The organism is Vibrio renipiscarius, from assembly GCF_000827885.1.
Lineage (GTDB): Bacteria > Pseudomonadota > Gammaproteobacteria > Enterobacterales > Vibrionaceae > Vibrio > Vibrio renipiscarius.
Map to the genome: position 1 here is coordinate 115,343 of NZ_JTKH01000024.1, position 230,686 is coordinate 346,028.

Consider the following 230,686-nt stretch of genomic DNA (forward strand, 5'->3'; position numbering starts at 1 on the left):
ACGTTAAAAACGCAATTCCGATCAAAAATGGCCCGAAACGTGTACTCATTATCGGTGCATCCTCTGGTTTTGGGCTCGCAGCTCGAATCGCACTCACCTTTGGTGGGGCAAAAGCCGATACTATCGGTATTTCATTCGAGCGAGCTCAAAACGAAAAAAATGTCGGCAGTGCTGGGTTTTACAACAACCTCTATTTTCAAAAACACGCTCAATCTGAGGGCCGAATAGCCGTCAACATCGATGGCGACGCCTTCTCCTCCCGGATCAAAGCTGAAGCGATTGAAGCCATTGAAACCTACTTTGAAGGTGAAGTGGATTTAATCATCTACAGTGTGGCAAGCGGCGTTCGTCCGAAGCCCGACACGGGTGAAATGTGGCGTTCTGCCATTAAACCGATCGATCAATCCGTATTTGGCGCGTCTATATCCCTAGAAGATGACCAGTGGCAGGAAACAACGCTACCACCAGCAAGCGATGCAGAAATCGAAGGCACTCTCAAAGTCATGGGTGGCGAAGATTGGGAATTATGGGTTGATGCGCTTATTAACTCAGAATCCATTGGTGAAGGGTGTAAGACCATTGCGTTTTCTTACATGGGTTCGGATATTACCCACCCTATCTATCTTGATGGCACTCTGGGTCGCGCAAAAATCGACCTACACCAAACCAGTCATTCGCTTAATTTGAAATTAGCCAACTTTAACGGTGGCGCTTACGCGACGGTTTGTAAGGCGCTCGTGACGAAAGCCAGTGTCTTTATTCCGGGCCTGAGTCCCTATTTAATCGCGTTATACAAAGTCATGAAAGCCAATGGCACTCATGAAGGCTGTATAGAGCAAATGCAACGCCTATTCACCACTAAACTTTATGGCGGTGGCACTGATCATGGCGATAAAGACAATCTCACCAAAGTCCCTGTTGATGGTGAAAGATTGATCCGAATCGATGACCTTGAGCTAGACGCCGCCACTCAGCAGCAAGTCCACACCCTGGTTAAAACAATGAATCGTGATAACTTTCAGGATATTGGCGATTATTGTGGATTTAAAAATGCCTTTTTACAGCTCAATGGCTTTGGTTTTGAGGAAGTTGACTACCATGCACCCGTTGATCTTGAACAAATCGTCACTCCAGTGATTGTGCCTTAAGCCTCCCCCGTTCGTTTGTCCCATAAATGAGACTAACACCAATACCGCATGACCCCTTGTATAATTCAGGGGGTTTCCTTGTTAAAGTAGCCCGCAGATTACAAAAAACGTTTTATACCCAAACAACTGAAGATGCAGGGAGGCGATAAGCGAACAAAGCCGATGATCCAAAGCCTATGAACCAAAGCCGATGAACCAAAGCCGATGAGCATAGATACGCTATGTGATGAAGCTTGAGAGTGCCACTCAACACCCCTACAACTTCAAGTAGGACGGGTATACGTCTACTATTAGAATATAAGCAAGGAGCTTACTCTTTTGGCTATGCCATAAAGGACTACTTCAATATGTCAAAAATCAATACTGATAAACTTGTTATCCCTGGGGAGATGACGAACAATTGGCAAAATATTGTCAATCTACTCGCCGAGATTATTTCGGTACCCGCAGCTTTGATCATGCGAGTGCATGCCGACACCATTGAAGTTGTATCAAGCAATAGCAATCGCTCGCACCCGTATAAACTTGGCGATTGCGAAGCATTAGGCCAAGGTCTGTATTGTGAGCACGTCATCGAGCATCAGGAACCATTATGCGTAAGCAACGCATTAAACAATGAGCGTTGGAACGAAAATCCCGATATCAAACTAGGGATGATTTCGTATTGTGGCTTTCCTATTAATTGGCCAAATGGCCAGCCCTTTGGCACCATCTGTCTATTGGACACTGAAGAAAATCAATTCAACAATATCTATAAAAACTTACTCCAACGTTTCAGTGAATCGATCCAAGCTCAGCTCGCTACTTTGTACCAAAATCAAAAACTTGCTCAACTGAATATCGAATTAAAATCACGTGTCAGTACCCGCACAAGAGATCTCGTTGATTTGAACTATTCGCTTAATATGGAGATTGACAAACGCAGAGCTGCCGAACAAAAAATCATTTACCATCAGCGCCATGACTTAGGCACTGGCTTTCTCAATCGCAATTCACTTGAATTTGAAGCGAACCAGATGATTAAAGATTATCAAGATAGCCCCGAGGTCAAGGCCGCCGCCATCCACATCGGCTTTACCAATGGTAAATTGCTTCAGTCGAAGCATGGATACGATCTGTGGGAGAGCATCTTGGTTCAATTTCGTGAGCGCCTTGGCAGCTTGAATCAATTTCACATCAAAACCGCTCGACCAACGTCAACCGAACTCGTCATGCTACTTCAATCTAGCCGATTGTTAGAAGACATCCACGATCTCTGTCAGCAACTCATCGCCGTTAGTCATTCTGAATTTGAGGTAGAAGGTGAAAATCATCACCTACACAGTTATATTGGCATAAGCACCACCGATGAGGCGGGTTCAGGGCACTTACTGTTAAAGTACGCCGCGGAAGCCATGCAATCTTGTACAGGTTCGGGGCATAAATACAGCTTCCACTCTCAAGACATTTCAGCGTTGCAAACCAATCGAAATCAACTTGAAAGCTATTTACTGCAAGCTGTCCGTAATGAAGACTTACTACTGTACTTTCAACCCAAAGTGTCGCCAATTAACCATAAATGGACTGGCGCTGAGGCATTACTTCGCTGGCGTCACCCTATTCTGGGCGACATCTCCAATGAAACATTGATTCACATGGCCGAGCAGAATGGCCTGATCTTTGAAGTGGGTACCTTTGTTTTGCGCTCCGCCATTCAAAAAGCAGCGGAATGGGCCGCTCATGTCACAGACTTCAAAATCGCCGTTAACATCTCGGCTGTTCAACTTAAAAATCCACATTTTGCTGAGCAAATTGAAGAGCTATTGACCGCGTATCAATTGCCCGCCGAATACCTAGAACTTGAAGTGACAGAAAGCAGCTTAATTGCTGACGAAGCCGTGGCCAAAAACACGCTGACCGCGCTACATAAAAAAGGCGTCACTTTGTCGCTTGACGATTTCGGGACTGGCTACTCTTCTTTCAATTACCTAAAAAAATTCCCGTTTGACGCAATAAAAGTGGATAAAAGCTTTATCCACCAACTCGACCATTGCGACCAAGATAAAGAGATCGTCCGCTCCATCATTAGTGTGGCGAAAAAAATGAATCTTGCGATCACCGTTGAAGGGATTGAAACTGAATTACACGAAGCATTTATCATCGCGGAAGAGTGTGAATATGGCCAAGGATTCTTCTATGGCAAACCTATGCCTTGTGATGAATTTGAAGTGCATCTACTCAACCAAAATGACGTCCAACCCTGCTAGATAAAGCGATATACTTTAAATTGGCAGCAGAACTTAGCCGAAAAGACGTTAAAAGGGCGAGATGTACCGCTTAAGCTTTACACTCAGGCGAGCGATTCCTATAATCCTCGCCTTCAACACCATCCTAAATGTGAGTTCTTTATGGATCAGCTAATCGCGACCCTAAAAAAAATCGAAAAACAGAACTACCGCGCGTATCAACAAATCAAAGGTCAATATGACTTAACCGATTTCACCCTATTTGTTGACCATGTCCAAGCTGACCCATTTGCATCTGCTTCACGTTTACGCGCTTTTCGCGCTTGGTCGTTAACAGGTTTAGAGTGGCTAAAAGAAAAATCACCCGCTTACCAAGTTGCAGCGCGTGATTTTATTGCTCGCACCTTTGCAGAATTTGCAAAACAAGAATCTCATGTCAGTATTGCCCTTCATGGCCAAACCGTCTTAGATTCAACTAATGTCGTTTTTACTGAAGAAGGCATCGAATTACGTTTTCGTGTCAATCTGCCAGCCGAAGGCCGATCCGTTTTAGGTAAAAAGTCGATCAACATCCTGACTTTCCATTTACCTAAGTTTATCCGCCGCGCAACCATCGCTCGTGAGATCGACATTGCCGCGCTTGAACACCATTGCCAGATTATTGAAGATCAAGAAGCAATGCGTGCACAACTTGAGCAACATAACCTTATTGCCTTTATCGGTAATGGATCAGTTTTGCCTCGTCTTGCTGGCAACTGTGATTTACCGATGAAAAACGCAGTTGAATTCATCGCACCTGAATCATTACAAGTGACGTTGGACACACCAAATAGTGGCCCTATTCAAGGCCTTGGTATTCCGAAAGGCATCACACTCATTGTAGGCGGCGGTTTCCACGGTAAATCGACGCTACTAACCGCGATTGAACGCTCGATTTACAACCACATCCCTGGTGATGGTCGTGAACGAATCGTAACCCAATTGGAAGCCATGAAAATTCGCGCAGAAGATGGTCGCTGTGTTCACAACTTAAACCTGTCGAACTACATCAATCACCTGCCTATGGGCAAAGATACCGCTGACTTTTCAACTCAAGATGCGTCGGGTTCAACATCGCAAGCCGCTTGGTTACAAGAATCTATTGAAGCAGGTGCGCGCGGTTTGTTGATCGATGAAGATACGTCAGCGACCAACTTTATGATTCGTGACGAACGCATGCAGGCTTTGGTGAGCAAAGGTGATGAACCGATTACTCCGCTTGTCGATCGTATTGGCCAACTATGTTCAGAGCTCGACATTTCAACCATCGTGGTTATGGGTGGCTCAGGTGACTATTTAGACGTTGCGAACACCGTGATTCAAATGCACGACTACCAAGCGGTCGATGTGACAGAAAAAGCGCAAAGTGTTATTGCTCAACACCCAACACAGCGTCATAACGAGTGCGAAAGCCCTCTTGAAACTTTCCGCCCTCGCGCGCTAAACGGCGCTGCACTGCAAAATATTTTGCTGGATGGTAAGTTTAGAGTGTCAGCAAAAGGCACCGAGTCACTGCGTTTTGGTAAGGAATTTGCTGACATTTCAGCGCTAGAGCAACTGCAATCAAGTTCTGAAGTGAATGCTATCGGTTGGCTGTGGTTCCAATTGGCGCAAATGCCAGGATGGACAAGCAATCCTTCAAAAGAAATTGCACAAATGATTGCTGGCGAATGGCACAACACCATGCCAAAACAAGGCGATCTTGCCAAGCCACGTGTTTTAGACGTGATGGCAGCCTTGAACCGACTGCGCAAGACGCAATTCAAATCGGTAAAATAAACATCACAGCGATACTATTGCCTCATTGTTGATATGGGGCAATGACGATAATAAGCGCCTTAACCGGCGCTTTTTTATTGTCGCTATAACGTTCAACGTTAACTCACTTGTTCGGTCAACACCTCGCGAGAAACAGGAGGATGCCCGCATTGTCCACATAAAGATAAAGTTACAACGTAACCCAGGCTAATTCGGCAACTACAGCAACTACAGCAACTACAGCATTAATATTGCCGCCATGATTCCCCGCCATATTTCATTTTTATTGTGTCGAACATTATTTCAATGCTAACGAAGCACCGGTCATATTTCCTGAATCATAGGTCATCATACCGACGGAGTCTCAAACCGAACCATCCTTAAATAAGAATTAATTGAACAGTGTTTTATTATTCGCTATGCTATACCTATTGAGCAAAGATAAGGACAGATAGATGAATTTACGCACTAACCACCACGTACTTAAAGTTTTAACCCTCTTATATCTGGTCGTGTTCACTTTTAGTGCCATCAACCCGTTATCTCGCGCCGTTTGGGTGGCGGAGATTATCCCTGTTGTCGCGGTGCTTGGTCTCATTTGGTGGGTATCTCGTGAGTTTGTTTTTTCTAAAACAGCCTATGTCCTCATGTTTGTCTGGATTGTATTGCACACCATCGGGTCAAAATACACATTTTCAGAAGTCCCCTTCGATTGGTTCAATCAATTAATTGGCTCTGAAGAACGCAATCATTTTGATCGCGTTGCCCATTACTCTATTGGCTTTTTTGCCTACCCAATCGCTGAATATTTAACCCGCAATCAATTAATGAAGCCCAAATTGGCGTGCATATTCTCCCTGTTCGCTATCATGTCTCTAGCAGCAGGCTATGAAATTATTGAATGGTGGTATGCGGCACTCGCTGGTGGCGAAGAAGGTATTGCATTCTTAGGTTCACAAGGTGACGTATGGGATGCACAAAAAGACATGTTGATGGACACATTAGGCGCAACATCAGCCATCATTTTAATGGGCCTGCAAGGGCGACTTTCAGCGCCAACGCCAAAATAACACGTCATTAGAGAATACAGCCCTCACCGACTCATCGTTTGTAAGGGCTGACGCAATGCAAAAGAAAAGAATCTCACACAGAATGGGGCTTACATTCCAAACTCTCAAGAATTGTCTTCGGAAGAACTCAAAGTAGTGTTTTACTGGCAATAAGCTTTGACATTATAAAATAATCAAAGCGTTTTTCATGAAGTCCATCGCAAAGTAAACGACTATCACAGAGCACTGACGTTTACCCACCGACGTTGAACTAAAATAACATTGTTAACAAATACAAAACTATTTAGCCTTAAGGCTAAAACCATAATAAATATTATTACGCTTTATATTTAGACTATTTTATTCGCCTGCTTTGGAGAGAAAATGAAGAAAAACAATACCCCTGCGCTTGATTACCCATCCTGCCCTCTATGTGGTAGCGATGAATACCTTCTCTCTGGTTCTGGTTCGATGCTTTGCTCAGAGTGCGGATCTTTCTTTGAAAATATCAATCTAATCATGACAAGTGGAACGCTGAATATAAAATCTGCACAGCCGATTTACAGCGGACACAGTGTGCTCATGCACTAATTCTTTCATTCCCGAATAAAACGCCTTAATCAGGCGTTTTATTTCGTTCATCGTCTTTATACGTAAGCATCTAGCTCATTTAGAGTATGGATGGTGGCATACGTTCCAGGATAAGAACGGTAGTTTATTCCTTCCAACTGAATGGTTTTCATCCCCGCCCTTAGGCCCGCTTCTAAGCCTTTAGGGGTATCATCTACATACACGCAATCATCAACCTGATAACCCATATTCATGGCGCTGTATAAAATCAAGTCCGGCTCAGGCTTCCAACTGTTGGTATCAAACGCTGAAAACATTTTACCTTTAAAGTAAGGCTCTAATCCCGTTAACTCTAGCGCATGTTCAATTTTATCTTTTGGACCGTTAGAGACCACGCAATAGCTGATACCACGATCATCGAGCAGTTCGAGCGTTTCTTTCACCCCTTTCATTGGCTTTAATTCTTTTTCAAATAAAGTTTTGAGGGTTTCTCGGTACAAGGGCTCTAATGTATCCAACGACACATTTAACCCTAGCCGATGCTGAGTATCATTTAAAATATCGGCAAGCTTTCCACCAACAAAATGCGCTTTCGCCTCTTCTACAGACAAATGTGCGCCAAATTGGCTAAAAACAGCGGCGAGCGCGCGGCAACATAGAATTTCGCTATCAACGAGCGTTCCTTCACAATCGAAGATGACACATAAGGTTTGATTCATAATGAACCACCTCTATTTGTTATTTTTCGTCTCTAAAATAGTATGTGTATTCTCGATTCGTAACAGGTTTGAGTTAACAAAATAGCAAGTTGGAAGCTAACGATGATGAAAAACACTGCCCACGTCACTCTACGGGTTTCGAGCGCGAATCAATCTCTACGTTTTATCCGGCGAATCATCACGAATATCAATGAAGAGATCTAAGTTATCGAGCAACAACTGAGTAAGATGGGGGTCAAATTGTGCGCCTTTTTCATTTTGAAAATGCTCAACAACCTGCGCAAGTGGCCATGCTTGCTTATAGCATCGCTCACTGAGTAACGCATCAAACACATCCGCAATAGCCGTAATGCGCGAAAAAATGTGGATTTCTTCGCCCGCCAAGCCATTAGGGTAGCCTTGACCGTCCCAGCGTTCATGATGCTCATGAGCGACAGTGGCGGCTAAATGGAAAATCTCCCCACGGCTGGCATTCAATAAATGGTAGCCATATGAAGTGTGCGTTTGCATGATTGCCCACTCCTGCTCGTCCAATTTACCCGGCTTATCGAGGATCGCTTCAGGAATCGCGATCTTTCCAACGTCATGCATTGGGCTAACAATTTCTATCAGTTCAATTTCTCTATGCGTCAGTCCCACTATTTTAGCAAGTGAAGAAGACAATTGAGCGACACGTTTGACGTGGTTGCCTGTTTCGCCAGATCGGGTTTCAATCGCTTCACCTAACATAACGATCATATCTTTTTGAGTTTTTAGGGTCTTTTTCTGTAACCGCACTATTTTTTTATTCTTTTTGTTAAGTTCACGCTTCTGCTTAATGGAAATTGCCTGGGTAATAATGATGGTCGACATCGTTAAAAATATCGCGGCAACAATAAGTAAGAGTCGCCAATTTTTTTCAATAAAACTCTCTGGCTTATTAAGCAGTAGCGCGTTATTTGGTAAGTAATTTGCGTCAAAACCGTGTCGCTGAAAGGCATGGTAATCAAAGACGGGCCTAGCGGAACTTCCTTCTTCAAGCGGAGGATAAGAGCCAATTTCAATAAATTCGTTAAGTGCATAAACCATCTGCTTGCCCAACGATTTTGAACGGTTTACATAGCCCCCAACCACACCATTTTTTATATAAAACTCCCAAAAAACAAAAACGGGAGCGACACTATTAGACGCGATCTCGTGGGCGATATACTGATAACGGTGATAAACTCCCTGTGAGACGGCGGTATTATAATGCGTTAAGATCACCGCGTCGTTTGGGCTAATCTCTCGTAGCTGCCGTCCAACATCAGCCAAAGGTAAATCTCGAATTTCAACAATCGTCGCTTGAGGATATTGGCTCAAAAACGCGATCGTTTTTTCTCGGATGAGCTCAGATGTTTTACTTTTATCAGCAATATAATACAAGCGTTCTAAATTTGGACGAAAACGTCGGATAAGCTCAAACGTTTTTTCGACTTCGTCTTGTTCATAAAATATGCGTGCTTGATGAGTCACCCCCTCAAGCGAGGCTTTAGGGTTGTTAATGCCAGCGGCAATGATGGGTAACCCAGCGAATCGATTTCCAGGCCAGCGATTTATCAGCTCTAAAGCATTATCGTCCGTAACCAAGACGGCATCGAAAGAATAGTCTTTATATTTGGAATCAAAATAATAGGTAAATTCATCTAGATAAGCTTTATGGAAAATGCGTTTTGTATCCAAAAACTCTAGCGACATTCTTACTTTGCTATTGGAGTTCGCAAGCGCCTCTTCAATACCTTTTTGAAAATCAGCCGTCCATTGATAGGAGGAAGAATAGGAATGCAGTACCAATACGTTTTTACTCTGCCATTGATTGGCAAACGCCATGGATGAAAAAACCGTTACCAAAACAACGAAAACCATTCGATACATCAAGGTCACTGCATTCTAACTATTAAAATCACGAATAGAGCTAACATAACACAATGAAGGGTTATCCCCTTACGCAAGCATTACATTTCAAGATATACATCACTATTAGCGATCATATCTGCTTTCTTTTGTAGCAATGCCTTTGCAAAACTTGCCTTGATCTCACTCGCATTATCTCGCGTAGCAATATCAGAGAACAACACTTGGTCATTGTCGCGAGTGACAATCGCCGTAGCAACCGCTTCACCGTCTTCAAAACCTAAATACAATTCACAAGGTTCTTCATAAATGATCTGGGTTAGGAATTCGACCATCAGCTGTTGTTCCGCTTCTGATTCCCACAGTTTAGAGTAAAGCACCGAAAACATTACGGTTAAGCGATGAAAATCAACCAAAAAGACATCGTCACTTGAGAATCGGTCTTGAGCGGTATTCAACTCTTCGCTCGTAATACGTTGGTATTGCTTTCCGGCAATTTTTTCCTGATACAGTTTTCGTCCAGCTAAACTTTCTTTTGTTGGAAATTCAACATCGACATGATTGTAAAGCCAGTTATTTTTTATATCTGCGATTGCAAGGGTTTCAATTGTCATTATTTATCAGCCACACCATAGATTCAATGCTGAGCTTAATCAGCGTACCGCATGAATACAAGCAGTAACGTCATTCTAACTCATAAAAGTTTGTCAAACTTCATCACGGAGTCGTTTCAATATATGGTAAACTTTGTAAAAACCAATACACGGATTTTAATATGTATAAAAATATTGCTCTTGTTTTACTTGCTGGTTCTGCCCTAACAGGCTGCGACAGTGGCGAAGTGGGCGACGTCAGCCTAGGTCTTTTTACCATGAAGGACATTAAACTGAATCACCTACAAGATCCTACCGTGACAGGGGTAACTTGCCACATCGCTTCAATCGAAGCAGATTTTAGCCTCGCCGACCCAAGTGACAGCTCTATTTCATGTCGCCAAACAGGTGAAATCACGCCTGAAATGATTGCTCAAATCGACAAATCAAATGATGGCGAAGTCGTATTTAAAAAATCCAAAAGTATTTTTTTCAAATCAATGAAAGTACGCCGCATTTTTGACCCAGAAAACCAAACGTTGATGTACTTATCATATTCAACCAAAGAAACCTCGGGCAGTTTCAAGCACAGTCTTTCAACCGTACCATTGTGGGGCACGAAAGCCTACGGCGCGTACGCTGGCGAAAAATAGTTCAAAAAAGTGCCAAACGACGCTGCTTGGCACTTTAATGTCACCATAATGAAAGAATTTTTTCATTAATGTGATATAATACAGAAAATTTCCTACTCCCTTTTAATGATGAAGTTTCCTGGCCAGCGTAAATCTCAGCACTACTTTCCGACTCATGCTCGTGATCCATTGATCAATCAGGCGCAGCAACCATCAAAACTCTACCGACCAATTATTGTTGGCGTAGGGCAAACTATCGTGGATATCGAAGCTCGTGTTGACGACGAATTTTTGTCTAAATACAACCTGAGCAAAGGACACTCTTTGGTTCTTGAAGAGAGCCAAGCTGACGCGCTGTATGCCGAGTTGGTTGAGCAAGGTCTGATTTCACACCAATACCCTGGCGATACCATTGGCAATACTCTGCACAACTATTCTGTTCTTGCAGACAGCAAATCGGTATTACTTGGGGTAATGTCACGCAACATCGAAGTGGGCTCATTCGCTTATCGCTATCTATGCCGAACGTCTGCACGAATGAACCTCAATCACTTACAAACGGTTGAAGGTCCTATTGGTCGTTGCTACACCCTTATTACGCAAGATGGTGAACGTACGTTCGCGATTAACGAAGGCCATATGAACCAGCTTCTGCCTGAAAGCATCCCTGATGATGTTTTTGATAAAGCATCGGCTCTCGTGGTTTCTTCTTATCTAATGCGTGGTAAGCCTGAAGACCCAATGCCTAAAGCGGTAGCGCGTGCGGTTGAAATTGCTAAATCGAAGAACGTTCCTGTTGTGCTGACACTAGGTACAAAATGGGTTATCGAAGGCAACGCAGAGTGGTGGCAAGAATACCTAAAAGAAAACGTCAACGTTGTCGCAATGAATGAAGAAGAAGGCCAAGCCCTAACTGGCTTTAGCGATCCTCTTCAAGCTGCAGACCGCGCGTTGGAGTGGGTAGATCTTGTATTATGCACTGCGGGTCCTAATGGACTTTACATGGCTGGTTTTAGTGATGAAAGTGTTGCTCGTGAAACGGAACATTCTGTTGTAGATAGCACCATTGCCGAATACAACCGCTTTGAATTTAGCCGTGCGATGCGTAAGCAAGATTGCGAAACACCAACCAAAGTGTACTCTCATATTGGCCCTTATCTTGGCGGTCCAATGGAGATCAAGAACACCAATGGCGCTGGTGATGCTGCGTTGTCTGCATTGCTGCATGATATGGCAGCAAACAGCTTCCATGAAGTGACAGTTCCAAACTCAGCAAAACATACACAGAAATACCTGACGTATTCATCTTTATCTCAAATTTGTAAATACGCAAACCGAGTGAGCTACGAAGTACTCACTCAGCACTCTCCTCGCCTATCTCGTGCACTACCAGAACGCGAAGACAGTCTAGAAGAAGCCTATTGGGATCGTTAAATTCCCACTCTTTATTCTAGAGTTACTGTCTTAAAAACGCCGCGATTTTCGCGGCGTTTTTGTAGGTGGATATATCATACCAATCACGATAAAAACGCTGACCACTTATCTATGGTGGTGCGTGTTTCGGTGATTGGCATGATCAAACCTTTTACTTTTCTGAATATGGGTAAAAGACTAACTCCCCTTCCTCTACCATGTAGCAATCCATTTGTGCTGAATGCGCGGCCTTTTTTCCAAGCTCTGTATCTTCAAACACAACACACTGACTTGGCTCAACCTGCATCGCATGCGCCGCTTTGATGAAAGTATCAGGGTGTGGCTTATGCGCCTCTACATCATCGGATGAGACCAATACGTCAATTTGTGGCCATAAACCTGATTGCTTGAGTAGGCGATCAGCAAGTTCATGTCGACTACCCGTGCCAATAGCCATCGGTTTTTTACCTGAAAAATGCTGAAGTACTTGGTTGGTACACTCAATAATAGCGACATCATTCGACATTTGATCAAACGTTGCCATCTTAAATTGGCTCAGCTCTCGTGCATCTAAATCAAGATCAAATTGGCGATTCAGCTCCCCTACGATTTTGTAGCTCGGCATGCCACCTAAAGCATTCATCCAATGGCGAGTAAATGGGAAACCGTATTTTTGCGCTGTTAATTCCCATGCATCAAGATGTATTGGCATACTATCCAGTAGGGTTCCATCCATATCAAAAATAAACCCTTGATAGTGCTCAAACTTTACAAACATAAGACTCACTTAAATTTAATAGATACACGTTGTAGGTTAACGGATGAAACATCAAACAACACGATTTTTCATCCCACTTATTCCGTTTACTTAACTAACTTGGAAATACATTTACGTCAAAAAAGATGAGCGACGTTATCAGCAATTTTAATCGACAAAAATGATCATAGACTTAGGTTAATCAGTAACGTTTCGCACACGACGCGAAAGAGTCGTCGTGCAGTAAATAAATGTCGCACGATTATCTGAAATCGGGAGCTAATAAGATTAAGACAAGTTTTTACATGATGCACGAGAGATGAGCGTGCACGGAACCACAATGCGTTGCAACTGCGTGTGCTGCGCTTGAATTGCTTCTAAAGCAAGCTTACCGCTTTCATACCCTATCTGATACGCATCTTGCTTAATTACCGACACTGGTACTTTAAACAATTCCACCATTGGGATTTCGTCAAAACCCAGAAGCGACACGTCTTCAGGAATAACGACATTCTCGGCATTAAATAACTTTAGTAAATCCGTTGTAATAGCAAGGTGCTGACTAAAAAATGCAGTTGGCCCTTTATCATCGGCGATTAACGTTAGTGGATTTTTTGCGAACCCCTCCTCTCGACTCCAATGGAGCACGCTTTGCGTCTCAACTTGAATGCCATATTTATTGAGCGCGCCCAGATACCCTTGGTAACGAGCTTGGCGAGAGTAACTTTGACTAAATTCTTGAGCAACAAAACAAATTCTTTGGTGACCTAAATTAATTAAATGCTCGGTCGCCTGGAAAGCGGCTTCTTTATAGTCTGACACCACAATATGCCCTGGGCAATCCTCGTATTCGAGCTGGAACTGAATCACCGGCATTCCATTCGCCATAAACTCGTTGATTAAATTCGAGTTTAAACCCGATGAGGTAATGATAATGCCATCAACACACATTTGTTGCAGAGCTAACAGCGCACGCTGCTCGACGTTCGCGTCAAAATCACTGTTGTAGATCAAGACGTTATAATTATTCTGCTTACAATAATCATCGATCCCTCGTATCACATGGCTGGTGTTGTAACCCGCAATATCGCGCACAACGACCCCCACCGTTTTGGTCTTTTCTGACTTAAGACTACGCGCAATCGCGTTAGGTACGTAGTTAAGTTCTTTAATCGCGTCTTGTATCTTCTGCTTGGTACTGAGCGACATATGCCCATAGCGTCCATTCAAATACTGAGAAACCGTACTTTTTGAAACACTGGCATGATTGGCAACATCAATGATTCGAATTTTTTTCATATGGTTTTATTTAAACTGTTAACAACGTCAAATTTAGTCCGTTGACATTCTAATCTCGACACTCGATTATTGCAAGTACACCGATTTACCAAACCGATTTACCAAATCGGTTTACTTGTAAAAATGAGAGATTTAGAATGAAAATTACTGACGTTAAAGTTTTTGTGACTAACCCTGGCCGAAACTTCGTTACGGTTAAAGTTATAACAGAAGATGGTACCTATGGATTGGGTGATGCCACACTCAATGGCCGTGAAATGGCGGTTCACACCTACATCGAAGAGCACGTTAAGCCGTGCTTGATTGGGCGAGATGCGCATTGTATTGAAGACATTTGGCAATATTTATATATGGGTGTGTACTGGCGTCGCGGCCCAATAACAATGGCTGCAATTGCCGCGATTGACATGGCGCTTTGGGACATCAAAGGCAAAGTGGCAGGCTTACCTGTTTATCAACTGCTTGGTGGCAAATGTCGTCAAGGCGTTCGGTTATATGCGCACGCGAATGGCGAAACCATTGAAGATACGCTTGATAAAGCGGCGCAATGCATTGAACAAGGTTTCGACGCAATCAGGCTACAAGCGGCCATCCCTGGGCTGAAAGAAACCTATGGCGTACTAGGCGATAAAAAGGATTACTTTGAACTGCAAGGCAATCGACCATTACCGCCTGAGCAGGAGTGGTCAACAAAAAAATATTTCAAACTGGTGCCTGAACTGTTTGCCCAAGCAAAAGCACGCTTTGGTGACGACGTTGAGTTTCTCCACGATACCCACAGTCGCTTAACACCAATTGAATCAGCCAAACTCGGTAAATTACTTGAACCGTATGATCTGTTGTTTTTAGAAGATGCCTCCATCGCAGAAAATCAAGAAAACTATAAATTGATCCGACACCACACCACCACGCCATTAGCCTTAGGTGAAACTTACAACACGATTTGGGATTGCAAAGATCTTATTCAAAACCAATGGATTGACTACATTCGTACCGCCGCAACACACGCGGGTGGTATTACCGGTATGAAGAAAATTGCTGACTTTGCTGCGATATACAACATTCGTACCGCGCCACATGGCGCCCCAGACCTATCCCCGATTTGCTTCGCTGCACACATGCATTTGAATATCTCCACCCACAACTTTGGTATTCAAGAATTCGTTGGGTTTGGCAACGAAATTAGCCAAACCATTTTCAAGCACGACATGAGATTGGAAAACGGCATGATTATCGTCAGTGACGCCCCAGGTCTTGGCATTGAATTTGACGAAGTTCAAGCCGAAAAATACACCTACAAACGCTCATACTTGCCTGTCAGCCGTTTAGAAGACGGCACATTGTGGCACTGGTAATACAAATCAAAGGTAATCGCTTAGGCGTCAACTCTCGCACCTAAAGGGCTTTTACCGTTTAACACAGCATTTAGCTTAATTTGGAGTGGAAAATGAAAAAGAAAGTACTGGTCTATGGAACAGGCTTTGCTGGCCAAGGACATGTGCAAGCATTTCGCGACGCAGGCGCTGAAGTCGTTGGAATTGTTGGTCGCACCCAAGAGGTCGTGGCCGATGTCGCGCAGCAGCTCGACATTCCCTACTTTAGCACTGATTGGCAATTGGCATTGGAAATGTGCAAGCCAGATATCGTCTCGATTGCCACCCCCGGAGGTGCGCATGCCCAAGCGATCAAACAAGCCATTCATTTCGGTTGTCATGTATTTTGCGATAAACCGCTAACCGAGAGCGGTGAAACGGCATTGGAGCTTTATAAGCTCGCCCAAGAAAAACAGGTTAAAACCGCCTTTGCGGCCAGTTTCCGTTATATGCCGGAGATCATTCACGCTGCTCGACTTGTTGCTCAAGGAGCCATTGGAGAACCCACCGAAGTGGAGTGTATCTCACACTTTAACCTGGATAAAAACATTCCCTTTGGTTGGTCGCATCGCAGTGAAGCTGGCGGTGGTCGCCTCAACAACAATTTCACCCATTTGATTTCCATTGTCACCTCAGTGATTGGAGACACTATTTTATCGATCAGTGGTGAAGTGCGTAACGATATGCCCAAAGCGCCCGTAGTCGAGGGTGTTCACAACTTTATTGAGCGTCGTAATTTCATTCCTCAAGATATCAACGACCCAAGCCTTGAATGGCGTGAGTGTGATGTTGAGTGGTCTTACACCGTTCTCGCACAGATTGAAAGCCGGATACCCGCCGCTCAGCCTGTCTCGGTACTTTTCAAACATGGCGGCTTAACCCCGCGTTATAACGAAGACTATATCGCTTTTTATGGGACTCAAGGTGCCATTTATATTAAAGGGCATTATGGCGATGGACCACTCTATTTATGGAATGGCCATCAATGGCAAGAGCAAACATTACCCGAAGACATTAGCGCACAACTCCCCGATATTAGCTGCGATACTCAGCGCAGTTGGACTCACCTTGCTCGCCAGTTAGTGGACGATATAAGTGGGCTGCAAGTCGCTCCTTATCAGACATTTGAAGACGGTTGTAAATACCAGATGATCATTGATTTACTGAGAAAAAATGGTTGTTGGGTAGATGTGGAACATATGATGTAAAACACCTTTAAGGATAAATAAGGGACAAAAATATGATATATGATTACGCAGTGATATTCGGCTATTTTGTACTGATAGTCGCCATCGGATTTGTATTTCAAAAAATGGCGAACCGATCCACCAGCGACTATTTCCGTGGAGGCGGTAAAATGTTGTGGTGGATGGTGGGCTCTACCGCTTTCATGACTCAGTTTTCAGCATGGACATTTACCGGCGCGGCGGGTAAGGCGTTCTCTGATGGCTTTGCTGTTACATTGGTGTTTCTCGCCAATACGGCAGCGTATTTTTGTAGTTATCTCTATTTCTCCCATCGTTTTCGTCAAATGCGAGTCGATACACCGACAGAAGGTATTCGTCGTCGATTTGGACATCAGAACGAGCAATTTTTTTCATGGGCACTCATCGCATTTAGCTTCATCAATGCCGGCGTTTGGCTAAACGCACTGGGTGTATTCTCAAGCGCCGTGTTTGACTCTGATCTGAACATGACCATTGTCGTTACTGGGTTGGCGGTATTACTGGTCTCCGTTATTTCAGGGGCTTGGGGAGTTGTTGCGTCGGATTTCTTGCAAACCTTAGTCGTCGCCGTGGTCTCCGTCGCTTGTGCTGTCGTAGCTTTAGTCGCGGTAGGTGGACCTACACGAATGGTGACCGAATTCCCAAGTGGATTCATCATGGGACCGGATATGAACTACCCATTATTACTGGTTTGTTCATTTGTTTTCTTTGTCGTCAAGCAACTGCAAAGTATCAACAACATGCAAGATTCTTATCGATTCTTGAATGCCAAAGATACCGACAACTCACGTAAAGCGGCACTGCTTGCAATGGTTCTGATGGGCGTGGGAAGCATCATTTGGTTCATCCCTCCATGGGCTTCCGCAATTTTGTATCCAGAGGCGGCAACGTTATACCCTCAACTAGGCGGAAAGGCAGCGGATGCGGTTTACCTCGTCTTTGCTAAAAACGCGATGCCAGTTGGCACCGTCGGCTTGTTGTTGGCGGGTCTATTTGCGGCAACCATGTCGTCGATGGATTCTGCATTAAACCGCAATTCCGGCATTTTTGTCCGCAGTATTTATCAACCCCTGGTTAAGGACTCAGATAAAAGCGATGCTCACTTCCTTAAAGTCGGAAAAATCATTGGCTTTATTAGCGGATTGTTAGTCATCCTTGTGGCGTTATTCTTCAGTTCACTTAAAGAAATGAGCCTTTTTGAACTCATGATGTCAGTTTCCACCATGATTCAAGTTCCATTACTGATCCCGTTATTCTTTGGTATGTTGATCAAGCGAACACCAAGTTGGTCTCCTTGGGCGACCGTAATCGTCGGTATGTTCGTGTCATGGTTGATGTCTAATGTCATTACGCCTGACATCATCGCCAACTGGTTTGGCATGGAAGAGCTCACCCGCCGTGAAGCCAGCGAACTAAAAATCGCCGCTACGATTGCCGGCCATTTGGTGCTCACCACTGGATTCTTCTTTGCGACTGCGTTGCTCTATCGTGAAGAGAATGACACGCATAAAGAAGAAACAGACAAATTCTTTGTCGACATTGAAACGCCAATCATCTCTGATAACCAGTACGATGAAGTAGACGCAGAACAACGTCGTAAACTCGGGTCAATGGTAAAATGCATGAGTATTGGCTTGTTGGCGATGGTTGCCATTCCTAACCCATTATGGGGACGAGCGGTATTCTTGATGTGTGCATTGGCTATTTATGTCGTTGGCTGGGCACTCACAAAAAGTGCCATTAAAAAGGCCCCAAAAATGACCGTTCTAACACGCTAATATATATCAACGGTTAAACATCATAGCCCAGATCATTTCTGGGCTTTTTTATGCAAGAGTGTTTCTAATACATATTCTTAACTTTCACGCCGCTCACCATTGATGAATGTGCAAAAATAGGCTTGGAACTAAACATTTAACCAACCAATAGGCGAAACACCCATCCGACTACTCGCCTTCATCATCGCTCCAACGAGTATGAAAAAAACAGCATAAATTAATAAGGCCTCCCCCCCTTCGCTTTCATTGCCTCACGTTGCATAATAAATACCACTACACAGATCACCTTTAAAATCATCAACATCCGTTAATTTGTGATCATCACATCACTGATAAAATAAATATTTAATATCACGTCGCAATCATGAAAATTCTTTTTGTATCAGGATATTATGTCTGCTGCACCTAAAAAGGAATTAGCACGAACCATGAAGAAAACGCTCTCTTTCAAGATGAAACTTATTGCTATTTTCATCATTATTACTTCAATTACAATTTTGACGTCTTATTTAAGCTCTCGTCACCATATTAGTAATTATATTAACGAAAGTGATACTCAAAACATCAATAGTCAAATCAGTTTAGTGAAAGACAAATTGATTGAAGATATCAATAACAAAATCATTTTGGCGGAGAACTTAAATTTCGGATTAACCGCCATCAACTCAACGCTTGAAAAAACAGGCTTTCATAACATCATAAAAGTGGTGAGTGATCTGGTCTTTACCCCGCAAGGAAGTATCGATAATCCAAATGAAGCTCAACCATTTATCAGCCAAGTCGCGGCAGCAAATGGCAAAGTCACCGTCAGTGACATCGTATATCAGGACGGAAAACCCCTTTTAACTATCGTCGTTCCTACCGGTAATCTGCAGGGCAATATTTTCTATATCGATCTTAGCGATACTCAAGCTCTTTTAGCCTCCTCTGCCGTTGACGGCAGTTATATGGAGTTAGTCGACTCGAACAACAACATCCTGTTCTCAAACAAAATCGACGGTGACCTCATTAGTTTACCAAGTACATTTGACGTTCGTGGACATCAATGGAGCCTCACGGGTTATATCGACAACGGGTATATTTTACAAAACACAGCAAAACTCAATAATGCCATCACCCTTACATTAATCATTTCAGGCATCATTATCATCTTCCTCAGCGTGATTGCCGTTAATATCGTCTTTAAGCCCATTGTATCGCTACGTAATCTTGTTACTGATCTTTCTCAAGGCAATGGCGATTTAACCCGTCGTCTAGAAATCCATACTCAAGATGACTTAGGGAAAATCGCAACAGGCGTTAATCTGTTCATTGAAAAGCTGCAAGTTATGATGCTGGATGTCGCAAAATCAAGTGAACAAATTAAACACGAAATTAGTGCTGTCGGTGAAAATGCCGATTCTAATCAAACCCTATTAACAGCCCACGCCAAAGAAACCGAGCAAGTGGTCACCGCAATCACAGAAATGAGCTCAACCGCTGAATCTGTCGCCCAAAGCGCAGCTAACGCAGCAAAACTGACGCATCAAACCAACGATGAAGCCAATCACTCTAAAGCCGTCGTTCAAGAAGCGGTGCAGAGCGTCTCTGCTCTTGTTGAAGAAGTGGCCAGTATGTCCCAATCAATTACTGCAATGAGCAAAGATACTGACCAAATTGGTGCTGTGCTCGGGGTCATCGGCGAAATTGCTGAACAAACGAATTTGCTGGCACTTAATGCTGCCATTGAGGCCGCTCGCGCGGGTGAGCAAGGACGTGGATTTGCGGTTGTCGCAGATGAAGTGCGCGCCCTCGCCGCCCGTACTCAACAAAGTACCTCTCAAGTAAATGAGATGCTCACTAAACTTCGTAATGGTAATAACACCGTTGTCAATGCAATGAAAACCACGCAATCCAGTTGCCAGCAAACCTCAGCAACAACGGCTCGTGTCATGGACTCATTAGATTCAATGACAGATTCAATTATTGAAATCAACGATTTAACCACTCAAATTGCAGCGTCAGCAGAACAACAAAGCGTTGTAACAGAAGAGATCACACGTAATATGACCAGCATTCAAGATATGATTAATGATATTAATCATAATGGTCAAAAAACCGTAAATAGTACGCATCAGCTCACCAATACCAATACACAGCTCGGTGATGTTGTGGGGCGCTTTAAACTAAACTGAGAATCGTAATCACAAGCGAGCCTATCTTAGGCTCGCTTTTTATTTACCAAAACAACTCATTGCCGACCACATACCGTTAAGCAAGCGCCTTTGATGCCTTGGTGTTATAACCATCATGAATGGCGATTATTTTTTGTGCCTCTAAGCTTGCCTTCGCAACCCCAAAAGAAGCGAGATATTTTGTCGTCGTATATTGGCGCGAAGCGGATTGATATTCTCTAAGCCATAACAAGAATGTCTGCTCATCAATGTCGCTTGATCGAGGAAAATCACTATTTGGACGCGTAATACCAATGCGCCATGGTTTTGGCGTTAATCGAGCTCTAAAACAATCTTGTTTTAGACATAATCGACTGTATAACGGATCGACATTGAGGTCTTTAAACAGGTTCTTGACAAATACATCACCCGGCGAGCATTGCTTATTGGTTAAAATAAAACGAATGCCTGAGTGCGTTTCATAGACCCGAAAAGATAACGTTGGATGATTTTTTTGGTAGGTTTCAATTATTTTTAAAACATAATTCTTATCTTTTTTCTTTTTCCCAAACTTGGACAGTATTTGGTCCAAAAAACGCACGGGTTGAATATCGATATCGCCGAACACGATATTATTGGTATTTAGAATGGAGGCGCCATAAGCGTTACGACTAATAATGGCAATGGCTTCCCCTGATTCACCAGACACCTCTTCGAGAATTTCTTCTCTGACAAACCCCATCCAATATTCATACTCTGCACTTTTTGATAAGTCACCATTTAGAAAGGCAGCCATTGAAGAAAGCCTTCTGGACGCATGTTCGCTCGCGTCTTCCTCACTCTCATTCGAAGCCCCCCAAATGGATAACTTTTCCCGACCAAAAAGTTTACCGTCTACATTCACCTCACGCTTTTTCCAATATTTAGCAAATTTCAATCTATCCTCCAACACTCACCTAAGTCCTTAGCCCACGATTTACTCTACACGGGTACCTCAATGTTTCGGTCATCGGAGATCAAAAATGGAACGCACAAAACACCAGCGTGTAACTGGCGATACGGACTTTCACTTCATTGCTGCGCCTTGAGAATTCACACCCACTTCAAATAGCCCAGCCACCGCTCATTTAACCACCGATATCTCATTTTTTTGTTCACCACCTCATTGTTTTGCATCTTACTGTTCGCTTCCTGCTTTGCCCTCTTTTATGATGCGCGCGATTTGAGTTTAACGTTTGCTTAATTGCCCATTACAAGAGAAGAATAATGAACAAACCGACTTTGCTGGCCGCCGTGATTACGCTAGCCCTTTCTGGCTGCACACAGTTTGCACCAAACTACAATGCCGACCTTATCATCACCAATGGCGAGGTGCTGACGATAGATAGCAATATGTCCATCATTGAAAATGGTGTTGTTGTCGTTAAAGATGACAAAATTATTGCCGTTGGTGAGGCGGAGTTGGCAGATCAATATCGCGCGCCGAAACAGATTGACGCGCAAGACGGCATTGTGATGCCCGGAATGATCAATACACACAACCATTTACCGATGATCGCCTTTCGTGGTTTGGGTGAAGAAGGCATCTCAAATCGACTGTTTGCCTACTTCTTCCCATTAGAAGGCGAAAAATTAAGTCGTGAGTTAATCTACAATGCGACCAAATTAGGCGCGATTGATTTAGCTCAAAGTGGTGTGACGACCTACGCCGATATGTACTATCACATGGATGAAATGGCCAAAGCGACCAAAGAAGTCGGTTTGCGTGCTGTACTTGGACAAACGGTGATCAAATTCCCAGTTGTCGATAGCAGTGCTCCTTATGGCGGCATTGAATACGCACAAGGCTTTATCGAACAATACAAAAATGACCCATTGATCACGCCTGCTTACGCGCCGCACGCTGTTTACACAGTCAGTAAAGAGAAGCTTCAAAAAATCAATCAATTGTCAAAGCAACAAGATGTACCCGTGCTGATTCACGTCGCTGAATTTCCAAATGAAGAAACACGCATCAAAGAAGAGCACCAAGCAAACTCACCTGTTGAGTACATGGATCAAATCGGCATTTTGGATGAACGCGTCGTGCTAGCGCATGGTATTCACTTCTCAGAAAAAGACATTGAGCTCGTTAAAAAAGCGGATGCTGGGGTCGCGTATAACCCGATGGCGAACGCAAAAGGCGCCACTGGTATGGCACCTGCGTGGGATATGTACCGCTCTGACGTACGCATAGGTTTAGGGACCGATGGACCAATGAGCTCTAACCAAGTCGATTTGTGGCGCACCCTAAGCTATGCAACCACCATGCAACGTTTAAAGCATGATGACCGCACCATCATGATCCCAGAACAAGTGATCGAAATGGCGACCATTGGCGGGGCAAAAGCTCTGCACATGGAATCACGCATTGGTTCGCTAGAAGTCGGTAAACAAGCAGACATTATTATTGTCGAAACACAATCAGCGAATATGATGCCTAACTATGACCCATACGCAACTCTGGTATTCCAAGCGAACCCAAGTAATGTCGATACAACCATCGTAAACGGCCAAATCATAATGGAGAACCGCCAGATGCAAACAGTCGCGTTAGATGATGTTCGAGGCACAATTGACGCGATGGAAGCCGATATCAGCGCTTTTGCTAATGAGTTAGCGAAAAAAGCGATTAAATCAAAGAGCTTAATGGACTAGAAAGTCATCATAACCGGTTATAAATAAGCCCGCTTTTCAATGCACGTTAAAGTGGGCTTATTCGTTGATATGACGGCCATTTTATTTCCAGCCTTGCTGCCATTTGTCACTGTCTTTCAACTCGGTCCAATCGATGCGATATTCTTTTTTATTGAGGACAGCTTCAAGTATGCATAACGCCACCGAGCCATCCTCTTCAAACTCTATTTCTGTAACTAAAAAATGCATTTCTCTGTTCGTTGGTTTGATTGCCGTCCATTTACTATGGTGCAATTTAACGGGATTAATTCGATTCATCGCGCGCCCCTCTTAAGAACGATATATCTTTTAAAATCTTCCTTGAATACGAAGCGAATGACAGTTAAGTTCAGCAAACCGATAAGTTTGCGTAATCAAATCGCAACACCATCAATTACAAAGTGCCCGATAACATCTGCGATCTATCCTCTGACGACAAGCTCACCCATCACTAATTCGCTGCGCGATGAGACAAAGCCTCTGCCCGCTTTGCTTCTTGTTCAATCAATATCTTTTCGTGGGCTCTAAAAAACGGCAGATAGAGAAAATACGCATTCACCATTGCAAATAAAACCATACAAGCATTAATAACACTACCATTCGAGGCCCACGCCGCCCCGATCGGTGCCGGTACAGACCAAGGGATCATGATGACGATTCGCTCTAAAACTTGAGCGGAGGTCAAAAACCATGCGATGGTGGCATTAATAAGCGGTACCATAACAAAAGGAACCAAAAAAAGTGGGTTCATAATGATTGGAAATCCAAAAAGAAGGGGTTCATTAATATTAAACAACGATGGAATTAACCCGACTTTGCCCACTGATTTTAATTGATTAGAACGGCTTTTAATCGCCAAATAAACCAAAGGTAACGTTGACCCAACCCCGCCAATCAAGACAAAAAAATCCCAAAACGCAGGCAGATAGATGTGAGGTAATATTTCCGCACCACTTTCTAGTGCGGCTTGATTTTCCAATAAATTCGACATCCAAAATGGATTCATAATACCAGTCACAATCAATGCGCCATGAATACCCATAAACCACAACAATTGGCACACCAGAATTGAAATTAAGACTGCGAACAAACTATCTGATGCCAGAATCAGCGGACGAAAAAGCGCTTCAATGAATTGTGGGAAGTGCACACCAAACACTGAATCCATCCAAACATTAAACATTGAAAGCGTCGTAATAACGACAAAAATGGGCACCATCAACTTAAAACTTTGAAGGGTTAAGATCGGTACATCATCTGGCATTTTCACATACCAACCTCTCTGAATAAAAAATCGCACCACTTCTATAGAATACATACTGGCAATGATCGCAGAAAATAACCCTGCCCCACCAAGATATCGAATATCGTCAGGCCCTAGATTGTGAAACCCCACCAGCATCAGAAACGCCATGCATCCTGTTAACCCAGACAACCGCTCAGGTAATTGGTAGTGTTTTGCCAAGCTCGCCGATATGCCAAACGAAACAATCAGACCTACCACCCCCAAAGTCAGCTGATAGGTTGGCAATAATATTGGCCTTAACACATTCGCCGCAGTAAACCACCAAACAGAAAGGTTTGAATCGGCATTGGCAAAGGGAGGAAAGATAATCGGAACGAAAATACAGCCCACAAAAATAAATGGCATCGCCAACTGAAACCCATCACGAAGCGCCATAAGATGCTGACTTCGCGTTAGTAATTTTGCGACGGGATTCATTATCTGCTCAACTTGTGAAGCAAATACTCTCATTATGGAATGATTCATTATTGTCTACCGATGCTCGTAATCTTGCAGAGAATACCGCAATTATTAATCGCTTCGGAAACCGGTTTTCCAAAACTGATGCTTCGGACACATTATTAGACCTATAAAGCGAATATCACGTCCTCCTTACTACTGCCAATCACAGCAAGCTGCTCTCCCTATTTCGCCAGCAATTATGTAGTCAATATCGGATGATAAGCGCGAGATTACGAATTTAGATCGTTACCTCTATCACGAAAATTTTATCCATGAAGCACTTCTGAGTGATCAAATTCACAGCACCAAGGAAATTAAATGGAAACCGGTTTCCATTTAATTTCCAGTTGGGCATATTAAAAAGGAACTAATTAAAACATCCATGAATCTGGAGAAATAAAAATGAAAAAAATTATGCTTTGCTGCTCAGCAGGAATGTCGACCTCACTGTTGGTCAAAAAAATGGAAGCCTCTGCTCAAGAGCGTGGCATAGAAGCCAATATCAAAGCATTTGGTGTCAATGAGTTTAATGAGCAGGTGGTTAATTACGAAGTGGTTTTACTCGGCCCTCAAGTCAAGTATATGCAGCAGGATCTACAAAAAATTGCGAATCAATATAGCATCAAAGTCGAACCTATCAACATGATGGATTACGGCATGCAAAAAGGTGACAAGGTGCTGGATTTTGCTCTCGAACTCATCGGTTAAACAACGAACAAAATTCACATAACTCGGAACTCACCGATTGCAGCGCCTTCATAAATTAATAACGAAAAGTAGGTCTGTCGAGTGCCGAGTTTCTTTCTATTTCCTAATACGAGATTCAAATATATGAGCACTTTATACGATAAAATGGTCAATGTTATTGAACAAAAAGTAACGCCAATTGCGGGCAAAATTGGACAACAAAAGTACATAACATCAATACGCGACGGCTTCATTGCAGCCCTACCTTTCATGATTGTTGGTTCATTCATGCTGGTTTTCATTTTCCCCCCATTTTCACCAGATTCTAGTTGGGGCTTTGCTCAAGCTTGGTTAACATTTTCTGACACCTACCGCGATCAACTCATGCTGCCGTTTAACCTCAGCATGGGGATCATGACGATCTTTATCTCTGTCGGGATTGGCTCAAGCTTGGCGAGACATCATGGACTGGATCCTGTAACAACAGGCTTGCTTGCACTTATGGCATTTTTACTGGTGGCAGCTCCCCTGCAAGATGGCACCATGTCGATGCAATACTTCTCAGGCCAAGGTATTTTCACAGCGATTATTACGGCCATTTACGCCACCGAAGTCTATGCATTATTGAAACGCAACAACATCACCATCAAGCTTCCTCCCGAAGTGCCTACCGGTGTTGCGCGTTCTTTTGAAATATTAATTCCAGTATTAGCAATTATTCTTACGCTTCACCCGTTGAATATTCTCATTGAGTCACAAACTGGCATGATCATTCCAGAAGCCATCATGTCACTCGTGCAGCCTTTAGTTTCAGCATCAGACTCATTACCTGCGATTCTTATCGCAGTGCTCATCTGTCAGATTTTATGGTTTGCAGGCATCCACGGTGCGTTAATCGTAACTGGCATCATGAACCCATTTTGGATGGCTAACCTATCAGTCAACCAAGCGGCAATGACTGCGGGTGAAGTCATTCCTCATATCTTTGTTCAAGGCTTCTGGGATCACTACCTACTCATTGGTGGTGTTGGTTCAACGCTCCCTCTTGCTTTCTTATTAATGCGCAGCAAAGCTGTGCACCTGAAAACGATTGGTAAAATGGGCAGCGTCCCTGCCGTTTTCAACATTAACGAGCCGATCTTATTTGGTGCGCCAATCATCATGAACCCTGTGTTCTTTTTACCTTTCATCTTAATTCCAATGATCAATGCAACACTAGCTTGGTTTGCCTTAGATATGGGCTTAGTTGAACGCGTGGTGTCATTAACACCATGGACAACGCCTGCGCCTATCGGTGCTTCATGGGCAGCGAACTGGTCTTTTAGTCCTGTCATCATGTGTTTCATCTGTATGGCGATGTCAGCAATCATGTATCTCCCGTTCTTAAGAGCATACGAGAAAACGCTACTAGACCAAGAAGCTCAAGATAACGACGAACAAAAAGCATCAGCCGCAACGACCGCAACGGCTTAAATCAACCTAACGAATTATATCAATCACACAATTGAGGGTAGCCCGCTGCCCTCTGTTAAAGGTAACGATTATGAACTATCAATTTCCAAAAAATTTCCGCTGGGGCAGCGCCGCGTCTTCTACTCAAACTGAAGGTGCTTCACTTGAAGGTGGTAAAGGTGAAAGCATTTGGGATCATTGGTACAAAGAGCAACCAAACCGTTTTCACAACGGCGTGTCTTCAACCAATGCGTCAACTTTTTACGAAAACTATAAGTCTGACATCCAATTGATGAAAGACATCGGCCACAATAGCTTCCGCACATCGATTTCTTGGGCGCGACTTATCCCTCAAGGCACTGGCGAAGTGAACCAAGAAGCCGTCGATTTTTATAACAATGTTATCGATGAACTTGTCGCACAAAATATCGAGCCATTTATTTGTCTGTACCACTTCGACATGCCGATGGCGATGCAAGAAATTGGTGGATTTGAAAACAGAGAAGTGCTTGATGCCTATGCAAACTTTGCCGAAGTATGTTTCAAATTATTTGGTGACCGCGTGCATAGCTGGTTTACGTTTAACGAGCCAATTGTCCCTGTTGAAGGTGGCTACCTGTATGACTTCCATTACCCGAATGTCGTCGATTTCAAACGTGCAGCAACCGTGGCTTATCACACCGTGCTTGCACACGCGAAAGCCGTTGTAAAATTTCGCGCACTCAACACAAACGGAAACATTGGCATTATTTTAAATCTAACGCCTTCTTACCCTCGCTCTCAAAATCCGGCGGATCTGAAAGCAGCAAACATCTGCGATCTGATGTTCAATCGCAGCTTTTTAGACCCATCGGTTAAAGGTGAGTACCCACAAGAGTTAATTGAATTACTCAAAGAGCATGATCAGCTACCTGTCATTTTAGAAGGTGACTGTGAACTGATTGCACAAGGAAAGATTGACGTTCTTGGCGTCAATTACTACCAGCCACGTCGCGTTAAAGCGCGCGAAAACGCAATTCACCCTGAAGCACCGTTCATGCCTGAGCACTTCTTTGATTACTATGAAATGCCAGGCCGCAAAATGAACCCACACCGCGGTTGGGAAATCTATGAGAAAGGCGTTTACGACATTTTAACCAACTTACGTGAAAATTACGGCAACTTACCTTGCTATATTTCTGAAAATGGCATGGGCGTTGAAGGCGAAGAAAAATTCCTTGTCGATGGTCAGATTCAAGACGACTACCGTATTGAATTTATCCGAGGCCATCTTGAATGGTTACATAAAGGGATCGATGAGGGCTCAGCATGCTTTGGATACCACCTATGGACATTTATCGATAACTGGTCTTGGTCTAACGCATATAAAAACCGCTATGGCTTCTATCAACTCGATCTGAAAACACAAAAGCGCTCAGTGAAGAAGAGTGGCGAATGGTTCGCGGAAGTATCAAAAAACAATGGTTTTTAGTTTAGCGCTAAACCGCCAGCAAACTTATAAGCGTTAAGCATTTATGGGAAAACGCCCCTCAAATTATCGGTAGCGTCATCTCAAAAATACGAGGACGCTATCTTCAAGGAATACATATGGACAATATCGATTTAGAAGAACAAGTAATGGGCATTATCATTAATGCAGGTCAATCGCGCAGCCTATGCTATGAAGCGCTTCGCCACGCCAAAAATGGTGAATTCGTCGAAGCAGAAAGCCTACTAAAAGAAGCACAACAATTTGCGAATCAAGCTCACCTTGTTCAAACGCAACTTATCGAGGCCGATGAAGGTACCGGTAAAACAAAAATGACCTTAATTATGGTACATGCTCAAGACCATTTAATGACTTCCATGCTAGCAAAAGAGCTGGTAACGGAAATGATAGATCTTCATAAAAAAGTGGCAAGCCTCTCTGCTTAACAGGTACGCTCGCTGCCCCGTGCAAATTCGAGCACGATGAACGACAAATCAAGGCCGCCATCAAGACTCTACTGTGCTTAGGCGGCCTATTTATATACAACGCTTGGTAACAATTTATCCTTTGATAACTTGAGGTATTCCATCGAGAAATAGTACACTGATGAAATTATTGGGAACCGTTTTCCCACTTTCGGTATTTTAAGCACAATAAGGTAAGATTCCATGGCAACGATTACAGATGTATCTCTACTAGCAAACGTGTCTAAAGCGACCGTTTCGCGTGTAATGAGTGGTAGTCGAGGGGTAAAGGAAGAAAGCCGTGCTGCCGTGTTGCGTGCTGCTGAGGAGTTAAATTACCGCCCTAACGCCGCCGCTCAAAATCTTGCAAACCAACGTTCAAATTATATCGGTGTCATTCTCTCTTCGACCGACGCAGGCCAAGTTTCTACCTATTTACCTCTGCTTGCAAAATCGCTTAAAGCAAAAGGGAAACACATGTTGGTTCAATTTGCCGAAACCCAACAAGAACAAGAGCGAGTGATTGAAGATCTGAACCAACGTCACTGCGATGCCATCATTGCGTTAGGTGGCAACATTGCTCACATTAACAGTGATAAAATCATCTCCATTGACGGTGATATCGCGTCTAATGAACAATCCATTGGGTATGACTACCGTTTCGCCGCTGAGAGTGCTTGCCGATTTTTATCCAGCAAAGGGCACTCGAGTATTGCTATCGTTGTTGATGATGAAAACGCCGCTTCACAGCAAGTGTTAGATGGCTACAAAATGTGCTTACAAAACTCGGCCATTCCGGTGAACCGACAATTGATAGTGCGCGCTAACGGCAACAGCGAGCAAGCCATAATGGCATTACTCAATAGCTACCACCCGTTTACGGCTATCGTCGTCATGCGTGATAGTCAAGCCGCTGTCGCCATGAACCTATTTCGCCATTTTAACCTTGCTACACCAAATGAAGTGTCTATCGTTTCTCTCGAAGATTCACACCTTGCCAGTCAGCTTAACCCTCCCCTAACCTGTATTAGTTACCCTTCTCAGCAACTTGTCGATATCGCGATGGAACAACTCGATGCGTGTTTAGAAGATAAAATAATGATGAGTCGACCTTTAGTTACCGGAAAGCTCGTCACGCGTGAGTCGGTCGCCAATCGCAGCTAACATACTCGCCCTATCTACAATCACATTTCGACCATACTGACGCAAGAAAGCCTGTAAAATCAATAAGAAAACCAACCCCGAATACGGTTAAACATCGCAATGTATACTGAATTAAGCTTGGGCTACCAATAGAATTTAGGAACATAAACGAAATAAAGGCCCACAAAAGACCCAAAACACAATAGCAACATAATCAACGTTACTAACCACTGTTGTGAGGCACTTAATTTAGGGCGGTTGTATTGGTCCTTTCTATATCGACACAGCGAAAGAGGCACCGTATATCGCCACATCCAAACAATGTAAGTTAGGATTGATAGCACAATGCTATTAGTAACGGGGTCAACACCTCGATTTTCCGCGGTGCGTGGAATGCTGGCAAGTTCTTCATATAGAGTGATCGCTGAAGATCCCCACAGAAAAAACAGAACCCCGGTTAAGAAAACAAAGGTCGGGATGTTTTTCGCAGGCGGCCATCTTAAAGGGAACGACTTACTCCATTTATCGCCATAATGCCAAAATTCGTTATCACTGTTATTCATTGTTATTCATTGTTATTCATTGTTATTCATTGTTATTCATTGTGTCCCTATAGCAAACCAGCATCATTAAGATGCTGGTTGTCTACCCTTCCGGTTATTCTGTTCCAATTCGTTGCTGAATGCTCATCGGTACAACAAACATGCTCCGTGCTGTCGGGTTAACGACTTTAAACGTGTATCGTTTAGGCACAGAACCCGGAACAAGATCGCTGCCATGAGTTGGGGATCCCGAGACTTCGCTCACACCACCGAAGGCAATGCTATACGTACCGATACCATCAGGAGCATCAAGTCCCGTGAGCGTTGCAGAATGTACGCCAGCCGCCAGTGTGATTGGAAACGCGAAACAATACTTCCTATCTGTTGTCACGGTCTGACCAATACGTTGTCCATTCACGTCTAGTGCAAAGTTATCATCTTTTAACCCACCGTTGTCACATACGGTAATCACGATATCCGCCTCAGCAATTTCAACGTCCAGTTCATTGGACCATTTACTATCTTTGCTGTCGAGCCTCTTTGCCTTGATAGCGTAAGTGCCAGGGTCCAAATCCTTTGGTATGCGGAATGAAATTTCAGTACTACTTAAGCCCAATATCGCCACTTGATATTGGCCAAACATCACTGTATTTTTTGATGCATATTTGGAAAAACCAGACCCTTTTACCGTCAATATATCATTTGATGCCGCTTGTGTTTTAGAAACACTAGACAGAACCAAATCGGTTTCGACAGTAATCGCATCTAGCAACTCTTTTGCAGGTAGGTCGAAGGCACTGTGTTTAACCGAGACATCGATTTTATCATCATCCAATTCGAATAAACTCGCATCTGCCATTATCCACATTTCAGTACCATCATGGTTGATGTAGTAAGGCTTATAGGTTTTACTAACTGCTGTTTGCTGGCTAGTTAATGTCACCAATGGATATTTTTTGCCACTCCAAAAGTTTGGCTTAACCGGTTGAAATCCTCGCCCTTGAATGGTTATTCGTTTAGATTCCCCGTCGGGGTTAATCACAGTGGGTTCAACGCTCGTCACGTCGAGTTCCACTTCTAATTCAAAATCGATAACCACGTCGACGGTCGCAAGATCTGTTAAGGTAGTTGAATCTGACCCCGCACTAAGGACGCGTATTTTCGCATCCTGAACCACAGAACCACCGCAAATACCTGTTTTCGCAATATGCCACATCGTTTCTTGCGGGCCCACATAACTGGAGCTCCACATGCCAGAACCATACTGACAAATGGTTTTACCTTCCGTGTTGACTACCTGAAATGCAAGATGAAGGCGCGTATCATTCTCAATGTTAAACTGATTATCGCCATCGATTTTTACCGATATATCATCAATTTCGCTATCTGGTGTGATCACAATGGGTGAAAACCGGCTTTGAAGAGTACGACGTTGTAAGCTACCAAGCCGGTTTTTTATATCAGCCACGGCTTGTTGGTAGAGTGGTGATAAGTAAACGTCTTCGGATAAAAGATAGTCTAAATCGCCGCTAATACCGTTGTAGATAAACTCACCAAATTTCTGCACGCTTTCAAGGGCATAAATATTTTGCAGTTGTTGTTCTGCTCCTGGTGCGCTCCAGTCATAATTAATACCATGCCATAGATAACCGACGGCGGTAGTTGTGGCATTAATTTTAACCGATTGACTGTTTGGCAATGCGACGCCATAGCCTAAGGTATGCAGCTCATCATCGACATATTTCACTAACGAGACGATTTCCGGACTGCTGCTATCAACAGAGATCTGAGTATCGTTAACCACGTAAGCGACTTCATTGTTCAGTGACGTTGCAATAAATAGGCGTGTTTCATCTATGTTATCAGGTAGCTGAACGGATACACTTTGAGTCACGCTATCGCTATAGCTGATGAAGAACGCTTGAGTTTTACCATAGGCATGATCTAAGTAGATATCCCCAGAAACAAAATCGGCAGGTAGGCTCAGGCTATAGGCGTTGGCTGAATGGTTGGCACCCATTGATTACAGCCTTGGCCAACTACCATATTCGTAAAGGCGACTTGCCTTATATGGATGATGAAATAAACGGGTTTTATAAGCCGGAACATGCCCCGTATCAATACGTTGAAGCAGATCCGAGAAAACGCAAACATCGTGCGGATTCTCATATGTATATGCTAGATGACTACTTTATGACGTACTCTGCTATGCCTCGCGGCTGGACGAATAACGGAGAGGACATTAGCAGCCAATTACTCACGAGTTTAAATAATCAAGAACGAATGCTCATGGCAACCTATCCTATGAGTGATGAAAAACCAAATTTATGCCGATTCACTTATAATGATGGTGAGCAATATTTCGGTTATGTCGAACAAAGTAACGAGCAAAGCTACTGTAAAACTGGCAATGATATAAGTTATCGCCAAGCGGATGGTACCCATGTTGAACTCATGTCAAAAAACAACGAGTTTGAATGGTTATCACTGTATAACCCAGAAAAAGAAGGCGAGCCCGTTTTACATCAAAATGGACAACCTTTGTGCCAAATAAACGTAAAAGATTTCTATGGCACCGGTTTTGTTAATGCGAACAATCAATGTACTCAGCTACCGAATGTATATTGGTCTAACGGTAATCGCTGGACATTCAGCTCGCAGTGGACGCCGCTCACTTATAGTAGCAGTAACTGGACACCACCAGCCGGAAATTACAGCGCTATCCCCTCAGAGCAAGAGGGAGACGTGATCGAAAATTGTAATTAGAATCAATAACGTCCATCGACGTTCATCACAATTGATAACGTTATTCACAATCAAAAAGTCCGCTAATCCCAGCGGACTTTTCTTTTCGATGTTGCACAACTATAGAGCGGTAATCTCTACCCGGCGATTCTTCTCTCGGCCTTTCGAGTCCTGATTCGAGGCGACGGGTTTATTTTCACCAAAACTGGTTGTCTTAATTTTTCGCTCATCAATATCATTTTCAACAAGGTATTCTTGAACCGATTCCGCTCGCTTTAATCCCAACGAAAAATTATATCCCTTCGAACCAATCGAGTCGGTGTGCCCTTGTAGCTCGATGTTCTGAGGTGAACTTTGAATTTTAGTGAGTAAAGAGTCCAACACCGCGATGGATGCAGATGTTAATTCGTCGCTGTCAAAATTGAAGTAGACTCGGCCATTGAGTTCATTTAACGATCCCTGAGACACCAAATATTCTGCGCACTCTTTGGGGATTCCGAGTTTATTCACTTCCGCTGCAATCACCTGTTCTGAAGGAAGAAAACCATACGATTCCACTCGTAACATATTACCTTGCAACAGAGAAACGCGCGTCGCAGGTTCGATGGTGACTTCCTGCTTGACCCCGATATGGGGCTTACCGCAGATAGTAACCAAGGTTTCATTTTCAACGTTTGCGTATGTAACAGCTGATGACAGGCACAATCCAATGCCTGCTAGTTTTATTAAACGAGTCACCATGACTATCCTTAACCTATTTCAAGTGTCCGATTTCTTCCGCTATCAGGGAAAGTATCTTATTGAGAATTTCGTTTTTATTTTGCGCATACAAAATATTATCGCGACCTACGCAACTATCTAGCGCCTCGTTCGTTTGGCCTTGCCTATAATCGAAGCCAATCAAGTATAAGGTCGCATCCGTCTCATTTTCGGAGAGTTCCGTTTTGATCTGCTCACATAACTTGGCGTTTTTGACCAGCTTTTCGCCAATGGTTGCATAACTGTCTTTACCATTTCGACTCATCGGCCCTTTCTCGCCAATAGGTGTGTGGCTAGGGGTATCGACGCCATCGGATAAAATCACTAACAATTTCTTTTTATTCGTGCCTTCTTTGAGTATTTTGTACGCCTCAATTAATCCTAAATAAGAAGCCGTCCCCCCTTTTGGGCTAAATCTATTGATGCGTGCCGTAAAACTCTCTTCCTCCGACCCTGCCGTAAACATATTCTTGGTGAGTGGAATACTGTAAAAGTTAGCGCCTCTTGAACTAGTTTGATCAACCGCACATGTATTATCCGCGGCATAAGCATTATTTTTCATCTCGTTGATGGTTTTTGAATATCTGACACCGCTTTTATTGTTAAAAGATAAATGCTCTACATTACCGATGCCATTTATAATCGTATTGTTCTTATCGCATCTCTCATCGCCCGTTTTTCGTCGCGCATAATGATTATAAGGGGCAACACCTATCATATTTGTTTTATTGGGTATTTTAAGATCATTAAATTTATCCAACTCATTTGCGACGCTGTTAATAATATCCAATAGATCTTGATATTTACGTTTTTGACCACCGTACCAACCATCATACATCGAGCCCGAAAAATCCGCGGCCAGTACCACATCAATCGAGTGACTTTGATATTTTCTCGCGATACTTGTTCCACTCACTTCTAATTGTTCACCAAAACCCACAATCGCATCATTACCCGGAAACCAAGTGTCGTATTTTAGCGATGCTTGAATATCGTATTGAAAAAATCGATGTCCTTCGGGTGTGCAGTCGGCGATCTGCTCACAACTTTTCCTCGTTATTTTTAACCGAGAGAAATCAGAAGGTGAATTGATATTCTCATTAGGAAAATAAGCAGAAATAAAATCGGTCGCAATGGTTTGATTTACAGCGCTGCCAGCATCATTGCCAGCATCAGACTCGTTTGGATCCGCATGAGCAGAAATGGCGAGCGCAGCAGCCTCTGTTGCATCTTGCATGCGAGCCTTCTGTTGAAGGGCTCTCGCCCCGTCACTTCCCAGCATAAAGACACCAAACAAGACAGGGACGATCATCACAAATAAAATGGAAGCGTGACCTCGTTGATTACGCGACCTTGTCATACTCACCATCGTGCTCATCTCCCAATGATTACCGCGTCAGATTGAACTCGTGTGAACTCCGTTCCGAGCAAATCACCAATCCAGTTATCCGTCTCATAACATAGCGTTACTCGATACAAGGTAGCGCGACGTCCCCATGTGGTGATTTTCGACAAATGCGTCATCTCACCTAATGATTGCCGGGTTTGACAGCGTATTGCAGACACGACGTTATTCCCGGTGGGAAATACGCGATACGTGGGTTGCTGAACGGCATCAAACGTTACTGCTTCAACCACGTAACCAAATTGTTGGGCATCAAAACTCCCCAGAGTCCGCTTTAATGAGGATCTTGCAATATTAATGATCGTGTTAACATTCTCATCCTTTAGCTCATAGTTTTCATTATAGAGTTGCGTTCTTTCTTTGATGATATCCACCAGAGAATAAGATAAGCGATCAAGTTTTCCTTTATGCGCTAATTTAATAATGACGTCGCCACTGAATACAAAGAGTAAACTTAGAACAACACCAATAATGGCAAATTCCACGGTAAAATTACCATGCTGTTTGATAGTTGAATTTGTCACGTTCATATTCCTGTATGACGATAACTTCACGAGAAAATAATTGATTGTCATTAATAAAATAATTGAATATGGGCGTGTAGTTGTAATTAATGCGATAAACGGCGATTGCGCTGTCTTTCGCAGTACCACACTCGCTTTCTGTCATGCCTTCATCAATAGGACAATAATCATCGCTCAACTGCTCCAAGTCGGTCGGCGTTTTTAAATACTGGATCGAAAACATGAATTTCGCAGGATCGATAAACTGCGCCCACAGCGAATCATTCTGATTGAGTGCACGACGAAATTGTTCAGAATAACTGCTGGCGCAATGACTCCCTGAGCAAGAATCGTCAACGCTGTTATCCAAGCGAGTGACACGCGTTGCTTCACCAACAGCATAATCCGATACCGCCGAGATGTATGACATATAACTCGCCTCTACCCATGCCATACACAACCACCAAAACAGCATAAAGCCCATAACAAATTCAATGGTCGCCACGCCACATTGTGGCTTACGCTTCATTATCTTCATCGGCTATTTATCCTCCCAACTTGGCTACTTTCTCAGAAGGCTGAGGGATATCGTCGCTGTGAATCTGTGCTTCCTCTGAATGCTTAAGAGGTAAAATAGCGCTCTCTCTTAAGGCTTGATAAATCTGTTCTGATTGTGCATCAGTCAAACTCGGTTCAAGCTGATCAAATACAAACTCGCGCTGACCATTCTTCGCCATGATGAGCATTAAATTCGCTCGTAGTTGAGCATCAACCTGCTCCTCGGGCAATATGACTGCTAAGCGCTGCAATGCCGAACGATGGTCACCTTCCAACATGTCTAACAAAGCAAGGTTATTCTTAACTTTCACGTCATCGTAAAATTGACGTCTCGCCGATTCAAACATGGCTCTTGCTTTGTCTAGCTGGCCTTGTTCTGCGTATATGATTCCGAGTAAATTCGCGACTTCCCCGCTCTTTCGCTCTTTCTTTACGGTCTCTAACAGCAATGCCTCTGCTTGCGGGTAATTTCCCATATCCATATGGGCCTTACTCGCCACAATGTCACTTTCAACAGTCGTGTCATGCTTATTCAGCAAGGGTTGAATGGTAAACAATGCCGATTCTGGATCGAAATTCGCTAAATAGGTGAGCGCGAGCTTTTGACGAAACACCGTGGATTCATTCACTTTGAGCTGATCTTTATAAAACTCAATCAGCCCCGTAGGATTATTTGCCGCTTGGAGTACTTTTTCTTGGGTTTCGGCATTTAATTCTGTGATCGTTGTTTTCGGCATTGATTGAGATGGCACGCATCCTTGCATCAATGCTAATAAGATAAAATAACTTAAATACTTCAATTGATTAGCCACCTGACATCATCCTCATTACACCTGGCGCCGCGATCAAAATGACGATCGGCACCATAATAAATAAAATAAGTGGTATAGACATTTTCGCCGCAAGCTGGCCAATTTTTTCCTCTATATTCAGCATCGTCACTTTACGAATATCCGCAGATAACGTGGTCAATGTGGAATAGATAGAAGAACCATATTGCAAACTTTGCTTTAGCGTCATGACAAAACTGCGCATTTCCGACGTGGGAATATGTACATATAACTCATCTAATGCTTTATCTAATCCGACAATATGAGCGCGTTCATTGGTTCTTTCTAATAAACGAGCCAATTTGGCATCAAAGCCTTTCATTTCTTTGGCCAAATACCCCATTGATGATTCAATCGTCATCCCTGTTTGAACACACACAGCAAGTAAATCAATCAGATAAGGTAGCTGTCTTGTCATGTCTGAGCGGTATTTCTTCACACGCGCATCCATCACGGCATCAGGCACAATCAAAATGACGATGATCCAAAAGGCGATAACCGCAATCCTTATCGTCAGCTCCAACGTCGCATGTGTCGCCATCGCAATGACGACACCGCCTATGAAAAGCACAGCAAACTTGAGCGGCAAATACAGATAAGCGTATTTAAACGAATAAACACCCGCATCATTCAACTTCTGCGTGACTTCAGCTTGGTTCTTTGTCAATGAATTGGGTATAACCGTATCCAACCAATCAAGCAGTTTTTCCGGATGATTCTGATCTTTCCCTTTTTTTATTAGGTACTTATTTAAGTATTTGGTTTTTTTTTCTCGTCGTAGTGACACGAAGAGTAAAACGAAGCCAAATAAAACAAGGCACATTGCCGCAGCTGAAGAATCAAAACTCATGCTTCAACCCCTTTCATTAGTCTCCATACGATTAACATCCCAATACATTCACTGATAATGACGTAATACAGAATGTACCGTCCGCTAGGATTGAACATGACATATTCATAGTTTTCAGGACTTAGGTACTGCAATATAAAAAGGAAAATAAACGGTATTACACCGACTATTTTTGCAGAGGCTCGAGCTTCTGACGTAAGCGCGTACTTTTTCTTATCGACAGTTCGAGCATCAAACATCAATCGATTAAGGCGTGTCATTACCTCTTTGAGTTGCCCGCCTCGCTGCATATTGGCGCGCATCGTAATAATGAAGAAATAGAATGCTGGAAATGGAAAGCGTTTGCAGGCTTTGCGAAACACGGCATCCGGTGATTCGCCCATTTGCAAGCGTTCACCCATCAGCTTAAATTCTTTCCCGACCTCACCATTGAGCGTTTTCCCTACATAAACGATAGCGTGAGTTAAACTCTCACCGGAACTTACGGCGCTAGTCAGCATATTCAACGCATCAGGAAATTCACTATCAAACGCTTTGCGCTCGCGCTTTTGCAACCACACATAGCCAAGATACAAACCAAAGATCTCAACGATAACAATCACAATCCATAACGCTGTTCGCACAAAGTTATTGTTGAGATACATCGCGAGCAAACCCAAGAGAGCGACAAATACGACCAGTTTTACAATGGCTCCAGCTCCAATTTGACGACGGACATTGTTTACGACTCGTTGCATTTTTTGTCGAAAAGTCTCATCCGACAATGCATTCAAGTTTATGGCCTTGCCTTCTTGCAACACATCCAAACTCGACTTTGAGGCTGTATGGGCCCCTAAGTATTGCTTGATTGTTTTTTTATAGTTGGGTTTCGCAACATACAGCAGCAACAAGCCACCGAAGATCAAGCTAAGCCATGCCATAATCACGTTCCCGACTGTCCAAATATTGAATTCAAATTCGCTTCCAGCCCAAAGAAACGCGCTTTTTCCACTAGAACAGAGCGCTTTATCAAGCCTGTCGTGGTAAAGTTGCCTTGAATTTTACTCGCGCCTTCTTGCACGGTAGCGGGCTCGAAACGGAAGATCTCCTCCATCACGACGTTGTCCCCCTCTAAACCGACAACTTCAGAAATACTCATGACTTTTCGTGAACCATCATGCAAACGGCTTATCTGAATAACCAGATCAACGGCGCTCACTATCGTGCGGCGTATCGCTTCCAAAGGTAAGTTGTTGTTTGCCATCATCACCATCGCTTCTACACGAGCCAGCGCATCACGCGGTGTATTCGCATGTAAGGTGGACATGGATCCATCATGCCCGGTGTTCATCGCTTGCAGCATTTCAAATGCTTCTCCCCCGCGACACTCACCAACAATAATGCGATCAGGTCGCATACGAAGAGAATTGATCACTAAGTCACGCTGATGAATCGCGCCAGTCCCTTCAATCCCAGAGGTGCGCGTTTCCAATCGAACAACATGTGGCTGGAACAATTTGAGCTCCGCGGCATCTTCAATGGTGACAACGCGCTCTTTCTCCGAAATAAATTGAGACAACGCGTTAAGCATGGTGGTTTTACCCGACCCCGTGCCGCCGGAAATGAGAATGTTCAGACGACAGCGTGCCACGATCATAAGAACCTTCGCCATCTCAGGACTCATTGCACCAAAGCCGACCAGCTGCTCAAGGTCGATCGTCTGTTTTTTAAACTTACGGATCGAAATTGAAGTACCGTCCAGCGCGATTGGTGGAATAACGATGTTGACTCGGCTTCCGTCTTGTAAGCGTGCATCACACGTTGGAGAAGAGTCATCGACCCGACGACCCACTCGAGCCGCGATTCGCTTTGCGATTTGCAGTAACTGGTCTTCATCGATGAAGGTGACAGGTGACTTCTCAACCAAGCCGTTTCGCTCAATGAAAACGTTATTGTGACCATTAATCATAACGTCGGAGATAGTGTCATCGTCCATCAAAGACTGCAGAGGGCCAAGGCCAAGTAACTCATCAATCAGACTTTTTACATATTCACGTCTTACAACCGCTGCAACCGAATAATCTTGACGCTCAATCAAGACGTCAATCGCAGTGGTGATTTGATCGGTCAGTTGTTCTCTCGTTAATGTACCGACAACATCGGCTTCCAGCGCGTCATAAATCTGCTGGCGCAAGGAGATAAAAAGATTTCGAGACTGATGCTGAACCATAATTTACCCCTAAGCAGAACGCTTTCGTAATAACCAGTCTGCAATACTAGTTTTTTTCGGAGTCAGGCTTTCACCGAGAATCATGGCGATCAACTGCAAAATAGGACGCGCGACAGGTAAACGAGAGCTAAATAATGAACCGCCGTCTAAGACATGCTTTAACATCGTCAACTCAAATGGGATCTCGACATCAACTTTTCGCTCTAAGAAATCTTCTATTTCACGTCGAGAAATTGGGGCCGCTTTGGCTGGTTGGGTATGATTGAGCACAATAATCTGGCGAGTGTTTGGGCTCTCTTTCTCCAACCTTGTTATGACCATTTTTAATTGGCGTAAGCTGGAAATCATGGGGGTAAAAACCAATACCATGGTATCCACATTATCAACCAAATATTGATAGTCTATATTGGTCTGGGCGCTCTTAGACATATCTTCAACAATGAAGTTATATTGATCTTTTAGCAGATACTCTAACGCACGTGTATATTCCTTAAGCTCATGCACTGGGTGTATATCTGAGCCCACAGACAGCAGTGACAATAAGTCGTCCACTTTACGCGTCATGCTCATTGCATACGTGGTATCCAGATCCGTCCCCACATTAGAAATCGCTGCTGCTTTTTTCTCGAACCCTTCCAGCTTAAGTAAAATATCAAGATTGCCGGCGTAGTAATCATGATCAACCAACAAACATTTTGAGTGGTGTTTTTTTGCCAAACCTAGAACAATTTCTGACGCAATCAGTGATGTCCCAACGCCACCTTTGCATCCCCATACCGCAATATTTTTGGCCTCACGTTTTTTACCCAAACCTTGCTCTCGCGAACGGTTATCACCGACGTTTTTGGTAAATTCGATCAGCTCCTCTTTGGTAACAGGCCAAAATAGATAGTAAAACCCCATTTCTTTTAAGTTTCGAATGGTTGATATCGCATCTTCTTGACCAATCACGATCACCGACGCGCTGTTAGGCAGCAAATGACTGATGCGGCGCATGTCTTCAGCGACATTGTCCGAATGATTCAATTCAACCAAAGCCATCTCAACATTGGATTCACGCACATGAGATTGAATATCGTCATCACTATTGGAAACGAAACTTGGCAAGGGAATGCCTTCAAACCGAAACGCGCCTTCGATTAACTCGCGACAGGCTTTTGTTTGGGTAAACGCCACGCAGGAGAAACGAAGGTGCTCTTTTGTCTTTGCTTTTGTCTCGATTTTATTTAGAGACTCTAGAATGTCTAACATTGACTACCTCCCGTTAATCTTGGGGTTGTTTCGATTGACTGAGTGCATCTTGTGGCTCAGCCATTGCCTGCCATAGATTGCCGTTAACCGCGCATCCGATGGGTGCTTGGTGGTAGTTTGTGATGCGCTTTGGCTGACAAAGTGGTGTGACGGATTTATAAGTTAGCAACTCTACACGTAAATCAAAGGGACCAAGATCATAGGCTTGCTTAAGCGAAACGTTATCTTGTTCAGCACCGTCCGCCATTAAACGATTACGCCAACGTTCAGCGGTTTTCTTTCCTGCTGCATTCGCATATGAAAAAGTCAAACCTTGCGTTAATAGTGATTGCTGATGCTCACGCTTAAATTCTTGCCATTCAAGCTCTGCCGCCGCTTTACTGCTTCTATCAAGCATCAGCGACATCTCATAGCGAACAGGGTGAATATCAACGGAAATACTCGTATTTTCCTGCGCTAATGGGGTGCACCCTAGCGTCAAAAAAATCCACACGATGAATACAGAAGTACGAATCATTTCTTGAACCCTCCGGTGGTGAGAATATCTTGAGCACGCTGCTCAATAACGGGCGTATAAACGTCCGATAGACCAAAAAAGCGCGACAAATTAGAGGTTCGCAGCATCGAAGGGAGCTGTACTTGAGTTGCCTCTACCGGTTTTACGAGATTCACGGTAGCAACAATGACTAACTCCGTTTTATTGCGAGAGGTTTCGGTGTGACGAAACAAAGCGCCCAAGATTGGAATATCACCGATATAAGGAACTTTTCTCAGCAATTCAACGTCCTCAGAACTCAGCAAACCAGCCAAAACGAAACTCTGTCCGTTGCCTAATTCAATCGTTGTTTTAGCCCGGCGGGTCTTGAGGGCGGGTAAGCTAAACAGTTCATTCGCGTATTGTGTATCCAAAGAGCTCACTTCGGGCTGCAGTGAAAGCTTAATTTTATCGTCACGCAGTACTTTGGCGACCATATCAAGACGAATACCAAATTCTTTAAATTCAACATTGGTGCCACCATCGACCACCGTCACGACTGGTATTTCACCCCCGACCAAAAATGAGGCGCTTTCACCTGAAATGACCGAAAGATTGGGCTCAGCAAGTATTTGCCCCACTGAGTCGTCACCCACCGCTGAAATGGTTGCAAGCAGATCGTTGGCACTAAAATCTAAGATTGGATTGACGAAAACACCCGCGGTTTGCCCTGCAGATCCATATTGAACGCCAAAGTTTTCCATAAAATTTTGCGAGACTTCAGCAATAGAGAGTTTGACATTGACTTGCTTGGTCGTGGCCACTTCGATTTGATTAACAATGCCTGCGTACTTACGCTTAGTCATAAAATCAATAATTTCATCTTCGCCTTCGTCTTTCGTCCAAGTATGCGTTGTTTTTTCTACATTCTTTGAGAGCAACTCGCCGACTAAGTCGTTAATACCATCTTTCTCTACCGCGGTCGCAACCGTGCCGGTTAGCACAACTTGGTTACCAATATTGCTCACCGTCACTTGAGAACGAGGAAAGTGCAGTCGCACCTGCTGAATGATTTCGTCAAAACTTTGATTGATGACCAATTTACGATTAACCAATGTTTGTGCGTTTTCATCAAACACCATCAAACTGGTTGTACCCATCTTTTTACCGAAGACGACAATTTTTTTCCTGTCGATGACTTGGTAATCCGCGATTTCTGGATTGGCAACAAACACCGTATCGATGTCTTGTGCGGTAATCACGGGTTTGGCCTCCCCTTCCATCAAATAGAGCGCATTGTTGGCACTTACCGAGACGGCAAATAAACTGGAAGTAAACAGACCCAAGATCAACAAAAATGGGTTTGAAAATACGCGTTGCATTTTAGTAATCCTTACTATTAGTTCACAACAATTTCTGACGCTCTTAACTCTTTAATGGCTTTAAAATCAGGGAGGACATCACCTGAGTTCGCTTGTATTTCATTGGGAAGATAATTACCAATGGATTTATGGACCTCAATTTGAGCAATTTTTTTCGCGATGGTTAACAGTGCCACTTGTTTTCTGTCTAGTTCAACTATCAAGTAGTTTTCCATCTGCTCTGAGTTTCCACTCCTGCTTATAAAGGGAGCGTCTTGCTCAACCTTGAGGACTTTTATGTTGGTGAGAATTGGGGTTAATGATATTTGTTCTTTATTCTGCGGGCTTAATTCCGAATTAATAGCAAAATCACCCGTCAACGCCAAAACGTCGATATTATCACCCGAAGAAATAACACCACCAATAATACTATCAAGCGAGACTTTAACTGGATAAGGCACATTATTTTTAGAAATGATCGTATCTATGTATTCAGGACTGCTTGGTTCAGCAATATACGATAAATTAAATGTATCGCCTTTCAACAGGTCACGCTTGTATACTGAACCGGACTCATAATCAAATAAAGCATCATCATCAAACCCAAGACTGTGCGCTTCAGATTCAGAAATAGTGACAATTTCTAAATCACTTGGATTAACCACTTGGCCTTTTTTTACCTGACTTTTTGCGATGCGATAAATTTTATAAAGCACTGCCGGCTTTTCGACTGTTTTAACTTCCGCTACGACGGCCGTACTTTCATTAGGAGACAGTAATCCAAAGACCCCCACCCCAATCGCCATCATAGCGATGAATATAAATAGCTTGGAACGCATATTTATTCCTTAAAATGATGCGGCGACACACAACAAACCAGAAAAGCAGACTGGAATACCATAAGGAAGCCCGTGGTTTCTAACTCTATCCATATCAGTAAAGTAACCTAACAATAGATAGAAGAGCGCTAGTACGCCTCCCAACAGGCCGATTACCGCAGGAAACAACAACAGGTAATCTTCTGAAATTGCGGGTAAAAATGCGATGCTCAGTTTGGTGTCTCCCCCGCCCCAGAATCGAAAACAGTAAAGCAACACAAACAGCCCCATTAACGCCACTACCTTTAATCCCCAAGTAAATTGATAGGGCACACTACTGATCAAAAGAGCAATGATAAAAATGGCAATACAGTATCGGTTGGGGATAATTCGATTACGAATATCACTAGCTGAAATAACGATAGATAGGATAACTAAACCTAGCCATCCTATTATTAAATAATTAACCCCCACAGAATGTGTTCGGTACTACTTAATCGCGTCTGCGGCAGTGATGTTACCAGATATCAACGCAACAGCATCAGTTAGGGCTTTTTTGATACCAGCATCCGAGGAAAAAACAGCTAATACAATCGCAGAAATCGCGACACCAATAATTGCGTATTCAATCGCAGTGACACCGCGACGATCGTTAATTAACCCTTCAGTGAACAATTTTGTTTTTACATACATTTTAGCAAGCATAATAAACTCCATATATAGCTATAATTTTAATTCCGCCCGCTTATTTTGCGAGCTAGACCTAACAAAATCGATTATATGTTTCGTCAAATAATTGTCAATTAGAGTACTTGCACTTATTTTTCATGATGACATAAGCTTAAAAGTCTTGTTTTTGATATTAAAAAAGAAAAACATAACCACAAAAAAGCGATCGGCGTCACATTAATATATCAACATAATGACAAAACACATTACCAAGATTAGGGGATAGAAAAAATCAACTGTTTTGTTGTTTTCATAACGTGATCTTGGTGCATAAATACAATGATAAAACCACTTATTAGCATCATGTTTATTTTTATCGAAAATTAACTTACTTACCATTACAAGCCCGCTACTACTGGATAGGCAGCTAACTTTCAAACAGGTCAAGCTAAATCCTTATAATGTTCCATAACCCTAAACCGAATATTATTCGATGTGGGGTTTATATATTGCGAACCATTAGTAAGAAGGATCATGCTCGCGACACAACAAACCAATGTTGTGATCCCGTCGGTTGCAACTATGAAAAATGGTCAACATTAAGCAGCGTGAAAGGTCGAATTAAATTCTAACCGACCTTAGTAACATCATAAAATTGACTGTTTTTTGTGCGTAATTTTTTAGATGTAAGCAGGTAATTAATAGAGTATTATTCGCCGTTTTTTAAGACGAAATACGATTTAGCACGCTCTAGAGTGCACTTGAAATTTACCGCTTCGAGAACGAAGTCCGGAAACATCGACGGCATCAAATTAACGAGCCTCAATATCAATGGGCAATACTTAAATATCAACGGCTAACACAACACTTGGCTGAGGAAATTATGGCGAGTCAACAAATCCCGGACACGGATTTAAGTTGATTTTCAGCATCGACTGGCGATAGCCTATCATTGACTTGATGAGACCGTTGCCAAAAAGGGAATCAACTGGTTGCGCCAATAGCCGATACACTGATTCGCCATTTGAAGCCTATTCATTCATAAATACGCTTGGAAAAAATGCATGAACAATATCCATTTGATTAAAGGTGACATCACCAAAGCCAAGGTCGATGCTATCGTTAACGCTGCAAACCCAAAACTACTTGGTGGCGGTGGCGTTGATGGGGCGATACATCGCGCAGCTGGCTCTGAATTGCTTAAAGCTTGTTTTGCGATTGAGCCCGTAAATGGCAACCGTTGCGGATATGGCGATGCCAAAATCACCTGTGCGGGAAATTTAGATTCACGTTTCGTCATTCATGCCGTTGGACCTATCTATGCAAAGTTTGCTGAACCAGAGAAAGTGCTGGCATCAGCCTATTCGCAAGCGTTAGATCTTGCCATAAAAAACCAATGTAGAACCGTTGCTCTACCTGCTATTTCTTGTGGCATTTATGGCTACCCTGCTGAAGAGGCGGCATCGGTCGCGTTGACGGTCTGCTCTCAACATAAGTACCAACAGCTAGAGTTGTACTTCTATCTATTCGATGAAGAGATGCTTCGAGTTTGGCGGAATTGTATTGCTACGCTGCTTTAAGCTTGAGCTTGGGTACTAAGAACACATCACGGTCGACTCCTAAGTGGATCGAACAACCGTCTGTAATGAGGCGTTTAGATGAGTAACCGTTTCGACTGGGGCTATCGCTTGTAGGTGAGTGTTTTTCGCATTACATATACCCGTCCTAATTGAAGTTGTTTGGGTATAACTATTTATCATTTTCTTAAAAATATGTCCCATAAATCTACGGGACATATTTCTATTTGGGTTTGTCTATCTTTGGGGCAAAACAGGGACATTTTCGTGGGCTAAATAGGGTTACATCTTCCCCTTAACGCCTTCATAAGGTGTAATGTTGGGAATATCTCACCTCATCACTTTTCACTTATGCCCCCTAGCTTTTGTTATTCCCAATCAAGGATAACTTTGCCAGACATCCCGCTACACATAACGTCGAAGCCTTCTTGGAAGTCATCAACCTTGTAGTGGTGAGTGATAATTGGAGTCAGATCTAGGCCCGATTGGATTAGCGAAGCCATCTTGTACCAAGTTTCAAACATCTCACGACCGTAAATACCTTTGATCACAAGGCCTTTAAAGATCACTTGTGTCCAATCGATACCCATGTCTGATGGTGGAATACCTAGCAGAGCGATACGGCCACCGTGGTTCATGGTGCTCAACATTGAGTTAAACGCCATTGGGTTACCTGACATTTCAAGACCGACATCGAAGCCTTCTTTCATGCCAAGCTCTTCCATCACCGTTTCTAGGCTTTCATTTGCAACGTTAACTGCACGTGTCACGCCCATCTTACGAGCAAGGTCTAAACGGTATTCGTTTACATCGGTAATCACTACGTGACGTGCACCAACGTGTTTTGCAACTGCCGCTGCCATGATACCAATTGGACCTGCACCGGTGATCAATACATCTTCACCTACAAGGTCAAATGATAGCGCGGTGTGGACAGCGTTACCGAACGGGTCAAAGATCGATGCCAAATCATCTGAGATGTCAGCAGGAATTTTGAACGCATTAAACGCTGGGATCACTAGGAATTCAGAGAAACAGCCAGTGCGGTTTACGCCAACACCGATCGTGTTGCGGCATAGGTGAGTACGGCCACCACGACAGTTACGGCAATGACCACAAGTAATGTGACCTTCACCAGAAACACGGTCACCTAGCTCAAAGCCACGAACTTCTTGGCCAATACCAACCACTTCACCAACATACTCATGGCCGACAACCATAGGAACTGGAATCGTTTTTTGTGACCACTCATCCCATTTATAGATGTGTACGTCAGTACCACAAATAGCGGTTTTCTTGATGCGGATTAAAAGATCATTGTGGCCAAGTTCAGGCTTGTCCACTTCCGTCATCCAAATGCCTTCTTCAGGCTTTAGCTTAGCTAATGCTTTAATTTTCATTCTATTCACCAAATATTGCTCCGCTCTATGCGCAGCAAAAAATTCTTATCTCAATAACAACATAGTCCGTTCTAGTGAGTGACGACACACAATGCCGTCACGATCAAAAGAGAAATTCAGGACTACGTTAGATGATGCCCATGTCTTGGCCAACTTGGATAAAGGTGTCGATCGCTCGATCAAGTTGCTCACGAGAATGCGCCGCAGACATTTGAGTACGAATACGCGCTTGGCCTTTAGGTACCACTGGGAATGAGAAACCGACAACGTAAATGCCTTTCTCTAAAGAGCGCTCTGCAAATTCCGCCGCTACTTTTGCATCACCCAACATGATTGGAATGATCGCGTGATCCGCGCCACCCATAGTAAAGCCCGCAGCTTCCATACGAGTACGGAAATGCGCTGCGTTTTCCCATAAATGCGTACGCAAATCACCACTTTCTTGAAGCAGTTCAAGTACACGCAGTGATGCATTCACAATCGCAGGTGCAACAGAGTTTGAGAACAAGTAAGGACGAGAACGTTGACGAAGCCAATCAATCACTTCTTTCTTGCCTGATGTGTAGCCGCCTGAAGCACCACCCATCGCTTTGCCTAATGTGCCCGTGATGATATCAATACGGTCTACAACATTGTGGTATTCCGGAGTGCCCGCACCGGTTGCGCCCATAAAGCCAACCGCGTGAGAATCATCGACCATAACAAGTGCATCGTACTTATCTGCTAGGTCGCAAATCGCAGGTAGATTAGCCACGACGCCGTCCATAGAGAATACGCCATCGGTTACGATCAACGTATGACGAGCGCCCGCTTCTTTCGCTGCAATTAGTTGCTGCTCCAACTCTTGCATGTTGTTATTTGAATAACGGAAACGCATTGCTTTACATAGACGTACACCGTCGATGATTGAAGCGTGGTTTAATGCGTCAGAAATGATCGCATCTTCTGCGCCAAGAATGGTTTCAAATAGACCGGTGTTAGCATCAAAACAAGAGGTGTAAAGAATGGTGTCTTCTTTGCCAAGGAAATGAGAAAGCTTTTGCTCTAGTTCTTTGTGGATGTCTTGTGTACCACAAATAAAGCGAACAGAGGCCATGCCAAAGCCATTCTTGTCCATACCGGCTTTACCCGCTTCGATAAGCGCTGGGTGGTTAGCAAGACCAAGGTAGTTGTTCGCACAAAAGTTTAAGACTTCTTGACCGGTTGAGATTTGAACTTGCGCTTGCTGCTGAGAAGTAATAACACGCTCAGACTTGTACAGGCCTTCGGTCTTTACTTCTTCAATTTGTTGTTGGATTTGTTGGTAAAATGCAGAGGACATCGTCGTTCCTTCCTATCTTTATCATTATCTTTATCTTTATTGATGACGCCGATTCAGCCATTCATTTATAAAAGGCTCAATACTCTGGCGCTAGGTTGCTTAAGGCTTAAACGCTAAGTCAACCTACATCTGTTAAGTGTAATCTAGGACAAGAAATTGCATTATCCCACTAGGTGGAAAAACATTATTGAATCTGAGGCACAAATAGATTTTACTGGGCGCGGTGTGTACCAAGTTGGATACCGGCAAGCACCATAATTGCAGCAATAAAAAGCAGGATATTTTCAAGTGTCGACCAAAGGTCGAGCATCATATAAGCGTAAGGCATCTTGGTCTCCTCGTAAGTAGTCAATGGCGATACCTTAGTACTTGATTTCATTGCAAACCGAGAGGCAACTCGCAAAAAAGCTTTATTTATAAATATATTACTATGTGACTAAATATGATTAATAATCGCCTTATCGCCCTACTCCCAGACCTCGCTTCCTTCATTCTTATTGTTAATGAAGGTAGCTTCACCGCTGCCGCAAAGTTGTTGGATGTGACCCCTTCTGCATTGAGTAAATTGATCACTCGGCTAGAAAAAGCCCTTTCTGTGAAACTCTTTGAACGAACCACTCGCTCACTTATCATTACGCCTGCAGGCCAAAAAGTGTATGACCAAGCCTTGCTCATGGTGAATGCCGCCCAGCAAGCGATTGAGCTATCCACCAGCGATCACACAGAAGCGAGTGGCTCGATTACCGTCGCGGCACCTGAGGCGTTTCTTAACTCGGTTCTACAACCGCTCGTACTCCCATTTTTAGCTCAATACCCAGAGATAGAATTGCGCCTGCGCGTCGCAGACGGTCAATTTGATTTATTGCGAGATCGCATTGATATCGCGTTCAAGTTAACCGATAAACCTGACGAAAACTTGGTTTTGAAGGAAATCGCTCAAACACATTTGCGGTTGTGCGCGAGCCCGAATTACATCCAACAACAGGGCATGCCAAATCATCCTACCGATTTAGTCAATCACCAGTGCCTATATCTTGCTGAGACTGAACGCGATCATATTTGGGATTTCTTTAAAGATGATGAATTCCATTCCGTTTCGGTTCATGGTCGGTATGCAGTAAACCACTCTCAAATGCGTTTAAGTGGTGTGAAAAATGGACTAGGCATCGGCATTTTCCACGATTTTGTTATCGCTGACGCATTAAAAAGCGGGGATGTGGTGGAAGTGTTGAGTGGCTGGACATTAAAAAGTAACTATCATGGCGCGATTGCCATGCAATATTCTCAGACCAAATATATGCCGGCACGGGTACGTGCATTTATTGATTTTGCGATTGAACATTTGCAGAAAAAACTCGCCCACTAAAATCAATATATTGATTTTGAAAGATTAATGTAAAAGTAAGCGACGTTCAGAATGATGACTTCTATACGATGACAATCATCGTTCTTAACGCGCTAGCTGGACATTCTGACCGTCATAACATCGCTAAAAACCCGCAAAGTATGAGCCAAATTACCAACACGCCACAGACAGTTACAATGAAATTGTTATCGTTGTTAATAATTAATTTCATTTACACGCATGTGCACATATAATTGCTAACAACAAAATAATTACTCATATTTCCAAGGAAAGGCTATGCGTTATTGGATTGCCTTGATCATCTCTTTTTGGTGCACGAGCGTTTTTTCTGCATCACTAACGATCAAACTCCCCGACAATTCCACCATAACGGTTGATCGCGAAGACTTACTGAAAGAATTCGATACTCAAGCATTCAGCACTCATTTACCCTGGTTTGCGAACTCATACCGCTTTGCCGGCATCCCTGTGACTGAGCTCATAAAACGCTATGGAAACAATGATACTTACGCCATTACATTTGCCGCTCTCAATGACTATCAAGCCACCATCTCCGTTAACGATATAAAAAAATATAGCCCTATTATGGCCTTAACCATGAATGGCAAAGAGATGAGAGTGCGTCATAAGGGGCCATACTGGATGATATTTAATCTCGACCAATTCCCTGAAATCGATAATGCCGATTACCACGCCAAGATGGTGTGGCAAATTGATGAATTGATCATCCACAGCCGCACACATGAACACCAGAATTAAACCCGGTTCGTTTTTTGCGTTACTTACACACTCAAAAACCATGCTGCTCGCCATTGCGTTGCTACTCATCATGGCGAACCTTTACGTGTTTAATGAGACACGGCAGTTAGCACGTTCATACTCAGAACAACAAAATCAAGCAACATGGAATTTGTTCCAGTTGAATAAGGAGTTCTCATCGCTCATCGCCATCACCCCTTTTGCGTTAGAAAACTCGTTTTATAGCAATCGAGTGGCGCTCGGTTATGAGTTAACGTGGAGTCGTTTTGACCATTTATTGAATGCTAGAGAGTCCGACAGTTTTATGAAATTGGCGGGATCCAGAGAGTTTTTTACCGACCTGTTTCAGCGTTACAATCAATTGGAACCGGACCTTTGGACGTTGTCCAACAAAGAGCAAGCAGTCAACTTAGCCAACCAACTCGATGGGTTATACCAAGAGATGTTGCTCTATGTAACGCATAACTTTCGAGTGAAAAGTCCGATCTATCAGCAACAAATGGAACAAGCGAAGCTGCTCACTCACACGCAAATTATCCTAACGTCACTGTTGCTTATCTGCGCGCTGATTGTGGGGTATGTTCTGCATCTCGAATCCGAATATAACAAGTACCTTGCCTTGACCGACTCGCTCACCAAAATCCCGAATCGATTAGCGATGACTGAAGATGCCAACAAGCGCATTGATAATGAAACCGCCTTCACGATTTGTCTGATTGATCTTAATAACTTCAAACACATTAATGACCAATATGGGCATCAAGCGGGAGACATTACACTGCAAACCATCGCCAAACGTTTTGAACAGACTCAATCAGCACTCAATTGCAACGTTTACCGCATTGGGGGCGACGAATTTGCGATTCTTTTGCACCACTCACCTCAGAGGGATATGGAAGAAGCATTAAACACCTTGCTACAGTGCTTTGATGAACAAATCATGTTAGCCACATCATTAAGTGTGCCATTAACTGCCAGCTTTGGTCTTGCTCGCTTCCCGATACAAGGCACAACACTCAATGAGCTTTTAAAGACGGCAGACGCCAATATGTACCGGATGAAGTTTTCGACACGTGACCCCTCGCGTCAAGGCAACACACAATCCAAATAGCGCCACCCTACAATTTTTTCTGCCAAGACTGGCAGGCTGATTGAATTTGTGTCGCCGCTGTTTGATAGTGTTGTGATGATTTCATAAATGGGTCGTTGATCCTCCCTTCGCCCCATTGACCGAGTAAGAAAGTTTTGCCTCTCGCTTCGATGGATATATCACTGACAAAACGTATCTGATCAGGCTCCATAACCAGGATGATATCACTCCAGATACAATCTTCGACCGTTAACTGGTGCGCGCGATGCAGGCTAAGATCTTCTCCCAACTCACGGGCAATACGGATCATAGAATGATCCGCTCTCGATCCTACCAAATCGCTTTTATCAGTCAAAATCCCAGCAGAACGCACTTCAGTATTTGGTAGCATGCCTTTTAGTAACATTTCAGCCAATGGCGACCGACAAATATTACCGGTGCACACAATTAACATACGCTTAAACATGGGCTACCTTCCTATTTTGAATCGGTGTGATAATGGTATGGCTGGCACCGATAACGACCAAGATCGTCAAAAATGTCACCGTGTTCGCTGGTGCTTGTAAATTAAAATCAACGGAAATATGCAACAGCATTGCGACCATCGCGATTAAGCTGCCCAAAGCGGCCCCTTTACATGTTCGACTCTGCCGGTGGCGAATGACAGAGATGGTGAGCATCATTGCCCAGAGCAAGCTAAAGCCCAGCAAAAGTGTCGCGGGCAACCCGACTTCTGCGGTAAATTGCACGTATTCATTGTGCGCATGGTCATAAAAACCTATCGCATGCTGAGTGTAACCGGGGAAAATCATGTAAAAGCTGCCTAACCCGCTACCAGTAAAGAGAAAATCTTTAATCATAGGTAGGCTCCATTCCACGACTAAATGCCGAGTGTCGGAAGTTAGGTGCGTCTGCGCCAATCGTTCTTGAACTTTTTCTACGCCGAAAAATGAACCCAATAAAATGATATCAACCACAAACAGGCTCGCGAGCAACCAAGTTAGTCGCGGCGGTCGATGCTTGTAGAACACCAATGCGATAATACCCACCACAAAGGTAGAAATAAAGAGAGCACTATTGCCCATTCTTGACCGCGTCATTACTAGAGCGATCACCATAATAATCAACGATAATCTGACGAGCATCTTTTTAGAGACGAGTAACTGCAGCGTTTGATTTATCCAGGCTTGCCACGAAACTGGACGAGCAGCAGAGGTGCTCAAATCAATCACAATCAGGCCAATGCCCATACTAAGACAAAGCAATAAGTAATTTGCTAAGTGGTTTTTATAGACAAATGATCCTGTGGCGACATCCGTTTCAGGTAAATGAAAGATCCACGATGATTCGATTCCCCATAATACGTTGAATGATGCATAGAGTGCCTGCAGCGTTCCGCTGATCACAATAATCAGCATCACCATCTTTAAGCGCTTCTTTGTATGAATCAATAAGGCAGCACAAACGATAAAAAACAGATAAGCAACCCCTTTAATTAAGGCGATATAAGTGGCTGCGGGATCAAGTGATATATAGCCCCAAGCCGCCCCCACCCGCTCATAAGCGGATGCTGCAACGGGAGAAATCCCAGCAAGTACATATGTCGGTAGAGGGACAATTTGGCAAAACACCCAAAACTGAAATAGCGCAAACGGAATAAGAAGCCAATAAAAGGTTTTCAATCGTTGAAAATACTCCCTCTTACGTAAGACTAAAAACACAAAGCCCAACGCAAAGGCGGTTAGTGCAATCCATATTTCACCAATAGTCCATGCCCATACTCGGTTAGAACCGAGCGGTATGGGTAGCCAAATAAGCAATCCCAATAGACTGACAAAACAACAACGTTCAAGTCTCAATATCATTTAAGCATCCTGCTCTTTACGCTTTAATCTAGCCCAACAAGAGTCTCAGATTTCTGTCACTTTAAGTCAAAATATTCGCAAAATAATTCCGGTTACTCTCAAATATGGGACACACTTAACTGACTATTTATATTATATTTTCTCTTTGGTTTATGGTTGGAAACACCAACCGGTTTGATTAATGGAAGAATCATGAAAAAACGTGTAGTTTCGCTATCTAGTCTGCTGTTAGCCAGCGCTCCCGCCCTCAGCTATGAGGCGATAGACAATGATATCGCCTACTTACATTTCTATGGGACCATTAAGGCCAGTGCGCAGTTTCTTGAAGAGCAGGATAATGAATATACGTTTGGTGACTCAAAAGTGGGGTTACTGGGTCGTTACGCTGTCACTGATGTATTTTCTATTGCCGCAGGCACAGAAGCACAAATAAACCTTGATGCCGATGAAGATAAAAATGAGGACGACCTCTATGTTTCTCAATATTTTCTCGGCTTATATACCGAAGCATTCGGCTGGTTGACTTTCGGCAAGCACAGCACATCATCGGATGATCTTAACGGCGTTGATTATTCTGAAATTTTTGGTGGCCAATCCAACCTAAATTCAGTGGGTGTAAAAGGCGATACGCTTAAATACGTCTATGCCAACGAGTTATTTACCCTTAATGCCACCTACGGCTTTGAAGCGGGAGACCAAAATCGCACCTTAAGCGAACTCTTTGGCCAATATAACTTAGCGGATCTGACGCTCATTGCCGGTATCGGTACGACAAGCACCAACACCGCGACCAATCAAACCGATTCGACTTACTTTCAAACCTCAGCAAAAATGGAAATGGGTGATACCAATTTCGGCTTAACCTACTATCTACAAAACTTAGATAATGACTTACAGCCTTCACTATCAGTCGACAAACATGCGTTTGCACTCGCCGGACAAATCGCCTTTACCGAGGGAGTGACCGCCTATGCCGGTCATGAGCTGATTTTTCAAGATTCAAAAACCAAAGACCTTGATGGTACTCGCCAGAATAGCTACGTAGGCCTTTCCCTTATTCCGATTGAATACACAAAACTCTTTGCTGAGTTGAATTTTAATTCACCTATTAGCACCAAAGATGAACTGAACTTGGCCGTTGGTGGTGTGCTTTCTTGGTAGTCATCCCTTCTCATTCCTTTCTTGTCGCTTAATGGGCTACTGGCTACTGGCTACTGGCTACTGGGCAATTTTAATACGCATGATCAAAAAATGGCTGTCATTGACAGCCATTTTTCTTACGCTTTGTTCGCAAATTTCTAGTCCCCTGTTTCTAGTTTCCTGAAATAGGGTCTTTCTTAGTTGGCGGATTAGGCACTGGGGTCGCAACTTCCGCTTCAATACCCGCAGCCGTCGCGCTCGCAATCACCGTAGGGTCAATACCCGCTTCGATTGCAGCAATCGTAATGGCTTGATTAGAAACACCGAGTTCACGGGCGGCATTGGTAATGGCGTTAACATGCTGCGGATGTTGAGTTAATAGTAATGATAAAACCGCCGGTAAATCATCGTTTCGCTTTTGCGCAACCGCACTTAAAAATGGCGTGATGTTATCGATAAAAGAATGCTGGTTAAATTGTTCTACTAACGCTGCTGGCGCCACTGACTTATCTTGAAACAGACTATCAAGTTGATCGGCGGTCATCACCTCAGCTTGTACAAACGAAGCAAGAGACCACCCAGTGACGATGCACCCCCATTTTAGCATTTTCATAAATATCCTTTTTATTACATCCAAAGCAAAAGCGGTCAGCGTTTAATATTGCGCTCCGCAGCCTTTATGTTTTTTTTCTTAGCACTGGTCTGAATCGGTCTAGCTCATACCCAGAATAAGCTGAGACTCGGGTTTAACCGCGACAATAATAAGGTGTTATATTGTTAAAACCCAATATTGCACAAGCTCGCTCACCTATAATAGGTTTGACCAAAATTGAATCATATTGCCATAATTTCATTTTATACTTTTCATGATCCAACAAATAAGAAAGAACCACATTTTTCTTTTCCGATGACAATTCTGGCCAATATGCAAGATAGTAAGTCAGTGATTCTTTCACGGTTAAAGGTTCATAAGGCCCTAAGTGTTGCGCCAATTCAAATTCAGCCATCACATCGTCAAACCCTTCCCCATTACGCCACAACTGATTCGCTTTGTTGATCATAATGGCCGAATCAAGTGGTCGGAAATGTAGTTGCAATTGCAATTGTTCAATCGAACGTTTTGCAAAGTCCCTTTTTGTTGCTTCATCTGAAGATTGAAAAGCAATCCATGAGTAATACAGCCCAATACTGCCATGATCGATAAAAGGACCAAAAGAATCGGGTTCTAACGTATCATCAAGCAACGTACCATCAAGCAAGGCCTTATCGGACGAAGTCTCAACACTCTCGACACTTAAACTGGCCATTTGATTACGAATCACCTGGCTATGCCAATCGTCCCGCCCCTTATTAACCGCACTCATTAAAAGTAATATTGATCCTATCAACCATACCGCGGCGATCATCCGACTACCCATAAGTCAGTACCGATTTAGACTCCTCACCCGCTCCCATCTCCGCCGTGGTCTTGGTGTTGGCACTAGCCCGTCTTTTTTTCACAATACTGTAGCGAACATACACAAAACCGAGCGCAAATGGCGCGATATAGCGTACTTCGATAGACATAAAAAATGCCGTTGCCAAGACTAAGAAAAGCAATATAGCGAAGTCATATTGCATTCGATTCTGCACAAAAAAGACAAATAAGCGGCCAATATACTTAACGTATATATAGACAAAAAATACCCCGCCAAAGATGACCCAGTCGAAAAAGAAAGATTTCGTCGATACACTTTTTGTTTCACCCACGACTAAATACTGAGAAAACTCAGAGAAATTGAGTAATCTTGGCGCTAATCCATCGACGAAATTAAGTGCAATCAGCCCGTATTCGTACATTGAGGGCAGATAACCAAAGAAGCCTCCGCCTAAAGGATTGTGGATCAGTGACATAATAGCCGTCATGACCGCCGTGCCTCGCGTCGCGACACTGGTATAGCGCTCAATATCATTAATAATTGAGTCGCCTAAAAATGTGACTACAAAAACTGAAATCGCAAACAATAAAATGATTGATGCCAGCATTTTGTGGAAAGGATTAATACGGCTAAAAACCACAAAGGTGATAAATATCGTCAATAGGAAACAAATCAACGTCCCTTTTGATGTAATTAAGATAATCGCCGCCGCAACGATTGGCGTGATGACAAACAAGTTGATTCGATAGATCGCTGCAACCATGAGCAACACGAGGGCGAACTGAAAACCGAACGTACTGGCTTCTAACGTAAAACCGCGCATTCGATGCGGTGATAACGCATAGTTATAATGAAAAAATGATGAACCATTAATAAATCCGCGCGCGGCAAGATTGAGCATAAAGGCAAAAATCACCACTCCCGCAATGGCCAATACTCCCTGATAGAGCAATTTTTCATCCTGACGAACAACTGTCAGGAATACCACGACACTAGGAATGATCAGAATGAGAAATCTCAACCCTCGATCAAATAAGAACATCTTGTTGTAATCTGAATAAAAAACAACCAATAAAATAAATGAGTATACAAAGAAGCCAAATAATAATTTTATGGTGTTAAATTCTGTTTTTGAAAGTGTTCTATAAGACAGCGCAACTTGCAATGAGAGTAACGGGATCAATATGATGCCGAGTGGTGCCGTAAACACTCCGCCAATGGCTGCCAATGCCGTATTTTCAAATGGCACCAAAATGCAAAACAATAAAAACACCACTTTTTGCACCGTATACTCCTAATTCAGTGTTAAAAATGACTGAAAATAACGCTGATTCATGACATCTTCGTGGAAATTACGCTCAAAATGCTCAACACATGCTTGCTGGCTAATATCAAGATAAGCCTTTTCGGTTAACACGTGATCTATCGATTGCGATAAACTCGACACACTGTCTAAATTAAAAATCCACCCTGTTTTTTCATTCAACATATCGGCCAGTGAACCTGCGTCTGATGCAAAAACGGGGGTGCCGTTTCTTAATGACTCCGCTACGATCAAACCAAATCCTTCCCACAGTGAAGGAACCACCACAAAATCCGCTTGTTGAAAGTGCACATCTAATTGTGTGTTCGCCACCCAACCTAAACGGCGAATGGTTATGTTATCCCTGGCTTTCGTAAATAATACGTCCAACTCAGGGCAATCATTACGCACAGCTTCCCCAATCACGGTGAGTTCAATCGGTTGATTGAGCGCTCGCAACTTATCTAGCGCTTCAATAAAGAGATGTAAACCTTTCTGCTTATCCAAACGACCGACAAATAGAATCCTCGTTAATCGACTATCAGTATCTCGTATCGGCAATGGCAGAGCGCTGCCTTGTACACCATTCCATACCAACGTGACTTTACTCTCTTTAAGACCTATTTTTAACGCTTCACGGTATTCGTATTGTGATATGCAATAAATCTGACAGCAAAATGGAGCCAGAATACGCTCGACACAAATATAGAGCGTACGAAATATGCTGCGCTTTAACTTTGAACGGTAATGAATATCAAATGCCCAGCCATGGCTACAATAAACAATGGCAATATTGTGCCATTTTGAAAATGGCCATAAAAATGGGCGCAATAAACCAGAAAAAGTACTGTGTAAAAATATCACTTGGTATTGTTTAAGATCGATTCTAAAGATCACCGTCCATAACAACATCAGGACATTAAAAGGCCTAAACCCCTTGTCCTGCAATGGCAAGATAGAGCGATGATAATTCAAAGCAAGAAAATCATTCTCTACCGATTGAGAACGCGATAACGATTCAAAAAAAGTTTCAATTCCACCTTGGGTTGTTTCAGAAATATTGAGTACTTTCATCGTGCCCCCGTATAACTTAACCGGCGCAATAATTGATAATTCGTAAAACCATCAAGCCTAAATAGCACTCGAAATACCATCACAATCAACGAGTATCGATTCATCTTCGGATCTACTTGTCCAAATAAATACTGATTATTGGTGACAATTTTGTCGAACACACTTTTGTCTTGAGTTTTGTTCTTAACTAGGAATTTAATCAAATTGATGTAACAGGTCGAAATGAAAAAATTGACATCTTGCTCTCTTGCGAGCATTTTCGCTTGCAATGAGATGCGTTCAAAAGCATCAATATGCGTTGTGTCTTTCTGGGTTAAAGGGCTATTAATGGCAGAACCACTACGCAGCACATGATAATAAAGAATTTCATCACTAATGTAACAGTGCTTTGCTAGCGAAAGATAATCAATAATGAATAAGACATCCTCACTAAAGTGCAATGACTCATCAAATTTCAACTGATTTTGAGTCAGTAATTGACGAGACACCATTAGACCACAGACATGGAGACGAATCTCTTTTGTCAGAAATTTCGATAGCGCTTGTTCACCGCTAACTCGCTCAGCAACATTCAAAGCGGTATCCGATGAATCTTGCGACACTTTTTTAAATGAAAACAAAACCGAATCAATACCCGCATGGTCATGCAAAACCTGGTCTAAATGATCAAAAATGCCCGATTGGTAGCTGTCATCAGAATCTAGAAATAAAATGTAGCCGCCTTTCGCATGGTCAATACCCACATTTCTTGCGCTAGATACGCCACCATTCTCTTTGTGAACTAATCGAATTTGATCATGCTCAATCTTATAAGTCGGCCCCTGCTTTGAACCATCATCCACCAGAATGAGTTCAACATCTTGTGTAGAGCGCTGATCTGCCTCCAAAACAAACCAATCTATAATGTTTTTCGCATAATCAAAGGTATTGTATATCGGTACGATGAGGGAGTACTTCATGCGACTGCCTCCTGCCACAAGCGATTGATCACCGTTAGCTCAGTATCCTGAGCTTTACTCAGCGCATTTTGCGACAAGCGGCGGTAGAGAACTTCATCACTACAGACTTGTTTTATACGCGTAATAAACTGATGACTGTCACCAGATTCAATTCGATAACCGTTGATTCCATCTTCGACGATCCATGGCAACGCATCAAATGTTTGATAAGCGATGATCGGTAGCCCTTGGCTACGCGCTTCTATTAGTGTTTGACCAAAGCCTTCGTATCTCGATGTCATCATAAAGACCGCGTATTCTTGCAACGTACCTGCGACGTCGCTCGTCGGCCCTTTAAACTGAACATTCGCGAGACCTGCGATCTTCGATTTCAAATCACTGAGTTCCGCTGGCGTTCCGTCACCATAGATATCCAAACTATAATCGGAAGGTAAGGTAGACATCAGTTCGATCATCGCTGAGAAGTTTTTTTGTTCTTCATCAATTCGTGCAATCGTGACCAATTTATTGCTCGGCATCTTAGGTTGACTTGCCGTCGGCAGCTTACAACCACGGGGAATCACTTTCACCTTGTCTGCCACTTTGGGAAATAGACTCGCAAGTGCCCTTTTATCTTGGTCGGTATACACAGTGAAAACGTCAATTTTACGATGCAACAATGCCATCACTAATTTAGACAATGGCTTAAAGAAGACCGAAAATTTATTGGTTTGGACCAACACAACCTTCACATGATTAAGAACCTGACGTGGTAGATAAAGTAAATCATTGGGATGAAATAAAACCACCACATCATCTGAGGTTAATTGAAGTGATTTGACCGCATTTATTTGGCTCAGTTTTGATGCCACTTTGCGATCTTCGCCATATTTAACAAAGGTAATATGATCACTCTCTGGGTAGTGCTCTTTTTGCGGGAAATGCTCGTAAAGCTCATAGTTATCACATTGAAATAACTGATGCAGGCTACGAACGAGCGTTTCTACGCCCCCCATCGTGGTCGACTTTTGTGGGTTAATTGTCACCAATTTCATCGTTATTCGCCTCTAATCACTGCCAAAAAGGTCACGTGTATAAACTTTATCTGCAACATCTGCGAGCTCTTCAACCATACGGTTACTCACGATAACATCGCTGATTTGCTTAAACGCCTCGAAATCATTCACGACTTCTGAGTTGTAAAAATGTGGCTCTTCGAGAAGAGGTTCGTAGACAATAACTTCAATGCCTTTTGCTTTGATACGCTTCATGATGCCTTGAATGCTCGACGCTCGAAAATTGTCCGAACCGGCTTTCATGATCAAACGATAAACCCCAACAACTCGGGGCTGTTTATTAACGATTGAACGCGCGACAAAATCTTTTCTCGTCGTATTCGCTTCAACGATGGCCTGGATTAGATTGTTAGGGACATCTTGGTAGTTTGCGAGCAGTTGCTTGGTATCTTTAGGCAAACAGTAACCGCCATACCCAAACGATGGATTGTTGTAATGACTACCGATGCGAGGATCGAGGCCGACGCCTTCAATAATTTGACGAGCATCAAGACCATGACTCTCCGCGTAAGAGTCGAGTTCATTAAAATAGGCCACGCGCATGGCAAGATAAGTGTTTGAAAATAACTTCACCGCTTCCGCTTCTGTGGAATTGGTAAACAACACCTGAATATCAGTTTTGATTGCGCCTTCCACCAGCAGTCCGGCAAAAATTTCAGCACGAGCGGAATGTTCGCCAACAATGATGCGTGACGGGTAAAGATTATCGTGTAACGCTTTACCTTCTCGTAAAAACTCTGGTGAAAACAAAATGTTGTCAAAATCTAATGTTTGTTTAACTCGCTCTGTAAAACCAACAGGAACCGTTGATTTGATCACCACAATCGCGTGTGGCGCATAGCGTTTTACTTCACTGATCACCGATTCTACTGAGCTGGTATCAAAGAAATTCGTTTCTGGATCATAGTTAGTCGGCGTCGCGACAATAATATAATCTGCATTTTGGTAAGCAGCCGTCTTATCTAAGGTCGCCGTTAAATCAAGCGATTTATCCGATAAAAAACGTTCAATTTCCACATCGGAGATTGGGGATAGACGTTGATTAATTTTATCGACTTTTACCGCATCAATATCCAACGCGACGACTTGATGATTTTGCGCAAGGAGCACCGCATTTGATAAACCAACATAACCTGTGCCAACGACTGTAATCTTCATAAATTTTCCATAATTTTTAAACGTTAACTTCAGTGGAATCCCCACTACGCTTGATATCTTTGACTGCTTTCCGACGATTTTCTGTTAATAACACGACTAAATGCTTCGAAAGGATTCTTGAGGTAGTAATAGGTTCGTCTAGGCACAACGGTTATCTTTCGTTGTAAAAGCAAACCTAACACATACGCAAACTCTCCAAGCGACATCACCTTATGGAAATTCTTAACCATCTTATAAAAGGACGGTTTTTCAGTCGTGATATCAAACTTGGCAATATAATCAGCTCGAGCGATTTCAACCAAATAACGAGAGCGCACAACTTCAGGCTCAAAGTTCACCGTTAAGGTCCCTTTACCTCGCGTAACGCAATAAATTTCGTTTTGATAAGCGGCAATGCGTTTGGCCTTATGGCCTGAGACCAAGGAAAACATCACGTCATTTGACGCGATGACGTCGTCAAAATATAACGCATGATCTTCGAGAAATTCCGTTAGATAAACTTTGCTCCATGGTACGGAAAAGTGATAACGAATCTCTTCATCCCCTACCGACAAATAATCGTTTACCAAATTGGCATAAAGGTGATGACGATCAGAGTCTCCCCCTGTCACGTCACATTGAGCTGTAGGTGAAAAATATGAAATATCATCACCTTGCAAAATAGTATCAAGCAACTCAAAGGCACCATCACAAAAAAAATCATCCGCATCGGCGAAGAGTGTGTACTGGCCACGTACGTGTGACAACGCGATGTTGCGAGCAGATCCGGCACCGTCAACACCTGTGTCATTCACATAAAATTCGATGTGGTGTCGATGATGCTTATCAGTAAAACCACTCACATCGATGGCTTCTCTACTATTATCGTCAACAACAATAATTTGGATATCCGCGCGCGCAGGTATCGACTCAAACAGACGGTCTAACTCGTCATGGCTATTATAATGAGGCACCACAATGCTATAGGTAAAATCCATCATCTTTTTCCCCCATTTATGATTGCTGTACTTCCGCGTCATGATCGATATGGTGGATATAATCCCCATAAACGTAATCTTGCTTACCTTTCCCTTCACTGATTTGATTGAGCAACACACCTTCAAATTGCACGTCATAGGCCATGAAACGAGAAATGGTGTTACGCAGTGTTGTGACTCGAGTGCTGGACGCTTTCAATACCACCACCACTTTGCCCGTCACTTTACTCACAATCATTGCATCTGAGACAACCAAAGCGGGTGGCGTATCAATCACGATGCGATCAAACTGCTCGGCAAGTTGATGCAACAATTGTGAGAAACGTTCTGAACTCAACAATTCTTGAGGATTCGGCGTAGGCATGCCCGCAGGCAATACGGTTAACCCTGTTCGCGTATCCACAAAAAGACACTCTTCCAAACTGGTATTCATCAGAAGGTGATTGGTCAGGCCGGGCTTGTAACGTTTATGTCCAAAGCGCTCCGCAACCGCAGATTTTCTTAAGTCACAATCAATTAGCAGTGTTTTTTCCACTTTTGAAAAAGCCAGCGCCAAGTTAACGGAACACGTTGTTTTCCCCTCATTAGGCAGCGATGAAGAGAGAGTGATAAATTTACCGCCTCGGTTGGCTAACGCTAACGCTGTTCTTGTTGAACGAATTGATTCGTTGAACGTCATGTGTTTTTTACTGAAGAAAACATCACTCCCAAGCGCTTGCTTTTTAAGCTTCTTCAGTTTGGGTATACCCCCAAGAGGGATTAAGCCCAACTTGTCTTCACAGTGCTTGATTGAGGTAATGGTGTTATTAAACGCATCGAGCAGCAGCACGACTGAAATCGCAGAGAGTAAAGAGGCGATCATCGCAAAAGCCACAATTAGCTTTCTATTTGGCTTTGCAGGAAACTGAGGTTCCAACGCATAGTCTGTAAAACGCGCATTACGAGAATCAAAATCGCTCGTCGCCGTGGTTTCTTTTTGGCGATTTAAAAAGATATTAAGGATATTTCGGTTTGTCTCTTCTTCACGCAGAAGCGCCTCATATTGACGCTTTTTAACCGTTAAACTTTGGAACTCTTGCTTACGATTATCCAGTTCACGTGTAATTAGCTGTTCTTGAGATCGTACCGCTTGAAGCTCTTTACCAATGCCGCCCACCAGTTGCTTAATTAATTGGGTCAGCTGAGTTTCTAAGTTACTACGCTTGGCTTGCACGGCGATCATCTGTTCGTGCTTAGGGCCATAGGTCTTTGATAACTCCGTTTGATCTTTTCTCGCGTCGGCTATCAGGCTACGCAAATTAATGACTTGTGGGTGCTTTGAAATTTCAGGTAATGAAGAGACATCTGTCACCGCCAGTGCACCGCCAGAACTTAAAGTGCTATACGCAGATTCAAGTTGAATACGACGGTCGGTCACTTCACTTAGACGCAAAATGAGGTCATTAATAACAGCACTCGCTTGAACATCAATACCACTTTCGGCATCGTCCACCAGCTTTTCTGCCGCGAGAAACTCAATCAACGCTGTCTCTGAATTTTTTAATTGCTCTTGCAATTGCGCCATTCGGCCAGAGATCCAACTAGACGCATGCTCTGTCGCATCTAAACGAGCATCAAGTCCTTCGACAATGTAGGCCTCACCCACTGCATTCGCAACTTCTGCCGCAAGTTTCGCATCTATAGAGGCGAATGTGATACGCACCAGTTGTGTTTTTCGAATTGGCGAAATATACAACTTAGATTGAAATGACTTTAAAACCGCATAACGGGTTTTTGCCGCTAACTCTTCGTCGGTTAACGCAGGTTGTGTCTCTTCTGATGCAAATATCGGCAATGCATAGATTCGCTCTTTCGCTAAAGAGATCAGCGTTGGCTTTGGATCAATGTAAGGATTAAACTCTGGCAACTGATCTAACTGCAGTTTTTCAATCACACGCTCTGCAATACGGCGAGATTTCAAAATCTCAAATTGAGTCAAATAATACTCTTGCTGAGTTGAATCAATGCCCACGACTTCTTCAATCGATACTGCTTTACTCGTATTGGACTCAATAAGCAGCGTCGCCGTCGCGTTATATGTCGGTTGAATCGACAGTGCAAACAGCACTGACAAAACCGTAACCAAGGCGGTAAACAACGAGATTTTAAACCAGCTTCGTTTTAACAAAACGACGTATTTGCCAAAATCTACTGACTCCCCTTCCACTGGGGTTTTTTCATCGCTTAGTAACTTCATACTTTCCCTAATAATTCGTCAAATTGAACCGATTGGCTATAGTGATTACCAAAAAGAAGCAACGACATGTATCGTGTCACCAGGGTGTATAACCTGATATAGCTCAGCTTCAGTCTCTGTATCTTTCTTAAATTCTAGTGCTAGCTGATCTGCCGATAGGTTTGCATACTGATCAGACTCGGAAGATTTCGTTCGATAAGCGCGTGCACTTCGGCGATATTTACTCATTACACCGCCCGCTAAAGAAATTGCCTTTTGTACCGTAAGACCCGGTTCATATTCATACCCACCAGGTTTATTGACGAGGCCATTGATGTAAACGTTTCTATAACGAACAATTGCGACATTGACCTTAGGGTTAACTAAATAATCGCCTTTAAGACCAAGCGTTATCTCGCTTTGAATCTGCTTTAGGGTTTTTCCCCCAATGGCGATAACACCGAGGTACGGATAATCAATCACTTCTCGATTATCAATTTTCTGTTCTTCGATCGTGAGATTTTCTTCACCATAGACTTTAATGCTAATCACATCACCAGCGGCGAGTTGATATAAATTGCGGTCTTCCGCCTTAACGGATCCGATAAAAAGACAACTTAGCACCATGATTTCAAACAGCTTTTTAATCACTTTCACACCTAATTTTACCGGTTAAATTAATACGCGGTCTTACCGACAAATCCTTTAAAAATAGTTAGAAATATAATCTTGATATCCAACCACAAAGACCACTTTCGAATGTAGCTAAGATCGTACTCTACGCGCTTTTCCATTTTATCAACGGTGTCGGTCTCACCACGGTAACCATTGATCTGTGCCCATCCGGTAATGCCCGGCTTGACTTGATGGCGTAGCATGTAGCGATTAACAATTTGGCGGTACTCTTCGTTGTGTGATACCGCATGAGGTCTTGGACCAACAATCGACATACGACCTTGTAACACGTTGATAAACTGGGGCAACTCGTCCAAAGATGTTCTGCGTATGAAAGCACCAAATTTCGTTATACGCGGGTCGCCTTTCGTCGCTTGTTTAACCACTTCTCCGTTATCCATCGAACGCATCGAGCGGAACTTCCACACTTTGATTTTTTTGCCATCCAGTCCATAGCGATCTTGCTTAAAAATAACAGGGCCAGGAGAAGACAACTTCACACCAATCGCAACCGCGAATAAAACCGGGCTAATCAGCATCAAAATCAGCGTTGAAACAACGATATCTTCCAAGCGTTTAACGAACGTCGACGTTCCGTAGAACGGCGTGTCATGAATACTAAGCGTTGGGATATTACCGACATTACGCCAGCGAGATTGAATAAGGTCATAAGTAAAGAAATCCGGCACTATGTAGACACGCGCGGTACTATCGGCAAAATAGTTAATGACTTCTTTAATACGGTTTGAAGCTTGCATAGGAAGCGCCACATAGACGTGACGGAAGTTGCGTTCTTTCGCCATTCTCAATGCATCGTTAATAGAGCCGCAAAGTGGGGTTGAAAGATTATCGCTTTGTAATCGCTCAGGGCTACGATCATCAAAAATGCCAATCAAACGAAGACCATGATGGTTCGATGATTCTATTTCTCTTGCCAGCGCAAGACCGGCTGGGGTCGCGCCAATAATAATGCTTTTTTTCTCGTACGAATCTGACTTAGATGACGTACGCAACTTGCTATAAGCAACGCGGTATGAGGCTAGCAATGCTGGCGTAGCAACGAACCAAGTTGACATCGCTAGACGTGAGAAATAATCGGTCACCTTAAAACCAAAAGTAAACACAAGTAGCAAACCAATAGAACACAGCCACGCGAGCAAAATCGGAGCAAAGGTTTGACGTAATGAAGAAACAGCAGAAGGGTTGTACGCTCCAAGAAGCTCGGCCATGACCATGAAAGCGACGACAACGACACTGGTCGCTAGTAGGTAGTATACACTCCAAGTATCAGCATAAAGTGCCGCAGCGATAAAAATCGTTGTGGCTATAATGGCGATATCTGACACCCTGTATGCAATGACATGTTCATCACCATGCCTTTTTATAATGCCCATTTCTATCATGTCTATCTTCCCTGTTTTAGACGAATACTTTTCGATATAACAAAAGACAAATAGCATCATGGAATGTGTTATTCGTCACTATAACGAACACATAGTCTGTATTTTTTTGCGCTAAAAACAAACTTAAATTAGCTCACATTTTCTTTATTCCCACTTTTGACATTGCAACAATTATTAAAAGTGAGAATAAGCAAACAAAAACAATCTAATATGTAAGTAGATTACCTTTATTACGTTTTTTCGATCCATGTTCAAACAAAATAAAACCGAAACTTAAGTATTTAAAACCATAGGAACAATAATAAAGTAATACTTATTCATTAAACAAAATGATGCCTAGGCATGTAACAAACATGCTATTTACAATATGCACCACCTATGAAAACCCCCTGATTTAACAAGGTTTTTATGATGAGAAAAATAGATTTGATCAATGCATTTTTTGCATAAAAAAACCCCTCACATAGGAGGGGTAACATTTACCATCGCTTATAGTTATAATTTATTTAAAGGCCATTTTTAGCCAAAATCGCCATTTACATAGCCTTGAGTACGGTCGTCCCTTGGTGAGCTAAATATCACACTCGTTTCGTCATGTTCAACTAATTCACCCATTAAAAAGAAGGCGGTGCGATCTGAAATACGACGAGCTTGTTGCATTGAGTGTGTCACAATAACGATCGTATAATTTTTCTTTAAACCTTCCATCAGCTCTTCAATTTTATGCGTCGCGATAGGATCAAGTGCAGACGTAGGTTCGTCCATCAAAATAACATCCGGCTCCATCGCGATCGTGCGCGCAATACACAAACGCTGTTGCTGACCACCAGAAAGACCAAAAGCGTGAGACTTAAGACGGTCTTTAACTTCATCCCATAATGCTGCACCACGCAATGAACGCTCGACCACTTCATCAATGTGTTGCTTGTCTTTAATTCCCTGAGCTCGCAGCCCATACGCGACGTTCTCATAAATGCTCATTGGGAATGGGTTCGGCTTTTGGAAAACCATCCCCACTTTAATGCGCAGATCCGCGACATCGATATTGCCATAGATATCTTCGTTATCCATGGTGAGCTTACCAGTGATTTTCACTCCCTCAATCAAGTCATTCATGCGGTTTAAACAACGTAATAACGTCGATTTGCCACAACCTGACGGGCCGATCAATGCGGTCACTTGACGAGTTGGAATTGGTAAATTAATCGATTTTAGCGCTTGGTTCTCGCCATAAAATAAATCTAGGTTTTCAATATTAAATTTGTTCATTTTTTTGTCTCTTGAATTCGTTAACTCAACGCGGCGATGATTTTTTCATCATCCTAGTTGTTTCTCTTATCTGAAAGAAAACACGCGTAAACTTAATAAGTCGCGGTATTAAAGCGTCTCGCGATGAGTTTTGTCGCCATATTGATCAGTAGCACAACAACAATCAATACTGTTGCGGTTCCGTATGCTTGATTCCATTCTTCAATGGTAAACAACTCGGTAGTTAATTTATAAAGGTGGACCGTCAAAGTACGCCCTGAATCCAATAGTGAATCAGGGATACGAGCCACCATACCGGCCGTCAAGAAGACAGGGGCAGACTCACCGATGACACGACCGACACTTAAAATTATTGCCGTTGAAATGCCTGGCATCGCACTTGGTAAGATTAGACGCCAAATAGTATATATTTTCGAAGACCCTAATGCGTATGAACCTTCTCGGTAAGCATGAGGGACTGACATCAATGCTTCTTCTGTCGTACGAATGATGACTGGTAAAATCAAGATACTAAGCGTTAGTGCGCCGGATAGAATAGAGAAACCTAAACCAAGAACCGCGACAAAAAACGTCATACCAAACAGACCAAAAATGATCGACGGTATACCCGCAAGTGACTCTGTACAAAAACGGATGACCTTAACTAAACGGCTACCCACCTTTGAGTATTCCGTTAAGTAAATCGCCGTCATAATGCCTAAAGGAGCTGCCACTGCTATTGATGCCATCACCATATAGAGGGTCGAGACGATCATTGGGAAAATACCATGCTCATCACCCGTGCGGGTGTAATCATCCGTAATGAAATTCCAATCTACGTGTTGCAGGCCATTCGATAAAATGTACCAAATAATCCAAAATAAAAAACCAACGGTTAATGCCGCTGCCGCCCAGACAAAACCACTTAAAATGGTGTCTTTACGCTGGCGTGAACGTTTCAGTTTTGCGTGATCCATAGCCATCACCCGTCCTATTTAATTTTCTGACGATTGAGATAAAGTAGCGCGGCATTCAGCATCATAATAAACGCTAGCAATACAACACCTGTCGCATAGAGGGCGCTTGCATGCACACCACTTGCGTATGACATTTCAATCGCAATATTCGCTGTCAGTGTTCGAGCAGCGTCTAAAATACCTTCTGGCATTGCCGGTGCATTACCCATCACCATGATAATGGCCATCGTTTCACCCAAAGCACGGCCAATACCTAAAATGACACCGGTCATGATGCCTGAACGAGCGGCAGGAACGAGCAATTTAAAAATGGTGTAAATTTTGGAAGCGCCTAACGCTAACGAGCCTTCTTTGTACGTTCGGGGAACGGCGCGAATCGACGTTTCTGAAACCGTGATAACGGTTGGTAGAATCATCACACCAAGTACAATGATACCCGCTAAGATCGTATTACCCGCTGGTACATCAAAGACGTTTTGAATAAGAGGAACAATGATCACCAAGCCAAAAAAGCCGTAAACAACCGATGGAATACCCGCAAGCAGTTCAACAGCAGGACGAATAACATCCGCAAGGCGTTTAGGGGCAATCTCTGCAATGAATATTGCCGTCAACACCCCAACCGGGACGCCCACAACGACAGCTCCAAAAGTAGAGACAACAGAAGCAACAATCATCGTTGCGACACCATAAAGTGCCGGCGGCAACCAATCTTGTCCTAATACAATGCCGGAAACACCTGCCGCTTGAAAGGCAGGAATAGATTCACGAACAATAAAGTAAGCAATAACGGTTAAGGAAATAATACCGATAGCGGCACTGGTAAGAAACAATCCATGAAAAATACGTTCTTTCCAGTCAACGCCCTTTTTGGCTCGCAGCTTAGACTTTGAGATTTGAGTCGCTTGAGTGTTCATAAGCTTTTCACTATTTGTTGCGATGGTCATAAAAATCACACTTCAGAGACTACACGACGAGTCGCTGGTGTAACAAAAGGCTCAGCCCAAAAAGTAGGCTGAGCAATTAAAGTTCTTTCAAGATATTAGTTAACTGAGATGTAACCCTTTTGCTCAACAAGTGCTTGCGCTTCTGCCGTTAGCATCCAGTCTAGGAATTTTTGCGTTTCAGCCGATGGCTTGCCTTCTTGGTAAAGCACAAGGAAAGGACGAGCGACTTCGTAAGAACCGTTTTTCACGTTCACTACTGATGCTTGCGTGCCATTGATATCCAGAGCATTGACTGAACCATCAACGGTGCCTAGCGAGATGTAGCCGATTGCGTATGGGTTAGAAGCTACCATTGTCTTCAATGCGCCGTTACCGTTAGCCACTTGAGCGCGTTGAGAGATAGCTGATACTTTCATGCCTGATACTTTCTTTTTCAGCTGCATGATATCTTCAAATGCACCACGAGTACCTGAAGCGGTATCGCGAGTAATCGCAACGATTGGTTTGTCTGCGCCACCAACATCTTTCCAGTTAGTGATCTCGCCTTTGTAGATTGCAGTAACTTGCTCGCTTGTTAGACCGTCTAGCTTGTTTTTCGGGTTAACCACAACGGCGATACCGTCACGAGCAACGACTTCTTCAACCAATGTCGCTTCTTTCTCAGAATCTTTTAGATTACGAGATGACATGCCTAAATCAGCACTGCCATTTTTTGCCGCTTTCACGCCCGCCGAAGAACCAGGTCCTTGTACTTCGATAAATACGTTCGCATTATCTTTCATATATGTTTCAGAGAAAACTTCCATCAGCGGGGTTACGCTACTAGAACCTACCGCAGAGATAGTTTCTTTCGCTGAAGCTGTAGTCACTGCTAGTGTGCTAAGTAGAGCAATCGCTCCGATAACTGTCTTTTTCATCACAAATTCCTTTAATGGCTTGATTGCCGTTGTGTTTATTCAACGATGCCCACTTTAGGGTGGAAATATGACAGTTGTGTTTCACTTAATTGAAGCCTCTGTGACACTTGAAAATGATTGAGGTCGACACCCTCTATCAACCAAAATAGGTTAAAAACCATCAAAATCAGAATATTAGCACGAGATGGAGCCAGAAAATGACCATCGAAGCGATTGGAATTTGAACGATTTCATTGAAATAAAAAAGCCAGCCTGAAATCTCTGGCTGGCTTTTTGGTTCCTGTATTATCGTCATGACATACTCAGTTTCATGGGTGACTAAATCCAATCCTCCTCTCATCAATATCTAATGACATTGAAACCCGAACACCGCTGAGTTGCAGGCAGTCAGCCAGCGAATGCCCTCTTGATCATGAGCCTAGATAAGCTCGATGATTGGAGAACATAAGCACGGCCAAAACCGCTGTAACCTTATGTAGAACGGGGTTGTCACAACATAGCACTGCGCTTAGGGGGATAAACACAGAACAAATAACCAGGCTAACACTTCTTTCTTACTCTTTTTTTACTTTGTCTAAAACCTACGCTGAACTCAATCGGCATAACAAAAATTAGGGTTTGGACATAAGCAACACGGTTGCATTAAGCATGGCTTCTTTTGTGCAAACATCAACCACCTTAATGTTTTGGAATCGCTCAGGATCTTTAATCGCCACATCGTGGGCAAAAATAACAAACCTCGCCCGCTCCACATCTTTAGCTGTGATGCGATTATTAATGCCATTTGCGCCTTGCGTTTCAACTTTAACTTTTATGCCTAGCGCCAATGCCGCCTTTTCTAGCGATTTCGCCGCTAGGAACGTATGCGCAACGCCCGATGGGCAAGAGGTTACCGCCAATATATCCGCTTCTCCCTCGCCTTCGCTGCCCAACAGACCGTCTACATGACTCAAGCCATCGTTATGTTCACTCACATTTTTCTTTAGCAATATCACGATAGCGGCGGTCGTCAACGCCCCGGCTAACGTGCCAAATAAGTAACCGAGCTTTCCATCCACGACAGGAAGGACGATCCATCCCCCCCAAGGCGCGTGATTCAACACATGGAACATGAAACCAATAACGTTGCCCACGATGCCACCCGCCACAATGGCCGGTAACACTCTGGCAGGATCCGACGCAGCGAAAGGGATCGCACCTTCACTGATGCCTATCATTCCCATGATGCCTGCGGCTTTGCCCGCTTCACGCTCATCCGCTTTAAATTTTTTCGGCGCGAGTAATGTGGCGAGCGCCATACCAAGTGGCGGAGTACAAATAGCGATACCCACCCCACCCATCAACCACGGTTGAGTATTTACCTGCGTTTGTGCAAATAAGGTCGCAACCTTATTGATCGGCCCTCCCATATCAAAAGCCGTCATCGCACCTAATACCGTCCCTAACAGAATTTTGCCTGAACCAGCCAATCCCGCTAAGCAATCATTAAGGGAAGCCATCGCATTGGCGATAGGTTCACCAATAACCCACATGACCGCGCCACAGGTCACAAACGTGCCAATTAAAGGGTAGATAAAGATCGCACTCAGCGATGCCATGCTATCGGGCAACTGAATCTTTTTTAATGCACAAACGGTGTAGCCCGCAATGAAGCCGACCACAATCGCGCCCAAAAAACCCGTATTATAGTGACTAACCGCAACCCAAGCGCCAATCATACCCGGAGCTAAGCCCGGCTTGTCGGCAATGGAGTAAGCGATGTAACCACCCAATACCACGGTAAAGAGTGTCAGTCCCGCAATGCCCATCTGAGCGATGTCCGCTAATACGCCCGTACTTGGCACGGCGCCTTGGCCTGACATCATCACCGACAATGAAAGTAATACTCCCCCCGCCACAATAAAGGGAATCATATGCGAAGTGCCAAACAATAAATGCTCTTTGGCCCTCGCCAGCCTTTGTTTCCAAGGGCTTAACGGTGCCGAAATCGTATTGAGCGTTATTGGCGGTACCGCGTCCGCTTTCTTACCTTCAATGTCAGTCAGGAGTTCAAGCGCTTGCTCAATCGTGTCGACCGCTTTTAATTGTGCAACGAAACCATCTTCAACCAACTTCGTTGAAATCTGGGCAAGCACTTCAATATGGTGATGGTCATTCCCGTCAGGCGATGCAAGCATAATAAAGACATCGGAAAGTTCGCCATCTTCTGCCCCATAATCAATGCCCCTGCGACTGATGCCAATCACGACACCCGGCTGTTCAACCGCTCGACTCTTTGCGTGGGGAATCGCAATACCCTCTTCAAAGCCAGTATTCCCTATTTGCTCACGCTTCCAAATATCACGAAGAAATTGATCTTTATCCGCCAATTTTCCCGTGCCATCTAATATGTCGACCAACTCTGTGAGCACTTGTTCTTTCGTGTGCGCTTTTAGCTCTAAACAGATCGCATTTGTATCTATTAACGTGGTGATGTCCATGTTTGTTACCTAATACTGAACGGTTCATGCGCGCCATTAGGGTAAACACACTAATGGCGGCACGATATAGTACGAAACGAGCATTAACTGGATAAATGTAACTCAGCATTTAAACTGTGATGGATCTCTTACCTTTATCTAGCGAAATCAATGCTTTCTACAATCGGTATGCTAGTATCCAGCCCAAATATCAAGCCGAGAATAATCATGAAAATTGTAGCGGTGACAGCATGCCCTACCGGCATTGCTCATACTTATATGGCAGCGGATGCGCTAATGAAAGCAGCACCCAAATTTAATGTCCAAATCAAAGTTGAAACCCAAGGTGCTATGGGTATTGAAAACCTATTAACGCCACACGATATCGCCAGCGCCGACAAAATCTTAATTGTGTCTGACATCGATATTGAACAAGCGGCTCGCTTTGAAGGAACTCATCACGTTCAAATACCAATCGAAGACGTCTTACTGAATGTTGATAAAGTTTTCCTTATTCACTGCCGCTAGCACACTTTAGATGAACGAGTATCAAATCACCTTTCTAGTCAATGACGCCAATGGCAGTGCCCATGTTGCTCAGCCGTTGCGTCACTTGGCCAAAAAATTCCAAAGTTCACTGCATATTATCAATATCACTCAGAACCGAACCGCGCGACTAAGCCAACCTTCTGCAATGCTTCAGGTTGGCTTGCAGCAAGGTGACTTGTGTCAAATTACGGCAATGGGTATTGATGCTGAGCTTGCCTGTTTTGTTCTAAAAGATGTGATCAGCGATTTTTTCAATTTAGTGGGCGCCAATATTGTCTCTCCATTTTCCAATCAAATGGCGGAACGCCTCCCTCAAATCACCCCACCGTGTGAGGTGCGCTGGCATTATGCAAAAGCCCAAACCACGCTAACCAAATTTGAATGCCTTAAAGGCCTCGCTCAGCTAATTTACCCAGCCGATCCGGATGAGTTGATTCTTGCTTTTATCAAACGAGAAGAGCGCTCTTCAACATGTGTCACGCCTGGCATTGCATTGCCTCACGTTATGTTTGCAGATATCGATGCCATTTCTATCGCGGTAATAAGCAGTGAGAATCCGATTGATTGGGCCTCCGCGATGGGAACGGTGCGCATAGCCATTGCGTTAGTGCTGCCTCAGACGCCATCACGTGACCAAATCGTCGCAGCGACGAACCTCACGCGAAATTTGCTATCAGGGCAAATGGCTGAAAGATTGCGCTCAACCCGCACCAGTGTCGATCTTCAGGCGCTCTTGATGTACGCCATGTCACGCTTGATCGCCGCATAAACCTGAACGCCCACATCTCAGCATTGACGTTGACACAACGCCATTAGATCGTCCCACGATATTCCGTCGGCGTTCTTCCTGTGCGACTTTTAAAGACTCGACAAAAATAGTTTACATCTTTAAATCCACAACGAACGGAGACCTCATTGAGTTTAAAGTTGTACTTTTTCAGCATGAATTTCGCGCGATCCACCCTTACCCACGTAATGTAATCCGCAAGGGTCATATGGCCTTGCTGGCGAAACAGTCGCGATAAATGATTCGCGGAAATACTAAAACGCGCCGCAATACTATCGCGGGTAATTTGACGAGAAAAATTCTCCTGAATATAGATACAAATCCCTTGATACAAATCTTGTACGCGATTTTGTGATTGCTCTACCGGCTTATCCAGCATCGTTTTACTGTATTGAAGTAACGCTTGAAGTAATAACTCATCCATGGGTTCTTTATTGCTTTCGCGCGCTAAGGCGTTTAGCGCTTCCAAAATATTATCGATAGCAAAACCTGAGCGCGTTTGGATACTGTGTTTTTGAATATCATAAAAACCCACCTCCCCTTTACGCTTGCTCACCAAACTTAAACCAAGCTGTCGACGTCCAAATAACATGCTGAGAACGGAACAGTCCGTCTCCCAATTCGGTTTATTCCAACAGTTAGGGGGAATAAAAATCGCGTCTCCCGGCTTGCCGATAATTTGCGTTACTTTTCGTTCATGATCTTCCATTTCATTCACGTACTCCCCACTTAACACCAGCTCTAGACGAGGGAAATTCACCTGATAACTGCACTCTGGTGGCGTATGAAAATCGCCAGCAAACCACACCTTATGTAATGGTTCACGTTCGTTTAAAACGGTAGAAATCAGATCATGGAAAATCATTTACGCACTCTCTCAATGCATGCGGTATGCTATAAAAATAGATATATAATGATGTCTCTAAACACGCCATAGCGTGAAATCACAAAGCGGAACTATGGTTACAATACTACAGTAAATGCATTGATACTCCAGTTAGAGCCATTGTTTATTGCAAACATATCACATACTTAAGCAAGCTTTATCTCGAACAATTTTTTAACACATTAATTTCACTTCTGGGTAAATACCGCCTAAATGACTCACATCACATTCTATTAATGCCGATACAAATATCCAGCGGAAGCGTGTTTTGTTCACTAGCTCAAAGAATCCATGCAGCCCACAATCTATCAACGTGTGTCATTGCTCTCTACAAAATGGCATCGAGTATTCTTGATTCCACATAAAAAAGCCGATGAAGCAATCGTCACAACTCTGACTTGTGTAACACTTAACAAAATCCGTACAGCGAAACAAATTGCAGCAAGCGCATAACTCGCTATAAACTCTCTTGCCCTGAGTAGCGCGCTTAAACACCGCTGCTAGAGCTTTGTTGCATTTCATGTTTGCAAACTTATGGTGACAATGATGTCTGATTTCCGTAACGAAAATATTCAAACCCTTTCCCCTGTATTTTTTCCTATGACCAATGTCATTCAAAACTACGCGTGGGGCAGTACTACCTCTGTCAATCAATTATTCGGTACACCAAACCCTAATGGTGAACCTCAAGCTGAAATTTGGATGGGCGCTCACCCGAATGGTTGCTCAGTGGTTAATATTGAAGGGGTTGAGACCAAGCTTTCTGAGTTGATTGCCCAAAATATGGATGCATTTCTCAGTGAAAAAGTCGCGGCACGTTTTGGTGAGCTTCCTTACCTTTTCAAAGTGCTTGCTGCTGAAAATGCCCTGTCAATTCAGGTTCATCCAAATAAAAAGCAAGCCGAAGCCGGTTATGCACTTGAAGAACAACAAGGCATTCCTCACTCTGCTGGCAACCGCAATTACAAAGATCCAAACCATAAGCCTGAGTTGGTTTATGCGTTAACCCGCTACCAAGCGATGAACGGCTTCCGTGCAATTGGCGAGATTATCGACAATTTCGCGCGTCTAGATATTGCCGAACTGGCGCCACTGGTCAATGCGCTTATCGAAACGCAAAACGCGGAGGGCCTAGCCACCTTCTTCTCAAGCCTATTGTCACTCGAAGGCCAAGCCAAAGATCAGGCGATCATGGCGCTTCTTGCACATGCGACGCACTCAAGCGATCCTTTGATGGCGTTGATTGTGGAGCTTGAGACTCAGTATCCGGGTGACATCGGTTTATTTGCTCCACTGATGCTTAACGTCATCACGCTCGAGCCTGGCCAAGCAATGTTCTTAGATGCCGAAACGCCTCATGCGTACTTAAAAGGCACAGGGCTTGAGATCATGGCGAACTCAGATAACGTGCTGCGCGCTGGTTTAACACCAAAATATATGGATATCGATGAGCTAGTCGCATGCACTATTTTCGAAGAAAAGCCTTTCGATACCCTGCTGCTTGCCCCACAAGATCAAGATCAAGTCCTAACGTACGCTATTCCCGTCGATGATTTTAACTTTGATCTTATTCAAGCTTCAAAACAGCGTCAGATCCACGCCAATACCGCTGAGATCTTATTAGCTCTTGATGAAACCATGGTCCTGACTCACGCGAATGGCGAATGTTGCTCTATTGAGAAAGGCCAATCGGTCTTCATTCCTGCCTACGCCAACACCTATACGATTGATTGTACTGGTCGAGTGGCACGCGCATACTGCTAACGAATGGCCACCATTAACACCTTATACAGCCTCGCTAATGCGAGGCTTTTTTATAGGCACCGTTTACCCATCCAACTTAAACTTGCACCAGTGCTGACTGGCACTCTCAAACCTCATCACCTAGCGCATCGACGCTCAGAGGCTTTGTTCGCTTGTCGCCTACCTGCATTTTCACGTTGTTTGGGGATATACCCTTCAATGACACACTGACATCACCACAAAACACGCTCGTCGTTTCTAGCACAATAATAATGACTTCTATCACACTTAGATTTGCTTGATACAAATCTACAGTGGATGGATTTTTTTTGCTATTTCACAAAGTGCCCACTTGGATTAATTTTACCACATCAACTAAACACCCGAGTTAAACATGATTACTACACTAACAAACGTCAAATTAATTAAACACGAACTTCAAGCTAATAATAAAAAAGAAGTGTTCGAAGAGTTGGCTAAAATGCTATTTGATGAAAATCGAATTAGTAATAAAGAATCATTTTTGCAAGATATCGAGACTCGTGAATCAGTCAGCGTTACCTCTACCGATGGCATTGCTTACCCACACGCAAAAAGTAAAGCGGTGGTTGAACCTGCGATAGCGGTTGGCGTAAAGGCAGAAGGCATTGAGTACGGTGATGAAGACGGCATTAAACCAACCGTGTTTTTTATGATTGCTTCACCTGATAACGGTGCTGACCATCATATTTATGTACTACAAGAACTATTTGGAAAATTCAGTGATGAATTTATCCAAGATATTAATAACGCGAAAGATCAAAACGAAATTCTGAATATTTTAATCAATTCATAAGGTGGATTATTTATGAGTACCCTAACAGCTCAAAATACCAGCAACAGTGATTTTAAAAAGACACTCAGCACATTAAAAGGTCACCTACTTTTTGGTACCTCTCACATGTTACCTTTTATCGTAGCGGGTGGTGTTTTATTAGCTCTAGCAGTAATGGCGTCAGGTAAAGGTGCCGTTCCAGCAACAGGCATTTTGGCTGATATTTCAAATATCGGTATCAAAGGCTTAGTTCTATTCCCAATCATCCTTGGTGGTTTCATCGGTTACTCAATCGCTGACAAACCAGCTCTTGCTCCAGCAATGATCGCTTCTGGCATCATGGCTGATATGGGCGGCGGCTTCCTAGGCTGTATCGTAGCGGGTTTCATTGCGGGTGGTGTGGTTTTCCAACTTAAGAAAATCCCTCTATCAACGAACATGACAGCACTTGGCGCTTACTTCATCTACCCTCTTATCGGTACGCTAGTCTCTGCTGGTATCGTTCTTTGGGGTATTGGTGAGCCAATCAAGTTCTTCATGGCTTCAATGAACGAATTCCTAGCTTCTATGGCTGGCGCATCTAAAATCGTTCTAGGTACCATTCTTGGTGGTATGACTGCGTTCGATATGGGCGGTCCAATCAACAAAGTAGCGACACTATTTGCTCAAACTCAAGTTGATACTCAACCGTGGTTGATGGGTGGTGTTGGTATTGCAATCTGTACTCCACCACTAGGTATGGCTCTAGCAACATTCCTATTCAAGAAGAAATTCTCTAAGCAAGAACAAGAAGCAGGTAAAGCAGCGGCAATCATGGGTTCAATCGGTATCTCTGAAGGTGCTATCCCATTCGCAGCAAACGACCCAATGCGCGTTCTTCCGTCAATCGTTGCCGGTGGTATCGTTGGTTGTGTATTCGGCTTCCTAACTGACACACTACTTCACGCACCTTGGGGCGGTCTAATCACAGCGCCTGTATCAAGCAACATCCCTATGTACGTAGTTGGTATTGCACTAGGCTCTCTAACAACGGCTCTTATCGTTGGCTTCTGGAAACCAGTCGCTGAAGAAGAAGCTGAAGAAGAAGTTGCACCTGTTCAAGCAGCGGCTCCAGTAGCAGGCGAAGGCGAGTACGACGTAGTAGCAGTAACTTGTTGCCCATCTGGTGTTGCACACACTTTCATGGCAGCGAAAGCACTAGAAAAAGCGGGCTTAGCTGCTGGCATCAAGATCAAAGTTGAAACTCAAGGTCAAAACGGCATTCAAAACCGCATCACTGACCTAGACGTAGCAAATGCGAAACTGGTTATCCTAGCACACGATATTCAAGTGAAAGATGCTCACCGCTTTGCCAACGCGAAAGTCGTTGAATGCTCAACGAAAGAAGCGATGAAACAAGCAGCGACATTAATTCAAGCGTAATTGATTCGACAGAGACACTGGATGTGACGACATCGTCACTCAGACGCTAAACAAAACCGGTACTTTTCTTGAAAGTACCGGTTTTTTCGTATTGAGCCATTCCTGCTAGTGACTATCGCCAATGATCAGCGCTAATAACGTCATTGCTCTTTTTTGAAAGCGTCGTTTAATTACACCCAAACAACTGAAGATGCCCGTAGGCGGCAAGCGAACAAAGCCTCTGGGGTTAGAATCACGAATTAACGGACATCTGTTCCTCGCTCTAAGCGATTTCTCTGGCGCAAACTTCTGCCCCTCTCCTTTTATCAAGATGGTCATTCGAGCGGCTATTCCAATAATAGGAAACGAGCAGGTACGTCAAGTCAACGCCGTTAAACGTATAGAAAGAAAAAAGGGAATAGGAATGAAAACGGTGATGGAATCGGAAAGGCAATATAAATCAGCCGACGTCGTTTATGCATCGGCTGATAACCACTTAAAGCGAACTACGCGCTCTTTTCTCGGTTTGGTGCGTGAATAACTTTAACCGGGAAGAAGCGGTCTTTGATGAACAAGCAAGCCCCAAAAAATAGAGCGAACACTGACACAAAGAACAGCGCGTTCATATGTAAAAACCAGGCAAATATAGCCGCAAGAAAAGCGATGAAAGTAATCATGCGACTGTTTGTCATAACTTGACCTAATTTTCTATCCATAACTCCTCCTCTATCTTAACCAATATCGAAAAAGCACGAACAAAACATAAAGCAGTTTAGTTGCAAGCTTCAGCACTCAATCCACTGTGTGCATGATTATTATCCACACAATTTCAAGAAAAAAACATCTACCAGATCTCAGATTTAAACGCTGCTTATTTAAACAAAATCACCCCATGCAAACAGACGAATCAAAAGACTGTCGAAAAGCCTCTGAGTATAGATGCGCTATATGATGAAGTTTGACAGTGCCAGTCAACACCACTGCAATTTCAAGTAGGACGGAGATAGATATCAATAAAAAAGTACAGTGTCATCACTGCGCTCGATAAGATGACGAAGTTTTTGATGTATTGCGCTTTAATCTTCCGCGAGACTCTTGCCGCCACATACCCGCCTAACAGGCTCCCCATCAACACCACCGCGCCCGGCAGCCACGCTATGGCTCCTTGATACCAAAATACGGCAATTGCACTCAGCGATACACAACTGGAGACCACCAGCTTTAGGCCATTCATTTGATTAATGTCCTGATAGCCTGCAAGCACTAAATAACTCAACACAACCAAACCTAGCCCAGCATTAAAAAAACCGCCATACGCGCTCACCGAGATGAGTAACAGTGGAAGCAACCATTGAACACTGTGTTTTCCTTGCAGCCATGCGCTAATGCGCTCGCCGAACACAAATAACAACGTCGCAAATAGCAATAGCCAAGGAATAGCCTGAGAAAATAATTGTTCGGAAATAGAAAGCAGTAACGCAGCCCCTATCGCACCACCAAGAACGCTAAACAAAATAGTGGCGGACACCACCTTAGGCTGATGAGCAAAATCGTGGCGAAAGCCATACGCCCCAGCCAAATAACCCGCACTGGAAGCAAACGTGTTTGTTGCATTGGCACTAATGGCAGGAATGCCGGTTAACATCAGCGCTGGGAACGTAATTAAGCTCCCGCCACCCGCAATACTATTAATCACGCCGCCCATCACACCGGCAAAAAATAACATCCATTCATCCATGTTATTTTCCTTCCCTTTTCCTACCTCAATTAGGTCACTCTACCCATTCCCGGTAAATAAAAATAGGCCACTTTAGTCGTGTTCAAAGGGAAAGATCGGCAATTACATCGCGCCAATAAGCCACTTCATCCCGAAAATAGTGCGTTTGCTTTTCCGTCATCAAATTAATAATCTCGATCGCGTAAGATCGACCAACGTGACTGTTATAGTCGATCGTTTTTCGCAATTCTGCTGAGTAAAACTGCTGTGGTTCATACAGTATCGGACGCAATGATGTCGCCAATGCGTTCGGATCATCACGCACAGAAAGCGCTTGCAATAACTCGACTCGCAACTGTGTTTGAAATTCACTCCAAAGCGGCCCTGTCACCTTCAAATCGTTCGCCCACGCATCAACCAACGCCTGTTGTTCTGGAGAGATAGAGCCAAGCCATGTCGTCACATTTTCACCAATACGCTGTTGGTACTGTTCCACAAACTCTTGGTTGGTTCGATTTTTAATTTGATTTTTAAATGCAACATGGCGAACTCGTAGAGCATTCATGAATTGCTCTACTTGTTGATCACTCATGGTGGTCGCGACGGAAATCACGACAGGAAAAAAGACATCCAGCAAGCGCGTTGAATACCCCTGAATCGCATTTTGATATTGCCCCCATTGGGAAGCATCAAACGCATGCGGATCGATCATGAGCAGTTGATCAAGCTCTGAGAGATAAAGAGGCATTTCTTCCCGGCGGTGCCAATCACTGGCTTGATCAAACGCAGCGCTAATCTTCTCTTGTTGATCATCGTTAAGATCAACAAATTCTTCAATATAACGAATCGCTAGCCAATCTAAATTGCTGTACAAAAACTGGCTGCCACATCCCAGTAACCCTAGGCTCAGTACCGCAAAGATCGTTGTTCTTACTATGTATCGCACCATAACACTCCCTGTGCTCTCGTATCGAACAATGTGACGATATTGTCTCTACCGGATAAACATCAATCAACCGTTTAGACTCTTAAATGAATACGCAACCGTCGACATAGATTTGACATCAAACTGACCAAAGTCACAACGATATTTTTGACAATGGCGCATACTCTGCTCAAATATAACGAATAGAGTCACACACTTTCAAGGCAAGCAAACGCCAGAATGTCAGGAGATCAAGATGAAGAAAATTATCGTTGTCGCGGCTTTAAGTACATTAGCCATTACCGGTTGTGCTGCTCAACAGCCAGACAAACCGGTATCCCCTATGTGTCAAAATAAGGCGATGCCTGGAGGTTGGCAAGTGGCGGAGATGACGCCAGAAGTGGATCAGGCCGTTAAGACCTTGATGGATAGAATGAACACCAGTTCCGCATTAAAATCGGTCAACGAGGTCCGTACCCAAGTGGTCAATGGCACCAATTACGCGATTGAGATTGAATTAGAAAACGGCGAAATTTGGCATGCGATTGTTTATCGAAACATCCGTAATGACTACATGATCGATAGCGTGGCTAAACAAGGTAAGCTCTGTCCTTAACGCGTTCATCATTAGCTTTAATGCCTCGTTAAACTGCGCCTTAAACATGGCTTAGCATTAACCAAATGCGTTATCTCGCTGGACGGAAAGAACATCTTATCGCCATGCCTGTGACCAAAAAAAGAGGGTGGAATAAAGGCTCTGATGACTCATGCTTTTATTCCACCCTCTTTGGATGACGCGACATTATTTAAAATAACGATTAATGAACAGGCGCATCCGATTTTGTGTAAAACTGACCGAAATATTGCTCTAGTACTTCAGGGGTCAACTCACCCGCTTCTTCAAGGCGCTTAAGTTCAGCGGCAATCGTTTTTTGCTCTTCCATTGTCGGCAATGCCACTTCTGGCTCGTTGCCCATTTCTTGCGACATCTGCGCTAGTTCTTTCTCAAAATCACTCATTGACTTTAACTTACCTAATAAACAAAACTGGGATTAGTTTACCCATTTAAGTAGGGTTATTCTAGGGTAAACTACCACGAAGTGAGGAGCGCTATTCTCACAGCGCTTTCTGCCTGTAGCACCTTAAACACCACAGAGTGCTCACTGAGTCAGCCCCTATCGGTCCAAGCCCTACTGTCAGTTGAACCCAAAGTCACACGCCAGTGAATAGGATACGTTTCCCCACTTGAAGCCACCTGCTGAAAAATGGCAGACTAAACCGCAGCTAATCATGTCAATTATTGTGAGTAAACTAAGGTTTTACTGATAATATTTTGCTTAACTCACTGATTATGATATCAAACATCTCTATAATCGACGCTTTCTATTGCTGAATCATGTAATCCACAACAAGCATTAGAATTACGCACATAAATAATCATGATTTCTAGCGTTATGATCTGACGTTCACTCACGCGCCAGAGTGAGAATAAGGAGAGCCATTAAATGACATCACAAGCGTTAAACCAGTTGCGACATTATCTCGAAAGCCAAATCGTTGGCCAAACTGAACTGGTCAAACAATTATTAGTCGCATTACTCGCTGATGGCCATATTTTAGTGGAAGGGCCTCCAGGTTTAGCAAAAACTCGCGCCGTAAAATCGCTCGCAGATTGTATTGAAGGCGATTTTCACCGCGTTCAATTCACCCCAGATTTGCTCCCAGCAGACTTAACGGGTACCGATATTTTCCGACCAGAAACCGGCGACTTCACCTTCCAAGCTGGGCCTATTTTCAATTCGTTGATTTTGGCCGACGAAATCAACCGCGCGCCAGCTAAAGTTCAAGCTGCCATGCTTGAAGCAATGGCAGAAAAACAAATTACGGCGGGTAGAAAGACTTACCCATTGCCTGAGCTATTTTTGGTGATGGCGACTCAAAACCCGATTGAACAAGAAGGCACCTACCCGTTGCCAGAGGCGCAACTGGATCGCTTCCTGCTGCATCTTAATGTTGATTACCCGGATGCTGAAAGTGAACTTGCGATCTTGCGTCTCAATCGTGGTGAAGCAAAGGGCGAACAAGCCATCACACCACCATTATTAAGTCAGGCACAAATATTCCAAGCTCGCCAAGAAGTCTTAAACATCCATATGGCCGATGGGGTTGAGCAATATATTATTCGCTTGATCATGGCGACTCGCCAACCTGAGCAATATGACAGTCAGCTAGCCGACTGGATCGAAATGGGGGTCAGCCCACGCGCAACCATCGCATTGGATCGCTGTGCACGTGCACATGCTTGGCTTGCTGGCCGCGATTTTGTGTCTCCAGAAGATGTTCAAGCCATGGTCTATCCGGTATTACGACACCGTTTACTCTTAAGCTACCAAGCACAAGCAGAAGGCACCACGGCCAATCAAGTGATTGAACGTTTACTTTCTCTTGTGGGCAGTGCGTAGTTGTCATGAAGACGCATCGACTTTCTCCGCCATCAGATGGGGTTAACCTCTCTCTCGATGAGTTGCTGTTTTTTAAACAGCAAACCGTCAAGTGGTTGCCGCCTGCGAAAAACCTTTGGTCCCAATGGCTAGGACAGCATCAAAGCCGCCAGCTTGGTCGTGGCATGGATTTTTCTGAGGTTCGTCAATATCAAGCCGGCGATGATATCCGTGCGATTGATTGGCGGGTCACGGCTCGAACGGGCAAAGCGCATACCAAATTATTTTCAGAAGAACGTGAGAAACCCGTTATTTTGTATCTAGATTTGAGCCAAAGCATGCTGTTTGGTTCGACGTTCATGCTCAAATCCGTATTGATGGCGCACATGGCCAGCCTGATCGCTTGGCTCACGGTTGCTCAAAAAGACCGTATTGGTGCCGTGATCGACACGGGCTCTCGCCTGATTGAACTGAAACCCACGAGCCGTCATAGCGGACCTCTTGCACTGTCGCAGCAGTTGATTGAGCGGCACAATGAACAACTAAAAAAACCAGCGGACGCTGCAATTTCAAGCATGACCACGGGCCTACAGGCCGTGCATCGTTTAGCGCCCAAAGGCGCTGAAATCATCTTGATGAGCGACTTCGTCCGCCTCACCGCTTCCGATGAATTATGGCTCACTCGACTCTCACAACATAATCGAGTACGCATGATACACATTTCCGACCCGCTTGAATTTGGCCAAACCCAATTCAGAGGCGTGGAACAGGTCACCGACCGAAAGCAAACCCAATGGCTCGATTTTTCTTCTCGTCAAAACCGCCAACAACTTGCGTTGGCTTTTTCTCACAAGCAACAAAGCTTAAAAACGTTCACACACAAAACAGGGATGAGTTTTAGCGCCTTAACCAGTGAACAACCACTGTTACAGCAACTATCTGGATGAATGTATGACCAGTTCTACAAATGACTCACTTTTACCATTGGCCGAGTTACACTTGCCTGATGCGCCGTCTTGGTTTCCACTCGCTTGGGGATGGTGGGCAACCGCCGCCGCCATTATTCTGGTGTTAATCGCTTGCGGGCTATTTTTCCGCTGGAAGAAAAAACGCCTTGCGCCCAAGAAAGCAGCATTGCTTTTAATACGCCGTGAAAAACCAGCGGCGGCCTTTGAATTAGTGCGTCAAGTCGCTCTTTGTTACTATCCTCGCGAGCAAATTGCACAACTGACCGGACGTGAGTGGTATTTGTTTTTAGATGCCCAACTGGCCACTCCACTGTTTGATGTCAATTTTGAACGTTGGCAAAACGTGTTGTATGCCAAACAACCGTCTGAGAATAATGATGAACTGGTAGAACATTGTTACCAATGGGTTGAGCAAGCCCTACCGCCGAAGAAAAAGAGAGGTTAAGTTGGCAAGTTTTGAGTTTGTCTGGTGGCCAGCGCTGTTTGTATTGCCTTTACCCCTCTTGGTGTACTTTTTCGCACCTCGTGTAAAATCGGCAACCCCTCTGTTCTTGCCGTATTTACCCAATCAAGCCATACAGAATGCGCCAAAGCAATGGATAGCAAAGATACTGATTAGCGCCGTTTGGCTAGCACTTGTGCTCGCAGTCGCCCGTCCCGTTTGGTATGGGGCTCCCGTTATGAATCAGCTTAAACATCGCGATATGATGTTGGTGGTTGATCTCTCGGGATCGATGGGCCAAGAAGATATGCTCAAACAAGGCGATTATTACGACCGATTGACCGCGGTTAAACAAGTATTAAGTGGCTTTATTGAACAACGCCAAGGGGACCGTTTAGGGTTAATCTTTTTTGCCGACCATGCCTATTTACAAACGCCTTTGACATTAGACCGCACCGCCCTCTCCAGCCAATTGAATCAGGCCACTTTGGGATTAATTGGCTCAAGTACGGCCATCGGCGAAGGCATTGGTCTGGCGACAAAAAACTTTTTAGACAGCCAAGCGCAACAACGTGTCATCATCCTATTGAGCGACGGCAGCAATACGTCTGGCGTGCTTGATCCTATCGAAGCGGCCAAGATAGCCAAACAATACGGCGTGACGATTTATACGGTCGGCGTGGGCGCTGGAGAAATGAACGTTCGTCAATTTTTCATGACTCGCACAGTCAACACCGCCCAAGATCTCGACGAAGTGAGCTTACAAGAGATTGCTAAACTCACCAATGGCCAATATTTCCGCGCGCGAAGCCAAGACGATCTTGAGAAAATCTATCAAGAGATCGACAAGCTTGAACCCATCAGCGAAGCGACTCAGACATGGCGTCCGCAAGAAGAATGGTTTCGCTTTCCGCTCGCATTGGCCACGGTGCTAATGGCGCTATTACTGATAATAAGAAGAAATCATGTCTAATTTTCTCTTTCTATATCCTATGTGGCTTATTGGCATTCTGCCATGGGTGGCGATGAGCCTTTGGCTGTACAAACGTCAACATACACAAAGCCTTATTGCCCCTCACCTGGTTAAAGCTCTGGGTATTCAGGCAAAACAGGCTTCCACACTAAAGTGCACATGCATTGCATTGTTTGGGATGGTCGCTTTCGTCGCATTAGCCGGACCGAGCTGGCAGCAAGTCGAAAAGCCCACCTTCACGAGCTCAAATGCGCGCGTTCTGGTGCTTGATATGTCGTTATCGATGTATGCCAATGACATTCAACCTAATCGGCTTAGCCAATTACGCTATAAGGCTATGGATCTACTCAAACAATGGCAAGAAGGGTCGACCGGTTTGGTCGTGTACTCTGGCGATGCTTATTTAGTCAGTCCGCTAACACGCGATACCAATACCCTAGTGTCACTGATCCCCCACCTTTCGCCCGCGATCATGCCCTTTCAAGGGGCAAATGCGATTTCAGGTGTTAACGTCGCCATTGAAACACTGCGCAATGCAGGCCTTAATCAAGGGGATATTATCGTCTTTAGCGACGATATCGATGAAACAGAAATGAACGGCATTATTGCATTAACCGAAGACTCACCATGGCGTCTAACGTTACTCGGTGTTGGTACCGCTGCGGGGGCGCCTATCCAGTTACCCGATGGCCAATGGCTAACCAGCGCAACAGGCAAAACCGTGATAGCGAAAACCAACTTTGACTTGATGGCTGACGTCGCTCGTCTCGGCGGCGGTATATTTTCTGCCATCCAACCCAATAATAGTGACATTCAAGCCATTGCTGCATTCACTAACAATCTCAATCAAACCGAAAAGTCGGCGGATTCAAATCGCCTCAGCGATCATTTAAATGGCGGCTACTGGCTGACACTGTTGCTCGTCATCCCCACGTTACTGATGTTCCGCCGTGGCGGTTTATTGGCTTTACTGATCAGCCTGCCAATGGTGATGCCTTCTGCACCCGCTCAAGCGAATCCATTTTTCACCGCGGATCAGCAAGCCTATCAGCAGTACGAACAAGAAGAGTATCAACACGCAGCCTCACAATTTAACGACCGACGCTGGAAAGGGATCGCCCAATATCAGGCGGGCGATTTCGACAGTGCCATCAAAACCTTTGAGGGCCTCAAAGACATGGGCAGCCAGTATAACCTTGCGAATGCCTATGCCCAATCCGCGCAATACGATGAGGCTATCGCACAATATCAAAAGGTGTTAGATGAAGATCCGGGTAATACTGATGCCCAGCGTAATTTAGAGATCGTTCGACGCGCACAACAACAACAACAACAACAACAACAACAACAACAACAACAACAACAACAACAACAACAAAATAGCGACAATAATCAGCAGTCTCAGCAGTCTCAGCAGTCTCAGCAGTCTCAGCAGTCTCAGCAGTCTCAGCAGTCTCAGCAGTCTCAGCAGTCTCAGCAAGCCGAGAATAAAACTCAAAACAACGATGGGCAAGACAATCCCCCGTCGGATTCACCATCGAGTTCCACGGCGGAAACCAGCAACAAAACGGCTGAAGATATGCCCAAAAAGGAGGCCAGCGCTATGCGCTATGCCGATAATGACGCCGTCGAAAACAAAGACGACAAAGATGGCGAATCCGTTGAGCAAGCGATGCCATCGAAAGAATCACACGATGATTCAAATGAGGCTCAAACGACGTCCTCATCAACGTCATCCACAGAATCGAATCGCGACGATCCTGCTTTTCGTAAGTTAGAACACGTTGAATCGGCCAGAGATCCAAGCCAGCTCATCCGTGCCCAGCTATTGCTACAAGCACAACAAAAACCCTCACCAACAGAGTCGAATAAACAATGGTAAAATTCAAACATCGTGCTCTCATCACCTTCTGCGTTATCTGCCTCGGCTACTTGTCTTTCAGCCAATCCGCCCATGCCTCGAACTTATGGGCCGTGGTGAACAGCAATCAGGTGACACAAGCTGAAGTCTTTCAACTGCGAGTCATCCTTGATGAAAAGGTAGACTCAGATGAAATCGATTTTACGGTGCTGGAAAAAGACTTTTTCCTCGGTCAGCCGAGTTTTGCCAGTGCACTCAACTTTACCAACGGTAAACGAAGCAGCACCAGTGAGTGGACGCTTGCTCTAAAAGCGCGCACGACTGGCCAACTTGTAATCCCTTCATTTGAAGTGAATGGCAGTCAGTCTCAAGCGATCACCATCACCGTATCTGCCGATACAAATCTACCCGATCAAAAAGACCTCGCTGAAATCGAAAGTACGCTCTCAAGAACCACGCTATACCCTTACGAAAGCGCTGAGCTCAAAACCCGCTTGATCATCAAAGCCGACGTTCGCCGATTGCAAAACCCAAACTTTTTTGCACCCAGCGCACAATCCAATCAACTGGGCATCACGGTGAGTGAGAAAGGAAAAGCAAACCAATACAACCGTGTCATTAATGGCGTGGATGTCACGATAATCGACCAAGTCTTTACGGTTACCGCTGAACAAAGCGGTCATTACACACTCAACAGTCTTGGTTTTAGTGCAACGGTTGTGCATGGTAACTCTCGCACTGGCACCACGAAACTCATTCCGATAGAGCTCATTCCTGAGCAATTTGCGATTGAAGTAAAAGAAAAGCCTGCCACCATGACGACCCCTTGGATTCCAAGCAAACAGGTGACGTTGCAGCAACGCTGGTTAACCGCGGATGGCGAGCCATTAGTGCCTGATGCCCTAACCCAGACAACACCAACATTGAACGTAGGGGATGCGCTCACAAGAGAAATTACGCTTGAAATCGACGGCTTAACGCCGGAACACTTTCCTCGGCTCGAAACACAATACCCAAGCGCACTGCGCCAATATGCTGAAAAGCCCCAATACCGCCAACAACCAAACGGGCAATACTTAATGACACTCAAACAAGTGCTCATTGCTCAGCAAGTAGGAAAAGTCGAGCTGCCTGCTATCGACTTAACATGGTGGAATACGCAAAAAGACCAAAAAGAACTCAGCGCGCTACAAGGGTTGGCAATAGAGATAAAACCGGTGGACGTTTCAAATACGCCGATTGCAGTCCCGGTTGAACCATCAAAACCAGCGGTCGTGTACCAAAGCGGCTATTGGCCGTATTTAACCGCCCTCTTCGCTCTGCTCTGGATCAGCACATTAGCGTGGCATTTGAAAGCTGGGGCTCGAAAAGCCGACCAAAACAAAACCGTCGCTCATACAGAAACGTCAGATTTAACCAAAATGCTTATTAGCGCCGTCAGTCAGTCTGATTCAGCGAAAATACAACATTTGGTGCCACGCTGGCTTATTGAACAAAATGGCAAAGATTCGGCACTTATTGAACAAATCCAAGCTGAAGTCGCAGCAATGAATCGACATTTGTACAGTCACGAGCAAACGAAATGGGATAACCGCCAGTTGCTCACGCTAATTAAGAAACTGAGTCAATCTCGCCTCATCAAAGCGCAAGCAAATGTAGAATTGCCTAAGCTTTAATCAAATGAGAGCGTAAATGCCGTACCGCTCTTGCCTCAATGGTCAGAGCGGTATAATTTTGGCACTCAGCACACTAGCCATCTATGCTTAAGATCGCTATCATTGGCGGCAGTACAGTGAGGAGCACGATGTCTGCAGTTAAAAAAGAGTATTTAAGCCATCAATACCGAATTATATATTTTGATGGCGTTAAAATGGCGGAGTTCGTTGTATCGGCAGAAAGCCGAGAAGAAGCAATTTTAGCGCTCAGACGCGAAGGGTTCGCGCCGAATGATATCTTCTCTATTAATCCTTAAAAACAGCCCTTAGGCTGTTTTTTCATTATTGGCTTTATCTAAAGCGGGTAAGTAACCACGAATCGTATTCCGGCCACTCGCTTTTGCTTTATATAACGCTTTATCGGCTTGGTTATACAACACATCAAAATTAAAGACACTGTCGCTGGCAGGAGTGACAGTGTAACCAACAGAAACCGTGACGACACCACGATCTTCATTGTCCGCATGAGCAATGGCTTCACTCTCGATACTGGCTCGAATTCGCTCCGATAAATCAATCACTTGTTGCTCATTATGATTGACCACCAGCAAGGCAAACTCTTCACCGCCGATTCTGCAGAACACTTCTTGTGCCAATGCGGCATGGTATTGCAAAATACTGCCCACACGCATCAACGCGATATCCCCTTGCATATGACCATAGTAATTGTTGTATAAACCAAAATGGTCAATATCAACCAATATCAAGCCATAAGACGCCCCACAACCTTTACCATCAACGCCAATTTCTTCCAGTAATGATTCCAGCATGCGACGGTTACCAAGACGTGTCAGTGGATCCATTTTCGACATCAATTCAAGTTTTTGATTCGCATCTTCCAGTTCTTTTGTTCGCTCTTTGACTTCTTGCTCAAGCGTTTCGTTGAGAACATGCACCGCTTCTTGAGCGCGAGTTCTTAACAGCACTTCGGTCAGGTTAGAAGCAAACATTCGGATCATTTCGCGCTGCTGGTGCGTAAGCGGTTTACGACGAATAAGGTTATCAGCGGCAATAAAAGCAACCGATTCACCACGGCTGCTGGTCAGCATCGTCATCGCCGTCCAACCAAAACCAACAATATGATAATCGTGATAGATCGGCACCGATTCTTCAAAAACGACTTCATTAGGATTGGAACGCGCACTGCTTACAATCGAGCGGTCAACCAGTTCAGAACGGTAGTAAGACTCATCAACCACATTGCCCTGAATATCGGTTCCCCACGTACCTTGCATGTATGAACAATCGTTATCGGTTAAAAACACCGCTAAACGGTCGATACCCAAACGATTGATCCCAAAACTAACCGCCGATTTACACACATCATGCACCGTCATACAACGTGACAGTTCCACCATGCTGGCATGAAGCATGCGAATGTTTTGCTCTTGACGTTTTCGAATATAAATTTGTGCGAGGAGTGAGCCAAAAGACTCCAACATTTGCTTTTGATAGGATGTAATTGGAGAGCGGTTAATATAGTTATCCATGGCAATCCAGCCAATAATTTCATCACCGTCTCGTAGGATTAGCATGCCATTCCAGCCTTGGCCAATCACCGTACCATCATTATAAAGCGGCGCGTCCTCTAATATGACTAACCCTTCTTTACCCTCAAACAAGGCGTTAATATACGCCTCTTCGAGCTGGTGAAGATCATATTGCGTATGATGGACATCGACTGTTTTACCGCACTCATTTGTGCCATAAGTACCGCTAAAACAACGCTTTTTAATATCCAATAGCATTAATGCGGCGCGATCAAACCCAAGCCGTTCTCGAATGGCCTCCACCGCCAATCGATGCAACTCATCAATGGTCTCCGGATTCGAGATCTCGACGGAAAGACGCTGTACTAACTTCATGTCTTCGATGAATTTTTCGCGTTGATGGATAACATCCAAATATTTCGCTTCTTTGATATCTCGTTGCTTATATTCGCCTGCCGCTTCCAATTCAGCACGAACACATTGCCAACGCGAGGCAATGACTTGAAGTAAATCGAGTGCATTGTCTAAGCTTGCTTGTTGCAGTTTCTCCGGATCTAAATGCTCAACAATCAGGTACGTGCGCGCTTCTGAATAATTGTCGATCATAAAGATGAAGGTATTGTTTTTGACTTCGTTATGACTTTCCCAATGACATGTTGCCATCGCCAATGGGATAAAACTGTCCGCCGTTTCAAATTGCGATACCCAGGACCAAAACGTATCAGGATAGACGCTTAGTGACGTAGGGGTGCCCTTCTCATAGAGACTAATTGGCGGAATGCTGGAATGAGGTTCAGAGACAATACACGCCGATTCGGGCGCAAGCAGTTCTTCAATATATTCAAATAGCGAGTGAGCCAGAAAACGATGATTTCTCGCTGACATAATATTTTTTAATAGTGCGCGCGCAAACATGAGGACCTTACTTTGTGCTTGAATTGTAAATTCGCGAAACAAATTTAGCAGGTCACGCCAGGCAATAACATCGAATTAAGGGGGACGTTTGAACTAGCTCGCAGTTCAAGTGCTATAATTAGCATGCTTATGATTATTAACTAATATTTTCGTCTTTATTGTCAATTCTATAATTTACATTGCACGGTTATTTGGCACAGATTACTTTGCCAAATAACCGTGGCTTTACTCCATGCGGGGCTGAATCAACCTGAAGCACGAAAAATCAGTAAGCAGTCTCGGGGATAGGTATGTTAAAATAGAAGCCCATTTACTCATTACTTTTTATACCAATCAAGGTCAGTCAATCATCAAAAATTTTTGTAAGAAAAATCGCTTAAGACTACGCTTAGATTGCCGTTAATTCGTTATTCTAATTATGAAAAATAAGGGTAACGACGTTATCCGCGATTTTAATCAGCAAAAATGATCAAAGACTCATTTGCTTGGCATTACTCAACGTCTATTAGGAATCAAAGCTCTCCATGAACCGCTGGATTATTTTGTGTTTGTTTACTCTATCATCCCCCGCTTTTGCAACACTTGAGCCGATCCTTCCCAGTGATTTTATGGCAAGAATTGTCGCGGTAGAGCGCATCAATAAAGGTGAATTAGCCATTGATAAAGTCACCGTGGATAAATCCAAACGTCGTCTCTACCTGTTTGCAAATAATACCGTTATTCGTGAATTTCGCATTGCATTGGGTAAACAACCCATCGGTCACAAGCTAAAAGAAGGTGATCAACGCACACCGGAAGGAATGTATACGCTTGGCCATATTATGGAAAACTCCCAGTTTTACCGATCGATTCATATCGACTATCCAAATCAAAACGATCAGGCGATGGCAAACAGACTGAGTCTTAATCCTGGTGGAGACATCAAAATTCATGGGCAAAAGAATGGTGAATGGCGTTCAAGCCGATATATGCAAAGTTTTGATTGGACGAACGGGTGTATTGCGTTAACGAACGCTGAGATGGATGAGTTTTTAACCTTGGTAAAAGAAGGCACTCCAATCGAAATTTTACCTTAACGGCAACGATTTGATTGAACGATGTGATTAAACCATGTGATTGAATACGGCTTAACGCGAGCCAAAAGTCTTAAATCAATCAACGATCAGCGCTGTGCATTTGCGCAGAGATTCACGAGTCTCGCACGATGCCAATAAGCCTTGGCAACAAAACAAAAAATAGTCGCGATAACTCGTGAACCAATACTGATTCTTATAAATGCTAGGGCTTAAACGATTTCCCAACTGTGGGTCATTGCCATGCCCTCAACCAGCATCAAACACACCGAGCAATATTTCTCTAGTGAATCAGCCGTCACTTTTTCGACGACGTTAGCATCAAGATCATCACCAGAGACTTCGAAATGAATATTCACATGTGTAAAGATACGCGGCGCAGTGTCACGACGTTCGGTCGTCAGTTTGGCGGTGCAGCTGTTTACTCTTTGCCCTGCACTTTTTAAACCATCGACCACATCAACAGAGCTGCAACCACCCGCAGCCATCAATACCATCTCCATTGGGCTTGGAGCGGTTGAGCCGCCATTTCCATCCATTACAACGGAATGCCCAGACTGTGATTGACCTAAAAACTTAAAATCTTCAATCCATTTTACTTCAGCTTGCATGTTCCATCTCTCATTGATCTTGAGGAAATTTCACGCCAGTTTGGCGACGAATTTCCGTTAATAATTGGGCGACAATCAGCGAACGCTCTTTCGCCACAGGGTTCATTTTATTATTGACTAACTGCTCAGCAAAATCGAGCGCTTCGTAGACCATTGGGTTACTGTGTTGCTCAACGCTCAAATCTTCTTCCGCCTGGCCACGCATGATTTTGCTTATTTTCTTACCCACCGAAATCATCTGCATGTGCAATGCGCCCTCTTCACCTTGAAACTCACTCGATAAAAAGGAATCACTGGTTTTTGAGTGCTGCAATACCACTTCAAAGCCTGGATACGTCAATACCACACTGCCACTGCCATCAACACCGGAGGGAAGAAGCTGAGCTTGCGCATAGACCTTTTCAGGACGGCCAAATAGGGCCACCGCCGATGCTAAGCAATAAAAGCCAATGTCCATAATCGAACCATTCGCAAATTGAGGATTGAACGTGTTCGGATTCTCCCCAGCGAGATATTTGGGGTAACGAGAAGAGTATTGGCAATAGGTGATAAACGCCTTACGCAACGCACCAATATTTGGCAATTGTGACTGAAGGATCTTGAAGTTAGGCGTGTGAGGAGACATAAACGCCTCGCACAGCACTACATTATTTTGCTCTGCGACCGCAAACATTTCTTCCGCTAAACGCGCATTGGCCGCCAACGGTTTTTCACAAATCACATGTTTGCCCGCTTGCATCATTTGAATCGCATATTGGGCATGCAAGGAGTTAGGGCTCGCAATATACACGGCATCAATGCTATCGCTTTGGGCCAACTGCTCTAAGTCATCAAACAACCGTGGTGAAGGGGTAAGCGTCTGGTATTTCTGCGCAAAATCCTCAGCCGAACTCATTGAGCGGGAATAAATCGCACTCAGTTGATATTGCTGAGTGAACAGCGCCGCTTCAATAAATTGGTCTGTAATCCAATTGGTTCCAATAACCGCAAGTCTAATCATCATTCCTTTACACCGTCAGTACGACACGCGCCGCAAGCAAAATGAGGATGATGCCAGAAAGTCGATCGATCAATTGTGCTTTAGTGCGGATTTTGTCGATAAAGCGTGGCGTAGAGAGCAAAAAAGTCACCAAGGTATACCATAATCCGTCCACCAACAGCGGCGTGGTCACGATCAACATTTTGCTCAAAGGATCACTGCCTACGGCAATAAACTGGCTGAAGAGTGCAATAAAAAACAACGAAATTTTTGGACTAAGAATTGAGATAAGAAAGCCTTCGCGTGCCGATTGCCACAAACTGGTTTGCTCGCCCGATTCCAGTTTAGCGGCTACCCCACCTTTTGAGCGCAACGCGTTATACCCCAAGTACGCTAAGTACGCTGCACCGGCGTAGCTGATGGTTTTGAAAAGCAGTGGCGACTGTTGTAAGACGACCGCCAAACCAATCAAAGTAATGAACGCATAAATGCCGATACCAATCGCATGCGCCCAAGCCGCCGCTAAACCATTCGCGCGACCACCTGCTAAGCTATGCTTGGCCACCATGGCTAAACTCGGCCCTGGCGACATCGCGCCTAATAAACAAACGAAAAATAGAGAAATCCAAATGGTGAGCGTCATGGTTGATGCCTTAATCGAGCAAAGAAAAATAAGAGGTGATCACTTTAAGACCAAACCGCTATGTAACAAAATCAAAGTTATGCATAACAGGAATGATTTTAAATCATACCTATAGAATACGGTGACTGTTTCATCACCTTGAGTACGTTTTCACGCATCCAATAATGGGCCTTATCTTGGTCAAATTTTGGGTGCCACATTAGCCAATAAAGATGCGCTTCCGTCTCAAAAGGAAGGGGGCGGAAGGCCAGCGCTGCATGATGAGTCAGATTGATCGCGATGTGTTCAGGCACCACCATTAATAAATCGCTACTTTGCAAAGCATTCACCGCTACTGAAAAGAACGGCACTTTAACAGCAATACGTCGGCACATTCCCATCTGGGATAACGCCCAATCGACTTGGCTGTCTTTATCTCCCCCACCGGTAATTTTTAAATGGGGAAAACGGACGATGTCCTCACTCTTCCACACGGTTTTTGCCATAAGTGGGTGGCCAACTCGCATCAAACAGACCGAGTTGTCTTGTCCAATCATGATACTGGATAATTGCTGCGGTGCGGCAGGCAACATCGTTGAGGCCAAATCAATCCCGGTAGTCTGAATTTGCGCCAAATAATCAGGTTGCCAAAGCCGATAACTCAAATCCACCAGCGGTGCTTGCTGAGTCAATATCGACACCACCGCTGGCACGATAAACTGCGCAACATAATCACTGGAAGAGAACACAAACTCTTGCTGCCACGTCGCGGGATCAAAAGGCACATCACTAAATAGTTCATCCGTTTGTCGCAAAACATGGTTAACCCGATCTAAGAGTCCCAATGCTTTTGGCGTCGCCACCAATACGTTGCCATTTCGAACCAAAAGCGGATCGGCGCATAAGGTTCTGAGTTGAGCCAATTGTCGACTCACCGCAGATTGCGTGAGATTCAAACGCGCAGCGGCGCGACTGACATGCCGTTCTTCCAACAACACTTGTAAAGAACGCAATAAGTTAAGATTGATATGATTGATCATGGCGTCGTATTTTAGAAATCATCCGTGTTAGAAACCGTTGAGAAGACGCGCAGGCAAGCCGGATTGCAGAACGTCATCGTTCACCACACTTCCCTGCCCGCCCTTATCACTCTTCCCTGTCGGTTATACCAAATGTTGAATAAATTGCTTTGGGGTGAGATCGCGATGCTTCTTAAACATGCGATTAAAGCTGGCGACATTTTTATACCCTAAACGGCGCGAAACTTCTTCTGACGAGACTCCCTTGACCATTAATTCAACGGCGATATTACTCATGACATAGCCCATCACATTGGTGAAGTTCATGCCTATCGCGTGCAAACGACGTTGGAACTGTTGCGCGGAGAGACCAATGAGACTCGCGACTTTTTCAACCGTGGGAAAACCATAATGACAGCTGTAGTTGATCAATTCGTAAATGACTTTTATCTCGTCATCCGGTGCGGGCATATTAAGAAATTCATCCAAATCCGCGAAATTCATTGCTAAGGGTTTGGTCCCTCTAGCAAAGCGCATCGATTGAGTCGATAAGAGAAGATCCGTATGAAACCAAATCTCTGTTTTTGAATGATTCCAACCAATATCACAGCCAAAATACTGCTTATATTTTTCATCGCTTTTTCGTATGCCCGACATCATCACACGCATCGGTGTGTAGCTATCACCCGCGTAATAACGAATCATTTTCGTCATAAACACCGCTGCTCGAACGGAATCATGCACCTTGTTTTGCGGATCAATGAAAGGATTGTAATACTCCCATTTCACAATATGACCGCTCTGGCTGCCTGATAAAAACGCGCCCGATTGCAAACTTGAAATACCATAGTTTAAGCGGCGAATCGCCGATGCAAGATCAATCCCTGACAATAACCAACGTGACACAACACCTAAATCATTGGGTTTGATTTCACTGGCCACATCCAAAATGACATCACAGTTTCCTGTGGCGGCTTCCAGCGATTGATACCAGCGGTTTACTTCAGAAAGAGGGATCAGCGTCATCGGGTTTTGCAACGCTGATTCAGGGATCGCCAATGCGTTGGCGTCTAATCCATAGCGACGCCTAATTTGATTATGAACATTACGCACGCCTAATGCTCGGATAAATCGCACTCTATTCATCACAGATCTAATCATCTCATAAACAATACTGCTCCAATCTGTCACATTAGTACGATTTAATCAATTCCAGATCACAATCCCCACAGAAATAATACAGGGGAAAACAATGAGTTTATTGAGTGTGCCATTTGTGGGTGGCAACGCAGATACAGCCTTACATGTTGTGGCGACCATCGTCTTAGTCAGCAGTATTGCTGCGGTAGCCTATGGCTTTTGGCGCTTTCACGAATTACCAATCAATAAAGCGCACAGTAAAGGCCATCATCAAATTGGGCTGATCACGGCCTTGACGTGGATTGGATTTCTGTGGCACTGGGTCTGGGTGTTAGCCGTGATCCTTGCCTTTGTGGATATGGAAAAAGCGATCGTAAATTTACGCGATACCTGGCGACACGCGCCGAACAAAGCATCGAATGATGCGACAACGGCTCCGCATACGGCAACAGAGGCGGCCAAAGCGAAAGACCACCATCAACGCGAGGGCGAATCATGTTAGAAGGCTTAGCCGTTTGGGCACTCTTTATTTACTTATTACGATTTATTGGTATGCCGTGGAATACCGCCACAAAGTCTTTTTCCTATCTAGGCGGCGGTGCGTGGCTAATGTTTGTTTGGGTCGGCCTCATTAACTATGCTCCGATGGATCTTTCCGGAGGATCAGTCGTGCAATCGCCCCATATTCAATTACGTCCAGATGCGCTTAACGTAAAAGGCAAAGTGACTAAAATTCATATCGAGCCAAATCAGGCGCTCAAAAAAGGCGACCTAATTTATGAAATAGATGACACTCTCTATCAGATCGCCTATCGCCAAGCGCAGGTCAACGAGCAAGCCACTAAAACCGCATTAGATTTGGCGAAACAAGATGTCAAAGTCGCAGAGTCTGAGTACCTTTCGCTGCAACAAGATTTGCACACGAGCGAGGCGCAATTGGCCACTGCCAAAGCGGACCACACATTGCAAAACAACACGTTGTCTCGCTACCAAAAACAAAACAAAGTGGTCAGTAATACGATTACCGAAAGCGACATCGAAAAGCAGCAAACGGCCGTCGTTAAAGCAAGCCATTATGTCGACACCATTCAATCGCAATTACTGACGAAACAAATCGATCTTGAAAAAGCCAAACTGGCCATCGTGAAAAGCGAACTGTCGATTGATAGTCGAGAGGCCGATTGGCACTCGGCACAACAAAGCGTGTCAAAAGCGAAATGGGAACTCGATAGCACTAAGGTTTATGCGCCCGCAGATGGCTTTGTGACCAACTTTATCCTTAGAGAAGGGCAACGCGTCTCCATGATGCCTCGCTTGCAAATGTACACCAACGAGAAATATGTGCTTATGCGTGTCAACCACCAAGCCATACGCAATATCGAGCCCGGTCAAACGGCGGAGTTCTCTTCGTCAGTCTATCCTGGGAAAATATTTTCCGCTCACGTAGAAGGCATTGTCGAAGGGACAGGAGAAGCACAAAGCAACTTACTCGGCGTTGATCAATCGGTACGCGCAACGACGGGGAACAATCTAAAGAACAAACACCACTTTGTACGTTTAAAAATTGAAGAGTCGCCTGAGTTTGACATCCCTGTTGGCTCTGTTGGCTTAGCTTGGGTCAGTGCAGAGAAGCCGATTAGCTTCTTATCATTCTTGGATGCCATTCGAGGGATCATTATACGAATGAAGTCACAGCTATACTTCTTTTATTCCGTATAAGTGATTAACGCCACTAATGTTAGGGTTATCAGTAGCAATTTCATTGCGCTTGCATTTTGCATTTGCAATTTGCAAAGACCCATCGATAAATGGCCCGATATTTGTGATAATATGCACAAATAGTCACATGAAAAATTGGCATAGATAATGCTATATACAATATGACCCTTCTTAAGCCGAGGGTCACCTAGCCAACTGACGTTGTTAGTGAACCTAATTTTTGTTCACGATTTATATAGCCAACCGCGACTCTTGCGGTTGGCTTTTTTCTTATTTGAATCTAATCAATTAAGCAAGGCTTGGCTGCACAGAGTATTGTTTAAGCTGCTGAGTAATGAATTCAACATCCGCGCGATAAAAGTCATCAAGAGGAATCTGATTCGGTTCCAACCAATAAAACTGTTGCTGGCGCGAGCTATCGATACTTTTCGGCTCATCATTGTTCTGTGCTCGAAAAACGACGAAATAAATTCGTCCGCCGTATTCATTCACATTGGTGTAAGTGGCTGCATGCGTTAATCCCTGTAAACCCGTTTGTTCCGCCAATTCACGTAGGGCGGCGCTGGTGCCCGTTTCCTCTTCCGCGACTTCCCCGCCAGGAAACTCCATCACCATGCCCGATGTCGCACGATGCCTTTTTTGGACCAACACTCGGCCCTCTTTTATCACTACAGCCATCGCTAAACGCTTCACATTAATCTCCTTTTTATATTCACGTTTGCCTAGAGCATTCACTTTAGACACTATTACAATTCGAGACCGAGCGAGCTTAATATGCAATAAGTCACTCAGTCATTGGGGTATTCTAAATAATTCGTTGTGTCTTTTCGTGTGCGCATTTAACAGTTTTAAAAATTTAACGAATTATCTAATTCTGTACGGTAAACTATCGCAATCTCGGCGCTCAACCTGCAACAGGCACAATAATCCTATGGTTTCATCTCAATTTCGCTTCACTTTATACGGTGGTATCGCCATTCTTTTCTGGAGTTGCTTGCTGGCAAGTACGAGGTTGGTCACAGAAAGCTTTGGCCCTATAGGAGGGAGCGCTTTACTCTATTCTCTCGCCGCCGTCTTTTTAATTTGCGTGGTTGGCATTCCTAAATTATCGGCCTTTTCTCGTACTTACTTGGTATTAGGCGGCGCCCTCTTTGTTTGTTATGAAATATTTTTAGCGCTTGCCCTTGGCTATTCACATTCTCGCGCTCAAGCGATAGAAGTTTCGATTGTGAATTACCTTTGGCCCGCACTCACCGTCCTGTTCGCCGTTTGGGGCAGCCAGAAGAAAGTGAGTAAATTGCTTTATCCCGCCATTGCCCTCGCCTTTCTTGGCGTCGCATGGACGGTCAGTGGTGATAACGGGTTCTCACCCACACAACTACTTAGCAATATCAACGACAATCCATTGGTCTACTGCATGGCGTTTAGTGGTGCCATTATTTGGGCCTGTTACTGTAATTTGACCAAGAGACAGCAATCCAAACACAACGCGATTACACTCTTCTTCATCGCCACCGCAGCATCGCTTTGGGTGAAATATGCGCTCTCGAATGAAGCGAGCATGCACTTCTCATGGCAAGGCATCGGCTACTTAATCTCAGCGGCGTTTCTTATGGCGGGTGGTTATGGATTATGGAACATCGCAATTGTGGGCGGTAATATGGTTTTTCTTGCCACCTTGTCCTATTTCACCCCTATCTTTTCGGCATTATTTTCATCGGTATTATTGGGGGTCACATTAAGTCATGGTTTTTGGCAAGGTGTCGTCATGGTCACTTTAGGCTCATTAATCTGTTGGTGGGTAACAATAGAAAAGCGCTAAATCCACTCTGAATCCAACGGATTTGAAAGGCTTTGCATTGGATTGATGCTGGGTATTAAATCAATCGGCATTGACCGACTTGGTGAAGAGTCGCACAGGACTGAAGGTCTTTCCTTAATAAGAGAAGACCTTCATCGTTCATTCGACCTGTGCGATTTTGCTAGTTCACTACTTCAAATTTACGTCTAGTAAACCTTTTGCTAGTGCTGGTGCTAGGCCCGGCGTTAGCGGTAGACGAGGAATCACTAAACAGTGCATTAGGTGGTAGATATCTTGCTTGCCATCCCAAACCACGCTTGTGCCTGCTTGGTTATTCACATCAAGCTCTTGCCACCATGAACAACCTTCGTAATCGATAAGGTAAGTACGGCAGTAATCCCACCAAGTGCGGTACCAATCTTCGTATTTCTTCTCACCCGTAACGGCAAAGAGTGCGTAAGCCGTACCAATCGCTTCAACTGGCGCCCAACGAATACGCTCACGAACCACTGGTTTGCCATCCCAATCCACTGAGTAAACAAAGCCCGGTGCACCATCAACATGCCATGCATCACGCACGGTAGCATCAAACAGACCAATCGCATCTTCCATCAGCCATGCTGGACACTCAGCACCGATTTCTTTCAGCGTCGCGCTTAGGTGACAGATTAGACGGCCCCACTCGATCCAGTGACCCGGAGTACCACCGTATGCACGGAAGTGGCTTGCTGGTGTTTCTTTGTTGTAATCTGGAAGCGGATTCCAATCTGAATCAAAGTGCTCGTTTACACGGTAGCTTAAGCCCTTCGCCGTTTTGTTGATCATGAATTCAGTGATGTTTAGTGCACGATCAAGCCATTTCTTGTCTTTTGTTACATCGTAAACGATAAGGAATGCTTCAACTGAGTGCATCGCCATGTTACCGCCACGGTAATCTTCTGTTTCCGTCCAAGCTTGATCCCAAGACTCGTAACACATCTGTTTTTCTTCAACCCAGAAATGTCTCTCATACACGCTGATCGCTTCATCTAACAGAGCAAGCGCACGTGGATGACCCGTTGTCACCGCACTCGCTGCACCTAAAAGAACAAAGGCGTGTTGGTAACCTTGCTTAGATGAATCAATGATGCCTTCGCCAGCGTTGTCGATCGTTGCAAACCAACCACCGTGAGTTTTGTCTTTTAGCGGGCCTTCAAGGGCTGCGATGCCGTGCTCAACAAGATCATATGCACCAGGGCGACCCATGTGTGCTGCAAGCGCGTAACAGTGAAGCATACGAGCGGTAATCCAAAGGCGAGTTCCCATTTCTTCACGAACTTTACCTGTATTGCCAATCCAACCAAAGCCGTTTGGTACTACTGCGTTACGGCCGAATTCAAAGATTCGATCCGTTTCAGTATCTAGCCAAGAGGTGTGAGATTTGGTATTGATCCACTTCATATTTATATCCTATCTATCTATTTATTCTTATGTAAATTGGGTTAAATCTTAAGCCGCGTTACGCTCATGTTTGAGTATTAGTGCGCCGCTTGGATTCGTAATTCTTCAGCAAGGGTGTGAACATCAAAGAAAACCACTTGAATTTGGTTATCTTGTAAATGAATAAAACCTAATGCCCCTTGGCGACGTAATAAGCCTTCATTAACGATTTCTATATCTTTCACTTGAATGCGAAGGCGAGTGGCGCAATTATCAATTTTTCCCGCCACAATATTTTCGATGCCACCTAGCGCTTTAAGGATTTTTTGTGCTTTCGCTTGTAAGTTGCCTTTGTCGTTAATCATCGACTTTCTCCGTTAATGGAAGCACCAAGTGTTCCTTAGTGCTTCACCGCTTGGTATTACATGGTTAACTTGTAAGACGCTTCGATTTCCGCTTCACAAGTTTTAATTTGATTTTTAAAACGCTCGAGCCACTGTTTACCTTCTGCATCGGCATTCGCCGCCCAGTTATCAATCACCGGCTGCGTCGCTTCTACGAACGCTTGTTTTTCTTCTGGTGTTGGGTTGTAAATCTTACCGTTAGAGTTCTTGAATATTTCGTATGACGCGTATTCATTGTGCTTCGGATAAGAGTTGAGGTACTGCTGCTGTGCTTGAATTGCATCAAGAACGATGCGCTTAAGCTCTGGCGACAACGCATTAAACTTCGCGTCTGACATCACCCACGCCCCGCCCATATAACCGTGACCATCCAGTGTTAGATAATCCAAACTTTCGTGAAGACGACTTTGAATAATATCGACAATGCCGTTTTTGGTTCCTTCCACTACGCCGGTTGAAAGCGCGGTATAAACCTCAGGGAAGGCCACTGGTGTTGGTGCACCTTTCAACTCACGTACCAAATCTTGTTGCACTTTAGCTGGAACAGTTCGGATCTTTAGGCCTTCAACATCCGCTGGAGTGCGAATCTCTTTTTCGTTGGTGGCAAAATTTCGCCAGCCACCTGAGTTCGCTACCATCATTAAACGCACATTAGGCGCTTTTTTAAGAACGTTCGTACGAACATCCGCCATCAACTGATCGTTGCCATACACACACTCAGCAACACGGTCGTTAGGCAACAAGTAAGGCAAATCAAACGATTCTGCTGGGTTCCAGTAGTAAGCAATTTCAGACACTGTCGTTGGGAAGTAATCGAACATGCCCGCTTGAATCCCTGCAATACACTCTTTACCTGAGCTACACAGTTGTCCTGAACCAAAGATATTTACTTTTAGCTCGCCGTTAGAGCGTGTTTCTAGGTGATTCTTAAACACCAATAACGACTGGTTGTTGTAGCTTTCAGGTGACGTTAAGTGCACAACGTTAAACTCAACTGCCGCACTGGCCGCCGCACTCGCGAAAAGACCCGCAGATGTCACTAAAGCTAATATTGTCTTTTTCATACCGATTGTTCCTTATCAGTAAACGTGAGAGGCACTGCAAGCAATGCCGCTCAAGTCACGTTGCTACATGATGCCAGCCATTTTTGGAAGACCGATAACCAATGATGGGAAGAACGAAATTAGGAAGATGATCGCCATTTCAACAATTAGGAATGGAATGATTTTCTTAGAAATTTCTGATACTGGAACACGTGACACACCCGATGCTACGAACAGTACAAGACCCATTGGAGGCGTTGCCAAACCGATAGAAAGGTTTGCACACATAACCACACCAAAGTGAACAGGGTCGATACCCGCAGCCGTCATGATTGGCGCGAAAATCGGCGCGAAGATTAGAATCGCAGGACCCGCATCCAAGAACATACCAATTAAGAACAACAGCACGTTGATGATAGCGAACAACAAGTACGGGTTATCCGTAATGCCGCTCATGAAATCAGCAACCATGGTAGACACGCCAGATAGACTGATTAGTGATGCGAAACCACTTGCCGCGGCTACGATGATTAGAATCGATGCTGCGTTAACCGCTACTTTTGCAAACAATGCGTAAGTTGCTTTGATGTTCGTTGCTTTAATGATGTAGATAGAAACAGCGATTGCGTACGCTACAGCCACAGCGGCTGCTTCTGTTGGCGTAAAGATACCACCGTAGATACCACCAAGAATGATGACTGGCGTCATAAGCGGCACAAGCGCTAAACGGAATGCTTGACGACGCTCCATCGCAGGTGCACGTTCCATCGGTTGTACATCAGGGTATTTTCTGATCTGGAAGTGGTTCATCACCATCAAACCAGCACATAAAATAAGACCCGGAGTCACGCCTGCTAGGAACATTGCTGCTACTGACGTATTCATTACGAATGCGTAGATTAGCATGATGCCTGATGGTGGAATGATGTTACCCAATACTGTCGCCGCAGCCGTTAGGGCCGCTGAATAGCCAGTATCGTATTTGTACTTTTGCATTTCAGGGATAAGCATACCGCCGATCGCTGAGGTTGCGGCTACCGCTGAGCCAGTAAGTGCACCAAAGATCGTCGCCGCGAGAATAACCACGTGACCAAGACCACCACGAAGGTGCTGAACCATCGTTTGAGCAAAAGCGATAATACGCGGAGTGATACCACCCGCAGTCATACACTCACCCGCCAACATAAAGAATGGCAGAGCAAGCAGCAAGAAGCTATCTAGACCAGAATAAAGGCGCTGATAAAGCATGTTCGCAAACAACATTTGGTCGTTTTGGAACAGCGTGATCATTGGCGATAGACCCAATGTAAATAGTACTGGCACACCAACGATAAGCAGCACTAAGAAATAAAGTAAAAAGATTGGAGAAACCATTATTTAACGCCCTCTTAAGATGCAACTTTTGGTTCTAATTTCGCGTCTTCTTCAACCGCGTCAGAACTGACTTCTTGAATAGGAGATGACTCGTATAGAGCAACGGTCGCTTGAGTTTGAGAAACGTCAGTAAAATCTCCTAGCATGCCACGAATCGCTTGAATGCCTTTTTGTAGCGCATAAACAGAAGTGACGGCCATCATGACTGGTGGAATGATGTAGATGACATACATTGAGATTGGAAGACTGTCTGCCATTACCGAACCGGTATTGAAGAAGTTCCAACCAAATTTAATCCAAACAGCGAAAACGATAATTGCAGAGACATGACCGACTAGGCAGAAGAACGCGAACACGCGAGGCACTTTCTTCTCTAAGATTTCAGTCACAAACGTCATTGCAATGTTTTTGTCGGCCAAGTACACAAAAGGTAGACATAAATAAGTCATGTAAATCATTAAAAAACGTGCAGCTTCATCGGTCCAGCTTAGAGGCACGTTAAATACATAACGGAACAGAACTTGAGCAACAACCATCACCGTCATGATAAGCAATAAAATACCGGCTACGTGGCGCAGTACCTTTGCTAAGGGAGTTGTCACTGTATTCAATGCTTTTTCTATTGTACGTAACATAGAATCACCATTACTTAATGTAGGGCTTTCGGGAAGTTGGGAGCGGCTTATTGACGCTCCCATTATTTATTTCTAATTATTTATTATTATGCTTTGCCGTTTGAACCAAACAGGCGGATTTTGTGGCGTACCACTTCTTTCATTGAAGCGATACCCGTGTTCATCACATCTGCTAACACGTAATCTTTTGCATTGGCTTGCCAGTGCGCTTGAACACCGTCGATAAAGCCTTGACGCAATTCAGTATCAACGTTGATTTTTGCAACGCCGCGTTTTACTGCTTCAAGCACTTGATCATCTGGCACACCAGAACCACCGTGCAGTACGATTGGTTTTTGAACCGCTTCTTTGATTTCTGACAAACGGTCAAATTTCAATTGAGGTGTTGTTTTGTAAACACCGTGAGCAGTACCGATTGATACCGCAAGGTAATGCACGCCAGTACGCTCAGAAAAATCAAGCGCTTCAGCGACTGTCGTGATCATTGCATCTTTTTCATCAACCGTGATGTCGTCTTCTGTTCCGCCGATTTTGCCGATCTCGCCTTCCGCACCAAGGCCTAGTGCATTCGCAACGTCTACAACCGCTTTTGTAATGCGTACGTTTTCTTCAAAATCCAGCGCAGAGCCATCAAACATTAGCGATTGGAATTCACACGTCGCCGCTTCCATACACTGCTCGAATTTACGGCTGTGATCTAAGTGAACACAAACTGGCACAGTGATTTGGTGGTATTCAATCAATGAATCAATCGCGTTGCGTAATGGCTTCATGCCCATTTCGTTAATCGCTTTCTGACCGATTTGAATCATGATTGGTGATTGCTCTTCTTGAGCTGCAAGCAGAACCGCTTTAATCGTTTCTAGGTTGTGAGCAGTGAAAGCGCCGATGGCATAACCATTTTTCCACGCTTCATTAATCATTGTGTTACCAGATACGTAAGGCATTTTGTTTGTTCCCTAATAATAAATTTTGTTTTAATGGCTTTATTTCGTTGAGATAGAAGTTACCAAGCTAAGCTGTCTATTTCTGTTATCTATGTAACACTTGTTGTTACTTAAGTGACACTAATTACCATAAATGTACACGCAGTCACAAAAATCTCAATCCGACGAATTTTTAATAGACATTTTTATCAGCAAATAAACATCTCTATTTTTTCTCTTACAACATTCGAAATAAGCGCTGCGCTTAAATCCAGGCAAAACAATGCCCTAACCCTTGTTGCAAAAGGATTTACCCATCAATTACTAATATAAAGCCAACTGAATTTAATGAAGTAACGCTGTTAATTCATCATAAGATAACGCGTCTTTCTTCAATGAAGAAAATAAAGAAAGACGCAAAATTTGAAATAGTAATAACGACGTTTTACTCATGTTAAGTAATAATCAGTATTAATCGTGTCAGAAATTGTTGATTCAATTCCATTTCTGAACCACGAAATAAACTCTTGTTATTTGATCTTTGCTTCCAGACCAGAGCTTACGCGCAATTGCTCAAGAACCGCCGTCCAGTCTTGACGTCCACGACCAGCACCACGAGTTAAGTTATACACTTCACGTGCAGCCGCACCACATGGCATTGGAACATTCACTTGGTTTGCAAGATCAAGCGCAATGCCCAGATCTTTATGCGCAAGGTCAATCATGAATACTGGCGATAAGTCACCCGCGAGAACTTTGCCAGGCCATGTTGTTGTAAAGTGACCTTTACCAGCAGGCGTGCCGCTCATGACTTTCATCGCGGTATCCCAATCAAGACCGATCGCTTCAGACAACGTTGCCGCTTCCGCTGATAGTGCGTTTAGAGCGATACTCATGTAGTTATTGATGATCTTAACGCGAATACCTTTACCCGCACCGCCACAATCAACCGTTTCATTGCCCATGCAATCAAATAAAGGTTTTGCGCGCTCAACCTGCTCTTTTGTACCACCCGCCATAATCAAAAGCTCGCCACGTACCGCGTGCTCAGATGTACGTCCAACCGGCGCTTCCATCATTGAAAAGCCTTTGTCTGACATCTCTTTAATTAGGTTGTCTGTTTCAAGCGGGTGAATCGTAGACATATCGATAAGCAGTGCATTCTTATCTAATGTAGAAGTAACGCCGTTCTCGCCCAGTATTACATTTTTCACTAGCGTACCGTTTGGCAGCATAGTCACAACAAATTCAGAATCCAAAGCCGCTTCTGCTGGTGATGCCGCTGCAGTTGCACCTTGAGCCACTAACTGTTGTACCGCAGCTTGGTTGATATCAAACACTTTTAATGTATGACCACCTTTGATTAGATTTAGCGCCATTGGCGTACCCATTTGACCTAAACCAATAAATCCAATCGTAGACATTTTTATTTCCTTCACATTCGCGATTAAGTTGGGACTAATATAAACATTAATTACCATTCCAACCGTAACAAATGTCACATTTTGTTGTTTTATGTTCATTTTGGTTGTTTTGTGATTACGATCCCAGCCGAATGTCCAAATGTGAATATACTGGCTCCATTCACTGGTGACTCTACAGTCCAATAACGTAAACTATTTATATAAGAGAAGAATTATGACCATTGCATGTGTAGGTATTACGGTACTTGATCGAATTCAGCGCGTTGAAACACTCCCGACCACTGGCGGTAAATATGTCGCTAAAGATTACTTCGAAGTGGGCGGCGGTCCTGCTGCGACAGCCGCTGTCGCCGTAGCTCAACTTGGTCATAAAGTTGATTTCATTGGTCGCGTTGGCCAAGATGGCGTGGCTGACGTCATGCTCACTGAACTGGCTGGCTACGGTGTTAACGTGGACAAAGCTGTCCATATCGCCGGTGCATCGTCTGCCTTCTCTGCCGTATTGGTCGATGATGAAGGTGAGCGAATGATCATTAATTACCAAGATAAGTCATTAAGCCGCGATGCAAAACAACTTGAGAATATCGATTTCTCACAATATGAAACTGTTTTAACGGATGTCCGTTGGCCTGAAGGTGCGAAGTACGCTCTAGAACAAGCCAAGAAGCACAATATACCGACGGTTCTTGATGCAGACCTTGCACCAGATTCTATTGACGACCTTGTAAAACTAGCCGATCATGTGGCGTTTTCTGAGCCTGGCCTTGAGAAGTTCACCGGTTGCAGTGATCCTATCGAAGGTCTAAAAATCGCGAGAAAACAAACGGATGGTAAGGTCTATGTTACAGTAGGCTCAAAAGGATGTTACTGGCTTGAAGGTGATGAAATCTGCCATGAACCGGTTATTAAGGTGAATGTGGTGGATACGACCGGCGCAGGCGATGTATTTCATGGCGCTTTAGCGGTTGCCGTCGCAGAATCAAAACAAAGCCGCGAAGCAATCATTTTCTCGAACCTAGTTGCCGCGCTAAAATGCACCAAAAGAGGTGGTCGCGAAGGCATTCCGACCAGAGTAGAAGTAGACCAAAACTTCCAAAAATAGACAATAAGAAGGATTACCGTGACTAATCCCAGACAAGATAAGTTAATTCAGCTAGTCGATGATAAAGGTTACTACAGCGTAGAAGATCTCGCCGATCTTCTCGATGTATCAACACAAACCATTCGACGCGATATTAAAAAGCTCAGCGATTCTCGCTTAGTGATTCGTCACCACGGTGGTGCGAGTTCACCTGCGACCAAAAATAATCTCGATTATGAGGTGCGTCGAGTCTCTGATACTGATCAGAAACACGCCATTGGTAAAGCTATTGCGGATTTGATCCCGGATAACTCAACGGTTTTCATTGCCATTGGCACAACGACAGAAATCATAGCGACTCACCTTGCTAAGAAAAGTAACTTGCAGGTCATTACCAATAGCCTTCGTGTTGCGAGTGTTCTGCATACCAATAAGTCGATTGATGTATTGATCCCTAGCGGTAAGGTGAAAGCCTTTAACGGCGGTATTGTCGGCACTGAAGCGATGGATTTTATCTCTAACTTCCGTTTTGACTACCTAGTGACGAGCGCCGCTTCGATTGATGTCGATGGCACTTTGCTTGAATACGACCTCAATGAAACGATGATTACGCAAACTGTTATGAAGTCTGCACGTCATGTTTTAGTGGCGCTTGATTCAAGCAAGTTCATCCCTAAAGGTTCAATTACTTTAGCGAACATCAAAGACGTGACGTATTTATTCACCGACGCCCAACCAAGCCCTGCGATTGAATCCGCAGCGAAGCAAGGTGACGCGGAAATTGTGATTTGCTCGTAAAGCGACATCGTTAAATACCATGCAAAAAGCGACTTCTTAGAAGTCGCTTTTTTTATCGTTCAAACTTAGTTGTGGACAGAAACGTTTTAGGAACTCTCAAAATTCCCTGCTGAGCAAGGAACTAAGTAATGACGAAATGCCATAGTCGTTCTAGAATTTTAGAACGGCACTTCTATATCTGAAATACTTGATGGCATCCAAGGGTATTGATTAGTAGCAGACACAAAGTCCGTTTCGTAATTCCCTATATACCCCCAATACTCAACATCAGATAATTTTTCGGTATCGGGCTTCAGTGTATCCAAATTAACGCTCCAATAACGATGATTATTATGGCCTGTTTGAACTCTGGCACTACCATGCTTAGACTCGATCAGAGCGCCTCTAGCCAAGTTATCTGTTTTTAACAATTCTGTTTCTTCATCAACCCTAGCAATTACATTGCGTATCGACTCTTCAATCGCCTCAAGATTACTGTTTAGCGTTTGTTTTGAAAAAACAACACTAAACTCCTTTTTTGATGCGATATCATATTCTGCACTTAGTCTTCCTACGATGTATGATTCCGACAGATAAATACAATTATTCTTTATATCTGCAAAGTTACGCAACACTTCGACAGACCTAAAATTACCAACTGTATAAGAATAAGATTCCTCAGAAAATTTATTCTTCACTAAGGTTGGTATTTTATAAGAGAAATGCACTCTCACCCAACTTTCATTTTTGCAATGAAAAAATGAAATGTTTATATTCTCACTCCCTAAAGATTTGAGCCTTAGGTACCAAGGTTCATCACTATTAGTTGGAACCAAGGTATTGATGGATGTTATTTGAACAAGTGCTTTTTCTACTTCCAAAAGAACGTGTTTAGTGTTTTGCTTTATCAGTTCAACATCATCTTCCTTAAGAGGCCTGAAGTGGGCGAGAGAGTTTCTTACAGTTCCAATCTCTTGCAACTTTGTGATAACAATTGATTTGCCTGATTTAAAATACTTAGCAAAGTATTTCCAGTAAGCATCTGAAACAATGATATCAATAAGCTCTCCACTATTTAAGAATAACATCGGACAAGTAATGTCGTGCCCCAAATAACCGTACTCTTCACATTGTTTTATTCGCTTTTTGGTTTCACTTTTAATGCATCCACTTGAAACCGCAGTTTCTTGCCACTTATCTTTCAATTGTTCTTTCAATACAGTGTACACAAATACTCTTAATGAGTTTTCAAATCGAAAAAGTACGTTAAGTGCCTCATAGTAATAAAGATGTAACCAACGTTCAGGAATATCAACTAGATTACTATCGTTAACTTTTGCTTTTTTCCATTCCACTTTCATATTCCTCAATTTTGAGTACATTCTAACGCTAAACTGACAGCTAACAGCCACCATTAACACTCAGATAATGCCGTTTTTCACTTACTGAATCAATAATAAATCAATGACTTATCAACAACACTAAGGAGTTAGCGTGCTAAGAGGTGCATAATTCCTAGATAAGTGGTATTCGCACAAATTGTTGTAGTGAAAATTCACATGAACAAGATATGAATGAGTATTTAATCTAAATGACTTTGGGGCACTTCTGTGTTACGAAGTGCCAACTGTGACGGTTTTGGGCCGAACTTCGTTCAAACTTCCCCCATTTAAAGGGGATTTCAATGCGCCCAAGATAAATACGACTGTAGGCAAAAATGCAGGACGCATTTTTAGGTTTTCGGCGTCGGGAACGCCTAAAACCGACCGAACAACGACTACCGAACCAAAGCGCCTTTCTGATTACTCTTTGGCAAGGCAAAGAGTAATTGGGCCGCTGATGAATAAGCTAGTGACAGGTACATAAGTAATAAGCGGAACATACTTCGGGCACCTCTGTGTTATGAAGTGCCAACGGTGACGGTTCTGGGCAGAACTTCCCCATTTAAAAACGATTTTAATGCGCCAAGATAAATACGACTATAGGTAAAAATGCAGGACGCATTTTTAGGTTTTCGGCGTCGGGAACGCCTAAAACCGACCGAACAACGACTACCGAACCAAAGCGCCTTTCTGATTACTCTTTGGCAAGGCAAAGAGTAATTGGGCCGCTGATGAATAAGCGAGTGACAGGTACATAAGTAATAAGCGGGCCATACTTCGGGCACTTCTGTGTTATGAAGTGCCAACTGTGCGGTTCTGGGCAGAGCTTCGTTCAAACTTCCCCATTTAGAGACGATTTCAATGCGCCCAAAATAAATACGACTATAGGTAAAAATGCAGGACGCATTTTTAGGTTTTCGGCGTCGGGAACGCCTAAAACCGACCGAACAACGACTACCGAACCAAAGCGCCTTTCTGATTACTCTTTGGCAAGGCAAAGAGTAATTGGGCCGCTGTTGAATAAGCGAGTGACAGGTACATAAGTAATAAGCGGAACATACTTCGGGGGACTTATGTGTTATGAAGCGCCAACTGTGAAGGTTTTGGGCAGAACTTCGTTAATCTTCTCCATTTAAAGACGATTTCAATGAGAGATTGTATTTGGGTATCGGCATCGGGAACGCAGCATTGCTGGGCGCTGGGCGTGGTACGATACGTAAAATGAACCAGACATGATTCGGTCCTTTCCAGTGGATGAATTGGAAAGCATTAAAAAAGATGTAAAAAATACTTGCTTTATTGTTAGTGATGAGAGATAATTTAAAGTTAACATTGCATTCCTTAAGATTCACTAGTATAGTTTCCTCACTGAAACTATTCAATAACAGATGCAATATGAAAAACACAGAAAATGACTGCCTCACAATTTCTTACCGCTACCTTGGTAAAACGAGCAAAATCAGCATCCAACCGAGCTTATTTAAACATTTGTCGACGTTTCTCGGCGGTAGTGTGCAACGCGCTCGCGCTTGGATTCCAAAGATCTTATGTGACGCTAGAGATCAGGGGCTGACGGCAAAATACAGCAGTTTCGTGACTGAAGAGGCACTATTAATGGTGCTGCCGAGTTCGACCATGTCAGGGTTCACTAGTGATTTATCGATGCGCCATACTATTTGGGTATTTCTTGACGGAGAGCGCACCAAGGTCTCTTTGCCAGGGGCAATGAAGTATTTCGCTGACCGCTATTTACAGGAAAATAATACCAAGTATTTTCATTTAACTTCGCAACAAATCCAACATTATAAGGGTAACAAGCGAAATGTATCGGAAATGATCCGAGCTTATCTTTTGACACTATTTTGTTCGTAGCGGTACAGAAACCATAATTGACGTCGCACTATCAATCCAAATAGTGACTATTCATTGCAGTTAATTATCATTTTTACTAAGCGCCTATATGAAATTCATTTCCGCTTATAAGAAGATTAATAATTCTAACAAATTTATCTAAACACGTTATTTATGGTGCTTTGGGGATCTTCTACTGAAATATGAATGCAAGTATGTTTTATAGAACCGTTGTTTAGCCCGATAAATAAACCACACTAAAAACAATGACGTTATTAATTGGAGTTAGCAATGAACAATGAGTCTTATATTGACACTGATGCAGAAGAATACTTTACTGAGCTTGAAGATATCCAATTTCAAGCACTTGAAATGTTTAAAGAGTTTAAAGCTATAAACCTTGAACCAGCTGCCTTAACTTTATCCCAAGAAATACATCAGACTGAACATCCATTGAAACAACTTTATCAACATGGCAGAGCTGACACTAACGATCTTAACTTACAAATAAGCGTAGCATTTAGTGACTGTATTTCCATCAAAGAGCTGGTTAAGCAGATCAGCGAGAAACTGGTTAACCCCGAAATGAGGGTGTTTAATGAGGCATATGAGCACATCGATACATATGGAGACAATGGAACATTTAAAGACATGCTTTATCTCTACTATGATGTGATGAAACTCTACAAAAGGACTCGGCGGTTATTAGAACAGCTCGATCAGACAGCCACCGCACGCATAGAGCAGATTTATTAGCACATTACACTCTTGGTTGAAGTGGCCGTTACTGGCGATTTAGACTCTGTAAATACTTATCGATGACAAAGCTCAAGAGCCATTGTTGAGCTATAAAGTGGTGCTGAGTAACGTCGAAACACCTCTCGATACTGTTGTTGACTATCTAAAAGGAAAGTCACTCTTATATGCTCGGTATAATAGGTCGTGAGGATAGAACGCAGCCAACCTGCTATTGCGGTATCTAATAAAACTTCACAATTAGTAACCCAGAGCCAAGTTGGCTGTTTATTGTTTCGGACTATTTCCATGAGCTGCGATTTATTCCTGTAATCGTCCTCTAGGCAGAGAAGATCCATGTACGTTGTTTTAATCCCCATTCGGTGATTGATGTTATCGTACATTTCTCTAATATCACATCCACACTCATGGGAAAAAGCATGGAACCTCATCATATTTAACTGCCAACAACTATGTATAAAGCGTTCAGACGAACCTGTAGGCCACTGGTCGATGTCTGGTGACAATACCTGTGAGGTTATATTGGATTTCAACGATGTCACCTCTTTACAAGCTATGATTTGAAGATAGCTTTTTCCATTTATTCTAGGGTTTGTGTAGTGAGCGCCATCTCTTGATTTAGATTATCAAAAATGACAACGTCGCAATCTTACCACTAGGTCTAGTGTGCACCGAATTGATAAGACATGATACGAATCGTGATTAACGATTATTATTACTAGAGTTAAAGATAGCATTTTTCCATCCTGACACGATAGAAAAATCACACTTGATTTATTTAATTATTTTTTCATGAACACATTTGTGAAATAGCCCGCCATGTGCTCATGAAAATCGTCGTATATTATATTAATTGCCCATCTTGATTTAGATGCGGGAATCATAATGAAGAGAGGAATATGAGCATGTTTGAATCAACGATAAGTGCTGCGGTCTTACTATTTGTTATTGGTGGCATCTTTGGCACCATTTGCGCCTACAATAAAATAAAAAAAAGTGTCTCTAAAGATCACTGAGAATAACCCGAAATCTAACTAAAAAAACGACACCTCATTGAAAACATAATAATGTTTCCTTTAAGGTGTTCGCTTCAATGCCAGGTTACGTGGTAATTATGTGACGCAATAACGCAAAAAAAATGATCGAACATCCCTAACTCTCGTATGCCTTGTTTGTGATTCAAATAAGGCACTTCGGTCTTATTACTCAGTAAGCGTATATGGAGAGACGAGGAATGATTACACCCCCGAACACCAACCATACCTATCCGCGTTCTTTTAGTCACATCGGCCTTTCTGTTCCAGACTTAGATGCGGCCGTTAAGTTTTATACCGAGGTGCTTGGATGGTATCTCATTATGAAACCAACGGAAATTCTTGAAGATGATTCAGCAATAGGTGAAATGTGTACCGACGTATTTGGCGCAGGCTGGGAGCGATTTAGAATTGCTCACTTGTCTACCGGTGACCGTGTCGGCGTGGAGATCTTTGAGTTTAAAGACCAAGAAAACCCTGCAGATAACTTTGAGTATTGGAAAACGGGTATCTTTCATTTTTGTGTGCAAGACCCGGATGTAGAGGGACTGGCAGAAAAGATTGTTGCGGCTGGCGGCAAAAAGCGTATGAAAGCGCCTCGCTACTATTATCCAGGTGAAAAGCCCTATCGCATGATCTACATGGAAGACCCATTTGGGAACATTCTAGAAATTTATAGCCATAGCTATGAGCTACATTATTCAGCGGGCGCATATTAAGCAACCCGCCTTTAAACAGCCCACCAGACAGGAAGTCTATTGAGCAAATGAGGCTGGTCTAGCCAGCCTCTTTGATTGGCGCGGTTATAGCGATATTTTCTTTACCATGCCTGATTCAGCGTGCTCTGGGATGTTACACGCGAACACGACCTCACTTTCACCGTGGAAATGCCATAGCAACTGCTTGGCTTTGCCCGGCTGCACCGTAACGGCATTACCTGAATCATGGGCATGCTGGCTCATGTTTTTCATCATTTCACGGTGCGCGAGTTGCTCTTGTTCAGAACCGATTGCAAATTCATGCTCTTGCTTGCCAAGGTTCATGACGACAAACTGAACCACATCATTCGGCTCAATTTTTACCTCTTTCTTAAACGTGATCGTCATATCATCGTTAAGAAGCACATGGACCACTTTATCAGGTTTTGCGCCCATAGCAGGCATACCGACTGCTGACATGCCCTCCATCATGTTCATGGTTGAGTGATCCATCTTAGAATGATCCATTTTCGAATGATCCATCTTAGCGTGGTCCATTTCAGCGAATGTTGAGGTTGCCGTTATCGAAAGCAATACCGCTAATAATGTCTTTTTCATGCTTTGTCCCTTCTTGAATAACATAAATGAGTAATAGGGCTGACAATGCCTCAGCCCTGTTGCGTTGTTTAACGTGGTGTTAGGTTTTGGTGTTGTTTAAGTTCGCGTACTTTCCACAATTTGAAGATCGCAGGCAGAACAAGCAGCGTGAGCAACAGAGCAGAAGCCATGCCACCAATCATTGGCGCGGCAATCCGCTGCATCACTTCTGAGCCGGTACCTTCACCGTACATAATTGGGATCAGGCCAATGATTACGGTCAACACGGTCATCATGACAGGGCGCACGCGCAATCCTGCCCCCTCTCGAATCGAATGGCTGAGTTCATTTTCATCCAACACTTGATTGTTGTCTTTTGCGTCCAGTTTGGTGTAGTGCCATGCTTGGTTGAGATAAACCAACATGATGACGCCAATTTCAACCGCGACACCGGCTAGAGCGATGAATCCAACGCCGACGGCGATGGAGAAGTTATAGCCAAGATAGTGCATTAGCCACAACCCCCCCACCATCGCTAATGGCAGAGTAAGCATAATAATCATCACTTCCCCCACTCGTCTGAAGCTGAAGTAAAGCAGCAACATAATGATTGCGATGGTAATCGGCACAACAACAACTAAGCGCTCTTTCGCCCGCTCCATATATTCATATTGCCCCGACCACGCCAGCGAATATCCGGCAGGCAGAGTAAGTTGATCCGCAACGGCTTGTTTGGCCTCATCAACATACGCGCCAAGATCTCGCCCACTGATGTCAACAAACACCCAACCATTCGGTCTAGCATTCTCTGTTTTGATCATTGGTGGGCCGTCTTCATACCGAATATCTGCAACGTCAGCCAAAGCAATGCGAGCGCCATTCGGGGTGACGAGAGGCAAGTTTTGCAGCTTCACCACAGAATCACGATAGTCTTGCGGGTAGCGTACATTGATAGGGTAACGCTCAAGACCTTCGATGGTTTCACCTACGTTCATACCACCAACAGCCGTAGAGATAACTTGCTGTACGTCTTTGATACTTAGACCATAACGTGCCGCCGCGCGGCGATTGATATCGATAGTCACGTAACGTCCACCCGCCACACGCTCCGCATACACCGACGTTGTACCCATAACGTTGTTGAGGATAGGCTCGATATCTGAACCAATTTGTTCAATCACTTTGAGATCAGGGCCCGCAATTTTGATGCCTATCGGGGTTTTAATCCCTGTCGCCAACATATCAATACGCGTCTTGATCGGCATAACCCAGGCGTTGGTCAAGCCCGGAAACTGAACCAATTCATCAAACTCTTTACGCAGCGATTCAGTGGTAACACCCTCACGCCATTCTTCTCTTGGTTTGAGCTGAATCACCGTCTCGATCATGGTCAATGGTGCCGGATCGGTTGCGGTTTCCGCTCGCCCAATCTTGCCCCATGACGTTTTCACCTCAGGCACGGTCATGATCAGCTTATTCGTTTGCTGAAGTAGCTCTCTCGCTTTGCCAATTGAGATACCAGGGTACGTGGTAGGCATATACATGAGATCACCTTCATCCAGCGGTGGAATAAACTCACTGCCCAGTTTGCTGGCTGGGTAGTAAGCCGATCCCATCAGCGCAATCGCGAGTAAAATGATACTCTTTGGGTGCTTTAGGCTGAGGTTAAGTAGCGGTTTGTAGAGAGCAATAAGCCCTCTATTGATCGGGTTCTTATGTTCTGGCAACACATTACCGCGAATAAAATACCCCATAAGAACCGGAACAAGGGTGATGGCCAAACCTGCGGCGGCCGCCATGGCATACGTTTTGGTAAAGGCGAGAGGCGAGAACATCTTGCCTTCTTGTCCTTCCAGCGCGAACACTGGCACAAAACTGAGCGTAATGATCAATAGCGAGAAGAACAAAGGTGTTCCAACTTCTTGCGCTGCATCGCCGATGACTTGCCAACGGTTTTCATCATTCAGCGGCGTTCGTTCAATGTGCTTGTGAACATTTTCTATCATCACGATCGCGCCATCCACCATGGCACCAATGGCTATGGCAATGCCCCCCAGCGACATAATGTTGGCGTTGATCCCTTGCCAATGCATCACAATAAACGCGGAAAGAATGCCCACTGGCAAGCTCAGCGCGATAATCAAAGAAGAACGAATGTGGTACAAGAACAATGCACACACTACGGCGACGACAATGAACTCTTCCGCTAACTTTTGCCATAAGTTCTCAACGGCAGCATCGATCAAGGTTGAGCGATCATAAGTGGCCACAATTTCAACGCCCTCAGGTAAGCCGCGTTGCAGTTCCGCCAGCTTTTCCTTCACCTTAGATATCACTTCACTGGCGTTTTGACCAAAGCGCATCACTATCACGCCACCAACCGCTTCACCCTCGCCATTAAGTTCAGAGATACCTCGTCTCATTTGTGGGCCAATATTGATCTCTGCAATATCACCTAACAACAAAGGCGTGCCTTGTTTGGTCACTTTCAATGGCAGTGCTGAAATATCGTCAATGCCCGACAAGTAACCGGTCGTGCGCACCATATGCTCAGCTTCGGCCACTTCAACGACCGACGCACCACTCTCTTGGTTGCCGTTCTGAATCGCCATATTGACCTGTTGCAACGTCAGGTCATACGCACGCAATTTAGCGGGGTCGATTTGCACTTGGTATTGCTTAACCATGCCTCCGACTGTCGCGACTTCTGAAACGCCCTCAACCGTTTGCAGCTCATATTTCAAGAACCAATCTTGAATGCTGCGCAACTCGGCAAGATCATGTTTGCCTGTTTTGTCTTGAAGTACATAGCTGTAAACCCAGCCAACGCCCGTGGCATCAGGACCAAGGGTAGGTTTTGCACTCGATGGTAGCTTTGGTGCCACTTGGCTTAAGTACTCAAGAACGCGAGATCTCGCCCAATACATGTCCGTTTCATCATTAAAGATAATGTAGACATAAGAGTCGCCGAAGAAAGAATACCCACGAACGGTTTCCGCACCCGGCACGGCTAGCATGGCCGTCGTCAACGGATAAGTGACTTGATCTTCCACCACCTGAGGGGCTTGCCCTGGGTAGCTGGTTTTAATGATCACTTGCACGTCAGAGAGATCAGGAATTGCATCGACCGGCGTGTTTTTAACGCTGTATAACCCACCGAAAACGAGCGCGAATGTGGCAACCAAAACCAAAAATCGGTTATTGATAGACCAGCGAATGATTGCACTGATCATTGGATACCCTCACTCAGTTCGATTTGTTTAAGTTGGTATTGTGTCCCTTGCTTTTCAATCAGAAACCGTACTTTCTGGCCTTCCTCAAAGCCTGCTAGATTGATCGCCTCACCCACTGAAAAATTCATTTCACCCGCGCCCCATTCCCACTGTGAAACAGGCTGGTGATTTAAGGTGATCATGCCGAAGTCAGCCATCAGCATCGAAATGTCACCCTCAACCCAAACTTCAGAAGCGACCAGGGTTGGACTGACGGTGTAATCGATAATTTCATATTGACCTGATGCGTTTTTTTGCATTTCAAATTCAAGTGACTGACCTGCTTCAAAAGGCCCAAACTCTACGCCTTCCGCGACATTAAAGTTCATCACCATGCCAGGCCAATTCCATTGTGGGACAGGCTGGTGATTGATGGTCAACATACGGTGATCCGCCATCACATCGGTGATGTCACCCTTCGCCCACGCCGTGTCAGCCGGAGCTTCCACCCCATTGATTCGTGATAAATCCGCAGACTGACTCGACTCTGAATCCAGCATAAAGTGGGCAGACGTTACGATGCGATCGCCCTGCTCTAGACCTTTTAGTACCTCGATTTTTTCTGCCGCTTCTCGGCCGACTTCAATTCGTGCTGAACGATATTTGCCGTCCCCTTCAGCTAATACCACTCGTGTCATGCCTCCAGAACGAATCACCGATGAACGAGGAATCGTTAGTACGGCATCGCTCGATACTGGTTTCAAAGCGACATTGGCAAACATATTCGGCTTTAATTCCCCTAGTGGATTAGGGAAACGTAGACGCACTCGTAAAGTTCGAGTACTCGGGTCAAGAATGGGATAAACATAGTCCACTTCACCGTTCCACTCACCCCCAGGTAAAGCGTCGAGTGTCATTGAGGCTTGGCTGTTCTGTTTTACCCAGTGGGATTGACGTTCAAATACTTCCGCATCAACCCATACTTCGTCTAATGGACCTGCGCTAATCACCGCTTGAGCAGGCGAAAGATACCCACCTTCTCGAATGTTGAGACTGGCAATCACGCCATCGGCAGGCGCTTTAATATCAATCGTTTGAGAGGCCTTACCTCGGTGTACTATCGACTTAATTTGGCTACGATCCACACCAAGAGCAATAAGACGATCGGTTGCGCCTTTTACCATGCCTTTTCGGCTCGTTTTATAGGCACTAAGCAGCTCTTCTTGAGCTTTCACTAACTCCGGTGAATACAGAGTAAATAACACTTCACCTTGCGTGACTTTTTCACCAACGGCATTGATATTAAGTTTTTCTACCCAACCGGCGACACGCACGTTCGTTTGCCATAATTGGCTTTCATCAAAGGCGACATAACCAACCGTATCAATACGTGGCGCTAAGACTTCATATTCTGCCATCGCCGTCTTAACCCCGAGGTTATTTTCAACCGCTGGGTCAATTTTCACCGTGCCTGGTTTGTCATTTTCACCATTCACATCGTCTGGATAGACAGGAATAAGATCCATCCCCATCGGAGACTTACCTGGCTCATCTCGCTTGTAATTAGGATCCATTGGAGCCACCCAATACAGCGGTTCCTTACTGCCTGCAACGTCTGCTGAACTCGTCATGTCGTGATTCATTGCCGAGAAGAAGGGGCTGACGCCATAACCCAATGCACCACCAATTATCAATGCTAGGCTTGCCACTTTAAACGTACTCATTTTCTATCCTTATTCTTATTATTCATCGCACTAGAGAGCCTAGTATTGAGCCTTTGGCGTGCTAACTTGATACTCGAAAGCGCCGAGTAAAGAGGCAAGCGTGCTGTTCGTTTGATTCAAATCGGTGATCAAGCGGCTTAACTCTATCTTTAATGCCAATTCATCCGTCGCCGCAGTAATGACATCGCCAAACTGAGCGGTATTGTTTTGATAACCGCGTTCAACGGCTTCAATACGCGCGGTCGCGTGCGGCAATAGACTGTCTTGATAACGTTCAATACGTTCAGCAAGATTCACTCTGTCGATGACTAAAGCGTTAACTTGGGCATTTAACTGGGCAAGTAGCGTGTCTTTTTGATATTGCGCGGCCCCAACTTGATATTGAGCGGCAGCCAGGTTTTTATCTTGACGGCTATCGGTGAATAAAGGGATGTCCATCGTAACGTAGGCACTGAGTAAATCAGACGCAGGATCCCCCGTCATACTGTCGGCTTGACGGTACGCATACATCATCTCTACCCCAAATTGAGGCGTATAAGCTTGTTCTGCGACTTCAACTTGCGTGCGATTTGCAAAGATATTTGCATCCGCGATTCGAGCCATTGGGTGCTCATTAAGTAAGGCGTAATACTGCGTTGTATTGGTATGATCTTTTAATACCGAGCCCAAACGTTGCCAATCTAACTGATAACTCGCTTGTTTTGAGATGCTGGGATTTAACCAAGCATCACCTAACCACTCAGAGAGCTGGGCGATCAAACGGGTTTTCATTTGCTGATTTGATTGCAGTTTTTCGCCAATCTTACTGACCTGAAGTTGAGTGTTAAGCAGATCCTGAGCTTCGCTCTTACCAACGGCGTAATTGGTTTGGACATACCGTTCCATCTCTACCATCAAACTTTGATTCTCTTTAATCAGCGTTTCGACATGCTGAAGATAACCAAGCTCTAACCACAACTGCGTAACCTTGTTTGCAACATCACGTTCGCGCACTTGGATTTGGTAAGCGATACCTTCCGCTTGTTGATTGGCTTTTCGCTGATTGAGCTCAAGAACCGAGCCTCGCTCGAACTGTTGCATTAAGCCAACCGAAATGTTGGTCATTGGATCGTCATCAAACTTAAACGAATCAACGGGTAAACCGCCAAAGCCGACTTTAAGTTTTGGATCCATCTGAGTCGCACTCGCAATACCCGACTCTCGCATGGCTTGAGACTGTGCCGCATATTGCGAGCGAGCGGTATCGTTCGCTAATGCAGCCTCAATAAGCATATTAAGCTGCTGATTAGACGCAGCAATCGATGAAGAATCGCGTTGTGCTGCATTAGAAATACTTGGTATTGCAGAGACAGCAACGGCAATACTTAGGCTCAAGGTTTTCAGTAAACCTAGATGATAAGATTCAATATTCACTATGTTATCCACGAATAGTGTTATGGATACCCCCAAGTCACCGAGCAAAGTGCAGGTTCGACTTGAGAACTAACGGTGTTGATATTGAATTATAGTGACGGTGGACGGAGTAAGTTTTGGATGCGTGTGACTTTATCTCCAATCTTTACAGATTGGTGTAATGCCAAAGACGATGAAAAGGATTGCAAGCCATTTGATGGCGCAATAGGACAGGAGACGCTCGAACAGACTGACGTACAGCAGTCATCCACACCGGTTCCTGAGTCACTGCAATGAGCGAGGTTTGATAAAGAATAATCGATTGAGTCAAGAGCAGAAGGATTGTCGTTCACTGAATGGCAACCGGTTCTATCTTGCTTGGCATGCTGATTTATTGAATGCGTATCAATAAACACTGACGTTTGTGCATGGTGCAGCATGGCTTGCTCAGGAGAAATCATCACCTTGCTTTGCATACCGCCCATCGTCATGGCTGGCGCACTCGACACATAGTTAGACATCAGCATCGCGAAGATACTGAATATCGTTACCCATATGTGTTTAAGTGAGTGTTTCATAACATGCCTATTAGATTAACACCTCTATTATGAACCTTACCCTTACGGTAAGGTCAACGCCTAATTTCCGATTACTGATTAAATCATGCTAGTTGTCGTTAATTAGAGAAATGTGCACCAACGCTTTTTTGTACGAGTCTTAACCCATAACAACGGGAAAAGCTGCGCTATAAATCATTTTGGGACAGAAATGCGTCAATTGCACACATTGTTGCCGCGATTTTTTATTTCTACGCTAGATTAATAGGAAGTGCCGTATTTTCAGATAAAAGGATATTTTATGGACTCCGGAGAATCGTTTAGTGCAAGTTATCAACGATGCTGCATAGATGAAGAATTTCTCAGCTTCTTTTTGCAACACTTTTGTTTAACGAACCCTCGATTCTCGGACCGCTTTGAGGACGTCGATACCCGTCGACAAACGACAATGCTCAAAGCTTCAATCATTCTTATCCAAAACGCATCTGAAAATACATTCATTCGTAATAATGTTCAAAATTTAGCCAGACGCCATAAAGACATGGGATTGAATATTCAACCCGAGGAATTGATTGCTTGGCGAGAAAGTCTGCTCGCAACCGTGGAAGCTTTTGATCCCCTTTACGATGATGACGTTGGTGATGCATGGCGCTCTACACTCCAAATTGGTATCGACATCATGGAGGAATATTGCACTGACTAAAACGGGAATCTGCGTGATGACCAAAGTCTGATCTGCGCTGCGTCCATCATGCGCAGCCTCCCCCTCTGAGTTTTACTTTATTCACTTCTCACACCCGCGCTATATCAAAAACCTGCGTACCAGAAACCCGCTATACCAAAAGCTCGCCCTTATCAGAAGCTCGCCACTTAAGTCTATATTTAAGCGTTTGTTACTCAACAAAAATTTGTGACTTCAACCTCAACAATGACATTTATCGTGTAACGAACTTAATTTAAGTCGCTTTCAGAACTAAACCTTACACATAGCTCATTGTTAAGGAGACATAACATGCGACAACTAGGAACGTTGGGATTGGCTATGTTAGTGGTGTTTAGCGCTAACGCATCCGATCAATCCGATCAAAAAAACGCGACCGCGACCACCATAAGCGTGAATAACCAAGTCAAAAAAGATTTACCCTTCAGCGATAAGAAAGACTTTGAAAATGCTCAAAGAGGCTTCATTGCTAAACAAGATGTCGTCACCATCAAAAATGAGAACGGTGATGTTGTCTGGGATCTAGAAGCGTACAAAAAATACATTGGCTTAGACAAACCCTCGCCAGATACCGTGAACCCAAGTCTGTGGCGTAACGCTCAATTAAACATGATCAACGGTCTATTTGAAGTGACCGATGGCATCTATCAGGTTCGTGGCTACGACCTATCCAATATCACCTTTATTAAAGGGGATACCGGTTGGATTGTCTTTGATCCACTTATTTCTAAAGAAACCGCCAAAGCCGCGCTTGACTTCATAAACGATGAGTTAGGTGAAAGACCGGTGACTGGCGTGTTCTATAGCCACAGCCACATTGACCACTTTGGTGGTGTACGCGGCATCGTTGATGAAAAAGACGTCATTTCAGGCAAGGTTCCGATTGTTGCCTCTCATGGTTTTACCGAGCATGCCGTGTCTGAAAATGTCATTGCCGGCAACGCAATGGGACGACGAGCGGTTTACATGTATGGCGCACTGCTGCCACGAAATGAAAAAGGCGGCGTGAACGGAGGTTTGGGTCAAACCACCTCGACGGGCGTTGCAACGTTGATCAAGCCCACCGATATCATTGAGAAAACGGGCGAAGAACGTACGATCGATGGCGTAAGAATGGTTTTCCAATATACGCCAGGGACCGAAGCGCCAACTGAAATGAATATCTTGTTCCCCGATAAAAAAGCCGTTTGGATGGCAGAAAACACCACCAATACGATGCACAACATCTTAACCCTTCGTGGTGCTCAGGTTCGCGATGCATTGAAATGGTCAAGCTACATCCAAGAAACCATTGATATGTGGGGCGATGATATCGAGGTGAAATTCCAAAGTCACCATTGGCCAATGTGGGGCCAAGAAGACATAATTAAGTACTTTAAAAAACAACGTGATATGTACAAATACACTCACGACCAAACCGTTCGATTGATGAACCAAGGCTATATTGGCTCAGAAATCTCCGAGATGATTGAGTTTCCGGACGAGATTGGTAAAAGTTGGAGCTCTAGAGGCTACTACGGCACTTTGCGCCACAACAGCCGCGCGGTTTATCAACGCTATATGGGTTGGTACAACGGTAATCCATCTGACCTAAATAATCTTCCACCCGCAGATGCCGCGGTGAAATATGTTGAATACATGGGAGGAGAACAAGAAGCCATCAACAAAGCACAAGCTGACTTTGATAAAGGTCATTATCGCTGGGTTGCGGAAGTGCTTAAACACGTTGTTTTCGCGAACCCTGAAAGTAAAAACGGTAAAGCACTCTTAGCGGATGCCTATGAACAAATGGGTTATCAAGCGGAGTCTGGTCCTTGGCGTTCAGTGTATCTACAAGGCGCTTATGAGCTGAGAAACGGCACGCCAAGTGCTGGTGGTACTGATGTTGCTTCCCCTGACATCATTAAAAATATGCCACCAGAGATGTTGTTCGACTATCTTGCCGTGCGTATTCTGCCTGAAAAAGCCGCAGGTAAAGCCTTTGTGATGAATATGGACTTCACTGATCTCGATGAACAATACTCCTTGTATGTCGAGAACTCTGTGCTTAACCATACGAAGAAACTGGCAGAGAATCCTGACATTTCGTTAGAACTGACCAAAGCGACGTTAGATGATGTTCAGCTTGGTAACATTACCTTAGAGAAGGGCATTGCTGACGGTTCCATTAAGCTGAATGGCGACCCACAAGTATTGAAAGACTTTGTCGGCATGCTTGATAACTTTAACTTCTGGTTCAATATCGTCACACCGTAGGGAGTCACAATGAAGAAGCATGTAATCACTTGCATTGCTTCTGGCGTTATCGCACTCGCAAGCCCATTCACTTGGGCTTGCTCTTATGATGGGTTGTTTACCAACCCATTTAGCGAAACCTACCCAGGAGCGTTGGATGTCTCCATTGCAACTCAAATCGCCATTCGTTCTAAACATATGCAGCCAGTGCCGGAGGTGAATGGCCAAGCGGGGCTAAGAAGAGCCAGTTGGTGGCTAAATTTGATGACAAAAGCCCATCCAGATTTGCCTAAAGGATCCTATGTTTATCTCGTTGACCACCAGCTGTGGTCACGCATCAGTGAGACTGGCGGATCGATTGAAGTGCACGTATCACCCCCAACCGAAAACGTAAAAGTGTTTCAAATCTCAGAAGCGGCTTTGCATAATCTCGTCGAAAAAGAGATTACGATAAAGCAAGCTCGCGAGCTTGGTGTATTAAGTGAGACTTAAAGGTGACTCTTTGAATACCGTGCTCTAAATATGCCCTCGCAAAAAAATACACGCGCGTAAACCCCATGCGCGCAAACCCAGACGTGATCTAAAAAAGCCCTGCCCGATTGAAGTGTTCCCGTAAAGGGGGTCAGTTCAATCGGCAAGGCTTCACAATAAATAAGGCATTTTAACGAGTGCATTTTGATCAACACATCGTTTGAAACGCTGACCTACGACTTTTCTTACCGCTTGGCGGCGTTAGATCCGTGATTATTGAATCGAGAAACGGTGGATAGTTTTCTCTTCAAACACCTCACCAGGATTAAGACGCGTCGTTGGGAAATGCGCTTTGTTTGGACTGTCTGGGAAATGCTGCGTTTCTAAACACAGACCATGACACGATTCATAACGCTCACCATGACGGCCAACCCAGTGTTTATTGGATAATTTAAAACCGTTATAAAATTGTACCGCCGGTTGAGTGGTTAATACCGTCATCATACGACCTGAGTTAGCCTCGTATAATTCTGCGGCGTAATGGTATTCCCCTTCCGTTTTTGACCCATCAAGAATGTAGTTGTGATCAAAACCGCCAAGAGGCATGTTGACTTTATTTAGTTCAATTTTCGTCGTTTGCGTAAAATCGAGCGCCGTGCCTTTTACCGAAAGAATCTCACCCGTTGGGATCGATGTTTCAGTCACTGGCGTGTAAAACTGAGCAAAAAGTTTGAGTTCGTGGTTATCTACCGTACCTGAATCATGCCCACCTAAGTTGTAATAACTGTGATTGACTAAGTTAACCACCGTTGGCTTATCGGTGGTGGCTTTGAAGTTATAATGAACTTGGTTCATTTCATCCAAACCGATCGTATGCATGACCTGAAGAGTGCCGCCGTACCCCGACTCACCATCTGGCGAAATACGGCTAAGGTGAAGATAAATCGCCTCGTCTTGCTCTTCAATCGCAAAATCCCACACGTATTTATCAAAGCCTTTTGCGCCACCATGCAAATGTTGCATCGTCGCCACTTCGTTCATTTCTAACTGGAAGGTTTCGCCATCTAATTGGTAGCAACCCTTTTCAATTCGGTTCGCGTATCGTCCGGCAACGGCACCGAAAAATGGATGCCCACCGAGGTATTTATCTAAACACTCATAACCCAGCACCACATCAGCAACCTTTCCGTCACGGTCAGGCACTTCAATCGATGTCACAATACCGCCATAGTTGGTCGCTTTAAGCACCATGCCTTGACTGTTTTCCAGCGTAAACAGTTTAACCGGCATTGCTTTCCCTTCAATTTGGCCCCAGTTCTCAATCTTCAGTTTCACGTTGTTGCCTCTTATCTATTATTATATTGGGTTGCTTAACCGCTTGATTAGTCGCTCAATTAGGTACTTGATTAGCCTGCGGTTAGGCGTCGGTTAACGCGCTATCTCTAAGCAACTTCTTGTTCTTTTGTGCCTACCGAGCAACGAATACCGCGCTGATTAAAATAGTCCGCAATACCATTCACCCGATCTTGAAATTCATGACGTTCAAAAACGAGATCTTTCATTTTGTAAGGCAAGCCTAAAGACTCGTACTTCTCTTCGCCTAAACGCATAAAACTCAACAATTGCAGCACATTCACACGGCCATTGAGTTCATGTTCAATAAAATCGGCGGTTGCCGCGATATTGTCATCGCTATCATTGATGCTTGGAATCACCGGTATTCTCAGAATCAGATCTTTACCTAATTCTGTCAGCGATTTGATGTTGTTCAGAATTTTGCGATTATCGACACCTGTATGCTTTTTATGCGCAGCACTATCCATAAACTTTATGTCTGAAATAAACAAATCGGTATAGGGCAAAACTTTCTCAATTCGATTCCAATTGGCGTAAAAGCTTGACTCTAAGCAAGTATGAATGCCCTCTTGCTTGCACGCTTTAAACAGCTCTAAGACGAAATTGCTTTGCAGCAAAGGCTCTCCGCCAGACACGGTCACGCCACCGCCTGAGCGGTCATAAAACCCGCGATCTTTTAAGATCAACGCCATGCAATCCTCAACCGACATCTCTTGTCCCCATTGCTTAATCGCTTCTGACGGGCACTCTTCAACGCAACTTAAGCAGCCCGTACACTGATGACGGTCTATTTTCTGTAGCATTGAGTCGGAATAAATCAGCATTTGGTTATCTGGGCACACCTCTCGGCACGAACCACAATGCTCGGTAGAAATACATTTGTTGTGAAAGACGCCCACCTCAATGCGGCGCTGAAAGCTTTCCGGGTTGCCACACCAATCACAGCGTAAAGGGCAACCTTTGAGAAAGATTTCGGTACGAATACCCGGCCCATCATGCAGGGTAAAACGCTGGATATTTAATACGATTCCTCGATCGGACACGGTACACCTCAATCCTTGTTTAAAACGCCAATACCCAAGCGGAACACTGACGTAACAATGCACGCCAGTGGAGGCTTGAGTATGGTTGTTTTAGTTAAAACCGAAGTTCTGTACGTTGAATTAAGTCATCTTGTAGCGGTTTGCCGAGTTCAACAAAGTACGCACTGTATCCGGCAACACGAACCAGCATATCTCGATACTGTTCTGGGTTTTGTTGCGCAGCGCGCATTTTTTCAGAGCTCATGATATTGAACTGAACGTGCATGCCTTGCTTACCGATATACTCATCGACAAAACTCAACAAAATATCGCGCCCTTCAACACCGGACACGGCATCTTCTGGGAAACGTAAGTTTAGCAATGTGCCGTTGGTCGCCAAGCTATGGTCTACCTTCGTCACTGAGTTAATCACCGCGGTTGGGCCATTGATATCATGTGATCCACCTGCAGTGTGTACTGGGCCCATATTGTCAGAGATAGGCTCTCCGTTTTTGCGACCATCAAGAGAGGCGTTGGTGTATAAGCCCATACCCACATTGGCATTCACCGTATAAACACCCGGGCTAAACTTACCACCACGTGGGTTTTCACGGCCTTTAATATGACGGCAGTAACACTCAAACATAAACGAGAACAACGCGTCAGCTTCATCAATATCATTGCCATAGTGCGGGATCTTAGAGCTGTTGACTAACGCGTACAGTTTTTGATGCCCTTCCCAGTTATCTTTCACCGCTTCAAGCAGTTCTTTGCCCGTGTATTTTTTATCGTCAAAGACTAACTTTTTGATGCTGGCTAACGAATCAGCACAGCTTGCCATGCCCGCGGCTTGCGGGGCAGTGCCATTATATTTCGCGCCACCGGCCGTCATGTCTTTGCCTGACTCAATACACCCTTCAAAGAAAGCGGAAATGTACGGCGTCGGTTTGATCATGCGGTGCATTTTATCCGTGGTATTTAGGCAGCTGCATAGTTGGTCACACCAATACGCAAATTGCTTATCGACACTTTCAAGAATCTCTTCAAACGACTGGTAGGTTTCAAGGCTGCCCGTATCAGGACCAAGCTGCATTCCCGCATTCGGGCCAGACAGAATACGGCCGCCGTTAATCACCATCTCCATCATTTTAACGGTATTCACATAACCGGCATCTAACCAACCATGCTCTTTGCCCGGAATCGTCGGTTCAACACAACCAACAACGGCATAATCACGCGCTTCTTCGAGTGTCACGCCCTTGCTTAACATCGCTTTAATTGCCGGGCCGTCGTTAAATAATTTTGGATGCCCGTAACCGGCACGAATACATTCGATGGTTTTTAGCTTTAGCTCGCGTGGCGTTTTATCGTGTAAACGCACGCATAACCAAGGGTTCATCATGCGCGTATGCACCGATGCCTCAAGCATTAACATGGTCAGGTCATTTGTGGCGTCATTGCCGTTGGTATCAACGCCACCAATCGTCAAACTTTCGCCACCAAAACCACGACCATTACGCACTTTCACCGTGCCTTTGTCTTTGAGTTTGGTTGGGTTATTCATCTTGACGTAAAGCACTTCAAGAATTTCCAATACAAACGCTTTAGAGACGCCGTTATCTTTCACGTCTTTGTTGTAGAACGGCAGCATCCATTGGTCCATACGACCGTAAGAAATCGAGTGGCCATTGCCCTCAATTTGCGTCATCGTAACGGCAAAACTGAATAACTGTGCGGCTTGCCAAAATGTTTGTGGTGCGCCACCCGCAATTTGGAAACAGTTGGCAGACATGGCCTGCAGCTCTTGCTTACGCTTTTCATCGGTTTCAGCAAACGCCATATCTTCCGCAAGCAGCGCATAGCGAGTGATGTATTGCGTTGCAGCTTCTAACGTAATGATGGTCGCTTTGTAGTAATCGCGTTTTTCGCTGTAATCTGGATCTTTTTTCGTGAGTGTCGAAAAAGCCTCTTTTGCTTGTTGCAAGACGCCTTGGTAACCCAACGTCATCAGCTTTTTGAAATCCATCGCGAAGTGACCAATACCCGCAAAGTGGTAGTTGTTGGTCTGGAAGACTTTCTCGCCCATATGAGACCCTTTCTTTTGGTCTTCATCGAGGTTCGCGGTGATAAATTCGTTGGCGCTTTTGCCTTTCCAATATTCACACAGCTCTAAGATTTCTGCGCGATCTTGTTCGTTACGAATATAAAATTGATCGTTTGGACGCTCTTCAAACGGGGCGTTTAAAATTTCGTCGATGATCCAATCAACTGAAAACTCTGGGTAAATCGGTGACGCTTTTGCGGGTGCGGCAATTTCACCTAAAATCAAATCCTGTTCATAGATATGGAGTGTGCTGTTAAGCAAGATGTTTTGAAACGCCGTCGCACATTGCAATATACGAGGCATGGTCTCGTTATTACGATACGCTTCGGTCACCAATCGCAATCTTTCAACATCAATATCATAAGAACGATCTAAAAAGGTTTGACGCAGGTAGTTAACACGTGGAAACGGAGACCAATCTGCATGACCCACTTCGTAGCCTAGGCCATACACCTTATCAACGGCTTCAGTACCTATCGCATCAGTGTGTGTCGTTGTCTCTAATTCCAACAAGTTCTCTTTGTCTGCTTGGAAGTTTTCCATCGCTAACCTCATAAAATAAATAATCAAAATGCCAATGCTCGCATCTATTTTCATCGATTTACGTCACATAGATATACGTCACGTCGATATGAGAAAAAATTCAAGCATTGGTATTTTGACTACACCCTAATAACGTGAAGATGCAGGTCGGCGACGAGCGAGCCAAACCTGCGAACATAGCCTCTGATCATTGCCCCTAAGCATTGCCTTTTAGCACAGAGACGCTGTGTGATGAGGCTTGAAAGTGCCAGTCAACACCGCAGTAACTTCAAGTAGAACGGGTATAAATGGTAAAGCCATAAATAAGAGGCTTCATTATACGAAAAAGCGCAAATTCAACTGGGAGGATGGTCACAAAGCGAAATCATATAGACATAAAACAACAAAATGTGACACGCGCAGTGGTAATTAATTATAAAGATCTTATAGTAATGCGACATTCACTAAGCGCTATAGAATAGGAAATATGGATACCACGTTAATACTTATTTCAATGATCATTGCCTTGGCTGGCTTTACGCAAGGCCTGACGGGGTTTGGTTCTGCACTCGTCTCCGTTCCGCTGCTTTCGCTTATTGTGGGCGCTCAAACGGCGGTGCCTATTGCGGGTATTTTTGGCTGGTTGGTGACGTTACCAATTGTGTGGAAAATGCGACATTCCATCGAACGTCAAACGGGTCTTATCCTTTTTGCAGGTTCAGTTCCGGCTTCTTTTGTAGGGGCGAAACTGCTGGCAAGCATGCCATCTCAATACATTTTGCTGACCATGGGTGCGGTGTTGATCATTTCAAGTCTTCACTCACTGCGCGCCACTAAGCCATTGTTTAAACAAGCTTCAATGCCATTAACATTGGGCGCAGGCTTTACCTCAGGTGTGCTGGGTGCGAGCGTTGGTGAATCAGGTCCACCAGTGATTGCCTACACATCCATGCAGCCATGGACTGCCGACCAAACTAAATCAACATTGGCATTTTTCTTCATGCTACAGATGATTGGTGCTAACGTCAGTTTCTGGAATGAAGGGTTGATTACTGAAGAAGTTGTATCGCATGTTCTTTCTGCATTACCTGCGTTCGCTATCGGTCTTGCTGGCGGTATGATCGGCTATCACTTCCTACAGAAGTACAAAATCGATTACCACAAAATCGTCCACAGTTTCTTATTGGTGATGGGCTTTATGCTCGTGTTCAAAAATGTAAGTTTTTAGACATTCTGACGACACAGTGAATTAAAAACGAAACGGTAGCGCCAAGCTGCCGTTTTTTATTTCTTTCTCTTCTGGTTTCCCTCTCCGCTCCCCCCGACAATTCCACACTTTTCCGCTCCGAGGTTACCTCGCTTAGCTCGATAACCGACTGACCGTTTGATCCTATGCCTGCCCCTGCAAGAAACACTAAAAAACTCTGTCAGTCTGCACCAAAAATGAGTAATCAATAATGTTTGTATTACCCAGTTCATAGGTATATATTTCGCGCTCAAAAATTTCCGTCTGCGTAAAAATGACGCGGTATGTTGTATTAATAGTAAGCATTCATGTTCAAGAAAATTATCATCTCCATTCTTTTATTCACTACAATCACCGCCTGCACAACAAACCAAGAACTTTACACTGGTGATGACGACGAGGAGTTTAGTACTTTCAACACAATTGCTTTACCCATTGTAATCGTTGGTGTAGTTGCAGTGGCGGTTATCGTCATCGCTGGAGCATCACAAAGCGGTAGCGGCAGTTCTTCGTCTGATTATGTGTATTGTAAAGGTAACTACTGCCACCAAGCTGCCGCTTGGGATTACCTGCCTGGTAATGCTCAATACAGATGCCGAAACACCGAGAATGGTCAATTTGTTAGCAATTATTATTGCAGCGGACAATACAAACAAGATAACTGGTACTAACCAATAGCGCTTGTCCCTATAACGCCGTCGCTCCCCAGCTAGCCCCTATCGCAAATAACCCAAGTGCTCCTACCTACTAGGAAAAATGCAGGACGCATTTTTAGGTTTTCGGTGTCGGGAACACCTAAAACCGACCGAACAACGACTACCGACCCAAAGCGCCTTTCTGATGACTCTTTGGCAAGACAAAGAGTCATTGGACCGCTGATGAAAAGGCTTAAGGAATGCGCATAAGTATTAAGCGGGACAAACTTCGGGGCAGAACTTCGTTCAAACTTTTGCCATCTAAAAGAAGCGTCCAATTAACCCAAGATAAATACCACTCGAGGCAAAAATGCAGGACGCATTTTTAGGTTTTCGGCGTCGGGAACGCCTAAAAGCGGCCGGACAACGACTACCGAACCAAAGCGCCTTTCTGATGACTCTTTGGCAAGACAAAGAGTCATTGGACCGCTGATGAAAAGGCTTAATGAATGCGCATAAGCAATAAGCGGGACATACTTCGGGGCAGAACTTCGTTCAAACTTTTACCATCTAAAAGAAGCGTCCAATTAACCCAAGATAAATACCACTCGAGGCAAAGAATCATGGGACCGCTTATGGATAGCCTGATGAGATGCACATAAGCAATAAGCGGGACAAACCCATTCATCATGCTTACCCACCAGCCACCCAAAACTCAAACTACACCCCAAAAAAAAAGCGGCTTTCAAAGAAAGCCGCTTAATACGATGAGGATAAATTATAGACCCAAGTTATGCGCCGTTAGAATTGCCGCATAAACAGACTTCGCTGTTACTGGGAATGGCATGTTATGAATCGTTTCACCTTCAGCACATGATGCCGCAGCCACTTCCATCAGTTTTTCATGGTTTAGCTCTTTCACGCCCATTTGATGTAGGTTCGTTGGTAGACCCACTGAACGGCAGAAGTTCAGTACTTCATCAATTTCTGCTTTCGGAGCGTTCTCTAGAACCAATTGCGTTAGCGTACCAAACGCAACTTTTTCACCGTGTAGCAGGTGGTGACATTCTTCAAGCTTCGTTAGACCATTGTGGATAGCGTGAGCAGCCGCAAGACCTGAACTTTCAAAACCGATACCTGAAAGGTAAGTGTTTGCTTCGATGATGTTTTCAACCGCTTTCGTTGACACACCATTTTCTACTGCTGCTTTTGCTTTTACGCCATCAGCGATCAGTGTTTCATAACATAGCTTCGCAAGTGCTTGAGCAGAACGCGTTGGCGCGCCACCCGCCATAGTTGCTTTACCAGAAAGACCGTTTGCACGCGCTTCAAAATACGTTGAAAGTGCATCGCCCATACCCGCCACTAAAGTGCGAACTGGCGCTGCTGCGATGATGCCCGTGTCCATGATGACCATATTTGGGTTCGATGGGAACAGTAGGTACTCGCTGAATTCGCCTTCCGGTGTGTAGATAACCGCAAGCGCAGACGTTGGTGCATCTGTTGAAGCAATCGTTGGGACGATAACCACAGGTACTTTTGCGTAGTAAGCAACCGCTTTCGCTGTATCTAGAGTTTTGCCGCCACCGAAGCCGATGATGACATCGTTGCCTTGTTGTGCGCGTACGTCGATAAGACGATCAATCTCAACGCGAGAACATTCGCCGCCAAATACATCAAAGTTAACCGCTAGACCTTCGCCAACAATGCTGGTTTCAGCACGGTCACGCACCAAGCCCATAACGAAATCGTCAGCAATCGCGAGTGGATTTTTGCCAAATACCGATACGTATTTACCGATATTATCTAGAGAACCTTCACCTTGAATGTATTTGCTTGGAGAGATGATGATGTTATCCATGATGGAATCCTTTTTATTTATTCTGTTTCACGTTATTTAAGGGGTCACTCTACGGTGCCCCTTCTGAAATTTTTTATCGCATACTCATCAGAGCATGAAATCTGGGCAACTTAGAACTGGCTAAATACCGTTTCAACAGCAAACGCGCCTGGATCTTTCGTGCCAGATAGGCTGTCGCTGTTCAGGTAAGAAGAACGACCCGCTTTCGCACTTGTCATTGTTACCGTCGATTCAGCACCTGCTTTTGCTGCCGTGATTGCCGCATTAAAGCCTTCTTGCGCCCAAGCCTCTAGAGCAGGATGCAGTGCATCGATCATGGTACGGTCGCCAGGTTTCGCGCCGCCGTATGCCATCATTTGACCTAGGCCAGCTTGCAATGCTTGAGGCAGTGAACCATTTTGCTCAAAATCGCGACCTGCAGCCGTGAACATGATGGACAGAAGAACACCTGAAGAACCACCCATTACCGACGTTAAGCAATCGGCAATCGTCGTCATCAATTTCGCTTTGTCTTGCAGTGGTAGTTGCTTCGCTTCAAGTTGTGCCAGTACCTTACGAGCACCCGCCGCGAATGTAGAACCGGTATCACCGTCACCCACGATGGAATCTAAATGGTTCAATTCCGCTTCGATATCGATAATTGCATGACATACTTTGCTCAGAACCAATGCCGTTTCTTCATCGTGTGATGGCGTAAACGTGTTTTTAGCAATTTGGTTTTGGCACTTAGTCACTGGTACTTCACGACGCGCAACGGCACCAGGCCACGCAGCGGTTTCAACTGGTGAAGTCAGCGCTTTCACGATTTCATCTGTCAGTTGGATAACGGAGATCGAGAAGCCTTTCATATCGATCGCCGTCATCAATGCGCCGCTAACGATCAATTGTGTGTTTTGACCCAATTCCGATTCCATCACCTCTTTCGCGACGATATTCATCTCGATTGGAGATAGGCCGCCAAGGTTATTCAACAGAATCGCGTTGTTCGTGGTTGGTTTCGCTCCCAGCAGTTTGCTTACCATCGTCGTCACAAGATCTTTTGCTTTTGGCAGATCGATCGTTTCGATACCCGCTTCGCCGTGAATACCAAGGCCAAGTTCCGCTTTACCTTGTGCAATACGATCGTTGCTTTCACCAGGTAGTGAACAGCTGGTTAGTGCCACACCGATAGACGCTGTTTTCGCATGGGCATCGAGCGCCGCGTGCTTCACTTCTTCTAGTGAGCCGCCGTTTTCAGCCACGTAGCCTGCTACTTTTTGTACAAATAATGTCCCTGCAATGCCACGAGGTTGAGGGTTACCAGGGATTGAGATGTCGTCGCCGACAACGATCAGATCAACCTTACGACCCATTTCTTTTGCTTTCTCAACAGCCAGACCAAAGTTTAAGCGGTCGCCGGTGTAGTTTTTGATGATCACAAGACAGCCTGCGTCACCCGTTACGTGTAAGATAGCGTTCAATACTGCATCCACACTTGGCGCAGCAAAAAGATCACCACAGACCGCTGCGGTTAACATGCCTTTGCCTACAAAACCTGCGTGTGCTGGCTCATGGCCAGAACCACCGCCACAAATCAAAGCCACTTTGTCTTTGTTCCAATCGTTACGCGCGACAACTTTGATGTCATTTTCAAAGTCTAAAAACGTTAGGTTTTCACGTGCTGCGGTGTAAAGCGTGCCTTTAATAGAGTCCATTACGAACGACTCTTTATTATTTAGAATTAGATCAGCCATAATTATTCCAGATTATTTTTCAAACGAATTTGTGAGGGGTGCCTTCTGAGTAGAAGGCACTCGTTATTGTTTTAATTCATTAAAATTGCTTAATTGCTGCCAAAAGTTCTGCATCTTGAGAATGCTTGCGGTAGAACACTGGTGGCTGACCAATTGGTGCATCCACGTTGATCCAACCGCCTGTGAACGTTTCGCCCGTCCAGACATGAACCCACTCGTCTTCTGGTAAGTAAAGCTCTTTAACCGTTTCGCCTTGGTTGTAGACAGGAGCGACCAAAAGGTCACGGCCAAACAAGTATTGGTATTGAATTTGGTACGCTTCGCTATCTTGCTCGTAGTGCATAAATAGTGGGCGCTGTACTGGCATACCTTTGGTTGCGTTCTCTTCTACCGCCGCCTTGATGTATGGCTTAAGGTGTTTGAAGATTTTTGTCATACGCGCTAGGTGAGCCATTGTTTCTGCGTCTGTATCGTACTGGTGGTTGTCACCCGGACGGTTACCTTCGTGGCTGCGCATGATTGGCGTAAACGCCGCCATTTCAGCCCAACGTTGGAATAGCTCTTTAGAACGTGTATTGCCATGCAGTGTGGTGTAGCCACCGATGTCACTGTGGCTAATGCCGTTACCCATTAGGCCAGCAGATAGCGCCGCAGGAATAACCGATGCTAAGCCATCATCTTTTTCCCAAATAACCGACTGGTCACCGGCCCAAAGCGCATGACAGTAACCTTGAATGCCCGTACCACCTGCGCGCATGAAGAACAGGATATCGTCTGTTTTACCCGCTTCTTCGATCGCTTCATGTTGTACTTTTGCCCAACGGTAAGGCCATTTATTGTGTTCAATTTCAGCACTTACACCGTTCGATAGTGAGCAATCTGTTGGCAAATATTCACCAAAGTCACCCATCCAACCATCAAGACCGAAATCGATCATATTGGTTTTAATTACGCCCTTGTACCATTCACACGCTTCTGGGTTAGTAAAGTCAACCACACCACAGTAGAACTCGCCAAAATCAACTACGTATTTTGAACCGTCTTCTTTTGTCGCTAGGTAGCCTTTTTCAAACGCTTCGTTGTACAGAGGGAAGTCTTCTAGTACGTATGGGTTGATGTAACCTAAGAAGCGAATGCCTTGTTCTTTCAGCTCATGAATTTTCGTGTCTAGCTCTGGGTAAAGCGCAGGGTTCCACTGCCAATCCCACTGTAGACGCTTACCAAAAGACGTCATCTTGATGCCTTGCCAGTCTTGGCACCATGCACCCGCAACTTCAATGCCTGCTTCTTTTGCTGCAGTCACTTTTTCTACGGTGATATCTGTACCACCTTGGATACCCAAGATCACACCGTTGTAAACCCAATCTGGCAACGCAGGTTGACGGCCGAATACGCCTGTGATGTTGGTCATCAATTCAGGGAATGACTCTTCAGCGTCAAGTAGTAGGTACTCAGGAATGTTCCAACATTGCAGTTCATGGTATTCCGCATGAGTAAAATCGAAATCTGCGTAAGCACGTGTCTCTAGGTGGCAGAAGTATTTTTTATCCGACACGAATGTTGGCTGTGGGTAGTTGGTGGTGTAGTAATCACCGCCCGCTTTATCATGCAGATCAGCCTGCCATGTTGTGTAAGTATTTTTGTTACGACCTACGCCTGGTTCTGAACTCCATAATGGGAAGTTTTTACCACGTAGATTCAAGTAACTTAGCTGCTCACCACAGCCGTAAACCGCTTCAGATTCTGTTGCAGCAACGCGGATCCAGAAACGGTTGTATTTCTCTTCAAGCGCCGTAAATTCAACTTTTAGACGTGTTTCAGCGGTTTCAAACATGCGCGCTTCAAGAACGGCTTTGCCTTCAAGTGCAAACGTCACGACGATGTCGTCTGAGTTTTCAGTGATCGTGAACGCTTTTAGCGGCAGACGCTCAGTCACATAATCACTAATATCGAAGTTGCCACGGTACATATCAAAAGTGCCTTGACCAATGCCTAGGTACAACGCTGGGCTAACTTCTGAGTGTTCAAATACTGTTCTGTTTTTATGGCTAATCGTAAAGCCAGTAGAGGTTTGGGCAAGTTTCATTCGGACAGCTTCCAAAATTGAGATAAAATAAAGGCGCACATTAGGTTTTGTGCGCCTAGTTTGCTTAAAACGGGTCCAGATTATGTCGCTGGATTAATTAAACTGAATGTTGTAATCAGCTTGGATTTTCGCTTCACACGTTTTGATTTCTTTCTCAAAACGGTCGATCCATTTTTGGCCTTCAGCACCAGTCGCTTCCAAGAATTCCGCTTTTACAGGGACAGCGGCAGCAACAAACGCTGCTTTTTCTTCTGCTGTTGGGCTGTAAACTACGCCACCTGATTTTTTGAATTCTTCATACGCCATGTATTCTCTGTGTTTTGGATATGAACGTAGGTACTGGTTTTGTGCCGCGATACCATCGATAACCACTTGTTTTAATTCATCTGGGAATGACTTGAATTTCATGTCGTTGAATACCCAAGCGCCGCCCATGTAACCGTGACCATCAAGGATCATGTAGCCGATACTTTCGTGGAATTTGTTCATGATGATGTCCACGATGCCGTTTTTAGTACCATCAACCATGCCTGTTGAAAGTGCCGTGTAAACTTCAGGCCATGCGATTGGTGTTGGCGCGCCACCCAGTGATTTAACAAGATCTTGCTGTGTTTTTGCTGGAACGGTACGCAGTTTCAAACCTTCTACATCTTCTGGCGTTTTCACTTCTTTTTTGGTTGTTGCAATGTTACGCCAGCCGCCTGAATTCGATACAGCCATTAGACGTACGTTTGGTGCACGCTTGATCAGCTCGCCACGTACATCAGCAATCAACTGCTCATTATCGTAAACACACTCTGCTACACGGTCATTTGGCAATAAGTACGGAAGGTCAAATGCGCCAACCGGTTGCCAGAAGCTGCCTAGCTCAGGAATGGTGGTTTGGAAGTAATCGAACATACCCGCTTGAACCCCAGCGATACACTCTTTTGCGTTTGCACACAATTGGCCTGATGGGTAGATATCCACTTGGATTTGACCGTTAGAACGTGACTCGACATAGTTTTTAAGTACTAGCAACGATTGGTGGTTGTAGCTGTCTGCTGTGGTAACGTGAGGGATCGTTAGCTTGTAATCAGCAGCGTTCGCAGCGCCTGCTGCAAGCATTGAGGCAGCTGCAAGGCCAAGTAGAGTTTTCTTCATTGTGTTTCCTTATACATTATTGGGTGCGACTCTTTTGTTAGCGTTATAAAAGTAAAGAGCCGTGGATGTTAATTTGTTTGAATTTGTATTTTTTGTTGTTTTTTTAACCTGAAAATCGTAATACTCAGCATGGTTGCGTTAAATAGGTCATTCATCAAACCACCGTAAGATCCCACTAAGACTGCATTCACCATCCAAACCAGCGTACACATGAGGAACGCAATTCGCATACGCATCCCTTGAGCAATAAACAAGGCGTAGCAACTGAGTATGGATGCAATGGCCGGCAGTAAATCTCTTGGTTCTGAATAGAAATAAACACTCATGCCAATTTGAACAATAAGGAACAATAAAAAGACATGCATGCCTTTATATTTGACAGAAACCAACGCGCGGAATGAATTGACAAATAAGTTCAACCCAGCAACAAGCGCCCCCAACAATGAATAATGAACCGCAAAAATTAAGCAAGAAAGACAAATAATTCCTCGCATACGATTATCATTAACCGTTGACGACGCACACAGATTTAAGCCTAACGCTACAAATCCCAGTGCTTGAATTAGAGTCTCATTCATAAGTTGGTTACTTCGCTGCAAGACGAAAATTCAAATTTGACTCTCCATTCTGCTTAGCAAAAAGGTCAGTCCTGAGTTCCAAATAAATCCATAAAACTTAAATAAAATGTAATAATATGTCACATTTCTTACATGCAACGACTATAAAACACATATTCGATTAGTTATAATGAATAAAATTCAGTTTTCGATTCCAAAATAGAATGGATATAGACTTACTTCGCACTTTTTGCTTACTGGCCGAATATAAGAACTTTCGTGTGACGTCTGAGCACCTCTACATCACACAATCAGCACTAACAAAAAAAATTCAACGTCTTGAAGAACACCTAAAAGTGGCATTATTTGATCGCGGACGGCACGGTGCGGAGCTCACTCCAATGGGCAAAGTATTGCTACCGGAAGCAAAACGCGTACTAAAAGGGTTTGAATCGTTTCAAACGTTAGCCGCATTTGTGGCGGAAGGGACATCGGGGCATTTAAATATCGGTTTTGGGATCTCTTCTTTTCATGAAGCGCCCAACTATATCGCCAAATTTAAACAAGATAATCCGAATGTGCATGTGACATTAAATGACTACCCCTCGCATCAACTCGTCGAAGAGCTATTATTGGGCAATCTTCAATTAGGCTTCGACCGATTGCCGGTTGACCCGCCCTTAACCGCGATCCCACTGTTTTCCGATCGGCTGGCGATTGCAATTCACGAAGACGAAACACTCAACTTTGAGAATTTGTGGGGATCATTGAGCCACTATAATTACTTAGAGCTTAGCCGCAGTAAAAACCCAACACTCAACAAACACATCACCAATTACCTGTGGGAAGCGAAGCAGCGCCCCGCCGTGATTGAAGAGGCTAACGATATTGTCACGGCGTTGGCTTTGGTGTCTGCGCGTTTGGGTTATACGATCATTCCTGCCAGTGTGGCGCGTATTAGCCAACCTCAAATACGTTTCATTCCTTTAGAAGGTGAACATGCAGTTTGGTCTGTGGGTTTATTATGGAATGCCGACATTGCCGATCCCGTCCGTGATGCGTTTATAAAGAAGGTGGAAAACCAAGTTGTCTAACCGCCAGTGGCATAACCACCGGTAGCGGCCCATCCGAAACTAACGTTCTGGTTGCGTATCTCACCAATATGCAACCCATACCGCCATCCCATTTCTCGCCAAACGCCCCCCTACGATTCCAACTCATATGGAAACAATCCTTATACATTTAGGTTATTAATTAATTTTCGTGGCTAATTTATAGTGCCGACCTCGCAAACAAGACCGACTAATGTCGCGTTAATTGCTATCGATAAATTAGGAACAACAATGAAAATTTGGGATCTACCCACTCGCCTTTACCACTGGCTACAAGCACTGCTTTTTATCGGATTAATGACCGGCGTAGGCCCGCACCTTTATTTAGGCTTAGCACTGTTCACATTGATCTTATGGCGGATCGTTTGGGGTTTTATTGGCAGTGATACTAGTCGGTTTCAGCAGTTTCTCTCATCACCTGCACGTACGATTCGTTATCTACGTGGCAAGGAAACCTCACACGCTGGGCATAACCCGGCAGGATCTTGGATGGTGGTGGCATTGATCAGTGCGATACTGTTGCAATGTATAACGGGTATGGCGCTAGTGGGTTTATTTGATGATCTCCCTTACGCGGAGCTTCTGTTAAGCGATCAACTTATTGAAGTTTTTCGCACACTGCATGGCGCATGTGCCCGCCTGTTAATGGGATTGGTTGCGCTGCACTTGGTTGCGATTCTCGTTTATAAACTGCGCTCAAAACCGTTAGTGATGGCAATGCTCACCGGTAAACAAAAAGCCAGTTCCGCCGATAACACACGACCGACTCTGGTGTTTGCTTCAAATAAACGCGCGCTATTTGTGTTCTTTGCTACCGGTCTTATCACGGTGGCGCTCATGACCAGTGCAGGCATGTTATAACCGACGCCCTATTCTTTCTCTATTAACCGCAGAATAGACGCATCCTGTCGCGACGCCCAGACTCTCTGAAAGCCTGGTCATCGCGATAGGATATTCTCGTTATTCACCGGTACTTAATCCATTCGTACTTAATCCATTCGTACTGAGATATTTCGCGATTAAACGAATTTCATTATCTGAATAGCTTATCATTGCGACTTCCATTGGAATAAATAACCCATTGCGACGTTTCTTATTTTTAAAGTCGACCATTTGATTATAAAGATACAATTCATTCTGACCGCCAATCTTGGGGTACATCGCCATGATCGGTTCATTACCGGTTTGTCCATGACACGTGGCACACCCGCCTTTTCCTGGGGAAATATAAAGTGCCTTCCCCTGCTCAATATCGGTGACGGCCCAAGCATGGCCGGACAAAAAAATAACCAGAAACGCAAATAGACGCATTATTGTGCCCCTTCATTGGTATTGCTTAACGATGCCGATGACTGCGAGAGACAGCTTAACCAATGCGCTAACTCATCAGCCGATTGGTGAAGATAACCCGCGGAGCGATAGTGGACTTGGTTATTCACCACAATCAAGGTGGCGGGTAAACCCCGAAATCCCCAACGATCCAATAGCGCATAGTCAGGTTCAATGTTTTTAGGTAAGTGCTGAATATTGAGTTCATCAAAACGCTTTTGTAAGGCGTCAGCATTGTTACCAAGATGAATCGTCTCGATAGCAAAATCCGCCTGATTGGCGATGCTGTCTAGCATGGGCAACTCTTTTAAACATGGCGGGCACCAAACGGCCCATAAGTTGACCAGCGTGACCGGTTTATTCGTTTGTTCTGCGCCATGAGATGTGGTCTGTATTAAATCCGGCAGAGCATCAAACGTTTGAATCACTTGGCCTTCTGCGCTGACTGACGTAAAACCATCAGGCGTTACACATTGCTGGGCGCTCACAAAGGCACTATTGAAAACACAAACGACCAGCACGAACACGCGCAAAGTCACACCGTGCATCGTGTTATTCATTGAGGAGCGCCTTAATGCTTTCACTGATGTTCACCCCGCCTTCACCATAACCAAACACATCAATCAGCTCACGATTTGGGCCATAGAAATAGATGTACGCCGAATGGTAAACCTCATACCGATCCGGCAGTGGCGGATAGATAGGCTTGCCTTCAAGGCTGTAGCCGTAAGTGGCTTTTAAGTTTTTGGCGGCGAGTTTAATTTGCGCTTGCGTTCCGGTTAGCCCGACCATTTTGGGATCAAAATATTTGACGTATAAATCGATATTTTCCACCGAATCGCGTTTCGGATCGACCGAGATAAAAATGGGCACAACCTGTTTCGCTTGCTCACCTAATTGATTCACCGCGGTTGCGAGATCAATCACGGTGGTCGGGCAAACATCCGGGCAACTGGTGTATCCCACCCCAATTAACAAGTATTTATCCGGCCAATTCTGCTCAGTGACCTGACCGAGATGATGATCTTGCAGTTCAAATTGCAGCGGTTTGGCAGACAGTGAGAAACTGATCGCCATCCACAACATCCCAGTATATTTGAGGGTATTCGCTAACCGAGGCATCCTCACGGCGGTGATGACTCGCATTGCGCTGTGCATGATTGTCTTCACGGCGATAATGGCTTGCGGTGGTTGTGTGATTTTCATGATGCTCCTACAAACAAATGAGTGTCGTGGTTGCCAGTCTAGAAAAAGGCATTTAGTGACATACCGTATTGGTAATGCCCATCACCAAATGCTGGGGATTTTTTAACCCCGTATCGATATCGGCGCGGCGCTGATTAAATCGGATATCGTAAATCAGTAATTCACTGCGATCTTTCTGCGTTGCGAACAGGGTTTTAGAATCAGAAACCACGACAACTTCATTCAGCGGTGCGGTGAGTGGCAACTGTGTGATTGGGGTATTTTCGGCCAAAGTGAAGATATTTAAGCTGTGTGCGCTTTCCACAATCCCGATCGTTTCTAGCCAACCGGTCCGAATCGATTTTGGGCCCCCCTCAATCGTAAACTGATTCACCAACGCTCCTGACCAGGTATTAAAAACTTGCACTTGGCCTGCTTCAGAGACAAACACCATATGTTCCGCATCAGAGCTCACATAAGGACGCCAAGGTTCAGAATCCATCGGATAAGAATGATAGTGGTCACCACTGAACAAGTCCCATACGTACACGGAGCGACTTAAGTGATCAGAAACCATGGCCAGTCGCGCATCGGGTGATAGCGTGATGTCTGAAACATGGCCAGAGCCCAACTGCAAAGAGGCGCGTTTGCCATCATGCGTGCGATAAATGGTGGTTTTGCCACTGTTTGCCTCTGTAATGTAAAGGTTATAGCCACCGTTATCGTAATTCATACTAAAAGGACTGGTTAACCCATCAATGCTTGTCACGTACTCTTGTTGTAGTGGTTTAATTAAGGCAATTTGGTTATGCAATGCCACCGCTAACTCAGCGCCATCGGCATGAAATGTTATCTGGCTCGGCACGCCTGCCACCGTCATTTCCGAGTGCGTGTGCTTAATCAAATCATAGCTGTACACTTTGGCGGTTTTACCATCGATATACACCAGCAAATCTTGAACATCAGACACCGCCATTTCGGTCGGCTCGGCTTTCAGTTCTATATAACCGGCTAATTGGTATTTGAAGGTATCGACAACCGCAACCTGACGGGTGTTTTTTCCGGAAACAAACGCCCAACGAGCCCCGTCATCATAACGTGGTAATTCACTGGCAAGCAGTGATGTAGAGATAACAAGATTAACGAACGTGAAGAGAAGTGTTTTCATAATGACTCTCTGCGTGACACACAACGTGAGGAAGTGAGCCTGGCAGTCAATAGGCAAAAGCCACCAAGCTCACTTTTTATTTTATTGCGTCAGTCGATTGAAAGTGCAGGCTGCACTGATACTTCAACTCATAACGCTTATTACAAGCAATCCAAGTAAGGGTTACATCGATACTAAAGGTTACATAGACACTAAGGGTTACGAATACAGCGCGCGTAGTTTGGTGTCTCTTCATTTAAGCCATAACCTGCACCAACCGCATACCCAACCGCCCAGCGTTGCGTTCCCCCTTTTTTGCCCACCAAGTTGTACATTTCCGGTGGTTGTTTGTTTTTTCGCGCCGGAAGAGGACGGAAGTTTTGTCTCTCAGTGCCGACTTTGGCAGAGCTTGTCCAGAACAAGTATTTCGATGGCGTATTCGGGAAAAAGGTCTGATCAATCGATGGGTATACTTTGTTGAAATCCCCAATTGAAATCATTTCTTTAAAGTCCGGTAAGCGCCAATCATCGTAGCCGGCAAAGTTCATCTCTTCACAATACTGAATCGAGTCTTCCCAGCTTCGACGTTCAAAATCGATATGTTGTTGCCACATGCGATTGGTGACTTTTTCGGTGACCGTGCCATCGTTGTTATCAACCAACGCCAAATTGTGATAAGCCGCATTATTATCAGCTCGCACACAACGCGTCAGCTTTGTTGAGGCGGTATGTTGCCCCATCGTATGTCCATCAGGGAAGCCAATGTGCCATGCATGATCAGGATGGTTAGACACTGGGAATGTCCAAATGCCCGAACTCTGGCGTGGCATATTCAAGAACGCTTCGGTATCAATCGCAGGGCGAAACTCGCCAAAGTCTGCAATGGTGTGCAGCTCTTTAATCAATGGATAACGCCAATCGGTATAACCATCCAGTTCCAGATTTTCGCAATACTCTTTGCCCTCAATAGCCGTCATCCAAATACGCGAAGCATCACGCTCCCACGTCAACTTGGTGTTTTCATCAAAGGTTGTTTTGCCTGATTTTGAAACGGTATAACGCGGCTCTGCGCCTTGATAATCGGAATCTTCGCCATGCACGTGAGTAAAGTTTTGGATTTGGCCGGTATCTGGCAACACAAAATCTTTTGGCGCAGGCATGCCGATACCAGTAATGAATTCTGTTCGCTCAATTTGTTTGAGTTCTTGGCCCGTCACGTAAGCAATGATGTCTTTGTAGTCGTCTTCATTGTACATTTTGGCAAACGGGTACATGATCGGCGCATCGCGATTGGTGCGTTTTTCATCACGGTAGTTTTTCAACTGCTCAAACAAGTAGTATGGCATTTGCCCCTTGAATGACGGAAAGCGATCATTATTGCTTACCGCTTGTTCACCATGGCAAGCCTTGCAAGACTGATCGTAAATGGCTTTACCGCGCGTCCATGACTCCCCACCCACCACATTGGCATCTGGGCTGTATTTCATTTCACGATCACTCAGAACAATCGCCACATCGGCCATCATTTTTGGCGAGAGTAAGTAAACAAACTCTTTCATTTGCACCGACAAACCTGAGGTTCGGGTGCCGTCCATATCTGACCATTGGTTATAGATATACTGAGCCGGAAGGCCCGATATTTTCGGGCTGATGGTCTCAGGCACTTCTTCAACCGCAGGGCGATGACAGCCCATAAAACAGCCTACCGACGCGCGAGTGGCCGCTTGAATCTCCGCGGCACTCAGATCCGAAATCGTGCGATTGATGGTGTAGTTTTGCAGGCCATTATCCACATCGGGATTATTGAGTTGTGCATTGCTTGGCGTCACCGTGTTTTGTGCCAGTGCAGAGCCCGACATCAACGCTGAGCCCACCAGCAGAGAAAGAAGAGAAAACGTATTATTCATTTTTGAAGGCCTCTTTCGCGTTCATTCGCAATTTGTCTTCCGCGCGCTTTGCCATATTTTCTTCTAGCTGAGGGTGCGCAATATCGTAGTGGCAACTGGAGCACTTCCACTGTGGGTCGTTATCTTTACGTGCAAAAGCCAAATTATGGGTCCAGTCGGCCGGCTCACTCTCTTCCGTCGCCAAAAGCGCTCGGCGTTCCAAGTCTTTATGGCAATTCACACAACCTGAATCAAACACATACTCGGTACGCTTTGGGTGCAACGATTGATAATCGAGCGCCTCCATACCCAATATGTATTCGCCCCATAGGTGACGCATGCCAGATGTCCCTTTGACATACAACTCTTCTACCACGTTCGATTTTGGCAAATGACAATCGGTGCATTCCGCAACAAACCCGTGTGAGTTATTGCCGCCATGAACCGAGTTCGCGAACGTCTCAACCATGGGTTTCATCGTATGGCAAGAGCCACAAAACTCATTCGAACTCAGCGCATGTAGGGCTTCCGTCGCTGGCAAAGCGGCGAGCAACCCCAGCCCGCTGCCAATCACCAGCAGCGCGATGATGACTTTACGTTTTACCCCTTGGAAAAACTTCATTCTGCGCTCCCTACCTGTTTACTCTTCAACATCGCAAGATCGGCAGATTTCACCACTTTTGCCATGCAACTTGGGTCTTCGGTATAGGTAGACCAAACCGACAACTCATATTCTTCGCCCGCAACGGGACGTTGGCTAAAGTCGCGAATCATCAAGTGGTGACCACCGCGCTTAAACTGATGCTCGGTATTTGGTTTGATCTTGTACTGGGTAATTTGCTTCATTGTCATCACCCCATCTTTGATCACCGTTTCATGAATTTCGGCCGTGTCTGACAACCCCTTGATCGTCGCACCTTGTATCGACTCTGGCCCTGGGATGCGCAGTTTCTTTACTTCATCCGTCACACGAAAGCGGATATCAAAAAAGATGCCGGTGACATTGGAGGTTGGCGCCGGTTCAACAATCACGCAGTTGGTGAGCTCTAGTGCCGCTTGACTGCTAAATGACGTGATCAGCCCCAATGTAAATAGAATTTTTTTCATCATTATCTCTATTGAATTCTCTATAAAAAGCGTGCTCGAACGCGGCCCAACAAGGTTGGATTTTTAACTGCATTGCAAGCGCATCATCGGAAGACTTGTAAGGACTCAATGTGTGGCCTCTATACCCTTCCTTGTGAATGGAAACCCGTGATAAGGATGGTTATCGTTATTCCACAAACACTTGTTGAAGATTCCCTAACGGAAAACACATCATGGAATGGCCGCCAATGCCTAGGATTATATCGATGCAAAATCGTTGGAAAACATAGCCTTTTGAATCACAGCTATTCAGAAAATGAATGCATCTGCATGAGATCAATAATTGGTGAGATACGGCGTAAAACAGATGACAACACACGCGTTTTCGGATATTTACAATCACAAACTATTCGTTTGACAGCGTGCTTTAACATTGGAGATGTGATGGATATCGAAGCGGTAAGGATGTTTGTAGCATTAGCAGGAAAATTAAACTTCACTGAAACTTCGCGGTTGCTGCAAGTCAGCCAACCGACTTTAAGCCGTAAAATCAAAATGCTCGAAGAGAGTTTGTCTGTCACCTTGGTGCATCGTCGAGGCGGTCATATTAGCTTAACGCCACAAGGTGAAACCTTTCTGATCCAATCAGAGTCACTACTCGAACACATCGATCGAACCATTGCCTTAGTGCAAAGTGAGCAACAAGATGAATCGGGCATCATTCGTATTGGTTGTTTGCACCCCATGGCGAAATTCATCACCGACAATTTTATTGTCAACTTCAATAAAAAATATCCGCATATCGCAGTCCATTTCAAAACCATGATCCCACGGACACTAAACTCTTTCGAAGAAGTCGATATTATGGTCGCGCCCTTCTGGCCAGAAGACGACTCAGTTGTGGCCAAAAAGCTTCCAGCGAATCGACGCTATTGTTTTGCCTCTCCACAATATTTAGCCGAGTTTGGCACACCCGAAGACATTAAAGACCTCTCTCATCATCACTGCGTCACACAGACAAACGCCGTCAAAATGCAAAAAAGTTGGACGCTGCAAAACAAACAGGGTCATCAAGAAGAGGTGGCGGTGACGGGTATGATGGCATCTGATTCCACGGATATTACTATCGAGCTGATCAAAAAGGGATTTGGCATTGGTCTAAGTGGCCGCTACAAAGCCGCAGAAGGACGCAGCAATGGTGAACTCGTTGAGCTTTTTGATGGTGAGTGGTTTACAGAATCGAATATGTATATTTTGTACAAACAAAACCCCTATATCCCCCGCCGTTTTAAAATCTTTATTAAAGAGTTCACCAAAGTCTATACCCATATTATCGGCACTGACCATTTATAAAATCACTGGTGAATAACGTTACCACTTCATATCACGCCCTCGCGAACAAGCACTCAAAAGAAAGACGGGTGATAGAGAATAAGCGATAAGAAAAAGACGGATGGTAATGAGATGACGACCCTTCTTCTTGAATGTTTACCCAGCATTGCAAACATTTACGTTACTTTACGTTAGAGTGATTACTATGCCCCCCATGTAAAAACATAGCGTTCACTACGTTGTGGAACCTAAATATTGCTGCTAATTTTTTAACAGACTCTCGCGATGGATATCGAATCAATGACCCAAAATAAAATTCAGCTTATGTCTCTCTCAACGGCCCTCTTATTGGTTGCCGGCTGCACGCCATCCGCTGACATATCCGCGAGTACTAACCTCACGGACTACACAGGCACTGGCAGCATCACCCAAGGTTTGGCAAAAACAATAGAATCGAATCTTTTTGAGTGCAAAAATGGACGCAGTCGAGTGGCGAGTATCGGTGAAATCACCGACTCTGAAGGAAAAGTTTGGACGGTTCCGGCCACCAATCATTTCATGACAGCACCGAAGGCCGTCGATCTTTATGAAGAGTGTGCCAATATCACGCCACAAAGCCTTGCCGACGTTGATCAAGCCTCTGTCCCTGTCGCGGTAATTGACGCTGATGGCGAAGAAATTACCGGCTATATTTTTGCCGACAATTATTTTGAATTGTACATCAATGGCACTCTTGTCGCGGTCGATACTGTGCCGTTCACGCCTTTTAACTCCAGTATCGTTAAATTTAAAGTCAACAAGCCTTATACAATTGCGGTCAAAGTGATTGATTGGGAAGAAAACCTAGGGTTAGGCACCGAAGATAATCGCGGTAAGGCATACCACCCCGGCGACGGTGGTTTTATTGCCAGCTTTAGTGATGGCACCGTGACTGGCCCAGATTGGCAAGCGCAGACATTCTATACCGCTCCGATCTATGATCTTAGTTGTTTGAGTGAAGAGAATGGCAAACGCCTGTCGACCACATGCTCTACTGACGGCACCGATAGTGGTGAAAATGCGTACGCGGCCCATTGGGAAGTTCCAAGCCATTGGATGAAGCAAGAGTTTGACTCAACCTCTTGGCCTCAAGCCTCGTCGTATTCAGAAGATGATATTGGGGTTAACAACAAGAAGTCTTACATGAATTTCATCGATAAATTCAGCGGCGCGGGCGCCAGCTTTATCTGGTCGACAAATGTCGTTCTCGATAATGAAGTTTTGCTGAGATACGAAGTGAAGTAAGCCTAAGATTCAGACAACTTGCCGTTGTAGCTCGACGGCAAGTTAACCATCCCTATAAGCGAAATACTGGGAGCTAGATACGAAAAAAGCCGCTGTATAAACAGCGGCTTTTTATCGAATGTGGCGGAGAAATAGGGATTTGAACCCTAGGTGGGCTATAAACCCACGCCGGTTTTCAAGACCGGTGCTTTAAACCACTCAGCCATCTCTCCGTTGAAAAGCATAGTAATGGCAGCCTAGTGTAATGTAAAGCCCCCAAACGACTGAATGTTCATAAAGCCATCATTAATAATGAAAAACTTTGATTTTGATGAAGAAATGCACTCCTATCAGCCCAATTAAACGTACTCGATACAAGATTCCAATAAAATGATGGCACTCTTATGGGCGTGAGGCACTGTTGCAGCACGGTGAATACCACACAGTGAACATCATACAATGAACACAGCGCGATAAACGCAAAACAGTAAAACACTCAATATTGGCGCTCGTATAAAGACACTATCACTGAACAAGCCATATCAACCATTCGATGGAGATGGACGCCTATCTCGCATTCATCTCGTGTTCCATGGTTCTTTTTTGCTGCGCATTTCCCTATACTGCCGATTCTTTTTCTAAACGACATTTAATCATGATCATTCTAACGACCAACTACGGTGATATTGAAATCACACTTGACCATCAAAAAGCGCCAGAAACGTGCAAAAACTTCCTTCGCTACTGCAACGAAGGATTTTTCGACAACACATTGTTTCACCGCATCATTGACGGCTTCATGATCCAAGGTGGTGGCTATGAAATGCGAGATGATGGTTTTGCATTGAATATGGCAGAAAAGAAAACCTACGCTCCTATCGCGAACGAAGCCTATAACGGTCTGAAAAACGTTATCGGTTCTATTGCAATGGCAAGAACTGACGCCCCGCACTCTGCTACCGCTCAATTCTTCATCAACTTAGAAGACAACGACTTCCTCGATCACACTGGCAAAACTAACTATGGTTGGGGTTATGCGGTATTTGGGAGCGTTATCGCCGGTATGGATGTGGTCAACGAAATCGCAAAAATCGCAACTTGCACCAGATTCGGCCATGAAGACATGCCGGTATCAGATGTTGTGATTGAGAAAGTGACGGTAAAATAACACGACCTAAAACGTGTCGGCGCAAGTTTGATTTGCGCCGACAAGATTACACACCAGATTTACGCGATGTACAAACTGGCACTGAACATTGTGGGATAAACGAAACGTTCTCCACGACATTGATTGCTAAAGCAATAAAAGCGCTAAAAATGCCCTAAATACTGCCAATGCTTATCGCTGGCATCGACACCTGCATTTGGGTGTGGGAAGTAGCTATACCAACCGGTTTTCAAGCGATAGTAATGGGTTTTACCACCAAACTCATAGTCGTAAATATCACCAACTGTGCCGTACTGGTTATTACTCCCCCAGTGCCCAAAGACTTCTTGTTTATACCAAGCCAATACACGCTCTTCAAATAGAGCCTGATTCGTATTCAACTCAGCAATATCTTCTGTAATACTCGCTTCACTGCCTAAGAAATACCAATCTGCATCCGATTGCTGATTCGTTGGAAACTCCCCCCCCTGACCCGGGCGTTTTTGCATAAAGTATTGCTTATTATCGCCAGACTCTGTCGGTGCAACAAACACCGCATTTTCAAGGTTTCCCCAGCCTGTCGTCGCACTTTCTGCCCACGTAAACAATTTCTCTTGAGAGTAATAAGCCAAGATCTTGTCATCGACACCTGAATCGCTGCGGTCTAGAACAAGCGGATTAAACGCCATACTGACATAATCGTCCGCAGAACCGAGATATTTCCAATCAACATTGCTTTGCTGTGTTGTTGGTATCGCTCCTGCAGTCGTGGTTTTTCTTAACCAATAATCACGACTCCCCATCACCGTATTAGGATTAACGTACAAAGCCCCCACTTTTTCAGAAGCGAGCGTGATGCCGTTATTAAGTACTTTTTGACCGTAGTTATCCGCAACCCAGCGGTCAAACTCAGCAATGTTGGTGAAATCCAGTGTCAGTAACTCTTGGTTATCAGCAAGAACTGGGCGGCTATCAATCGCCGCTTGATAACCATGACCTTTACCCACGAAGGCCGCTGGTGCAGGTTCTTGTGGATTGTCACTAAATACACGACGATCCAATTCCACTGTGCCTAGGCCATCATAATCGAGATGCGCTAAGCGATCTTCGACCATATCCGTTAAATAACCCATAAATTCCCACTGATGATTCGATTGACCAGAGTTAGGGAAATACCAGTATGTATTGGTTTTTAATCGATAGTACTCAATATCACTACCGCGATGATATTCAAACACGTCGCCCGGCGTGCCTTGTCGATTATTATCTCCCCAAGCGAAGAAGCGCGGTTGGCCACTTTCTTCTAGGACTTGCTCTCGTACAATCTCACTAGGACCCATTTCAGGACAAGCAACGCTAATCGATAGAGGGTCACGGTCACGGTCTAAATTGACATGAAGTTTATTGCTCCAATCCAGTTTTTGACGTTTACCAATCAAACCAAACACATCTGTCGTTTCATCTGCATAAGTAACGGTCGCCCAGCACTGACCTAACTCAGGAGAAGGATAAGCGAAAACATTACCTAACGTGCTGTACACTTCTGGATAAATATAACTGGTGTTTTCCTTCATCGGGTCATAGTAACCGATCACTGTGATCACATCGGCACCTTGTTTGATCGGCAATGGATTCGTGCTCTCCGTGACCTCTTGCATGGTCTGGCTATTGCTGTCCCAATGGGCATAACCTGTCGCAAAACTTAGGTCTAGATAGTTTTTTCGCTCAAGGAAGTTCTGCATCCGTTTTGAACCATAACTGGTAAACAGTGGGTAAGATGAAGAGCTTGAATCAAAATTACCGCCGCCCATAGGGTCAGAGCCATAGCCGTATTTTTCTTTAAATGGAGTGACCATGATATCGCCGTAGCCATAATCGCCATCAACCTTGTTGTGCCAGTTAATGTTGTCAGCCATCAAGCCTGCATAAGCATCATAACCCCAACCAGAAGTCGCTTTATGAGTAAGGTTGATACGGCCACCTTCATAATCAGCCAGTCCAAGGGCATGACCGATTTCATGGGTCGCTTCGTTGTAAATCGTATCAAGTAACTGCACATACCCCGTACCCGCAAGCAAACCATGCGCAATATTCTGAACCTGGCCGTTACTATTCTTATAGCGACCGATAGGGTGCACAATGCCCACTTGTGGGAAGTAATCTGCACGCCAAACGGTGGGAGCAGCACTCGCCAACCCGGCATTAGCATTCACAATCCCCAACGTGATTAACGACGTAGCAATTTCAGCATTAATGCCACTAGAATAAACGGTCGCATTTTCTTCGCTGTAACCTTCTATAATTCGGTTATCCGCCGTGACGATCTTATCAAGATATAGAGGAGAATAAGGTCGCACTGTCATTGATGCGACCGGATAGCGCTGAAATAGCTCCGAAGTATAGTGCGCCGCATCTTGTTCTAGATGTTTAACGCCCTGAGGCTGGGTTAACATGCCAATGCGGATCATGGGAAATTCAAGATGCGTTGGTGCACCAAATTCAATTTGGTCTTCACTCAATATCCCTTTTTTCCCGTGCCAAGTCGTGATGCTCAGACTTAGACCTTTTTCCATCACATGCCAAGGCAATACTGTGGTAAAAGAGCGCTTTGAGTACAGTACATCTGGACGCTCATCATCGACGGAGCGATCTGACTTGAGAATTTGCTGTGGATTGGTCATCACAACTTTATCGATCAGCACACCATCTTTGCTTATCTCAAGCTGCAACATTTGCGGATCATAACCAAACTCAGGAGTGACCACCACCAGCGCTTCACGCTGGCTTACAACACGTTGTTGCTCTTTCGCATCATTGCCAAAGGCATCAGCGGTTTGATTTTGAATAAAACGAACCTGAGCGTTGAAATCGCCAGATAGATGGTTTTCCACCTCCAACTCATCAATAAAGCCATGTGCATCCGTGACTGCCGCCTCGTAAGGCTGACAATTTGTCGTTGCTTGCGTAACCAACGTATTATTATGGCTGCCCGCCAAGTATCTCACGTTACATTGCTTATCATCTTCCATGTAGTTATAACCAAATTGGTCATGGTAAATAAAAACACCATCCCATTCGTTGATGATTTTCCACTGGCCTTTAACAAAATCAAACATGGCAGCGGCCGAAGCATCGGCATATTCATCACCGTCAATAAACGGAAAGAACATCGGGTTACCATCAGGGCTTAGATCATAAAGGTAATCCCGATATTTAAGATGTCTTTTTCCATTAACCACTTCAAAATTGGCAGGATCTTCAGCGAGCGCTTTCACTTCTTTGATGCGCAATTCAACTTGCTGTTGCATTTGTTGCATCATAGCGGTGCTTGATAAACCCGCCGTACTAGCGAAGGTATGAGTGGCACCAACCATAAGCAAGCTACTTATGGCTAGAGTTAGAGGTTTTATTTTCATTGGTATTCCTTATTGATTTAATTACTTTCAATAAGGCAAACAAAGCATGAGCGAATACACGACAACATCTTTATTGCAAAATTAGAGTATTACCCATAATCAGAATAAATTCGTTGACGTATTATTATCTGGCATCCCCGCTATCTTAGGATATTCCCTTAGACCGGAAGCTTTGCGTCCCAGCATTTCTACTGGTTTGCCTTTTCTGGTTCTCTCATCAAAAATGAGAGCTCGGAAGCATATTCTGGAACCCATACAAAAAAATAAAATATTGATTAACTTTGACAAAAGATCACACTTTAACTACTGGAATGGTTTTATTTTCAACACATAATCTTTACCACATTCTTATTACATGGGATTCTCACACAGAAAATCGCAACCATTGTGTTACAAACTGTAATTATCCAGCCAAATTTAAAGCTCTAGTCTCGCAAGGATCAAGGTGTCAGTCGTCGTCATAGACATTGATACCAATTGAAAAACCATTGATGGAATTTACTAATCAATAATAAGCAAACAGAATGATGAAATAACAAAATCAATAGAAGAATAATGATTGAGAGTAAGAGGCCGCAGAAATTCGGCTTACCATCATTCAAAAAAAAGCACTCGTAAACGAGTGCTTTTTAATATTGGATATTTAATTTTAGTATTGAACTGGCGTACTAATATACAACGCTTTATTTAGTGATGTTGTATTTGGCTCAAGCTCAAAGTTCCAGTTGCCTACGATTGGCGCGTGGAAACCACCTTCGACAATAAATTCAACCGTATTATTGGTCTTCTTCCAAATTCGCACCAATCCATCAACATTGCTGGTACGCATAATGCTGTGCGCGATAGGATCCGCACAACCCGGTAAGAACTCCCCTTCATCCAGAGTGATCTTATAAAGCGTACGATTAGAGTCGATTAAAAAGTCATCCGCTTGAACACTGTCTACGTTTAAAGTCGCGATAGTGTTCGCTAATGGGTGCGGTGTATCTGGCGGTGTTACGTCAATTTCAACCGGAATACGCAGGCTCAAATCATGGTCAGTCGAAAGCACGCTTTTATCCAACGTGAAATCGATAAAGTTCACAGCGCGGTGGTCTAACTCACCTGAAATACGGTAGCTGATCTTATTCGCCGTTGCGCGGTAAGGACGAACAACGTTATCAGATGAAAGACGTGTCGCATCACGCAGCGTATTCACGTTTGTTGTATTTAACGTTGCCCCTTCGATCTCAACATGAAGCTGGAAACCATACAAAAGATGCTGATAAGGCAGAAGATCATAGTTCACTTTAATCAAAGGTGCCGTAATGCCATAACGCTCAGCGTCTTCTGCTGAAAGTGTGTATTCATGAGCAAACGCCGTTTGCGCTAAACCAAGTGACAAAGCAGAAGCAAGAAATAAGGCCGTCAGTGACTTATTCGTTTTCATAATCATACCTTTATGTGGAATTGATTCGTTAACAAGAGAATCCGATCAGCAAATTGCTCGAAAAATCTCGACCTGGCAACTGTTTAGCGAAACATCCATTCAACACTGAGACACCGGTGCAAAATATCGGTCAGTAGACTTATTTCAGCACAATACATTAATGAGTTGTCAATTAGCCGCCCACCCCAGTACACCCTATCGTCTAATGAAAAAGCGAGATTGATTATTGCTTACTTTTCAGCCAGCACATCTCGTTTCACGCGGCAACGCTCACTTCAGCGCCTTCCGATTTATTCTGAGCATTTCAATATCTGTGCAGGTTCTGCATAAGTCCTATTCCATTCCGCTGGTTTTTCAAAATTCATCACTCTCTATAATCCCCTTCATCCGCTGCGGCGAACCAAATTAATAAGTGAGTGAGTTGAATATGACTAAGACATTTAAGAATGCAGTGCTGGATGATCAAGCACTGATTGAAGGCCTCAAATCAATCAACCCAGCATGGGGTGATATGACCGTACGAGTTGCGGGTGAAGCATGGGGCATGCCGTTAATTGACCAAAAGACCAAGGCGCTCATCAGCATTGCGATTGACCAAATGGCGCTCAACGTAACGGGCGAAGGCAATCCATTTGGCGCTCACGTGGACATGGCCCTAAAACAAGGGGCAACGTATGCAGAGCTTGAAGAGTTAATCTTATTTGCCTCGGCATACACTGGCTATAACAAAGGGGCGACAACAATGGGCGCTCTCAACAAAATTCGTCATGAACGAGGAGATTTCTAATGGCTATTCCAGGACTAAAAAAACCAGACCACATCGGTTTCACCGTACCAAATCTCGATGAAGCCATTACTTTCTTCCGTGAGCATTTTGACTTTGAACTGGCGTATGAGTTTGGTCCATTCGCTTCCGATGATGATTGGATGAAAGATCACTTAAACGTCAATCCACGAGCAGAGATCACCAAGATCGCTGTCATGAATGCGAAAGGACTTAACTTAGAGATTTTTGAATACTCAGACTCAGTAGAGCGAAGCAAATCAGCACCAAATAACGCCGATATTGGTGGTCACCACCTTGCTTTCTATGTTGATGATATGGATGCCGCGGTCGCGTATCTAAAAGACCAAGGTATCACCGTTCTTGGAGAAGCGACCACCATGACTGAAGGGCCAACAGAAGGCGAATCGTGGGTTTATTTCATGGCACCTTGGGGGATGCAATTAGAGCTTGTGTCTTATCCGAACGGTAAAGCTTATTCAAGAAGCACTTCTGTCACGTTGTTTGACCCACGATGAACATTATTTTTATCTTGATGATTGTGCTCGCGGGCATGGGCCTGTCTTTCGAGGCAGGTTTGCTTGGCCCTTTAGGCGAGCAAGTCGGCCATTTATGGGCCACCTTAAGCATCTTTGGTGTTGGTACCGCGTTGCTTTGGATCATTCGCCTCTTCACACCGAATGGAAAGTTCACCGCTTGGAATACCATTCCAAAATGGCAGCTTATCGGTGGTTTACTGGGGCCTATCTACGTGGTCGTGCTGACACTATCGACTCCGATTTTAGGCGTCGCGATGACGATGGTTTGCGTCCTGTTTGGACAAATAACCAAAAGCTTTGCGATTGACTATTTCGGCTGGTTTGCCATGCCAAAACAAGCGACGAATCCACTGCGTCTGCTTGGCTTGGGATTCATATTTCTCGCGCTTTGTTTTGTCTACTTAGGAGGACAGTAATGACGCTGATTATTTTACTCGCCATTGCATCAGGCATGGCGCTTAGCGCTCAAGCGGCGATCAATGGGCAATTGGGCGCCAAAGTTGGCGTGATTGAAAGCTCTCTGCTGACCTTTGGCATGGGAACCGTGCTCACAGCCTTATTGATTTTCTTTTTTGAACCAAGTTACAACGCCAATCTGTTAACGGTTCCTAAGTGGCAACTCGCGGGCGCACTCTTTGGCATCTTTTACATGATCGTCATGGTGGCGGCGGTACCAAAAGTTGGTGTCGCGATTGCGACTGTTGCCACCATTCTGGGCCAGATGATCATGAGCCTAATCATCGATACTCAAGGTTGGCTCGGCAATGCACCTATCGAACTGAATTACTGGCGTATTGCGGCCATGTTGTGCATTGCGGGCGCCTTAGTGTGTATTTATATCGCCAATCGCCAAATGCAAACCGAATCAGAAGCACCGGTAGAAAAAGACACTATTACTACTCACCTTACCAAGGAAACATTACATGTCAGCTAAAACCATCATCGTGTTCTTTAACCTAAAATCAACGACGGATGAAAGCCAATACCTTCAGTGGGCCAAAGAGTCCGATCTACCGACGGTAAATACACTCAGTAGCGTTTCGTCGTTCGAAGTGTTCAAAGGCATCAGCATATTTGGTCAAGATAAGCCGTCTCCATGGGATTATTTTGAAGTGATTCATATTGACTCTGCAGACGCGTTCCTAAACGATATTCAAACGGATGAAATGCAAAAAATTGTTGAACAATTCCAATCTTTTGCGGAGGATGCACACTTTATCGTGACCGAAAACATTCTCACTGCATAACCCATTAACATCCAGGCAAGCTAAATATTAGTTTGCCTGTTTTTGCGTTTAGGTCTTAATCTTTGGCTAACGGAAGTAGGAGAACATTTGTGAATTACGATGTGTCTTTATTGGAAATAAAACTGTTCTTAATGACCACCCAGTTTGGTAATTTTTCTGAGGTGGCACGTCGCCAAGATATGACGCCATCGTCGGTCTCTCGCAAAATGGCGCAGCTAGAGGAAAAAGTTGGAACCAAACTGTTACATCGTCATACCCGCTCAATTTCTCTTACTGATGAAGGCGTGGCATTTAACAAACATTGCACCGAAATCATCCATCAGTATGAATCGGTTGTCGAACGCATTGAACAGCGTGCAGACACGCCTCGCGGCACGGTGAGAATAAGCGCACCAGTTGCCTTTGGCCGACTCCACATCGCCCCCTATCTCGCTGAACTACTAGAACGCTATCCACTTCTTAAAGTGGAAATTCAACAGACGGACGCATTTGTTAACCCTGCGGCAGAGGCGATTGATCTGATGATTCGTATTGGCGTGCCTCAAGATTCGTCATTAAGAATGAAACGTTTTGCTCAGCAGCGCTATGTGATGGCTGCAAGCCCAAGCTACCTAAAGTCTTATGGCCACCCACGAACCGCCGAAGATCTCAAACAACATAACTGTTTAGTCTTTAAGGGACCGAATGGTTTACAGCGTTGGTTTATTGGCAAAGACCAATTAGAACCGTACGAAGTGTCTGGCTCGATCTACAGTAACAACGCAGAAACGTTGGTGGCAAGCTCAGTGGGTGGGAGTGGCATTGTGGTCTTTCCCACTTGGCTAATTGGGGAAGAATTGAAGAGCGGCAAACTGATCCCCCTGCTGGAAGATCATCAAGTATCGACAAGTCTAGAGCAACAAATGATCGGTGCTCTCTACTTAGATACTGATAACCTTTCGGCAAAAGTGAGGGTTGTTATTGACTTTTTAGCAGAAAAATTCAGCAGCACCAGTGATCATAGCTTATGCTACTGGGACACACCTTAGCCAACGCGCGTTTCCGCACATGTGCTTCGCCGAGGACAAAACATCATAAATAACAACGTCACTCCGCATCCTAGGTAACCCTTCGATCGGTGGAATAACAAATTTCGCGAGCAAAAGTTGCATGCCTCGCGGAACAATAAAATGCAGGGATAAAATCACCGTCAAACGCTGGAAAAACGTTTTTATTCGCTTCATAGTAAAAGCTCTAATAAACGTAATAATACTGGATTAACGTTACGGTTTTAGCGGATACGAAGACACGAACCATTACGTAGAACTGACATAGAAAAACATCCCCTAGGACGCGACGTGGTGAATAATCGACGCGAACAACGCGAACAAGTCAGTCCAACCTGGGGGTTATTCATCATCATAAAGCGTCGGTTGGACCGGCCTGCTTATGGCATGAAGTTTTGATCGTGTAGTGTGGTAAAGACGACAAGGACGGAAAAGGCATGGAAGGATTTTCCTTAGATATCAGAACTCTGAATTTTGTAATGATTTTATTTTCAGTCATTTACTGTATTGGGTTGTTGCTTTTTCAAAGCGCACAAAAGCCTATCAAAGGACTATCACTCTTTTCTCTCTCCATTTTTATTATTGGCTGCGGGCCTCTTTTATTGAGTTTTAGAGGCATTACGCCTGATTACGTCAGTATTATTGGCAGCAATATGCTGATAGCGCTGGGGTTTCACTTAACGCTCTATAGCCTTTCTTTATTTCGAGGTTACTCCACTAAACTCTCGCAGTTCAGCGCTATTCTGCTGCTCGTGGTTCTCATCGGTTTTATCTATTTCACTTATTACGATCCTTCGATACGCGGTCGGGTTGTGGTGATCAGTCTCTTTCTCGCTTTTGTGACCTTTTGTACCGCCGTCGTCTTAGTCAATGGCGATAATAACGATCTCTCTTTGGTGACTAAAATGATGGCATTGCCTTTTGTCGCTTATAGCGTGTTTATGATGATGCGGGTAATGACGTCGATTTCTGATGCTGAAATCATCGACTTTATGCGCGCAAGCCTAGTCCACCAGCTGACTTTTCTCTTTAGTATCATCCTGATCGTCTCCATGAGTTTTTCCATGCTTTGGATGATAAACGCACGGTTATTGCGCAAAAACGAGCATCTGTTGCATCAAGACCCCCTGACAAAACTGAAAAACCGCAGAGCGTTAAACGACACGATTGCAGGATTTCAAAAGAAAGCTCAGCGCGCCCCTGTCAGTATTGTGATGTCTGATATCGATAACTTTAAATCGATAAATGATCACTATGGCCACTTGCTCGGAGACGATGTCATTCAAGCGGTTGCAAACAACACACGAAAAGAGTTAAAAGATTCCGCGGTCGCGTTCCGATTAGGCGGCGATGAAATGATGGTTATCATTCCAAACTGTCACCTTGATGAGGCAAAAGCTTGGACAAACCAGTTACGACAATCCATTGCTGACATCAGACTCGATACGCAGCCAGAGTTGCAATTTACGGCCAGCTTTGGCATTGCGTTGTTATCCCCAACGGCGAACTGGCAACAAAGTGTCGAGGAAGCCGACAAAGCGCTTTATCAATCCAAAGGAAATGGCCGCAATATGGTGAGTGTTGCAGCTTAAGCATTGAACATTGTTATGTTTACCCTTTGGTGCAATCGACATACATTCTCTTTCCCGCAAACCTCTGATCTCGGCTTTCTGGTCTCGGCGTTCTGACCTATGCTTAAAGCATAATAAAATACGATGTTGGCATACGAGTAAAAGGAACCGTTCTGTTTCTGGTTTGCTTATTCTGCGGCGATATCGTACTGACAATGCTGATTTCCCGCCTGAATATCATACGCTGTGCATCCATACCCTAAATCAGAATCACTAGCGCGCTCCTTGAGACACTGAAAATAGACAGCGATTAATCAGAGTAATTAGAATGTCAGAGAGAGATAGCCCGCGTTATTGGGTTGGTGATAAGCCGACAACGGATATATTGGAAAACGCCATTTATGTGTCAAACATCAATGATATACCTAGTCAATTGGGGGGTATTTTATGCATCAACCTCTCTAATCATCAAGAAATCGACGCCTCATTGCGTGCCTTTTTCCGGCAGCCTGATCGCTGGTCATGGTGTGTCTACGTAACAACGGAAACCGACTATTCTCAATGTGTTACCGATGGTCTTTTTGATCACGCGACTGCGCTAGAAACTTGGAGCAGCATTCAGCCACGCCTTGAAGCCATCTTGTCGCAAGGCTCGATTGATCCCCTCATTGGTTGGTTAGGTATTCATCGCCGTCGCCGTGTCTTCGCTTTTAAAAGCCTTGAATCAACGTCGATCTACTCCTATCCCATTATCGAGGCGCTGTTCCCAGACCTGTATTCCACCTACCGTTACGTGCTTTCCGAACAAAACCATGGCGTGTTAGAAGCGGAACAATTGATCGACCGTATTCGAGTTTGCCCACACTGTAGTAGCGGCCACCTCAATTATATCGAAGTCTGCCCTGACTGCCGTAGTATCGACATCGATTTACAAAGCTCACTTCACTGCTTTACTTGTGGCCATGTGGGCGCTCAACAAAGCTTCCAACGACGTGGCAAACTCGAATGCCCTAAATGTTTCACCCAACTGCGTCATATCGGAGTCGACTATGATCGACCTTTAGAAAATCATGTCTGTAATCACTGTACTAGCTTGTTTGTTGAAGCGGGCACCATTGCTCAATGTTTAAGTTGCAGAGCAAAAATCAAGATTGAAGAACTCGCGGTTCGTAAATATCACCAATTTAAACTTGGTGAAAACGGTGAGTATATTTATCAACACGGGAAAACCATTCAAGCCCCTGAATTATCGATAAAAGGCAAAGTAGAAATCGGGTTCTTTCAAAATCTATTGGCTTGGCTTAATAAAGTTGCCCTACGCCATCACGAACATCACACCTTGTTAGCGTTACACCTCCCCTCATTAGATGCCTATGGTAAACAATATGGTGATGCGAGTTTGTTCTCGTTAATGGCCCAGCTAACCGGCCGTTTAAGCAGTTTGTTTCGCGATACCGACATTTGCTGCCAATACAAGCAAGACGTCTTGCTCGTGCTCATGCCAAACACGCCTTACTCTAATGTGGATGTACTGCAACGAAAACTATTGGCGCTTAGCGAGTTAATCGAAGACGAGGATTTTGAGCTGAATGTTTTCTCTTGGGGGCTGCCCAATGCAGCCATAGATGACGGCATTTCACCATGGTTAGACGGCTTGATGGAGCACATTTATGCTGCAAGATAGCGTTGTTCTACTCGACTACTTATTGGGTATGCTCGCCCATAATTATGAATTGTGGCTGCTGTTATTCCCAATAATGATCGCCATTGAATTACCGTTGTACCTATTGGTCTTCACGGGCATTTTCCGCTGGTCTTACTCGACAAAAGACGTTGAGCTCACTCACTTCCCTTTTATCAGCGTGGTGATCACCTGCTATGGTGAAGGTGAAACCATTCGTATCACGATCGATACCCTAGTTGAGCAAGTCTACCCTGGCCATATTGAAATTCTCGCGGTCGTGGATGGTGCGGTTCAAAACCAAGAAACGTATCAAGCCGCCTTAGAGGGTGTTAATCGACACGCTGGCCACAAAAATCGTCATGTACGTGTCCTTCCAAAATGGCAGCGCGGAGGTCGAGTATCCACGCTAAACGCTGGCCTATCTGCCGCCAAAGGCGACATTATCATCAATGTGGATGGCGACACCTCATTTGATAACGACATGGCTTTCACCATGATGAAGCAATTTGCCGATCACAATGTGATTGCCAGTGGCGGCGCGTTAAGGGTACGAAATCACCATAAAAACATCTTAACCAAGATGCAATCATTGGAATATATGCTCTCGATGCAAGCGGGAAAAACCGGGATGGCAGAATGGGGGGTATTGAACAATATCTCTGGTGCATTTGGCGCGTTTCGGAAAACACAGCTCAAACAAGTCGGCGGATGGGATACGCATACCGCCGAAGACCTCGATTTAACTATGCGTTTAAAGCAATACAAACGACGTTATCCAAATAATAAGCTGGCATTTGCTCCCCATGCCATTGGTCATACTGATGTGCCTGATACCTTAAAAGGCTTAATCATGCAGCGCATACGTTGGGATGGGGACTTGCTGTTTTTATTTTTGAGGAAACACAACGAAGGGCTCTCACCGGCCCTATTGGGTTGGAGCAATTTTTTGTTCACGCTTGCTTATGGGATCATTCAAAACGTGTTGTTGCCCATATTGGTGGTCATGTTCAGTGTGTATATGATTATCGCTTACCCATTCACGTTTGTTCTCGCGTTAATGCTGCTGCTCTATTTAACCTATTTGTCCCTCTCTCTACTGATTTTTATCGTTTATATCGGCTTAGTTTCGGAACGAAAGAGCGAAGACTTGTCATTCCTCAAGTGGTTATTGCTTTATCCCATTTACCAATTTTTTATGCGCTTAATCACCGCATTTTCAATGATGAACGAAATCGTACGACGTGGGCATGAAGAATCAAGCATGGCACCCTGGTGGGTATTGAAACGAGGTAAAAAGTTCTAATATGAAAGTTAACTTTCACTTAGATAAAAAGAACAAACCACACTCTGAAAATGGCATGACCGTCTTGTATGGGCAAGCAAAACGCAGTGGCTATCGCCTACGCTGGTATTTAATTTTAGCCATCGTTATCAGCCCATTACTGTTCATGAGTTACTACTTGTTTCGTACGCAAATACTGGTGACTGCGCCAGGCATTGTGACCTCTTATCCACTAACCATCACATCCCCACAATCGGCCACTGTTGACGACTTATTGACGACAATTGGGGCTGAGATCAGTAACGAACAGCCACTGATCGTACTAAAAAACAAAATATTGGATCAGGAAGTCGACTTCTTACACCAAGAATTATCGAAGCTCTCAAATATAGAGCAGCCTAACAGTAACAGCTTGTACCAATTGGCGATCAGCAATACCAAAAAGAGTGTCAAAAAAGTCGACGCTATTCAGCAAAAGTACGACCGCTTTCGTAACGATGGGCAAGTATCTGATGTCGATTATGCCTCAATGGTCAACGTCAGTAACGCGATGCATAATCAATTAAGCGCTCAAGAAATCGCCTACGTGAATGAACAACAGCAACAGGTACAGCAACAATTAGCCGGGCCTATTTCGCAACAATATCGCGCGTTAAAGCAAGAGTTAGTCGTGAAAGAAACACAACAAAATAACTTGATGTTTACCGCCCCTTTTACCGGCAGAGTATTAGATATTCATGTCCACGAAGGGCAACGCGTAACAGAAAACGCCCCCCTTCTCACCCTTGCGCAAAACATTACGCCCGAGATTATTGTCTTCTTAAACCCAAAATATCTTGAATATGGCACACTCAATACGCAAGCGACGGTTATTTTCCCAGATGGCAAAAAATTCGCCGCCACCGTTTCTCGGCCCGTTGAGCTAGTGAACACATTACCACCTGAGTTGCAAAGCCCGTTTGAAGGCCAATCCGCGTACTTAAAACTCATCTTAAGCTTTGACGAACGGCTTGAGAAAACACGCTGGATAGAAGGGGTTGAAGTCGAAGTTCGATTCTAGAATAGAGGCCACTGGTCGCGTTCAAGGCTAAATAACCAAAACGGACACATCGTTATCAAATAAAGATGTGTCAGCCCTGGCCATTCAGTATTCAGTATTCAGTAAAAATGGCGGATTTTTTCTTAGTTACCCACACCACCGATGTTCTCGGCCGAAGAATCAGGCGTGACGGGCGGCCACTCTTTGAAGGTTGCGAGGTGCTGTTGGACAGCCGCTTGAGCAGGACCAAATGCCCACATTTTTTCTCCCATCCATTTCATGTACATACCCGACTCTTCTGCCGCTCGTTCGTAAGGGTCACGACGCAAGTTAAACAGTAAGGGGGCATTGAGCTCTTCTTTAGGACCACTCCAACCCTGATTTTGCACAACGAAATGCGCCTTCCAATCACCAACACGAACCGCTTGTAGCTTATCTCGTTCGTAGTAGTAGATTTCTTTACGGTTGGACTCGCCTTTCTCGGTCAACATATCCACTTGGTTGTAACCATCGAGATGCGCTTTAAAGCCATCGTAGCCTTTAAGCATTTTCTCTTTTAGATCTGACGGGCCACCAGCCGCAGCGACCAGTGTCGGTAACCAGTCCATCCCGTCGAAGATGCCATTGCCAACACTACCCGCCGGAATTTTACCCGGCCAGCTCACCAGTGCAGGCGCTCGCACGCCGCCTTCCCAAGTTGTCCCTTTTTCACCATGATAAGGCGTCATACCGCCATCGGGCCATGTCATGATCTCTGGGCCGTTATCGGCAGTGAAAATGATGATGGTGTTGTCAGCAATACCGAGTTCTTCCATTTTCGCCATCATTTCACCGACATGATCATCAAGATCTTTCATGACGACTTCTTGAAGTCCCCAACCGTTTTGTCCAAGCATCGCTTCGTATTCAGGGGAAAGGTGTGTCCAAACGTGACCGCGTGATGGGCAGTACCAAGTGAAGAATGGCTTATCCGCTTCAACCGCTCTTTCGATAAAGTTGATGGCGTGTTTATTCACTTCATCATCAAGTGTACGCATACGCTCAATCGACAATGCACCATCATCTTCGATCGTTTGACCGCCTTTGCCATCGGATCTTGCGTAAATCACATTACGAGGCGCAAAAGCATCTAACGATCCATCTTTTGGCCAATCGGGATCTTCTGTGTATTCCATGGCATTCAAGTGATACAACCAGCCCCAATATTCATCAAAACCGTGCATTGTCGGTAAAAATTCGTCTCGATCACCAAGGTGATTTTTACCAAACTGCCCAGTGACATAGCCCATGGTTTTCAGGATTTCAGGAAGCGTTGGTGTATCGGCACTTAAACCCACTGGCCCACCCGGTAGCCCAACGGAGTGCATACCTGTTCGCACAGGAAGTTGCCCCGTTAAGAATGCAGAACGACCCGCCGTACAAGAAGGTTGCGCGTAGTAGTCGGTCAACAGCATGCCCTTTTCAGCAATACTATCGATGTTTGGTGTTTCGCTACTCATCACCCCATTGTGATAAGCACTGAGATTTGAGATCCCAATATCATCCGTGAAGATAACAAAAATATTCGGTTGTTCTTGAGCTGACCATGCCGATAGCGAAAAGCTACTCAACACACTCAGAATAACAAGGTGGAAAATCCTATTCATAGAATGTCCTTATACTGTTTCAGATTGCTCTTTGTGAACCATTTTTATACCTACCAAGCCAAAGCCAAACTCTAATAATAGATAGACGACAAGCAGCCAATGCGGCATCCCATCGAGCAACAAGCTCATGACTCGGCCAGCAGCCAAACCCAACATGAAGACCACTAAACTGTAGAGTGCTGGTAATCGGTATTTCTTAAATAACGCCCCTGCAACCCAAAACAACGCAAACGCCAGATACAACCCCATTACGGCACGGAAGATATGAGTAACATTGACAGGACTGGCATCAATTTCAAAAAGATAATCGAGCGAGATAACGGGGGCATAACCATACGACAACGCAATCGGTGTTAAACCCACCACAGCAACAAACAAAAAAACACTCTGCGGCTTCATCTTTTCCCTCTTTGAATTTGATCCATGTCAAAAATCATAGCCTACAATCACTAACACACAAGTTGCATAAATGAGCAGCGAATAGCCTAGGCATGCATTCATAACGGTGCCATTTCACATCAAAGATAGGGATATCAATATGGCTAAATGGCGTTACCTACTCGCATCAGCGTTGACGGCTAGTTTTATCGTAAGCGCAGAAGAAATAAGCACTTCATCAGACGTCAAGCAATGGCACCACAGCATTGAAATTTACGCTCAGGCACTGAATATTCGCGGCAGCAGCACAATCGGTGGATTGCCGCCTGCCGATGTAGACGTAGACCCAGAATTTATAATGGATAATATCGATATGGGTGCGATGTTGCGTTTGGAAGGCATTTACAACAATCAATGGGGTTACTATGTCGACTACAGTTACATGAAGCTGAGTGGGTCGGCGGGCTTAGTTCAAGGCGCAAGTAACAATATCCTTAAGGGACGCATTGATATCAGGCAAGGTGTTTTAGAAGCAAAAGGCTTTAAGCGCTACCAATATAACATTGGCTCAATTGATTATATGGCTGGTATACGTTGGTGGGACAACGACATCGACACGAAAATCTACAAACCAGGATTCACCCCTGAAATAAATAAATCATTGGATGAAGATTGGATTGATTATCTGATCGGTGTTCGTTGGATCAAAGAAATCAACAAACATTGGACGGTGCACACCAGCTTAGATATGGGCTTAGGCAGTGATACCGACTTCACCTCTTCGCTGTTAACTGGCGCTCGATACCAAATAAACAGCTGGTCTGACTTAAATATTGCCTATAAATCCACTTGGGTTGATTACGAAAACAAAGGCACTTTTGAATACGACACGGCGTCACAAGGGTTTCTCATTGGTTGGGCGGCGCATTTTTAATCCACGGTTTCACCATGCTAAACCGTCAGTGTCCGATATTCTCGATCGTATCCGAGCGGTTCATTCGTAAAGCCACTAAGAAGCACGAATGCTTGTGATCCTGTGAACGAATGGTCTGTGAGGCAATGCCTATGAAGCAATGCTTGTGAAGCAATGCCTGTATTGAGATGGGTTGGCTGATTTTCTCTTTGGCGAAGTCAAAAAAAATCCCCTGATTTTAATCAGAGGATTTTTGTATGAAAGCCCGAAAATTAACAAGCTTTGGGTTTAAGCCATACTTCGCTTACAACACTTGACCGACATACTCTTCTTCGTGGTACCCGTTACACACGTAAGGTTCTTCATCTACGATAGTCGAATGAATCACTTTTTCGTCAGAACGATAAAGCGAGACTTCTTTCGCTTGCCAGAAACTCCAAACCTCGCCGCTAATGACTGTACCATCCGACAACAACGTATCGACTTTCCAGTAGTAAGCGTTTGTTGAATCGAAACCGTACTCTGATACATCAATAGACGTTTCAGTGGTTTCTACAAACAAATCAGACTCCGTCATGTTCTCAGAATCAGAAAGGTACACTTTGTAGCCTGTCACGTCTGATTGCTGTGTAACATGCGTATTCCAACCCAAGCTAGAAACCAACGCCATATCCACGTTTGAACCGTTTACAACGCTTGGATCGAATGCCGGGATACGGTTGTTATAAACGTCACGCATCTTCTCTTCAGAGAAAGCAGAGTGAGCAATAACGAGATCATCGAAACCACCGTGATTCGTTGCACTGATGAAACCAACCTGTCCAGCTTGAGCTGGTTGCTGACCGAACGACGCGTGAGCACCGTAAGCGATCCATGCTGAAGTGCCAGACGTCGAGATGTAAGAGAAGTTATCAGGAATAACCACTTCACCCACTTTCTCACCGTCTACGAACAGCTTAGCGATTCGTTGATCCCAACTTAGGGTCATACCCACTTGAACCCAAGTTTCTGTATCCAACAACTGCGGAATGTCCGGCACGTTTAGTTTCAAGATACGATTTTTAGAATGCAAGTTCTTATCGTGTAGATCCAGTTTCAGCGTTGTACCTTGAGCGCCAATCACCCATCCGTCACCATCGAAGTCGTTATCTTGATCGCGACCACGACGCGCCAGTTCAGTCAGTAGATTCAGGTCAATGTCTTTGTTCGGTTTGTACCAGAATGAAACACTGAAATCTTTATCGTTGATTTCGTATAGATGAGGATGGAATTCATACGGTGAAATCTTCTCATCTTTGTTCATTTGGTTAGACGACATTGGATACTGTTTAGCGACCCATGTTGGCGCTTTATCGCCTTCTAAACCAGACTTGCCCGTTAACGCGTTGTAGGTCGCGTACGGTACTTGAATGTGAACACCCGACTCATCACGGCTACGACCGGAATAATCCCAGTTAGCGACCATCAGCTTACTGAGTTTCGGTGTTTCAGAGAACAAGTAACCGTAGCTGATGCGACCGTCAGTCGTAACTAGACCTTGAGTGTCATCATAACCTTGACCGTCGAACGTCATCACATCACTGATACCGTTCTGTTCTACGTTGATGTGCAGCATGCCACGAGAAGTTAAACTCGTAGAATCCGACAACACGTAGAACGCTTCAATCAGACCGATGAAACCTTTAGGCGGTTCAATGTGGATCTGGCCATCATCAAGTACGGTTAGCACCGTATCAATCGCACCTGAAGTAGAACCAGATTCGATGATATGAGCACTTAGAACGGTAATGTCATCGTTATTCGCATCACTGTCGTTTTTCAGAACGTTAATCGTGCCTGTTCCATTTCGGTAAATCGACGTGTGATCCGGCTGAGCAAACGGGTGGATACCCCAGTCAGCCGCAGGAACGCGAAGATCCGTGAACTGGTTAGTGTGTCCAACATTTTTATTTCTTCGCATTGTCGCCATGTTTTGGTGAACAAGAGAAGAAGCATTCTGTAGACCCGCGCCTGTCATCGTGTTAGTGCCACCCCAACGTTCAGAGAAGTTGTAGTGTTTGCTGCCTAGATGATGCCCCATTTCGTGGATGTACGAACGGTGGTGTGGCTGTGTCTGAAGTCGAACACCGTATGCAAAACCACCCGCACCGCGAGGGAAGTTCCACAATACGTTTTCCCACCAATAACCCGATTCCGTTAACTGTCTTGGGTTCCAGAACTTAGACAACGTGTAACCCCAGTTTCCTGCCCACTGTGCAGACGTTGAACCATCATCAGGAGCACCGAACCCGCTTTTCTCGATCAAGATGTCGGTCATGGTTACACGTTCTTGCATACTGCGAGATAACGAGTAATCACCAGCGTTTAGGTGGTGTTCCATCGTCGCTATTGTGTCGACTTCACTTCCCTTATTGTGGTCAGCAAAGATCTTGTAACTGGCTTGGTGACCTTGTGGACGCTCGTATAGGTGGAACTCTTCCTTAGACGGGAAATAGTTTTCCCAATCTTCAGTGACCGGTTCTACGTATGGAATGTTCGTTAAGTCCGCTTTCAAACCTTGCTGGTAGCGAGAATCCGAAACACCTTCCGTTTTACAGATACCGTCATGATCGAATGTCACACGATTCAGTTGTGCGAATGGTGCGTCTGCACTCGGTCGGAATCCAGGTTTAGCCGAATAACCGTAGAACACATCATACGAAATCGAACAGTCTTCCCAGATTGTCGCGAGTACTGCTGTATCAGGCATTCCATCGATACGACCACGGAACGAACGAGTTTCTGGCAAGTCACGTAATGCCTTAAACTGTTCGACTGCGTCTTCGTCAAAATGGTGGTACTCGATGTCATCTTTACGGAGAGAATAACGGTCAAACGTTACTGACAAGCGATCATCGTTATCATCAACGAGGCCATCAGCGTTAGTATCATCAACCAATAGTTCAGCGGTGAAATGGTCTTTAACCATCAGCATGTGATCGTTCGGGTTGGTACCGTCTACGATCTCATCACCGTTAGTGACACCATCACCGTCACTGTCAGCCGTTGCGCCATCGTTCGGATCGGTTGGGTTCAAACCATTAGCGAGTTCTTCGCCCGTCGTCAGGCCGTCACCATCAGGGTCAGCATTCATATCGTCAGGAGAAAACGGATCCATACCAACTTCGATTTCATCTTCGTTGTAGATGCCATCGCCGTCTGTATCAACGCCAATCTGGTCATTCGGGTTGAATGGGTCAAGACCGTTTTCAATTTCAACGGAGTTATCAACGCCATCACCGTCAGAATCGACGTTCAATCCATCAAGTGGGTTATTCGGATCCAGACCGCCTAAGATTTCATCTTTATCACTGATACCGTCACCGTCCGTATCGGCAAGGTTCGGGTTCGTGATGTCTTTAACACCGGTGAGCAGTGTAAGACTATGAATGTTCCAACCGCGAGTATTAACGCCTTCAGTGCCTAAGAACATACCATATGAGTAAGTACGTTTAGCCGTAAACAAATTATCCGAAGTGTGAAGTTCTTTACCGTTTACAAAGATCGTACCACCGTATGAGTTACCACCGTGGAATTCGATATCGATATCGAAACGCGTCTTACCGTCTACGTATACATCTTCAGCGACTAATGTAAGCGAGTCATTAAGCGTTACGCGAAGACCGTCACCAAGTTTGTCCGCGACGATAAACAACGGCTTACGATAACCATCTTCTGATTGTGCAGGCAGCATGAACAGACTAACCACACCGCCCGAACCGTTCAGAGAACCATTTAACTTAAACAAACCACCATCTTTATACAGCTTAGGGCTCTGAACCGCCCAATCAATATCGTGCTTCATGTGGAAGTGGACTTTACTCGTTCCATCAGCATCGTGCACTTGGTTGTAATTACCCGTTTCCGATTCTACGAAATCAGTCGAGTGTTTTTCGTTTTCTAGACCGTTACTCGTCCAAACTGACCAGTCACCTTGATCTAACATTCCACCATGGTTAGACGCATGGTAGTTCTCTACAACGCTACGTTTTACCAGTTCTTCGAAGTTAGTGAGACCGTCGTTGTCGTTATCTAAAAACGAATCGCTTGGATCTTCAGGGTTCAAACCGTGTTCAAGTTCGATACCGTCATCCATACCATCATTATCAGCATCACGACCGTAATGCGTGTTAGGGTAAACCTTTACCGCAACTTCAGTATAGGTAATAGCAACACCATCAGTAACCGCAACGTCAAACACGTAATCGACTGCCGTTGGTAGAACAACGTGAGGTGTAACCGTTAGCAGGCCGTTCTTGTCGATAGATATAAAGTCAGGTGCACCAAGAACGGAATAACCTAGACCTTTGCTTTCTTTATCCGTAGCAATAACTTGGTGTGTTACTTCTTCGTATACGAGAGTTTCAATCTTAGGAATGGGTTCTACTTCAGGTGATTCGTTTGGAACTTCTGATTCTAAGTCTCGGACAACCACTTCAAACGATTGTAGAGAATAGAAAATACCATTGTACGATTTCACGGTTACCGTAAACACACCGCTTTCTTCAGGGTGTAAATGGATTGTGTTGCCACCAATCGAAGCCCAGTCAGGACTGTCGTGAAGTGCATACGAAACACCTGATTTCAGCTTGGCGACGATTTTACGTGTGGCCGATCCACCAACAAGCATTTCAACCGACTCGATTGGCTCAATCATTGGGATTGATTGGTCGTGAGGGTTAGTGAAACCGTCATCAATGTTTGCACATTCAGGATCCGTTGACCCTTCTTCACACGCATTGTAACCCGATTCGTTTACCGTGAGTTTTGCAGCACCTTCGGTAAAGTAATTACCGTCAGAAGCAATCACCATGAAATCGAATTCGCCTTTAGTCCCAAACGGCGCATTGACGTTGATAACACCGCTTGAAGTGATGTGAACAAATTCAGGCGCATCATTCAGGAAGTAAGTGATCTTGTCGTCTTCGTTCGGATCGAATGCTTCAACTTGGTATGTATAACGTGAGCCGTCATAAGCGATCATTTCTGGAATCGCGTTGATGACAGGCGCCACTTGTGGAGTGACAAACGAATCGTCTAAACCTTCACATTCAGGATCGTTTGAATTGAGTCCGCAATCTGCCGTAGGCATTGGGTAGACTTGAATTTCGACTTCAATCGTCACGTTGAAGGTTTCATTCGCAACCGTCAGTAATGCCGTATGTACCCCTTGTGGTGCCTCTTCTGGCGGAGCAATACGCAAGCGACCATTCGAGTTCACCGTCACCCACTCTGGCGAATCGGTAAGGAAATAAGCTAATACTTTGTCTTCTGATACCGCGTCTACTTGGTAGTAAGTCGCTTGGCCCGCTGCAATCGCGAGTTGATTGATGTCTTGCACAACAGGCGGGGTTGGCGCAGGTTCGCCTTCTTCTGGATCACTTGGCGTCTCATCAGACACGATAATCTGGATATTCTTTTGCTCTACGGTAAATTTACCGTCAGAAACCACCGCCGTAAAATTGAATGTTCCTTCTAATTCAGCAGGAGCCTTAGCCGTGATCAAGCCTTTGCTTGAAATAGACAACCATTCAGGTTCATCTTTAAGCGCAAATAAAACGAAATCTGAATTATCAGTCGCGTTAACTTGAAACTTAAATTCTTCACCTGAAGCCGCAAACAGCGTAGGAATGGATTCCAACACCGGTTTTTCAGTATCGATGTTACATACCGCACTTTCAGGATCGGTTTCACAGTTGATAATGTTGTCTGAAACGATGCTCGATACAAACTGACTGTGTTCACCCTCATCGAATAGTTCGATAGTGAACGCTTTGTATTTTTTGTCGAGATCGTCTCTTAGCGCATTTTTATATTCAACTTTGACACGAAGCTTTACATCACCGCTGGTAATATGTTCACTCAGCGATTCGTCAAGAGACGCAATCACTATCGATTTTAACGATTCACCATTGTGGTCAAGCACGTGGTTTTCTACGTCAATTGGGTATTCGATACCGCGTGAGACAATCGATGCCTTAGCCAATTTGTGATCAGACGTATTAGAAAAGCCTAAATTGGTGGTGTTGAGAGTTAACATCGACTGTTTAGGATTAATCGATATTTCACCGCTTTGATTGGTAAAAATGGGTTTACCGTCTTCAATCGAACAACTGAATTGGTTTGATGAGCAAGCTTGCTCCGTTTTTTCATGATCCGACCCCATCAGATCACTAAATTCATTGCCAACAGCCTCAGTCTCAGTCTCAGTCTCAGAAGATGCCGTTTGATTTTCATCTCCACCATTACACCCAAATAGTGCAATCATGGACAATGCCATAAAGGTCTTTTTCATTTTATTCTTAGTATTGTATGGGGAAGATTCCCACGCGAACTGTATTTAGGTCAGACTTTTCCTAATTAGAATTAAGATATAAGTGTCCAACCAGCCTAATTATTATGCGAACGCAATAAGACAAGAAATAATCAATTTCTTAGTAAACGCTTTATTCGGTGTTGATATATTGATGCCGACCTGCCGTTGACCCGTGTGTGACGAGACCAGGGCAAAGCCAATCACCGCTAGATGAATTGACGTCAATCACCTTTACTTTTCATCGCCCTCCCTCTGCAATTGAGCAAATTCACTGCCCCTAATTTTAGGTAGGCAAACTTGCCATGCTTACACCGATTCTCAGCACTTACATTACCTATAAATAAGCTTATATAAGCACTGCCAAAGTCCATAAGTCGAACCAAGAAATAAATAATCTAACGTTCAAAAACAATGACTTAAAAATAAAAAACATCGAAATGGTCGATTAAAACCTCAATACCAAAATTGACATACCGGCCGTCCTTTGGCGGACTAAACAGAACCGTTTTTGACACAAACAACGTCATAATCCCGCCTTATATCGCAAACTAGATCACGGGGTTTCTCATCCATCAGGCGTCGTAAAAATAGTCTAGGCTTTGATTATTCAAAGTGGATGAGCTTTGACTTGATCGTCAAGCACAACTTCTTCCAAAGCTAAAGCCCAAATCACGTTACGTTGAGAGGTTGTTGATGACGTCAAAGTTGAAACAAGGCCTAAGTGCGTTATTTTCCACCTTGCCTACCATCGAGAAGTTCTTACATGCCATTGTGCTGCTTGGCGTGGTTTGGCAGCTTTTATCGAGTGCGTTTATGCACGTACATGGGGACACATTGCAGCAAAACATTTCAGCCATGTCTTTCCTGCATATTTACGGTGGCTTAATTTTAATCCCTTGGGCTTTGGTTTTTGTTTTGAAGGTTCTTATAAGACGCCAGCTTGCCGATCTTTATCCTTGGCTTTCTGGTCGATTTGACGTCATCAAACAAGATGTAGAATCCATCATCAATCTCGACATGCCCGAAACCAGACCCGCAGGTCTTGCGGCGTGTATTGAAGGGCTAGGCCTGTTAGCGCTTCTCTTAGCTCTCGCGACGGGTAGTGGTTGGTATTGGTTTTTAAATATGTATGGGCCCAACGAGCTTTTGCTTTCTATTCACAAACTCTCCGTCACTTTTATTCAATTCTACTTTTTTGGGCATGGTGCGGCGGCGGTATTACATCTTATCGTTTGGTGGCGTGGGCAACCAATCAAGTGATTTGCGGCGTGTGTGATGTAGGGTCAACGCAGTTCAGATCGACCCTGTCATTTGGAGTAAGCAGAACAAGTATTCAATATATTAATCTGTGATCTTTCCAAATCGAGAACGAGGACATTTCAACGTTTCACATGGCATGTACTGATTGAGCGCTCTACCGAACAGAGAGCAGATTGCGCTGGCTAAACGAGTATTACGCTTAATCGCTTCACGGCGCGTTTTTGTAAGCAACGTTTTGATCAGTAAAGAGAAGCGAACTTCCTTTGGATAGTCATGGGAGTTTTGTAGAAAAACAGGAGTGGCAATACGTGTGCAGTACACGCCAGAAGCCAGTTTTATCAAATACGTATTCACATTCTCAACTAATCTCTTGGTTAAATTGCGTTAATAAGCAAAGTATGTATTTTTAGTCGAGGTTGTTAAAAGGTGCTTATTTATGCTGAGTGTTGTGTATTATTCCCCAACGTGTATTTAACTCTTTAGCGATAAACTCATGAATCTCTCCCAGATTGACCTGAATCTTCTTTTCGTACTGAAACACTTGCTCGAAGAGAAGCACGTATCCAATACCGCGATGTCTCTGAATATGAGTCAGTCTTCGGTGAGCCGTACGCTACAAAAAATGCGTACCTTCTTTGACGATGAACTTTTGGTACGTAAGAAGTTCGGCTATGAGCTGACCCCTAAAGCAGAGTCGATTAAAGACGATATTAACAATGTCATCATTAACCTAGAGAAGTTGGTTCATAAGCAGTCGTTCGACCTAAGCAAGGTTGATAGTACTGTGAAGTTTTATGGCTTGCTGCCTCAAATTAATACCTTGATGCCCAAGGTAATCGCGAAGATCCGCAAAGAAGCGCCGAACATGATCGTGAGTTTAGATTCTGCGCCCAAGCGTCATTTCGAAGCCTTGGTCGCAGGTGATGTGCACTTTGCCTTATCTTCGCATCAGCCGCCTTCTGCTGAGCAAAATATCTATCGTATGACAGTGGCGAAGCGCACGTTCCGTTTGTTGATGAGCCGAGAGCACCCATTGGCGAATGAAACTCTGACCCCACAAAAGCTGGCGGAATATGATTTTGGCCAAGTCTCTCTACAAGGTGAGAAAAGGCTTTCTTTCGAACACAAATACCAAGAACTCGGTTTAGCCAATAAAAAGCAGCGCCTGTCTGCACCTGTGCAGTTGAGTAACTTCAGCTCAGCACCAAGTATTGCTGCTGAAACCGACATCATCTTTCATCTTCCAACGCCTTTCGCAGAAGCGGCGTGTCATGATCCCCGTCTGATCACCAGAGAAGTACCAGAAGAACTCCATTTGAGCTTTCAGGAAGTTTATTTGTACTGGCACAAGCGATTTCATGATGACCCGATGTGCGAATGGGTACGTGAAATCTTCAAAGACCTCTATGTAGGCAAAGATACCTACTCTTAAAAGAGAGTAACTTCTAGATAAGTAAGGCCCGAAGTCTGAGTGATCTGAGAGCCGTTATTCGCTACATCATCAGTTTCATATCAAGCATAAGATGAAGGTAACTATCCGCCTGGCGGATAGCGATATTCTATTTTGGCGATAGCAATATGCTTGAAGCGAATGATTTACGCTGCTCTAATTGAGAATGATTATTAAATGCAATCTCAATTTAAGTAGAGCCAAGATGAACACTATTCAAACGTTTACTCGTTCTCCCCTTTCTAAATCTATAGCTGCTGCGTGTTTTGTATTCCCTGTAATGGGCTTTGCTAACGAACAAGCAAACCAAGTTGATACCGAAGCTTCAACCACAGAAGTCACGACAATGGAAACCATGGTTGTGACAGCGGCGGGTTATGAACAGGTTGTCACCGAAGCGCCGGCATCGATCAGCGTGATTACTCGTGAGCAGTTGGAAAACCGATCGTATAAAGATCTGACAGACGCGCTGCGTGATGTACCTGGTGTGATAGTGACAGGTGGTGGTTCGAGCCAAGACATTTCAATACGTGGTATGCCGGCAGAATACACGGCGATCTTAGTTGATGGACGCAAGCAGTCTAGCCGTGAAACACAACAAAACAGCAGTGGTGGTTTTGAGCAAGATTGGCTACCACCTCTAAGCGCGATTGAGCGAGTTGAAGTCGTGCGTGGCCCAATGTCGACGCTTTACGGTTCAGACGCGATTGGCGGTGTGATCAACATTATCACTCGTAAAGATTATCAAGAGTGGCATGGCAGCGTACGTGGTGAAACAACACTGCAAGAGAACTCAGACTCGGGCAATTCATATCAAAGCCAAGTGCATCTAGCGGGCCCGCTTATTGATGGTCTGTTGAGTGCTTCTTTCTCTGGCTTGTATCAAGAGCGCAAAGAAGATGAGATTCTTTACGGATACGGTGGCAAAACATTAGAGAGCTACCGTGGCGCACTTCATTTGACGCCGACAGATGACGACACCTTCTCGTTTGATTACACCTATCACGATCAAGAACGTGTGACGACGGATGGCAAATCGAAAACCTCAGATTCTGAGCGAGTGAACAATCGTCAATCATTGGGCCTATCTCACTCAGGCAACTACGACTGGGGCTCGGGCACTTCATACATCAACAATGAAACGGTTGAGAATGAAGGCGGAGAAATGGAAGTTGAAAACCTGACTCTGAACTCACAATGGTCTATGCCTGTGCTTGAGGCGCATTACTTGACTATTGGCTTCAACTACACACGTCAGGAGCTGGCAGATTCTGCAGAAGATCATGTCTTCAAAAATAACCAATGGTCACTGTTTGCGGAAGATGAATGGTACATCACTGATTCTTTTGCGCTAACAACTGGCCTCAGATTTGATCAAAATGACGTGTTCGATTCTCACCTGAGCCCTCGTGTTTATGGTGTGTGGAGTGTTGACTCGTATTGGACAGTGAAAGGCGGTGTTTCAACGGGTTATCGAGCACCAGGCTTAACTGAGATGGAAGCGGGTTGGGCGCAAGAAAGTTGTGGTGGCGACTGCTCGGTTTACGGTAATCCTGATCTAAAAGCCGAGACGTCAGTGAACAGTGAAATGGGCGTGTACTTTGTTGGCGATTCCGATTTAAGCTCGAACATCACCGTGTTCTACAGTGACTTTAAAGACAAGATCGACAAGAAAGAGCTGAGCACTAACTGTGGTCGACGTGGTTGTGATTCTACCTATGTGAACATTGAAGATGCGATTACTTACGGTGCTGAGTACACTATAAATAAAGGCATTACCGAGACGATTTCTATCGGTTCGACGTATACCTATACACATACTGAGAAGCAGTCTGGTGAAGATGAAGGTAAGCCACTAACGCAAATTCCTGAGCATTTAGTTACCGTAAATGCAGATTGGCAAGTACGTGATGATATCCAATCTTGGATGCGTGTGACATACCGTGGCAAAGAGTCAGAACCGACAACGAGCAGCTCAAGAACGCAATACGAAGCGCCATCAATTACTTATGTTGACTTAGGTGCCAACTGGTATGTGCAAAAGAACCTGAAACTGATGGCGGGTATCTACAACCTATTTGATGAGCAAACCGATTACCAAGAGTTTGGCTACGTTGAAGATGGTCGTCGTTACTGGTTAGCGGCAGAAGCGTCATTCTAGATAAGAGGTTCACAATGAAAAAGATAACAAAATTGCTGATGCTTTCATTTGTTGGATTATCGGCAGCCAATGCCAATGCCAATGCTAATGCGGTGTACACAGTAGAAAAGGACATCTTGTTTAAGACGGTAAAAGCACGAACGATCAAGCTTGATCTCTACCTTCCCAAAACAGAAGCAAAGGTTGATGGAAAATATCCGTTGCTCGTTTGGGTACATGGCGGTGCATGGAAGCGAGGCACTAAAGACGATATCCCGACTAAAAACCCGTTGTTGCTTAATTCTGTTTTAAGTGAAGGTTATGCGTTGGCTGCGGTCGATTATCGTTTAAGTGGCGAAGCAACCTTCCCAAAACCAGTCGCGGATATTAATGATGCCATTAACTACCTTCATGACCATGCTAACAAGTACAATCTTGCCGCCGATAACGTGGTTATGATGGGGCGTTCAGCTGGTGGTCATTTAGCGGGATTGGTCGGAGCAAGCAATACGCACGGTGACATTAGCTTTTACTCCGAACCTAAGTATCGAGTGGCTGGCGTGGTGAGCTTTTTTGGCCCGACGGACCTGCTGGAGCTGGGCAACAAAGGAAACAGACCGACCAGTAAAAAGTCGTCGGTATCTCGCTTCTTAGGTGATATTCCTAGTGAAGTACCAGAGTTAGCGGCACAAGCTTCAACGACCAGCTATATAAACAGTGATGCTCCTCCTTACATTCAGTTCCATGGAACCGTAGATAAGCGAGTGCCTTTAGCGCAAAGCCAGATCCTCAAACAGACTTTAGACAAATACGGTATTGAGAATCAGCTGTTTATCGAGGAAGGTGTTGGTCATAGTGCTCCAATTTTTGATACCGATAAGTATGTACCGTATGTGATTGCGTTTTTAAAGCGACATTATCCAATCAAATAATCCCTACTTTTGTGGCGTTACAACGCGCTAGAAAGCATTCATTGAGCAATTTAAAGCCAAGTTGAACACTCAAGTTAAACTTGGCTTTTTTTCATAGTGCGCGTTCGTAACAATATTGTGTTTATTCATAACTGATCTGATCCAGTTATACAGATTACTAGAGCAGATTAAAGTTGCCATACTTTAAATAATTCATGCTTTACTAAATTAGATAAATCGCAACACGTTTCTGTCCAAAAGTGGGTTACAAGCGATCTTGTAACCCTGCACACTTACCTGTAATTTGAATGGTTAAATCAGCCCCAATACCTTAAGGCACTCATCATTGATCCCTGAAGTATGCTTAATCGAGAAATCTTTCAGCGTAAATATTGCAGATTTAGCTCTCTGAACGTCACGCAATTCACGATCATCAACCAAGCATACCGTGAAGTCTTCCGTGTTTTTTGCTTGGCTTGCATATATGCATATTTCAATGCGATTATCCCCTAAAGTCAAAACAGATTCTGACCTAGAAAAATGCATCTGACTATAGTGCCCGAACCTCGAAATTTGTACGTAAAACGCTATCTCAGCTGTATTTTTAGGGATGGCAAAGGGAGTGCCGCATTTTAAGCAAACACATGACAAGCACTCGCTGCCCAGTTGGACTCGAACGCCTTTAAGTACTAGTCCATTCAGATACTTATCACGGACCTCTGATGCAAAGTATTGGTAGACTTCATATGGCATACATACGTCTTCAGAAGCATCATTCTGCTCAAGCCAGTTGTCTAACGTGTAGCTATCTAAACTAATGTCGGTTTTAAATTGTTCAAGATCACCTAAAGTTCGATTTATCAGTTGCTGTGAATAGCCTTCTTCAATAAAGGCATCAATAGTGAGATAAGGGTGCGAATAAAGAGTATGAATAGCGTAGTCGATTAGCCCGATTTGTTTTTCTCTAACACCAAGCTCAAAAAATCAGGATAAGTCTAAACTGTCAATATAAGATGCACCATCAATGAACGTGGTGATCAAATCTTTGCGGATTCGGTTAGATAAGCGCATCATAAGATTTCCTCCAAATTGATTTCAAATGCAGCAACAATTTCAAGTAACTTATCTATGCGATGTTTTTTCCCGTAACGTCCATATGTCATATTGGGATTAGTATGCCCCACGACTTCAGCCACACTATGCCACTACATTCTCTTTCAACTCATCGATAAAGGTATGGCGCAAGCTGTAAGCTGTAGGGCGTGCTCCCGCACGCATTCCTAACTTAGTTTGCAACTTGCCGAACTGCTGGCGATACGTTTTAGTCCAATCTTTGTCTCTTCCGAGCGGCTTGTAGTTGAATAAAGGTGAGTGTTTGTGAGTTTTGCGCGACTCGTAAAACTGTAAAAAGCTCTCACGCAACTGTGGGTGTAAGGGGATTGTGCGCACCGCATGTTTGTTCTTTAAATGTTGATCTTTAGATAGGTCGGTTACTTTAATACACGGAATACGCATCTGCCATACAATGTCTTTGACGTATATCTGACATACCTCTCCAGTTCGAAAACCATGAAACAGTTGTAACTTAGTAACCCACTGGAAATCTTCTGTTTGTCGCATATATTCGGCACTTCGAAACAGCCTAATCAACTCAGACTCAGTCCAGCGTTCTCGTCGCTCTGAAGCATGCAGCTTACTTTTAAACTTTGGATTTATCCCCTGAGCTGGATTATCTGAGTTGAAACCTTTTGCTTTAAGCCAAGCAAAATACTGTTTAACCGACGCGAAATAACCTTGGTTTGATTTTGCCGAGCGTTTCTCACTAATTAAGTGATCAACATAAGCTAGTAAGTCAGCACTGGTTACTGTGTTTTGACCCAAGCCCTTACGAGCAAGGAACTGCATACAATGATTAATTCGCTGCTCTAGCTGGTGTACAGCGAGTTTGGTAATTCCTTGCTTATGTTTACTTTCCACAAACAACGCAAGAGAATCATCAAAAGAAGTGGGCTTACAACGATTTGCGGTATTTCGATGTTCAAAAGCATCGTTTATTAATGATTCAGCTACAGAATGCTCGTCAACAAGCTCTACCGCTTTATATTGCGGATGTTCATATGACGCTGAACCACTAACAAATGAAAGGCGGATACAATTGATATTTTGATCGAGAGCTGATTTGAAGAGATCAAATTTAGGGGGACGCGAGGTATCTAGCCTAGTAATGGCGGAGCGAAGGTAGTTAGCTACTATGAAGTTACGAGCAATCGCTTCTGAGCGTTCTTTGGTGCTTAAGCTGACTTTGATGTCGAATGGATAACCAAATTGTCTTAATGACTTGGGGATGCAAATGCGGGTTTGATAGACGCCGTTGGGCGCTTTTTGTAGGTACATTGTCTCACCTCATTGGATTAGAAGTGATTTGCAGTACTACAGAATACAAAAAGCCCTTGAAAATCAAGGGCTTGGACGTATAAATTAGTGGCGGAGAGATAGGGATTTGAAAACTATCTACACTGAAACCTATAAAAATCAAAGTCTTTGACTCTATGGGGGTTTTTCCGTTGAAATTAGAAAAGCCTAGCGTCCATCTATGTTTCACATTAGATAATACCCAACTACAGCCCATTTACAAGATTAACCACTGAGATTTTTTCACAGCCACTATATCTCTTTATGAAACAAATAGATTAAAATCGCATGCTGCTACCTGTAACACACTATCCATAGCAGCATTATCAGTAATGAAATCTTGCTAGATTCTTTTGCGATGATCATCTTCACATAGCGAAACGAGATTACTAGGGCTACACCTAGGTTCAGTAAAGGTTAAGACACAAATGAGTGAACTCGAAAGAAAAAAAGAAGCTTTGCGTAAAAAATCGTTGGGCGAACTAGGTGAATTATTTGCAGTAAAAGCTTTGGTTGATGCTCGATACGATAGAGTCCGTAACCTCAATGACGACAAAATGAACTTCCCATTTGCAGACCTATACGGTGAATTCAACGGTGAAAAACAAGTCATCAGCATTAAGGCTAGAAATAAATATCAAACGAATGGAAAGATAAATAGCTCTTACAATTTAGGGAACAATTGCTATGCAAAAGCCCAAAAAGCAGAAGAAGCATATGGAGCAAAGGCATATTGGATGGCTATTCAGTTTGATAAAACGACATACAGCATTTACTTCGGTGCATTATCTGACCTAGCAGACCGAAATTCTATCCCTTTGGCTGCATGCGAAGATGGCAGTCTTGGCAAGTGCCTAGTTAAAGACAAAAAACACTATTTTGATTTTGACTTTTTCAGCAATATAAAACCTAGTCAAACAACTTCAACTTCTAGTGAAGGTCAAAAATGAACTTTAAAGAGCTAATGCAGATAAAACCTAAACAGTGGGGACTACGAGGAGATCCGCATCTATGGGACGAGATTTCTGAGCATCTTCAACACGAAGAAGTACCTAAAGATCAAAAAGACATAGAAGCTATTATTGTAAGATGCATCGAAGATATTACAGGCTGTTCAATTGAAAATACATCAGAGGTATTTGTTGAACGTTACTCACAAGGAGGTATGTCTTCAGGAGTAGTATCAATTGATTTCTGGCTCAACAAAGCTCTTCCTTTCCTTATTGAAAATTACTTGCATAATCTACAAGAGAGCTGTTTTAGAAACATGTCATTTGATATTACTACAATGTATGAAGCTTTAAATGACAGTGTTCGAATTAACAGAAGTAACGACTCTATTAAAATTGAAGTTCTATCTATTGATTGGAGTAACCCTGATAGCCCTATAACATCCTGGTCAGTTTACAAACAATTACCATTAGATTGTAAGTTAAACGTGGAAGTAAACACACTATTAAGAAGTAAATATTTTGGTTACTGTGAATCTTGCAATTCTTATAAAATCATAGGACATATGGATAGCAAGAAGATGTGTCAGTGCTGCGCTAGCTTACACCTTGGGAAAATCTACTAAAAATTATAACTTTCACTCTGCAAGAGTCACTTTCACCAATGCGATAATATATTAAAATGCCACTTAACATCTATAAGTGGCACTTAATTATATGGTTATATTTCCATAATTGAGACTATTGTAGCTCTAACAAACTAGCGATTTTCTTAGAAAGATGCACTTCTCGATTTGGAATAAGCTTCTCTGGATAGTCGTAAATTAAATAGTTTCCATCATCAGTATAAAGCGGGTTAACTGGCAAAATATTCATCTCTAAAAACTCGTCACCATAATTATCTGAATTCCATAGCATTTTAGGATGTCTGTTACTTTTCTTCTGATTATCTTTACTAGGCAACAATTGAATATTTCCGATATTATTAATGAACACCAGTGGATTGTCACTTTTTGAAAATATATGGTCAAGATGATATGCCGTATCTCGATCTATTCCTTTAAAATATGAACCACGGACTAAATATAGCAATAAAGAAATTGTTGAGTTGTCTTTAGAATACTCTAAATTACTCAAAAATGACATGATATCAGACTCGTTATAAAACGCATATTTGCCGTGCTTAACACCATCTTTTAAAAGACCAGCTAATGGAAAAGCCAAACTATCTGCGTTGCTTTCTAAAATAGTTTTCCTTGTATCTGCAATGGCTGAATCTGATTGACCACCAAACACACCATTAATCAGTGACATAAGTAGCCAACGTCTAGCAAGCTCCAAATTTTGAGCGACATCTTTTGTTTCTGAAGTGATATCAACATTATTTTTCATCAACCAAAGAAGAACAGGAATGACAGCATTTGTTGATTTTAGTAAGCCTGCTTTTGCAAGTCCCCAACGCTCAATAAGAGTACAGACATCAAAGATGGATTTTCGGTAATGGATCCACTGATTTTCAAGTCTTTTAATTAAATCAGCATCTAACGATTTCAGAATATTAGATGTACTTGATGGTAAAAGGTTACCTTTCTCATCTTTTGATACACATAGGAAAATTTTCAAAATTGATTTAGTGCTGAACGGTTTTGATTTATTGAATTTTTTATTCAGTTCACTAACTAATGTTTTTACTTCATTTTTAGCATCAATTGTATCCCATGATGTAGAAAGGTAAGCCATTATTAGATCTGTCATATCCAAGCTCTTGCCAGAAGAATTTGATACAACAAAAATATCTACAGCATCGCCCATAGTTTCAGCTTTACACTCACCGTAGCAAAAAGCTTCATCGACCCAAATTCTAGAATAGAGATTATTAATATTTTTATGCCAGTTAAGCGTCAATGATATATTATTGATCGAAACATATTCTTCAAATAAATCTCTAGTCTTCCATTTCATGATGTCATGACATGGAATATAGTTATCTCCATCAACACTATCAGCAATAACAAATGGAAGTTTGCTTTTATTTGATGGTTCAACATCCATGTTGAAGAACATTTTTTCACGTTCTTCTTTCTTACTCTCCCAATAACCATTTAGAGCGATATTCATAGTAGTCAATCGTTGCTGACCATCCAGAACCAAAGTGATATCTTGCCCTTCTTGTACAGGCATTTCATATAGATGATTAGACTCAGTTTTTGCAAATGGTATTTTATACACTCGGTTTGCGCCAAGCTTTCTATCACCACTTGATTTGGTTTCCCAAAGTAATGATGTTCCAATAGGAAAACCTTTATAGATAGAATTAAACAGCTTTATTGCGTCAGATTTTTCCCACACATAAGGACGCTGCATTGCAGGTAGAAGATAAGAGTTATCGTATGCGGACGCACGAAGGACAGCCTGACCCAGAGACGTAGTTTTGTATGCCATATTAATTATTTAAATAAATCTTAGGTATTTAATTAGACGCGCATTTTATATTAACACCATTATATTTTGATATATTTATTTTCGAATTTATTGGAAATATCAATTTAATTGCGTGATATTTGAACACTTCCAGTGAATACATATTTATATAGAGTTATGTGACACCCACTACCCATAGAGCGCCCGCAATTTATGCAATAAGCCACACCGCACAATAATCGCAACTGTAGTGAACTACCAATCCAACTTAGAAATTTCGTGCTTGTAGTTCTCTCCCTTAGCCAGCATCGGCAGAAGGTGAAGTTCTAATTGATAGACTCTAGCCAGACGTAGCAGGGTTTCGATGGTGCAAGATGCTGGGTCATTTTCGATTTTAGATATCGTTGCTTGCCTTAGTCCGCTTAACTCTGAAGCCTGCTTTTGTGTCAATCCACTGTTTTGTCTCGCTTCTCGCATCCAGTTTGCTAACGCTGATGGATCACTAACGTACATCTTCTCTCTTCCTTTTACCCAGTAATTCAAATCCTCATATACTCTCCAGCGTATATTTTCCATTTATACGCTAGAGAGTATATTTCAGCGATCAGTGTTGAGCAGACAGGTACTTATAGTAAGTTGCTCTACCTACGCCTTGCGCTTTACATGCAGCACTGACGGTTTCACCGTCAGATACAAGCAAATGCACCGTTCGGCACTTTTGTGCGGTCTCTGCGTTAACAGGTCGTCCTTTATAACGCCCTTCCCTCTTTGCTTTCGCAATACCTTGCTGAGCACGCTTCTGGCGCGTTTCGTAATCATCACGAGCCATAGCTGCACCGAGATCCAACATGAAGTTTGTTAACGCTTGCTGAATTGCCGAGACTGACACGTCAGCATTGGAGAGAGATTGGTGGGTCATAGGCTGGTCGAGAACAACAATAGATATCCCTTTAGCCTTAATCCGCCCTTTCAGCGTTTCCCAAACTTGGAATGGCAAGCGTGTTAATCTGTCCATTTTTTCAATCAATAGAACATCACCATCTTCAGAGTCTTCAATCAACCGATCTAATTCAGGACGTTCGGCTGCTGTACCAGAGATGTTCTCTTGATAGAAAGAAGCAATCTGTAGATTTTTGGATTTAACGAATTCTCGTAACTCTTGCTTAGCACGAGAGGAGTCCTGCTCATTGGTCGAGGCTCTTAAATAAGCTCTTATCATTTTGTATTTCCCTAAAATAGCGTTTTGTCTACTTTAAACCGTCTACGAAATAGTGTCTATTTTAAACTGTTTTTTAAATGGGGATTTGTGAGGAGTGACCTGTCTCTTTTAGGTATGGTTAAAAAAGACAGGTTTTAGTTATGAAAGTTCGTTCTCTGAAATGGAAGCTCGAAAGACTTTCTCCGCTTTCTCACTGGTCATTAGAGATTGAGCAGAAAGTGCTAGTGGCTGCAAAAAACCTGGTAGGTTTTCATTGAGGTTGTCGAGAAACATACTGGTGAACTTTTCAACCAATGCAGGTCTCTTGTTTGCTTTCATCACTAGCCGCATAAAACTAGCTTCAACCAACGCCACTATCGTTGTTTTAACTTTCGCAGTGACCTCTGCCAACTGACTCCTCATGAGTACCAGAGCAGCTTTAACTTGCGTAAGCTCCTGAGCTTTGGCGTTGATTTCGGTATCCAAGAAAGAGAGCTTGTCGTTTCTCTGTTTTGTCTCAATATCAAATCGAACCAACTCTTCAGCATGTTTCATTTGCACCATGAGTAACGCATCTTGCTTCTTCGCTAATTGATTCTCTGTCGCAGACAGTAATTGCTGAATCTTAGCTAACGCCTTTCGTTCGTTTGCGACTTCTTCTTTAACCATACTCTCAAGGTTAAAGCTGCGTTGTGCCTTGGGCAGCGTCGATTGAATATTCATGGCTCTACGCTGCTGTGAACGTCGCTCAACTTCAGGGCAAAATTCTGCCGATATACCGAGGCTATTCAGATAGCGAGCATTCACAAACGAATAAAACATCCTATCAAATTCAAATTGAGAGTTAGATACCTGCCAGCCTTGTAGCTTTCCGTCAAAAGGCAGTAACTCAGTCCTATGTACAGGGCCGAACGAACGTTGAAATTTCGCTGTTTCTATACGCTGCTGTTTTAGTAAATCACGTTTCTTGGTTTGTTCATTTAGCGTAGAGACGTACACATGACAATGAGCACCAGTATTCGTATTAAGTAACCTTTCGTCATGATGACTTAAGACTAGGGGTACATCATAGTCGGGAAAATATTCCTCATAGAACGCCGTTACCATGTCGGAGTATTGTTCCAACGCAATAACACCCGTATCAATTTTCCATCGATGTGGAATTTTGAAAACGACCTCTTGTAGATACGCCTGATTCGATCTTGGTTCAGATCCACATAGCTCATTATGTAAATCAAAATACTCAGTGAGCATTTTCATTCGCTGTTTGTGCCTCGCCATTGGCGGCGGATTTTCATTTAGGCTTCTCCACCAGCTTGGTGGAATAGCATCGCCATTGCTTACATTGAGCCATCGCTGCATTAAATCAGCGGCACGGTTATTTGCTCGCTTTCTTTCTGATGCTATCGATTCCTTTAGTTTACGTTTCGATTCAGCTCTTTTCTTTAGCTTTACTTCGCGGTTTGCTACACGAGGTTCAGGCAAAAGGTTTATCAAAATGTCTTTTCTTTCCTCAAGATTGAGTTGCTCCAATTGTTCTGTCTTGCCGTAACGTGTAATAAGATTATGATGAGCAAACTGGCTACGCCATTCGAGCGTTTTCACTTGCTGAAAAGGGATACGCAAAGAGTGTGCAAGTGAGTTATTTAACGCTTTTCTATCTGCTTGGCTATACGTAAAATTAGCGACACTAAAAAACAAATGAATGCTGTTCATAGCGACTCCTTGTAACGCATATCCTTCGCTCGATTCCGAATTCACCATTGTTGATAAACAGGTCTTCAATGTATGGGCCTTTTGAGTAATTAGAGCTGTTCATCATGCAACCTTCTCAAACGAGCTAGCGTTCGTTGCGCTGTTGGTTTTCTTATTAAAATGCAGATCTAATATCTTTGTTTGATCGGTTCCATCTTCGACGATCCATTCAGCGTAAATCTTATCAACCATTTCGGTATCAGCGTGCCCCATCGTCTTCGCTAACCAATCTTTGTTCACTCCTGCTGTCAGAGCATGGCTGGCAAACGTATGGCGCATTTGCGATATGCCACGAGCCTCGATAGATTCACAATATGTTTTCAGATGTAATTTATCTGCTTGCTTCATGAATCTTGTCCAAAATTTCTGAGTGTAAGTCTTTACATCCTTGAAGTGGTTTCCGTTCTGATCCGTAAATAGAAAAACACCATTCTCTTTTTTACGGCTCTTCCCATCTCTTCCCTTACGTTCAATAGTAACCAGCTTGTTAGCCTCGGCGTTGCTAAGCTGCTTACGAAGAATAACGCCTAATTTTTCATTGATCTGAATCTTTCGTTCTGACCCCTTAGTCTTAGTACACTTAAACTCCTCCAAAACCATCGCATTTTGCACCCGTAGAATATTACTCTTTAGATCCACATCCGATACCCTTAGCGCAATCGCCTCTGAGGGACGGCATCCGCTATACGCCATCGTTAATGCGAGCAATTTCCCGTCTTCAAATTGAGCTTGAGTATTCTCTATGGTTCTTAGCTCTTGCAGTGTGAATGGGCGAGCTGAATCATACTCACTGATTACCTTATTCCTGATGCCTGTCATCGGCGATTTAGGCATATTTCCGTTATTTACGGCAATATTAAATACCGCTCTGAGCAAACGAAAATACTCATTGATCGTTTTATTTACATACTGTTTTTCATCTTCAACATAAGCGATCCACTCAATGATATCGACATGATTTATCTCCGCGATATCGTACTCACCGAAGTATCCGTTTAGCTGGTTCAGTTTTGAATTATCGGCATTTCTTGTCGATTTTTGATGGGAGTTTCGAACACTCAATTTGAATAGATCAACAAAGTCGGAGAACGTGATTAAACGTCGTTTTGATTTTAGTTTTTGATTTAACACGGATTGATTCTCGTTAGTGGTTTTGAGAGCACACTAGCTAGCGAAAACCCTCATGTAAACCAGAAAAACTCACGAAAATCAGGCAGTTGAAAAAAGCCTATAATTTATCAAACGGATCCGTACTTAGAACTTTTTAGTGCGTATCTAGTGGTTGTTATAACCAATTTTTAGAAACTTCAAATTTGCATATATAAATGAAATGTTTAGATAAACCTAGCCAGTTAGCACAAGCAACTAGAGCTTTTTAATTAACATTCGCGAGTTAATATCGAAATTAAAAACCATCACAGGTGCATGTCTAAACTGGCACTCAATGTGCCAAGAATGTCAGATGATGTGTCAACGTTGGCAGTTAATGTGCCAAAGTTGGCAGAAGAACTGCCAACACAAACAATAGTGATGCAGTAGCATGCAACTCGACGCGCTCTTGTTGTTTCTGATTAGATATAGATTACGACCAGGGTAATGAATAAATCATTGAAAACTAAGGATATTTAGCAAAAAATAACTCTTGACCTAGATTTATTGCTCATATAGATTCCTCATCAAATGCAGTCGAATTATCTGATCTAACATAGATGAATTGACCAATTAATAAACAATAAAAAACAATTTCACTTCGTAATGAAGGTGTAAGGAGAGTGCATATTAATTAATACTTAAAAAGGAATACCTTGTGAAAAAACAAACGTTAACTATTCTCCCTGGCCTCCCTGCCATAGGAAAAGAAGCATATGCATCAAACAGGGATGCAGTTCTAATCGAAGCTGAGCAATTCAACCCTCGCCTTATCAGATACGCACATGCATGGTGCCAGCTAAAAACCAAACGAAATTTAGCCTTAGGTCGAAATGTTGTTCTAATTAGTAGATTTATTAAACTTGGGGAAATTGAGTTCTATCAGAAACTTACTGACAGGATGGGCATTGAGTTAGAAGTCGATGTTGGGGTAATTGAACTAAGTGCCCAGGCTCAGAATCTTCATGGTGTACCACCAGCCACAATCCAAAGAATAGCAGGTCAATTTAGGCACTACCGATCTGCAACTCAGAATCAGGAGGCTTGAAATGAATATCATGAAAATTAAGGGGTTAATCGAAGCCCTTGAGCTAGCCCAAGTTCGAGCATCGGTACGAACCATGACTCCTGAAGAGGTCTATAGCAAACTTAAAGACCTTCAAACTAGGCTCGATGAAATCCTATACAAGAAAGACCAAGTGGGTCTCAAGGTTTGCGTAACCGTCTACACCAAAGTTGCTGCTAGTTATCAAGGCGCTCCTCAATCGACGTTTGTGCAACTGGAACGTGGAAAGAGCAATTGGAAGTTACTGAATGTCTATCGTGATAACGGTATTCCTACCGACCTTAGAGTACACAACTTGGCAGACTACAAAATCCAAGTTACTGATAAGCTTCACAACAGCATGCAGCGAATCATAACGGACTAGATCGAACCCAACACTAGCCTATTCATACGTGCCAGCATATAGCTTGGCACGTTGTTGTTTACGGCTCAGAAAGCAATCATTCAGTGGATATCTGACTTCTCATATTCACTGAATCTCTTTTGGATAATTGTGTGTCAGGGACTTTGCTAATTTAGTGATCTATGGATTAATAAACGTATAGGGGATGTTGATAAGCAAAAGGTGAGACGCGATCTCATTACTTTGTTATTAAACTGATTAAATAGAAGAGAGTTAGTGACTCTTCCAACTAGACAATTAATTAATCATATCAAGTATCGAAAAGTCACTTTTTAGAAGTTTTTGATTGAAAAAATGGATCAAAGTCTAAAGAATCAAACCTCTTTCCTTCTAGCTTTCAACGAGGTAGCAACTTAGAACATTTAGTGCATTTCTCCCTTGCACACGCGTAGCGTCTTTAACTGCAAGTTGCTCATTGGATGAAAGTTTAAGCCAATCATGCCAATCACAGTTTTCAAGTGAATCAAAGTGAACAAAATACTCTTCGTCTTTATCATCTCGAGAAAACAAGAAGTTAGTTCGATTACCTACTTTATTTTCAGCAAATCTGTGAATTTTCACCAGCGTATATTCTGGGTTAACATCATTGCGATTAATAGCATTTTTGTAATTAGGACTACTGTAAGACTGCCAATAATTTTTGCATGCAAATGGATTATTTGGAACAGAAATATTTGATAACTCTCTGGCAATCAACTTAATGTCTTCAGAAGACTTATTTCGAGATGTATCTACAATATCAACTAAATGCTTATCACAGAACTCTAGAAATTGGAGGCAACTGATCTTATCATATCGACAATTCTGTTCATACTTATAAAAATAAACCAACTCTTCAATAACTTTAAAGCCTTGCGTCGCAGATGCTAATGAGTAACCATCATTCCTATATATATCATCAAGTATTTTAGTTGCACTGTTGAATATACTAACTATTTGTGCGGTATCATTTTTATTTGTAGCTTCAATCTTTCGTTTATATGCACTTGCTCTATACGTTCCGAACAAAGAACTAAACTCTTCTTCGTCTTTCCATTTTTTTGTATATTCTAGGACGAAATCATAGTGCCCTATATATAAGTGACTTAAAAAATATCCCTGATATATAGAGTCATAAAAAGGAATGATATCATCTTCTGTTTTTACAGCTCTTATCTGGCTTACTAAGTTGTCATACATTTCAATTGATTTATCGAATTTCGATGTTTCAAAATAGTATCTAGCAATCATATACTTCGTTGTCATATCATCAGTCAATGCTATTGATTTTAAATACAACTTTTCCGCCTGTGAATACAATTGAAGAACTTCACAAACTTTAGCGTAAGATCTTAAGAACAGATAACTATCAGAGTAATGCTCTTCATTTTGACTAAATGAAGCGTAAAGCTCAGATAATTTTCCTTTATTTGCATTTTTTGCAAACCTAAACTTCACAAAGTCAGCCATGATTATTTTTAAACCTGACTCTATATCATTGGGTAGAAACTGTATATGCCAACATGGGAAGTTTGATGCCCTTTGATCTATATCGATCTGATGTAAAACATTTTGTTGCTGAATAAGCTTTGCTTGAATGTGCTCTCTAATGGCAATGCACTTAGGATTTATAATTAACAGGTCTTTAATGGAACCATTAATTTCGTAGGATTCTTTATCTTTATTTGGAGTTCTATTCAAAAGCGAAGTTCGAGATAATTCATTTATAGCTTCAGCTGCATAGTCTGTAGAAACACCTAACATTTCACAAATTAACTTTCTATTACAATCAGGCTTCGAAAAAACCAATTCAAGAATTTTTAGAGCATTCTCAGAAAGGGAGTCAATTAAATTGCTAAATGAAAAATTAGCTATATTAGACTTAGCCTTACCTATTGACTCTGGTAATTGATTTCCTGTCAAGTAAAGATCTAGCGTCATTTTTATTGCCAATGGGTTAAAATAACACTGATTCGCGATTTGAGTGTATTTATCTTGAGGGAGCTCGTCACCACCTTTATTTCTATTGTACATTCTAGCTAAATGAATTGCATTTCTCTCATTCAACTCTTGAAGTGAATATATATATGCATTTGTAATTGTAACTCTGCTAGTGACAATTACCTTCCACTCTCTAGGTAGCTTATCAATAAAGCTTTGAAATTCATCATCATTATCTCTTATGATCGTTTCAAGATTATCAATACAAATAAGGATGCGCTTATCACCGAAAGATTCTATAGCCTGTTCCAAATTATCAATGTACTCATCAAAGATAATCCCCAGCTGCTCCGCAATGTTTTGTTCCACTTTCTCAATTTCGTCAACCGCTTGAAGGTCTACAAATTTATCGTCTAACCATGTTTTTGTTTTCAACGTAACGTATGTAACCGCATCAAGCCAATTTGTGGTCTCAGACGAAGAAACTAGTTGCTTAAGTAAATCCAAAGCTAATGCAGTTTTACCAAATCCTCCAGGCGCAACAATGGCAGCTGTGTGAACTCTCTGGCTAGATAGCTTTTTCTTTAACTCATCTAGATCTCTATTACGCCCGATTAACCCTGTTATATCAGATTCAAATTTGTGGGGTAAGTTATTAGGAATATTCCATAAATATTTTTTATCCCACCCTTCAGGAGGTTCAGATATCGTCCCTTGCTCTGCAGAATAAAGTGTAGACTTAGGTTCTTTTATACCCAATGCTTCAAACGCAGGATCTGCGGCAAGAGCTGCTACTCGATACCAATAAACGTCTAAGAATGGTCTATTTGGATGGGCAATTGCGTTACGAACTTCAAACAAACAAAGATCATGAGATAACTTGTATAAGCGCTTCACCGAACTTTCTGACGGTGTGCCTATTGTGGCTTTAAGTACAAGTTGAAATATATCATCCAAATATGCTCTTTCTATAGCATCTTGTATATTGATGTCTTTCATGTTGTGGTGCGAAGCCGTGACAGCATGTTCATTATCAAAAATGTACTTTCCTAAAGCCTCTTCAATACAGAAAAGCAACATCGACGTTTTTCTTTTGGTAATAGTAATATCCATAGCCAACCCATTTATAAATCTTATAATTTCGATACTAAAACTACAAAAACTGATTAAACACAGTCAAATAATTTCATTTAAAGTTAAGAGTTTATAGTGTTTTGGATATAAAAAATAGCAGCACAAATACGTAAACGGGACCAAGTCTTTCTTTTTGCTTTCCATTACTAAAAGTATTACAAAAATCATTCATCGAGAGCGACTCTTTCATTAAGAACAACTCACTTTGGGGCAAAAGTTAGTCACCACGGGCGAACCCACCACACTTATTCATGGCAAAACGAAAGCAAGATCTGCCCTATTCAAAAACCACATTTCTCTACGACCAACCGTGATAACAACGACGGCTGCCTGCTAGAATCAGAACCATTGAGTGACCATTCTTTAAAAATTGCTAAAACCTAACACTACAAAACTAAGTTAAGTCATGGGTTTATAGTGATCTCAGTTTCAATACCCATCGTTGTATGCCTACCGTTAGATCTGCTAAGTTAAGAACCGTGATTTCTGATAGATAACAATCAAATGGATTTAGTCATGTTAAAAACAACCAACATTCTAGAAGCAGTTCGAGAGCGTGACATAGACTTATTGCTTATCGAAGAATTGCACACCAATAAGCTTTTCAATCAATGGTTTTTGGCCTCAATTCTTGGTTCATCAGAAAACTTCGAATTTAAGGGAGCATGGCACTCAATCGTTAGTTACCACGGTGAGTCGGATATCATCGTTTTATATGAGGCTACTGACGGAACAGCGCTAAGTCTGCTCATCGAAAACAAGATTGATGCGACTCCTCAGCAAAACCAAGCCGAACGTTACAATCAACGGGGAGAAGAAGGGCTAGCCAATGGTGAGTGGCATAGCTATAAAACATGCATTGTCGCGCCAGCGCAATATCTTCATTCAAACCAAGAGAAGTACCAATACGAGTTGTCGTATGAATGCATCATGGAGCATTTGTTGAGCCTAGAGAACGTAAGGTCAACGTATAAGGGCAATATCATCTTGGCTGCAATCGAACAGCAAAGACGTGGCTTTCAAAAATCAGTGAACCAACAAGTAACTGAATTTGGTATTGAATATACTGCCTATCTCCAAGAAAACTACCCATTCTTGAATGTCGACGTATACGAGCATGATCGAGCCAAAGGAACAGATTGGTTTTACTTCAAACCATACTCAAATAAGGCCATAACGCTAGAGCATCAACTGAGTAACGGACGAATAGTCCTGCGCTTTACAGATGATCGCCTCATCAATAATCCACAAATCATCACAGCGTTCATCAATAACTGCTCTATCGAAGGACTTGAATACAAACCTGCCATTCGAAGTGTAGGCATAGCTATGCCTACTCCTAAAATCCTGCCCGATGCTGATTCATTTAGCGGTAGTTTAAACAGTATCAATCAGACACTAAATGGCCTTATTACCCTGTATCACATCGGAGAAGACCCACTTTGGACTGAATTCGATTAGTCACTAAACACCTCCTCCTGCCATAAATTTCAGGCGCTTGTTAAGCATGTTTCGACGCTCATAGAAAATATAGAGGCACATCGAAGATATGAAAACGATTGATCTGTAATGTATCGTTGATCTATCAAATCGATTTAACCATGGCATTCCCGAAGCCCTATTCTGCTGCATCTGGCGAATAACATGGTTTTGCTTGCTTATAGGAGACAACAGAAATGAATGAACAGTTAGATGCTGAAATTAAGTCGCGCCTGATGGCCATTTTTAATGATGAAGCGTTATGCGATGAGTGGCTAAGCAATAGTAAAAAACCACTAGGTGGTGTAAGCCCTTTAGAGGCACTAAAAAGCGCGGATGGAAAAGTAAAAGTCCTCGAAATGATAGCTAGAATTGAAACAGGAGATTTCTCTTAGTACGCACTCACCTTCACCAAGCAATACCATCATATCGCTGTCAGAAAATCACCTTTCTTAAGTCCATTATAATGTCCTTATAACCATCGCCAGGGGCTTACACCGTTATAAGTCCTTAATAATGGACTTATAACACCCCTACAGAATCAAACTTCATCAAAATACTTCGGGCTTATTTGGTCTAGAGAAAGCTAAGCTAATGATCGTTAAGCTAACGAACGTTAGCCTAATGAACGTTAAGCTAACAACCATTAGACTAATGAGTATTAGCTTAGCTGTATTTCCTAGAGAAACAGCCCATCCATTTGTGAATAAGATCTCAATTTTAGTCACTAGAAAAAAGCGCTATTTCCCCTACTAGCTTACCCAAAAAAACCAGTAAAACCGAAATCCACACAGTTGAAAAACAACCGTTAATTTGAAATGTCTTTTGTTTTCACTATAGATAAAGTTCATTTTAAGTAATTAATTTTATTAAACTTTCTTAAAAAAACACCATTTGACGAACATCACCAAACCATCGTACTTTTCCTGTGAAGACGCAGCAAAGTTAGTTTGTTACGAACTAACTAACTAACTAACTAACTAACTAACTAACTAACTAACTAACTAACTAACTAACGTTCCCAATACACTTCACTACTTATAACGAGAACAAAGGTGATCAAGATGGCTAGGCCAAAATCATATACAGAAGAAGAGTTAATCAATGTCGTTAATGACTTTCTAAACAGAGGTATAGAACCGAAAGGCTGGCGTGTACGAGAAGTACTACTCAAAGGCAAAACAACCTCATTCGATAACGACATAAAGCGTCTTACGGAAATGGGAATACTCCCCGCTTTCGTGAAATATCCTGATGCAATCCAAACTCTACCCAGCACCATCGCAGCTGACCCTGCACCTTTGCCTCTAGAGATTCAGGAAGCTTATAAACTGTCAGAGGCCGCACTAGCAAAATCGATGTTTGAGCTTATTGTTCGACTCAATGAAATTACAAACGCCCATCATGAACAATTGACTCGAACAAGGCTTCAAGGAGCGCTCAATGAGAAAGAACAAGCGATAGAAGCTCGAACCATTGCCGAAACACTCACAATAGCGACAGAGGAGCGCGTACGCGCTCAGGTTTCAATTAATGAAAGCCTTGAACAACAAAATTATGAACTTGTAGATAGGCATTTGGAACTGGAACAGGCTAACTCTGACCAAACACAGAAATTGAAGCTGTTGGAAATTGATTTCAATGAACTCAAAACTAAGCTGGATGACTCTCTGCGCTTGATCAACGAGTTAACCACCCAAAATGCGGTATTAATGAATGAGCAAACCGTTTTGACGACTCAGTTAGAAGAAAGGCGCTTAGAACTTGAGAAATTGGAACTCAAGAATTTCGATCTTGATAATGCGTTGGATACCACGAAAGAACAGCTCGTAATATCCACCACCCGTTCTGAAAGTGCCAACAAAGCGCTGGAGAAAGCAGAACAAACGATTAAGACATTAACCAGTGATCTTTCGGAATCGAGAACTAACACTGAAGTGTTAAAAGAAAAGAGCTTTCACCTTGAGAGGGAAAATGAACGCCTAAATGGATTAGGTGTAAACGCTCATGGAAACATCAAGCAAGACCATGGTGATACTGCCGTACCAACACCTAAATGTTCGTGAAATAGACATGTGGTCATTTTCATGAACATGGAACTGATCTAATGTTCATGAGAGTAAGTTACAAAAATAGACCGCTCACAGACATGAAAGTGAATAAGCTAACTCACATCTGCCTCAAAGTACTTTAGATAAAATTATCAGTAGGATCGACAAAACAAAATAGCCGTAGATTTATTTATGCTAGTAAAGGTCTGCATTTAAAAGTCCGATTTTCCGAGTGAAGCGTTTATCACTGGTGATGATTCTTCATCGCCATATATTAGTTGGTTGGTTGCCAAAGCATACCTTTGAAGTGGTCTTCTTCAACAATAAACGCGACGCTGTACCGTGCCCTAGTTATAGCTACATATAGCTTGTTTTGACTTGTTGCTGTTGCACTTGCTCCAAACGGCTTTGCGTGTCCTTTAAGGAATTTGATAAATGGCTCGGTTGGGTGAATAAGCACATGCTCTGTTGTTTTTCCTTTAGATTCTCCAAATGTCATTAAGTTGTCGTACTTATCGAGCATTTTCCCTGAATTTGCAGAGTGCCTTAGTATCAATGGGTTATGCTGTTTGATGTATAGATCAATATTCTTAGGCGCTACGTAATGTATACCAGTGTGGGAAACATTTTTGGGTGTTTCAACTTTGGATACTGTCGCAGTATAGCCTTCACCCGCATGTACAGTGTCTGCAAAAGCACAAACAGAAGCGACTGACCGCCTACAATTATTCATTTCTTCAATCTCAAACCCCATTTTGACGTACTCAACTCGCTTCTCTGCACTAGAAGCTGGCTTTTTCGGCTTTGAGGATGTGTGGTAGATGGTTTGTCTAAAGTCTCCCAAAGCATGAATCTCAAGCTCTTTTGATTTAGTGAGCAGTTTAATTAGGTCAAAGTCCCAACCTGCAAAGTCTTGAGTTTCATCTAAGTAAATGCGGCCATAGATAGCTCCAATACGCTCAGATATGTCTACTTTAGATGTTTTGATTATTCGACATGCTAGTTTCGCGATGAATTCAGTATGAGCTTGATTTTTTGATGTTAAGTAGTGTTTTGGATTGTATAGCGCACCAACCTTCTCTCCTCTACCCAAAATATTGCGACCTTCTCTCATGTGGGGGTTGTTACTGTTTAGATAGATACCATCTATGCGTTTAGAGAATATGCATTGTTGATAAGGTCTAATAACATCCTCTAGAATGAATGAGTACCAGCCTTTTACAACGAATAGTTCATTGTGCCGTCCTCCAAGTTCTTCAAACTTCTTAAGCAATTCATTTTGATTGCTTCGAGTATAGGTAATAATCAGTACCTTAGTTCCTGCTTCAGTGAGCGCGATTGATTCCTCGACTATTTGTGTAGTCTTGCCTGCTCCTGCGCATGCTATAAATAATTTCTTAGTCAAACTTCAAAGCCTCCACGAGATACTCAGGGTATTGAATGTCCTCTTGACTGTCGAAAATGCGGATGGCTGAATCTACTTTCTTAGAGCCATTGTTTTTATCTCCGTTTTCACCGACATAAACTGCAATAAAAAATTCTTTTTGTTTATCTAAGTTGTCTATCTTATCTAGTTGATTGAATGTAATAGTCGACAAAGCGATTTTTGCGAATCTTTTTAGTGTGTCCTCATCCTTGGAGGACGCTTCAATTAGTGATGGCTCAAGAGACTTAAGTTCGTCATTATTTTCGGAGAAAAAAGCTATGTTGGGGTATTGGTAATTTTCAGCATATTTAGTGATATTTTTTTCATAAGAGCCGTCATTATCTTTGACCACATTTACTCTGGTTCCAATATGTTTGGCGATTTCCAAGTAGTGTTTAAAACCAATGCCACGAACAACAATGATATCGATTCCATCTTCTTCTGGTAATTTACCGTTATCTTGTAAGTATTTCTTTTTCAATAGCAATTCATCAGAAGGGCCTTCGACAAGAATAACCTTTTTTGATAGCACTACCCTTAGAGTGTCGTATCCTGGCAAGCGTTGCAGAGTTTTGGCTGTAGTAGAGTCAATGTCTTTGAGCATCAAATAATTATCAGCAATCAAACATAGGTTGTTGAGACTGAGCTTATTTAGAACATAAGAACTGTGAGTTGTAATGAAGACTTGGTTGGCACTATTATCTGAAATGAACTTGATCAATGCACTCAGGTTTGTATGAGAGAGGTGATTTTCAGGTTCCTCTACTGTTATGAAGTTAACATTTCCACCTTTATTTAGGAGAGCTAGTTTAATTTGAATCTTGTTTTGTTCGCCTTTACCTGTATGAATAAATGAAATGTCGTCTACAGCAAGTTGGAGACCTGACTCCACTGTACTTGAATTAGTATCTGCAATTATTGATAGATTTTGCTCTGTTACTTGATTGGTTGCATCAAGGTTGTTATTTATATCTTGTATTTGTTTCTGTTGTTCAAATGAGTGTTTCAACTGACGGTAGTTTAAGTTTAATAATGCCTGCTGCTCTTTTGATAGAGAGGAATTGATGATATTCGATAGGTACTGTGTCTTGCCATAAGTAGGATGAAGTCTCGTTGGATCTATGAATAAACCTTTAACCTTTCGATTTAGAAACTTAATCGGTTCCCAAGCGAAACTAAACCATTCGACTTTGTAGAATTCTGTTGGGACGCTATCAATTGATGCTGCATTTTTGAGGAACTCGTCATACGTGCTGGTCAAGTCATCATCGAAGCATATCTTGATGTAAATTCCTTCCTCTTCTTTATTTTGTGAGTTGTTCTTGCCTCTATATTCTGGACAATCGGAAATGTACATTTCGATAAGAATTTCAGGCAGTGTTTGCTTGGATTTGTTGCCAGCAAGGTATGTCTTGACTGCATTACCATTGAAGAGGTGAGGCGATAGTGATGAATTTATTGATTTGCCTCTGTAGTTGGAGCTAGAAACAAGTTCTAGTGCTTCAAGGATGGTGGTTTTCCCTGAATCATTATCGCCAACTAGGATGTTTACTTTCTCGTTAAAATCGAAGACACCTGTTTCTATCTTCTTGAAGTTTTTGACTGTCAGTTTTTTGATATACAAGAGGAATACCCATATTAAATTACATGCTTATCAAATGAATATACTCTAATTCTAAACCAAAAAAGATGATGCAAAGCATACCATTAGGGTTGTTTTCAGTGAAAAGGCCGACTTGCACGAAAGTGTTTCAAATGTCTTGTGCTTGGATGTATCTATTATATTAAGCACAACGTCTCAGCTTATCTGAAGTAGGAAGACCTCACGAATTCTTACCTGCTTTCCATACAAACGACTAAGGGTTCAACTTACCTCTACTAATCTCAGTTCAACGGGCTAGAACATAAACTCTATCTCGTTTATGTCCAATTCTAAGCTTCAGTATTGTTGATGGTCTTGTATTGCTGACGATCTTGGTGAATTTTACCGCTATCAATCTCGATTAGCTTGACAGTATATGATGATTCGCGATAATTGCTGTGTATAAAAACAGTATTCATTGGAATTTTCATGTCACTTGTCAGCGCCAGTGCGGGGATCAGTCAATTTGAAAGTCCTGCCGCAGAATATAAAGCCTTAAAATCACTAAGTTTAGACGACCTCATTGTTGGTGAGCGTAAGTCTTCGACCTACTTTGTACGCGCACAGGGTGACAGTATGACGGGAGTCGGGATCTATGATGGCGATTTGTTAGTGATAGACCGCGCCTGCATACCGCGCCATGGTGATGTAGTGGTTGCTACCCATGATGGGCTTTTCGTGGTTAAGCTTTTAGATTTACACCAGAAACGCTTGATCAGTGCTAATGAAGAATATGCTCCCGTTGCCATTAACTCAGCCTCACTGATTGAGGGAGTAGTTGTACAGTCTATTCGTTGCCACCGCCCTATAACCTCATGATTTTTCTATGTGATGTTCACTCTATGTACTGCTCAGTTGAGGCGGTATTTCGTCCAGACCTACGTGATAAACCCATTGTTGTATTGAGCAATGGTGATGGAATGATCGTTGCGTCCAATAAGAAAGCCAAAGCCGTAGGTGTTAAAAAGTTTGCTCCATATTTTCAACAAAAAGCTTTGCTTGAAGCGGCTGGTGTGGCGGTGTTTAGTTCAAACTATGAGCTTTATGCAGACATGTCTAACAGACTGCATTGCACGCTTGAAGACTCACAGATCTTCACACACTACCATCGCTACAGTATCGATGAAGCTTTTGCTGCCGTTGATAACGTCTCACTTAGTGATGATGAATGGATAGCCACAGCAAGGCAGATTCGTCGCCTGGCATGGACGAATACCCGACTGCCTATTGGTTGCGGGCTTGGAAGAACGTTTACTCTAGCTAAGGTGGCTAGCCACGTTGGAAAAACCTTTGAAGGTTACCGTGGTATTGCACTATTAACGCCAAAGAATGAAAGCCAAATATTACAGCAGTTTCCTGTAGATGAAGTCTGGGGTGTTGGGCGTCGAACCGCAGCAATGCTGATGGATAAGGGGATCAGAACAGCGGCAGAATTAGCGCAGATGCCTCTAAAGCTTGCCAAACAAGCTGGTTCAGTAAATTTAGAGCGGATTGTTCGTGAGCTTAATGGCGAGCTGGTTTATAACTTCCGTAGTTTTCCCGATATCCAAAGCAAGCAAGAAATAGGGGCAAGTTTAAGCCTCACAGTGCGGGCAGAAACGTATGATGAGCTTCATCAAGCACTCAGTGCCCGAGTAGCAGTAGCTGCGGTTAAAATGCGTAAAGCAGGACTTGGCACTCGGTGTGTGCAATTTCATGTCTCCTCAGGTCAGCATGCCGTGAAGTCTTTTTCTCGCAGTGAAACAGTTAGATTCGTAACAGCCATTGATGACACGCGATTGCTGACGCAAGCGATGACAGAGGCACTGAACAATGGTTTATTTCGGGAAGGAGAACGTTACTACAAAATAGGTTGCCGCTGCCTTGAACTGTGTGACATGCAACAGGCTCAAGGAGACATGTTTGCCCCACAGCAAGACACCCGCCTGATGACTGCAATGGATATCATTAATAGCCATGCAGGTAAGCGTATCGTGCGTTTGGGATCTGAAGGTTTTGACGCAAAGGCAAAGATGACTCAAGACCGACTTTCCCCTGCTTACCTAACAAAATGGGCTGAGCTACCAACAGTACATTGTCAGTAGAGGGAAACAACGTTGCTCTGATAGATGCTTTAGGGCTTGGTTGTAACAACATTTTGCCCCATTTCCACTTAGATCAAATACTCATACACATTCTAGTAATACGATTTTACCTTACCAAAAGTTATCTGAATTCAGCACATCTAGAAATTATGTATCACTGAGCAGCTCAACTTCTCAAACAACCAATAACCTTTTGAATGAATGTGTAAAATCTCGAGCGTTAAGAGAATAAAACATGCATTATCTCCTGTTGTTCTCTATAAAGTATAACGATGGCTCCCTAACAAGAATAGAGTCTTAACTTTCAACCGAATATGTCTTGTAGTTCAAACTGCTGCTACCAATCACCCAGTACCTGTGCAGTCGTTCTGACAAATCACGATGAATAGAGTTAGCCAAGAAGCCTTTGTCCTCTACTTTAGAAATCAAACTAGTGCTTTGCAGAAATCCGATAGCGCCATCAATAGCATCCAGACTTACGCCTGTCTTTTTGGCTATAGTTCCCCGACTAAGATCGACGTAAGTTTTACTATTGCTTCGGCTAGCAAGTATGTACAAAAAGCATTTTAGAGCATCACGTTCATGAGAATACCTATTGAGAAAAGCTTTCATTGCTGGGATTTCTTCCTCATTTTTAACAAGCGCTCTTTTTGGTAGCTTGCACCATCCTCGGTAGGCTACCTGAGTAAAAGTATAAGTTTTCGTTCGAACACCAGAGGATGATAACAACCCTGTTATATGTAACTTCTTTAAGCCTCTAGATACCAAAGAACGGCTAAGTGAACACATACCTGTTAGCTGATCATATGTTGCCCTGATTTCCAAAACATCATGCACCGAACTACCACTCGAACGGTTAACTTGCTTGGCAAGAATACACAGCACAATGAACAACTTCAAAGCAGCGATATCATCACTAACACTCCTACCACCACTAAAGGACTCTCTTAGTATTCCCTCTGAAATCCATTTCGAGGGCATTTTAGACCAGAGCATTAAAGTCATTTCATTACCGCCATAAAATCGTTGATGAACACAATCAAGTCACTACCTAATAAGGCTAACACTAGAATGAGGGTCGTTATCTGAGGTTGTATTTTAGCGACCCTCTCCAAACTACTTAAAAACAGCTCTAACATCACTACCTCCTGAAAACTATCAAATACGTAGAACATAAGTGCTTTTTACATGAAGCATTGCTGTCTTTAAATATCTCTTCGCATAATCTTTCTAGAAAATAGGCAAGAGGAATAACCCTTAAACTACTGATAAAAAACAGTTATTTAAAATAAAAAAATCTCCCATTAGTTCATGACAATACCCTATTAGTTCATGGAGAAGTACGACAAAAGAGCTTTCATCTAACTATTTCCTATATCCAAGCTGTTGAAGTAGATTTTCAGGAACAAAATATAGACAACCTGAATAGCCACCAAATCAGTAGACACTCGTTAATGGTGTGGACAGAAGCGCCTTAAGATAGCTAGCCTGCTCTATTCTGCGTAGAGAAAATATTGCCATACCTCAATTTATCCGCTAACGACTAATTTAACAAATGCTGTAACTCGGAAATGTCCAATAACGATTCAGAACGGCAACTCACAATGTGTGATCACCAAGTGATTTGCCACTCAGTTCGCAGAAGCATAAGTTTAACTTATTGATTATTTGCGCTAGCGCGACCTCATTTTTTACTTCATTTACTGTTATTGTCAGGGTGAAACAACTCTAGTTAGCCGAGGAGAATGCCGTGAAGATCCTATTTTTCGACCCCCACTCACTTATATACTCAAGTGCGTACCTTAGCCGACATGATAAAGTACGAGAGGCGTTTAAATCACAAAAACCATTTAGCACAAGTGACCACTTTTTAAGACATGTCAAGCCAGATCGTGCGGGAGCCCAGAAACTAGCACGCGCAGCGACAGAAGCAGGTCTCTTACTTTACCCAACGGGTGACCACTACACTAGAGATCTGCTCATCAAACACAATGTGTTTACAGATAACCAATTAGCTCCGTATAAGCATTTAATGCTGCGCCCTGATGACAATGACCCTTACAGACGCATGTTCGCACACGCTCAAGCACTAGAAGTTGATGAGTGGTATGTCTGCGGTGAGATGGCATTGGATGAGCGCTTAAAATCGTTTCCAGGCCGTAATCTGGTCAGTACATTCGGTGAGGGTGTGAGTGACGACTTGATATCACAGATAAGAGCTCTCCACCACCAACACTAGACACTAGACACTAGACACTACTTTGTAGCTAATCGAATACTATGAAGTAGCAGAGCTTATCTGAAATTTTCCAGTGTCCTGAAATGCCTGACAAAGTTTTGTCATTTCTGAGCTAGCAGGTAGAGAGTGAGCACTGTGAACACCAATAAGAGCGCCGTAAACGGCGCTCAGGTGTCAATCACCTTACTCAAGCCGCACGGATATCGCCCATGCTATTCCTTGGGTCGCAATGCTGATATCCATGCCATGGCTTTGTACAAAATCAATCAACTGCAAAAGCTTTTCTTCCCTTTCGATCTCTTGAGAAAGCACACCATAGCCGAGCATCTCTTTGAATCCGTAGAATGAATCCACAACAGCGTAGAGCTGATTCACATGTTGGATGTAATTCGCCACCGTTAAATCACCATTTCGCTTTAATGCCGTCTTTAGACGGTAAACAAGCCTGATGGCTTCAAGGCTAATGCCGCATGCAACTAGATTCGAGAAGTCATAATTTTGGGTGAACTCAGCATCGTCTAGAGCACTTAATACAGACTTCAATTCAAAATGAGCGAGCTTACGCATGGCTATCTCCTCCAGCTAATTTAGGAAAGGTATTTACGGCATCATAGAGCTTCTGCAAGTCAGTATTCTTACCATAACGGCCATAGGTAATGTTGGGATGAGCATGACCGACGATTTCCGACACAACGTGCTCAGCAACCTCAGCCATTTTTAACTCATCGATAAACGTATGGCGGAATGAATAAGCGGTTGGGCGCTCCTGAGGCTTCATACCTATATCCGTTTGTATCTTCCCTAAATGCGTCCTGTAACGGAAAGACCAGTCATGGTTCTTACCGTGCGGTTTATAGTCGAATAGTTGCTTCAAGCGCTTATGGCTGCGTTCTTCGACATATTCAATAAACCCTGATTGAATCAAAGATTGATGAATGGGCACTAAACGGTAAGCGTTCTTGGTTTTAAGTCGCTGCTTCTCATTTGAATCAGAACAGGTGATGCAATAGATCCCATTTACTTTCTTGATGTCTGCTGTCGATAGCTGGCACGCTTCTGCGGGCCTTAAGCCGTGATAGATCTGTAATCTCGTTACCCAATCAAATTGCTTATCCCTGCTACAATACTCACTTGACGTTAGTAGCTTAGTGAGTTCATCCAGAGTCCATCGCGAGCGTTGTTCTGACGCTTTAGTGGCCTTTGATTTAGGCGTTTTGATCGATTGAAAGGGATTGCTGGTAATCGTTTCTCGCTGTACACACCAAGTAAAAAACTGCCTTAGCGCCGCAAGGTAGTCTTTGATCGTTTTCGAACCCAGCCCACGGCTTAACAGGCTATCTCGATAAGCCATAGCGGTTTTGGCTGTCGCAGGTAACTTGCGCTTTCTGATGAAGTAAATGAAGTCGGTGCAACGTTGCTTCAATTGCGTAACCGACAGATGCGTAATGCTCTCTAGGTTTTTCGATTGAATGAACTCATCCAACTCGTTGGCAAAGAATTTAGAATCCTTGGAAGGATTGTCAGTTGCAACCTGAATAGGCGCTGGTGGAGGGGTATCAGCAACAACATCATGCTGACAAGGCTGATTGCTGACTTGAGCATAAAACTCTTCACGTACACGTTTAATCAAAACCAGCAAAATAGCTTTGAACGTTTTGTAAGGCATGTACTGATTGAGTGCTCTATCGAACAGAGAGCAGATAGCGCTGGCTAAACGAGTATTACGCTTAATCGCTTCACGGCGCGTTTTGGTCAGCAAAGAGAAGCGAACTTCCTTTGGATAGTCATGGGAGTTTTGTAGAAAAACAGGGGTGGCAATACGTGTGTAGTACACGCCAGAAGCCAGTTTTATCAAATACATATGTATCACCTATTTGTGTTAGGTGACTTTTCTATGCTTCAGATACGGAAAAAGCCTTTGGAATCAAAGGCTTTTTCTAGGAATTAGTGGCGGAGAGATAGGGATTTGAACCCTAGGTGGGCTATAAACCCACGCCGGTTTTCAAGACCGGTGCTTTAAACCACTCAGCCATCTCTCCGTTGGGACGCATATTAGTTATTGCTGTGGTTCTTGTAAAGCGATAATTTACAATCTGTTGTTCAAGTGCTTATAAAGCATCCAACGCCATATTTTCTCATGTAGGGCAGAAAGCGAAAATAGGCGTTAAAACTAAAGTAAAGGCTCTAAAAAGGCATTACATAATAAAATAACGTTTTATTGATATCATCATGATTTATATGGATTTATAGCAACTGAGTGCACGTTTGTACGCCCAAAAAAGATTGCAGATAAGTGTGAACTGCTTCAAAATTAGTTAATTAGCCTAGCCTATAGTCTGTTTCTGAGGTTTTTATGAAAGTCGCTGACTTGTTTAAACATCGTAGTGAGTCAAACTCAAAGCACAATTCTGAGTTTATGCAATGGATGTCCCCTGCTGTACGTGAGTACTGGGGTGAGTTCATGCACAAAGCGAATAATCGCCATCTATTTACCCGTTTGCGTGATTTACAGCAACCGGCTGTGAATGATGAGCCTCCTCAGCCAAAACCGATTGAGCTTAAGGCCGACGCGCAAGTTTTGTTTGATGAGCTAAAAACAAAGATCGATACCGTAATCCATACCGGTGAATGGATTGATGTCTCTCAAGAACGCATCAATCAATTTGGCCAGATAACGGAAGACATGCAATGGATCCATACTGATCCTGAGCGTGCAGCAACAGAATCGCCATTTAAGACGACGATTGCTCATGGCTTTTTAACGCTCGCGTTATTACCTAAAATGACCGATAGCGTTGATCCTGAAAAGAACTTGTTCCCTACCGCGAAAATGGTGGTGAACTTAGGTCTAAACCAAGTTCGTTTTCCTTATCCTGTTAAAGCGGGAAATCGTATCCGCGCTGTCAGCACTCTTTCTAAAGTCACTCCGATTAAGAAAGGCTTAGAAGTAGAGCGTGAAATCAAAGTTGAAATCGAAGGCATTCGCCGCCCTGGCGCTGTTGTCGTTTCTGTGATTCAGTTACATTTCTAATGTGTGTAGAAAAGGCCATTTATATGGCCTTTTTGCTTCCTCTTCTCTCCCTCTCCTTTTGTTTATTTCTCGCCGATACAATACGCATCGATACACACCAACACGCACCTATACGCACCTATACGCACCGCGGTAACACTCAATACTCACTGTTTTATTACAAGCCGCCACAAATAATTACCCTTACTTATATTCGGTAAACAAACCGTGTTTTCACCAAAAAAGCAATCGATTGCTTACTCAGTTTTAAACATCTCATTTTAAACTTAGAGACTTATATTTCGTTTACCGCTATAACGTTGCGCAACAAGTGATAGAGATATCAATTACTATCAATTCAATTTGTTACGATTAATATTCGTTATTACTCTGTGATGGATTGAACACACATTTATCGATAAATGTACAGCAGCAGGGATTATATATGGCTCTATCCGCATTCACCGTTATGGCGAAGCCCGTCAGCGACAAATGTAATCTGAAATGTGAATATTGCTTTTACCTTGGTACCGCTGACGCGCTTAACAGCAAGCCAACAGAATGTATGAGTGATGAGACTCTTGAGCGTTTTATTCGTCAATACATTAGCGAGTCCCCGACGCCACAAGTGAGTTTCGTATGGCAAGGTGGTGAGCCCACGCTCGCGGGGTTGGCATTTTTTGAAAAAGCGGTGGCGCTGCAAAAGCAATTCGCCAATGGAAAACAGATCACTAACTCGATTCAAACCAATGGGATTGCCATCAACAGAGCGTGGTCGCAGTTCTTCAAACAGCATCAGTTTCTCGTTGGTCTCTCTCTCGATGGAACACAATCTGCGCATGATAAGTACCGAATCACGCTTTCAGGTGGCGATACGTTTAGCAAAGTAAAACAGACGGTCGCTTTATTTAACGAGTTGCAAGTGGAATACAATATCCTCTGCACGGTGAATAGCGCAAACTGGAACAAAGGTAAGTCGGTTTATAACAACCTAAAAGCCATCGGGGCGCGTTATATTCAATTTATCCCTGTCGTGTCGTTTAATAAAGGCAAACCTTTACCATTTAATGTGCCGGAAAAGGGCTTTGGTACCTTTTTAAGCGATGTGTTTAAGGAGTGGATAAGAGCCGATATTGGGTACATGTTTGTCATGAACTTTGAAAGTGCCCTCTCTTCTTATGCCAACGGGCATGCGTTGATTTGTTTTCACAATAAAGCGTGCGGTGCGCCACTAGTGATCGAATCAAATGGCGATCTCTATTCATGCGATCACTTTGTCGAAGATAAGTACCGCTTGGCGAACATACACTCTGCCACTATCGAATCGGCAATCGAGAGTGATCAGCATCGCCAATTCTTAGCCTTACGCAGCACCAATCACTGTAAAAAGTGTGAGTTCCTTGAGATGTGTAATGGCGGATGCCCAAATCACAATAAGGCCAATGGCGAAAATTATTTGTGTGCGTCTTATAAGTCATTTTTCAAAAGTACTCAAAATGACATGCGCTATATCGTCAACAACATCCTGTAATCTTTAGACTTTTCTGTTTGTAACGCTTTCTATTTACGCTGATTTTTCAGCGTAAAACCAACCAAATATGCAAACGTTGTCGTTTGTGTATTTGGTCAATAATGATGTCAACTAGGAATAAAATGACATGAAAAAAACTGTTCTTGCTAGTCTTATCGCAATGACTGCGATGTCGAGTAATGCCCTTGCTGCTGATACGAATACCACCAACAACGCGGCTAAGCCTAACGTTGTGATCTTTTATGTTGATGACCTAGGGTATGGCGATTTAGCGTCATACGGCCATCAAATCGTTAAAACACCGCATATCGATAAACTGGCGGCGGAAGGGGTCAAGTTTACCCAGTATTACTCACCAGCTCCGCTTTGTTCTCCTTCTCGCGCTGGTATGTTAACGGGCCGAACGCCTTACCGTACTGGTATCCGTTCATGGATCCCAGACAGCCAAAATGTCCATATCGGTTGGGGTGAGCGTACGCTTGCTCACATGCTGCAAGACGAGGGCTACAACACTGCGTTAATGGGTAAAGTACACCTTAACGGCGGAAGCCACATGACGGAGCATCCACAAGCCAAAGATCTTGGCTTTGATTATTCGTTTGCTATGTATGCAGGTTGGCAAAAAAACAAGAAGGTTGAGACACCAAATGCCGATGGCAGCCTTCGTCACGGTAAAATCTACCCAGACAACTTTATTCGCAATGGCAAAGCTGTGGGTGAAACCAATGACTACGCTGGCGGTATTGTGGCGGATGAATCCATTCAATGGCTAGACACGCTTAATAAAGAAGACCCGTTCTTCTTGTACGTGCCGTTCCCAGAGGTGCACACGCCGATTGCATCGCCACAAAAATATCTTGATATGTACTCAGACTACATCACCGATTTTGCGAAAAAGAACCCTGATTTGTATCACTGGGATTGGAAAGGCCAGCCATACCGCGGCCAAGGTGAATACTACGCCAATATCTCTTACATGGATGAGCAAGTGGGTCGCATCGTAAGCAAGCTGAAAGAAATCGGTGAGTACGATAATACGATTATCATGTTCTCTTCTGATAACGGCCCAGTGACACGTGAAGCTCGTAAAACGTGGGAGCTGAATATGGCAGGCGAAACCGGCGGTTTACGTGGCCGTAAAGACAACTTATTTGAAGGCGGCATTCGCGTACCTCTTATCATGAAAGGCGCTGGTATTACCGCTAACAGCCAATCGCATGAGCCTGTTTACGGCCTAGATATTGTCCCTACTCTATCTGAAATGGTGGGCTTTGAATTACCGACTGATCGCGTAATCGATGGTGTGTCGTTCACTTCTGCCTTTAAAGAAGGTGGTGAAGTGACACGTACTAAGCCAATGATTTGGACCATTGATATGCCATATCAAGATGATCCAATCAACGAGTACGCCGTGCGTATTGATGATTACAAACTGATTCTTGACCGTGATGGTAATGCAAAATACCTATTCAATATCGAATTGGATCCGTACGAAGTTGAAAACTTAGTCGGCAAAGCGGACTTCAAAGCGAAAGTGGAAGAACTCAGCTCAGCGTACAAAGCTTACCGCGCTGAGATTGAGCAAGATGATATTTTGCTTCACCACTATGCAAAACCAAAGGCTTAAGTAGGCGTTAAGTCTTTCATTTTGGTCATTTAACAAAAAAGGAGAGCATTCAAGCTCTCCTTTTTATTGATCATGTGATATTGACCTGGCGGTCTATTTCACCGGTGTGTAACCGTATTCTGCAATCTGTTGTTTGGCTTCTTTGCTTGCCAGATAAGTCACAAATGACTGCGTTTGTGGATCAATCTTCTCCGTGATGTAAAACACCAAGAAAGGACGCGCAAGCTCGTAAGTGTGATCAGCGACGTTTTTATTGGTTGGATCGATACCTTCAAATTGGATGGCTTTCACTGAGCGGTCAACCGATCCCATCGAAACAAAACCAATCGCTTGTGAATTGTGGTTCACCAACGTCTTCACCATGCTGTTGCTATTAACCACCAAGTTATCCGGGTTAACATCCGAAACCAGATGACCATTCTTCACCTTATTCAAACCTAATAGGCTTTCAAAGCTGTATTGTGAGCCTGACGACGCTTCACGTGTGACAACAGCAATCGTTTGATCGTCTCCCCCTAACTGTTTCCAGTTCGTAATCTTGCCTTTATAGACATCATAGAGTTGCTCTCTGGTGATGTTATTAACGCGATTCGACTGGTTCACGATAACGGCTAGACCATCTAAGGCGATACTGGTCACCGTTAGTGTTTCATCTTGTTCAATATTGGTTAGGTAACGCGAGCTCATACCCAGATCTGCCACTCCGCTTTTGACGAGCGTGACGCCGGCAGTTGAGCCGATACCTTGGACAGCAATAAACGAATCGGGATGACTTTGATTAAAGCGTTCAGCCAGTACATCCATAATTCGAGCCACTGACGTAGAGCCTGAAATGTTAATTTCGCTCGCGTGCGCAGAAAAGGTGACCGCAGACATTGAAATAAGCGCAGCTAACACAACTCGGACCATAGTATTCTCCATAAAATAGCGCTGTCCCAATACGATTATCGTGATAACACCGACAGCAAGTGATTACCTGCTTAGGATATGTCGCTTTGATGACAATTTTGTGAAAGACAAAGCAGACCTATGCATGAGTAAGCCATACTATAAGGAATTCAATATTATTTGAGCCGCTTCGGAGCAACGATGAGTCTGGTCAGTTTATTGCAAAAACAAGTGGAAACACGGGCAGAAACTATCTGTCATCACCGTAACCAGAACATGCCCACCGCCCTTGGCGGGAAGGCGGATTTTGAATCGATCGTTAATGGGGTTATTTTCTTCAATCAACACTATCTACTTGATTCGTCTCACTGTGATTACACATCAGCCATCGCTAAAGTGTGCTGGGATGATGAGCAACAAGCGTGGCTGTTATTTATGATTGATGAACAGTACGATGATGATTGGCAACCCTATCCTTACCTATCACAAAGCCAAGATCTCACTGCGATTATGCGTGAGATCGATAAAGATCCTAAAAATCTATTCTGGTGATCTCTAACTCATAGATAGAATTAAAGCGCAGTCTCCTGCGCTTTTTGTTTGTTCACGATTGGCCACATTAAGCGCCTAAGTATTAAACTTAGCTGTCGTGCATAAAGACATTTTCGTTAATCAATGTGGTTAATATCTGTCCTTGGTCTAAACCATCCAATGTGAGATTTTGTGCTAAATTTTCAACCAAGATGGTTTGCTGGTCACCCATACCGGCTCCATCTGGGTGAATATTCAGCGCCAAATCATCGTTTTGTACCGTCACTCCGATATGGTCCAGCAAGTCATTAATATCAACAGAAGCCGATTTCAACTCTGGTAAAATATCACGTAGATCGATCTTATCTTCTGAAACAGTAAAGTCGGTAATGGTGTCTGTCGCGCCATCTGAGATGGCATGCCAAACAAACACATCATCCCCACTTCCCCCCGTCAGAATGTCTGATCCCAATCCACCGTCAATTGAATCATTGCCGCCGCCCCCATCGATCTCATCGTCACCCGCGCCGCCGATAAGAACATCATTACCATCGCCCCCCACAATGCGGTCATTGCCTGAGCCAGAGGTTAATTCAACGCCAGTATCATCGCCCAGCAGCGAAACATCGGCAGTTTGCAGAGATTCATCAATGTCGGTCCCGTCAGGAGAAATCTCTAATACGATATCAATTGGCGCGGATTCCGCGGTCTCTGCGCCATCGGTTGAAACGGCGTTCATCTGTAGTGTATGAGAGCCGACGCCTGCACCAACAATTTCAATGCTATCAATCTCATCCGCAGGAATGATATAAACACCATTGCTGTCTGAAATCGTGCCGGAACTGGTGGTGACACTCGCGCCCGCAGGCACACCCGTCAGTTCAAGTGACAACACTTCATTAATATCGGTGAGCGCTGCAATGATGCCAACAATCGCAATGCCATTATTACTAGCAGCAAGGTTTGCGGAGACATTACGTATATAATCAAATCCTGGTTGAATGGATAACGTCGGCGCATCAGCCACCGGATTCACCGTAATATCATGCGTTTTACTGGTTGTCAGATTCATTCCTGATGGATTATCTGAATCGGTTGCGGCAACGGTTAATACGATTTCTGAGGCCGTCGCAAAGCGGGCATCGAGCATCACCCCTTCCCCATTTGCAGGCGTATCCAGCAACGCATTCAACTCAGTCAGTGTGCCTTCTAACGTAATTGAACTGCCAGACGCTGGATTAACGCTCACACTTGAACCCGTTGGTAGAATAACGCTCAACGATCCATAGCTGACGCTCAATTGAACGCTCATGATGTCGTCGGCGTTGGCACCGACATAGTCAACATCGGTTATGGTGATGCCGCTGATCGGTTGTCCTGCATTTTCATCAATGGTTGCGGTCGCTGAGACCACATCGACCTCAGGAGCATCGTTGACGGGAAGCACCGTAACCGTGATGATCCCTTGGTCAGTCAACTTATTTGATAAACCATTCGTGGTGCCGTCATCTTCGATTTCATAACTTATCGTGACATCGCCAGAAAAATCCAGTTTGGGTTGGAATGTCCATGACACACCATCAGGATTGCCCATAATAGTCCCTTGTTCGGGCGGTACAGTAATCGACTTAACGATTAAGTTGTGCCCTTCTGGATCAGTGCTGGCTGTTGGGCCAATCAACTCTGAAAGCGTGATGACTAGTGGCGTATCTTCGTTTATAGGGGCTAAAGCAATATCAACAGCATTTGGCTTATCATTCACCTCCGAAACGTTAATGATAAATTCCGCGGTGTTTTGGTTCAACGTGTCGTCGTTGCCCGCCTCAACCAAGCCGATATTACCGTTATCATTCACTGTGGCCGTCACTTTTACACCATCAGGATCCAATAGGTCGTTACTATCAGCATCTGGGGTGAAGGTGACTAAGTTGCCCGCTAGCGCATCATTAATATTCTGAACGGTACCAGAAATGGTGATTGTCGTAACGCCGGTGGCATCCGCCGGTGTCATCACTAAGCCATAACTTGATGCGACTGAGGTATCTTGACTTAATAAACCGCTATCGACATTCAGTGTTAACGTGTAAATAGCATCAGGATCATCCAAGGTGGCATCAATATCATTAATGGTGAATCCTTTAACAAAAACAGGCGTATCTTCTGCGGTTTGCAAATCCGCAATCAGGTCAAAATAAGGGCGGTCATTCACCGCATCCACGGCAACATCAACGATTAACGTTGTGATTGGACCAAGATGTTTAACGCCATCATAACCGGTATCCACTGATTGCACTTTGATGACCAGTTGATCAGGATCCCATGTTCCCTGGTTCTGCTCGCCCGAATTAAAGACGATCTTATCCAACGACTGAGCGTTCACCTCGAGTTGCCAAACTCCCCCACCCAAATCCGTCGCCTTTTGGATCCCATCAGGGAAGTAGATCGTGCCACCATCAGGGACATTTTCTACCGTAATCAGTAAGGTTTCAGGTTGGTCTTGGGCGCTGTCTGAAGGCAATAAATCCACCGTATCAATCACACTCGCATTGATGGCAATATCAATATTCACGCCTTCTAGGCCCGTAACAGAATCAACCGCGTCGGTATCCACCACATCGCCCACTGGCGTGACCTCAATGGTGAATTTGCCAGTATGTGGCTCTGGTACACCCAATTTTTTTTCTTGGGTATACACCACAATGTTAATGTCAGCCTTGCCGCTAAAGTTGGCCGCCGGAGTGATCGTAACTGTCGACAGGTCAATAGACACCATGTTTGGATTGGTGATTTGAATCGTCCATTCCCCGCCACCATTATTTTTTACGACGAAATCAGACGAGGTACTCTCAACGATAAAGTCGGTAGGCACGCCCGTCAATTTGGCCGATAAAAATTGCTCTGAGCCATCGGTATCGATAAGGGCTATTTGTAAGCCACTCCCACTACTTGATAAGCTAATATCGGAATCTTCGTTACCAACCACCACAATATTGTCGGATGCCTCTGGCATGATAATCGGGTCAAGTACGGGGGTTATCTCAAACAACATGTCTGTGCTGAAGGTTTTATCCGCTTGTGTATCTGGTGTTTGCGTTGTCCCCGTATCATCAAAGGTCGTTGTATCAGTAACCGTGCCTGTGACACGAATTTTAACCGTATCGTTATCGGTATTCTTGTCGTCGAAGTTATTATCCGTCGAGTAATGGAGTTTCGGCACAAAATAGATCGCTTGCAATGCCGCTTCAATATCCGCAGGGTTGTTTGATTCAATCACCAGCACACCTGGTGTCGTGGTCGAAATCGGATCACCATTGATATCAGCGAAAAATCCTAAATCACTGTCGACCAGCGCTATTTCAACTTTCGTTAACGTTTCTTCACCTTGCGTTGAGGTATTACGGTCATCCGCAAGCGCGATATCTAGGTCAAGTTTGATCAAGTTATCTTCTAACGCATCTGGAGATAACTCGATACCTGAACCGACTTCGACAGAGGTCGCATCAATGGTAAAGCTAGGGGTAACATCGTCATCTTCAGGTTGATCGCTTCCCCCTGATGATTCCGGTACATCCACCAATGGAGAAACCGCAAATTTCACGTCGACAGTCAATACCTTTTCATCCCCTGAAATGGTATCTGTTGTCACAACCGAGATAGGAATGCTGAAATCACCCGCGTAATCTTCTGGGGTAATGAAATCCCAACCATCTGGGATGATTAAGTCGCCATCAGCCGTTACTTGGGCTTCAAAAAGATACATTTCATTGGCAAAATCATAGGTACCGCCTTCGATGCGCAGTCCTTCTACTTCGTCAGGAATATCCGCTTTTGCAATGACCAGTGTCACTTGGTCTTTAATACCATCCGCGGTGTCTGCTTTTAGCTGAATCACATTAGAAAGTTGGCTACTGACATCAAAGCTGTTGTCTTCTTTACCAATGATGATTGCCGTGTCAGCAACGATTTCTTCTATTTCCGCGGCGACCGTCGTTAAGGTCGAAATATCGCTCGGGAAAACGAGATCCACCGTCGTTTTCACTTCTTCCACCGCGCTGCCTTCGCCTTCATCACCGGCATCTTTCACTTCGGCGACAAATTCCACTTTGATTGTATTCTCAACATTCCCAGCATCTGGATAAGTGAGTCCGTTAGGCGCCGAAATAGTGAATTTTTCTTCATCGATCACCGTCCATGAACCATCCCCGTTATTCACGGCACCAAACACAATCAATTGATCCATCACATCTTCAAGGTCGGCATCAGGAATACCGCCACTAAACCCAGAAAAACGCACCACAACTTGCGCGACACTTTCTACTGAACTTGGGTCAAGATCCTCCCATTTGATGATGTTGGCGTCACCATTTTGATCATTAATGGTAAAATCAATACGGCCATCTCTCGCACCATCATCGGTATCACTAATCGTTGTTACTGGATTGCCATCACTGTCTTCAATACTGAGTGTTCCATCAGATTCAACTGTGGGGAGGACAGTAATAGTGAGGGTGCCGGTAACATCACCTTTTACGACGATCGAAGGATCATCTTCATCTATTTCCCTCATTTTTAATAGGCTGGTGAGTAGCATATTCTTGCTTGAGTCCTCTCCAGGGCGAACAGAGATTTTCGGTGGCGTCGAGCTTTGGTCTAAGCCCGTAATGGTCAAAACACCATTGGTATAAGTGATATTACTAATGCCCGCTTGTAAAACGCCATCCACTACAACATCTTGACCATCAACCTGAATATCGACCTCTTCACCTACGGTCAAGGGGAAACCAGAAATTTTAATTTCTGTGACGAATTCATAATCACGGCCATTAGTTGTCGCAGTGCTATCTGGTGTATCTTCATCTTTGGTTAAATTCCAAGGTATCTCGATGAAGGTGTCTTCATTCCCGGAGACACTGGCTTTATAAGCAAGGTCTTCGCCTCCGGTTTCGATCACAGGCACTATCTTCACTTTCAAGAGACCGTTCACCTCTCTGACATGACCATCGTCTTCGGTAACAACCACTTTCGCACTGATCATAAAGTCGTCAGTTGAGTATTTCGGTGGCTCAATGGTAATACCTGATTGATAGTTTTCTTCGGTAATATTGGCTTGATAAACGGGCTTACCACCAGATTCACCTACGTACACTAAGTCAATCGTACCCCCGTCCGAGTCGATCAAAACGACCCCATCCGGAATGTTAGAAAGCAAAACGGACAGACTCTCGGAGTCATCAAACACGCCATTGGATTCTTCCCCTGATAACACCGAGAAATTGATGACAGCCTCAGAGCTTTCATCGATGGTCACTTGCGCACCAACCAATCCCGACGGATCGTCGTATTGATACCACTCACCAATAACAAGGTCATCTGGGTTAACCGGTTCTTCTGGTACATCAGGCAAGTAAGGAGTATCAGCGACGCCTTTCACCGTAACATTAACGGTTTTCGCGTCGCCCATTGGCTTGGTGTCGGTCACTTGCGTGCCATCCGCTAAGGTTGCCGTGTCTTTAACAATACCCACTACATCAAAGCTAAAATTTTTATTGCTGTGTAACGGCGGTTGCACTTCAACAAACGGTAGCGCCGATTCTGGAATTTCAACGACTCCCGGTGAAAGCTCAACAATCGGGCTATCTTCTTCCGTGCCAATCCAACGCACTTCATAACCCACTAATACTGAGCCATCTTCCGCTGTAAAGTTCTCGATACGAACAAACTGCGATTCTGAGTCATCATCAGGGGCTTGGATATCATCCGTTGTCCCCAGTGAAATCACTTTATCTAAAGTGAATGCTTCATGGTCGTCCACAGGATCAGTGGTATCTTGTGTTGCCGCATTGTCTTCAAAAATGGATATGCGATTCACACTGAAAGAGCCTTGATCAGCAGTAGGTTGAACGTTAATCACCAATTCTTGAACAACTGATTCAGCCTTATCTTTTCCAGCAAGCGCATTGTCGGTTTCTTCTGTCAGTGCGGTCGCATCAAATTTAATAAAGCCAGAGAAGTGAGCTATGGGATTCACCTGCACTGAATTAATATCCGCCGCGGCAATTTCGTACACTCCAGGTTCGATTTCATTAATCACTTGACCCGTTCCATCAAGTAACTCGAACTTGCCTGCACCTTCGGTGACTTCTAAGCGATACGTAATGGTTTCAGGGTTACTGCTATCTTGAGTCACTGCATCCAATACAAGCGTGGCATTGTCGTCATCTTCAACCAATGAATAAGTGTAGAGGCTGGCTGCATCATTCCATTCTGCCTTATCGGCAACGGCTTCAACCTCAATATCCAAAGTACCGTCAATGGAGTGGTCTGCCGTCGCACCGTTCAGTATTTCGATGCTCACCGGAACAGAGAAACCGGCATTCGTTGATGAATAATGACGATCCGGTACAAAATAAAGATTATCGATGGTCGCAATGGTTGTCATGGTATTGATGGTTTGTTGTAGATCGGCTGCATTTAAGACTGCATTACCATTAACTACGGTTAACTCGGTATAAGTGGTGCCATCAAAGAAGTAAAACTTACCATTTTGCGCATTAACATCTTCAATCGTAATCGCACCGACTTTTTCACCATTATCTAAATCGTACAGCTTAACGGTTAGCTCTACTTTACTTGGCGTAATGGTCAATGAACCTTGGTTATCTTCATCATTACTGTTGGTAATGGGTGGATTGAAGCTCAATGAACTGTCGCGACCTGAATCCTCAAAACTCACGACACTCGAAGATTCTATCGTCGCGTCTCTATCTAGAATATTCACCGTATAAGTTTTTACGGAGAGATCTTGATCACCGTCTGTCGCCGTCACCGTCATGCTAAAGGTGAATTGGCCGCTGTCATGTTCTAGATTCTCGACCGGAATAAAGCGGAATTGACCTTTATCTCCCGATGTAGGACGAACTTGCAGTGTCCCTTGTACGATGTTATCGGTGATATTTCCGTTAGAATCGCGGATAGTTTCGACGACGGTAACTGTCGTTCTAGCGCCGGCAGGATCCAATGCATCAACATAAGTTCCATCAGCGAGTAGGAATCGAATCTCACCGTTTGGTGTGTCATTACCTTCCACCAACGTGATTTCAGCGCCATCAGCACCCGGCTTGCCGAAAAAATTAGCATTCTTACTGCCAGCCTGACCTTCAACAACCGTAATCGTTCGGTCTCTGATCGTCGGTACGTCATCTGTCACGACGATATCAAGCGGCAACGTCGCGGTTGGATCGTTATCAAAATCTAAACCACGAATATCGAAACCAATCGTCAGATCGTTCTGACCTTCACCTTGCGCGTGATCAAAGGGCTGCTCAATGGTAAACGCATAGCTGTTGTCAGCGGTATCAAACACCAGTGTAAAGACAGTGTCACCATCGGTGGCGGTTTGCGCCGTATGGATCACTTGCGTACCATTGGTTTGAACCGTTGCCCAGACTAAGCTTTGACCATCAGATTGAAGCGTATCTAATACCGTATCAAGGTTGACGATTTGGTATTCAACGATGCCATCAGCGCCTTCCTCACCCACAAAATTGCCTTCTGCCGTGGTACTTTCTTTTCTGTTATTGTTGGTGGAACCAATACCCGCTAAATCATCTTCATCAACCAATTTATCGCCGCTGATTGCGGTCATCGTTGGTAAGTCATCGTTGATATCAACCAAGAGACTTTTCGTGCTCGTGTCACCATCAAAATCGTGCCCAATCACCGGGAAGGTCAATGTGGTCAAATCTGAACCAGGCGCATGGTCAATCGGCGCTTTTAGCTCAAAGCTGTATTCACCGTTCGCTTTGAGAATCAAAACAAAGACGTCAACGCCACCGGCACGACCGGTGTACGTGTGTTGATTCGTCACCGTATCGATCACCGCAGCAGAAATAGTGACATCGACACCGCCAGATTGTAGCCCCGTTACTGGTGAAGTCGTCGATTCTAAGGTGTATTTGACCACCGAATCAGCACCTTGCACGGTAGTGAATGAGCCGTCATCAGTGAGAGCTGTCACGCTTGGGCTTGAACCATCACTAAGATCATCTTCGTTTACCGCTAAACGCTCAACCGCATCAACGCTTGGCACATCATCAATCACGGTAATAGGCAGCGCAATTGCCGCACTTTCGTCATTGTCAAAATCAATCACGCTGATTTGGAAGTTGATATTGAGCGTGTTTTCACCTTGACCGATTGGATGGTCGAGCGATTTCAATAGGGTAAAATCATAGCGCTGTGTTTCGGTGTTAAACACCATTGTAAATACAGGCTCTTTACCCGTTTCGGTTTGCGCAGTATAGGTAATGACATCGCCAACGGTTGTCGTTGTCGCCCATTCAAGGTTTTCACCACCCGACTTTAGTCCATTAAGAACCGTCGCGTCATTGGCAATTGAAATTGCTTTTAGTGAATCCGCCCCTTCCGTAATGTCAAACGTACCACCGATGGTTACGGGCTCTTTGCTTGGATCCGAACCCACCGTGGCGAGGTCGTCTTCATCTACAATTTGGTTACCTGTAACACTATTTAAGGTCGGCGAATCATCGACCAAATTAACGATTAATGGCTTGGTGCTGGTGTCACCATCTTGGTCTGTGGCGACAATCGAAAAGGTCAGATCTTTATCGTCTTCGCTATCGGCGTGATCTATCGGTGCTTTAAGTTCAAACTCATAGCTTCCGGCATTGCCATTCAAGGTTAAAACGAACACCTCGCCATCGTCGGTAGAGCCCGTGTAAGTGTAGGTTTGAGTTGCTTGTTCAAACAATTCGGTAATCATGATCGCTTTGCCTTGGGATTCAAGGCCTGCAACCGGATCGGTCAATGAGGCAAGGTGATAAGTAATCACTTGATCCGCCCCTTGTGTCACATCAAAGACTCCAGAATCTTTAAGTGAATCGTTACCCTGATCCGAGCCGCCCGTTAAGTCATCTTCATCGATGCTTAATGGCAGAATCGTATTGATCAGCGGAATGTCATCCACAACGGTGATCACCAATGGCTGCGCGGTCGTGGTATCGTTATCAAAATCCGTCGCGGTCACTTGGAACGTCAAATTCAGCGTGTTTTCACCTTGTACCAACGCGTGATCGAGTGGTTTGTCTAAGGTGAAACTGTAAGTGCTACTATTGGTATCAAACACCAAGGTGAAGACGGTGTCGCCCGATGTGGTTTGAGCGGTGTAGGTAAACTGAGTACCTGATTGTTCCGGACTGCCCGCTTTCCATTCGAGGCTTTCCTTACCCGACGTTAATCCATCTAGCAATGTCGCTATATTGGTCACTTGATAGCTTTTTACGCCATCAGAACCTTCATTGATGTCAATTGTGCCACCAATGGTATTACTGTCATCGAGTGCTGAACCTACAACAGGAATATCATCCTCATCCACTCGAGTATCACCAAGGAAGCCATTTAATGTTGGCGCATCGTCAACCAGTTTCACCACTAATGGTTTGGTGCTCGTATCGCCATCTTGGTCAGTGGCAATAATAGAGAAGGTTAAATCTTTATCGTCTTCGTTCAGTGCATGATCAATCGGCGCTTTCAGCTCAAACTGGTAGTTACCATTGCCACTTAATGTCAGCACAAACACTTCACCATCGTCACTCGACCCGGTGTAAGTGTAAGTTTGGGTATTCGAGTCAAACGACTCGCTGATAGAAACCGGCTTGCCTTGCGATTCAAGGCCCGCGACCGGTATGGTGCTCGATTCGAGTTGATACGTCACCACTTGATCGGCACCTTGCGTGGTATCGAAAGTGCCAGTATCAATCAGCGGATCCGTGCCTGCATCGGTGCCGCCGACGAGATCATCTTCGTCAATCGTAAGCGGCGCAATGGCATTGATCAGGGGAATATCATCCACGACGGTGATCACCAATGGCTGCGCGGTCGTGGTATCGTTATCAAAATCCGTCGCGGTCACTTGGAAAGTCAGTTCAAGGGTGTTTTCCCCTTGCACAATGGCATGATCAAGCGGCTTGTTCAGTGTGAATTGGTAGCTGTTGTTGCTGGTATCAAACACAAGCGTAAAGACGGTGTCACCGGCGGAGGTTTGTGCGGTGTAGGTGAACTGCGTGCCGGATTGCGCAGGGCTGTCCGCTTGCCACTCAAGGCTTTCTCCACCGGAGCTTAATCCATTCAGTAATGTGCCAACATTGGTGACTTGATAGCTTTTCACGCCATCTGAGCCTTCATCGATGTCCATCGTCCCGCCAATGACATTGCTGCCGACTTGACCGGCACCAGTATCTGAGCCGATCATCGGAATATCATCTTCATCGACTCGCGTTTGGCCGAGGAACCCATTTAAGGTTGGCGCATCGTCTTCTAGCGTCACCACGAGAGGCTGAATGCTGGTGTCACCATCTTGATCCGTGGCGACAATCGAGAACGTAAGATCCTTATTGGTTTCGCTATCAGCATGGTCAATAGGCGCTTTCAATTCAAATTGATAGCTACCGCTGCCGCTTAAGGTTAAAACAAAAACAGGGCCATCCGTTGTTGCACCAGTATAAGTATACGTTTGTGTCGCCGCATCAAACAACGCAGTGATAGCGACCGGATTGCCTTGCGATTGCAGTCCGGAAATCGGAGTGGTTAACGATTCCAGTTGATAAGTGACGACGCCATCAGCGCCTTGAGTGGTGACAAATACACCCGAATCCGTCAGTGCGTCGTTGCCTTGATCGGTGCCGCCCATCAGATCATCTTCATCGACACTCAATGGTGCGATGGTGTTAATCACCGGAATATCGTCCACGACAGTGATCGTGAGAGGCTGCTCGCCCGTGGTGTCATTGTCAAAATCGGTCGCGGTGACTTGGAAAGTCAAATCCAGAGTATTTTCACCCTGAACGATGTCATGATCGAGAGGCTTAACCAAGGTGAACTGGTAGCTTTTATTGCTGGTATCGAACAGCAAGGTAAAGACATCATCACCCGATGCAGTTTGCGCAGTATAGAGGAATGTCGTCCCGTCTTGTTCCGGGCTTCCCGCCTTCCACTCTAATGCTTCATCGCCGGACGTTAAGCCACTAAGTAAGGTTGCGGTGTTGGTCACCTGATAGCTTTTAACCCCATCAGCGCCCTCTTCAACATCGATCGTGCCGCCAATTACGTTGCTGCCATCCAGTGCAGAGCCGACGACCGGAATGTCATCTTCATCCACGCTCATTTGGCCCATAAAGCCGTTTAAGATCGGGGCATCATCAACGAGCGTGACCACGAGAGGTTTAGTGCTGGTGTCACCATCTTGGTCTGTGGCGACAATCGAAAAGGTCAGATCTTTATCGTCTTCGCTATCGGCGTGATCAATCGGTGCTTTAAGTTCAAACTCATAGCTTCCGGCATTGCCATTCAAGGTTAAAACGAACACCTCGCCATCGTCGGTAGAGCCCGTGTAAGTGTAGGTTTGAGTTGCTTGTTCAAACAATTCGGTAATCATGATCGCTTTGCCTTGGGATTCAAGGCCAGCAACCGGATCGGTAAGCGATTCAAGGCTATAGGTAACGACACGATCAGCGCCTTGCGTGGTATCAAACACACCCGAATCTGTTAATGCGTCATTTCCAGCATCCCGACCGCCAGGCAGATCATCTTCATCAATAGACAGTGGTTCAATCGTATTGATCAGCGGAATGTCATCCACAACGGTGATCACCAATGATTGCGCCGCGCTGGTATCGTTATCAAAATCGCTGGCGCTGATCATGATATCCAGAGCTAACGGATTTTCACCCTGCACATTGTCATGATCTAATGGCTTATCTAATGTAAAACGGTAACTCTTATCGCTGGTATCAAACACAAGCGTAAAGACGGTGGCACCCGAAGCGGTTTGCGCAGTATAGGTAAATTGCGTACCGCTCTGCTCAGGGCTGCCCGCTTTCCATTCCAACGCTTCTTCACCGGAGCTTAACCCCGTAAGTAACGTGGCAGTATTGGTGATCTGGTAGCTTTTTACGCCATCAGCCCCTTCGGCAATATCAAAATTGCCGCTAATTTCATTGCTGCCATCCAGCGCAGAGCCAATCGTCGGAATGTCATCTTCATCAACAATGGTGTCGCCGGTGAAGCCGTTAAGTACAGGAACATCATCAATGACAGAAATCACTAAAGGCTTATCGGTCGTGGTATCGTTATCGAAATCAGTCGCCGTCACTTGGAACGTTAAATCTAGCGTATTTTCACCTTGCGCAGACGCGTGATTGAGCTGTTTATCTAAAGTAAAGTTGTAACTATTGTCGCTGGTGTCAAACACCAAGGTAAACACCGTCTCACCTGATGTCGTTTGTGCCGTGTACGTAAACTGGGTGCCTGATTGTTCTGGGCTGCCCGCTTTCCATTCGAGGCTTTCCTCACCGGACGTTAACCCATCAAGCAGTGTTCCAATATTGGTGACCTGATAGCTTTTAACGCCATCGGCCCCCTCAGCAATGTCAACAGTACCGCGAATTTCGTTACTATCATCGAGTGCTGTACCGATAACCGGAATGTCATCTTCATCAACCGATGATTGCCCATCAAAACCATTGAGTTCCGGCAAATCATCAACAATAGTGACCGTTGCACTAATTGGCGCTTGAATGGTATTTCCGCCGATGTCCGCACCCGTAATCTCAATGCTAACCACAATTTGATCGTTCACGAGAGCAACATTGCCCCCACCAACAGAGGGAAAATGATCAATGGGTTCGGATAGTGTCGTGGTAATCGTTAGATTAAGGTCTTTGCCGACATTGACTGCATCGATGTCGATACGCAGCACTTCGTCGCTTCCCGAGAGACCAATAATGGCATTTTCGGTCACGTCATAAGTAAATAGCACATCCTGACCTGAGGATTGGATATCACTATTTAACTCGGCTAATAACGCAGTAAGAAAGATAGGGTCTGGAACAAAACTGATAGGGTCAAGCGGCAAATCGCCAGCGTCAATCAAGACTGAGGCGGTCGTAATGACGGGACCCGCTCCCGATTCGAGATCGCCTTCTATAACAAGTTCGGTGATGCTTTCACCACCCGCTGCAAAGGTCGTCGATTGACCGTCTTCTTCTCTCTCAACAAAAACATCACGGCGAGTCGCACTGGTTTCGAAGAAAGTTTGAGCGAGTGTCTGTGCATAATTGTAATCCACGGTGACAAAGCCCGCATTGGCGGAACCTAAAGTACCACCAGCTGCGGTCGCTTCCAAAATCGCGGTAGGGTCGTCTCCGGCCAAAATGGCATCTTGAATCGCGGCAATATCATCTTCATCAAAAGCGGCATTGTTGAGGTTAGAGAGGTCTGCGTTCACCTCCCCGCCCAGTGGTTTCACCACTATGTCGCTGCTTTTCGAATCCGTATCAAAGCAGGCAATGCAGTCTTGAGTTATGACCGTTCGCTTACCATCAGCATTCACCTCAACTTTTGAGCCATGGAGTACAAGAATCGTATCGTTAGCCGTTAACGTCTCACCCACCTTCAAAGCAGATGCATTGCCTTTATTATCGATAACAATCGCACTACCCGTGATTTCAGCAACTTGAATGTCGTTAGCAGCCACTTTAGTGTCCATGGTCTTCCCCCGAAGCTTATCTTATATCAGCAGTCAATAAATGATTTTTATTTTATATTTAAACTTTAACCATCAATAACATACCAAACATGCAACAAATATTCATTATTTATCACTAATTTAGCCCGATAAATGAGTATCTCTAAGTATAGACATTGTGGTTAAAAATTGGGCAGCAAAATAAACTTGTAGAGAAGGGGGGAAGAGGCGGGAAACGTGACATCTTGCATCGAGATAATAAATCTCATATCTCGAACAATCACCAATTATCGGTATCACAATTGAGACGCAACTTAAATAACTGAACTAATTGATAAACTTTTATCGTTTTGACCTTATAGTTACACAAAAGCACAGCACCCAGGTTCCAATGTATCCTGTAAAATTTAACTTCAAAAAAATCTATACGTTAAGCAAAGAAATGGTGAGCCATTTTCCTAACTTGATGCCTGTAGTTGTCATTTTTGCCTTCACTTTTGCCGTATCGATTTTAAGCAACTAT

The 230,686-nt window shown here is 43.9% G+C and carries 189 protein-coding genes, 2 tRNA genes and 1 riboswitch (2 of these 192 cut by a window edge); of the genes, 85 read left to right on the plus strand and 106 right to left on the minus strand.

Annotated elements, in window-relative coordinates; all coding sequences use genetic code 11:
- The 5 genes from fabV to OJ16_RS19805 all read left to right on the plus strand — a co-directional run.
- A protein-coding gene (gene fabV / locus OJ16_RS14200) for an enoyl-ACP reductase FabV (protein ID WP_040991916.1) crosses the window boundary here: on the plus strand, window positions 1-1,148 show its 3' portion. The gene continues 88 nt to the left of window position 1, outside the view; only the last 1,148 of its 1,236 coding nucleotides appear in the window; its start codon lies off the left edge, out of view; it ends in the stop codon at window positions 1,146-1,148.
- A 347-nt stretch (window positions 1,149-1,495) separates the two neighbouring features.
- The gene (locus tag OJ16_RS14205; protein ID WP_040991917.1) at window positions 1,496-3,394 is read left to right on the plus strand and encodes a sensor domain-containing phosphodiesterase; all 1,899 of its coding nucleotides are present in this window, start codon (window positions 1,496-1,498) and stop codon (window positions 3,392-3,394) included.
- Window positions 3,395-3,535: 141 nt separating this feature from the next.
- Window positions 3,536-5,191 (plus strand): ABC-ATPase domain-containing protein, encoded by a 1,656-nt coding sequence (locus OJ16_RS14210; protein ID WP_040991918.1) that lies wholly within the window; start codon window positions 3,536-3,538, stop codon window positions 5,189-5,191.
- 434 nt (window positions 5,192-5,625) lie between these two features.
- On the plus strand, window positions 5,626-6,240 hold the full coding sequence (locus OJ16_RS14215) for a DUF2238 domain-containing protein (protein ID WP_040991919.1): 615 nt from the start codon (window positions 5,626-5,628) through the stop codon (window positions 6,238-6,240).
- 363 nt (window positions 6,241-6,603) lie between these two features.
- Window positions 6,604-6,810: a hypothetical protein gene (locus tag OJ16_RS19805; RefSeq protein ID WP_082030250.1), complete on the plus strand. Its 207-nt coding sequence runs from the start codon at window positions 6,604-6,606 to the stop codon at window positions 6,808-6,810.
- A gap of 56 nt (window positions 6,811-6,866) precedes the next feature.
- On the opposite strand, the gene OJ16_RS14220 is transcribed toward OJ16_RS19805, so the two are convergent.
- From OJ16_RS14220 to OJ16_RS14230, 3 genes are all read right to left on the minus strand, one after another.
- Window positions 6,867-7,508 carry an HAD-IA family hydrolase gene (locus OJ16_RS14220; RefSeq protein ID WP_040991920.1) on the minus strand — a complete coding sequence of 214 codons (642 nt, stop codon included), beginning with the start codon at window positions 7,506-7,508 and terminating at the stop codon, window positions 6,867-6,869.
- A gap of 156 nt (window positions 7,509-7,664) precedes the next feature.
- Complete coding sequence (locus OJ16_RS14225; RefSeq protein WP_040991921.1) at window positions 7,665-9,401, minus strand: HD domain-containing phosphohydrolase; 1,737 nt, start codon at window positions 9,399-9,401, stop codon at window positions 7,665-7,667.
- An 80-nt stretch (window positions 9,402-9,481) separates the two neighbouring features.
- The gene (locus OJ16_RS14230; protein ID WP_040991922.1) at window positions 9,482-9,994 is read right to left on the minus strand and encodes a hypothetical protein; all 513 of its coding nucleotides are present in this window, start codon (window positions 9,992-9,994) and stop codon (window positions 9,482-9,484) included.
- A 161-nt stretch (window positions 9,995-10,155) separates the two neighbouring features.
- Here OJ16_RS14230 and OJ16_RS14235 point away from each other — a divergent pair, with 161 nt between their 5' ends.
- Together OJ16_RS14235 and OJ16_RS14240 are read left to right on the plus strand one after the other, a co-directional pair.
- Window positions 10,156-10,626: a CreA family protein gene (locus OJ16_RS14235; protein ID WP_040991923.1), complete on the plus strand. Its 471-nt coding sequence runs from the start codon at window positions 10,156-10,158 to the stop codon at window positions 10,624-10,626.
- A 108-nt stretch (window positions 10,627-10,734) separates the two neighbouring features.
- Window positions 10,735-12,039 (plus strand): inosine/guanosine kinase, encoded by a 1,305-nt coding sequence (locus OJ16_RS14240; RefSeq protein ID WP_040992703.1) that lies wholly within the window; start codon window positions 10,735-10,737, stop codon window positions 12,037-12,039.
- Between the two features lie 151 nt (window positions 12,040-12,190).
- On the opposite strand, the gene OJ16_RS14245 is transcribed toward OJ16_RS14240, so the two are convergent.
- Together OJ16_RS14245 and OJ16_RS14250 are read right to left on the minus strand one after the other, a co-directional pair.
- On the minus strand, window positions 12,191-12,796 hold the full coding sequence (locus tag OJ16_RS14245) for a beta-phosphoglucomutase family hydrolase (protein WP_040991924.1): 606 nt from the start codon (window positions 12,794-12,796) through the stop codon (window positions 12,191-12,193).
- 267 nt (window positions 12,797-13,063) lie between these two features.
- On the minus strand, window positions 13,064-14,074 hold the full coding sequence (locus OJ16_RS14250) for a LacI family DNA-binding transcriptional regulator (RefSeq protein ID WP_040991925.1): 1,011 nt from the start codon (window positions 14,072-14,074) through the stop codon (window positions 13,064-13,066).
- A gap of 137 nt (window positions 14,075-14,211) precedes the next feature.
- Here OJ16_RS14250 and manD point away from each other — a divergent pair, with 137 nt between their 5' ends.
- The 4 genes from manD (at window position 14,212) to OJ16_RS14270 (ending at window position 20,625) form a co-directional block, all read left to right on the plus strand.
- Window positions 14,212-15,429 (plus strand): D-mannonate dehydratase ManD, encoded by a 1,218-nt coding sequence (gene manD, locus OJ16_RS14255; RefSeq protein WP_040991926.1) that lies wholly within the window; start codon window positions 14,212-14,214, stop codon window positions 15,427-15,429.
- A gap of 92 nt (window positions 15,430-15,521) precedes the next feature.
- Complete coding sequence (locus OJ16_RS14260) at window positions 15,522-16,655, plus strand: Gfo/Idh/MocA family protein (RefSeq protein WP_040991927.1); 1,134 nt, start codon at window positions 15,522-15,524, stop codon at window positions 16,653-16,655.
- 32 nt (window positions 16,656-16,687) lie between these two features.
- A complete protein-coding gene (locus OJ16_RS14265) occupies window positions 16,688-18,451 on the plus strand; it encodes a sodium:solute symporter family transporter (RefSeq protein ID WP_040991928.1) in 1,764 nt (587 codons plus the stop codon).
- 392 nt (window positions 18,452-18,843) lie between these two features.
- A complete protein-coding gene (locus OJ16_RS14270; RefSeq protein WP_236688425.1) occupies window positions 18,844-20,625 on the plus strand; it encodes a methyl-accepting chemotaxis protein in 1,782 nt (593 codons plus the stop codon).
- 76 nt (window positions 20,626-20,701) lie between these two features.
- Here the strand turns inward: OJ16_RS14270 and OJ16_RS14275 are convergent, their stop codons facing one another.
- Window positions 20,702-21,541 carry a hypothetical protein gene (locus OJ16_RS14275; RefSeq protein WP_040992704.1) on the minus strand — a complete coding sequence of 280 codons (840 nt, stop codon included), beginning with the start codon at window positions 21,539-21,541 and terminating at the stop codon, window positions 20,702-20,704.
- Between the two features lie 329 nt (window positions 21,542-21,870).
- On the opposite strand from OJ16_RS14275, the gene OJ16_RS14280 reads away from it, so the two are divergent.
- On the plus strand, window positions 21,871-23,301 hold the full coding sequence (locus OJ16_RS14280) for an amidohydrolase (RefSeq protein ID WP_040991930.1): 1,431 nt from the start codon (window positions 21,871-21,873) through the stop codon (window positions 23,299-23,301).
- A gap of 81 nt (window positions 23,302-23,382) precedes the next feature.
- Here the strand turns inward: OJ16_RS14280 and OJ16_RS14285 are convergent, their stop codons facing one another.
- Both OJ16_RS14285 and OJ16_RS14290 read right to left on the minus strand, forming a co-directional pair.
- Entirely contained in the window at window positions 23,383-23,598 is a 216-nt protein-coding gene (locus tag OJ16_RS14285) for a TIGR02450 family Trp-rich protein (protein ID WP_040991931.1), read from the minus strand.
- A gap of 172 nt (window positions 23,599-23,770) precedes the next feature.
- Window positions 23,771-25,090: a PTS sugar transporter subunit IIC gene (locus OJ16_RS14290; RefSeq protein WP_040991932.1), complete on the minus strand. Its 1,320-nt coding sequence runs from the start codon at window positions 25,088-25,090 to the stop codon at window positions 23,771-23,773.
- A gap of 378 nt (window positions 25,091-25,468) precedes the next feature.
- Here OJ16_RS14290 and OJ16_RS14295 point away from each other — a divergent pair, with 378 nt between their 5' ends.
- From OJ16_RS14295 to OJ16_RS14315, 5 genes are all read left to right on the plus strand, one after another.
- Complete coding sequence (locus OJ16_RS14295; RefSeq protein ID WP_040991933.1) at window positions 25,469-25,774, plus strand: PTS sugar transporter subunit IIB; 306 nt, start codon at window positions 25,469-25,471, stop codon at window positions 25,772-25,774.
- A gap of 123 nt (window positions 25,775-25,897) precedes the next feature.
- Window positions 25,898-27,226 carry a PTS sugar transporter subunit IIC gene (locus OJ16_RS14300; protein ID WP_040991934.1) on the plus strand — a complete coding sequence of 443 codons (1,329 nt, stop codon included), beginning with the start codon at window positions 25,898-25,900 and terminating at the stop codon, window positions 27,224-27,226.
- A 70-nt stretch (window positions 27,227-27,296) separates the two neighbouring features.
- Complete coding sequence (locus OJ16_RS14305) at window positions 27,297-28,676, plus strand: glycoside hydrolase family 1 protein (protein WP_040991935.1); 1,380 nt, start codon at window positions 27,297-27,299, stop codon at window positions 28,674-28,676.
- A gap of 125 nt (window positions 28,677-28,801) precedes the next feature.
- Window positions 28,802-29,119, plus strand: a complete 318-nt coding sequence (gene chbA, locus OJ16_RS14310; protein ID WP_040992705.1) for a PTS N,N'-diacetylchitobiose transporter subunit IIA — start codon at window positions 28,802-28,804, stop codon at window positions 29,117-29,119.
- Between the two features lie 222 nt (window positions 29,120-29,341).
- A complete protein-coding gene (locus OJ16_RS14315) occupies window positions 29,342-30,301 on the plus strand; it encodes a LacI family DNA-binding transcriptional regulator (RefSeq protein WP_040991936.1) in 960 nt (319 codons plus the stop codon).
- A 636-nt stretch (window positions 30,302-30,937) separates the two neighbouring features.
- On the opposite strand, the gene OJ16_RS14325 is transcribed toward OJ16_RS14315, so the two are convergent.
- Window positions 30,938-32,842 (minus strand): IPT/TIG domain-containing protein, encoded by a 1,905-nt coding sequence (locus tag OJ16_RS14325; protein WP_040991938.1) that lies wholly within the window; start codon window positions 32,840-32,842, stop codon window positions 30,938-30,940.
- Between OJ16_RS14325 and OJ16_RS14330 the strand changes: the two genes are divergently transcribed.
- Window positions 32,842-33,588, plus strand: coding sequence for a hypothetical protein (locus OJ16_RS14330; RefSeq protein WP_040991939.1), 747 nt, complete (start codon window positions 32,842-32,844; stop codon window positions 33,586-33,588). The genes OJ16_RS14325 and OJ16_RS14330 overlap by 1 nt on opposite strands.
- A gap of 99 nt (window positions 33,589-33,687) precedes the next feature.
- Here the strand turns inward: OJ16_RS14330 and OJ16_RS14335 are convergent, their stop codons facing one another.
- Genes OJ16_RS14335 through OJ16_RS14400 form a run of 14 tightly spaced genes read right to left on the minus strand, consistent with a single transcriptional unit; the run spans window position 33,688 to window position 45,291 of the window.
- Complete coding sequence (locus OJ16_RS14335) at window positions 33,688-34,308, minus strand: OmpA family protein (protein ID WP_040991940.1); 621 nt, start codon at window positions 34,306-34,308, stop codon at window positions 33,688-33,690.
- A gap of 13 nt (window positions 34,309-34,321) precedes the next feature.
- Window positions 34,322-35,695 carry a TadE/TadG family type IV pilus assembly protein gene (locus tag OJ16_RS14340; RefSeq protein ID WP_160289868.1) on the minus strand — a complete coding sequence of 458 codons (1,374 nt, stop codon included), beginning with the start codon at window positions 35,693-35,695 and terminating at the stop codon, window positions 34,322-34,324.
- A 5-nt stretch (window positions 35,696-35,700) separates the two neighbouring features.
- Entirely contained in the window at window positions 35,701-36,261 is a 561-nt protein-coding gene (tadF, locus tag OJ16_RS14345) for a tight adherence pilus pseudopilin TadF (RefSeq protein WP_040991941.1), read from the minus strand.
- Complete coding sequence (locus OJ16_RS14350; protein WP_040991942.1) at window positions 36,224-36,772, minus strand: TadE/TadG family type IV pilus assembly protein; 549 nt, start codon at window positions 36,770-36,772, stop codon at window positions 36,224-36,226. Before OJ16_RS14350 ends, tadF begins: the two co-directional genes overlap by 38 nt.
- Before the next feature lie 7 nt (window positions 36,773-36,779).
- Window positions 36,780-37,604, minus strand: a complete 825-nt coding sequence (locus OJ16_RS14355; protein WP_052810339.1) for a tetratricopeptide repeat protein — start codon at window positions 37,602-37,604, stop codon at window positions 36,780-36,782.
- The gene (locus OJ16_RS14360) at window positions 37,597-38,472 is read right to left on the minus strand and encodes a type II secretion system F family protein (protein WP_040991943.1); all 876 of its coding nucleotides are present in this window, start codon (window positions 38,470-38,472) and stop codon (window positions 37,597-37,599) included. Before OJ16_RS14360 ends, OJ16_RS14355 begins: the two co-directional genes overlap by 8 nt.
- Entirely contained in the window at window positions 38,469-39,395 is a 927-nt protein-coding gene (locus OJ16_RS14365; protein WP_408063508.1) for a type II secretion system F family protein, read from the minus strand. The genes OJ16_RS14360 and OJ16_RS14365 overlap by 4 nt, the downstream gene beginning before the upstream one ends.
- The gene (locus tag OJ16_RS14370) at window positions 39,395-40,681 is read right to left on the minus strand and encodes a CpaF family protein (protein WP_040991945.1); all 1,287 of its coding nucleotides are present in this window, start codon (window positions 40,679-40,681) and stop codon (window positions 39,395-39,397) included. Before OJ16_RS14370 ends, OJ16_RS14365 begins: the two co-directional genes overlap by 1 nt.
- A 9-nt stretch (window positions 40,682-40,690) precedes the next feature.
- Window positions 40,691-41,932: an AAA family ATPase gene (locus tag OJ16_RS14375; protein WP_040991946.1), complete on the minus strand. Its 1,242-nt coding sequence runs from the start codon at window positions 41,930-41,932 to the stop codon at window positions 40,691-40,693.
- Between the two features lie 13 nt (window positions 41,933-41,945).
- A complete protein-coding gene (locus OJ16_RS14380) occupies window positions 41,946-42,449 on the minus strand; it encodes a hypothetical protein (RefSeq protein ID WP_040991947.1) in 504 nt (167 codons plus the stop codon).
- Window positions 42,446-43,789, minus strand: coding sequence for a type II and III secretion system protein family protein (locus OJ16_RS14385; RefSeq protein WP_040991948.1), 1,344 nt, complete (start codon window positions 43,787-43,789; stop codon window positions 42,446-42,448). Before OJ16_RS14385 ends, OJ16_RS14380 begins: the two co-directional genes overlap by 4 nt.
- Window positions 43,790-43,806: 17 nt before the next feature.
- Entirely contained in the window at window positions 43,807-44,607 is an 801-nt protein-coding gene (cpaB, locus tag OJ16_RS14390; protein ID WP_040991949.1) for a Flp pilus assembly protein CpaB, read from the minus strand.
- Window positions 44,608-44,616: 9 nt separating this feature from the next.
- Complete coding sequence (locus OJ16_RS14395) at window positions 44,617-45,060, minus strand: prepilin peptidase (RefSeq protein WP_152613854.1); 444 nt, start codon at window positions 45,058-45,060, stop codon at window positions 44,617-44,619.
- A 15-nt stretch (window positions 45,061-45,075) separates the two neighbouring features.
- On the minus strand, window positions 45,076-45,291 hold the full coding sequence (locus OJ16_RS14400) for a Flp family type IVb pilin (RefSeq protein WP_040991950.1): 216 nt from the start codon (window positions 45,289-45,291) through the stop codon (window positions 45,076-45,078).
- 1,028 nt (window positions 45,292-46,319) lie between these two features.
- Between OJ16_RS14400 and OJ16_RS14405 the strand changes: the two genes are divergently transcribed.
- A complete protein-coding gene (locus tag OJ16_RS14405) occupies window positions 46,320-46,835 on the plus strand; it encodes a macro domain-containing protein (protein ID WP_040991951.1) in 516 nt (171 codons plus the stop codon).
- Window positions 46,836-47,200: 365 nt separating this feature from the next.
- Here the strand turns inward: OJ16_RS14405 and tdh are convergent, their stop codons facing one another.
- A complete protein-coding gene (gene tdh / locus OJ16_RS14410; RefSeq protein ID WP_040991952.1) occupies window positions 47,201-48,232 on the minus strand; it encodes an L-threonine 3-dehydrogenase in 1,032 nt (343 codons plus the stop codon).
- A 127-nt stretch (window positions 48,233-48,359) separates the two neighbouring features.
- On the minus strand, window positions 48,360-49,553 hold the full coding sequence (locus OJ16_RS14415; protein WP_040991953.1) for a glycine C-acetyltransferase: 1,194 nt from the start codon (window positions 49,551-49,553) through the stop codon (window positions 48,360-48,362).
- 442 nt (window positions 49,554-49,995) lie between these two features.
- Here OJ16_RS14415 and OJ16_RS14420 point away from each other — a divergent pair, with 442 nt between their 5' ends.
- From OJ16_RS14420 to OJ16_RS14430, 3 genes are all read left to right on the plus strand, one after another.
- Window positions 49,996-50,919 (plus strand): LysR family transcriptional regulator, encoded by a 924-nt coding sequence (locus tag OJ16_RS14420; RefSeq protein ID WP_040991954.1) that lies wholly within the window; start codon window positions 49,996-49,998, stop codon window positions 50,917-50,919.
- A gap of 276 nt (window positions 50,920-51,195) precedes the next feature.
- Window positions 51,196-51,678, plus strand: a complete 483-nt coding sequence (locus OJ16_RS14425) for a molybdopterin-dependent oxidoreductase (protein WP_040991955.1) — start codon at window positions 51,196-51,198, stop codon at window positions 51,676-51,678.
- A complete protein-coding gene (locus tag OJ16_RS14430) occupies window positions 51,662-52,789 on the plus strand; it encodes a GGDEF domain-containing protein (protein WP_040991956.1) in 1,128 nt (375 codons plus the stop codon). Before OJ16_RS14425 ends, OJ16_RS14430 begins: the two co-directional genes overlap by 17 nt.
- A gap of 7 nt (window positions 52,790-52,796) precedes the next feature.
- On the opposite strand, the gene OJ16_RS14435 is transcribed toward OJ16_RS14430, so the two are convergent.
- Window positions 52,797-53,234, minus strand: coding sequence for a low molecular weight protein-tyrosine-phosphatase (locus OJ16_RS14435; protein ID WP_040991957.1), 438 nt, complete (start codon window positions 53,232-53,234; stop codon window positions 52,797-52,799).
- The gene (locus OJ16_RS14440; protein WP_040991958.1) at window positions 53,227-54,633 is read right to left on the minus strand and encodes an O-antigen ligase family protein; all 1,407 of its coding nucleotides are present in this window, start codon (window positions 54,631-54,633) and stop codon (window positions 53,227-53,229) included. Before OJ16_RS14440 ends, OJ16_RS14435 begins: the two co-directional genes overlap by 8 nt.
- 192 nt (window positions 54,634-54,825) lie before the next feature.
- Between OJ16_RS14440 and OJ16_RS14445 the strand changes: the two genes are divergently transcribed.
- Window positions 54,826-55,794, plus strand: a complete 969-nt coding sequence (locus OJ16_RS14445) for a porin (RefSeq protein WP_040991959.1) — start codon at window positions 54,826-54,828, stop codon at window positions 55,792-55,794.
- Between the two features lie 151 nt (window positions 55,795-55,945).
- Here OJ16_RS14445 and OJ16_RS14450 read toward each other — a convergent pair whose 3' ends face one another.
- From OJ16_RS14450 to OJ16_RS14525, 16 genes are all read right to left on the minus strand, one after another.
- Window positions 55,946-56,386 (minus strand): hypothetical protein, encoded by a 441-nt coding sequence (locus OJ16_RS14450; protein ID WP_040991960.1) that lies wholly within the window; start codon window positions 56,384-56,386, stop codon window positions 55,946-55,948.
- Between the two features lie 133 nt (window positions 56,387-56,519).
- The gene (locus OJ16_RS14455; RefSeq protein WP_236688427.1) at window positions 56,520-57,179 is read right to left on the minus strand and encodes a hypothetical protein; all 660 of its coding nucleotides are present in this window, start codon (window positions 57,177-57,179) and stop codon (window positions 56,520-56,522) included.
- Window positions 57,180-57,183: 4 nt separating this feature from the next.
- Window positions 57,184-58,476: an O-antigen polymerase gene (locus OJ16_RS14460; RefSeq protein ID WP_236688428.1), complete on the minus strand. Its 1,293-nt coding sequence runs from the start codon at window positions 58,474-58,476 to the stop codon at window positions 57,184-57,186.
- Between the two features lie 9 nt (window positions 58,477-58,485).
- Window positions 58,486-59,568, minus strand: a complete 1,083-nt coding sequence (locus tag OJ16_RS14465; protein WP_040991962.1) for a glycosyltransferase family 4 protein — start codon at window positions 59,566-59,568, stop codon at window positions 58,486-58,488.
- Window positions 59,565-60,527, minus strand: coding sequence for a glycosyltransferase family 2 protein (locus OJ16_RS14470; protein WP_040991963.1), 963 nt, complete (start codon window positions 60,525-60,527; stop codon window positions 59,565-59,567). Before OJ16_RS14470 ends, OJ16_RS14465 begins: the two co-directional genes overlap by 4 nt.
- Complete coding sequence (locus tag OJ16_RS14475; RefSeq protein WP_040991964.1) at window positions 60,524-61,561, minus strand: glycosyltransferase; 1,038 nt, start codon at window positions 61,559-61,561, stop codon at window positions 60,524-60,526. Before OJ16_RS14475 ends, OJ16_RS14470 begins: the two co-directional genes overlap by 4 nt.
- Window positions 61,562-61,573: 12 nt before the next feature.
- Window positions 61,574-62,740: a nucleotide sugar dehydrogenase gene (locus tag OJ16_RS14480; protein ID WP_040991965.1), complete on the minus strand. Its 1,167-nt coding sequence runs from the start codon at window positions 62,738-62,740 to the stop codon at window positions 61,574-61,576.
- Window positions 62,741-62,784: 44 nt separating this feature from the next.
- Window positions 62,785-63,720: a glycosyltransferase family 2 protein gene (locus OJ16_RS14485; RefSeq protein WP_236688429.1), complete on the minus strand. Its 936-nt coding sequence runs from the start codon at window positions 63,718-63,720 to the stop codon at window positions 62,785-62,787.
- A 13-nt stretch (window positions 63,721-63,733) separates the two neighbouring features.
- Window positions 63,734-65,953 carry a GumC family protein gene (locus OJ16_RS14490; RefSeq protein WP_040991967.1) on the minus strand — a complete coding sequence of 740 codons (2,220 nt, stop codon included), beginning with the start codon at window positions 65,951-65,953 and terminating at the stop codon, window positions 63,734-63,736.
- Window positions 65,954-65,998: 45 nt separating this feature from the next.
- A complete protein-coding gene (locus OJ16_RS14495) occupies window positions 65,999-66,583 on the minus strand; it encodes a polysaccharide biosynthesis/export family protein (RefSeq protein WP_040991968.1) in 585 nt (194 codons plus the stop codon).
- Window positions 66,584-66,609: 26 nt separating this feature from the next.
- Entirely contained in the window at window positions 66,610-68,010 is a 1,401-nt protein-coding gene (locus OJ16_RS14500; protein WP_040991969.1) for an undecaprenyl-phosphate glucose phosphotransferase, read from the minus strand.
- 519 nt (window positions 68,011-68,529) lie between these two features.
- Window positions 68,530-69,279, minus strand: a complete 750-nt coding sequence (gene pstB / locus OJ16_RS14505) for a phosphate ABC transporter ATP-binding protein PstB (RefSeq protein WP_040991970.1) — start codon at window positions 69,277-69,279, stop codon at window positions 68,530-68,532.
- Between the two features lie 92 nt (window positions 69,280-69,371).
- On the minus strand, window positions 69,372-70,235 hold the full coding sequence (pstA, locus tag OJ16_RS14510; RefSeq protein ID WP_040992710.1) for a phosphate ABC transporter permease PstA: 864 nt from the start codon (window positions 70,233-70,235) through the stop codon (window positions 69,372-69,374).
- Window positions 70,236-70,249: 14 nt separating this feature from the next.
- Window positions 70,250-71,182, minus strand: a complete 933-nt coding sequence (gene pstC, locus OJ16_RS14515) for a phosphate ABC transporter permease subunit PstC (RefSeq protein WP_040991971.1) — start codon at window positions 71,180-71,182, stop codon at window positions 70,250-70,252.
- Window positions 71,183-71,277: 95 nt separating this feature from the next.
- A complete protein-coding gene (locus OJ16_RS14520) occupies window positions 71,278-72,099 on the minus strand; it encodes a phosphate ABC transporter substrate-binding protein (protein ID WP_040991972.1) in 822 nt (273 codons plus the stop codon).
- A gap of 611 nt (window positions 72,100-72,710) precedes the next feature.
- Window positions 72,711-74,579, minus strand: a complete 1,869-nt coding sequence (locus OJ16_RS14525) for a fructose-specific PTS transporter subunit EIIC (RefSeq protein ID WP_040991973.1) — start codon at window positions 74,577-74,579, stop codon at window positions 72,711-72,713.
- A 207-nt stretch (window positions 74,580-74,786) separates the two neighbouring features.
- Here OJ16_RS14525 and OJ16_RS14530 point away from each other — a divergent pair, with 207 nt between their 5' ends.
- Both OJ16_RS14530 and OJ16_RS14535 read left to right on the plus strand, forming a co-directional pair.
- The gene (locus OJ16_RS14530; protein WP_040991974.1) at window positions 74,787-75,086 is read left to right on the plus strand and encodes a PTS fructose transporter subunit IIB; all 300 of its coding nucleotides are present in this window, start codon (window positions 74,787-74,789) and stop codon (window positions 75,084-75,086) included.
- 10 nt (window positions 75,087-75,096) lie between these two features.
- Window positions 75,097-75,876, plus strand: coding sequence for a PTS sugar transporter subunit IIA (locus OJ16_RS14535; RefSeq protein WP_040991975.1), 780 nt, complete (start codon window positions 75,097-75,099; stop codon window positions 75,874-75,876).
- Window positions 75,877-75,919: 43 nt separating this feature from the next.
- Here the strand turns inward: OJ16_RS14535 and OJ16_RS14540 are convergent, their stop codons facing one another.
- Entirely contained in the window at window positions 75,920-76,759 is an 840-nt protein-coding gene (locus OJ16_RS14540) for an AraC family transcriptional regulator (RefSeq protein ID WP_040991976.1), read from the minus strand.
- 567 nt (window positions 76,760-77,326) lie between these two features.
- Here OJ16_RS14540 and manA point away from each other — a divergent pair.
- The 3 genes from manA to OJ16_RS14555 all read left to right on the plus strand — a co-directional run bounded on the left by manA (window position 77,327) and on the right by OJ16_RS14555 (window position 80,759).
- Window positions 77,327-78,544 (plus strand): mannose-6-phosphate isomerase, class I, encoded by a 1,218-nt coding sequence (gene manA, locus OJ16_RS14545; protein WP_040991977.1) that lies wholly within the window; start codon window positions 77,327-77,329, stop codon window positions 78,542-78,544.
- Window positions 78,545-78,917: 373 nt separating this feature from the next.
- On the plus strand, window positions 78,918-79,358 hold the full coding sequence (locus OJ16_RS14550; protein ID WP_040991978.1) for a PTS sugar transporter subunit IIA: 441 nt from the start codon (window positions 78,918-78,920) through the stop codon (window positions 79,356-79,358).
- 12 nt (window positions 79,359-79,370) lie between these two features.
- Entirely contained in the window at window positions 79,371-80,759 is a 1,389-nt protein-coding gene (locus OJ16_RS14555) for a fructose-specific PTS transporter subunit EIIC (RefSeq protein WP_040991979.1), read from the plus strand.
- A gap of 485 nt (window positions 80,760-81,244) precedes the next feature.
- On the opposite strand, the gene OJ16_RS14560 is transcribed toward OJ16_RS14555, so the two are convergent.
- From OJ16_RS14560 to OJ16_RS14570, 3 genes are all read right to left on the minus strand, one after another.
- Window positions 81,245-81,454, minus strand: a complete 210-nt coding sequence (locus tag OJ16_RS14560) for a hypothetical protein (RefSeq protein WP_040991980.1) — start codon at window positions 81,452-81,454, stop codon at window positions 81,245-81,247.
- Window positions 81,455-81,726: 272 nt separating this feature from the next.
- Window positions 81,727-82,476 carry a sulfite exporter TauE/SafE family protein gene (locus OJ16_RS14565; RefSeq protein WP_040991981.1) on the minus strand — a complete coding sequence of 250 codons (750 nt, stop codon included), beginning with the start codon at window positions 82,474-82,476 and terminating at the stop codon, window positions 81,727-81,729.
- An 82-nt stretch (window positions 82,477-82,558) separates the two neighbouring features.
- The gene (locus tag OJ16_RS14570; protein WP_052810340.1) at window positions 82,559-83,404 is read right to left on the minus strand and encodes a DUF6279 family lipoprotein; all 846 of its coding nucleotides are present in this window, start codon (window positions 83,402-83,404) and stop codon (window positions 82,559-82,561) included.
- Between the two features lie 232 nt (window positions 83,405-83,636).
- Here OJ16_RS14570 and OJ16_RS14575 point away from each other — a divergent pair, with 232 nt between their 5' ends.
- A complete protein-coding gene (locus OJ16_RS14575) occupies window positions 83,637-83,996 on the plus strand; it encodes a cystatin domain-containing protein (RefSeq protein WP_040991982.1) in 360 nt (119 codons plus the stop codon).
- 202 nt (window positions 83,997-84,198) lie between these two features.
- Here OJ16_RS14575 and OJ16_RS14580 read toward each other — a convergent pair whose 3' ends face one another.
- Complete coding sequence (locus OJ16_RS14580) at window positions 84,199-84,399, minus strand: hypothetical protein (protein WP_040991983.1); 201 nt, start codon at window positions 84,397-84,399, stop codon at window positions 84,199-84,201.
- A 486-nt stretch (window positions 84,400-84,885) separates the two neighbouring features.
- On the opposite strand from OJ16_RS14580, the gene OJ16_RS14585 reads away from it, so the two are divergent.
- The 7 genes from OJ16_RS14585 to OJ16_RS20135 all read left to right on the plus strand — a co-directional run bounded on the left by OJ16_RS14585 (window position 84,886) and on the right by OJ16_RS20135 (window position 92,037).
- Window positions 84,886-85,842, plus strand: a complete 957-nt coding sequence (locus OJ16_RS14585; RefSeq protein WP_040991984.1) for an AAA family ATPase — start codon at window positions 84,886-84,888, stop codon at window positions 85,840-85,842.
- A 5-nt stretch (window positions 85,843-85,847) separates the two neighbouring features.
- Window positions 85,848-86,768, plus strand: coding sequence for a DUF58 domain-containing protein (locus OJ16_RS14590; RefSeq protein WP_040991985.1), 921 nt, complete (start codon window positions 85,848-85,850; stop codon window positions 86,766-86,768).
- Between the two features lie 4 nt (window positions 86,769-86,772).
- Window positions 86,773-87,234, plus strand: a complete 462-nt coding sequence (locus tag OJ16_RS14595) for a DUF4381 domain-containing protein (RefSeq protein ID WP_040991986.1) — start codon at window positions 86,773-86,775, stop codon at window positions 87,232-87,234.
- Window position 87,235: 1 nt separating this feature from the next.
- Window positions 87,236-88,204, plus strand: a complete 969-nt coding sequence (locus tag OJ16_RS14600; protein WP_040991987.1) for a vWA domain-containing protein — start codon at window positions 87,236-87,238, stop codon at window positions 88,202-88,204.
- Window positions 88,197-90,086, plus strand: coding sequence for a VWA domain-containing protein (locus tag OJ16_RS14605; RefSeq protein WP_040991988.1), 1,890 nt, complete (start codon window positions 88,197-88,199; stop codon window positions 90,084-90,086). The genes OJ16_RS14600 and OJ16_RS14605 overlap by 8 nt, the downstream gene beginning before the upstream one ends.
- Window positions 90,080-91,741 (plus strand): BatD family protein, encoded by a 1,662-nt coding sequence (locus OJ16_RS14610; RefSeq protein WP_040991989.1) that lies wholly within the window; start codon window positions 90,080-90,082, stop codon window positions 91,739-91,741. Before OJ16_RS14605 ends, OJ16_RS14610 begins: the two co-directional genes overlap by 7 nt.
- Window positions 91,742-91,869: 128 nt before the next feature.
- Window positions 91,870-92,037 (plus strand): hypothetical protein, encoded by a 168-nt coding sequence (locus tag OJ16_RS20135; protein WP_173425013.1) that lies wholly within the window; start codon window positions 91,870-91,872, stop codon window positions 92,035-92,037.
- Window positions 92,038-92,046: 9 nt separating this feature from the next.
- Here OJ16_RS20135 and OJ16_RS14615 read toward each other — a convergent pair whose 3' ends face one another.
- Window positions 92,047-94,185, minus strand: coding sequence for a sensor domain-containing diguanylate cyclase (locus OJ16_RS14615; RefSeq protein ID WP_040991990.1), 2,139 nt, complete (start codon window positions 94,183-94,185; stop codon window positions 92,047-92,049).
- Window positions 94,186-94,793: 608 nt separating this feature from the next.
- Here OJ16_RS14615 and OJ16_RS14620 point away from each other — a divergent pair.
- Window positions 94,794-95,261: a L,D-transpeptidase family protein gene (locus tag OJ16_RS14620; RefSeq protein ID WP_040992712.1), complete on the plus strand. Its 468-nt coding sequence runs from the start codon at window positions 94,794-94,796 to the stop codon at window positions 95,259-95,261.
- A gap of 209 nt (window positions 95,262-95,470) precedes the next feature.
- Here OJ16_RS14620 and OJ16_RS14625 read toward each other — a convergent pair whose 3' ends face one another.
- The 5 genes from OJ16_RS14625 to OJ16_RS14645 form a co-directional block, all read right to left on the minus strand.
- Complete coding sequence (locus OJ16_RS14625; RefSeq protein WP_040991991.1) at window positions 95,471-95,869, minus strand: OsmC family protein; 399 nt, start codon at window positions 95,867-95,869, stop codon at window positions 95,471-95,473.
- A gap of 10 nt (window positions 95,870-95,879) precedes the next feature.
- On the minus strand, window positions 95,880-96,869 hold the full coding sequence (locus OJ16_RS14630; protein WP_040991992.1) for a Gfo/Idh/MocA family protein: 990 nt from the start codon (window positions 96,867-96,869) through the stop codon (window positions 95,880-95,882).
- Between the two features lie 7 nt (window positions 96,870-96,876).
- The gene (locus tag OJ16_RS14635) at window positions 96,877-97,491 is read right to left on the minus strand and encodes a LysE family translocator (RefSeq protein WP_040991993.1); all 615 of its coding nucleotides are present in this window, start codon (window positions 97,489-97,491) and stop codon (window positions 96,877-96,879) included.
- Between the two features lie 98 nt (window positions 97,492-97,589).
- Window positions 97,590-98,510: a LysR family transcriptional regulator gene (locus OJ16_RS14640; protein WP_040991994.1), complete on the minus strand. Its 921-nt coding sequence runs from the start codon at window positions 98,508-98,510 to the stop codon at window positions 97,590-97,592.
- Window positions 98,511-98,633: 123 nt separating this feature from the next.
- Window positions 98,634-99,635: an AraC family transcriptional regulator gene (locus tag OJ16_RS14645; RefSeq protein ID WP_040991995.1), complete on the minus strand. Its 1,002-nt coding sequence runs from the start codon at window positions 99,633-99,635 to the stop codon at window positions 98,634-98,636.
- Between the two features lie 106 nt (window positions 99,636-99,741).
- Between OJ16_RS14645 and OJ16_RS14650 the strand changes: the two genes are divergently transcribed.
- Window positions 99,742-100,131, plus strand: a complete 390-nt coding sequence (locus OJ16_RS14650; RefSeq protein ID WP_052810341.1) for a hypothetical protein — start codon at window positions 99,742-99,744, stop codon at window positions 100,129-100,131.
- The gene (locus OJ16_RS14655) at window positions 100,125-101,348 is read left to right on the plus strand and encodes an HlyD family secretion protein (RefSeq protein ID WP_040991996.1); all 1,224 of its coding nucleotides are present in this window, start codon (window positions 100,125-100,127) and stop codon (window positions 101,346-101,348) included. Before OJ16_RS14650 ends, OJ16_RS14655 begins: the two co-directional genes overlap by 7 nt.
- A gap of 288 nt (window positions 101,349-101,636) precedes the next feature.
- Here the strand turns inward: OJ16_RS14655 and OJ16_RS14660 are convergent, their stop codons facing one another.
- Window positions 101,637-102,041, minus strand: coding sequence for an NUDIX hydrolase (locus OJ16_RS14660; RefSeq protein WP_040991997.1), 405 nt, complete (start codon window positions 102,039-102,041; stop codon window positions 101,637-101,639).
- Between the two features lie 238 nt (window positions 102,042-102,279).
- Between OJ16_RS14660 and yddG the strand changes: the two genes are divergently transcribed.
- A complete protein-coding gene (gene yddG, locus OJ16_RS14665) occupies window positions 102,280-103,170 on the plus strand; it encodes an aromatic amino acid DMT transporter YddG (RefSeq protein ID WP_040991998.1) in 891 nt (296 codons plus the stop codon).
- A 168-nt stretch (window positions 103,171-103,338) separates the two neighbouring features.
- Here yddG and OJ16_RS14670 read toward each other — a convergent pair whose 3' ends face one another.
- The 7 genes from OJ16_RS14670 to yihU all read right to left on the minus strand — a co-directional run bounded on the left by OJ16_RS14670 (window position 103,339) and on the right by yihU (window position 110,374).
- The gene (locus tag OJ16_RS14670; RefSeq protein WP_040991999.1) at window positions 103,339-104,589 is read right to left on the minus strand and encodes an AGE family epimerase/isomerase; all 1,251 of its coding nucleotides are present in this window, start codon (window positions 104,587-104,589) and stop codon (window positions 103,339-103,341) included.
- Between the two features lie 77 nt (window positions 104,590-104,666).
- Window positions 104,667-104,933 carry a PTS transporter subunit EIIB gene (locus tag OJ16_RS14675; protein ID WP_040992000.1) on the minus strand — a complete coding sequence of 89 codons (267 nt, stop codon included), beginning with the start codon at window positions 104,931-104,933 and terminating at the stop codon, window positions 104,667-104,669.
- 56 nt (window positions 104,934-104,989) lie between these two features.
- The gene (locus tag OJ16_RS14680; RefSeq protein WP_040992001.1) at window positions 104,990-106,036 is read right to left on the minus strand and encodes a TRAP transporter substrate-binding protein; all 1,047 of its coding nucleotides are present in this window, start codon (window positions 106,034-106,036) and stop codon (window positions 104,990-104,992) included.
- Between the two features lie 63 nt (window positions 106,037-106,099).
- Window positions 106,100-107,389 (minus strand): TRAP transporter large permease, encoded by a 1,290-nt coding sequence (locus OJ16_RS14685; protein ID WP_040992002.1) that lies wholly within the window; start codon window positions 107,387-107,389, stop codon window positions 106,100-106,102.
- 14 nt (window positions 107,390-107,403) lie between these two features.
- On the minus strand, window positions 107,404-108,024 hold the full coding sequence (locus tag OJ16_RS14690; RefSeq protein ID WP_040992003.1) for a TRAP transporter small permease: 621 nt from the start codon (window positions 108,022-108,024) through the stop codon (window positions 107,404-107,406).
- 86 nt (window positions 108,025-108,110) lie between these two features.
- Window positions 108,111-108,971 carry a class II fructose-bisphosphate aldolase gene (locus OJ16_RS14695; protein ID WP_040992004.1) on the minus strand — a complete coding sequence of 287 codons (861 nt, stop codon included), beginning with the start codon at window positions 108,969-108,971 and terminating at the stop codon, window positions 108,111-108,113.
- Window positions 108,972-109,480: 509 nt separating this feature from the next.
- The gene (yihU, locus tag OJ16_RS14700) at window positions 109,481-110,374 is read right to left on the minus strand and encodes a sulfolactaldehyde 3-reductase (protein ID WP_040992005.1); all 894 of its coding nucleotides are present in this window, start codon (window positions 110,372-110,374) and stop codon (window positions 109,481-109,483) included.
- A gap of 214 nt (window positions 110,375-110,588) precedes the next feature.
- On the opposite strand from yihU, the gene OJ16_RS14705 reads away from it, so the two are divergent.
- On the plus strand, window positions 110,589-111,476 hold the full coding sequence (locus tag OJ16_RS14705) for a PfkB family carbohydrate kinase (protein ID WP_040992006.1): 888 nt from the start codon (window positions 110,589-110,591) through the stop codon (window positions 111,474-111,476).
- Window positions 111,477-111,494: 18 nt separating this feature from the next.
- The gene (locus tag OJ16_RS14710; protein WP_082030251.1) at window positions 111,495-112,253 is read left to right on the plus strand and encodes a DeoR/GlpR family DNA-binding transcription regulator; all 759 of its coding nucleotides are present in this window, start codon (window positions 111,495-111,497) and stop codon (window positions 112,251-112,253) included.
- A gap of 158 nt (window positions 112,254-112,411) precedes the next feature.
- On the opposite strand, the gene OJ16_RS14715 is transcribed toward OJ16_RS14710, so the two are convergent.
- Complete coding sequence (locus OJ16_RS14715) at window positions 112,412-113,587, minus strand: Swt1 family HEPN domain-containing protein (RefSeq protein WP_152613857.1); 1,176 nt, start codon at window positions 113,585-113,587, stop codon at window positions 112,412-112,414.
- A gap of 1,422 nt (window positions 113,588-115,009) precedes the next feature.
- Here OJ16_RS14715 and OJ16_RS14720 point away from each other — a divergent pair.
- From OJ16_RS14720 to OJ16_RS14735, 3 genes are all read left to right on the plus strand, one after another.
- A complete protein-coding gene (locus tag OJ16_RS14720; RefSeq protein WP_040992009.1) occupies window positions 115,010-115,486 on the plus strand; it encodes a hypothetical protein in 477 nt (158 codons plus the stop codon).
- A 270-nt stretch (window positions 115,487-115,756) separates the two neighbouring features.
- Entirely contained in the window at window positions 115,757-116,221 is a 465-nt protein-coding gene (locus OJ16_RS14725; protein ID WP_040992010.1) for a hypothetical protein, read from the plus strand.
- 1,234 nt (window positions 116,222-117,455) lie between these two features.
- Window positions 117,456-117,974 carry a lactoylglutathione lyase family protein gene (locus OJ16_RS14735; RefSeq protein ID WP_040992011.1) on the plus strand — a complete coding sequence of 173 codons (519 nt, stop codon included), beginning with the start codon at window positions 117,456-117,458 and terminating at the stop codon, window positions 117,972-117,974.
- Window positions 117,975-118,058: 84 nt separating this feature from the next.
- Here OJ16_RS14735 and copI read toward each other — a convergent pair whose 3' ends face one another.
- The 5 genes from copI to OJ16_RS14760 form a co-directional block, all read right to left on the minus strand.
- Window positions 118,059-118,571 (minus strand): copper-resistant cuproprotein CopI, encoded by a 513-nt coding sequence (gene copI / locus OJ16_RS14740; RefSeq protein ID WP_040992012.1) that lies wholly within the window; start codon window positions 118,569-118,571, stop codon window positions 118,059-118,061.
- Window positions 118,572-118,639: 68 nt separating this feature from the next.
- Entirely contained in the window at window positions 118,640-121,783 is a 3,144-nt protein-coding gene (locus OJ16_RS14745; RefSeq protein ID WP_040992013.1) for an efflux RND transporter permease subunit, read from the minus strand.
- Window positions 121,780-123,486 (minus strand): efflux RND transporter periplasmic adaptor subunit, encoded by a 1,707-nt coding sequence (locus OJ16_RS14750; protein WP_040992014.1) that lies wholly within the window; start codon window positions 123,484-123,486, stop codon window positions 121,780-121,782. The genes OJ16_RS14745 and OJ16_RS14750 overlap by 4 nt, the downstream gene beginning before the upstream one ends.
- Window positions 123,487-123,525: 39 nt before the next feature.
- Window positions 123,526-124,899, minus strand: coding sequence for a TolC family protein (locus OJ16_RS14755; RefSeq protein WP_082030253.1), 1,374 nt, complete (start codon window positions 124,897-124,899; stop codon window positions 123,526-123,528).
- Window positions 124,900-124,988: 89 nt separating this feature from the next.
- On the minus strand, window positions 124,989-125,456 hold the full coding sequence (locus tag OJ16_RS14760; protein WP_040992015.1) for a hypothetical protein: 468 nt from the start codon (window positions 125,454-125,456) through the stop codon (window positions 124,989-124,991).
- Window positions 125,457-125,736: 280 nt separating this feature from the next.
- On the opposite strand from OJ16_RS14760, the gene OJ16_RS14765 reads away from it, so the two are divergent.
- The 3 genes from OJ16_RS14765 to OJ16_RS14775 all read left to right on the plus strand — a co-directional run bounded on the left by OJ16_RS14765 (window position 125,737) and on the right by OJ16_RS14775 (window position 128,883).
- Window positions 125,737-126,138: a globin gene (locus OJ16_RS14765; protein WP_040992016.1), complete on the plus strand. Its 402-nt coding sequence runs from the start codon at window positions 125,737-125,739 to the stop codon at window positions 126,136-126,138.
- Window positions 126,139-126,477: 339 nt separating this feature from the next.
- On the plus strand, window positions 126,478-128,412 hold the full coding sequence (locus OJ16_RS14770) for an alkyl/aryl-sulfatase (RefSeq protein WP_408063509.1): 1,935 nt from the start codon (window positions 126,478-126,480) through the stop codon (window positions 128,410-128,412).
- Between the two features lie 9 nt (window positions 128,413-128,421).
- Window positions 128,422-128,883, plus strand: a complete 462-nt coding sequence (locus tag OJ16_RS14775) for a hypothetical protein (protein WP_040992018.1) — start codon at window positions 128,422-128,424, stop codon at window positions 128,881-128,883.
- A 252-nt stretch (window positions 128,884-129,135) separates the two neighbouring features.
- Here the strand turns inward: OJ16_RS14775 and OJ16_RS14780 are convergent, their stop codons facing one another.
- The 3 genes from OJ16_RS14780 to hpfG form a co-directional block, all read right to left on the minus strand.
- The gene (locus OJ16_RS14780; protein WP_040992019.1) at window positions 129,136-130,197 is read right to left on the minus strand and encodes an aldose epimerase family protein; all 1,062 of its coding nucleotides are present in this window, start codon (window positions 130,195-130,197) and stop codon (window positions 129,136-129,138) included.
- A 107-nt stretch (window positions 130,198-130,304) separates the two neighbouring features.
- Entirely contained in the window at window positions 130,305-131,261 is a 957-nt protein-coding gene (gene hpfH, locus OJ16_RS14785) for a (2S)-3-sulfopropanediol dehydratase activating enzyme (protein ID WP_040992020.1), read from the minus strand.
- Window positions 131,262-131,355: 94 nt separating this feature from the next.
- Complete coding sequence (gene hpfG, locus OJ16_RS14790) at window positions 131,356-133,887, minus strand: (2S)-3-sulfopropanediol dehydratase (protein ID WP_052810343.1); 2,532 nt, start codon at window positions 133,885-133,887, stop codon at window positions 131,356-131,358.
- Between the two features lie 466 nt (window positions 133,888-134,353).
- Here hpfG and OJ16_RS14795 point away from each other — a divergent pair, with 466 nt between their 5' ends.
- Both OJ16_RS14795 and OJ16_RS14800 read left to right on the plus strand, forming a co-directional pair.
- Entirely contained in the window at window positions 134,354-135,094 is a 741-nt protein-coding gene (locus OJ16_RS14795; RefSeq protein WP_040992021.1) for a sulfite exporter TauE/SafE family protein, read from the plus strand.
- Between the two features lie 326 nt (window positions 135,095-135,420).
- Window positions 135,421-135,783 carry a hypothetical protein gene (locus OJ16_RS14800; protein WP_040992022.1) on the plus strand — a complete coding sequence of 121 codons (363 nt, stop codon included), beginning with the start codon at window positions 135,421-135,423 and terminating at the stop codon, window positions 135,781-135,783.
- Window positions 135,784-136,525: 742 nt separating this feature from the next.
- Here OJ16_RS14800 and OJ16_RS14805 read toward each other — a convergent pair.
- The 5 genes from OJ16_RS14805 to OJ16_RS14825 form a co-directional block, all read right to left on the minus strand.
- Window positions 136,526-137,608: a glycerol dehydrogenase gene (locus tag OJ16_RS14805; RefSeq protein WP_040992023.1), complete on the minus strand. Its 1,083-nt coding sequence runs from the start codon at window positions 137,606-137,608 to the stop codon at window positions 136,526-136,528.
- Window positions 137,609-137,718: 110 nt separating this feature from the next.
- Window positions 137,719-139,341: a dihydroxyacetone kinase subunit DhaK gene (locus OJ16_RS14810; RefSeq protein WP_040992024.1), complete on the minus strand. Its 1,623-nt coding sequence runs from the start codon at window positions 139,339-139,341 to the stop codon at window positions 137,719-137,721.
- Between the two features lie 79 nt (window positions 139,342-139,420).
- Window positions 139,421-141,427 carry an alpha-glucosidase gene (locus OJ16_RS14815; RefSeq protein ID WP_040992025.1) on the minus strand — a complete coding sequence of 669 codons (2,007 nt, stop codon included), beginning with the start codon at window positions 141,425-141,427 and terminating at the stop codon, window positions 139,421-139,423.
- 93 nt (window positions 141,428-141,520) lie between these two features.
- A complete protein-coding gene (locus OJ16_RS14820) occupies window positions 141,521-142,570 on the minus strand; it encodes a TRAP transporter substrate-binding protein (protein ID WP_040992026.1) in 1,050 nt (349 codons plus the stop codon).
- 68 nt (window positions 142,571-142,638) lie between these two features.
- A complete protein-coding gene (locus tag OJ16_RS14825; RefSeq protein WP_040992027.1) occupies window positions 142,639-143,148 on the minus strand; it encodes a YgjV family protein in 510 nt (169 codons plus the stop codon).
- 203 nt (window positions 143,149-143,351) lie between these two features.
- Here OJ16_RS14825 and OJ16_RS14830 point away from each other — a divergent pair, with 203 nt between their 5' ends.
- Window positions 143,352-144,221 carry a LysR family transcriptional regulator gene (locus OJ16_RS14830; protein ID WP_040992028.1) on the plus strand — a complete coding sequence of 290 codons (870 nt, stop codon included), beginning with the start codon at window positions 143,352-143,354 and terminating at the stop codon, window positions 144,219-144,221.
- A 249-nt stretch (window positions 144,222-144,470) separates the two neighbouring features.
- Window positions 144,471-145,100, plus strand: a complete 630-nt coding sequence (locus OJ16_RS14835; RefSeq protein WP_040992029.1) for a cytochrome b/b6 domain-containing protein — start codon at window positions 144,471-144,473, stop codon at window positions 145,098-145,100.
- 99 nt (window positions 145,101-145,199) lie between these two features.
- Here the strand turns inward: OJ16_RS14835 and OJ16_RS14840 are convergent, their stop codons facing one another.
- From OJ16_RS14840 to OJ16_RS14870, 7 genes are all read right to left on the minus strand, one after another.
- Window positions 145,200-145,550, minus strand: a complete 351-nt coding sequence (locus tag OJ16_RS14840) for a c-type cytochrome (protein ID WP_040992030.1) — start codon at window positions 145,548-145,550, stop codon at window positions 145,200-145,202.
- On the minus strand, window positions 145,550-146,128 hold the full coding sequence (locus tag OJ16_RS14845; protein WP_040992031.1) for a TlpA family protein disulfide reductase: 579 nt from the start codon (window positions 146,126-146,128) through the stop codon (window positions 145,550-145,552). Before OJ16_RS14845 ends, OJ16_RS14840 begins: the two co-directional genes overlap by 1 nt.
- Window positions 146,121-146,774: an SCO family protein gene (locus OJ16_RS14850; RefSeq protein WP_236688431.1), complete on the minus strand. Its 654-nt coding sequence runs from the start codon at window positions 146,772-146,774 to the stop codon at window positions 146,121-146,123. Before OJ16_RS14850 ends, OJ16_RS14845 begins: the two co-directional genes overlap by 8 nt.
- Before the next feature lie 52 nt (window positions 146,775-146,826).
- Complete coding sequence (locus OJ16_RS14855) at window positions 146,827-147,921, minus strand: YncE family protein (RefSeq protein WP_040992032.1); 1,095 nt, start codon at window positions 147,919-147,921, stop codon at window positions 146,827-146,829.
- Between the two features lie 191 nt (window positions 147,922-148,112).
- Window positions 148,113-149,807 (minus strand): Lcl domain-containing protein, encoded by a 1,695-nt coding sequence (locus OJ16_RS14860; RefSeq protein ID WP_040992033.1) that lies wholly within the window; start codon window positions 149,805-149,807, stop codon window positions 148,113-148,115.
- Complete coding sequence (locus tag OJ16_RS14865) at window positions 149,800-150,408, minus strand: cytochrome c3 family protein (RefSeq protein WP_040992034.1); 609 nt, start codon at window positions 150,406-150,408, stop codon at window positions 149,800-149,802. The genes OJ16_RS14860 and OJ16_RS14865 overlap by 8 nt, the downstream gene beginning before the upstream one ends.
- Window positions 150,405-150,893: a copper chaperone PCu(A)C gene (locus tag OJ16_RS14870; RefSeq protein ID WP_040992035.1), complete on the minus strand. Its 489-nt coding sequence runs from the start codon at window positions 150,891-150,893 to the stop codon at window positions 150,405-150,407. Before OJ16_RS14870 ends, OJ16_RS14865 begins: the two co-directional genes overlap by 4 nt.
- Before the next feature lie 423 nt (window positions 150,894-151,316).
- Here OJ16_RS14870 and OJ16_RS14875 point away from each other — a divergent pair, with 423 nt between their 5' ends.
- Together OJ16_RS14875 and OJ16_RS14880 are read left to right on the plus strand one after the other, a co-directional pair.
- The gene (locus OJ16_RS14875; RefSeq protein ID WP_040992036.1) at window positions 151,317-152,225 is read left to right on the plus strand and encodes a LysR family transcriptional regulator; all 909 of its coding nucleotides are present in this window, start codon (window positions 151,317-151,319) and stop codon (window positions 152,223-152,225) included.
- Between the two features lie 279 nt (window positions 152,226-152,504).
- On the plus strand, window positions 152,505-153,488 hold the full coding sequence (locus OJ16_RS14880) for a hypothetical protein (protein ID WP_040992037.1): 984 nt from the start codon (window positions 152,505-152,507) through the stop codon (window positions 153,486-153,488).
- Between the two features lie 121 nt (window positions 153,489-153,609).
- On the opposite strand, the gene OJ16_RS14885 is transcribed toward OJ16_RS14880, so the two are convergent.
- A tRNA-Ser gene (locus OJ16_RS14885) sits at window positions 153,610-153,700 on the minus strand.
- A 422-nt stretch (window positions 153,701-154,122) separates the two neighbouring features.
- Here OJ16_RS14885 and OJ16_RS14890 point away from each other — a divergent pair.
- Entirely contained in the window at window positions 154,123-154,635 is a 513-nt protein-coding gene (locus OJ16_RS14890; protein WP_040992038.1) for a peptidylprolyl isomerase, read from the plus strand.
- A gap of 143 nt (window positions 154,636-154,778) precedes the next feature.
- Here the strand turns inward: OJ16_RS14890 and OJ16_RS14895 are convergent, their stop codons facing one another.
- Window positions 154,779-158,030, minus strand: a complete 3,252-nt coding sequence (locus OJ16_RS14895; RefSeq protein WP_040992039.1) for a M66 family metalloprotease — start codon at window positions 158,028-158,030, stop codon at window positions 154,779-154,781.
- Window positions 158,031-158,157: 127 nt separating this feature from the next.
- Window positions 158,158-158,241, minus strand: a riboswitch (cyclic di-GMP riboswitch).
- Window positions 158,242-158,679: 438 nt separating this feature from the next.
- Entirely contained in the window at window positions 158,680-159,459 is a 780-nt protein-coding gene (locus tag OJ16_RS14900; RefSeq protein WP_040992040.1) for a hypothetical protein, read from the minus strand.
- Between the two features lie 427 nt (window positions 159,460-159,886).
- Here OJ16_RS14900 and OJ16_RS14905 point away from each other — a divergent pair, with 427 nt between their 5' ends.
- The 10 genes from OJ16_RS14905 to OJ16_RS14950 all read left to right on the plus strand — a co-directional run bounded on the left by OJ16_RS14905 (window position 159,887) and on the right by OJ16_RS14950 (window position 168,672).
- Entirely contained in the window at window positions 159,887-160,246 is a 360-nt protein-coding gene (locus OJ16_RS14905; RefSeq protein WP_040992041.1) for a carboxymuconolactone decarboxylase family protein, read from the plus strand.
- Window positions 160,246-160,761 (plus strand): VOC family protein, encoded by a 516-nt coding sequence (locus OJ16_RS14910; RefSeq protein ID WP_040992042.1) that lies wholly within the window; start codon window positions 160,246-160,248, stop codon window positions 160,759-160,761. The genes OJ16_RS14905 and OJ16_RS14910 overlap by 1 nt, the downstream gene beginning before the upstream one ends.
- Window positions 160,758-161,198, plus strand: a complete 441-nt coding sequence (locus tag OJ16_RS14915) for a DMT family transporter (protein ID WP_040992043.1) — start codon at window positions 160,758-160,760, stop codon at window positions 161,196-161,198. Before OJ16_RS14910 ends, OJ16_RS14915 begins: the two co-directional genes overlap by 4 nt.
- Window positions 161,198-161,716 carry a DMT family transporter gene (locus OJ16_RS14920; RefSeq protein ID WP_040992044.1) on the plus strand — a complete coding sequence of 173 codons (519 nt, stop codon included), beginning with the start codon at window positions 161,198-161,200 and terminating at the stop codon, window positions 161,714-161,716. Before OJ16_RS14915 ends, OJ16_RS14920 begins: the two co-directional genes overlap by 1 nt.
- Complete coding sequence (locus tag OJ16_RS14925; RefSeq protein ID WP_040992045.1) at window positions 161,706-162,029, plus strand: hypothetical protein; 324 nt, start codon at window positions 161,706-161,708, stop codon at window positions 162,027-162,029. Before OJ16_RS14920 ends, OJ16_RS14925 begins: the two co-directional genes overlap by 11 nt.
- Window positions 162,030-162,118: 89 nt before the next feature.
- Window positions 162,119-163,057, plus strand: coding sequence for a LysR family transcriptional regulator (locus OJ16_RS14930; RefSeq protein ID WP_040992046.1), 939 nt, complete (start codon window positions 162,119-162,121; stop codon window positions 163,055-163,057).
- Between the two features lie 455 nt (window positions 163,058-163,512).
- Complete coding sequence (locus tag OJ16_RS14935) at window positions 163,513-164,667, plus strand: GGDEF domain-containing protein (RefSeq protein ID WP_040992047.1); 1,155 nt, start codon at window positions 163,513-163,515, stop codon at window positions 164,665-164,667.
- A 307-nt stretch (window positions 164,668-164,974) separates the two neighbouring features.
- Window positions 164,975-166,330, plus strand: coding sequence for a TackOD1 domain-containing metal-binding protein (locus OJ16_RS14940; RefSeq protein ID WP_040992048.1), 1,356 nt, complete (start codon window positions 164,975-164,977; stop codon window positions 166,328-166,330).
- On the plus strand, window positions 166,317-167,633 hold the full coding sequence (locus OJ16_RS14945; RefSeq protein WP_040992049.1) for a glycosyltransferase family 2 protein: 1,317 nt from the start codon (window positions 166,317-166,319) through the stop codon (window positions 167,631-167,633). The genes OJ16_RS14940 and OJ16_RS14945 overlap by 14 nt, the downstream gene beginning before the upstream one ends.
- Window position 167,634: 1 nt before the next feature.
- Window positions 167,635-168,672, plus strand: a complete 1,038-nt coding sequence (locus OJ16_RS14950) for an HlyD family secretion protein (protein ID WP_040992050.1) — start codon at window positions 167,635-167,637, stop codon at window positions 168,670-168,672.
- 122 nt (window positions 168,673-168,794) lie between these two features.
- Here the strand turns inward: OJ16_RS14950 and OJ16_RS14955 are convergent, their stop codons facing one another.
- Entirely contained in the window at window positions 168,795-170,297 is a 1,503-nt protein-coding gene (locus OJ16_RS14955; RefSeq protein ID WP_040992051.1) for an arylsulfatase, read from the minus strand.
- A 9-nt stretch (window positions 170,298-170,306) separates the two neighbouring features.
- Entirely contained in the window at window positions 170,307-170,696 is a 390-nt protein-coding gene (locus tag OJ16_RS14960) for a DUF4345 domain-containing protein (RefSeq protein WP_040992052.1), read from the minus strand.
- Window positions 170,697-170,835: 139 nt separating this feature from the next.
- On the opposite strand from OJ16_RS14960, the gene OJ16_RS14965 reads away from it, so the two are divergent.
- Window positions 170,836-171,609 (plus strand): hypothetical protein, encoded by a 774-nt coding sequence (locus OJ16_RS14965; RefSeq protein ID WP_040992053.1) that lies wholly within the window; start codon window positions 170,836-170,838, stop codon window positions 171,607-171,609.
- 283 nt (window positions 171,610-171,892) lie between these two features.
- Here OJ16_RS14965 and OJ16_RS19630 read toward each other — a convergent pair whose 3' ends face one another.
- The gene (locus tag OJ16_RS19630; RefSeq protein ID WP_052810344.1) at window positions 171,893-177,922 is read right to left on the minus strand and encodes an Ig-like domain-containing protein; all 6,030 of its coding nucleotides are present in this window, start codon (window positions 177,920-177,922) and stop codon (window positions 171,893-171,895) included.
- Window positions 177,923-178,636: 714 nt separating this feature from the next.
- Between OJ16_RS19630 and OJ16_RS14975 the strand changes: the two genes are divergently transcribed.
- Window positions 178,637-179,203 (plus strand): cytochrome b/b6 domain-containing protein, encoded by a 567-nt coding sequence (locus OJ16_RS14975; RefSeq protein ID WP_040992054.1) that lies wholly within the window; start codon window positions 178,637-178,639, stop codon window positions 179,201-179,203.
- An 81-nt stretch (window positions 179,204-179,284) separates the two neighbouring features.
- Here the strand turns inward: OJ16_RS14975 and OJ16_RS19810 are convergent, their stop codons facing one another.
- Window positions 179,285-179,557 carry a hypothetical protein gene (locus tag OJ16_RS19810; protein ID WP_236688433.1) on the minus strand — a complete coding sequence of 91 codons (273 nt, stop codon included), beginning with the start codon at window positions 179,555-179,557 and terminating at the stop codon, window positions 179,285-179,287.
- 139 nt (window positions 179,558-179,696) lie between these two features.
- On the opposite strand from OJ16_RS19810, the gene OJ16_RS14980 reads away from it, so the two are divergent.
- From OJ16_RS14980 to OJ16_RS14990, 3 genes are all read left to right on the plus strand, one after another.
- Window positions 179,697-180,635: a LysR family transcriptional regulator gene (locus OJ16_RS14980; RefSeq protein ID WP_006710317.1), complete on the plus strand. Its 939-nt coding sequence runs from the start codon at window positions 179,697-179,699 to the stop codon at window positions 180,633-180,635.
- Between the two features lie 223 nt (window positions 180,636-180,858).
- The gene (locus OJ16_RS14985) at window positions 180,859-182,814 is read left to right on the plus strand and encodes a TonB-dependent receptor domain-containing protein (protein ID WP_040992055.1); all 1,956 of its coding nucleotides are present in this window, start codon (window positions 180,859-180,861) and stop codon (window positions 182,812-182,814) included.
- A 14-nt stretch (window positions 182,815-182,828) separates the two neighbouring features.
- The gene (locus OJ16_RS14990) at window positions 182,829-183,725 is read left to right on the plus strand and encodes an alpha/beta hydrolase (RefSeq protein ID WP_040992056.1); all 897 of its coding nucleotides are present in this window, start codon (window positions 182,829-182,831) and stop codon (window positions 183,723-183,725) included.
- A gap of 291 nt (window positions 183,726-184,016) precedes the next feature.
- Here the strand turns inward: OJ16_RS14990 and OJ16_RS14995 are convergent, their stop codons facing one another.
- A complete protein-coding gene (locus OJ16_RS14995) occupies window positions 184,017-184,457 on the minus strand; it encodes a hypothetical protein (protein ID WP_040992057.1) in 441 nt (146 codons plus the stop codon).
- Window positions 184,458-184,901: 444 nt separating this feature from the next.
- Window positions 184,902-186,098 carry a tyrosine-type recombinase/integrase gene (locus tag OJ16_RS15000; protein ID WP_236688434.1) on the minus strand — a complete coding sequence of 399 codons (1,197 nt, stop codon included), beginning with the start codon at window positions 186,096-186,098 and terminating at the stop codon, window positions 184,902-184,904.
- A gap of 446 nt (window positions 186,099-186,544) precedes the next feature.
- Between OJ16_RS15000 and OJ16_RS15005 the strand changes: the two genes are divergently transcribed.
- A complete protein-coding gene (locus tag OJ16_RS15005) occupies window positions 186,545-187,066 on the plus strand; it encodes a hypothetical protein (RefSeq protein ID WP_040992058.1) in 522 nt (173 codons plus the stop codon).
- Window positions 187,063-187,692: a hypothetical protein gene (locus OJ16_RS19635; RefSeq protein WP_052810371.1), complete on the plus strand. Its 630-nt coding sequence runs from the start codon at window positions 187,063-187,065 to the stop codon at window positions 187,690-187,692. Before OJ16_RS15005 ends, OJ16_RS19635 begins: the two co-directional genes overlap by 4 nt.
- A 115-nt stretch (window positions 187,693-187,807) precedes the next feature.
- Here OJ16_RS19635 and OJ16_RS15015 read toward each other — a convergent pair whose 3' ends face one another.
- From OJ16_RS15015 to OJ16_RS15035, 5 genes are all read right to left on the minus strand, one after another.
- Window positions 187,808-189,508, minus strand: coding sequence for a DUF262 domain-containing protein (locus OJ16_RS15015; RefSeq protein ID WP_040992059.1), 1,701 nt, complete (start codon window positions 189,506-189,508; stop codon window positions 187,808-187,810).
- A 234-nt stretch (window positions 189,509-189,742) separates the two neighbouring features.
- Entirely contained in the window at window positions 189,743-190,000 is a 258-nt protein-coding gene (locus OJ16_RS15020; RefSeq protein WP_040992060.1) for a helix-turn-helix domain-containing protein, read from the minus strand.
- Between the two features lie 91 nt (window positions 190,001-190,091).
- The gene (locus tag OJ16_RS15025; RefSeq protein ID WP_040992061.1) at window positions 190,092-190,706 is read right to left on the minus strand and encodes a recombinase family protein; all 615 of its coding nucleotides are present in this window, start codon (window positions 190,704-190,706) and stop codon (window positions 190,092-190,094) included.
- A 138-nt stretch (window positions 190,707-190,844) separates the two neighbouring features.
- The gene (locus OJ16_RS15030; RefSeq protein WP_040992062.1) at window positions 190,845-192,401 is read right to left on the minus strand and encodes a hypothetical protein; all 1,557 of its coding nucleotides are present in this window, start codon (window positions 192,399-192,401) and stop codon (window positions 190,845-190,847) included.
- A 102-nt stretch (window positions 192,402-192,503) separates the two neighbouring features.
- Window positions 192,504-193,571, minus strand: coding sequence for a tyrosine-type recombinase/integrase (locus tag OJ16_RS15035; RefSeq protein ID WP_040992063.1), 1,068 nt, complete (start codon window positions 193,569-193,571; stop codon window positions 192,504-192,506).
- Window positions 193,572-194,247: 676 nt separating this feature from the next.
- Here OJ16_RS15035 and OJ16_RS15040 point away from each other — a divergent pair.
- Window positions 194,248-194,637: a hypothetical protein gene (locus tag OJ16_RS15040; protein WP_040992064.1), complete on the plus strand. Its 390-nt coding sequence runs from the start codon at window positions 194,248-194,250 to the stop codon at window positions 194,635-194,637.
- A gap of 1 nt (window position 194,638) precedes the next feature.
- Window positions 194,639-195,019, plus strand: a complete 381-nt coding sequence (locus OJ16_RS15045) for a hypothetical protein (protein WP_040992065.1) — start codon at window positions 194,639-194,641, stop codon at window positions 195,017-195,019.
- 369 nt (window positions 195,020-195,388) lie between these two features.
- Here OJ16_RS15045 and OJ16_RS15050 read toward each other — a convergent pair whose 3' ends face one another.
- Entirely contained in the window at window positions 195,389-198,091 is a 2,703-nt protein-coding gene (locus OJ16_RS15050; RefSeq protein WP_152613858.1) for an NB-ARC domain-containing protein, read from the minus strand.
- Window positions 198,092-198,628: 537 nt separating this feature from the next.
- Between OJ16_RS15050 and OJ16_RS15055 the strand changes: the two genes are divergently transcribed.
- The 3 genes from OJ16_RS15055 to OJ16_RS15065 all read left to right on the plus strand — a co-directional run bounded on the left by OJ16_RS15055 (window position 198,629) and on the right by OJ16_RS15065 (window position 201,657).
- Window positions 198,629-199,573: a hypothetical protein gene (locus OJ16_RS15055; RefSeq protein ID WP_052810370.1), complete on the plus strand. Its 945-nt coding sequence runs from the start codon at window positions 198,629-198,631 to the stop codon at window positions 199,571-199,573.
- 215 nt (window positions 199,574-199,788) lie between these two features.
- On the plus strand, window positions 199,789-199,986 hold the full coding sequence (locus tag OJ16_RS15060) for an MbcA/ParS/Xre antitoxin family protein (RefSeq protein WP_040992067.1): 198 nt from the start codon (window positions 199,789-199,791) through the stop codon (window positions 199,984-199,986).
- A gap of 669 nt (window positions 199,987-200,655) precedes the next feature.
- Window positions 200,656-201,657, plus strand: a complete 1,002-nt coding sequence (locus OJ16_RS15065) for a coiled-coil domain-containing protein (RefSeq protein ID WP_040992068.1) — start codon at window positions 200,656-200,658, stop codon at window positions 201,655-201,657.
- 259 nt (window positions 201,658-201,916) lie between these two features.
- Here OJ16_RS15065 and OJ16_RS15070 read toward each other — a convergent pair whose 3' ends face one another.
- Entirely contained in the window at window positions 201,917-203,047 is a 1,131-nt protein-coding gene (locus tag OJ16_RS15070) for a DEAD/DEAH box helicase family protein (protein WP_040992069.1), read from the minus strand.
- On the minus strand, window positions 203,040-204,692 hold the full coding sequence (locus tag OJ16_RS15075) for an ATP-dependent nuclease (protein ID WP_040992070.1): 1,653 nt from the start codon (window positions 204,690-204,692) through the stop codon (window positions 203,040-203,042). Before OJ16_RS15075 ends, OJ16_RS15070 begins: the two co-directional genes overlap by 8 nt.
- A gap of 447 nt (window positions 204,693-205,139) precedes the next feature.
- On the opposite strand from OJ16_RS15075, the gene OJ16_RS15080 reads away from it, so the two are divergent.
- Together OJ16_RS15080 and OJ16_RS15085 are read left to right on the plus strand one after the other, a co-directional pair.
- Entirely contained in the window at window positions 205,140-205,529 is a 390-nt protein-coding gene (locus OJ16_RS15080; protein ID WP_040992071.1) for a LexA family protein, read from the plus strand.
- The gene (locus OJ16_RS15085) at window positions 205,526-206,794 is read left to right on the plus strand and encodes a Y-family DNA polymerase (protein ID WP_040992072.1); all 1,269 of its coding nucleotides are present in this window, start codon (window positions 205,526-205,528) and stop codon (window positions 206,792-206,794) included. The genes OJ16_RS15080 and OJ16_RS15085 overlap by 4 nt, the downstream gene beginning before the upstream one ends.
- 297 nt (window positions 206,795-207,091) lie before the next feature.
- Here OJ16_RS15085 and OJ16_RS15090 read toward each other — a convergent pair whose 3' ends face one another.
- Window positions 207,092-207,799, minus strand: a complete 708-nt coding sequence (locus tag OJ16_RS15090) for a hypothetical protein (protein ID WP_040992073.1) — start codon at window positions 207,797-207,799, stop codon at window positions 207,092-207,094.
- Window positions 207,800-208,544: 745 nt separating this feature from the next.
- Between OJ16_RS15090 and OJ16_RS15095 the strand changes: the two genes are divergently transcribed.
- Window positions 208,545-209,033, plus strand: coding sequence for a hypothetical protein (locus OJ16_RS15095; protein WP_040992074.1), 489 nt, complete (start codon window positions 208,545-208,547; stop codon window positions 209,031-209,033).
- A 183-nt stretch (window positions 209,034-209,216) separates the two neighbouring features.
- Here OJ16_RS15095 and OJ16_RS15100 read toward each other — a convergent pair whose 3' ends face one another.
- The 3 genes from OJ16_RS15100 to OJ16_RS15110 form a co-directional block, all read right to left on the minus strand.
- Window positions 209,217-209,600 (minus strand): hypothetical protein, encoded by a 384-nt coding sequence (locus OJ16_RS15100; RefSeq protein WP_040992075.1) that lies wholly within the window; start codon window positions 209,598-209,600, stop codon window positions 209,217-209,219.
- Window positions 209,593-210,894, minus strand: coding sequence for a tyrosine-type recombinase/integrase (locus tag OJ16_RS15105; protein WP_040992076.1), 1,302 nt, complete (start codon window positions 210,892-210,894; stop codon window positions 209,593-209,595). Before OJ16_RS15105 ends, OJ16_RS15100 begins: the two co-directional genes overlap by 8 nt.
- A gap of 87 nt (window positions 210,895-210,981) precedes the next feature.
- Window positions 210,982-211,072 (minus strand) — tRNA-Ser (locus tag OJ16_RS15110).
- Window positions 211,073-211,386: 314 nt separating this feature from the next.
- Between OJ16_RS15110 and OJ16_RS15115 the strand changes: the two genes are divergently transcribed.
- The 3 genes from OJ16_RS15115 (at window position 211,387) to OJ16_RS15125 (ending at window position 215,201) form a co-directional block, all read left to right on the plus strand.
- The gene (locus OJ16_RS15115) at window positions 211,387-212,064 is read left to right on the plus strand and encodes a MaoC family dehydratase (protein WP_040992077.1); all 678 of its coding nucleotides are present in this window, start codon (window positions 211,387-211,389) and stop codon (window positions 212,062-212,064) included.
- 424 nt (window positions 212,065-212,488) lie between these two features.
- The gene (locus OJ16_RS15120) at window positions 212,489-213,574 is read left to right on the plus strand and encodes an anaerobic sulfatase maturase (RefSeq protein WP_040992078.1); all 1,086 of its coding nucleotides are present in this window, start codon (window positions 212,489-212,491) and stop codon (window positions 213,572-213,574) included.
- Window positions 213,575-213,701: 127 nt separating this feature from the next.
- Window positions 213,702-215,201, plus strand: coding sequence for a sulfatase family protein (locus tag OJ16_RS15125; RefSeq protein ID WP_040992079.1), 1,500 nt, complete (start codon window positions 213,702-213,704; stop codon window positions 215,199-215,201).
- A gap of 93 nt (window positions 215,202-215,294) precedes the next feature.
- On the opposite strand, the gene OJ16_RS15130 is transcribed toward OJ16_RS15125, so the two are convergent.
- Window positions 215,295-216,110, minus strand: coding sequence for a phosphate ABC transporter substrate-binding protein (locus OJ16_RS15130; RefSeq protein ID WP_040992080.1), 816 nt, complete (start codon window positions 216,108-216,110; stop codon window positions 215,295-215,297).
- A 180-nt stretch (window positions 216,111-216,290) separates the two neighbouring features.
- On the opposite strand from OJ16_RS15130, the gene OJ16_RS15135 reads away from it, so the two are divergent.
- The gene (locus tag OJ16_RS15135; protein ID WP_040992081.1) at window positions 216,291-216,641 is read left to right on the plus strand and encodes a DUF3024 domain-containing protein; all 351 of its coding nucleotides are present in this window, start codon (window positions 216,291-216,293) and stop codon (window positions 216,639-216,641) included.
- A gap of 88 nt (window positions 216,642-216,729) precedes the next feature.
- Here OJ16_RS15135 and OJ16_RS15140 read toward each other — a convergent pair whose 3' ends face one another.
- Entirely contained in the window at window positions 216,730-230,184 is a 13,455-nt protein-coding gene (locus tag OJ16_RS15140; RefSeq protein ID WP_052811647.1) for a retention module-containing protein, read from the minus strand.
- A gap of 370 nt (window positions 230,185-230,554) precedes the next feature.
- Here OJ16_RS15140 and OJ16_RS15145 point away from each other — a divergent pair, with 370 nt between their 5' ends.
- On the plus strand, window positions 230,555-230,686 hold the start of the coding sequence (locus OJ16_RS15145) for an EAL domain-containing protein (RefSeq protein WP_040992082.1). The gene runs 1,461 nt beyond the window's last position; only the first 132 of its 1,593 coding nucleotides appear in the window; its start codon is at window positions 230,555-230,557; its stop codon lies off the right edge, out of view.

What these genes read in the sequence shown, in the direction of transcription:
- OJ16_RS14205 (WP_040991917.1), top strand. Translation starts at nt 1,496, where the DNA reads ATGTCAAAAATCAATACTGATAAACTTGTTATCCCTGGGGAGATGACG.
- OJ16_RS14210 (WP_040991918.1), top strand. Translation starts at nt 3,536, where the DNA reads ATGGATCAGCTAATCGCGACCCTAAAAAAAATCGAAAAACAGAACTAC.
- OJ16_RS14215 (WP_040991919.1), top strand. Translation starts at nt 5,626, where the DNA reads ATGAATTTACGCACTAACCACCACGTACTTAAAGTTTTAACCCTCTTA.
- OJ16_RS19805 (WP_082030250.1), top strand. Translation starts at nt 6,604, where the DNA reads ATGAAGAAAAACAATACCCCTGCGCTTGATTACCCATCCTGCCCTCTA.
- OJ16_RS14220 (WP_040991920.1), bottom strand. Translation starts at nt 7,508, where the DNA reads ATGAATCAAACCTTATGTGTCATCTTCGATTGTGAAGGAACGCTCGTT.
- OJ16_RS14225 (WP_040991921.1), bottom strand. Translation starts at nt 9,401, where the DNA reads ATGTATCGAATGGTTTTCGTTGTTTTGGTAACGGTTTTTTCATCCATG.
- OJ16_RS14230 (WP_040991922.1), bottom strand. Translation starts at nt 9,994, where the DNA reads ATGACAATTGAAACCCTTGCAATCGCAGATATAAAAAATAACTGGCTT.
- OJ16_RS14235 (WP_040991923.1), top strand. Translation starts at nt 10,156, where the DNA reads ATGTATAAAAATATTGCTCTTGTTTTACTTGCTGGTTCTGCCCTAACA.
- OJ16_RS14240 (WP_040992703.1), top strand. Translation starts at nt 10,735, where the DNA reads ATGAAGTTTCCTGGCCAGCGTAAATCTCAGCACTACTTTCCGACTCAT.
- OJ16_RS14245 (WP_040991924.1), bottom strand. Translation starts at nt 12,796, where the DNA reads ATGTTTGTAAAGTTTGAGCACTATCAAGGGTTTATTTTTGATATGGAT.
- OJ16_RS14250 (WP_040991925.1), bottom strand. Translation starts at nt 14,074, where the DNA reads ATGAAAAAAATTCGAATCATTGATGTTGCCAATCATGCCAGTGTTTCA.
- manD (WP_040991926.1), top strand. Translation starts at nt 14,212, where the DNA reads ATGAAAATTACTGACGTTAAAGTTTTTGTGACTAACCCTGGCCGAAAC.
- OJ16_RS14260 (WP_040991927.1), top strand. Translation starts at nt 15,522, where the DNA reads ATGAAAAAGAAAGTACTGGTCTATGGAACAGGCTTTGCTGGCCAAGGA.
- OJ16_RS14265 (WP_040991928.1), top strand. Translation starts at nt 16,688, where the DNA reads ATGATATATGATTACGCAGTGATATTCGGCTATTTTGTACTGATAGTC.
- OJ16_RS14270 (WP_236688425.1), top strand. Translation starts at nt 18,844, where the DNA reads ATGTCTGCTGCACCTAAAAAGGAATTAGCACGAACCATGAAGAAAACG.
- OJ16_RS14280 (WP_040991930.1), top strand. Translation starts at nt 21,871, where the DNA reads ATGAACAAACCGACTTTGCTGGCCGCCGTGATTACGCTAGCCCTTTCT.
- OJ16_RS14285 (WP_040991931.1), bottom strand. Translation starts at nt 23,598, where the DNA reads ATGAATCGAATTAATCCCGTTAAATTGCACCATAGTAAATGGACGGCA.
- OJ16_RS14290 (WP_040991932.1), bottom strand. Translation starts at nt 25,090, where the DNA reads ATGAATCATTCCATAATGAGAGTATTTGCTTCACAAGTTGAGCAGATA.
- OJ16_RS14295 (WP_040991933.1), top strand. Translation starts at nt 25,469, where the DNA reads ATGAAAAAAATTATGCTTTGCTGCTCAGCAGGAATGTCGACCTCACTG.
- OJ16_RS14300 (WP_040991934.1), top strand. Translation starts at nt 25,898, where the DNA reads ATGAGCACTTTATACGATAAAATGGTCAATGTTATTGAACAAAAAGTA.
- OJ16_RS14305 (WP_040991935.1), top strand. Translation starts at nt 27,297, where the DNA reads ATGAACTATCAATTTCCAAAAAATTTCCGCTGGGGCAGCGCCGCGTCT.
- OJ16_RS14315 (WP_040991936.1), top strand. Translation starts at nt 29,342, where the DNA reads ATGGCAACGATTACAGATGTATCTCTACTAGCAAACGTGTCTAAAGCG.
- OJ16_RS14325 (WP_040991938.1), bottom strand. Translation starts at nt 32,842, where the DNA reads ATGGGTGCCAACCATTCAGCCAACGCCTATAGCCTGAGCCTACCTGCC.
- OJ16_RS14335 (WP_040991940.1), bottom strand. Translation starts at nt 34,308, where the DNA reads ATGGTGACTCGTTTAATAAAACTAGCAGGCATTGGATTGTGCCTGTCA.
- OJ16_RS14340 (WP_160289868.1), bottom strand. Translation starts at nt 35,695, where the DNA reads ATGGTGAGTATGACAAGGTCGCGTAATCAACGAGGTCACGCTTCCATT.
- tadF (WP_040991941.1), bottom strand. Translation starts at nt 36,261, where the DNA reads ATGAACGTGACAAATTCAACTATCAAACAGCATGGTAATTTTACCGTG.
- OJ16_RS14350 (WP_040991942.1), bottom strand. Translation starts at nt 36,772, where the DNA reads ATGAAGATAATGAAGCGTAAGCCACAATGTGGCGTGGCGACCATTGAA.
- OJ16_RS14360 (WP_040991943.1), bottom strand. Translation starts at nt 38,472, where the DNA reads ATGAGTTTTGATTCTTCAGCTGCGGCAATGTGCCTTGTTTTATTTGGC.
- OJ16_RS14370 (WP_040991945.1), bottom strand. Translation starts at nt 40,681, where the DNA reads ATGGTTCAGCATCAGTCTCGAAATCTTTTTATCTCCTTGCGCCAGCAG.
- OJ16_RS14375 (WP_040991946.1), bottom strand. Translation starts at nt 41,932, where the DNA reads ATGTTAGACATTCTAGAGTCTCTAAATAAAATCGAGACAAAAGCAAAG.
- OJ16_RS14380 (WP_040991947.1), bottom strand. Translation starts at nt 42,449, where the DNA reads ATGATTCGTACTTCTGTATTCATCGTGTGGATTTTTTTGACGCTAGGG.
- OJ16_RS14385 (WP_040991948.1), bottom strand. Translation starts at nt 43,789, where the DNA reads ATGCAACGCGTATTTTCAAACCCATTTTTGTTGATCTTGGGTCTGTTT.
- cpaB (WP_040991949.1), bottom strand. Translation starts at nt 44,607, where the DNA reads ATGCGTTCCAAGCTATTTATATTCATCGCTATGATGGCGATTGGGGTG.
- OJ16_RS14400 (WP_040991950.1), bottom strand. Translation starts at nt 45,291, where the DNA reads ATGCTTGCTAAAATGTATGTAAAAACAAAATTGTTCACTGAAGGGTTA.
- OJ16_RS14405 (WP_040991951.1), top strand. Translation starts at nt 46,320, where the DNA reads ATGAACAATATCCATTTGATTAAAGGTGACATCACCAAAGCCAAGGTC.
- tdh (WP_040991952.1), bottom strand. Translation starts at nt 48,232, where the DNA reads ATGAAAATTAAAGCATTAGCTAAGCTAAAGCCTGAAGAAGGCATTTGG.
- OJ16_RS14415 (WP_040991953.1), bottom strand. Translation starts at nt 49,553, where the DNA reads ATGTCCTCTGCATTTTACCAACAAATCCAACAACAAATTGAAGAAGTA.
- OJ16_RS14420 (WP_040991954.1), top strand. Translation starts at nt 49,996, where the DNA reads ATGATTAATAATCGCCTTATCGCCCTACTCCCAGACCTCGCTTCCTTC.
- OJ16_RS14425 (WP_040991955.1), top strand. Translation starts at nt 51,196, where the DNA reads ATGCGTTATTGGATTGCCTTGATCATCTCTTTTTGGTGCACGAGCGTT.
- OJ16_RS14430 (WP_040991956.1), top strand. Translation starts at nt 51,662, where the DNA reads ATGAACACCAGAATTAAACCCGGTTCGTTTTTTGCGTTACTTACACAC.
- OJ16_RS14435 (WP_040991957.1), bottom strand. Translation starts at nt 53,234, where the DNA reads ATGTTTAAGCGTATGTTAATTGTGTGCACCGGTAATATTTGTCGGTCG.
- OJ16_RS14440 (WP_040991958.1), bottom strand. Translation starts at nt 54,633, where the DNA reads ATGATATTGAGACTTGAACGTTGTTGTTTTGTCAGTCTATTGGGATTG.
- OJ16_RS14445 (WP_040991959.1), top strand. Translation starts at nt 54,826, where the DNA reads ATGAAAAAACGTGTAGTTTCGCTATCTAGTCTGCTGTTAGCCAGCGCT.
- OJ16_RS14450 (WP_040991960.1), bottom strand. Translation starts at nt 56,386, where the DNA reads ATGAAAATGCTAAAATGGGGGTGCATCGTCACTGGGTGGTCTCTTGCT.
- OJ16_RS14455 (WP_236688427.1), bottom strand. Translation starts at nt 57,179, where the DNA reads ATGATCGCCGCGGTATGGTTGATAGGATCAATATTACTTTTAATGAGT.
- OJ16_RS14465 (WP_040991962.1), bottom strand. Translation starts at nt 59,568, where the DNA reads ATGAAAGTACTCAATATTTCTGAAACAACCCAAGGTGGAATTGAAACT.
- OJ16_RS14470 (WP_040991963.1), bottom strand. Translation starts at nt 60,527, where the DNA reads ATGAAGTACTCCCTCATCGTACCGATATACAATACCTTTGATTATGCG.
- OJ16_RS14475 (WP_040991964.1), bottom strand. Translation starts at nt 61,561, where the DNA reads ATGAAATTGGTGACAATTAACCCACAAAAGTCGACCACGATGGGGGGC.
- OJ16_RS14480 (WP_040991965.1), bottom strand. Translation starts at nt 62,740, where the DNA reads ATGAAGATTACAGTCGTTGGCACAGGTTATGTTGGTTTATCAAATGCG.
- OJ16_RS14485 (WP_236688429.1), bottom strand. Translation starts at nt 63,720, where the DNA reads ATGATGGATTTTACCTATAGCATTGTGGTGCCTCATTATAATAGCCAT.
- OJ16_RS14490 (WP_040991967.1), bottom strand. Translation starts at nt 65,953, where the DNA reads ATGAAGTTACTAAGCGATGAAAAAACCCCAGTGGAAGGGGAGTCAGTA.
- OJ16_RS14500 (WP_040991969.1), bottom strand. Translation starts at nt 68,010, where the DNA reads ATGATAGAAATGGGCATTATAAAAAGGCATGGTGATGAACATGTCATT.
- pstB (WP_040991970.1), bottom strand. Translation starts at nt 69,279, where the DNA reads ATGAACAAATTTAATATTGAAAACCTAGATTTATTTTATGGCGAGAAC.
- pstA (WP_040992710.1), bottom strand. Translation starts at nt 70,235, where the DNA reads ATGGATCACGCAAAACTGAAACGTTCACGCCAGCGTAAAGACACCATT.
- pstC (WP_040991971.1), bottom strand. Translation starts at nt 71,182, where the DNA reads ATGACCATCGCAACAAATAGTGAAAAGCTTATGAACACTCAAGCGACT.
- OJ16_RS14520 (WP_040991972.1), bottom strand. Translation starts at nt 72,099, where the DNA reads ATGAAAAAGACAGTTATCGGAGCGATTGCTCTACTTAGCACACTAGCA.
- OJ16_RS14525 (WP_040991973.1), bottom strand. Translation starts at nt 74,579, where the DNA reads ATGGACATCACCACGTTAATAGATACAAATGCGATCTGTTTAGAGCTA.
- OJ16_RS14530 (WP_040991974.1), top strand. Translation starts at nt 74,787, where the DNA reads ATGAAAATTGTAGCGGTGACAGCATGCCCTACCGGCATTGCTCATACT.
- OJ16_RS14535 (WP_040991975.1), top strand. Translation starts at nt 75,097, where the DNA reads ATGAACGAGTATCAAATCACCTTTCTAGTCAATGACGCCAATGGCAGT.
- OJ16_RS14540 (WP_040991976.1), bottom strand. Translation starts at nt 76,759, where the DNA reads ATGATTTTCCATGATCTGATTTCTACCGTTTTAAACGAACGTGAACCA.
- manA (WP_040991977.1), top strand. Translation starts at nt 77,327, where the DNA reads ATGTCTGATTTCCGTAACGAAAATATTCAAACCCTTTCCCCTGTATTT.
- OJ16_RS14550 (WP_040991978.1), top strand. Translation starts at nt 78,918, where the DNA reads ATGATTACTACACTAACAAACGTCAAATTAATTAAACACGAACTTCAA.
- OJ16_RS14555 (WP_040991979.1), top strand. Translation starts at nt 79,371, where the DNA reads ATGAGTACCCTAACAGCTCAAAATACCAGCAACAGTGATTTTAAAAAG.
- OJ16_RS14560 (WP_040991980.1), bottom strand. Translation starts at nt 81,454, where the DNA reads ATGGATAGAAAATTAGGTCAAGTTATGACAAACAGTCGCATGATTACT.
- OJ16_RS14565 (WP_040991981.1), bottom strand. Translation starts at nt 82,476, where the DNA reads ATGGATGAATGGATGTTATTTTTTGCCGGTGTGATGGGCGGCGTGATT.
- OJ16_RS14570 (WP_052810340.1), bottom strand. Translation starts at nt 83,404, where the DNA reads ATGGTGCGATACATAGTAAGAACAACGATCTTTGCGGTACTGAGCCTA.
- OJ16_RS14575 (WP_040991982.1), top strand. Translation starts at nt 83,637, where the DNA reads ATGAAGAAAATTATCGTTGTCGCGGCTTTAAGTACATTAGCCATTACC.
- OJ16_RS14580 (WP_040991983.1), bottom strand. Translation starts at nt 84,399, where the DNA reads ATGAGTGATTTTGAGAAAGAACTAGCGCAGATGTCGCAAGAAATGGGC.
- OJ16_RS14585 (WP_040991984.1), top strand. Translation starts at nt 84,886, where the DNA reads ATGACATCACAAGCGTTAAACCAGTTGCGACATTATCTCGAAAGCCAA.
- OJ16_RS14590 (WP_040991985.1), top strand. Translation starts at nt 85,848, where the DNA reads ATGAAGACGCATCGACTTTCTCCGCCATCAGATGGGGTTAACCTCTCT.
- OJ16_RS14595 (WP_040991986.1), top strand. Translation starts at nt 86,773, where the DNA reads ATGACCAGTTCTACAAATGACTCACTTTTACCATTGGCCGAGTTACAC.
- OJ16_RS14605 (WP_040991988.1), top strand. Translation starts at nt 88,197, where the DNA reads ATGTCTAATTTTCTCTTTCTATATCCTATGTGGCTTATTGGCATTCTG.
- OJ16_RS14610 (WP_040991989.1), top strand. Translation starts at nt 90,080, where the DNA reads ATGGTAAAATTCAAACATCGTGCTCTCATCACCTTCTGCGTTATCTGC.
- OJ16_RS20135 (WP_173425013.1), top strand. Translation starts at nt 91,870, where the DNA reads ATGTCTGCAGTTAAAAAAGAGTATTTAAGCCATCAATACCGAATTATA.
- OJ16_RS14615 (WP_040991990.1), bottom strand. Translation starts at nt 94,185, where the DNA reads ATGTTTGCGCGCGCACTATTAAAAAATATTATGTCAGCGAGAAATCAT.
- OJ16_RS14620 (WP_040992712.1), top strand. Translation starts at nt 94,794, where the DNA reads ATGGCAAGAATTGTCGCGGTAGAGCGCATCAATAAAGGTGAATTAGCC.
- OJ16_RS14625 (WP_040991991.1), bottom strand. Translation starts at nt 95,869, where the DNA reads ATGCAAGCTGAAGTAAAATGGATTGAAGATTTTAAGTTTTTAGGTCAA.
- OJ16_RS14630 (WP_040991992.1), bottom strand. Translation starts at nt 96,869, where the DNA reads ATGATTAGACTTGCGGTTATTGGAACCAATTGGATTACAGACCAATTT.
- OJ16_RS14635 (WP_040991993.1), bottom strand. Translation starts at nt 97,491, where the DNA reads ATGACGCTCACCATTTGGATTTCTCTATTTTTCGTTTGTTTATTAGGC.
- OJ16_RS14640 (WP_040991994.1), bottom strand. Translation starts at nt 98,510, where the DNA reads ATGATCAATCATATCAATCTTAACTTATTGCGTTCTTTACAAGTGTTG.
- OJ16_RS14645 (WP_040991995.1), bottom strand. Translation starts at nt 99,635, where the DNA reads ATGAATAGAGTGCGATTTATCCGAGCATTAGGCGTGCGTAATGTTCAT.
- OJ16_RS14650 (WP_052810341.1), top strand. Translation starts at nt 99,742, where the DNA reads ATGAGTTTATTGAGTGTGCCATTTGTGGGTGGCAACGCAGATACAGCC.
- OJ16_RS14655 (WP_040991996.1), top strand. Translation starts at nt 100,125, where the DNA reads ATGTTAGAAGGCTTAGCCGTTTGGGCACTCTTTATTTACTTATTACGA.
- yddG (WP_040991998.1), top strand. Translation starts at nt 102,280, where the DNA reads ATGGTTTCATCTCAATTTCGCTTCACTTTATACGGTGGTATCGCCATT.
- OJ16_RS14670 (WP_040991999.1), bottom strand. Translation starts at nt 104,589, where the DNA reads ATGAAGTGGATCAATACCAAATCTCACACCTCTTGGCTAGATACTGAA.
- OJ16_RS14675 (WP_040992000.1), bottom strand. Translation starts at nt 104,933, where the DNA reads ATGATTAACGACAAAGGCAACTTACAAGCGAAAGCACAAAAAATCCTT.
- OJ16_RS14680 (WP_040992001.1), bottom strand. Translation starts at nt 106,036, where the DNA reads ATGAAAAAGACAATATTAGCTTTAGTGACATCTGCGGGTCTTTTCGCG.
- OJ16_RS14685 (WP_040992002.1), bottom strand. Translation starts at nt 107,389, where the DNA reads ATGGTTTCTCCAATCTTTTTACTTTATTTCTTAGTGCTGCTTATCGTT.
- OJ16_RS14690 (WP_040992003.1), bottom strand. Translation starts at nt 108,024, where the DNA reads ATGTTACGTACAATAGAAAAAGCATTGAATACAGTGACAACTCCCTTA.
- OJ16_RS14695 (WP_040992004.1), bottom strand. Translation starts at nt 108,971, where the DNA reads ATGCCTTACGTATCTGGTAACACAATGATTAATGAAGCGTGGAAAAAT.
- yihU (WP_040992005.1), bottom strand. Translation starts at nt 110,374, where the DNA reads ATGTCTACGATTGGATTTATTGGTTTAGGTCAAATGGGTACGCCAATG.
- OJ16_RS14705 (WP_040992006.1), top strand. Translation starts at nt 110,589, where the DNA reads ATGACCATTGCATGTGTAGGTATTACGGTACTTGATCGAATTCAGCGC.
- OJ16_RS14720 (WP_040992009.1), top strand. Translation starts at nt 115,010, where the DNA reads ATGAAAAACACAGAAAATGACTGCCTCACAATTTCTTACCGCTACCTT.
- OJ16_RS14725 (WP_040992010.1), top strand. Translation starts at nt 115,757, where the DNA reads ATGAACAATGAGTCTTATATTGACACTGATGCAGAAGAATACTTTACT.
- OJ16_RS14735 (WP_040992011.1), top strand. Translation starts at nt 117,456, where the DNA reads ATGATTACACCCCCGAACACCAACCATACCTATCCGCGTTCTTTTAGT.
- copI (WP_040992012.1), bottom strand. Translation starts at nt 118,571, where the DNA reads ATGAAAAAGACATTATTAGCGGTATTGCTTTCGATAACGGCAACCTCA.
- OJ16_RS14745 (WP_040992013.1), bottom strand. Translation starts at nt 121,783, where the DNA reads ATGATCAGTGCAATCATTCGCTGGTCTATCAATAACCGATTTTTGGTT.
- OJ16_RS14750 (WP_040992014.1), bottom strand. Translation starts at nt 123,486, where the DNA reads ATGAGTACGTTTAAAGTGGCAAGCCTAGCATTGATAATTGGTGGTGCA.
- OJ16_RS14760 (WP_040992015.1), bottom strand. Translation starts at nt 125,456, where the DNA reads ATGAAACACTCACTTAAACACATATGGGTAACGATATTCAGTATCTTC.
- OJ16_RS14765 (WP_040992016.1), top strand. Translation starts at nt 125,737, where the DNA reads ATGGACTCCGGAGAATCGTTTAGTGCAAGTTATCAACGATGCTGCATA.
- OJ16_RS14770 (WP_408063509.1), top strand. Translation starts at nt 126,478, where the DNA reads ATGTTAGTGGTGTTTAGCGCTAACGCATCCGATCAATCCGATCAAAAA.
- OJ16_RS14775 (WP_040992018.1), top strand. Translation starts at nt 128,422, where the DNA reads ATGAAGAAGCATGTAATCACTTGCATTGCTTCTGGCGTTATCGCACTC.
- hpfG (WP_052810343.1), bottom strand. Translation starts at nt 133,887, where the DNA reads ATGGAAAACTTCCAAGCAGACAAAGAGAACTTGTTGGAATTAGAGACA.
- OJ16_RS14795 (WP_040992021.1), top strand. Translation starts at nt 134,354, where the DNA reads ATGGATACCACGTTAATACTTATTTCAATGATCATTGCCTTGGCTGGC.
- OJ16_RS14800 (WP_040992022.1), top strand. Translation starts at nt 135,421, where the DNA reads ATGTTCAAGAAAATTATCATCTCCATTCTTTTATTCACTACAATCACC.
- OJ16_RS14805 (WP_040992023.1), bottom strand. Translation starts at nt 137,608, where the DNA reads ATGGATAACATCATCATCTCTCCAAGCAAATACATTCAAGGTGAAGGT.
- OJ16_RS14810 (WP_040992024.1), bottom strand. Translation starts at nt 139,341, where the DNA reads ATGGCTGATCTAATTCTAAATAATAAAGAGTCGTTCGTAATGGACTCT.
- OJ16_RS14815 (WP_040992025.1), bottom strand. Translation starts at nt 141,427, where the DNA reads ATGAAACTTGCCCAAACCTCTACTGGCTTTACGATTAGCCATAAAAAC.
- OJ16_RS14820 (WP_040992026.1), bottom strand. Translation starts at nt 142,570, where the DNA reads ATGAAGAAAACTCTACTTGGCCTTGCAGCTGCCTCAATGCTTGCAGCA.
- OJ16_RS14825 (WP_040992027.1), bottom strand. Translation starts at nt 143,148, where the DNA reads ATGAATGAGACTCTAATTCAAGCACTGGGATTTGTAGCGTTAGGCTTA.
- OJ16_RS14830 (WP_040992028.1), top strand. Translation starts at nt 143,352, where the DNA reads ATGGATATAGACTTACTTCGCACTTTTTGCTTACTGGCCGAATATAAG.
- OJ16_RS14835 (WP_040992029.1), top strand. Translation starts at nt 144,471, where the DNA reads ATGAAAATTTGGGATCTACCCACTCGCCTTTACCACTGGCTACAAGCA.
- OJ16_RS14840 (WP_040992030.1), bottom strand. Translation starts at nt 145,550, where the DNA reads ATGCGTCTATTTGCGTTTCTGGTTATTTTTTTGTCCGGCCATGCTTGG.
- OJ16_RS14845 (WP_040992031.1), bottom strand. Translation starts at nt 146,128, where the DNA reads ATGAATAACACGATGCACGGTGTGACTTTGCGCGTGTTCGTGCTGGTC.
- OJ16_RS14850 (WP_236688431.1), bottom strand. Translation starts at nt 146,774, where the DNA reads ATGAAAATCACACAACCACCGCAAGCCATTATCGCCGTGAAGACAATC.
- OJ16_RS14855 (WP_040992032.1), bottom strand. Translation starts at nt 147,921, where the DNA reads ATGAAAACACTTCTCTTCACGTTCGTTAATCTTGTTATCTCTACATCA.
- OJ16_RS14860 (WP_040992033.1), bottom strand. Translation starts at nt 149,807, where the DNA reads ATGAATAATACGTTTTCTCTTCTTTCTCTGCTGGTGGGCTCAGCGTTG.
- OJ16_RS14865 (WP_040992034.1), bottom strand. Translation starts at nt 150,408, where the DNA reads ATGAAGTTTTTCCAAGGGGTAAAACGTAAAGTCATCATCGCGCTGCTG.
- OJ16_RS14870 (WP_040992035.1), bottom strand. Translation starts at nt 150,893, where the DNA reads ATGAAAAAAATTCTATTTACATTGGGGCTGATCACGTCATTTAGCAGT.
- OJ16_RS14875 (WP_040992036.1), top strand. Translation starts at nt 151,317, where the DNA reads ATGGATATCGAAGCGGTAAGGATGTTTGTAGCATTAGCAGGAAAATTA.
- OJ16_RS14880 (WP_040992037.1), top strand. Translation starts at nt 152,505, where the DNA reads ATGACCCAAAATAAAATTCAGCTTATGTCTCTCTCAACGGCCCTCTTA.
- OJ16_RS14890 (WP_040992038.1), top strand. Translation starts at nt 154,123, where the DNA reads ATGATCATTCTAACGACCAACTACGGTGATATTGAAATCACACTTGAC.
- OJ16_RS14895 (WP_040992039.1), bottom strand. Translation starts at nt 158,030, where the DNA reads ATGAAAATAAAACCTCTAACTCTAGCCATAAGTAGCTTGCTTATGGTT.
- OJ16_RS14900 (WP_040992040.1), bottom strand. Translation starts at nt 159,459, where the DNA reads ATGAAAACGAATAAGTCACTGACGGCCTTATTTCTTGCTTCTGCTTTG.
- OJ16_RS14905 (WP_040992041.1), top strand. Translation starts at nt 159,887, where the DNA reads ATGACTAAGACATTTAAGAATGCAGTGCTGGATGATCAAGCACTGATT.
- OJ16_RS14910 (WP_040992042.1), top strand. Translation starts at nt 160,246, where the DNA reads ATGGCTATTCCAGGACTAAAAAAACCAGACCACATCGGTTTCACCGTA.
- OJ16_RS14915 (WP_040992043.1), top strand. Translation starts at nt 160,758, where the DNA reads ATGAACATTATTTTTATCTTGATGATTGTGCTCGCGGGCATGGGCCTG.
- OJ16_RS14920 (WP_040992044.1), top strand. Translation starts at nt 161,198, where the DNA reads ATGACGCTGATTATTTTACTCGCCATTGCATCAGGCATGGCGCTTAGC.
- OJ16_RS14925 (WP_040992045.1), top strand. Translation starts at nt 161,706, where the DNA reads ATGTCAGCTAAAACCATCATCGTGTTCTTTAACCTAAAATCAACGACG.
- OJ16_RS14935 (WP_040992047.1), top strand. Translation starts at nt 163,513, where the DNA reads ATGGAAGGATTTTCCTTAGATATCAGAACTCTGAATTTTGTAATGATT.
- OJ16_RS14940 (WP_040992048.1), top strand. Translation starts at nt 164,975, where the DNA reads ATGTCAGAGAGAGATAGCCCGCGTTATTGGGTTGGTGATAAGCCGACA.
- OJ16_RS14945 (WP_040992049.1), top strand. Translation starts at nt 166,317, where the DNA reads ATGCTGCAAGATAGCGTTGTTCTACTCGACTACTTATTGGGTATGCTC.
- OJ16_RS14950 (WP_040992050.1), top strand. Translation starts at nt 167,635, where the DNA reads ATGAAAGTTAACTTTCACTTAGATAAAAAGAACAAACCACACTCTGAA.
- OJ16_RS14955 (WP_040992051.1), bottom strand. Translation starts at nt 170,297, where the DNA reads ATGAATAGGATTTTCCACCTTGTTATTCTGAGTGTGTTGAGTAGCTTT.
- OJ16_RS14960 (WP_040992052.1), bottom strand. Translation starts at nt 170,696, where the DNA reads ATGAAGCCGCAGAGTGTTTTTTTGTTTGTTGCTGTGGTGGGTTTAACA.
- OJ16_RS14965 (WP_040992053.1), top strand. Translation starts at nt 170,836, where the DNA reads ATGGCTAAATGGCGTTACCTACTCGCATCAGCGTTGACGGCTAGTTTT.
- OJ16_RS19630 (WP_052810344.1), bottom strand. Translation starts at nt 177,922, where the DNA reads ATGAAAAAGACCTTTATGGCATTGTCCATGATTGCACTATTTGGGTGT.
- OJ16_RS14975 (WP_040992054.1), top strand. Translation starts at nt 178,637, where the DNA reads ATGACGTCAAAGTTGAAACAAGGCCTAAGTGCGTTATTTTCCACCTTG.
- OJ16_RS14980 (WP_006710317.1), top strand. Translation starts at nt 179,697, where the DNA reads ATGAATCTCTCCCAGATTGACCTGAATCTTCTTTTCGTACTGAAACAC.
- OJ16_RS14985 (WP_040992055.1), top strand. Translation starts at nt 180,859, where the DNA reads ATGAACACTATTCAAACGTTTACTCGTTCTCCCCTTTCTAAATCTATA.
- OJ16_RS14990 (WP_040992056.1), top strand. Translation starts at nt 182,829, where the DNA reads ATGAAAAAGATAACAAAATTGCTGATGCTTTCATTTGTTGGATTATCG.
- OJ16_RS14995 (WP_040992057.1), bottom strand. Translation starts at nt 184,457, where the DNA reads ATGCCATATGAAGTCTACCAATACTTTGCATCAGAGGTCCGTGATAAG.
- OJ16_RS15000 (WP_236688434.1), bottom strand. Translation starts at nt 186,098, where the DNA reads ATGTACCTACAAAAAGCGCCCAACGGCGTCTATCAAACCCGCATTTGC.
- OJ16_RS15005 (WP_040992058.1), top strand. Translation starts at nt 186,545, where the DNA reads ATGAGTGAACTCGAAAGAAAAAAAGAAGCTTTGCGTAAAAAATCGTTG.
- OJ16_RS19635 (WP_052810371.1), top strand. Translation starts at nt 187,063, where the DNA reads ATGAACTTTAAAGAGCTAATGCAGATAAAACCTAAACAGTGGGGACTA.
- OJ16_RS15015 (WP_040992059.1), bottom strand. Translation starts at nt 189,508, where the DNA reads ATGGCATACAAAACTACGTCTCTGGGTCAGGCTGTCCTTCGTGCGTCC.
- OJ16_RS15020 (WP_040992060.1), bottom strand. Translation starts at nt 190,000, where the DNA reads ATGTACGTTAGTGATCCATCAGCGTTAGCAAACTGGATGCGAGAAGCG.
- OJ16_RS15025 (WP_040992061.1), bottom strand. Translation starts at nt 190,706, where the DNA reads ATGATAAGAGCTTATTTAAGAGCCTCGACCAATGAGCAGGACTCCTCT.
- OJ16_RS15030 (WP_040992062.1), bottom strand. Translation starts at nt 192,401, where the DNA reads ATGAACAGCATTCATTTGTTTTTTAGTGTCGCTAATTTTACGTATAGC.
- OJ16_RS15045 (WP_040992065.1), top strand. Translation starts at nt 194,639, where the DNA reads ATGAATATCATGAAAATTAAGGGGTTAATCGAAGCCCTTGAGCTAGCC.
- OJ16_RS15050 (WP_152613858.1), bottom strand. Translation starts at nt 198,091, where the DNA reads ATGGATATTACTATTACCAAAAGAAAAACGTCGATGTTGCTTTTCTGT.
- OJ16_RS15055 (WP_052810370.1), top strand. Translation starts at nt 198,629, where the DNA reads ATGTTAAAAACAACCAACATTCTAGAAGCAGTTCGAGAGCGTGACATA.
- OJ16_RS15060 (WP_040992067.1), top strand. Translation starts at nt 199,789, where the DNA reads ATGAATGAACAGTTAGATGCTGAAATTAAGTCGCGCCTGATGGCCATT.
- OJ16_RS15065 (WP_040992068.1), top strand. Translation starts at nt 200,656, where the DNA reads ATGGCTAGGCCAAAATCATATACAGAAGAAGAGTTAATCAATGTCGTT.
- OJ16_RS15080 (WP_040992071.1), top strand. Translation starts at nt 205,140, where the DNA reads ATGTCACTTGTCAGCGCCAGTGCGGGGATCAGTCAATTTGAAAGTCCT.
- OJ16_RS15085 (WP_040992072.1), top strand. Translation starts at nt 205,526, where the DNA reads ATGATTTTTCTATGTGATGTTCACTCTATGTACTGCTCAGTTGAGGCG.
- OJ16_RS15090 (WP_040992073.1), bottom strand. Translation starts at nt 207,799, where the DNA reads ATGACTTTAATGCTCTGGTCTAAAATGCCCTCGAAATGGATTTCAGAG.
- OJ16_RS15100 (WP_040992075.1), bottom strand. Translation starts at nt 209,600, where the DNA reads ATGCGTAAGCTCGCTCATTTTGAATTGAAGTCTGTATTAAGTGCTCTA.
- OJ16_RS15105 (WP_040992076.1), bottom strand. Translation starts at nt 210,894, where the DNA reads ATGTATTTGATAAAACTGGCTTCTGGCGTGTACTACACACGTATTGCC.
- OJ16_RS15115 (WP_040992077.1), top strand. Translation starts at nt 211,387, where the DNA reads ATGAAAGTCGCTGACTTGTTTAAACATCGTAGTGAGTCAAACTCAAAG.
- OJ16_RS15120 (WP_040992078.1), top strand. Translation starts at nt 212,489, where the DNA reads ATGGCTCTATCCGCATTCACCGTTATGGCGAAGCCCGTCAGCGACAAA.
- OJ16_RS15125 (WP_040992079.1), top strand. Translation starts at nt 213,702, where the DNA reads ATGAAAAAAACTGTTCTTGCTAGTCTTATCGCAATGACTGCGATGTCG.
- OJ16_RS15130 (WP_040992080.1), bottom strand. Translation starts at nt 216,110, where the DNA reads ATGGTCCGAGTTGTGTTAGCTGCGCTTATTTCAATGTCTGCGGTCACC.
- OJ16_RS15135 (WP_040992081.1), top strand. Translation starts at nt 216,291, where the DNA reads ATGAGTCTGGTCAGTTTATTGCAAAAACAAGTGGAAACACGGGCAGAA.
- OJ16_RS15140 (WP_052811647.1), bottom strand. Translation starts at nt 230,184, where the DNA reads ATGGACACTAAAGTGGCTGCTAACGACATTCAAGTTGCTGAAATCACG.